The sequence below is a fragment of the Streptomyces sp. NPDC017246 genome, assembly GCF_044331325.1.
In the GTDB taxonomy this organism is placed as follows: domain Bacteria; phylum Actinomycetota; class Actinomycetes; order Streptomycetales; family Streptomycetaceae; genus Streptomyces.
Genome location: NZ_JBIRMW010000002.1, coordinates 329293 through 553502, shown reverse-complemented (window position 1 = coordinate 553502; position 224210 = coordinate 329293). Strand labels below are relative to the sequence as shown.

Annotated in this window: 213 protein-coding genes, 4 tRNA genes, 11 pseudogenes and 1 riboswitch (1 of these 229 running past the window's edge); of the genes and pseudogenes, 115 read left to right on the top strand and 113 right to left on the bottom strand. The window is 71.4% G+C overall.

Annotated features, from left to right (window positions below):
- The 10 genes from ACH4MY_RS07340 to ACH4MY_RS07295 form a co-directional block, all read right to left on the bottom strand.
- Positions 1-795, bottom strand: partial view of a YncE family protein gene (locus ACH4MY_RS07340; RefSeq protein WP_397998758.1) — the 5' portion only. The gene continues 1200 nt to the left of window position 1, outside the view; only the first 795 of its 1995 coding nucleotides appear in the window; the start codon lies at positions 793-795; its stop codon lies off the left edge, out of view.
- 129 nt (positions 796-924) lie between these two features.
- On the bottom strand, positions 925-2085 hold the full coding sequence (locus tag ACH4MY_RS07335) for a MalY/PatB family protein (RefSeq protein WP_397998755.1): 1161 nt from the start codon (positions 2083-2085) through the stop codon (positions 925-927).
- A gap of 76 nt (positions 2086-2161) precedes the next feature.
- The gene (gene fbaA / locus ACH4MY_RS07330; protein ID WP_397998752.1) at positions 2162-3184 is read right to left on the bottom strand and encodes a class II fructose-bisphosphate aldolase; all 1023 of its coding nucleotides are present in this window, start codon (positions 3182-3184) and stop codon (positions 2162-2164) included.
- Positions 3185-3406: 222 nt separating this feature from the next.
- Complete coding sequence (gene pyrE, locus ACH4MY_RS07325) at positions 3407-3946, bottom strand: orotate phosphoribosyltransferase (protein WP_397998749.1); 540 nt, start codon at positions 3944-3946, stop codon at positions 3407-3409.
- A 45-nt stretch (positions 3947-3991) separates the two neighbouring features.
- Positions 3992-4777, bottom strand: a complete 786-nt coding sequence (locus ACH4MY_RS07320) for an aldose 1-epimerase (protein ID WP_397999394.1) — start codon at positions 4775-4777, stop codon at positions 3992-3994.
- Between the two features lie 96 nt (positions 4778-4873).
- A complete protein-coding gene (locus ACH4MY_RS07315) occupies positions 4874-5800 on the bottom strand; it encodes an SRPBCC family protein (RefSeq protein ID WP_397998746.1) in 927 nt (308 codons plus the stop codon).
- 95 nt (positions 5801-5895) lie between these two features.
- Entirely contained in the window at positions 5896-7569 is a 1674-nt protein-coding gene (locus tag ACH4MY_RS07310) for a polyamine aminopropyltransferase (RefSeq protein ID WP_397998744.1), read from the bottom strand.
- Between the two features lie 75 nt (positions 7570-7644).
- A complete protein-coding gene (locus tag ACH4MY_RS07305; RefSeq protein WP_397998741.1) occupies positions 7645-8163 on the bottom strand; it encodes a DUF2617 family protein in 519 nt (172 codons plus the stop codon).
- Between the two features lie 295 nt (positions 8164-8458).
- Entirely contained in the window at positions 8459-8695 is a 237-nt protein-coding gene (locus tag ACH4MY_RS07300; RefSeq protein WP_397998739.1) for a hypothetical protein, read from the bottom strand.
- A gap of 52 nt (positions 8696-8747) precedes the next feature.
- Positions 8748-9062: a hypothetical protein gene (locus ACH4MY_RS07295; protein ID WP_397998737.1), complete on the bottom strand. Its 315-nt coding sequence runs from the start codon at positions 9060-9062 to the stop codon at positions 8748-8750.
- A 141-nt stretch (positions 9063-9203) separates the two neighbouring features.
- Here ACH4MY_RS07295 and ACH4MY_RS07290 point away from each other — a divergent pair, with 141 nt between their 5' ends.
- Positions 9204-10397: a pyridoxal phosphate-dependent aminotransferase gene (locus tag ACH4MY_RS07290; protein WP_397998734.1), complete on the top strand. Its 1194-nt coding sequence runs from the start codon at positions 9204-9206 to the stop codon at positions 10395-10397.
- A gap of 157 nt (positions 10398-10554) precedes the next feature.
- Here the strand turns inward: ACH4MY_RS07290 and ACH4MY_RS07285 are convergent, their stop codons facing one another.
- Positions 10555-11091 (bottom strand): YbjN domain-containing protein, encoded by a 537-nt coding sequence (locus tag ACH4MY_RS07285; protein WP_397998732.1) that lies wholly within the window; start codon positions 11089-11091, stop codon positions 10555-10557.
- Between the two features lie 107 nt (positions 11092-11198).
- Here ACH4MY_RS07285 and ACH4MY_RS07280 point away from each other — a divergent pair, with 107 nt between their 5' ends.
- On the top strand, positions 11199-11651 hold the full coding sequence (locus ACH4MY_RS07280; RefSeq protein WP_397998731.1) for a hypothetical protein: 453 nt from the start codon (positions 11199-11201) through the stop codon (positions 11649-11651).
- 1 nt (position 11652) lies between these two features.
- On the opposite strand, the gene clpB is transcribed toward ACH4MY_RS07280, so the two are convergent.
- Positions 11653-14259 carry an ATP-dependent chaperone ClpB gene (gene clpB / locus ACH4MY_RS07275; protein WP_397998729.1) on the bottom strand — a complete coding sequence of 869 codons (2607 nt, stop codon included), beginning with the start codon at positions 14257-14259 and terminating at the stop codon, positions 11653-11655.
- Between the two features lie 122 nt (positions 14260-14381).
- Here clpB and ACH4MY_RS07270 point away from each other — a divergent pair, with 122 nt between their 5' ends.
- The gene (locus ACH4MY_RS07270; protein ID WP_397998726.1) at positions 14382-14786 is read left to right on the top strand and encodes a pyridoxamine 5'-phosphate oxidase family protein; all 405 of its coding nucleotides are present in this window, start codon (positions 14382-14384) and stop codon (positions 14784-14786) included.
- A gap of 188 nt (positions 14787-14974) precedes the next feature.
- Here the strand turns inward: ACH4MY_RS07270 and ACH4MY_RS07265 are convergent, their stop codons facing one another.
- Positions 14975-15295, bottom strand: coding sequence for a (2Fe-2S)-binding protein (locus ACH4MY_RS07265; protein WP_041662570.1), 321 nt, complete (start codon positions 15293-15295; stop codon positions 14975-14977).
- A 367-nt stretch (positions 15296-15662) separates the two neighbouring features.
- Here ACH4MY_RS07265 and ACH4MY_RS07260 point away from each other — a divergent pair, with 367 nt between their 5' ends.
- A complete protein-coding gene (locus tag ACH4MY_RS07260) occupies positions 15663-16667 on the top strand; it encodes a helix-turn-helix transcriptional regulator (RefSeq protein ID WP_397998722.1) in 1005 nt (334 codons plus the stop codon).
- 28 nt (positions 16668-16695) lie between these two features.
- Entirely contained in the window at positions 16696-17163 is a 468-nt protein-coding gene (locus tag ACH4MY_RS07255; protein ID WP_397998720.1) for a hypothetical protein, read from the top strand.
- Positions 17164-17236: 73 nt separating this feature from the next.
- Here the strand turns inward: ACH4MY_RS07255 and ACH4MY_RS07250 are convergent, their stop codons facing one another.
- Genes ACH4MY_RS07250 through dnaK form a run of 4 tightly spaced genes read right to left on the bottom strand, consistent with a single transcriptional unit; the run spans position 17237 to position 21403 of the window.
- Positions 17237-17686: a heat shock protein transcriptional repressor HspR gene (locus tag ACH4MY_RS07250; protein WP_397998717.1), complete on the bottom strand. Its 450-nt coding sequence runs from the start codon at positions 17684-17686 to the stop codon at positions 17237-17239.
- A 4-nt stretch (positions 17687-17690) separates the two neighbouring features.
- A complete protein-coding gene (gene dnaJ, locus ACH4MY_RS07245; RefSeq protein WP_397998715.1) occupies positions 17691-18875 on the bottom strand; it encodes a molecular chaperone DnaJ in 1185 nt (394 codons plus the stop codon).
- A gap of 39 nt (positions 18876-18914) precedes the next feature.
- A complete protein-coding gene (gene grpE / locus ACH4MY_RS07240; protein WP_397998712.1) occupies positions 18915-19559 on the bottom strand; it encodes a nucleotide exchange factor GrpE in 645 nt (214 codons plus the stop codon).
- Entirely contained in the window at positions 19559-21403 is a 1845-nt protein-coding gene (dnaK, locus tag ACH4MY_RS07235) for a molecular chaperone DnaK (protein ID WP_397998709.1), read from the bottom strand. The genes grpE and dnaK overlap by 1 nt, the downstream gene beginning before the upstream one ends.
- Before the next feature lie 253 nt (positions 21404-21656).
- On the opposite strand from dnaK, the gene ACH4MY_RS07230 reads away from it, so the two are divergent.
- The 3 genes from ACH4MY_RS07230 (at position 21657) to ACH4MY_RS07220 (ending at position 25649) form a co-directional block, all read left to right on the top strand.
- A complete protein-coding gene (locus ACH4MY_RS07230) occupies positions 21657-22145 on the top strand; it encodes a sugar transferase (RefSeq protein WP_397998706.1) in 489 nt (162 codons plus the stop codon).
- Between the two features lie 107 nt (positions 22146-22252).
- Positions 22253-24514: a (Fe-S)-binding protein gene (locus ACH4MY_RS07225; RefSeq protein ID WP_397998703.1), complete on the top strand. Its 2262-nt coding sequence runs from the start codon at positions 22253-22255 to the stop codon at positions 24512-24514.
- 253 nt (positions 24515-24767) lie between these two features.
- Positions 24768-25649 carry a Yip1 family protein gene (locus ACH4MY_RS07220; RefSeq protein ID WP_397998700.1) on the top strand — a complete coding sequence of 294 codons (882 nt, stop codon included), beginning with the start codon at positions 24768-24770 and terminating at the stop codon, positions 25647-25649.
- A gap of 132 nt (positions 25650-25781) precedes the next feature.
- On the opposite strand, the gene ACH4MY_RS07215 is transcribed toward ACH4MY_RS07220, so the two are convergent.
- Both ACH4MY_RS07215 and dcd read right to left on the bottom strand, forming a co-directional pair.
- Entirely contained in the window at positions 25782-26279 is a 498-nt protein-coding gene (locus ACH4MY_RS07215; RefSeq protein WP_055599359.1) for a phosphoribosyltransferase, read from the bottom strand.
- Between the two features lie 13 nt (positions 26280-26292).
- Positions 26293-26868, bottom strand: a complete 576-nt coding sequence (dcd, locus tag ACH4MY_RS07210) for a dCTP deaminase (protein ID WP_397998696.1) — start codon at positions 26866-26868, stop codon at positions 26293-26295.
- 401 nt (positions 26869-27269) lie between these two features.
- Here dcd and ACH4MY_RS07205 point away from each other — a divergent pair.
- The 3 genes from ACH4MY_RS07205 to ACH4MY_RS07195 all read left to right on the top strand — a co-directional run bounded on the left by ACH4MY_RS07205 (position 27270) and on the right by ACH4MY_RS07195 (position 28619).
- Positions 27270-27340, top strand: a tRNA-Gly gene (locus ACH4MY_RS07205).
- 263 nt (positions 27341-27603) lie between these two features.
- Positions 27604-27951 carry a transcriptional regulator gene (locus ACH4MY_RS07200; RefSeq protein ID WP_397998694.1) on the top strand — a complete coding sequence of 116 codons (348 nt, stop codon included), beginning with the start codon at positions 27604-27606 and terminating at the stop codon, positions 27949-27951.
- The gene (locus tag ACH4MY_RS07195; protein ID WP_397998691.1) at positions 27948-28619 is read left to right on the top strand and encodes a nucleotidyl transferase AbiEii/AbiGii toxin family protein; all 672 of its coding nucleotides are present in this window, start codon (positions 27948-27950) and stop codon (positions 28617-28619) included. Before ACH4MY_RS07200 ends, ACH4MY_RS07195 begins: the two co-directional genes overlap by 4 nt.
- A gap of 475 nt (positions 28620-29094) precedes the next feature.
- On the opposite strand, the gene ACH4MY_RS07190 is transcribed toward ACH4MY_RS07195, so the two are convergent.
- The 5 genes from ACH4MY_RS07190 to ACH4MY_RS07170 all read right to left on the bottom strand — a co-directional run bounded on the left by ACH4MY_RS07190 (position 29095) and on the right by ACH4MY_RS07170 (position 34796).
- Positions 29095-29601: a DoxX family protein gene (locus tag ACH4MY_RS07190; RefSeq protein ID WP_397998688.1), complete on the bottom strand. Its 507-nt coding sequence runs from the start codon at positions 29599-29601 to the stop codon at positions 29095-29097.
- A 108-nt stretch (positions 29602-29709) separates the two neighbouring features.
- Positions 29710-30981, bottom strand: coding sequence for an APC family permease (locus tag ACH4MY_RS07185; RefSeq protein WP_397998685.1), 1272 nt, complete (start codon positions 30979-30981; stop codon positions 29710-29712).
- A gap of 165 nt (positions 30982-31146) precedes the next feature.
- Positions 31147-31788, bottom strand: a complete 642-nt coding sequence (locus ACH4MY_RS07180; RefSeq protein ID WP_397998683.1) for a DUF305 domain-containing protein — start codon at positions 31786-31788, stop codon at positions 31147-31149.
- A gap of 89 nt (positions 31789-31877) precedes the next feature.
- The gene (locus ACH4MY_RS07175) at positions 31878-32306 is read right to left on the bottom strand and encodes a DUF6153 family protein (RefSeq protein ID WP_397998680.1); all 429 of its coding nucleotides are present in this window, start codon (positions 32304-32306) and stop codon (positions 31878-31880) included.
- A 51-nt stretch (positions 32307-32357) separates the two neighbouring features.
- Complete coding sequence (locus ACH4MY_RS07170) at positions 32358-34796, bottom strand: heavy metal translocating P-type ATPase (protein WP_397998677.1); 2439 nt, start codon at positions 34794-34796, stop codon at positions 32358-32360.
- On the opposite strand from ACH4MY_RS07170, the gene ACH4MY_RS07165 reads away from it, so the two are divergent.
- A complete protein-coding gene (locus ACH4MY_RS07165; protein ID WP_397998674.1) occupies positions 34795-34986 on the top strand; it encodes a hypothetical protein in 192 nt (63 codons plus the stop codon). The genes ACH4MY_RS07170 and ACH4MY_RS07165 overlap by 2 nt on opposite strands.
- A 229-nt stretch (positions 34987-35215) precedes the next feature.
- Here the strand turns inward: ACH4MY_RS07165 and ACH4MY_RS07160 are convergent, their stop codons facing one another.
- Complete coding sequence (locus ACH4MY_RS07160) at positions 35216-35611, bottom strand: DUF302 domain-containing protein (RefSeq protein WP_397998671.1); 396 nt, start codon at positions 35609-35611, stop codon at positions 35216-35218.
- Between the two features lie 157 nt (positions 35612-35768).
- Here ACH4MY_RS07160 and ACH4MY_RS07155 point away from each other — a divergent pair, with 157 nt between their 5' ends.
- The 5 genes from ACH4MY_RS07155 (at position 35769) to ACH4MY_RS07135 (ending at position 39267) form a co-directional block, all read left to right on the top strand.
- On the top strand, positions 35769-37130 hold the full coding sequence (locus ACH4MY_RS07155) for a rhodanese-like domain-containing protein (RefSeq protein WP_397998668.1): 1362 nt from the start codon (positions 35769-35771) through the stop codon (positions 37128-37130).
- Positions 37131-37162: 32 nt separating this feature from the next.
- A complete protein-coding gene (locus ACH4MY_RS07150; RefSeq protein WP_397998665.1) occupies positions 37163-37522 on the top strand; it encodes a rhodanese-like domain-containing protein in 360 nt (119 codons plus the stop codon).
- Complete coding sequence (locus ACH4MY_RS07145; protein WP_397998662.1) at positions 37519-38265, top strand: sulfite exporter TauE/SafE family protein; 747 nt, start codon at positions 37519-37521, stop codon at positions 38263-38265. The genes ACH4MY_RS07150 and ACH4MY_RS07145 overlap by 4 nt, the downstream gene beginning before the upstream one ends.
- Positions 38266-38361: 96 nt before the next feature.
- Positions 38362-38934: a rhodanese-like domain-containing protein gene (locus tag ACH4MY_RS07140; protein ID WP_397999391.1), complete on the top strand. Its 573-nt coding sequence runs from the start codon at positions 38362-38364 to the stop codon at positions 38932-38934.
- A 66-nt stretch (positions 38935-39000) separates the two neighbouring features.
- The gene (locus ACH4MY_RS07135; protein ID WP_397998659.1) at positions 39001-39267 is read left to right on the top strand and encodes a metal-sensitive transcriptional regulator; all 267 of its coding nucleotides are present in this window, start codon (positions 39001-39003) and stop codon (positions 39265-39267) included.
- A 340-nt stretch (positions 39268-39607) separates the two neighbouring features.
- Here the strand turns inward: ACH4MY_RS07135 and ACH4MY_RS07130 are convergent, their stop codons facing one another.
- Positions 39608-40240, bottom strand: coding sequence for a TetR/AcrR family transcriptional regulator (locus ACH4MY_RS07130; RefSeq protein WP_397998656.1), 633 nt, complete (start codon positions 40238-40240; stop codon positions 39608-39610).
- A 127-nt stretch (positions 40241-40367) separates the two neighbouring features.
- Between ACH4MY_RS07130 and ACH4MY_RS07125 the strand changes: the two genes are divergently transcribed.
- The gene (locus tag ACH4MY_RS07125; protein ID WP_397998653.1) at positions 40368-41306 is read left to right on the top strand and encodes an alpha/beta fold hydrolase; all 939 of its coding nucleotides are present in this window, start codon (positions 40368-40370) and stop codon (positions 41304-41306) included.
- 475 nt (positions 41307-41781) lie between these two features.
- Here ACH4MY_RS07125 and ACH4MY_RS07120 read toward each other — a convergent pair.
- A pseudogene (locus tag ACH4MY_RS07120) lies at positions 41782-42039 on the bottom strand (HTTM domain-containing protein); the annotation flags it as partial.
- Positions 41973-42279, bottom strand: a pseudogene (locus ACH4MY_RS07115) (helix-turn-helix domain-containing protein). The pseudogenes ACH4MY_RS07115 and ACH4MY_RS07120, both read right to left, overlap by 67 nt.
- A 171-nt stretch (positions 42280-42450) precedes the next feature.
- On the opposite strand from ACH4MY_RS07115, the gene ACH4MY_RS07110 reads away from it, so the two are divergent.
- From ACH4MY_RS07110 to ACH4MY_RS07090, 5 genes are all read left to right on the top strand, one after another.
- Positions 42451-42813: a hypothetical protein gene (locus tag ACH4MY_RS07110; RefSeq protein ID WP_397998650.1), complete on the top strand. Its 363-nt coding sequence runs from the start codon at positions 42451-42453 to the stop codon at positions 42811-42813.
- A gap of 555 nt (positions 42814-43368) precedes the next feature.
- The gene (locus ACH4MY_RS07105; protein WP_200430022.1) at positions 43369-43572 is read left to right on the top strand and encodes a cold-shock protein; all 204 of its coding nucleotides are present in this window, start codon (positions 43369-43371) and stop codon (positions 43570-43572) included.
- A gap of 311 nt (positions 43573-43883) precedes the next feature.
- Positions 43884-45404, top strand: coding sequence for a DEAD/DEAH box helicase (locus tag ACH4MY_RS07100; protein ID WP_397998647.1), 1521 nt, complete (start codon positions 43884-43886; stop codon positions 45402-45404).
- A gap of 46 nt (positions 45405-45450) precedes the next feature.
- The gene (locus ACH4MY_RS07095; protein WP_397998644.1) at positions 45451-45855 is read left to right on the top strand and encodes a CBS domain-containing protein; all 405 of its coding nucleotides are present in this window, start codon (positions 45451-45453) and stop codon (positions 45853-45855) included.
- Positions 45856-45906: 51 nt separating this feature from the next.
- Complete coding sequence (locus ACH4MY_RS07090) at positions 45907-46215, top strand: SCO5918 family protein (protein ID WP_397998641.1); 309 nt, start codon at positions 45907-45909, stop codon at positions 46213-46215.
- 854 nt (positions 46216-47069) lie between these two features.
- Here ACH4MY_RS07090 and ACH4MY_RS07085 read toward each other — a convergent pair.
- From ACH4MY_RS07085 to ACH4MY_RS07075, 3 genes and pseudogenes are all read right to left on the bottom strand, one after another.
- Positions 47070-48317 carry a PP2C family protein-serine/threonine phosphatase gene (locus ACH4MY_RS07085; RefSeq protein ID WP_397998638.1) on the bottom strand — a complete coding sequence of 416 codons (1248 nt, stop codon included), beginning with the start codon at positions 48315-48317 and terminating at the stop codon, positions 47070-47072.
- 255 nt (positions 48318-48572) lie between these two features.
- Positions 48573-48932, bottom strand: a complete 360-nt coding sequence (locus ACH4MY_RS07080) for a hypothetical protein (protein ID WP_397998635.1) — start codon at positions 48930-48932, stop codon at positions 48573-48575.
- Positions 48933-49420: 488 nt separating this feature from the next.
- Positions 49421-49782, bottom strand: a pseudogene (locus ACH4MY_RS07075) (DUF2267 domain-containing protein).
- Positions 49783-50465: 683 nt separating this feature from the next.
- Here ACH4MY_RS07075 and ACH4MY_RS07070 point away from each other — a divergent pair.
- Complete coding sequence (locus ACH4MY_RS07070) at positions 50466-50861, top strand: STAS domain-containing protein (protein ID WP_397998632.1); 396 nt, start codon at positions 50466-50468, stop codon at positions 50859-50861.
- Positions 50862-50913: 52 nt separating this feature from the next.
- On the opposite strand, the gene ACH4MY_RS07065 is transcribed toward ACH4MY_RS07070, so the two are convergent.
- Positions 50914-51303, bottom strand: a complete 390-nt coding sequence (locus ACH4MY_RS07065) for an ATP-binding protein (protein ID WP_397998629.1) — start codon at positions 51301-51303, stop codon at positions 50914-50916.
- A gap of 907 nt (positions 51304-52210) precedes the next feature.
- On the opposite strand from ACH4MY_RS07065, the gene ACH4MY_RS07060 reads away from it, so the two are divergent.
- Positions 52211-52549: a MerR family transcriptional regulator gene (locus ACH4MY_RS07060; protein ID WP_397998626.1), complete on the top strand. Its 339-nt coding sequence runs from the start codon at positions 52211-52213 to the stop codon at positions 52547-52549.
- A gap of 158 nt (positions 52550-52707) precedes the next feature.
- On the opposite strand, the gene ACH4MY_RS07055 is transcribed toward ACH4MY_RS07060, so the two are convergent.
- Positions 52708-53538, bottom strand: coding sequence for a hemolysin III family protein (locus ACH4MY_RS07055; protein WP_397998623.1), 831 nt, complete (start codon positions 53536-53538; stop codon positions 52708-52710).
- Positions 53539-53769: 231 nt separating this feature from the next.
- On the opposite strand from ACH4MY_RS07055, the pseudogene ACH4MY_RS07050 reads away from it, so the two are divergent.
- The 4 genes and pseudogenes from ACH4MY_RS07050 to ACH4MY_RS07035 form a co-directional block, all read left to right on the top strand.
- A pseudogene (locus ACH4MY_RS07050) lies at positions 53770-53976 on the top strand (FAD-containing monooxygenase EthA); the annotation flags it as partial.
- 23 nt (positions 53977-53999) lie between these two features.
- On the top strand, positions 54000-54164 hold the full coding sequence (locus ACH4MY_RS07045; protein WP_397999441.1) for a hypothetical protein: 165 nt from the start codon (positions 54000-54002) through the stop codon (positions 54162-54164).
- A gap of 124 nt (positions 54165-54288) precedes the next feature.
- Positions 54289-54510 carry a hypothetical protein gene (locus ACH4MY_RS07040; protein WP_397999388.1) on the top strand — a complete coding sequence of 74 codons (222 nt, stop codon included), beginning with the start codon at positions 54289-54291 and terminating at the stop codon, positions 54508-54510.
- A gap of 315 nt (positions 54511-54825) precedes the next feature.
- A complete protein-coding gene (locus ACH4MY_RS07035) occupies positions 54826-55044 on the top strand; it encodes a hypothetical protein (protein WP_397998620.1) in 219 nt (72 codons plus the stop codon).
- A gap of 552 nt (positions 55045-55596) precedes the next feature.
- Here the strand turns inward: ACH4MY_RS07035 and ACH4MY_RS07030 are convergent.
- Both ACH4MY_RS07030 and ACH4MY_RS07025 read right to left on the bottom strand, forming a co-directional pair.
- A complete protein-coding gene (locus tag ACH4MY_RS07030) occupies positions 55597-56016 on the bottom strand; it encodes an SRPBCC family protein (protein WP_397998617.1) in 420 nt (139 codons plus the stop codon).
- Between the two features lie 26 nt (positions 56017-56042).
- Entirely contained in the window at positions 56043-56402 is a 360-nt protein-coding gene (locus ACH4MY_RS07025; protein ID WP_397998614.1) for a VOC family protein, read from the bottom strand.
- A 128-nt stretch (positions 56403-56530) separates the two neighbouring features.
- On the opposite strand from ACH4MY_RS07025, the gene ACH4MY_RS07020 reads away from it, so the two are divergent.
- Complete coding sequence (locus ACH4MY_RS07020; RefSeq protein ID WP_397998611.1) at positions 56531-57370, top strand: helix-turn-helix domain-containing protein; 840 nt, start codon at positions 56531-56533, stop codon at positions 57368-57370.
- Between the two features lie 96 nt (positions 57371-57466).
- Here ACH4MY_RS07020 and ACH4MY_RS07015 read toward each other — a convergent pair whose 3' ends face one another.
- Complete coding sequence (locus ACH4MY_RS07015; protein ID WP_397998608.1) at positions 57467-57673, bottom strand: DUF6243 family protein; 207 nt, start codon at positions 57671-57673, stop codon at positions 57467-57469.
- A gap of 316 nt (positions 57674-57989) precedes the next feature.
- Between ACH4MY_RS07015 and ACH4MY_RS07010 the strand changes: the two genes are divergently transcribed.
- On the top strand, positions 57990-58133 hold the full coding sequence (locus tag ACH4MY_RS07010; RefSeq protein ID WP_397998605.1) for a hypothetical protein: 144 nt from the start codon (positions 57990-57992) through the stop codon (positions 58131-58133).
- On the opposite strand, the gene ACH4MY_RS07005 is transcribed toward ACH4MY_RS07010, so the two are convergent.
- The 5 genes and pseudogenes from ACH4MY_RS07005 to sigJ form a co-directional block, all read right to left on the bottom strand.
- Positions 58130-58897 carry a response regulator gene (locus tag ACH4MY_RS07005; RefSeq protein WP_397998602.1) on the bottom strand — a complete coding sequence of 256 codons (768 nt, stop codon included), beginning with the start codon at positions 58895-58897 and terminating at the stop codon, positions 58130-58132. The genes ACH4MY_RS07010 and ACH4MY_RS07005 overlap by 4 nt on opposite strands.
- A 1-nt stretch (position 58898) precedes the next feature.
- A complete protein-coding gene (locus tag ACH4MY_RS07000) occupies positions 58899-60080 on the bottom strand; it encodes a sensor histidine kinase (RefSeq protein ID WP_397998599.1) in 1182 nt (393 codons plus the stop codon).
- Positions 60081-60085: 5 nt separating this feature from the next.
- Entirely contained in the window at positions 60086-62371 is a 2286-nt protein-coding gene (locus tag ACH4MY_RS06995; RefSeq protein ID WP_397998596.1) for an MMPL family transporter, read from the bottom strand.
- Positions 62372-62523: 152 nt separating this feature from the next.
- Positions 62524-62822: pseudogene (locus tag ACH4MY_RS06990) on the bottom strand (response regulator transcription factor); the annotation flags it as partial.
- A 108-nt stretch (positions 62823-62930) separates the two neighbouring features.
- The gene (gene sigJ / locus ACH4MY_RS06985) at positions 62931-63860 is read right to left on the bottom strand and encodes an RNA polymerase sigma factor SigJ (RefSeq protein WP_397998593.1); all 930 of its coding nucleotides are present in this window, start codon (positions 63858-63860) and stop codon (positions 62931-62933) included.
- Positions 63861-64043: 183 nt separating this feature from the next.
- Here sigJ and ACH4MY_RS06980 point away from each other — a divergent pair, with 183 nt between their 5' ends.
- From ACH4MY_RS06980 to ACH4MY_RS06950, 7 genes are all read left to right on the top strand, one after another.
- Positions 64044-64511: a hypothetical protein gene (locus tag ACH4MY_RS06980; protein ID WP_397999386.1), complete on the top strand. Its 468-nt coding sequence runs from the start codon at positions 64044-64046 to the stop codon at positions 64509-64511.
- 116 nt (positions 64512-64627) lie between these two features.
- Positions 64628-65038 carry a VOC family protein gene (locus ACH4MY_RS06975; RefSeq protein WP_386557488.1) on the top strand — a complete coding sequence of 137 codons (411 nt, stop codon included), beginning with the start codon at positions 64628-64630 and terminating at the stop codon, positions 65036-65038.
- A gap of 31 nt (positions 65039-65069) precedes the next feature.
- A complete protein-coding gene (locus tag ACH4MY_RS06970) occupies positions 65070-65516 on the top strand; it encodes a helix-turn-helix transcriptional regulator (RefSeq protein WP_397998589.1) in 447 nt (148 codons plus the stop codon).
- 5 nt (positions 65517-65521) lie between these two features.
- The gene (locus ACH4MY_RS06965) at positions 65522-66148 is read left to right on the top strand and encodes a glyoxalase (RefSeq protein ID WP_397998586.1); all 627 of its coding nucleotides are present in this window, start codon (positions 65522-65524) and stop codon (positions 66146-66148) included.
- Positions 66149-66301: 153 nt separating this feature from the next.
- Complete coding sequence (locus tag ACH4MY_RS06960; RefSeq protein ID WP_397998583.1) at positions 66302-66805, top strand: iron chaperone; 504 nt, start codon at positions 66302-66304, stop codon at positions 66803-66805.
- Between the two features lie 569 nt (positions 66806-67374).
- A complete protein-coding gene (locus ACH4MY_RS06955) occupies positions 67375-67578 on the top strand; it encodes a cold-shock protein (protein WP_055598357.1) in 204 nt (67 codons plus the stop codon).
- Positions 67579-67749: 171 nt separating this feature from the next.
- Positions 67750-68037, top strand: a complete 288-nt coding sequence (locus ACH4MY_RS06950) for an SCO5918 family protein (RefSeq protein ID WP_397998580.1) — start codon at positions 67750-67752, stop codon at positions 68035-68037.
- Positions 68038-68119: 82 nt separating this feature from the next.
- On the opposite strand, the gene ACH4MY_RS06945 is transcribed toward ACH4MY_RS06950, so the two are convergent.
- Both ACH4MY_RS06945 and ACH4MY_RS06940 read right to left on the bottom strand, forming a co-directional pair.
- Positions 68120-68479, bottom strand: coding sequence for a hypothetical protein (locus tag ACH4MY_RS06945; protein ID WP_397998577.1), 360 nt, complete (start codon positions 68477-68479; stop codon positions 68120-68122).
- Positions 68480-68671: 192 nt separating this feature from the next.
- Positions 68672-69274 carry an MBL fold metallo-hydrolase gene (locus ACH4MY_RS06940; RefSeq protein ID WP_397998574.1) on the bottom strand — a complete coding sequence of 201 codons (603 nt, stop codon included), beginning with the start codon at positions 69272-69274 and terminating at the stop codon, positions 68672-68674.
- A gap of 219 nt (positions 69275-69493) precedes the next feature.
- Here ACH4MY_RS06940 and ACH4MY_RS06935 point away from each other — a divergent pair, with 219 nt between their 5' ends.
- Both ACH4MY_RS06935 and ACH4MY_RS06930 read left to right on the top strand, forming a co-directional pair.
- Complete coding sequence (locus tag ACH4MY_RS06935) at positions 69494-70456, top strand: GlxA family transcriptional regulator (protein WP_397998571.1); 963 nt, start codon at positions 69494-69496, stop codon at positions 70454-70456.
- A gap of 138 nt (positions 70457-70594) precedes the next feature.
- Positions 70595-71554, top strand: a complete 960-nt coding sequence (locus ACH4MY_RS06930; RefSeq protein WP_397999383.1) for a D-2-hydroxyacid dehydrogenase family protein — start codon at positions 70595-70597, stop codon at positions 71552-71554.
- A gap of 73 nt (positions 71555-71627) precedes the next feature.
- On the opposite strand, the gene ACH4MY_RS06925 is transcribed toward ACH4MY_RS06930, so the two are convergent.
- Both ACH4MY_RS06925 and ACH4MY_RS06920 read right to left on the bottom strand, forming a co-directional pair.
- Positions 71628-71984: a GntR family transcriptional regulator gene (locus ACH4MY_RS06925; RefSeq protein WP_397998568.1), complete on the bottom strand. Its 357-nt coding sequence runs from the start codon at positions 71982-71984 to the stop codon at positions 71628-71630.
- Positions 71985-71986: 2 nt separating this feature from the next.
- The gene (locus tag ACH4MY_RS06920; RefSeq protein WP_397998566.1) at positions 71987-72946 is read right to left on the bottom strand and encodes a DUF1648 domain-containing protein; all 960 of its coding nucleotides are present in this window, start codon (positions 72944-72946) and stop codon (positions 71987-71989) included.
- Between the two features lie 134 nt (positions 72947-73080).
- On the opposite strand from ACH4MY_RS06920, the gene ACH4MY_RS06915 reads away from it, so the two are divergent.
- The gene (locus tag ACH4MY_RS06915; protein WP_397998563.1) at positions 73081-73842 is read left to right on the top strand and encodes a S8 family serine peptidase; all 762 of its coding nucleotides are present in this window, start codon (positions 73081-73083) and stop codon (positions 73840-73842) included.
- Positions 73843-73852: 10 nt separating this feature from the next.
- Here the strand turns inward: ACH4MY_RS06915 and ACH4MY_RS06910 are convergent, their stop codons facing one another.
- On the bottom strand, positions 73853-74728 hold the full coding sequence (locus ACH4MY_RS06910; RefSeq protein WP_397998560.1) for an alpha/beta fold hydrolase: 876 nt from the start codon (positions 74726-74728) through the stop codon (positions 73853-73855).
- A gap of 97 nt (positions 74729-74825) precedes the next feature.
- Positions 74826-75269, bottom strand: coding sequence for a MarR family winged helix-turn-helix transcriptional regulator (locus ACH4MY_RS06905; RefSeq protein WP_397998558.1), 444 nt, complete (start codon positions 75267-75269; stop codon positions 74826-74828).
- Positions 75270-75331: 62 nt separating this feature from the next.
- On the opposite strand from ACH4MY_RS06905, the gene ACH4MY_RS06900 reads away from it, so the two are divergent.
- Both ACH4MY_RS06900 and ACH4MY_RS06895 read left to right on the top strand, forming a co-directional pair.
- Positions 75332-75709, top strand: coding sequence for a DoxX family protein (locus ACH4MY_RS06900; protein ID WP_397998555.1), 378 nt, complete (start codon positions 75332-75334; stop codon positions 75707-75709).
- 111 nt (positions 75710-75820) lie between these two features.
- A pseudogene (locus ACH4MY_RS06895) lies at positions 75821-76219 on the top strand (ATP-binding cassette domain-containing protein); the annotation flags it as partial.
- On the opposite strand, the gene cobN reads toward ACH4MY_RS06895, so the two are convergent.
- Positions 76216-79836, bottom strand: coding sequence for a cobaltochelatase subunit CobN (cobN, locus tag ACH4MY_RS06890; RefSeq protein WP_397998552.1), 3621 nt, complete (start codon positions 79834-79836; stop codon positions 76216-76218). The pseudogene ACH4MY_RS06895 and the gene cobN overlap by 4 nt on opposite strands.
- A gap of 40 nt (positions 79837-79876) precedes the next feature.
- A riboswitch (cobalamin riboswitch) is annotated at positions 79877-80025 on the bottom strand.
- Between the two features lie 78 nt (positions 80026-80103).
- On the opposite strand from cobN, the gene ACH4MY_RS06885 reads away from it, so the two are divergent.
- The 3 genes from ACH4MY_RS06885 to cobJ are packed head-to-tail and all read left to right on the top strand — an operon-like array spanning position 80104 to position 83464.
- Positions 80104-81333 (top strand): cobalamin biosynthesis protein CobG, encoded by a 1230-nt coding sequence (locus ACH4MY_RS06885; RefSeq protein WP_397998549.1) that lies wholly within the window; start codon positions 80104-80106, stop codon positions 81331-81333.
- Between the two features lie 14 nt (positions 81334-81347).
- A complete protein-coding gene (locus ACH4MY_RS06880) occupies positions 81348-81983 on the top strand; it encodes a precorrin-8X methylmutase (protein WP_397999380.1) in 636 nt (211 codons plus the stop codon).
- Entirely contained in the window at positions 81980-83464 is a 1485-nt protein-coding gene (cobJ, locus tag ACH4MY_RS06875; protein ID WP_397998546.1) for a precorrin-3B C(17)-methyltransferase, read from the top strand. Before ACH4MY_RS06880 ends, cobJ begins: the two co-directional genes overlap by 4 nt.
- Before the next feature lie 109 nt (positions 83465-83573).
- Here cobJ and ACH4MY_RS06870 read toward each other — a convergent pair whose 3' ends face one another.
- Positions 83574-84326 carry a cobalt-precorrin-6A reductase gene (locus ACH4MY_RS06870; RefSeq protein ID WP_397998543.1) on the bottom strand — a complete coding sequence of 251 codons (753 nt, stop codon included), beginning with the start codon at positions 84324-84326 and terminating at the stop codon, positions 83574-83576.
- Between the two features lie 12 nt (positions 84327-84338).
- On the opposite strand from ACH4MY_RS06870, the gene ACH4MY_RS06865 reads away from it, so the two are divergent.
- On the top strand, positions 84339-85463 hold the full coding sequence (locus ACH4MY_RS06865) for a cobalt-precorrin-5B (C(1))-methyltransferase (protein WP_397998540.1): 1125 nt from the start codon (positions 84339-84341) through the stop codon (positions 85461-85463).
- Between the two features lie 29 nt (positions 85464-85492).
- Here ACH4MY_RS06865 and ACH4MY_RS06860 read toward each other — a convergent pair whose 3' ends face one another.
- Positions 85493-86170, bottom strand: coding sequence for a hypothetical protein (locus ACH4MY_RS06860; RefSeq protein ID WP_397998537.1), 678 nt, complete (start codon positions 86168-86170; stop codon positions 85493-85495).
- A 100-nt stretch (positions 86171-86270) separates the two neighbouring features.
- Here ACH4MY_RS06860 and ACH4MY_RS06855 point away from each other — a divergent pair, with 100 nt between their 5' ends.
- Positions 86271-86345, top strand: coding sequence for a 50S ribosomal protein bL37 (locus tag ACH4MY_RS06855; RefSeq protein ID WP_015034725.1), 75 nt, complete (start codon positions 86271-86273; stop codon positions 86343-86345).
- Between the two features lie 119 nt (positions 86346-86464).
- Here the strand turns inward: ACH4MY_RS06855 and cobM are convergent, their stop codons facing one another.
- The 3 genes from cobM to ACH4MY_RS06840 all read right to left on the bottom strand — a co-directional run bounded on the left by cobM (position 86465) and on the right by ACH4MY_RS06840 (position 88638).
- A complete protein-coding gene (gene cobM / locus ACH4MY_RS06850) occupies positions 86465-87214 on the bottom strand; it encodes a precorrin-4 C(11)-methyltransferase (RefSeq protein WP_397998534.1) in 750 nt (249 codons plus the stop codon).
- Positions 87211-88437: a precorrin-6y C5,15-methyltransferase (decarboxylating) subunit CbiE gene (gene cbiE / locus ACH4MY_RS06845; protein ID WP_397998530.1), complete on the bottom strand. Its 1227-nt coding sequence runs from the start codon at positions 88435-88437 to the stop codon at positions 87211-87213. The genes cobM and cbiE overlap by 4 nt, the downstream gene beginning before the upstream one ends.
- Positions 88438-88509: 72 nt before the next feature.
- Complete coding sequence (locus ACH4MY_RS06840; protein ID WP_229902023.1) at positions 88510-88638, bottom strand: DUF6126 family protein; 129 nt, start codon at positions 88636-88638, stop codon at positions 88510-88512.
- A 133-nt stretch (positions 88639-88771) separates the two neighbouring features.
- Here ACH4MY_RS06840 and ACH4MY_RS06835 point away from each other — a divergent pair, with 133 nt between their 5' ends.
- The 3 genes from ACH4MY_RS06835 to ACH4MY_RS06825 are packed head-to-tail and all read left to right on the top strand — an operon-like array spanning position 88772 to position 90989.
- Positions 88772-89860 (top strand): LLM class flavin-dependent oxidoreductase, encoded by a 1089-nt coding sequence (locus ACH4MY_RS06835; RefSeq protein WP_397998528.1) that lies wholly within the window; start codon positions 88772-88774, stop codon positions 89858-89860.
- A gap of 3 nt (positions 89861-89863) precedes the next feature.
- A complete protein-coding gene (locus ACH4MY_RS06830) occupies positions 89864-90487 on the top strand; it encodes an FMN reductase (protein WP_397998525.1) in 624 nt (207 codons plus the stop codon).
- Positions 90488-90539: 52 nt separating this feature from the next.
- Positions 90540-90989 (top strand): universal stress protein, encoded by a 450-nt coding sequence (locus tag ACH4MY_RS06825; RefSeq protein WP_397998522.1) that lies wholly within the window; start codon positions 90540-90542, stop codon positions 90987-90989.
- A 48-nt stretch (positions 90990-91037) separates the two neighbouring features.
- On the opposite strand, the gene ACH4MY_RS06820 is transcribed toward ACH4MY_RS06825, so the two are convergent.
- Complete coding sequence (locus ACH4MY_RS06820; protein ID WP_397999376.1) at positions 91038-92228, bottom strand: MerR family transcriptional regulator; 1191 nt, start codon at positions 92226-92228, stop codon at positions 91038-91040.
- Positions 92229-92401: 173 nt separating this feature from the next.
- On the opposite strand from ACH4MY_RS06820, the gene ACH4MY_RS06815 reads away from it, so the two are divergent.
- The gene (locus tag ACH4MY_RS06815) at positions 92402-92773 is read left to right on the top strand and encodes a VOC family protein (protein ID WP_397998519.1); all 372 of its coding nucleotides are present in this window, start codon (positions 92402-92404) and stop codon (positions 92771-92773) included.
- Here the strand turns inward: ACH4MY_RS06815 and ACH4MY_RS06810 are convergent, their stop codons facing one another.
- On the bottom strand, positions 92774-92989 hold the full coding sequence (locus ACH4MY_RS06810) for a hypothetical protein (protein ID WP_397998516.1): 216 nt from the start codon (positions 92987-92989) through the stop codon (positions 92774-92776).
- Between ACH4MY_RS06810 and ACH4MY_RS06805 the strand changes: the two genes are divergently transcribed.
- Positions 92988-93557: a hypothetical protein gene (locus tag ACH4MY_RS06805; protein WP_397998514.1), complete on the top strand. Its 570-nt coding sequence runs from the start codon at positions 92988-92990 to the stop codon at positions 93555-93557. The genes ACH4MY_RS06810 and ACH4MY_RS06805 overlap by 2 nt on opposite strands.
- On the opposite strand, the gene ACH4MY_RS06800 is transcribed toward ACH4MY_RS06805, so the two are convergent.
- From ACH4MY_RS06800 to ACH4MY_RS06790, 3 genes and pseudogenes are all read right to left on the bottom strand, one after another.
- Positions 93515-93919 (bottom strand): hypothetical protein, encoded by a 405-nt coding sequence (locus ACH4MY_RS06800; protein ID WP_397998511.1) that lies wholly within the window; start codon positions 93917-93919, stop codon positions 93515-93517. The two genes, ACH4MY_RS06805 and ACH4MY_RS06800, sit on opposite strands and share 43 nt — an antisense overlap.
- A gap of 124 nt (positions 93920-94043) precedes the next feature.
- A pseudogene (locus ACH4MY_RS06795) lies at positions 94044-94489 on the bottom strand (RidA family protein).
- Positions 94486-94659 (bottom strand): hypothetical protein, encoded by a 174-nt coding sequence (locus tag ACH4MY_RS06790; protein WP_397998508.1) that lies wholly within the window; start codon positions 94657-94659, stop codon positions 94486-94488. The pseudogene ACH4MY_RS06795 and the gene ACH4MY_RS06790 overlap by 4 nt, the downstream one beginning before the upstream one ends.
- A 165-nt stretch (positions 94660-94824) precedes the next feature.
- On the opposite strand from ACH4MY_RS06790, the gene ACH4MY_RS06785 reads away from it, so the two are divergent.
- Positions 94825-95370, top strand: coding sequence for a hypothetical protein (locus ACH4MY_RS06785; RefSeq protein WP_397998505.1), 546 nt, complete (start codon positions 94825-94827; stop codon positions 95368-95370).
- An 86-nt stretch (positions 95371-95456) separates the two neighbouring features.
- Here ACH4MY_RS06785 and ACH4MY_RS06780 read toward each other — a convergent pair whose 3' ends face one another.
- Positions 95457-96851 carry a PLP-dependent aminotransferase family protein gene (locus ACH4MY_RS06780; RefSeq protein ID WP_397998503.1) on the bottom strand — a complete coding sequence of 465 codons (1395 nt, stop codon included), beginning with the start codon at positions 96849-96851 and terminating at the stop codon, positions 95457-95459.
- 119 nt (positions 96852-96970) lie between these two features.
- Between ACH4MY_RS06780 and ACH4MY_RS06775 the strand changes: the two genes are divergently transcribed.
- The 8 genes from ACH4MY_RS06775 to ACH4MY_RS06740 all read left to right on the top strand — a co-directional run bounded on the left by ACH4MY_RS06775 (position 96971) and on the right by ACH4MY_RS06740 (position 104871).
- Positions 96971-97804 carry an alpha/beta fold hydrolase gene (locus ACH4MY_RS06775; RefSeq protein ID WP_397998500.1) on the top strand — a complete coding sequence of 278 codons (834 nt, stop codon included), beginning with the start codon at positions 96971-96973 and terminating at the stop codon, positions 97802-97804.
- A 37-nt stretch (positions 97805-97841) separates the two neighbouring features.
- Entirely contained in the window at positions 97842-98270 is a 429-nt protein-coding gene (locus tag ACH4MY_RS06770; protein ID WP_397998497.1) for a hypothetical protein, read from the top strand.
- Positions 98271-98280: 10 nt separating this feature from the next.
- Complete coding sequence (locus ACH4MY_RS06765; protein WP_397998494.1) at positions 98281-98712, top strand: hypothetical protein; 432 nt, start codon at positions 98281-98283, stop codon at positions 98710-98712.
- A gap of 31 nt (positions 98713-98743) precedes the next feature.
- Positions 98744-99733, top strand: coding sequence for an endonuclease/exonuclease/phosphatase family protein (locus ACH4MY_RS06760; protein WP_397998491.1), 990 nt, complete (start codon positions 98744-98746; stop codon positions 99731-99733).
- Between the two features lie 18 nt (positions 99734-99751).
- The gene (locus ACH4MY_RS06755) at positions 99752-99988 is read left to right on the top strand and encodes a DUF2630 family protein (protein WP_397998488.1); all 237 of its coding nucleotides are present in this window, start codon (positions 99752-99754) and stop codon (positions 99986-99988) included.
- A gap of 131 nt (positions 99989-100119) precedes the next feature.
- Positions 100120-102081: an FUSC family protein gene (locus tag ACH4MY_RS06750; protein WP_397998486.1), complete on the top strand. Its 1962-nt coding sequence runs from the start codon at positions 100120-100122 to the stop codon at positions 102079-102081.
- 197 nt (positions 102082-102278) lie between these two features.
- Complete coding sequence (locus tag ACH4MY_RS06745) at positions 102279-103754, top strand: APC family permease (protein ID WP_397998483.1); 1476 nt, start codon at positions 102279-102281, stop codon at positions 103752-103754.
- A gap of 127 nt (positions 103755-103881) precedes the next feature.
- Positions 103882-104871, top strand: coding sequence for a hypothetical protein (locus ACH4MY_RS06740; protein WP_397998480.1), 990 nt, complete (start codon positions 103882-103884; stop codon positions 104869-104871).
- 32 nt (positions 104872-104903) lie between these two features.
- Here ACH4MY_RS06740 and ACH4MY_RS06735 read toward each other — a convergent pair whose 3' ends face one another.
- Entirely contained in the window at positions 104904-106970 is a 2067-nt protein-coding gene (locus ACH4MY_RS06735; RefSeq protein ID WP_397999373.1) for a PhoX family protein, read from the bottom strand.
- 760 nt (positions 106971-107730) lie between these two features.
- Between ACH4MY_RS06735 and ACH4MY_RS06730 the strand changes: the two genes are divergently transcribed.
- Both ACH4MY_RS06730 and ACH4MY_RS06725 read left to right on the top strand, forming a co-directional pair.
- A complete protein-coding gene (locus tag ACH4MY_RS06730; RefSeq protein ID WP_397998477.1) occupies positions 107731-108945 on the top strand; it encodes a VWA domain-containing protein in 1215 nt (404 codons plus the stop codon).
- Positions 108946-109219: 274 nt separating this feature from the next.
- A pseudogene (locus ACH4MY_RS06725) lies at positions 109220-109399 on the top strand (FAD-dependent monooxygenase); the annotation flags it as partial.
- Between the two features lie 57 nt (positions 109400-109456).
- On the opposite strand, the pseudogene ACH4MY_RS06720 reads toward ACH4MY_RS06725, so the two are convergent.
- Together ACH4MY_RS06720 and ACH4MY_RS06715 are read right to left on the bottom strand one after the other, a co-directional pair.
- A pseudogene (locus ACH4MY_RS06720) lies at positions 109457-110551 on the bottom strand (sensor histidine kinase); the annotation flags it as partial.
- The gene (locus ACH4MY_RS06715; protein ID WP_397998474.1) at positions 110548-111204 is read right to left on the bottom strand and encodes a response regulator transcription factor; all 657 of its coding nucleotides are present in this window, start codon (positions 111202-111204) and stop codon (positions 110548-110550) included. The pseudogene ACH4MY_RS06720 and the gene ACH4MY_RS06715, both read right to left, overlap by 4 nt.
- A gap of 93 nt (positions 111205-111297) precedes the next feature.
- Between ACH4MY_RS06715 and metG the strand changes: the two genes are divergently transcribed.
- Positions 111298-112902, top strand: coding sequence for a methionine--tRNA ligase (gene metG / locus ACH4MY_RS06710; RefSeq protein ID WP_397998471.1), 1605 nt, complete (start codon positions 111298-111300; stop codon positions 112900-112902).
- 74 nt (positions 112903-112976) lie between these two features.
- On the opposite strand, the gene ACH4MY_RS06705 is transcribed toward metG, so the two are convergent.
- Both ACH4MY_RS06705 and ACH4MY_RS06700 read right to left on the bottom strand, forming a co-directional pair.
- Complete coding sequence (locus tag ACH4MY_RS06705; RefSeq protein ID WP_397998468.1) at positions 112977-113330, bottom strand: DoxX family protein; 354 nt, start codon at positions 113328-113330, stop codon at positions 112977-112979.
- Between the two features lie 104 nt (positions 113331-113434).
- The gene (locus tag ACH4MY_RS06700) at positions 113435-114022 is read right to left on the bottom strand and encodes a Uma2 family endonuclease (protein ID WP_397998465.1); all 588 of its coding nucleotides are present in this window, start codon (positions 114020-114022) and stop codon (positions 113435-113437) included.
- 199 nt (positions 114023-114221) lie between these two features.
- Here ACH4MY_RS06700 and ACH4MY_RS06695 point away from each other — a divergent pair.
- A pseudogene (locus ACH4MY_RS06695) lies at positions 114222-115037 on the top strand (alpha/beta fold hydrolase); the annotation flags it as partial.
- Positions 115013-115246: pseudogene (locus ACH4MY_RS06690) on the top strand (helix-turn-helix domain-containing protein); the annotation flags it as partial. The pseudogenes ACH4MY_RS06695 and ACH4MY_RS06690, both read left to right, overlap by 25 nt.
- 16 nt (positions 115247-115262) lie before the next feature.
- Here the strand turns inward: ACH4MY_RS06690 and ACH4MY_RS06685 are convergent.
- Both ACH4MY_RS06685 and ACH4MY_RS06680 read right to left on the bottom strand, forming a co-directional pair.
- On the bottom strand, positions 115263-115475 hold the full coding sequence (locus tag ACH4MY_RS06685; RefSeq protein WP_397998461.1) for a DUF397 domain-containing protein: 213 nt from the start codon (positions 115473-115475) through the stop codon (positions 115263-115265).
- Positions 115472-116347, bottom strand: coding sequence for a helix-turn-helix domain-containing protein (locus tag ACH4MY_RS06680; protein WP_397998458.1), 876 nt, complete (start codon positions 116345-116347; stop codon positions 115472-115474). Before ACH4MY_RS06680 ends, ACH4MY_RS06685 begins: the two co-directional genes overlap by 4 nt.
- Positions 116348-116501: 154 nt before the next feature.
- Between ACH4MY_RS06680 and ACH4MY_RS06675 the strand changes: the two genes are divergently transcribed.
- The 6 genes from ACH4MY_RS06675 (at position 116502) to ACH4MY_RS06650 (ending at position 124748) form a co-directional block, all read left to right on the top strand.
- Positions 116502-116933 (top strand): ATP-binding protein, encoded by a 432-nt coding sequence (locus tag ACH4MY_RS06675; RefSeq protein ID WP_397998456.1) that lies wholly within the window; start codon positions 116502-116504, stop codon positions 116931-116933.
- A 301-nt stretch (positions 116934-117234) separates the two neighbouring features.
- Positions 117235-118170 carry a helix-turn-helix domain-containing protein gene (locus ACH4MY_RS06670; RefSeq protein ID WP_397998454.1) on the top strand — a complete coding sequence of 312 codons (936 nt, stop codon included), beginning with the start codon at positions 117235-117237 and terminating at the stop codon, positions 118168-118170.
- A gap of 24 nt (positions 118171-118194) precedes the next feature.
- On the top strand, positions 118195-118734 hold the full coding sequence (locus ACH4MY_RS06665) for an SseB family protein (protein WP_397998450.1): 540 nt from the start codon (positions 118195-118197) through the stop codon (positions 118732-118734).
- Complete coding sequence (locus ACH4MY_RS06660) at positions 118731-119378, top strand: hypothetical protein (RefSeq protein ID WP_397998447.1); 648 nt, start codon at positions 118731-118733, stop codon at positions 119376-119378. Before ACH4MY_RS06665 ends, ACH4MY_RS06660 begins: the two co-directional genes overlap by 4 nt.
- A complete protein-coding gene (locus ACH4MY_RS06655; RefSeq protein WP_397998444.1) occupies positions 119378-124015 on the top strand; it encodes a putative T7SS-secreted protein in 4638 nt (1545 codons plus the stop codon). Before ACH4MY_RS06660 ends, ACH4MY_RS06655 begins: the two co-directional genes overlap by 1 nt.
- Positions 124005-124748: a hypothetical protein gene (locus tag ACH4MY_RS06650; RefSeq protein WP_397998442.1), complete on the top strand. Its 744-nt coding sequence runs from the start codon at positions 124005-124007 to the stop codon at positions 124746-124748. Before ACH4MY_RS06655 ends, ACH4MY_RS06650 begins: the two co-directional genes overlap by 11 nt.
- Positions 124749-124836: 88 nt before the next feature.
- Here ACH4MY_RS06650 and aspS read toward each other — a convergent pair whose 3' ends face one another.
- Positions 124837-126645: an aspartate--tRNA ligase gene (gene aspS, locus ACH4MY_RS06645; protein ID WP_397998439.1), complete on the bottom strand. Its 1809-nt coding sequence runs from the start codon at positions 126643-126645 to the stop codon at positions 124837-124839.
- A 187-nt stretch (positions 126646-126832) separates the two neighbouring features.
- On the opposite strand from aspS, the gene ACH4MY_RS06640 reads away from it, so the two are divergent.
- Positions 126833-128953: a SpoIIE family protein phosphatase gene (locus tag ACH4MY_RS06640; RefSeq protein ID WP_397998436.1), complete on the top strand. Its 2121-nt coding sequence runs from the start codon at positions 126833-126835 to the stop codon at positions 128951-128953.
- Positions 128954-129232: 279 nt separating this feature from the next.
- On the top strand, positions 129233-130045 hold the full coding sequence (locus tag ACH4MY_RS06635) for an MBL fold metallo-hydrolase (RefSeq protein ID WP_397998434.1): 813 nt from the start codon (positions 129233-129235) through the stop codon (positions 130043-130045).
- A gap of 37 nt (positions 130046-130082) precedes the next feature.
- Here the strand turns inward: ACH4MY_RS06635 and ACH4MY_RS06630 are convergent, their stop codons facing one another.
- From ACH4MY_RS06630 to ACH4MY_RS06620, 3 genes are all read right to left on the bottom strand, one after another.
- Complete coding sequence (locus ACH4MY_RS06630; RefSeq protein WP_397998431.1) at positions 130083-131156, bottom strand: AI-2E family transporter; 1074 nt, start codon at positions 131154-131156, stop codon at positions 130083-130085.
- A 272-nt stretch (positions 131157-131428) separates the two neighbouring features.
- Entirely contained in the window at positions 131429-132391 is a 963-nt protein-coding gene (locus ACH4MY_RS06625; protein WP_397998429.1) for a pirin family protein, read from the bottom strand.
- A gap of 142 nt (positions 132392-132533) precedes the next feature.
- Positions 132534-133037 (bottom strand): SseB family protein, encoded by a 504-nt coding sequence (locus ACH4MY_RS06620; RefSeq protein ID WP_030321391.1) that lies wholly within the window; start codon positions 133035-133037, stop codon positions 132534-132536.
- Between the two features lie 224 nt (positions 133038-133261).
- On the opposite strand from ACH4MY_RS06620, the gene ACH4MY_RS06615 reads away from it, so the two are divergent.
- From ACH4MY_RS06615 to ACH4MY_RS06590, 6 genes are all read left to right on the top strand, one after another.
- Positions 133262-133702, top strand: a complete 441-nt coding sequence (locus tag ACH4MY_RS06615; protein WP_397998426.1) for a hypothetical protein — start codon at positions 133262-133264, stop codon at positions 133700-133702.
- Between the two features lie 5 nt (positions 133703-133707).
- Positions 133708-135492, top strand: coding sequence for an alpha/beta hydrolase (locus tag ACH4MY_RS06610; protein ID WP_397998424.1), 1785 nt, complete (start codon positions 133708-133710; stop codon positions 135490-135492).
- The gene (locus ACH4MY_RS06605; protein WP_397998421.1) at positions 135492-136064 is read left to right on the top strand and encodes a hypothetical protein; all 573 of its coding nucleotides are present in this window, start codon (positions 135492-135494) and stop codon (positions 136062-136064) included. The genes ACH4MY_RS06610 and ACH4MY_RS06605 overlap by 1 nt, the downstream gene beginning before the upstream one ends.
- Positions 136065-136281: 217 nt before the next feature.
- Positions 136282-138120, top strand: coding sequence for an acyl-CoA dehydrogenase (locus tag ACH4MY_RS06600; protein WP_397999370.1), 1839 nt, complete (start codon positions 136282-136284; stop codon positions 138118-138120).
- Between the two features lie 173 nt (positions 138121-138293).
- Positions 138294-139601, top strand: coding sequence for a M18 family aminopeptidase (locus ACH4MY_RS06595; RefSeq protein WP_397998418.1), 1308 nt, complete (start codon positions 138294-138296; stop codon positions 139599-139601).
- A gap of 70 nt (positions 139602-139671) precedes the next feature.
- Positions 139672-140016, top strand: a complete 345-nt coding sequence (locus tag ACH4MY_RS06590; protein WP_397998415.1) for a hypothetical protein — start codon at positions 139672-139674, stop codon at positions 140014-140016.
- 80 nt (positions 140017-140096) lie between these two features.
- Here ACH4MY_RS06590 and ACH4MY_RS06585 read toward each other — a convergent pair whose 3' ends face one another.
- A complete protein-coding gene (locus ACH4MY_RS06585; protein ID WP_397998412.1) occupies positions 140097-141911 on the bottom strand; it encodes an NHL domain-containing thioredoxin family protein in 1815 nt (604 codons plus the stop codon).
- A 143-nt stretch (positions 141912-142054) separates the two neighbouring features.
- Between ACH4MY_RS06585 and ACH4MY_RS06580 the strand changes: the two genes are divergently transcribed.
- The gene (locus tag ACH4MY_RS06580; protein ID WP_397998409.1) at positions 142055-142546 is read left to right on the top strand and encodes an LURP-one-related/scramblase family protein; all 492 of its coding nucleotides are present in this window, start codon (positions 142055-142057) and stop codon (positions 142544-142546) included.
- Between the two features lie 39 nt (positions 142547-142585).
- Here ACH4MY_RS06580 and ACH4MY_RS06575 read toward each other — a convergent pair whose 3' ends face one another.
- A complete protein-coding gene (locus ACH4MY_RS06575; RefSeq protein ID WP_397998407.1) occupies positions 142586-143866 on the bottom strand; it encodes a trans-sulfuration enzyme family protein in 1281 nt (426 codons plus the stop codon).
- A gap of 63 nt (positions 143867-143929) precedes the next feature.
- On the opposite strand from ACH4MY_RS06575, the gene ACH4MY_RS06570 reads away from it, so the two are divergent.
- The 5 genes from ACH4MY_RS06570 (at position 143930) to ACH4MY_RS06550 (ending at position 149066) form a co-directional block, all read left to right on the top strand.
- The gene (locus tag ACH4MY_RS06570; protein ID WP_397998404.1) at positions 143930-145429 is read left to right on the top strand and encodes a PLP-dependent aminotransferase family protein; all 1500 of its coding nucleotides are present in this window, start codon (positions 143930-143932) and stop codon (positions 145427-145429) included.
- 162 nt (positions 145430-145591) lie between these two features.
- A complete protein-coding gene (locus ACH4MY_RS06565) occupies positions 145592-145969 on the top strand; it encodes a hypothetical protein (protein WP_397998401.1) in 378 nt (125 codons plus the stop codon).
- Between the two features lie 14 nt (positions 145970-145983).
- Entirely contained in the window at positions 145984-147441 is a 1458-nt protein-coding gene (locus tag ACH4MY_RS06560) for a hypothetical protein (protein WP_397998398.1), read from the top strand.
- 44 nt (positions 147442-147485) lie between these two features.
- Complete coding sequence (locus ACH4MY_RS06555; protein WP_397998395.1) at positions 147486-148094, top strand: hypothetical protein; 609 nt, start codon at positions 147486-147488, stop codon at positions 148092-148094.
- A 129-nt stretch (positions 148095-148223) separates the two neighbouring features.
- Positions 148224-149066 carry a histidine kinase gene (locus tag ACH4MY_RS06550; RefSeq protein WP_397998392.1) on the top strand — a complete coding sequence of 281 codons (843 nt, stop codon included), beginning with the start codon at positions 148224-148226 and terminating at the stop codon, positions 149064-149066.
- Between the two features lie 101 nt (positions 149067-149167).
- Here the strand turns inward: ACH4MY_RS06550 and ACH4MY_RS06545 are convergent, their stop codons facing one another.
- On the bottom strand, positions 149168-149965 hold the full coding sequence (locus ACH4MY_RS06545; protein ID WP_397998389.1) for a carbon-nitrogen family hydrolase: 798 nt from the start codon (positions 149963-149965) through the stop codon (positions 149168-149170).
- Between the two features lie 155 nt (positions 149966-150120).
- On the opposite strand from ACH4MY_RS06545, the gene ACH4MY_RS06540 reads away from it, so the two are divergent.
- Positions 150121-150948, top strand: a complete 828-nt coding sequence (locus ACH4MY_RS06540) for a maleylpyruvate isomerase family mycothiol-dependent enzyme (protein WP_397998386.1) — start codon at positions 150121-150123, stop codon at positions 150946-150948.
- Between the two features lie 60 nt (positions 150949-151008).
- Here the strand turns inward: ACH4MY_RS06540 and ACH4MY_RS06535 are convergent, their stop codons facing one another.
- From ACH4MY_RS06535 to pdhA (ACH4MY_RS06515), 5 genes are all read right to left on the bottom strand, one after another.
- Positions 151009-152331 carry a nitrate/nitrite transporter gene (locus tag ACH4MY_RS06535; RefSeq protein ID WP_397998383.1) on the bottom strand — a complete coding sequence of 441 codons (1323 nt, stop codon included), beginning with the start codon at positions 152329-152331 and terminating at the stop codon, positions 151009-151011.
- Positions 152328-152969 carry a GntR family transcriptional regulator gene (locus tag ACH4MY_RS06530; RefSeq protein WP_397998379.1) on the bottom strand — a complete coding sequence of 214 codons (642 nt, stop codon included), beginning with the start codon at positions 152967-152969 and terminating at the stop codon, positions 152328-152330. Before ACH4MY_RS06530 ends, ACH4MY_RS06535 begins: the two co-directional genes overlap by 4 nt.
- A gap of 123 nt (positions 152970-153092) precedes the next feature.
- Complete coding sequence (locus ACH4MY_RS06525; RefSeq protein ID WP_397999367.1) at positions 153093-154505, bottom strand: dihydrolipoamide acetyltransferase family protein; 1413 nt, start codon at positions 154503-154505, stop codon at positions 153093-153095.
- Between the two features lie 31 nt (positions 154506-154536).
- Complete coding sequence (locus ACH4MY_RS06520; protein WP_397998377.1) at positions 154537-155517, bottom strand: alpha-ketoacid dehydrogenase subunit beta; 981 nt, start codon at positions 155515-155517, stop codon at positions 154537-154539.
- A gap of 2 nt (positions 155518-155519) precedes the next feature.
- Positions 155520-156713 carry a pyruvate dehydrogenase (acetyl-transferring) E1 component subunit alpha gene (gene pdhA / locus ACH4MY_RS06515; protein ID WP_397998375.1) on the bottom strand — a complete coding sequence of 398 codons (1194 nt, stop codon included), beginning with the start codon at positions 156711-156713 and terminating at the stop codon, positions 155520-155522.
- 343 nt (positions 156714-157056) lie between these two features.
- On the opposite strand from pdhA (ACH4MY_RS06515), the gene ACH4MY_RS06510 reads away from it, so the two are divergent.
- The 3 genes from ACH4MY_RS06510 (at position 157057) to ACH4MY_RS06500 (ending at position 159670) form a co-directional block, all read left to right on the top strand.
- Positions 157057-157716: a response regulator gene (locus tag ACH4MY_RS06510; protein ID WP_397998372.1), complete on the top strand. Its 660-nt coding sequence runs from the start codon at positions 157057-157059 to the stop codon at positions 157714-157716.
- Between the two features lie 160 nt (positions 157717-157876).
- Positions 157877-158329, top strand: coding sequence for a pyridoxamine 5'-phosphate oxidase family protein (locus ACH4MY_RS06505; RefSeq protein WP_397998369.1), 453 nt, complete (start codon positions 157877-157879; stop codon positions 158327-158329).
- A 279-nt stretch (positions 158330-158608) separates the two neighbouring features.
- Positions 158609-159670 carry a phosphotransferase gene (locus ACH4MY_RS06500; protein ID WP_397999364.1) on the top strand — a complete coding sequence of 354 codons (1062 nt, stop codon included), beginning with the start codon at positions 158609-158611 and terminating at the stop codon, positions 159668-159670.
- A 58-nt stretch (positions 159671-159728) separates the two neighbouring features.
- On the opposite strand, the gene ACH4MY_RS06495 is transcribed toward ACH4MY_RS06500, so the two are convergent.
- Positions 159729-161342 carry a protein kinase gene (locus tag ACH4MY_RS06495; protein WP_397998366.1) on the bottom strand — a complete coding sequence of 538 codons (1614 nt, stop codon included), beginning with the start codon at positions 161340-161342 and terminating at the stop codon, positions 159729-159731.
- A gap of 275 nt (positions 161343-161617) precedes the next feature.
- Here ACH4MY_RS06495 and ACH4MY_RS06490 point away from each other — a divergent pair, with 275 nt between their 5' ends.
- The 6 genes from ACH4MY_RS06490 to ACH4MY_RS06465 all read left to right on the top strand — a co-directional run bounded on the left by ACH4MY_RS06490 (position 161618) and on the right by ACH4MY_RS06465 (position 169402).
- Positions 161618-163282 carry a protein kinase gene (locus ACH4MY_RS06490; protein WP_397998363.1) on the top strand — a complete coding sequence of 555 codons (1665 nt, stop codon included), beginning with the start codon at positions 161618-161620 and terminating at the stop codon, positions 163280-163282.
- A 131-nt stretch (positions 163283-163413) separates the two neighbouring features.
- Positions 163414-164178, top strand: coding sequence for a hypothetical protein (locus tag ACH4MY_RS06485; RefSeq protein WP_397998360.1), 765 nt, complete (start codon positions 163414-163416; stop codon positions 164176-164178).
- 95 nt (positions 164179-164273) lie between these two features.
- The gene (locus tag ACH4MY_RS06480) at positions 164274-164960 is read left to right on the top strand and encodes a PadR family transcriptional regulator (RefSeq protein ID WP_397998357.1); all 687 of its coding nucleotides are present in this window, start codon (positions 164274-164276) and stop codon (positions 164958-164960) included.
- A 180-nt stretch (positions 164961-165140) separates the two neighbouring features.
- On the top strand, positions 165141-165875 hold the full coding sequence (locus ACH4MY_RS06475; RefSeq protein WP_327163072.1) for an ABC transporter ATP-binding protein: 735 nt from the start codon (positions 165141-165143) through the stop codon (positions 165873-165875).
- Entirely contained in the window at positions 165872-168736 is a 2865-nt protein-coding gene (locus ACH4MY_RS06470) for an FtsX-like permease family protein (RefSeq protein WP_397998352.1), read from the top strand. Before ACH4MY_RS06475 ends, ACH4MY_RS06470 begins: the two co-directional genes overlap by 4 nt.
- 120 nt (positions 168737-168856) lie before the next feature.
- Complete coding sequence (locus ACH4MY_RS06465) at positions 168857-169402, top strand: bacterial proteasome activator family protein (RefSeq protein ID WP_189833073.1); 546 nt, start codon at positions 168857-168859, stop codon at positions 169400-169402.
- Positions 169403-169467: 65 nt separating this feature from the next.
- On the opposite strand, the gene ACH4MY_RS06460 is transcribed toward ACH4MY_RS06465, so the two are convergent.
- The 7 genes from ACH4MY_RS06460 to pdhA (ACH4MY_RS06430) form a co-directional block, all read right to left on the bottom strand.
- Complete coding sequence (locus ACH4MY_RS06460; protein ID WP_397998348.1) at positions 169468-170454, bottom strand: NAD(P)H-quinone oxidoreductase; 987 nt, start codon at positions 170452-170454, stop codon at positions 169468-169470.
- A 56-nt stretch (positions 170455-170510) separates the two neighbouring features.
- Positions 170511-171572, bottom strand: a complete 1062-nt coding sequence (locus ACH4MY_RS06455) for a potassium channel family protein (RefSeq protein WP_397999361.1) — start codon at positions 171570-171572, stop codon at positions 170511-170513.
- 20 nt (positions 171573-171592) lie between these two features.
- Entirely contained in the window at positions 171593-173062 is a 1470-nt protein-coding gene (locus ACH4MY_RS06450; protein ID WP_397998345.1) for a molybdopterin molybdotransferase MoeA, read from the bottom strand.
- Complete coding sequence (locus ACH4MY_RS06445) at positions 173059-173913, bottom strand: NTP transferase domain-containing protein (protein WP_397998342.1); 855 nt, start codon at positions 173911-173913, stop codon at positions 173059-173061. Before ACH4MY_RS06445 ends, ACH4MY_RS06450 begins: the two co-directional genes overlap by 4 nt.
- A gap of 127 nt (positions 173914-174040) precedes the next feature.
- A complete protein-coding gene (locus ACH4MY_RS06440) occupies positions 174041-175441 on the bottom strand; it encodes a dihydrolipoamide acetyltransferase family protein (RefSeq protein WP_397998340.1) in 1401 nt (466 codons plus the stop codon).
- Positions 175441-176487 (bottom strand): alpha-ketoacid dehydrogenase subunit beta, encoded by a 1047-nt coding sequence (locus ACH4MY_RS06435; RefSeq protein ID WP_397998337.1) that lies wholly within the window; start codon positions 176485-176487, stop codon positions 175441-175443. The genes ACH4MY_RS06440 and ACH4MY_RS06435 overlap by 1 nt, the downstream gene beginning before the upstream one ends.
- On the bottom strand, positions 176487-177647 hold the full coding sequence (pdhA, locus tag ACH4MY_RS06430) for a pyruvate dehydrogenase (acetyl-transferring) E1 component subunit alpha (protein WP_397999359.1): 1161 nt from the start codon (positions 177645-177647) through the stop codon (positions 176487-176489). The genes ACH4MY_RS06435 and pdhA (ACH4MY_RS06430) overlap by 1 nt, the downstream gene beginning before the upstream one ends.
- A 177-nt stretch (positions 177648-177824) precedes the next feature.
- Between pdhA (ACH4MY_RS06430) and ACH4MY_RS06425 the strand changes: the two genes are divergently transcribed.
- Complete coding sequence (locus ACH4MY_RS06425; protein WP_397998333.1) at positions 177825-178415, top strand: Lrp/AsnC family transcriptional regulator; 591 nt, start codon at positions 177825-177827, stop codon at positions 178413-178415.
- Positions 178416-178564: 149 nt separating this feature from the next.
- Here the strand turns inward: ACH4MY_RS06425 and ACH4MY_RS06420 are convergent, their stop codons facing one another.
- Together ACH4MY_RS06420 and ACH4MY_RS06415 are read right to left on the bottom strand one after the other, a co-directional pair.
- Positions 178565-179158: a TetR/AcrR family transcriptional regulator gene (locus tag ACH4MY_RS06420; protein ID WP_397998330.1), complete on the bottom strand. Its 594-nt coding sequence runs from the start codon at positions 179156-179158 to the stop codon at positions 178565-178567.
- Positions 179155-180681: a 3-hydroxyacyl-CoA dehydrogenase gene (locus tag ACH4MY_RS06415; RefSeq protein ID WP_397999356.1), complete on the bottom strand. Its 1527-nt coding sequence runs from the start codon at positions 180679-180681 to the stop codon at positions 179155-179157. Before ACH4MY_RS06415 ends, ACH4MY_RS06420 begins: the two co-directional genes overlap by 4 nt.
- 205 nt (positions 180682-180886) lie before the next feature.
- On the opposite strand from ACH4MY_RS06415, the gene paaN reads away from it, so the two are divergent.
- Complete coding sequence (gene paaN / locus ACH4MY_RS06410; RefSeq protein ID WP_397998327.1) at positions 180887-182584, top strand: phenylacetic acid degradation protein PaaN; 1698 nt, start codon at positions 180887-180889, stop codon at positions 182582-182584.
- Positions 182585-182633: 49 nt separating this feature from the next.
- Here the strand turns inward: paaN and ACH4MY_RS06405 are convergent, their stop codons facing one another.
- The 3 genes from ACH4MY_RS06405 to ACH4MY_RS06395 all read right to left on the bottom strand — a co-directional run bounded on the left by ACH4MY_RS06405 (position 182634) and on the right by ACH4MY_RS06395 (position 185436).
- A complete protein-coding gene (locus ACH4MY_RS06405) occupies positions 182634-183266 on the bottom strand; it encodes a TrmH family RNA methyltransferase (RefSeq protein WP_397999353.1) in 633 nt (210 codons plus the stop codon).
- A 77-nt stretch (positions 183267-183343) separates the two neighbouring features.
- Positions 183344-184630 (bottom strand): HTTM domain-containing protein, encoded by a 1287-nt coding sequence (locus ACH4MY_RS06400; RefSeq protein ID WP_397998324.1) that lies wholly within the window; start codon positions 184628-184630, stop codon positions 183344-183346.
- Positions 184627-185436, bottom strand: coding sequence for a DUF5819 family protein (locus ACH4MY_RS06395; protein WP_397998322.1), 810 nt, complete (start codon positions 185434-185436; stop codon positions 184627-184629). Before ACH4MY_RS06395 ends, ACH4MY_RS06400 begins: the two co-directional genes overlap by 4 nt.
- 112 nt (positions 185437-185548) lie before the next feature.
- Here ACH4MY_RS06395 and paaA point away from each other — a divergent pair, with 112 nt between their 5' ends.
- The 6 genes from paaA (at position 185549) to ACH4MY_RS06365 (ending at position 190458) form a co-directional block, all read left to right on the top strand.
- Complete coding sequence (gene paaA, locus ACH4MY_RS06390; RefSeq protein ID WP_397998319.1) at positions 185549-186571, top strand: 1,2-phenylacetyl-CoA epoxidase subunit PaaA; 1023 nt, start codon at positions 185549-185551, stop codon at positions 186569-186571.
- A complete protein-coding gene (gene paaB, locus ACH4MY_RS06385) occupies positions 186568-186855 on the top strand; it encodes a 1,2-phenylacetyl-CoA epoxidase subunit PaaB (RefSeq protein ID WP_024760355.1) in 288 nt (95 codons plus the stop codon). Before paaA ends, paaB begins: the two co-directional genes overlap by 4 nt.
- Positions 186852-187589, top strand: a complete 738-nt coding sequence (gene paaC, locus ACH4MY_RS06380) for a 1,2-phenylacetyl-CoA epoxidase subunit PaaC (RefSeq protein ID WP_397998316.1) — start codon at positions 186852-186854, stop codon at positions 187587-187589. The genes paaB and paaC overlap by 4 nt, the downstream gene beginning before the upstream one ends.
- On the top strand, positions 187583-188080 hold the full coding sequence (gene paaD, locus ACH4MY_RS06375) for a 1,2-phenylacetyl-CoA epoxidase subunit PaaD (RefSeq protein WP_397998313.1): 498 nt from the start codon (positions 187583-187585) through the stop codon (positions 188078-188080). The genes paaC and paaD overlap by 7 nt, the downstream gene beginning before the upstream one ends.
- Complete coding sequence (locus ACH4MY_RS06370; protein WP_397998311.1) at positions 188081-189169, top strand: 2Fe-2S iron-sulfur cluster-binding protein; 1089 nt, start codon at positions 188081-188083, stop codon at positions 189167-189169. It begins immediately after the preceding gene.
- A 155-nt stretch (positions 189170-189324) separates the two neighbouring features.
- Positions 189325-190458: an acyl-CoA dehydrogenase family protein gene (locus ACH4MY_RS06365; protein WP_397998309.1), complete on the top strand. Its 1134-nt coding sequence runs from the start codon at positions 189325-189327 to the stop codon at positions 190456-190458.
- A 13-nt stretch (positions 190459-190471) separates the two neighbouring features.
- Here ACH4MY_RS06365 and ACH4MY_RS06360 read toward each other — a convergent pair whose 3' ends face one another.
- The 6 genes from ACH4MY_RS06360 to ACH4MY_RS06335 form a co-directional block, all read right to left on the bottom strand.
- Positions 190472-190816, bottom strand: a complete 345-nt coding sequence (locus tag ACH4MY_RS06360; RefSeq protein ID WP_397998306.1) for a rhodanese-like domain-containing protein — start codon at positions 190814-190816, stop codon at positions 190472-190474.
- Between the two features lie 56 nt (positions 190817-190872).
- On the bottom strand, positions 190873-191676 hold the full coding sequence (locus tag ACH4MY_RS06355; protein ID WP_397999351.1) for a hypothetical protein: 804 nt from the start codon (positions 191674-191676) through the stop codon (positions 190873-190875).
- Between the two features lie 362 nt (positions 191677-192038).
- The gene (locus ACH4MY_RS06350) at positions 192039-193514 is read right to left on the bottom strand and encodes a DUF2252 domain-containing protein (protein ID WP_397998304.1); all 1476 of its coding nucleotides are present in this window, start codon (positions 193512-193514) and stop codon (positions 192039-192041) included.
- A 152-nt stretch (positions 193515-193666) separates the two neighbouring features.
- The gene (locus ACH4MY_RS06345) at positions 193667-194326 is read right to left on the bottom strand and encodes a response regulator (protein ID WP_397998301.1); all 660 of its coding nucleotides are present in this window, start codon (positions 194324-194326) and stop codon (positions 193667-193669) included.
- A 37-nt stretch (positions 194327-194363) separates the two neighbouring features.
- A complete protein-coding gene (locus tag ACH4MY_RS06340; protein ID WP_397999348.1) occupies positions 194364-196139 on the bottom strand; it encodes a sensor histidine kinase in 1776 nt (591 codons plus the stop codon).
- Positions 196140-196404: 265 nt separating this feature from the next.
- Positions 196405-196491, bottom strand: a tRNA-Leu gene (locus ACH4MY_RS06335).
- A gap of 688 nt (positions 196492-197179) precedes the next feature.
- Between ACH4MY_RS06335 and ACH4MY_RS06330 the strand changes: the two genes are divergently transcribed.
- From ACH4MY_RS06330 to pknB, 6 genes are all read left to right on the top strand, one after another.
- Positions 197180-198049 (top strand): FhaA domain-containing protein, encoded by an 870-nt coding sequence (locus tag ACH4MY_RS06330; protein ID WP_397998298.1) that lies wholly within the window; start codon positions 197180-197182, stop codon positions 198047-198049.
- Between the two features lie 10 nt (positions 198050-198059).
- Positions 198060-198587, top strand: coding sequence for an FHA domain-containing protein (locus ACH4MY_RS06325; RefSeq protein WP_397998296.1), 528 nt, complete (start codon positions 198060-198062; stop codon positions 198585-198587).
- Between the two features lie 179 nt (positions 198588-198766).
- A complete protein-coding gene (locus ACH4MY_RS06320; RefSeq protein WP_397998294.1) occupies positions 198767-200260 on the top strand; it encodes a Stp1/IreP family PP2C-type Ser/Thr phosphatase in 1494 nt (497 codons plus the stop codon).
- 26 nt (positions 200261-200286) lie between these two features.
- Positions 200287-201726 carry an FtsW/RodA/SpoVE family cell cycle protein gene (locus tag ACH4MY_RS06315; RefSeq protein WP_397998291.1) on the top strand — a complete coding sequence of 480 codons (1440 nt, stop codon included), beginning with the start codon at positions 200287-200289 and terminating at the stop codon, positions 201724-201726.
- The gene (locus ACH4MY_RS06310) at positions 201723-203189 is read left to right on the top strand and encodes a peptidoglycan D,D-transpeptidase FtsI family protein (RefSeq protein ID WP_397998288.1); all 1467 of its coding nucleotides are present in this window, start codon (positions 201723-201725) and stop codon (positions 203187-203189) included. The genes ACH4MY_RS06315 and ACH4MY_RS06310 overlap by 4 nt, the downstream gene beginning before the upstream one ends.
- Before the next feature lie 155 nt (positions 203190-203344).
- Entirely contained in the window at positions 203345-205348 is a 2004-nt protein-coding gene (pknB, locus tag ACH4MY_RS06305; RefSeq protein ID WP_397998285.1) for a Stk1 family PASTA domain-containing Ser/Thr kinase, read from the top strand.
- Between the two features lie 188 nt (positions 205349-205536).
- Here the strand turns inward: pknB and ACH4MY_RS06300 are convergent, their stop codons facing one another.
- From ACH4MY_RS06300 to ACH4MY_RS06275, 6 genes are all read right to left on the bottom strand, one after another.
- Positions 205537-206211 (bottom strand): class E sortase, encoded by a 675-nt coding sequence (locus tag ACH4MY_RS06300; protein WP_397998283.1) that lies wholly within the window; start codon positions 206209-206211, stop codon positions 205537-205539.
- Positions 206212-206248: 37 nt separating this feature from the next.
- A complete protein-coding gene (locus ACH4MY_RS06295; protein ID WP_397998280.1) occupies positions 206249-207535 on the bottom strand; it encodes a class E sortase in 1287 nt (428 codons plus the stop codon).
- Complete coding sequence (locus tag ACH4MY_RS06290; protein WP_397998277.1) at positions 207532-208170, bottom strand: aminodeoxychorismate/anthranilate synthase component II; 639 nt, start codon at positions 208168-208170, stop codon at positions 207532-207534. The genes ACH4MY_RS06295 and ACH4MY_RS06290 overlap by 4 nt, the downstream gene beginning before the upstream one ends.
- Complete coding sequence (locus tag ACH4MY_RS06285; RefSeq protein ID WP_143204864.1) at positions 208167-208328, bottom strand: DUF4175 domain-containing protein; 162 nt, start codon at positions 208326-208328, stop codon at positions 208167-208169. The genes ACH4MY_RS06290 and ACH4MY_RS06285 overlap by 4 nt, the downstream gene beginning before the upstream one ends.
- Before the next feature lie 64 nt (positions 208329-208392).
- Positions 208393-209061, bottom strand: a complete 669-nt coding sequence (locus tag ACH4MY_RS06280) for a class E sortase (RefSeq protein ID WP_397998275.1) — start codon at positions 209059-209061, stop codon at positions 208393-208395.
- Between the two features lie 43 nt (positions 209062-209104).
- Positions 209105-209872 (bottom strand): DUF881 domain-containing protein, encoded by a 768-nt coding sequence (locus ACH4MY_RS06275; RefSeq protein WP_397998272.1) that lies wholly within the window; start codon positions 209870-209872, stop codon positions 209105-209107.
- Positions 209873-210012: 140 nt separating this feature from the next.
- Here ACH4MY_RS06275 and crgA point away from each other — a divergent pair, with 140 nt between their 5' ends.
- Entirely contained in the window at positions 210013-210267 is a 255-nt protein-coding gene (gene crgA, locus ACH4MY_RS06270) for a cell division protein CrgA (protein WP_351210926.1), read from the top strand.
- A gap of 294 nt (positions 210268-210561) precedes the next feature.
- Here crgA and ACH4MY_RS06265 read toward each other — a convergent pair whose 3' ends face one another.
- Both ACH4MY_RS06265 and ACH4MY_RS06260 read right to left on the bottom strand, forming a co-directional pair.
- Positions 210562-211446 carry a rhomboid family intramembrane serine protease gene (locus tag ACH4MY_RS06265; RefSeq protein WP_397998269.1) on the bottom strand — a complete coding sequence of 295 codons (885 nt, stop codon included), beginning with the start codon at positions 211444-211446 and terminating at the stop codon, positions 210562-210564.
- 21 nt (positions 211447-211467) lie between these two features.
- Positions 211468-211995 (bottom strand): peptidylprolyl isomerase, encoded by a 528-nt coding sequence (locus ACH4MY_RS06260; RefSeq protein WP_397998266.1) that lies wholly within the window; start codon positions 211993-211995, stop codon positions 211468-211470.
- A 175-nt stretch (positions 211996-212170) separates the two neighbouring features.
- Between ACH4MY_RS06260 and ACH4MY_RS06255 the strand changes: the two genes are divergently transcribed.
- On the top strand, positions 212171-212881 hold the full coding sequence (locus tag ACH4MY_RS06255) for a DUF5324 family protein (protein ID WP_397998264.1): 711 nt from the start codon (positions 212171-212173) through the stop codon (positions 212879-212881).
- Between the two features lie 343 nt (positions 212882-213224).
- Here the strand turns inward: ACH4MY_RS06255 and ACH4MY_RS06250 are convergent, their stop codons facing one another.
- Both ACH4MY_RS06250 and ACH4MY_RS06245 read right to left on the bottom strand, forming a co-directional pair.
- Positions 213225-213611, bottom strand: a complete 387-nt coding sequence (locus ACH4MY_RS06250; protein ID WP_397998262.1) for a DUF6344 domain-containing protein — start codon at positions 213609-213611, stop codon at positions 213225-213227.
- Between the two features lie 386 nt (positions 213612-213997).
- Positions 213998-214070: transfer RNA gene (locus tag ACH4MY_RS06245), tRNA-Ala, on the bottom strand.
- 128 nt (positions 214071-214198) lie between these two features.
- Here ACH4MY_RS06245 and ACH4MY_RS06240 point away from each other — a divergent pair.
- Positions 214199-214747, top strand: coding sequence for a DNA-binding protein (locus tag ACH4MY_RS06240; RefSeq protein WP_189833709.1), 549 nt, complete (start codon positions 214199-214201; stop codon positions 214745-214747).
- Positions 214748-214808: 61 nt separating this feature from the next.
- On the top strand, positions 214809-216197 hold the full coding sequence (locus ACH4MY_RS06235; RefSeq protein WP_397998259.1) for a serine/threonine-protein kinase: 1389 nt from the start codon (positions 214809-214811) through the stop codon (positions 216195-216197).
- A gap of 19 nt (positions 216198-216216) precedes the next feature.
- Here ACH4MY_RS06235 and ACH4MY_RS06230 read toward each other — a convergent pair whose 3' ends face one another.
- The 6 genes from ACH4MY_RS06230 to gyrB form a co-directional block, all read right to left on the bottom strand.
- A complete protein-coding gene (locus tag ACH4MY_RS06230; protein ID WP_397998256.1) occupies positions 216217-217527 on the bottom strand; it encodes a hypothetical protein in 1311 nt (436 codons plus the stop codon).
- Between the two features lie 390 nt (positions 217528-217917).
- A complete protein-coding gene (locus ACH4MY_RS06225) occupies positions 217918-218052 on the bottom strand; it encodes a DLW-39 family protein (RefSeq protein ID WP_003958712.1) in 135 nt (44 codons plus the stop codon).
- A 169-nt stretch (positions 218053-218221) separates the two neighbouring features.
- A tRNA-Ile gene (locus tag ACH4MY_RS06220) sits at positions 218222-218295 on the bottom strand.
- Positions 218296-218404: 109 nt separating this feature from the next.
- Positions 218405-218962, bottom strand: coding sequence for a DUF3566 domain-containing protein (locus ACH4MY_RS06215; RefSeq protein ID WP_397998253.1), 558 nt, complete (start codon positions 218960-218962; stop codon positions 218405-218407).
- A gap of 106 nt (positions 218963-219068) precedes the next feature.
- Positions 219069-221696 carry a DNA gyrase subunit A gene (gene gyrA, locus ACH4MY_RS06210; RefSeq protein ID WP_397998250.1) on the bottom strand — a complete coding sequence of 876 codons (2628 nt, stop codon included), beginning with the start codon at positions 221694-221696 and terminating at the stop codon, positions 219069-219071.
- Between the two features lie 41 nt (positions 221697-221737).
- Positions 221738-223768: a DNA topoisomerase (ATP-hydrolyzing) subunit B gene (gene gyrB / locus ACH4MY_RS06205; protein ID WP_397998247.1), complete on the bottom strand. Its 2031-nt coding sequence runs from the start codon at positions 223766-223768 to the stop codon at positions 221738-221740.
- Positions 223769-224210: the final 442 nt, after the last annotated feature.

Sequence of the window (224210 nt, the reverse complement as noted above, 5' to 3'; positions counted from 1 at the left end):
GTGGTACTCGCTGGCGTAGGACGGCTGCTCGGCCATGTCGGTGGTCCGCCACACCCGGTGGCGGTTGCCTGCGGTGGCCGTGATGAGCCTGCCGCCGTCAGGGGTGTAGGCGAGGTCGTTGGCCATGCCCACGGAGCCGACGTCGGCGGCGGTGCGCGCGGTGCGGGTGGCGGTGCCCGTGGACACGTCGTACGCGCCGAGCAGGAACCGGTGGTAGTACGAGGACATGGCCGCGAAGGCGTTCGGGTCCGTCGGCGAGGAGACCAGCCGCGGGGCGCCCGAGTAGTTCAGCTCGGTGTCCTGGGCCAGGGTCACCACGGGTTCGGCGCCCGAGGTGTCGACCGACCCGATGTCGCCGTGGTCCCCGTTGCCGTAGCCGAACCAGATCCTGCCGCCCGCGAGCGCGAGGTACTGCGGGTCGGTGCCCTCGCCGGTGGCGTACCGGGCCCGTTCGGTCACGGTCGCGGCGTCGAGCGCGACGACGACGTCGGCGCCCGGCACCGCGGCGTACAGGCTCCCCGCGTCGGCGGAGAGCGCGAGCCCGGTGACGCCGGGCAGGCCGGTGACGGTGCTCAGGACCGTGCCCGCGTAGTCGGTCGCGACGACCTTCCCGAGGTACGGGTCGCTGATGAAGATCTTCCGATGGACACCGTCCACCACCATGTCGCCCACGGACGACATCGGAAGGGCCTTGCTGCTGTCGGCGGCCGCAAGGCCGGCCGTGCCCGCGACGAGCGCCGCGGAACTGACGAGGACCGCGAACGACGTCGCGGCCGAGAGAGCGCGCTTGCGCACGATGAAGAGCCCCCCAAAGGCATGGTTCCGGCCCCTCAACACGGGGCGCGGTGCAGGAAGACTAGAACACGCCTGCGACACCCCGCCTCCCGGTATCCGCCGCGCTCACGGCCGTGACCGATGCCGTCCTCAGGTCGTGCGCAGCCGCCCCGCCGCGCGAACGAGCGCGTCCACACCCCGCTCGGCCTTCTTCCGGGGGCAGCCCACGTTGAGCCGGACGAATCCGGGCGTGCCGTACACCCCGCCCGGCATGATCGCGACCTTCTCGACCGCCACCAGCTCCTCCTGGAGGGCGGTCTCCTCGATGCCCAGCGGCCGAAGATCGATCCAGGCCAGGTAGCCGGCCTGCGGGGGCTCCCAGTCGACCCCCGGAAGGCCCGCCGTGAGGCGTTCCCGGACCGTGGCCATCGTGCCCGCCACGTAGCCGCGCAGTTCGTCGAGCCAGGCGGCGCCCTGCCGGTACGCGGCGATGTGGGCGGTCAGCGAGAGCACGGCGGGCGAGGCCAGGCCCTCACCGGTCTCCATCCGCCGGACGAAGGCCGTCCGCTCGTCGGGGTCGCCGATGATCCCATACGAGCCGGAGAGCGCCGGAAAATTGAAGGCCTTCGTGCCCGAGGTGATCAGCGCCCAGCGGCGGCCCCGGCCCGGCTCGGCGATCCTGGTCCACGGGATGTGACGGTGGCCGTCGGTGGTCAGGTCGGCGTGGATCTCGTCGCTGACGACGGCCGCGCCGTGGCGTTCGGCGAGCTCGGCGAAGACGGTGAGCTCCTCCTCCGTCCACACCCGGCCGGTCGGGTTGTGCGGGGAGCAGAGCAGCAGCATCCGGCTGTCCGGCCGGGCCAGCTCCCGTTCGAGGGCTTCGAGGTCCCCGAGCGGTACGCCGCGCAGCTCGCGCCCGAGCCCGGTGACGGCCTTGCGGAAGCCGTCGTAGGTGGGGGTGTGGACGACGACGCCGTCGCCGGGCTCGGTCCACATCCGCAGCAGCTGCGAGAGCTGGTTGAGCACGGAGGGCGCGTACACCAGCGAGTCGATGTCGATCTCGGTGGCGAACCGGCTCGCGTACCAGTGCCGGATCGCCTCGCGGAACTCGCCGAGCCGCCAGTCGGTGTAGCCGAAGACCCCGTGGCCGACCCGGTCGCGCAGGGCGGCGAGCACCTCCGGCGGGGAGGCGAAGTCCATGTCGGAGATGGTGAAGGGGAGCAGATCGGGCACACCGAAGCGGTCGGCGATCCCGTCCCACTGGACCGACCAGGTGCCGTGCCGGTCTATCTCACGGTCGAAGTCGTACATCAGGCCCTCTCGTCGACGGACGAAGGGCCCGGCACCTGGGGAGGTACCGGGCCCTTCGCTCACACGATCTGCTTCGTTACTTCAGCTTGGTGCCGGTCGAGCGCAGCGCCGCGCACGCCTCGGTCACCCGGACGGCCATGCCGGCCTCGGCCAGCTTGCCCCAGGTGCGCGGGTCGTAGGTCGACTTGATGCCGACCTCGCCGTCGACCTTCAGGACACCGTCGTAGTTCTTGAACATGTGGTTCGCCACCGGACGCGTGAAGGCGTACTGGGTGTCGGTGTCGAGGTTCATCTTCACGACGCCGTTCTCCAGCGCGGTGGCGATCTCCTCGGCCGTGGAGCCCGAGCCGCCGTGGAAGACGAAGTCGAACGGGGAGGCCTTGCCGTACTTCTCGGCGACACCGGCCTGGAGGTCCTTGAGGAGCTCGGGGCGGAGCACGACGTTGCCCGGCTTGTAGACGCCGTGCACGTTGCCGAAGGAAGCGGCGAGCAGGTAGCGGCCCTTCTCGCCCAGGCCGAGGGCCTCGGCGGTGCGGAGCGCGTCCTCGACGGTGGTGTACAGCTCGTCGTTGATCTCGTGGGTGACGCCGTCCTCCTCGCCACCGGTCGGGGTGATCTCGACCTCGAGGATGATCCTGGCCGCGGCGGCCTTCGCGAGCAGCTCCTGGCCGATGGCCAGGTTGTCGGCGAGGGTCTCGGCGGAGCCGTCCCACATGTGCGACTGGAACAGCGGGTTCTCGCCGCGGGCGACGCGCTCGGCGGAGACCTCGATCAGCGGACGGACATAGCTGTCCAGCTTGTCCTTGGGGCAGTGGTCGGTGTGCAGCGCGACCGTGATGTCGTACTTCGCGGCGACGATGTGCGCGAACTCGGCCAGGGCAACGGCGCCCGTGACCATGTCCTTGTTGTACTGGCCGCCCAGGAACTCGGCTCCGCCGGTCGAGATCTGGATGATGCCGTCGCTCTCGGCCTCCGCGAAACCGCGCAGAGCGGCGTGCAGGGTCTGGGACGAAGTCACGTTGATGGCCGGGTAGGCGAACTTGCCTGCCTTCGCCCGGTCGAGCATCTCGTTGTAGACCTCGGGGGTTGCGATGGGCATTCGTCCGCTCCTTGTGATGTGCGGGGTGTGTGCGTTGCTGTCCCTGACCTGGGGGCGACGTCATCGTCGACGCCCATCCTTCCAGACTCTTCTGCGGGCTCCCACGGGCACGGCATGCCAAGGGGCGGGGTGTTTCACGTGAAACACCCCGCCCCTGGATAAAAACGCAGGTCAGGACCGCCCTCGCCGAGGTCCAGGACCTAAGTCACGACTTCGCGGCGGTTAGCCCAGCTCAAGATCGGTCAGCCGGTAGCCGGTGAGGTACGTCAGACCCGCCCCGGCGATGGCCTCGGCGGCGCCCCGGTCGACGATCGTGGCCACGGCGACGACCTCGCCGCCGGCCTCGCGGACGGCCTCGACGGCGGTCAGCGGCGAACCACCCGTGGTCGAGGTGTCCTCGACCACGAGGCAGCGACGGCCCTTGACGTCCGCGCCCTCGATCCGGCGCTGCATGCCGTGCGCCTTCTGGGCCTTCCGTACGACGAAGGCGTCGAGGCGCTGCCCACGCGCGGCGGAGGCGTGCAGCATCGAGGTCGCGACCGGGTCGGCGCCCAGGGTCAGACCGCCGACGCAGTCGAAGTCCAGGTCCGCCGTGAGGTCGAGCATGACCTGACCCACCATCGGCGCGGCCTCGCCGTCCAGCGTGATCCGGCGCAGGTCGATGTAGTAGTCGGCTTCCAGACCCGAGGAGAGGGTCACCTTGCCGTGCACCACGGCCTTGTCCTTGATCTGCTGGAGCAGCTCAGCGCGTACGTCAGTCATGCCCCTGAGCTTAAGGGGACCGCTCGGGGGCGGCGTCCGCAGCTCTCAGAGACGACGCCAGGTCCAGGTGCTCTCGACCTCCAGCGGGTCGATCGGGGTCACCAGACGCGGGTGGGTGTTGAGCCCGTTCGGCGGGCCGGACTGCGGCTCGACGCAGACGGCGTCCTCGGGCTCGTCGTAGATCACGACCCAGGGGGCGCGGCTCGCGACCTTCAGCTCCAGCTCCTCCGGCCAGGTGAGGGTGACGTCGACACCGTCGGGCATGCCGAAGCAGTCGTCCCAGGGCCCGGGGGCGGGATCGATCCGGCGCCCGGTGGGCAGGTGGTTCTCCCCGCGCTCCTCCTGCCAGGCGGCGGTGAAGTCGAGCCGCACGTCCTGACCGCCCCGGCCGAGGTTCCGCAGGAACCACGGGTGCCAGCCCGCCTGGGCCGGGAAGGAGTCGCCGTAGGTCTCGATCCCGAAGCGCAGCGTCAGGGAGTCCTCGGCCAGCTCGAAGACCTGGGTGACCGTGCCCTTGTACGGCCACGGGTCACCGAGCTCGCAGGTGAAGACGGCCTCGGTCGCGGAGGTCCTGGCGGTCTTCCAGGCGAGGTCGCGGACGGTGCCGTGGATGGCGTGCGGGGGTGCGTTGACCGGGAGCTGATGGGTGGTCGCCCCGTTGCGGAAGAGGCCGTTCTCGGTCCGCCCGCACCAGGGCGCCATCGGGAAGCTCCCGAAGCGCTCGCCCTGGCGCAGTACCTCGGTCCCGCCGATGCGCAGGCCCTCGATCCGGCAGCCGTTCTCGGGGCTGATGGTCAGCTCGGCGTCGCCCGCCGTCAGTCGCGTCTGCATGCTCACGCCCTGACCCTAATCGTGCGAGACCCCGAACGTGGGCGACCCTTTCCGGGCACGTTTCACGGCGTTACGGCTCGCGCCACGGCGGGCGTCTCAGCGGCGGCGGCGCAGCGCCCGGTTGATGACGACCGCGGAGGCGAGGGCGAGGGCCGCGGCCGGCGCGATCCAGCGCAGGGTGGCCCCGGCGCTCGACGCCTCGGGGGCGGGGACGGGGGCGTACCGGCCGCGCGGCGGGGCGTGGTCGACCTCCTCGGCGCTCCGCCCGATCATGGTCCGGCGGGCGTGGGCGGCCTCGGCGGCGGGCTGCGGGGCGGGGAACTCGATGGGGGCGCCGACGAAGTCCTCCTCCACGAGGGGGTCGAGGGAGGGCGGCGGGACCGGTGCGTCGAAGACGGAGCTCCGGGGCGGCTCCTCGACACCGTCGTCGACCCCGTCGTCGTCCGTGTCGGTCTCTCCGTCGCTCTCTCCGTCGGTCTCTCCATCGGTCGCGGCGGCGGCCGCCCCTTCGGGCGACTCCTGCTGCGCGTCGGGCTCGGGATTCGCGTCCGGCGGGCGCTTCGCGTCCGGCTTCCCGTCCGGCTCCGGTTCCGGCTCCTCGGCGAGGGCGGCCAGCGCCTCCACGAACTTGCCGAGCAGTCGGGCACCCGCCGTGGACCGCGCCTCGTCCGTCGCCTCGGCGAGCCGGCCGGCCGCCGTCAGGCCGCCGGTGAAGCTCAGGCTGGTGCCCTCGGCCACCGGAGTGAGGACGACGGTGAGCGACAGCTCCGCCGAGCCCTTGCCCCGGGCCTCGGTGCCCTGGCCCTCGTAGGTGATGGCGCCGTCCCGCTCGACGACCTTCAGGGCGCCGCGGTAGGTGATGGTGTTGCCGCCGACGCGCACCCTGAGCCGGCCCGTGAGCGGGCCCGCCTCCGCGTCGGCGTCCCGCTGGAGGCCGGGGACGCAGCGCACCACCCGGGCGGGGTCCGTGAGCGTCGCGCGCAGAACCTCGGCCGGGACCGGGACGAACACCTCATGCTCCATGGAAGCCGAGCCTACTCAGGCCGGGGCGCGGCGTCGCCTGTTTGGCACCGCACCCGGCACCCGCGCGCGCCCCGTCGGCCACGGAGGGAACGCCCTCAGCCGCCGTACCGCGGGTGCACCAGTGTCGAGGGGGGCGGTTCGGCCCCCCGGCCCCGCTCGGCCCGGCGCGCCGCGGCCTCCAGGGTCCTTTCGCCGAGCGAGCGCAGCCGGGGCGCGTCGGGGGCGAGGCCGAGGACGGGCGGGCGGCCGCCCGGCAGGGCGAGGAGGAAGCCCCAGTCGCCGGGCCCCCGTCCCGTACCGCTGGTGCGGTCGGCGCGGTCGGGTCCCGCGGCGAAGCCGGGGGTGCGGCCGCTCGCGCTGTACGGGCGGGTGGCGAAGCCGGCGGCGCGCAGGGTGGCGTCCACGGTCCAGTAGGTGCGCGGCCGGTCGGCGACGGACCCGGCGTGCACGGCGAACCGTCCGGAGGGGGTGAGGACCTGGGCCACCAGGCCGTAGAACTCCTCCGAGTACAGCTTGGTGCTGGGGGTGATTCCGGGGTCGGGCAGGTCGGAGATCACCACGTCGTACCGTTCCCGCACACGATCGGTGGCACCCCGGAGCCAGCGGAAGGCGTCCGCGTAGACCACCCGGACGCGGCGGTCCCGGAACGCCTGTGCGTTGAGCGTGGCGAGCGCCGGGTCCGTACGGGCGAGGCGGACGACCCCCGGGTCGAGTTCGACGACGGTGACGGAGCGGACCCCGGGGTAGCGCAGCGCCTCGCGGGCGGCCATGCCGTCCCCGCCGCCGACGATCAGCACCCGCCCGTGCGTGCCGTTCATCGCGGGGTGGACGAGCGCCTCGTGGTAGCGGTACTCGTCCTGTCCCGCGACCCGCAGGCGCCCGTCGAGGAACAGGTCGGGCGGCCCCTCGCGGCCTCCGGTCACCACGACCTCCTGGAGCTCGGTGTGGACGGCGACCCGCACCCGCTCCCCGTACACGGCCCGGCGGGCGGCCTGCTCGAAGTCGTCGACGAGCACGGTCGCCGTGGCGAGGACGGCCAGGACCGACACGTTCACGGCGACGAGCAGGGCCCGGGAGCGGGTCGTCAGGTCGCGGTGGAACACCCACAGGACCAGGCCGCCGCCCGCCACGGCGTTGACCGCGCCGGTGACGAGGGCGCCGGTGAGCTGGCCGAGCCAGGGCAGCAGCAGAAACGGGAAGGCGAGGCCTCCGACGAGCGCGCCGACGTAGTCGGCGGCGAAGAGGTCGGCGACCGTCCCGGCGGCGTCGTCCTGCTCTCTGAGCGAGGCCTTCCGCCCGGCCCGCCCCGGGCGGCCGTCCCGCTGTATCAGCGACATCAGGAGGGGGATCTCCGCGCCGATGAGCACCCCGATGGCGAGCGAGAACGCCACGAGCACGTACCGCGATTCGCCGAGCCAGGCGAAGGCCGCGTACAGCACCATCGCCGAGCAGCCGCCGACCAGCGCGAGCCCGGCCTCGACCAGGCCGAAGCCGACGGCGGCACGGCAGCGCAGCCGCTTGGCGAGGAGCGAGCCCACTCCCATGGCGAAGACCATCACGGAGAGCACGACGGAGGCCTGGGTGACCGAGTCGCCGATCAAATAGGAGGCGAGCGCGACCAGTTCGAGTTCGTAGACCAGACCGCAGGCGGCGCAGACGAAGACCACCGCGAGGACCGGGAACCGCACCGTCTCGCGCGGCGGCTCGGGCCGCCGCACGGGCGCACGCCGCACCTTCTTGGGTGGCATGGTCACGGTCGGCTCCATCATGACCGTAACGCTACGTCACGACTCGGGCGCCCCTTGTCACCCACACGAGTGCATCTGAGGCTCCGGGAGGGCGTATCAGAGCGTTGCGGGCATACGTGCGCCGATACGGGTCCTGGTCACCACCAACTGCCCTTCCTGCGGGTAGGCGTGCCAGGTGCGCCAGCGCACCTGACCCTCGTGGCGCTGCGCCAGCATCGCCGTGAAGGCGTGCGGGGAGCCGGGAAAGGTCCCCGCGAGTCCATTGGGGTGGTCGGCGACGAGCGCGAGCAGCTCCTGCGCGCGGCCCGCGAAGGAGCCGTGCGAGAGCGTCTCGACGCGCGCCGCGAATTCGTACTCCCATTCGCCGACGCGCTTGGAGACGCCGAGCGGAAGGGGGGTGCTGCTGCCGGGCATGCAGGCGACGGTCTCCGAGCAGCTGCGGCCCTCCTCTTCCAGGAGCACCTGGTGGGAGGCGCCGAGCAGTCTCAACTGGATTCTGGCTCCGGCGAGTTCGAGATCGAGTACGGCCAGGGCGGGCAGCGGCTCGCGCCCGAGGGCCCAGGCCAGATCGGCGGCACGCGTGTCGGTGTACGAGGTTTTCAGGGTGGTGAGCATGGGTCGGCTCCGCAAACACGGTTTGACGGGTGGGCCGGGGGCGCCCCGGAGAAGGGTTCAACGGGAGTGGGGAATCGCCGGCTCGGGTCCACACACGGTCCGAGGGCTGTCTCTGTCAGGAGCGAGAGAACCACGGACCCCGGGCGACTCGCAGCGTTTTTACCCAACTTGCCGTGTTTTCCAACCCCTTCGGGGACCCCACAGTTCACTTGTTCAATCGGATTCGGCCGACAGGTCCGCGCCCCTTGCCCACGTCACGTGCCAGGCGACGTGGGCACTCCCCGAAGGCGTCCGCTCAGCTGCCGCCGCCGCAGCCGCCCCCGCACGAGCTGGACGAGCTGCCGCAGGAGCTGGACGAGCCGCCACAGCCGCCCCCGCCGCCGTCCGCCCAGGTGATGCTGCCGCCCCCACCGCCGCTCGAACGCCTGCCGCGCCGCCGCGACCGGCGCGTGCCGCCGCCGAGCCTGCCCTTGACGGCGACGAACACCGCCACGACCACCAGAAGCCCCATGAGGCCGAAGAAGGTTCCCATCAGTACTACCCCCGTTCTGTTGTGCGAGGGAGATGCCCTCGGTGGCATCCCGTCAAAGCCGAATTGAGCAAGTCCAGAGCTTGGCTCCGGAGGTCCTGCGGCCCCCGGGCCTCAGGTCCCCGGGCCTCAGGTCCCCGGGCCTCAGCTGCAGGAGGAGGAGCTGGAGCAGCTCGACGAGGAACCGGAGCAGCTCGACGAGGAGCAGGACGAGCTCGAACACGAGGAGGCGGAGCAGGAGGAGGACGCCGAGGACGACGAACAGGAGGTGGACGAGGAGGAGGAGGAGGAGGAGGCCGGTCCCGTCGAACCCGCCCACCAGCTGCTGCCGCCGCCGCCCGACCCGCGCGAGGCGTCCCGCAGCCCCCACACGAGGATCGCCAGCCCGATCGCGATCACGAGCGCGATCCCGAAGAGGAAGAATGTGATGGTCATGCCAGGGCGATCCCCGTTCCGCCCCCGCGCCAAAGCGCACTTGAGCAACTCCAGAGCTTGGCTCCAGGATGGCGGCATGACACGACCGCTGCTCAACCGCCGCCTCGCCGAGTTCGGGACGACGATCTTCGCCGAGATGTCCGCGCTCGCCGCCAGGACCGGGTCGATCAACCTCGGTCAGGGCTTCCCCGACACCGACGGCCCCGAGGAGATCCGCGAGGCCGCGATCCGCGCGCTGCGGGACGGCCGGGGCAACCAGTACCCGCCCGGCCCCGGCGTCCCCGAGCTGCGGTCGGCGATCGCCGACCACCAGCTGGAGCGCTACGGCCTCGGGTACGACCCGGACACGGAGGTGCTCGTCACCGCGGGCGCCACCGAGGCGATCGCGGCGGCGCTGCTCGCCCTGGTCGAGCCGGGCGACGAGGTGATCGCCCTGGAGCCGTACTACGACTCGTACGCCGCCTGCGTCGCGATGGCCGGCGGGACCAGGGTCCCCGTCACCCTGCGCCCCCAGGCGGGCACACCCGGCGACACCGCCGGCGGGCGCTACGTCCTCGACCTCGACGAGCTGCGGGCCGCCGTCACCGACCGGACCCGGCTGATCCTCCTCAACACCCCGCACAACCCGACCGGCACCGTCCTCACCCGCGCCGAGCTGACCGCCGTCGCCGAGCTCGCGGTCGAGCGGGACCTGCTCGTCGTCACCGACGAGGTGTACGAGCACCTGGTCTTCGACGGCGCCGCGCATCTGCCGATCGCGAGCCTGCCCGGGATGCGGGAGCGCACGGTGAGCATCGGCTCGGCCGGCAAGACGTTCTCGTTCACCGGCTGGAAGGTCGGCTGGATCACCGCGAGCCCCGAGCTGACCGCCGCGGTCCGCTCGGCCAAGCAGTTCCTGACGTATGTGTCCTCCGGCCCGTTCCAGTACGCGATCGCCGAGGCGCTCCGCCTCCCGGCCGCGTACTTCGACGGGCTCCGCGCCGATCTCGAAGCCAAGCGGGACCTGCTGAGCGAGGGCCTCGCGCAGGCGGGCTTCGCCGTCTACCGACCGGCCGGCACCTACTTCGTCACCACGGACATCCGCCCGCTCGGCGCCGAGGACGGCTTCGCCTTCTGCCGCTCGCTGCCGGAGCGCGCCGGTGTCGTCGCCATCCCCAACGCCGTCTTCTACGACGACCGCGAGGCCGGCGCCCCCTTCGTCCGCTTCGCCTTCTGCAAGAAGACCGAGGTCCTGGAGGAGGCCGTCTCCCGCCTCAAGCGCCTGGCCTGAGGCGCCCGCCGCGTCCGGCCGGTCCGAGGCACCCGCCGCGTCCGGCCGGCCCGAGGCCGCGTCCCGGCGCGGTCACGACGAGAGCCCGGCCGGGGACCGCGATCCAGATGATCACGGCCCCGGCCGGGCTCTCGTACCGCGCTGCTACGGGGAGGGCTTACGCCTCCTCGTCACCCGCGGCCTTGTCCTCCGGGGACTCCAGGCCGAACTGCTCCACGACCCACTTGTCGAACTCGATGGAGGCGCGGACCCAGCTGACCGTGGAGGACACGAAGTGCTCCAGGGCGACGCCGGTGCCGATCAGCATCTGGGCCTCACCGATGAGGCGGAGGGTGGCGGAGCCGTCCTCCTCCTCGTGCAGGTGCGTGTAGACCTTGGGCCACAGGGTGCGGCGGTTCCAGTCGTCGATCGCGTCGAGAACCTTGGCGCGGTCGTCGGCGGAGTGCGGACGGTCGTAGAACGTCCGCACCGAGAAGACCTGCTGCTCGCCCTCGCCGCGGAACATGAAGTACGTGCGGAATTCCTCCCACGGCGCCGCGAGGTCACCCTCGTCGTCGACGACGTACTTCAGCTCCATCTGCTCGAGGAGCTGCTTGACGAGGTCCTGGTCGGGGACGACGGGGCCCGCCGGTCCTGCGGCCTGAGGCTGGGGCTGGCCCCCGAAATTCGGAATCGAGGACGGGTCGATGCTCACCGTGTATTTCCCTTCGTACGGATGCTCGCCATCCTCCCCCATCGCGGGCGGTTCGTGGCAAGCCCCACCTCCCGCGATCCGCTGCGGGCTGACAAGATCTGGTCCTCATGGGGGAGAAAACGGGGAAGAAGACCGGACCGGCGAAGCCGCGGGCGTGGACCTGGGTGTGGGTCTCCGTGGCGGTGACCGTGTTCTGCGGCGGTCCCGCGGCCGTGCTGGCCTGGGGCGCGATGGCCTGGAGCGAGATCGGTGAATCGAAGCAGGTGGACTGCTCCGAGGTGATGACCTTCGCCCGGGGAAGCCTCCCGGTGAGCGCCGAGGACGCCCGCTGCACGGCGGCCCACTGGCAGGAGACCCAGGCCGAGGCCGAGTTCCGGATGCCGCGCGACGAGGTCGGGGGGTGGCTGGATGCGACCTACCCGGCCGGGAAGCCCGCGTTCTCCTGCGAGCAGGACCGGTGCGTGGACGTGTCGTTCGACGAAGCGCTGTACGTGCACGTGCGGGTCACGTACGAGGACGGCGGCACCGCCCTCGTACGTGTCCGGGCCTTCGACACCTGAGCTAGCGCGCCGGCCCCACGACTAGACCGTCCTCGACACGGTCCACCCGGACCGTGTCGCCGTCCCGGACCTCGCCCGCGAGGATCTCCTTGGCGAGCCGGTCGCCGATCGCCGTCTGGATCAGACGGCGCAGCGGCCGGGCGCCGTACGCGGGGTCGTTGCCCTCCTCGGCGAGCCACTCCAGGGCCTCCGGGGTGACGTCCAGGGTGAGCCGCCGCTCGGCGAGCCGCTTGGCGAGCCGGTCGATCTGGAGGCTGGCGATCCGGCCCAGCTCGGCCCGGTCCAGGGCGGAGAAGACGACGAGGTCGTCGAGCCGGTTGAGGAACTCCGGCTTGAAGCTCGCCCTGACGACGTCCATGACCTGCTGCTTCTTGACGTCCTCCGAGGTCAGCGGGTCGACGAGGTACTGGCTGCCCAGGTTCGAGGTGAGGATCAGGATGGTGTTGCGGAAGTCCACCGTCCGTCCCTGCCCGTCGGTGAGCCGCCCGTCGTCCAGGACCTGGAGCAGGACGTCGAAGACCTCCGGGTGCGCCTTCTCCACCTCGTCGAGCAGGACCACGCTGTACGGGCGGCGGCGGACCGCCTCCGTGAGCTGGCCGCCCTCCTCGTAGCCGACGTAGCCGGGAGGCGCGCCGACCAGCCGGGCGACGCTGTGCTTCTCGCCGTACTCCGACATGTCGATGCGGATCATGGCCCGCTCGTCGTCGAAGAGGAAGTCGGCGAGCGCCTTCGCCAGCTCGGTCTTGCCGACGCCCGTGGGGCCGAGGAAGAGGAAGGAGCCCGTGGGCCGGTCGGGGTCGGCGATGCCCGCGCGGGTGCGGCGCACGGCGTCGGAGACGGCCTGGACGGCCTCGGACTGGCCGATCAGCCGCCGGCCGAGCTCGTCCTCCATGCGCAGCAGCTTCTGCGTCTCGCCCTCCAGGAGGCGCCCGGCGGGGATGCCGGTCCAGGCGCCGACCACGTCCGCGATGTCGTCGGGGCCGACCTCCTCCTTGACCATGGCGCTCTTCGCGTCGGCGGCCTTGCTGGACTCCTGCTGGGCCTCGGCCTCGGAGGCCTCCTCCAGCTCCCGCTCCAGGGCCGGGATCTCGCCGTAGAGCAGCTTGGAGGCGGTGTCGAAGTCGCCGTCGCGCTGGGCGCGCTCGGCGCGGCCGCGGGTCTCGTCGAGACGCTCCTTCAGCTCGCCGACCCGGTTGAGGGACTGCTTCTCCTTCTCCCAGCGGGCGGTGAGGCCGCGGAGCTCCTCCTCGCGGTCGGCGAGGTCGCGCCGGAGCTTCTCCAGGCGCTGCTTGCTCGCCGCGTCCGTCTCGTTCTTCAGGGCCAGCTCCTCCATGCGGAGCCGGTCCACGGAGCGCTGGAGCTCGTCGATCTCGACGGGCGAGGAGTCGATCTCCATACGGAGCCGGGAGGCGGCCTCGTCGACGAGGTCGATGGCCTTGTCGGGCAGGAAGCGGGAGGTGATGTACCGGTCGGAGAGCGTCGCGGCGGCCACCAGCGCGGAGTCGTTGATCTGCACCTTGTGGTGGGCCTCGTACCGGCCCTTGAGGCCGCGGAGGATCGCGATGGTGTCCTCGACGGTCGGCTCGGCGACCAGGACCTGCTGGAAGCGGCGCTCCAGGGCGGGGTCCTTCTCGATCCGCTCGCGGTACTCGTCGAGGGTGGTCGCGCCGACCATCCGCAGCTCGCCGCGGGCCAGCATGGGCTTGAGCATGTTGCCCGCGTCCATGGAGGAGTCGCCGCCGGCGCCCGCGCCGACGACCGTGTGCAGCTCGTCGATGAAGGTGATGATCTGGCCGTCGCTCGCCTTGATCTCGGAGAGGACGGTCTTCAGGCGCTCCTCGAACTCGCCGCGGTACTTGGCTCCGGCGATCATCGCGCCGAGGTCGAGCGAGACCAGCCGCTTGTTCTTCAGCGACTCGGGCACGTCGCCCTTCACGATCCGCTGGGCGAGGCCCTCGACGACGGCGGTCTTGCCGACACCGGGCTCACCGATGAGGACCGGGTTGTTCTTGGTGCGGCGGGACAGCACCTGCACGACGCGGCGGATCTCGTGGTCGCGGCCGATGACCGGGTCCAGCTTGCCCTCGCGCGCGGCGGCGGTGAAGTCCGTACCGAACTTCTCCAGCGCCTTGTACTGCCCCTCCGGGTCGGGTGTGGTCACCCGGCGTCCTCCCCTGCTCTTCTCGAAGGCGTCGAGCAGCTTCGATGCGCTCGCGCCCTGCCCTTCGAGGATCTCACCGGCCGGGCCGCCCTTGGCCGCGATCCCGATGAGGAGGTGCTCGGTGGACAGGTAGTCGTCGCCGAGCTCCTTGGCCCGCCGGTCGGCGTCGGCGATGACCGCGAGGAAGTCGCGGGTGGGCTGCGGGGGCGCGACCGTGGACCCGGTGACGCTCGGCAGGGCGGCGAGCAGCCGCTCGGCGCCGGAGCGCACGACCGCCTGGTCGGCCTCGACGGCGGCGAGCAGATCGGTGATGTTCTCGTTGTCCTGACCGGTGAGCAGCGCCAGCACAAGATGTGCGGGGGTCAGGTCGGCGTGCCCCTCGGACACGGCGCGGCTGCTCGCCGCGTTGATGGCGTCCCGGCTCCGGTTGGTCAGTTCGGCGTCCACGTGCGGTGCTCCTCCTCGGCTTTCGTGGGTCCTCTCCCTTTATGACCCTTCCAGAGTACACAAAGTTGAGTCGATCCCGCTCAAGGTATCGAGGGGGGTCCCGCCCCGGGTAGTTTCCGTGCATGGCGACCGACCCGAAGAACCCCTCCGACTCGTACCTCGGCTTCTGGCGCGAGTACCACATGAGCACCCTGACCACCCCGCGCCCGGACGGCACCCCGCACGTCGTGGCGGTGGGCGTCACGTACGACCCCGAGAACGGGTACGCGCGGGTCATCACCAACAAGCACAGCCGGAAGGTCGCCAACGTCCTGGCGGCGGGCACGGACGGCGCGCGGGTCGCGGTCTGCCAGGTCGACAAGGGGCGCTGGGCCACCCTGGAGGGCGTCGCGCGCATCCGTACGGAGGCGGAGGTCGTCGCGGACGCGGTCGCCCGCTACGCGGACCGCTACGGGCGCACGCCGGCGCCGAACCCGGACCGGGTCGTCATCGAGATCACCCTCACCCGGGCGATGGGCCGCGCCTGATCCCGTACGGGAAGTCCGCGGCCGGTCCCGTACGGGAAGAGCCCGGCCCGATCCCGTACGGGCGACGCGAAAGCGCCCGCGCGGGAAACGCACGGGCGCAGCACAGCGACGCCATCGCGTTTCAGGTCCGCGATGGCGTCGCTGTGTGGGGGAAGTGCTTGAGCGATCTACAACGACGGGGGAATCGCTCAGGCACTGCGGGGGGTGGCGGTGATGGTCTCGGGTTCGATCAGCTGGTGGTCACGCTGGTCGAGATTGACGAAGATCATGCCGTACCGGATGGCACAGCGGATGGGCTGTGGGGCGCCGCGGGGACGGCGGAGGCAGCGGTAGGCGCGGACGTCCTCGTCCTGCTCCCGTGCCACCACGATCGGCTCTCCGAAGAGGGTGACCTTCAGCGCGTCGCCACGGTGGGGGATGGCCGTGGCGAGGTCGACGAAATGCCATCCGGATCGGTAGGCCGAAGCCATCTCCCGGCGGAACCTGGGGTCGTCCGGCGGCACGGTCACGCGCCCGCGCCCTTGGGAGCGATTTCCCAGGAGGGCTCGTAGGGAGACGCGAGCACGACATCCGCGGGAGTGCTCTCCCACGAAGGCTCACCCGGTCCCGCCCACAGGGAGTGCGCCGGAGCGATCTCCCACGAGGGCTCGCCCGGCCCTGCCACGGAATGCGCCGGGGTGCTCTCCCACGAGGGCTCGCCGACGGCGAGTGCGCCGAGAGCAGCCGCCGCAACGGCTATGGCGCTAAGTGCACGAACCATCCTGGTCATGGCCGATCTCCACCTCTTTTGATCACTACCTCCCCCCCGCGAGTAAGACGATGGCTCACTCACGACCCTTTTCACCAGCCAAGCCGGGCATCATGTTCCTGTAATTCATGACCCTGAGGGGGGTGCAAATGAGGCGAGAATGCGACGAGTCCGGTCATAAGCACAGTCACGGTGAACTATGCGACGTGGGCAAGGAGCTCTATGCGAGTGCCCTCCGCACCGGCCGAATAGCTCGCGCCGACGCCGAAGCGGCCCCCTGCCTGAGGGAACTCTCCCTCCTGCACCCGGACCCGGACGACAGCGAATGCCTGCGTCCCGTGGCGCCCTCCATCGCCCTCAACCAGCTCGTGCACCCCATCGAGCAGGAGATACAGGTCCGCCGCCAGCACGCGATAGCCCTCGCGGACGCTTTCGAGCCGTTCATGGCCATCCACACGCAGGATCCCTCCGGCGGCCAGGCGATCACCGTCCTCGAAGGCCTCAGCGCCATCAACGCCACGCTGGACCGCGTGATCAACGAGTGCACCGTGGAGCTCCTCACCATCCAGCCCGGCAGCGGCCGCAGACCCGAGACCCTCGAAGCCGCCCTGCGCCGCATGGAACCGCTCCTCGACCGCGGTGTCCGGATGCGCACGCTCTACCAGCACACGGCCCGGCACCATCCGGCCACCCTCGCCTACGTCGAACGCGTCGCCCCCTACGGGCTCGAACTGCGCACCCTCGAGGAGATCGTCGACCGGCTGATCATCGTCGACCGCAAGGTCGCCTTCGTGCCCGCGCGCAGCGACCGCCAGGTCGCCCTCGAACTCCGCCACGAAGGCCTCGTCCAGTACCTCGTCGGCGTCTTCGACCAGTTCTGGCTGCACGGCGTGCCCTGGGAGGAGGAGATCCCCTACAGCCCCTCCGTGGACGGCATCGGCGGCGTCCAGCGCTCCATCGCCAAACTCCTCGTCGAGGGCCATGTCGACGAGGCCATCGCCCGCCGCCTCGGCATGAACGTACGGACCTGCCGCGCCCACATCGCCAAGCTCGCCGCCACCCTCGGCAGCGGCAGCCGGGCCCAGCTCGGCTACCTGATCGCGCAGTCGGGCATTCTCGAGGGAGACAACTGACCGGCGGCGAACGGGACGAGCGACCACCGTGTACGTGCAGATCGACCTCGACGGGCCCGCGGGGACCCTCCGGGTCTCCGGGTACGAACTGCCCACCGTGGAGCTCGTACGAGCCCCCGGGACCCGCCCCGACACCCACACCCCGATAGGGACCCGCAAGCCCGCGCTGCTCGCGCTCACCGTCGACGGGGAACCCGCCGCCCTCAGACCCGCCCGCGCACGGCTCCTGCGCCGCTCCTACCGGGTGGACGTCCGCGTCGACGGGATCCGCTACCGCCTCGTGCCGTCCTCGCACCTGGACAGCCGGCTCACCCGGAACGGGCGACGGCTCGGCACCCTGGAGTCCGCGGGGGACGGCCGGGTGGACGCCGACTGGGCCGTGGCGCCGACCCCGCTCGACCGGGCCGTCGGCACCGCCCTCGCCGCCGCGTTCGGCACGGGCGCCGCGCCCTGGTGGGAGACCGTCGGCGACATCGTGGCCGAACTCGTCCCGTGACCCCGGGTACGACGAAGCCCCCTCCACACACCGTGGAGGGGGCCGCTCGCCGTTCGGGGACTGCTCGCCGGGACTAATCGCCGCGCTTGGGACCCGGGCGCCAGACCACCAGCGCGCTCGCCTGCTGCACGTCCTGGTACGGCACCAGGTCACGCCGGTACGAGGCGTGCACCTGGGCCTCGCGCTGCCGCATCGCCGCCGCCGCGCCGTCGACGGCCGCCGACAGCTCCGCGATCCGGCTCTGCAGGGCCGCGACCTGGTTCTCCAGTTCGATGATGCGCTTGATCCCGGCCAGATTGATGCCCTCGTCCTGCGACAGCTGCTGCACCTGACGGAGCAGCTCGATGTCACGGGCCGAGTAGCGCCGGCCACGACCCGCCGTGCGGTCCGGGGAGACCAGACCGAGACGGTCGTACTGACGGAGGGTCTGCGGATGCAGACCGGAGAGCTGGGCCGCCACCGAGATGACGTACACCGGCGACTCGTCGGTCAGTTCGTACGGATTGCGTCGGCGCCCGTCCACCGGGTCACGCTCCCTTCGCGGCCTGGAACAGCTCCGCCCGCGGATCCTCGGAGGCGGTCGCCTCGCGATAGGTCTCCAGGGCGTCACGTGCCTTGTCGTCCAGCTCCTTCGGCACCGCGACCTCGACCGTCACGAGGAGGTCGCCGCGGGTGCCGTCCTTGCGGACCGCGCCCTTGCCCCGGGCGCGCATGGTCCGGCCGTTCGGAGTGCCCGCGGGCAGCTTGAGCGTGACCGCGGGGCCGCCGAGGGTCGGCACCTTGATCTCGCCGCCGAGCGCCGCCTCCGTGAAGGAGACCGGCACCGTGACGGTGAGGTTGTCGTCCTTGCGGCCGAAGACCGGGTGGACGTCGACGTGCACGACGACGTACAGATCGCCGTGCTGCCCGCCGCGCTCGCCCGGCGCCCCCTTGCCGCGCAGCCGGATCCGCTGCCCGTCGGAGACACCCGCCGGGATGCGGACCTGCATGGTGCGGGAGGACTTGGCACGGCCGCTGCCCTTGCAGACCTCGCAGGGGTTCTCGGCGATGAGGCCGCGGCCCTTGCAGTCCACGCACGGGTCGGTGAGCGAGAAGCCGCCGCCGCTGCCGCGCGAGACCTGTCCGGTGCCGACGCAGGTCGGGCACACCCGGGGGGTGCCGTTCTTGTCGCCGGTGCCCGAACACGCCGTGCACGGCTGCTGGCTGGACATCCGCAGCGGTACGGTCGCGCCCTCGATGGCCTCGGTGAAGCTGAGCGTCACCTCGGACTCGATGTCCTGACCGCGCCGCGGCTGGGTACGGGTGCCCGCACCGGCTCCGCGGTTGAACAGGCCGCCGAACACGTCCCCGATGCCGCCGCCACCGCCGCCGAAGCCGCCGGCCGCGCCGCCGCCCTGGGCGCCTCCGAAGAGGTCGCCCAGGTCGAAGTTGAACGAGCCGCCGCCCCCGGGACCGCCGGCCCTGAAGCCGCCGTTCCCGAAGAGGGCGCGGGCGTCGTCGTACTCCTTGCGCTTCTTGGGGTCACCGAGGATGTCGTTGGCCTCGGAGATCTCCTTGAAGCGCTCCTCGGCCTTGGTGTCACCCTTGTTGGCGTCCGGGTGGTTCTCGCGGGCGAGCTTCCGGTACGCCTTCTTGATCTCGGCCTCGGTGGCGTCCTTGGGGACGCCGAGAACCTTGTAGTAGTCCTTCTCGACGAAGTCCTTCGTGCTCATCGACGTCCCTCCTTCCGGACTGCTCCGGTGATCTTCGCGCTACCCCTCCTCGGGGGCACCGCTCTCCTCGTCAGCGGACGACGTCGCGTCGTCCTTGGCCGGAGCCGCGCCCGGCTGGGGCTCGGCGACGGCCACACGGGCGGGCCTGATGGTCCGCTCGCCGATCCGGTACCCCGGCTGCAGGATCGCCACGCAGGTCGTCTCGGTGACGTCCGGCGCGTACGAGTGCATCAGGGCCTCGTGGATCGTCGGGTCGAAGGGCTCGCCCTCCTTGCCGAACTGCTGCAGACCCATCTTGGCGACGATGGTCTCCGTCGATTCGGCGACCGACTTGAAGCCGCCCACGAGCTCGCCGTGGTCCCGGGCCCGGCCGATGTCGTCGAGCACGGGAAGGAGCTCGGTCAGGAGGCTCGCGACGGCGATCTCCTTGACCGTGACCCGGTCCCGCTCCACGCGGCGGCGGTAGTTCTGGTACTCGGCCTGGAGCCGCTGGAGGTCCGCGGTGCGCTCCTCGAGCGCCTTACGGGCCTGGTCCAGCTGCGCCAGCAGGGCTACGTCCGTAGCGTCCCCGGCCGGGGCCGCCCCCTCCGCCTTCTCGGCGGACGCGGCGGCCTCGGTCTCCTCGGGCGTGCCGTCGGCGGGGACTTCGGGCTTCTCCTCGAAGCCCGGGGTCTCCTCCGACATCAGGCAGCGCCGCCCTTCGGCTTGTCCTCGTCGACGATCTCGGCGTCGACGACGTCGTCGTCGGCCTGGGCCTGCTGGCCACCGGCGTCGCCGCCCGCGGCCTGCGCGCCCTGGGCGTCGGCGTAGAGCGCCTGGCCGAGCTTCTGGGAGACGGCCGCGACCTTCTCGGTGGCGGTGCGGATCTCCGCGGTGTCCTCGCCCTTGAGCTTCTCCTTCAGCTCGACGAGCGAGGCCTCGACCTCGGCCTTGACGTCACCGGGGACCTTGTCCTCGTTGTCCTTGAGGAACTTCTCCGTCTGGTAGACGAGCTGCTCGCCCTGGTTGCGGGACTCGGCGGCCTCGCGGCGACGGTGGTCCTCGTCCGCGTACTGCTCGGCCTCCTGGCGCATCCGGTCGACCTCGTCCTTCGGCAGCGAGGAGCCGCCGGTGACGGTCATCTTCTGCTCCTTGCCCGTGCCGAGGTCCTTCGCGGTCACGTGCATGATGCCGTTGGCGTCGATGTCGAAGGCGACCTCGATCTGCGGGACACCACGCGGGGCCGGCGGCAGACCGGTCAGCTCGAACATGCCGAGCTTCTTGTTGTACGCCGCGATCTCGCGCTCGCCCTGGTAGACCTGGATCTGCACGGACGGCTGGTTGTCCTCGGCCGTCGTGAAGATCTCGGACCGCTTGGTCGGGATCGTGGTGTTGCGCTCGATGAGCTTGGTCATGATCCCTCCCTTGGTCTCGATACCGAGGGACAGCGGGGTCACGTCGAGGAGCAGGACGTCCTTGACCTCACCCTTGAGGACACCGGCCTGGAGCGCGGCGCCGATGGCGACGACCTCGTCCGGGTTGACGCCCTTGTTGGCGTCCTGACCGCCGGTCAGCTCCTTGACGAGCTCGGCGACGGCCGGCATGCGGGTCGAGCCACCGACGAGAACGACGTGGTCGATCTCGGAGAGGTTGATGCCCGCGTCCTTGATGACGTTGTGGAACGGCACCTTGCAGCGGTCGAGCAGGTCCGAGGTGAGCTGCTGGAACTGGGCGCGCGTGAGCTTCTCGTCCAGGTGCAGCGGGCCCTCGGCGGAGGCCGTGATGTACGGCAGGTTGATCGAGGTCTCGGTCGAGGACGACAGCTCGATCTTCGCCTTCTCCGCGGCCTCGCGGAGACGCTGGAGAGCCATCTTGTCCTTGGCCAGGTCCACGCCGTGGCCGTTCTGGAACTGCGTCACCAGGTAGTCGACGACGCGCTGGTCCCAGTCGTCGCCACCGAGGTGGTTGTCACCGTTGGTGGCCTTCACCTCGACGACGCCGTCGCCGATCTCCAGGAGGGACACGTCGAAGGTGCCGCCACCGAGGTCGAAGACGAGGATCGTCTGGTCGTCCTTGTCGAGGCCGTAGGCCAGGGCGGCCGCGGTCGGCTCGTTGACGATGCGCAGGACGTTGAGGCCCGCGATCTCACCGGCCTCCTTGGTGGCCTGGCGCTCGGAGTCGTTGAAGTACGCCGGGACGGTGATGACCGCGTCGACGACCTTCTCGCCCAGGTACGCCTCGGCGTCGCGCTTCAGCTTCTGCAGGATGAAGGCGCTCATCTGCTGCGGGTTGAAGTTCTTGCCGTCGATCTCGATCTTCCAGTCGGTGCCCATGTGGCGCTTGACCGACCGGATGGTCCTGTCGACGTTGGTGACGGCCTGACGCTTGGCCACCTCGCCGACGAGCACCTCGCCGTTCTTCGCGAAGGCGACGACGGACGGCGTGGTCCTGGCGCCCTCGGCGTTGGTGATGACGGTGGGCTCGCCGCCTTCGAGAACGCTGACGACGGAGTTAGTCGTGCCCAGGTCGATGCCGACCGCACGTGCCATTTCAATTCCTCCAGCTGACGTACTTGAGTGGATCTGACTCAAGGATGCATGACGACGTGGACTGCGTCAACAGACCTGAGTGGAGGGGGCTCAACTCTTCGCCGCTTATCTCACTCATACGGCCCCGGGCGCGCGTCGATCCGGGACCGGGCGGGGTGACGCGTGAGAGAGTCCGGTTGCCCCTTGTCGGGCAAAGCAGGCATATCCCACGAATATCCCATGATGCTCTCGGTCCCTCGGAAGGGTGTGGGGAATGACGGCCAAGCGCACGTTCGACGTGGTGGGCGGGCTCACCCTCCTGGTCGCACTGTCCCCCTTCCTCGCGGCCGTCGCCTTCTCGGTCGCGGTCGGCGGGGCGACTCCCGGCCGGGGCGTCCTGCGCCGCCGCACGGTGGCCGGCCTCGGGGGGCGGCCCTTCACGATGCTGACCTTCCGCACGAGGAGCCCCCTGGCCGCGCTGCCCCTGCTGCTGCACGTCGTCGGGGGCCGGATGTCGCTGGTCGGGCCGTGCCCGCTGACCCCGGCCCACCGCGAGTGTGTGGGCGAGGGACGCCGTCGGCTCTCCGTACGCCCGGGACTGACCGGACCGTGGCAGATCAGCGGACGCTCGGACCTGCCGTGGGAGGAACGCGAGCTGCTCGACCTCCACTATGTGGACCACCACTGGCTCGGGATGGACCTCGCGATCCTGGCGCGTACGCTTCCAGCAGTCCGCAGGCGTCGCGCGGCAAGGTTTGCCTGAGCGACACAGATCACCGCGAGCGCCGCTACAGCACGGGGCCCCGAACGGGTAATCTCGGCACGGACTCCATAAGTTACCGCTTAGTAGGCCCGCCCGAGGAGCCCCTCATGCAACTCGCCGCGATCATCGTGTCGATCGCCATCACGGTGGTGGCCGTCGCGCTGTTCGGCCGTGCAACCGTGCAGATCTACCGGTTCGTGCGCCTCGGGCAGCCCGTGCCCGCCGGCACCCGCACCGGCGATCCCACCCAGCGCACCGTCACCCTGGTCAAGGAATTCCTCGGCCACACCCGGATGAACCGCTGGGGCATCGTCGGCTTCGCGCACTGGTTCGTCGCGGTGGGCTTCTTCTCGCTGCTCCTGACGATCGTCAACGCCTTCGGCCAGCTCTTCCAGGCCGACTGGCTGATCCCGATCATCGGCGACTGGCTGCCGTACGAGATCTTCACCGAGTTCCTCGGCCTGATGACGGTCCTCGGCATCGTGACCCTCATCGTGATCCGGCAGCTCAGCAAGCCGACCAGGGCGGGCCGCAAGTCCCGCTTCGCCGGCTCCAAGACCGGCCAGGCCTACTTCGTCGAAGCCGTCATCCTGATCGTCGGCCTCTGCATCATGACGCTGCGCGCCCTCGAAGGCGTCCAGCACCACGTGACCGGCTGGGAGCCGGGCTTCTTCGCCTCGTACCCGCTGATCGCGCTGCTCGACGGCCTGGACCTGAGCACGATCCAGTACCTCACCTACTTCTTCGCGTGCCTCAAGATCGTCACGTCCTTCACCTGGATGATCACGGTCTCGCTCAACACCAACATGGGTGTGGCCTGGCACCGCTTCCTCGGCTTCCCGAACATCTGGTTCAAGCGGAACGCCGACGGCTCCACCGCCCTCGGCGCGCTCCAGCCGATGACCACCGCGGGCAAGGAGATCGACTGGGAGGACCCGGCCGAGGACGCCGTCTTCGGTGTCTCCCAGGTCGAGCAGTTCTCCTGGAAGGGCATCCTCGACTTCTCGACCTGCACCGAGTGCGGTCGCTGCCAGTCGCAGTGCCCCGCCTGGAACACGGGCAAGCCGCTCTCCCCGAAGCTCCTCATCATGTCGCTGCGCGACCACGCGCACGCCAAGGCCCCGTACCTGCTCGCCGGCGGCGGCAAGGACATGGAGGGCAACGAGAAGGCGACCGAGGAGCAGCTCAAGGACGTCCCCGCCTCGGCGATCGCCGAGGCCGAGCGCCCCCTCATCGGCACCGCCGAGGAGAACGGCGTCATCGACCCCGACGTCCTGTGGTCCTGCACCACCTGCGGCGCCTGCGTCGAGCAGTGCCCGGTCGACATCGAGCACATCGACCACATCGTCGACATGCGCCGCTACCAGGTGATGATCGAGAGCGCGTTCCCGTCCGAGGCGGGCACGATGCTCAAGAACCTGGAGAAGAAGGGCAACCCCTGGGGCCTGGCGAAGAAGCAGCGCGTCGAGTGGACCAAGGAGGTCGACTTCGAGGTCCCGATCGTCGGCAAGGACGTCGAGGACCTCTCCGAGTTCGACTACCTCTACTGGGTCGGCTGCGCCGGCGCCCTGGAGGACCGGGCCAAGAAGACCACCAAGGCCTTCGCCGAGCTGCTGAACATCGCGGGCGTCAAGTTCGCGATCATGGGCGGCGACGAGAAGTGCACCGGTGACTCCCCCCGCCGCCTGGGCAACGAGCCGCTGTTCCAGCAGCTCGCCCAGGAGAACGTCGCGATGCTGAACATGGCGTTCGGCGAGGACGACGAGGACCCGGAGACGAAGAAGCCGAAGTCGGCCAAGCGGATCGTCTCGACCTGCCCGCACTGCTTCAACACCATCGCCAACGAGTACCCGCAGCTCGGCGGCGAGTACGAGGTCATCCACCACACCCAGCTGCTCCAGCACCTCATCGACGAGGGCAAGCTGGTCCCGGTGACCCCGGTCGAGGGCCTCATCACCTACCACGACCCCTGCTACCTGGGCCGTCACAACAAGGTCTACACGCCGCCGCGCGAGATCATGTCCGCCGTCCCCGGCCTGCGCCAGCAGGAGATGCACCGCCACAAGGAGCGCGGCTTCTGCTGCGGCGCCGGTGGTGCCCGGATGTGGATGGAGGAGCGGATCGGCAAGCGCATCAACAACGAGCGTGTCGAAGAGGCCCTGTCCCTCAACCCGGACATCGTCTCCACCGCCTGCCCGTTCTGCCTCGTCATGCTGACCGACTCGGTCAACGGCAAGAAGAACGAGGGCAAGGCCAAGGAGTCCGTCACGGTCGTCGACGTGGCCCAGCTGCTCCTCGACTCGGTGAAGACCCCGGCCGACCCGGAGCCGGAGCCGGCGGAGGAGCCGGAGCCGGAACCGGCGAAGTAGTACCCGGTACGACGAGGAGGGCCGCCCCGCGATCTCGCGGGGCGGCCCTCTCCGTCATGTACGACCCCGGACGCGCCCCTTACCCGCCTCGCACCGGCCTCGTACGTGCCCCGTACCCGCCTCGCACCGGCCCCGTACCGGCTTGGGACGGCACCCGTACGGCCCCGGGGCACCCCCTAGGGGATGTCACAGCTCAGTGGCAAGGACCGGCCCGAGGAGCGCCCGCACAGCGGAAGCGGGTACGTTCGACGACGTGGCTGGATTCAGGAACGGACGCGGCCGGGACAACCGCCCCCCGCACAATCAACCGCAGCAGGCGCCGTACGGGTACAACGCGGCCCCGCCGCCGTACCCGCAGCAGCAGTGGCAGCAGCCACCGCAGGGACACCAGGGGCACTCGGGGCACCAGGGGCGCCAGGGGCAGCAGCAACAGCCCTACGGGGAGCCGGAGTACTTCGGGGACCCCTACGGCCAGCCGCAGCACCCCCAGGCGGCCACGGCGAACAACGCGGGCCACACCCAGATGTTCAGCGTCGACGACCCCTACGGCGACGCCGCGACCCACCACGCCGACGGCGCCCCCGTACCCACGGGCCCGCGACTCCCGTGGAAGGCGCTCCTGAGCGGCATCGTGCTGCGCCCGGCGGACACGTTCCTGCGGATGCGGGACCACGCCGTCTGGGGCCCGGCGCTGATCGTCACCTTCCTGTACGGACTGCTCGCGATCTTCGGCTTCGACAAGGCCCGCGACGAGGCGATCAACGCGACCCTGTCGACGGCGATCCCGTACGTCCTGATGACGGCCTTCTGCTTCGTCGTCGGCGGACTGATCCTGGGCGCGGTGACGCACACGCTGGCGCGCCAGCTGGGCGGCGACGGGGTCTGGCAGCCCACGGTGGGCCTGTCGATGCTCATCATGTCGATCACGGACGCGCCGCGCCTGGTCTTCGCGATCTTCCTGGGCGGCGAGAACGGCCTCGTCCAGGTGGTCGGCTGGGTGACCTGGCTGGCGGCGGGAGCGCTCTTCACGGTGATGGTGAGCCGCTCGCACGACCTGCCGTGGCCGAAGGCGCTGGGCGCGTCGGCGATCCAGCTGGTGGCGCTGCTGAGCCTGATCAAGCTGGGCACGCTCTGACCGGCGCACCCGCACCGAGACGGACGAACGGGCCCCCACCGCACCGACGGTGGGGGCCCGTTCGACCGGGGCCCCCGCCGACCGGAGTCGACGGGGGCCCTTCGTCCGCTCGCGTTACCGGCGCGTGCGCCGTCAGGCGTCGAGGACCTGGCCCTCGCGCTTGACCACGGGCGGCTCGACGGACCAGGGGAAGTTGATCCACTCGTCGGTCTTCTTCCACACGTACTCGCACTTCACGAGGGAGTGCGACTTCTCGTAGATGACGGCCGAACGGACCTCGGCGACATGGTCGACGCAGAAGTCGTGGACGAGCTTGAGCGTCTTGCCGGTGTCGGCGACGTCGTCCGTGATCAGGACCTTCTTGTCGGAGAAGTCGATCGCGTCCGGCACGGGCGCCAGCATGACCGGCATCTCCAGCGTGGTGCCCACACCGGTGTAGAACTCCACGTTCACGAGGTGGATGTTCTTGCAGTCCAGGGCATAGGCCAGACCGCCGGCGACGAAGACGCCGCCGCGGGCGATGGAGAGCACGACGTCGGGCTCGTAGCCGTCGTCGGCGATGGTCTGCGCCAGCTCACGGACGGCGCGACCGAAACCCTCGTACGTCAGGTTCTCGCGTACCTCACTCATGCCTGCGACCGCCTCACACCTGGGTCCGATGGAAGTTCATGAACGAGCGGGAGGCCGTCGGCCCCCGCTGGCCCTGGTACCGGGAGCCGTACCGCTCACTGCCGTACGGGAACTCGGCGGGCGAGCTCAGCCGGAACATGCACAGCTGGCCGATCTTCATACCCGGCCAGAGCTTGATCGGCAGAGTGGCGAGGTTCGACAGCTCCAGGGTCACGTGCCCGGAGAAACCGGGGTCGATGAACCCGGCGGTCGAATGGGTGACGAGCCCGAGCCGCCCGAGAGAGCTCTTCCCCTCCAGCCGCGACGCGATGTCGTCGGGGAGGCCGATGACCTCGTAGGTCGAGGCGAGCACGAACTCGCCGGGGTGAAGGATGAACGCCTCGTCGCCCTCGGGCTCGACCTCACGGGTCAGGTCGAGCTGCTCGACGGCGGGGTCGATGTGGGGGTAGCGGTGGTTCTCGAACACCCGGAAGAAGCGGTCAAGCCTCACGTCGATGCTCGAGGGCTGCACCATGGATTCGTCGTACGGGTCGATGCGCACCCGTCCGGCATCGATCTCGGCCCGGATGTCCTTGTCTGAGAGAAGCACGACCCCACGATACGCAGAGGGCGCGGACCTGCCCCAATCGGCAGGCACCCGCGCCCCGGGACCCGTCAGCGCCGCGCGGTCTCCACCGGCACCGCATGCCGCAACCGCGCACACCGCGGACACCGAATGAGCCGCCCTGGCCCGATCCGCCCTGCCCCGAGCTGCTGCAGCGGGAACGAAGCGGTACTGAACACATGCCCTTCGGCACAACGGACGACGGTGCGCTCCATCGAACCCATCAAGTCCCTTCCCCTACACATGTGGTGGACGGGAAGCCACATTAGGGGATGAAGAGGACACCCTCCAGGCGGCACTCCGCAGGCACGGAAGCACGAACTTCGCCTCAAGTGGCGCATGGGGTACAGTGTGCAACGATGCGGCACGGATCACCCGGCCGCTGTGCGGATGTAGTTTAATGGTAGAACATGAGCTTCCCAAGCTTATAGCGCGGGTTCGATTCCCGTCATCCGCTCTTCCGCCAAGCCCCAGGTCAGAGACCTGGGGCTTGTTTGTTGTCAGACGAGTCTCGCTGCCCGCATGCCCTTCAGTACCGCAAGATGGGGCACGCGAAGGGCGCAAGAATCCTCATCGCCTCCCCGGAGGTCCCGTATGAGCCCTCTGACCTGCATCTACACCATCCTTACCGCCACCGAAGCCCGGTGGGCGCCCTGAGCCGGGTGTTCCCTGTACCGGAATCGCCCCTGCCGTCTCGCGCTCCTGCGGAATAATCAAGGCATGGCAGCCACGCCCAGCGCCCCCGAGGTCCGCCGTGCCAGATACGCCCGGCGGCTTCCCGCCAAGCTCTCGGAGCTCGGCGGTCCCGCACACGGCCACGTCGCCCTTCCACTTCACCTCTCGTGGTCCGGCCTGGCCCGGTTCGACCTCGACCAGCCCCGGTTGCGGATGAGCTGCTACCGGATCGTCCTGGCGGAGGGGCAGCACGATGACCTGGTCCACTATCTGAACCGGGATCTGCTGGTCGCCATGTGGCCCGTCTTGCGCACGCTGATCAGCCGGGACATCCGTGACGTCTGGGAGAGCGCCTTCAACGAACTGGCGCCCGACGCCCAGGCTGCTGCGTGAACCTCACGGAACTGCACCGGCGGCTCCTCGCGGACCTCCTCGCTGTAGGCGACGATTACCCGCTCGTGCTCACGGGTGGCTACGCCGTACAGGCGCACGGACTGGTCGACCGGCTCAGCAAGGACCTCGATGTCGCCACCGAGAACCCGGAGCCGATGGAGAGGATTGCCGCCACGGTGCGCACCGGGCTCGAACAACGTGGCTGGCAGGTGCGGGGGTTGGAGACCGACCCGCTTTTCGCGCGGCTGATCGTCGCCGACGCCGCCACCGGCGAGGAGTGCGAGGTCGACGTCCTCAAGGAAGCGCTCTGGCGCCCGCCCGTGAAGACTCAGCACGGCTTGGTGCTTTCCTTGGAGGACGTCGTCGGCACAAAGGTCCGGGCACTGGCAGACCGCGGCCTGGCGCGTGACCTGATCGACGTCCGCGCGGCAGCCGACCGCTGGGGGCACACCGAACTCGAAGAACTCGGCCGCCGCCATGCCCGTGACAGCTTCGACCTCTCCGACCTTCAGGCCCGGCTCGCCGGCGCGGACTGGATCGATGACACCGAATTCGCCGCGTACGGACTCGACGACCACCAGACCATCGAGCTACGCCAGTGGGCTCAGGAATGGGCCGATGACATCGCCGAGAGACTCCTCGAAGCGGAAGACCCACCGGACGACTGATCACCGAGCACCGAACACCAAGAAGAGGCGTCGCGTTTCCGAGGATGCCAGTCGTGCCCTTCGGGGCGGTGCACAGCGGTCACCACGGGTATCGCCGAGCCAACGAGAAGCGCCGCACCGGCGTCGTTTTCGCAGGTCAGGCATCAGATGATCAAGCTGGGCGGCGGTGATTCCCAAGCTTATAGCGCGGGTTCGATTCCCGTCATCCGCTCCATGACAAAGCCCCAGGTCAGCGACCTGGGGCTTGTTTGTTGTCTAGACCTCTCAGTCCTAGGCGTGCCCTCCGCGTGCCCCAACTCGCAGGAATGCCCTGCTCGGAGCCCCGTTCGCGCACCGCTTGCACCACACGGCCACGATGTCGTCTCGCATCGCGAGACGCATTTCACGTGACCTGCGTGACTCTCGCTGCTGATGGAGGGAATTTGCCTCCACAAAGCGACAGTTGACCCGCATGCCCATGGGGGGCCGCATCTGGTCAGCGACGCGCGGGCTCCACGTCGGCCGGTGCGGTGTCGTCCGTCCGGTTGAGGTGGGCGTCCACCGAGTACGCGCCCGCTCCGACGACGAGCAGGAAGAGGCTGCCGCACAGCTGGGCGAGATCGGTCCGGGATTCGTGGATGAAGTTCCACCAGCCCGACTTCCCGTCGAACAGCAGGGCGTCGCCCCAGAGGATCGGCAGCTTGGTGATCAGCAGCGCACCGACCATGTTCACGATCATCGGGAGCGTGGCGAGCCGGGTGAGCAGCCCGGCCAGGATCAGGGCACCGCAGGCGATCTCGAAGATGCCGTCCAGGGGCGCCAGGAAGCCGGGCGCCGGGATGCCCGCCCTGTCGAAGCGTCCCGTGCCCAACTGGTCGGGGTAGAGGAACTTCTGGACGCCCTCGAAGAGGAAGACCGCGCCGACGTACAGGCGGATGAGAACCGTCGAGGCGGGCGCGTCGGTGGCGGTCAGCTTCGCCTGCCAGGTGCCGAGGTGTGCCATGCGGGGATGCCCTCTCCCGACGGGGACGTACCGGGTGCCGAGATCCTCTCGCGAGGCAGAGGGGCAGTCACGGCAATCCACCGGCGGGGAGAGCGCGTCGTGGTGCGGTTACGCCTTGCGGGCGGTCACCGCGCGGCGTACCCCGTAGGCGGCGGCGCCGGCGGCCAGGACTGCCGCTCCGGAGATCACCGAAGAGGCGGGGAGGGCGAAAGCGAGGACGAGACAGCCGGCCAGTCCGACGACGGGGATGATCCGTGCCGGCCGTCCCTCGTCGGGGGTGAGCGTCCAGGCGGAGGCGTTGGCGACGGCGTAGTAGGCGAGCACCCCGAAGGAGGAGAAGCCGATCGCCCCGCGCAGGTCGGCGGTCGCGGCGAGTACGGCCACGACGGCACCGACCACGAGTTCGGCGCGGTGCGGCACCTGGAACTTCGGGTGGACGGCGGCCAGGGCGTGCGGCAGGTGCCGGTCGCGGGCCATCGCCAGGGTCGTACGCGAGACCCCGAGGATCAGGGCGAGGAGCGAGCCGAGCGCCGCCCCCGCGGCGCCCACCCGTACGACCGGCACCAGCCAGTCCGCGCCCGCGGCCCGTGCGGCATCCGACAGCGGGGCGGTGGCGTCGGCCAGCCCCTGCGGGCCCAGCACGAGCAGGACGGAGACGGCTACCGCGGCGTAGACGACGAGTGCGATGCCGAGAGCGAGCGGGATGGCCCGCGGGATGGTGCGGGCGGGGTCGCGGACCTCCTCCCCGAGCGTGGCGATGCGGGCGTAGCCGGCGAAGGCGAAGAACAGCAGGCCCGCCGCTTGGAGCACCCCGCCGAAGGTCGCGTCTCCACCGACCTCGAGCCGGGCGGCGTCCGTGTCGACGGACGTGAAGGCGGCGACCACCACGGCGGCCAGCACGGCCAGGACCACGCTGACGATCACGCGGGTGAGCCAGGCGGACTTCTGAACTCCGGCGTAGTTGACGGCGGTCAGCGCCACCACGGCCGCGACGGCGACGGCGTGCGCCTGGCCGGGCCACACGTAGGAGCCGACGGTCAGCGCCATCGCCGCACAGGAGGCGGTCTTGCCGACCACGAACGCCCATCCTGCGAGGTAGCCCCAGAACTCGCCCAGACGCTCCCGCCCGTAGACGTAGGTACCCCCGGAGGCGGGGTAGCGGGCGGCCAGGCGCGCCGAGGACATGGCGTTGCAGTACGCCACCACCGCTGCCAGCGCCAGGCCGAGCAGGAGCCCCGACCCGGCCGCACCGGCCGCCGGAGCCAGAGCCGCGAAGATCCCCGCCCCGATCATCGACCCCAGGCCGATCACCACGGCGTCGAACACACCCAGGTGCCGCTTCAACCCGCCCGTGCCCGAAGGTCCCGACACCGCGCCCATCACTCGCTCCCCCACCACACTCCGGCAGATGTACCGGCGCACCGTATAGGAACAAGGTGACGAGACGGGGACGGCCACCGGATGGGTGAGGACGGCAACGTACCGCCCTCACCCGTCGAGGATGAGGCTTCGAGCACTGCGGTGGCTTGGTCCCGGCCGTGGTTCCTACGATCGTCCGGCGTTGAGCATCTGCCGCATCTGGGCGATCTCCGCGGTCTGCGAGGTGATGATGGCGTCGGCCAGGTCCTTGGCGGGGCCGTAGGCACCTTGTTGCTTCTCGGTCTTGGACATGTCGATCGCGCCCTCGTGGTGCTCGATCATCATGGTCAGGAACATGGTGTCGAAGGCGTTGTCCTTGGCGTCGCCGAGCCGGTTCATGTCCTGGTCGTCCATCATCCCGGGCATGCCGGAGTCGTCATCTCCGTGGCCCATGCCGTCCATGCTGTGGCCCGTCGGGACCTTCTCGCCCCATGCCCTGAGCCAGCCGGACATGGTCTCGATCTCCGGGGCCTGCGCCTTCTTGATCTCTTCTGCGAGTGCCTTGACGTCGGCGGATGCGCCGTGGGAGGCGACCATGTCGGACATCAGGACGGCCTGACGGTGGTGGGGGATCATCCCCTGCGCGAAGGTGACGTCCGCCTGGTTGTGCCGCTCGGCCTCCGACGCCGCCGGGGCGGCCGTGGTGGCAGGAGCGGTACCTGCCGTGTTCGTGCTGTCGTCGCTGCCGCACGCGGCCAGGACCAGGCCGGCGGCGACCGCGGTGGCCGCCAGGGCCGCGCGGCGCGGCAGGGAACGGTTCGTGTTCATGTCGCTGAACTCCAGTGATCGGATACGGGAGGGAAGGGCTGGGTGGCGGTCTGTGGCGCACCTTCGGGCGCGTGCCACAGGAGGAGCCCTTATGTCCGCAGGATCTGGAGTTCGGCGAGCGGGGGTGGTGCCCGGCCGCCGGCGGGCTCGTAGGCCAGTGCGAGCGGCAGCGCAGCCGGGGTGTCGGCGATGCCGCTCGGCATGCCGGTGAGGGGCACGGTGTCCGGCGCGGCGATCCCGGGGGATCCGGGCAGGGCCGCGGATGCGCACATCTGGTCCGCGTGGCCTCCGTGACGGGTCATGCCCGGGTCACCGTCGGGGCAGGGATACTGCGGGCGGGTCGGCGCTGCCCCCACGTGGTGGGACAGGTGCTCGGTGGCGCCCGTCGACGGCAGTGCGGCGGCAGGGCCCAGAGCATGCATGCCCAGCAGCCCGAGGGTGATCCCGAGAACGAGCAGCAGCCTGAGCCTCAGCATCGGCTGGGGCTGCTGCGGCGTGCTGGGCTCGCGGACGGTCACATTTCCCACCGTAGGACGCACTCGAACCCGCGCAGCGCGGCCTCGGCCCGGTCACCGGCCATGGTCATCGCCTCCGTCCGGCGGCTTCGCAGGAAACGGGCGGGGCAGGCGGAGGCGTTTGAGGGCGAGGGCGTTGACGGCGACGATGACGCTGGATCCGGACATGGACAGGGCAGCGATCTCGGGGCGGAGGATCAGGCCGGTGGCGGGTTCGAAGACTCCGGCGGCGATGGGCAGGGCGATGGCGTTGTAGCCGATGGCCCAGCCGAGGTTCTGGCGCATCTTGCGCAGGGTGCCCCGGCCGATGCGCAGGGCGGTGGGGACGTCGAGGGGGTCGGAGCGCATCAGGACGAGGTCGGCCGTCTCGATGGCCACGTCGGTGCCGGCGCCGATGGCGATGCCGAGGTCGGCCTGGGCAAGGGCGGGGGCGTCGTTGACCCCGTCGCCGACCATGGCGACCTTGCGGCCGCCGCGCTGGAGCTCTGCGATCGTGGCTGCCTTGTCGCCGGGCAGGACCTCCGCGATGACGGTGTCGATGCCCAGGCGCTGCGCGATCCGTTCGGCGGTGGCCTGGTTGTCGCCGGTGAGCATGACGACCTCGACGCCCAGGGCGTGCAGCTCGGCCACGGCGGCCGCGGAGGTCTCCCGCGGCGCGTCGGCGATGCCGATGAGGGCGGCGGCCACGCCGTCGACCGTGGCGATGACGACGGTGCGGCCGGTCGCTGCGAGTTCGTCCCGCCGGGCGGCCAGCGGACCGAGGTCCACGGCTTCGCGTTCGGCCAGCCGGCGGTTGCCCACGGCGATCCGGTGGCCGTCGACCACGGCGGTCGCCCCGTGGCCGGGCACGTTCTCGAAATGCCGCGCCTGGGCCGGCCCCACGCTGCGCGACTCGGCGTGGCGTACGACCGCCTCGGCCAGCGGGTGCTCGGATTCCCGCTCGACCGCCGCGACCAGCCGGAGTATCTCGTCCTCGTCTCGTCCGGGTGCGGTGATCACCTCGGTGACCTCGGGCTCTCCCTTGGTGAGGGTGCCGGTCTTGTCCATCACCACGGTCTGGACCCCGGCGGACGCTTCCAGGGCCATCGCGTTCTTGAACAGCACGCCCCGCTTGGCCCCCAGGCCGGTGCCGACCATGATGGCGGTGGGCGTGGCCAGGCCCAGCGCGTCCGGGCAGGTGATGACGACCACAGTGATGGCGAACAGCATGGCCTCGCCGAAGGGCCGGTCGGAGGCCAGCAGCCAGACGGCGAGGGTGAGTCCGCCGCCGACGAGGGCGACGAAGACCAGCCAGAACGCGGCGCGGTCGGCGAGCCGCTGGCCCGGGGCCTTGGAGTTCTGAGCCTCCTGGACCAGCTTGACGATCTGGGCCAAGGCGGTGTCGGCGCCCACCCTGGCCGCCCGCACCCGCAGGGTCCCGTTGGCATTGAGGGTGGCACCGACCACGGCGGCGCCCGGGGCCTTGTGCACCGGCAGGCTCTCCCCGGTCACCGTCGACTCGTCGACCTCGCTCTCGCCGTCCTCCACGACCCCGTCCGCAGGGATCTTGGCCCCGGGGCGGACGAGCAGCAGGTCCCCGACGACCACCTCGGAGGTGGCGACTTCGACCGCTTCCCCGTTCCGCAGGACGAGCGCCTTGGGCGGGGCGAGGTCCAGCAGGGCACGGACGGCGTCGTTGGCGCCGCCGCGGGCGCGCATCTCGAACCAGTGGCCGAGCAGCACGAAGGAGGCCAGCACGGTGGCCGCCTCGTAGAACACCTCTCCGCCGCCCGTGAGGGTGATGACCAGGGAGTACAGCCAGCCCGCGCCGATGGCGACCGCGACCAGCACCATCATGTCCAGGGTCCGGGCGCGCAGGGCCCGGACGGCGCCGACGAAGAAGATCGAGCACGAGTAGAAGATCACCGGCAGGCTCAGCAGGAGCGCCCACACGTCCTGCCTGAGCCCGAACGGCACGGGTGCGTGCCATCCGAAGACCTCCTCGCCGATCGGGGACCAGACCACGATCGGAATCGAGAAGACCGCCGCGACGAGCAAGCGGTTGCGCATGTCGGCCACCATGGCCGCCATCGACATCCCCGCATGGCCGCCGTGACCGTCGTCGCCCGCCTCCTCGTCGGGCGGCGGCCCACTCTCCGGGCCGTGCCCCGCGTGCGCTGGCGGTACGGCTTCGGCCGCTTCCACCCCTCCGGGCGGATCCGGCTCGTCCATCGGGTCGCAGATGTGGGACGGCACCGACTGGCCCGCGCAGTGGTAGCCGCACTCGGTGACCCAGCCTCGCAGCTCGGCCAGGGAGGTCCGGCTCGGGTCGAAGACGACCGTGGCCGACTGCGCGACGGCGTTCACCTCGACGTCCAGCACACCCGGCCGCCGGCCCAGCACGGCAGCGACCGTGTTCTGCTGAGTGGCTCGGATCAGGCCCCGCACGTCGAGCACCACCGTGCTGCGCTCCTTGCCGCCCTTGCGCGGCTCGGGATCCAGCGGGTGCCGCATGCCCGTTCACCTCCCCGATCCGACAGCCGCCCAACTCGACCAGGGCGCCTACCAGCAGCCTGTGGCCGTCGCGACCGCCCCGCAACGGCAGAGCAAGCAGGCACTTGGAAAGCAGGTCGAGCACAACGGCCGGCGCATGGCGCAGATCGGCCGTGTGCACCTCCTCGTCGGCCGCTTCCCGTCGCAGTGAAAGCGCGGTCGCGCGGAACCCACCCTGGCCGCCGCGTGCCACAGCGCTGCCCGCACCACGGAACGGATTCTCCCTGCCGCTCCAGTGACAACCACCGTTCCCAGGACCACCGCGACCTCCCCCACCCAGATCCCGAAACCTTGCGCCCTCGAAGAGCCGCGCCCCTCTCACCTGAGCGCGCTGCGGGGCAGCGGCACTCCGGGGGCTCGCCCAACCCGGGGCGGGTCGGTCAGCCGACGGCGTCGAGCGTGCTCAGGGCGGCGTCGAGGCGGCGGGTGGCCTCGTCGGCGACTTCCTGGAGGGCGGGAAGTCCCGTGAGGGTGACCATGACGCCGGGGTCCAGCGCCTGGACGGCGGTGCGGTCCCCGTCGGCGCGGACCACGACGTTGCAGGGCAGGAGGAGGCCGATGGTGCGGTCGGCGTCCAGAGCCCGGCGGGCGAGGGGCGGGTTGCAGGCTCCGAGGATCAGATAGTCCTCCATGTCGTGGCCGAGCTTGGCCTTCAAGGTGGCGGTGACGTCGATCTCGGTGAGGATGCCGAAACCCTGCGCAGCCAGGGCGTCGCGGACGGCGGCGACGGTGGTGGCGAAGTCGGTGGTGCAGTGGACGGTCCGGTCGTAGCGCACGGCGTCATCCCTTTCGTCGGGTGCGTGGGCGGGAGGGTCCGGGCATGTGCCCCGTATGACGGGTTCTGCCCCCGCCGCCAAAAATACCCCCTGGGGTACCCGTGTTAGGCTCGAAATATACCCCCGGGGGTAATGTCCAGCCGAACGGAGCAACCGCGTGTTCTTCATCGACACCATCGAGACCGAGAGCCTCGGAAACCGCAGCTACCTGGCGGGAGGCGCGCACACCGCAGTGGCGGTCGACCCGCCCCGCGACATCGACCGGGTCCTGGCGGCGGCCGCCGCGCGGGGAGTGCGGATCTCCCATGTGGTGGAGACCCACGTCCACAACGATTACGTCACCGGTGGCCTCGACCTGGCCCGCCTGACCGGCGCCGCCTACCTGGTGCCATTCGCCGCCCGTGTCTCCTTCGCCCGCACGCCCGTCGCCGACGGCGACACGGTGAGCGTGGACGAGGGCATCACGCTGCGGGCGCTGGCAACCCCCGGACACACCCCGCACCACACCTCCTACGTACTGGAGGAGCACAGGTCGGTGGCGGCGGTCTTCACCGGCGGGTCGCTGCTGATCGGCTCGGTCGGCCGCCCGGACCTGGTGGAGCCCCGGCTGACCGAACAGTTGGCCCGGGCCCAGCACGCCTCCGCCCGCCGCCTGGCCGCCGAGCTCCCCGACGAGACGCCGGTACTGCCCACCCACGGCTTCGGCAGCTTCTGCTCGTCCTCTCAGGCCGAGGGCGACGCCACCACGATCGGCAAGGAGAGGACCGCCAACGACGCCCTCGTCAAGGACGTCGACTCCTTCGTCGCCAACCTGCTGGCCGACCTGGAGGACGTACCCGCCTACTACGCCCACATGGGCCCGGCCAATGCCGCCGGCCCCCGGCCCGTGGACCTGAGCACGCCGCCCCTGACCGACGCGGCCGACATCGCGGAGCGGCTGGCCGCCGGGGAGTGGGTGGTGGACCTGCGCAATCGGATCGCGTTCGCCGAGGGCCACGTCGCGGGATCGTTCAACTTCGAGGCGGAGGGAAAGATCGCCACCTACCTCGCGTGGATGATCCCCTGGGGCAAGCCCGTCACCCTCCTCGCCGAGTCCCCCGCCCAGCTCGCCGCCGCCCAGCGCGAACTGGTCCGCGTCGGCATCGACCGACCCGCCGCGGCCGCCACCGGCACTCCCGGGAACTGGATGCCGGACGGCCACACCCCGCGCTCCTTCCCCCGTGCCACCTTCGCCGACCTGGCCGCCCAGACGCCCCGCCCGGACGTGGTCCTGGACGTACGCCGCGACTCCGAGCGCGCCAACGGCTGGATCGAGGGCTCCGTCCACATCCCCATCCAGCACCTGCACCAGCGCCTGGCCGACGTGCCCGCCGGGACGGTGTGGGTGCACTGCGCGGGCGGGATGCGCGCGGCCATCGCGGCCTCCCTGCTGGACGCCGCGGGCCGCGACGTCGTCGCGGTCGACGACTCCTTCGACGCTGCCACGGAAGCCGGCCTGCCACTGACGACCGGCAGCTGAACCACCGCCACCGACAAAGAGAAGGAAGTCGGATGTTCCTCTTCCGACGCGGCACCGCCCGTCTCACCCCGCCCCAGGCCCACCAGCGCGCCACCAACGGTGACGTCGTACTCCTCGACGTGCGCGAACAGGTCGAGTGGAACGCCGGACACGCCCCCGACGCCGTACACGCGCCACTCTCCCGCCTAGCGACCGGCGCAGCCCTGCCCGCAGCCGCTCAGGGGCGGTCGCTGGTGGTGATCTGCCGCTCCGGGCACCGTTCACAACAGGCCGCGAAACTGCTGACCGGACGCGGCATCGAGGCCATCGACGTCAAAGGCGGTATGAACGCCTGGGCGGACGCCGGACTGCCGGTCGTCGACGCGCGCGGAAGCAGCGGCAGGATCACGTGAGCACGCTCATACTCGCCCTCGTCACCGGGGCTGTCATCGGACTGGCCCTCGGGGCTCTCGGTGGAGGCGGCAGCGTCCTGGCCGTCCCCGCCCTGATCTACCTCCTCGGCTTCACTCCGGCCGCCGCCACCACCGCGTCCCTGATCATCGTCACCGCCACCTCCGCCACCGCCCTCTACGCCCACGCGGTCTCCGGCAACGTGCGTTGGAAGACCGGCACCCTCTTCGCGGCGGCAGGAATCCTGCCCGCCTTCGCCGCTGGCACCCTCGCCGCCCACCTGCCCGAGGCAGTGCTGACCGCGGCGTTCGCCGCCATAGCGACCCTCGCCGCACTCGCCATGTTCAGAACCCCGCCCGCCGACCCGCAGCGCCGACCCGTCCGGCCCGCGCGGGCCGCCGGAGCGGGCGCCGGACTCGGCACGGTCACCGGCTTCCTCGGCGTGGGCGGAGGGTTCCTCGCCGTCCCCGCCCTCGTAGGCGCCGTGGGCCTGCGCATGCGCGCGGCGGTCGGCACCAGCCTCCTGGTCATCACCGTCAACTCCCTCGCCGCGCTCGCAGCCCGCGCCGGCACCCACGCCCCCCTGCACTGGGCGGTCATCGCTCCCTTCACCGGCGCCGCGATCCTCGGGGCCTGGGACGGCAAGCGCCTCGCCGCCAAGATCTCCGGAACCACACTCCAGCGGACCTTCGCGGCCGTACTCCTGGCCGTCGCCGCCCTCATGCTCGTCGACGCCATCAACTGACCCGGCGACATCCCCTTTCACCGGTCACCTTCAGCGATGCCCCAGGGGTACCGAGCGGAGGAGGCCAAGACCCCCACCAAGGACGGAACCCGCACCATGACCCACCCCCGCACCCTCGACGCCCACCAGGCCAGCAGCCGCCTGCACGAACTGATCGTCCTGGACGTCCGCACCCCCGGCGAATACGCCACCGGCCACCTGCCGGGCGCCCTCAACATCCCCCTCGACCGCCTCAGCCTCGCGCTGCCCGACATCCGCGCGGCCGCCGCCCGCGGAGACATCCTCGTCGTCTGCGCCTCCGGCGCCCGCTCCGAGAAAGCCTGCGACACCCTCGCCGACAACGGCATCACCACCGCCACCCTGGCAGGCGGCACCGGAGCCTGGGCCGCCGGCGGCCACACCCTCCACCACCCCGAAGGCGGCACCCGCTCCACCTGGAGCATGGAACGCCAGGTCCGTCTCACCGCCGGCGCCGTCGTCCTGACCGGCCTCACACTGGGCCGCCTGCGCCCCGCGTTCCGCCTCGCCTCCGCGGGCGTTGCCGGCGGCCTGGTCTTCTCCTCCCTCACCAACACCTGCGGCATGGCCGCCCTGCTCGCGAAGCTCCCCCACAACCGTCCTCACCAGGGCGACCTGGAAGCCACCCTCGACGCCCTCCGCAACCACTGATCCCAGAGACTGGTATACCCCCTGGGGTACCATGATGGGAGAAGGCAACAGCTCAGGAGGTACGGAGTGAAGGTCGACGACAACGCGGTCGATGCAGTCCTCAACCGGCTGCGCCGCGCTCAGGGGCAGCTCGCCGGTGTCATCGCCATGATCGAAGCCGGACGCGACTGCAAGGACGTCGTCACCCAGCTCGCGGCGGTCTCCAAGGCCCTGGACCGCGCCGGCTTCAAGATCGTGGCCAGCGGCATGCGCCAGTGCATGACCACCGCGGACGAGAACCAGGCCCCCATGAACGAGGAAGAACTCGAAAAGCTCTTCCTCGCCCTCGCCTGACCATCACCCCGCACCAAAACGGACCGACCTCTCCACCATGACCGCCGTGACGCCACGACACGGAAGCGGCCGTGCCACAACGTGCCAGTAGGGACGGTTCACAGCGGTCAACAAGGGTTTCACCGAGGTAGCCAGAATGGCGACCAAGGCGGACGTAATCGCAGGTCAGACGCCGTCTGCGCGCTCAAGTGCCGGGTGATTCCCAAGCTTATAGCGCGGGTTCGATTCCCGTCATCCGCTCAGATGCGAAGGCCCAGGTCACCGACCTGGGCCTTCTTCGTCCTCTGGACCTTTCAGAGCCCACGCGCCGTTCGAATGCCACAAGTGCCGCAGCAGCGCGTCAGATTGGGCCCCCGTTCGTCGACGTCTCGGCGGTCGAGAAAATCCGATCCAGGTGGTGATGGAGCACCGCGATCGCCGACTCCGGGCTCCGCTGGCCCACGAGGATGCTGGTACCCATGGTCGCGGCCATCGCGAGCAGACTGATCGCCTCCGTGCGCGCGTCGGCGTCCGGGTCGGCCAGGCCGGCCTCCTGGGCCTGTTCGAGAAGTCCGGTCAGAGCGTTCTCCGCGGCGTCGGGGTTGTCGATGAAGGGCTGGGCGGCCAGCGCCTCGTCGGTCACCGACAGAATGGCGTACGAGCTGTAGAGCAGGTGGAACGTGCAGCTCTCCTCATCGGTCGGCAGCGAGGCCAGCAGCAGCGTCTCCACCGTGGCGCGCGCGCCCGGGTCCGGGCCGACAGCGGCCAGTCGGGCGCCCACCCTCGCGGTGAAGCGGTCGGTCAGGTGCCGGAGGCCGTAGAAGAGCAGCTTTTCCTTGGTCTCGAAGTAGTACTGCACGAGCCGGAGCGACACACCGGCCTCCGCGGCCACGTCCCGCATGCCGACCGCATGCAGCCCGCGCCGCCCCGCGACCTGGATGAGCGCCTCGGCGATCTGGGCGCGCCGCTCCCCGTGATCCACACGCTTCGGCATGTTCCCGTGTCTCCGCCTGTCGATAGTGGGTTCGCGCTCCGCCACCCGAAGCACTTCATGATACCGATGTATCACGTTGATGATACGGTCGTACCACGAAGAACGGATCTTCACAGGAGGTGCCGCCGTGCCCGAGAACACCGCCCGCGTACGCCACGATGTCGGCCACTACGTCAACGACGCCCTGCGCGACCGCTACTTCGCCGCAGCCGACGCCCTCTACGCGATGGGAGCACCCGCCCGCTCCGAGACGGACGTGGAGACCACCTTCGGCACCACCCACGTCTACCGGTACGGGCCTGCGGACCCCGCCGCCGAGTCCCGGACCCCGATCGTCCTGATCCACGGCGCGGGCTACAGCTCGGCCATGTGGTACCCCAACACCCCCGGTCTCAGCGTCGACCGTCCCGTCTACGCGCTCGACACCCCGGGCGACGCGAACCGCAGCATCCACCGCGAGCCCATGTGGCAGCCCGGGCGCGCCGCCCAGTGGATGGACGAGGCCCTCGACGCCCTCGGCCTCGACCGGGTCCACCTGGTCGGCTCCTCCTACGGCGGCTGGCTGGTGCTCAACCAGGCCCACCTCCGACCCGGACGACTCGCCTCCGTCACCGCCCTCGACCCCGGTGGCCTGGAGAAGGTCGGCCTGCGCTTCTTCGCCTGGGTCTTCGTGAGCCTGTTCGCCACCTTGGCCCCCAAGGCTCTGCGCCCCCGGCTCGCCAAGTGGCTGGACCAGCCGGTCATAGCCATCCCCGAGATGCGCAAGTGGATCCAGCTCGGCGCCCGCGCATACCGGATCCGCCGCCCCGCACCCCTGCCGCTGGCCGAGGACGAGCTGCGGTCCATCCGGACCCCGCTCTACGTCATCATGGGCAAGCACAGCCTGCTCGTACACCCCAAGCGACAGCTGGAGCGCGTACCGCGCCTCGTCCCCGGAGCACGCGCCGAGATCATCACCGCGACCGGACACGGCCCGCAGATCGACCACCCGGACGTGGTCAACGCCCGGATGCTGTCTTTCATGGAGGACGTCGATTCCCTCGACCCTGCTGGGGTCGACGCATAGGGCTACGACAGGGAGAAACGGCCGTCGGCGGTGCCCACTCCGTGCCACAACGTGCCAGTAGGGGCGGTGAACAACGGTCGACGCGGGGTCGCCAGAAGCAGCCGGGACGGATCCGCCGGCGAATATCCCCGCAGGTCAGAGGGCATCTGCACACCCAAGTACCGGGTGATTCCCAAGGTTATAGCGCGGGTTCGATTCCCGTCATCCGCTCTTCCACGAGGCCCCGGGTCAGCGACCTGGGGCTTCGTCGTTGTCTGGACCTCTTGGGACTCCTCCCGCACCATCTACGCGGCGCCATGGCGTCGCGCGGGTGCGCCTCTGGCTGGAGCCTGACGCTCAACCGCGGCAGACCCTGGGCGGCTCGGCCGGGAGACGCTCGCAGGCGCACGGGACTCGGCAGGACTGGATCGTCTCCCGTCCGAGGTCAGCCTCCGGGAAGTCCGTCACAGCGCCCATCGCGTGGACTGAACCGCTTCTACCCTCCACTCGGAACGACTTGGTCCTGCGGGGCGGGTAGCTCCGGTCTTCCCTGTGCGGGTACGGATCCCGATCCTGTGGCCCGGCCGGGTGCCGCCTGCCGCATTCCGGTGCGCTGTGCCGCACGGCGCCACAGTCGGGACAGGAAGGTGTAGAAGCGGTCGGGCAGGAACACGGCGTCCGCGATGATCATCGCGCCGGAGAACAGCGGCAGCCCCATGAGTACGGCGATGCCGATGTGCATCCCGAGCAGCACAAGCCGGCGCGACGGGTGCGGACGGGTTCGACGGTCCGCTCTTCGACGTGAGCGATGAGCACGCTCTCCGAGATCCGGACGTGCTTGCCGAGCCTGACGTAGCGGATCCGGCGTTCCTGGACGAGCCGGCGGATGAAGCGGACACCGGTGCCGAGGCGTTCGGCGGCCTCGTCGACCGTGAGCAGGCGGTCGTTGTTGTTCACCCTTCGGCGTGCGGGGGTGAGCGGAGGCGTGCGGTATCGCCGTCTGGCGCAAGTGGCCTCGCGGGCCGTCAGCTAGGACCGGGAGCAGTCACTCAGGGCTCCACCTACGAGGGCGGCCTGACCGGGCCCCCGTGGCACGATCCGGCCGCCGGGGGCAGCCTGGAAGAAGGCCACAGCAAGCCAACACACCCAACGAATCGAGACGGCCATGGCAGCGACGACACGGAATGACACACCGGTCGCGATCGAGGGCGGAGGTGTCGAGCTCCGCACACAAGCCGTCAGCGACGACCTGTCCGTGGCCTTCGTCCGTTTCCCCCAAGGCACCGACATGAGGCCGGCCCTGACAGGCCTGCCCGACAGCCTCTGCCCTTGCCCCCACTGGGGCTACATGCTCAAAGGGCGGCTGAAGATGGTCACGAAGGACGGCGAGGAGATCTACGAAGCGGGCCAGGCGTTCTACTGGCCGCCGGGACACGCCCCCGTGGCGCTCGAAGACTGCGAATACGTGGACTTCTCCCCCACCGAAAGCTTCACCGCCGTCATCGAGCACATCAAGGCGCAGGGCTGATCCGCCTCACTCGTTCTCCGCGTCGGCCCGTGCGGCCCATCCCCCCCGGAGCGGAGTCGAGCCGTGGGCCGACGAGCAAGGATCCCTTCAAGGACAAGCGCCAGGGCGAGGACGCCTCCACCCGCGAGGTTCTGCGCATGCTCGTGCTCTGCGCTCCACCCTCGCCGGCGGCCTCCCCCGCCCGAGACTTGTCAGCGCCTCGACGACTCCGTACCCGAGCCGGCCACCGTCCGGCCTGCCGACCGTCTCTCTTCCGAAACGCCGCATTCGGAGTGCATGAATACCTGTGTTCGCGACCTGAGATTTTAACAACCGTCGCGGATAGGGTTTTTGCCAGCGCCACCCAGGGGAAATGTTCGACGCACAAATACTACGGGGACGTGCTACTGTCTATCTCAGTTGCAGTTTTGGTACCCAAAAACTTCGAGCGCTCCCGTCGGCCGCGTGCCGGCGGAAGCGCTTTGTCTTTCCGGTATTTTCCGGGCAGGGCATCATCGCGGCGACACGGCATCCGTACGGTACGGATGCCGGTGTACTGCCCCAAGGAGATACGACATGGCTGCTGGCACCGTGAAGTGGTTCAACGCGGAAAAGGGTTTCGGCTTCATCGAGCAGGACGGTGGCGGCGCTGACGTGTTCGCCCACTTCTCGAACATCGCCGCCCAGGGCTTCCGCGAGCTGCAGGAGGGCCAGAAGGTCACCTTCGACATCGCGCAGGGCCAGAAGGGCCCGACGGCCGAGAACATCGTCACCGTCTGACGCTGACGCGCATCTTGCAGCTGGGGCCCGCATCCCTCGGGGTGCGGGCCCCAGCTGCATGCATTTCCGCAGTGATTCCTCCTGCCGGAACACCACCTCAAGGTACGCAGCCCCCACTTCGGAGCCGTGCCTCTCGATGCCCCGGATTCACTTCCGCGCGCATTCCTTTTCCGCCTGCGTCGCCACTGTTTTACCGTGCGCCACGTTCGCTTTCGCTTCTCGAATTACGTTCGGCCCGTACCTGTGATTCCGCATGCTGCTCTTACGCTGCCGGAATTCCTCGATACGCGCCGTATCAAGGAAGGTTCTTCATGAACCCCGCACGTACGAACGGCCGTTCCGCCCGCACCCGGCGTACCAGCGCTCCCGCTTTCGGCTCAGCCGCCGGTTCGACCCGGGGCAGCCGCTTCGGTGTGTCGTCCGCCCCGAGCCGCTCGGGTGCTCCCCGCCGGTCGGGCGGTTCCGGCCGACGACCCGCCGCGGTGCAGGGCGAGTTCGCCCTGCCGAAGACGATCACTCCGGCGCTGCCCGCCGTCGAGGCGTTCGCCGATCTGGACATGCCGAAGACCCTGCTGGCCGCGCTCACCGCGCAGGGCGTGTCCGTCCCGTTCCCCATCCAGGGCGCGACACTGCCGAACTCCCTGGCCGGCCGTGACGTCCTCGGCCGCGGTCGGACCGGCTCCGGCAAGACCCTCGCCTTCGGCCTGGCCCTGCTGGCCCGCACCGCCGGACAGCACGCCGAGCCCCGTCAACCGCTGGCCCTGATCCTGGTCCCCACCCGGGAACTCGCCCAGCAGGTCACCGACGCCCTCACCCCGTACGCCCGCGCCGTGAAGCTGCGCCTGACCACGGTCGTGGGCGGGATGCCGATCGGCCGGCAGGCGAACGCGCTGCGCAGCGGCGTCGAGGTCGTCGTGGCCACCCCCGGCCGTCTCAAGGACCTCATCGACCGCGGCGACTGCCGGCTGAACCAGGTCGCGATCACCGTCCTGGACGAGGCCGACCAGATGGCCGACATGGGCTTCATGCCGCAGGTCACCGCGCTCCTGAACCAGGTCCGCCCCGAGGGCCAGCGCATGCTGTTCTCCGCGACCCTGGACCGCAACGTCGACCTCCTGGTCCGCCGCTACCTGACCGACCCCGTCGTCCATTCGGTGGACCCCTCCCAGGGCGCGGTCACCACCATGGAGCACCACGTCCTGCACGTGCACGGCGCCGACAAGCAGCGGCTGACCACCGAGATCGCGGCGCGTGACGGCCGGGTGATCATGTTCCTGGACACCAAGCACGCCGTGGACCGCCTCACCGAGGACCTCCTCAACTCCGGCGTCCGGGCCGCCGCCCTGCACGGCGGGAAGACCCAGCCCCAGCGCACCCGCACCCTGGCGCAGTTCAAGACCGGGCACGTCACCGTCCTGGTCGCGACGAACGTCGCCGCCCGCGGCATCCACGTCGACAACCTCGACCTCGTCGTCAACGTGGACCCGCCGACCGACCACAAGGACTACCTCCACCGCGGCGGCCGGACCGCGCGGGCCGGCGAGTCCGGCAGCGTCGTCACCCTCGTCACGCCCCAGCAGCGCCGTGGCATGAACCGTCTCATGCAGGACGCCGGCATCGTGCCCGAGACCAACCAGGTCCGCCCGGGTGAGGCAGAGCTGATCCGGATCACCGGCGCCCAAGCCCCCTCCGGCATCCCGGTCACCATCACCGCACCGGCGCCCGAGCGCCCCAAGCGCAGCACATCCTCCTCCCGCGGCCGCCGCGGCACCGCCTCGGCCGCCCGACGCGCCGGCGCCCGCCGGCCCGCCTTCGCCGCGGCGGCGGCCTGAGAACCACGTGATCCGGAAACTCGCCCATCTGTGCAGGAGGCATATTGTGACGCTGGTCCGGATGCAGCCCAGCTCGTCGAACACCAGGTCTGGGCCCCAGACGGTCAACGACGTCATGGAGGTGGCCGGACCGCAGGTCTGCGATGACATGACGGTCGAAGTGGCCCTGGCCGTGATGGCCAGTGCGCGCACCGGGCATCTCCTCGTCTGCGACGAGGACGGCCTGTGCACCGGGCTGGTCACCCGGGTCCAGCTCACCGCCGTCCGCGACAGCGCCGCCTACAACGACCAGATCCGGTTGCGCGCCGTACCCGGCGACCGCGGGCTGTTCACCTCGCCCCTGACCACGACGGCCGAAGCCGAACACGCGATGCGCCACCGCCGGCTCGACGTGCTGCCCGTCATCGACGAACAAGGCAGCGCCCTGGGCGTCCTCGCCCTGGCCCGCTGAACCACCTCACCACGGCAGGACCTTCCCTCCTTCTTCTTCCTGTGAGGCATCATGCGCTGTGTCATCGCCCGCTTCCCGTTCGACCTCACCAAGAGCGGCGTCCTGCAGTCCATGCAGGGTGTCAAGCCCGAGCCGGCCGTCGGCGAGTCCGTGATCATCGGCCGCCGCACCTACCCCGCCAAGCAGGTCGGCCAGGTCATCACCCGTCAGGACCGCCGCGACTTCAGCGCCGGTGAAGTCCTCCGCGCCATGGCCAAGCTCGGCTTCACCTGCCGCAGCCTCCCCCGGAACACCGCGCCCGCCCTGGGCCTCGACCCCCTCCGGCATGCTTCCGCGATGCTCGGCTCCCCGGCCGTCTGACCGGGGATCAGCGGCCTCCGGCATCGGCTTGATGAGGGAGGGGCCCGACCGGCGCGTGTGCCGGTCGGGCCCCTCCCGCGTGGCATGGGGTTTCAGGAAGGGTTCGGGGGTCGAGCGCCGGGCTCTCTTGCCAGGTGGAGCTGGCGCAAGGTGCGGTCCGTCTCCTGCCCGAGGTGTTCGGAAGAAGCCAGACGCTGCCACAGCGGGTCGGGGCGGCAGGGCACGGTGGCGCCCCGACCAGCCCACTCCTCGGCGAGCCGCGCGTACAGGGGGGTGTCCTGATCCGCCGCTTCCGCAGAGGTCTGGACCCGGGCGTGTGCCGGCCCGCGGAAGAACTGTCGCCGTGCTTGCTCCGGGAGGCGTGGTGCGGCCCTGCGCTTGCCGCTGCCCGCCTGCGCGTCGCGGCCGGAGGACGTCCAATCATCACCCGCAATGGTCATTGGAACGATTCTCCACCCCTGGGACACAGTGGGCGATCAGGCGCGCACGGTGAACAGGCCCGCACCCAGATAGACGCCTGGCAGTTGGAGGCTGTGGGATGAACACCCGCCCCCGGGGATCACCCCGCGCCCCGGGGCCGACCTCCTACGGTTGCTGTCGGATGCCTTGTCCCGCCCCGTCGCAGAGTGCGCCGGGGGGGTGCTGGCCTACGGGACTGTGAGTTCGCCCGGGCGGAGCGGGGAGGCAGGCGGCTGCTCGCTGCCGCCGGATCCGGCAGGGTCGAGACGGAAAGCGTCGACAAACCACGGAACTATCCCCCGTCGGAAGCGGGACGCTGCCGACGCCGCCGTGGATCCTGCCGGGCCACATGGGCATACCCCGCAGCGGGGCCCGGCAGTTCAGTACGCCAGAGGTCAGCACTTGGGCAACGGTCCCGACGGGGATTCGGGCGCCTTCTTCTGTCCGACTCCTGTTGGTCGGATGTCGGCTCCGTTCGTGGTCTGGGGGCCGTGCCAGTCCAGACAGAGCACGGTGGCATCGTCCGGGAGGTGACCGTCGCATGCGTCGGTGACCGCAGCGGTCAGGGTGCGTACGACCTCGCGGGGGTGCTCGGTGGCGGTGTCACCAATGAGACCCGGCAGGTTGAGGTCTTCGGCAGGGCCCTCCTGTATGCCGTCGGTGTAGAGCACGAGACGGTCGCCAGCGCGCAGATCGAGGTCTTGTACCTGGTAGTGGCCCTGTTCGGTAATGCCGAAGGGCAGATCCACACGCAGTCGGATCTCGTCGACCGTGCCGTCGCGCAGGCGTAGTGGCCGGGGGTGGCCGGCGTTGACGAGCTGGGCGCCGGACCCGTCCAGGGCGATGCGCAGCAGCTGGCCGGTGGCGAAGGTTCCTCGGCCGTGGTCGAGGAGGGCGTGGTGGGTCTGACGGGCTTGTTCGGCGAGGTCGGTGCCGGCGCGTCGGGCGCCACGGGAGGCGTTGACGATGAGTGTGGCCATGAGTGAAGCGTCGACGTCGTGGCCCATGGCGTCGGTTACGGACAGGTGCAGAGTCTCGCGGTCGAGGGCGTAGTCGTAGGTGTCCCCTGCGATGGTGTCGGCCGGTGCCAGGGTGCAGGCGAGGGCGAACTCTGCAGCCTCGCAAGAAGGAGACGAAGGCAGGAGCTGGCGCTGGATCTCCGCAGCGAGACTGACCGGGGTGGTGCGCTGGCCCCAGTGATAGAGGTCGGTGAAGCGCCGGTCTGTGACCACGATGTACGCCATCGCGTGCGCGGCCTCCTCGACCTGCTCCAGTACCCCCGGGGTGATCTGCGGAAGGAACAGCTCCAGGACACCGATGGTGTCACCGCGATTCGTGACCGGGGCGAGCACCCGGTGCCCCTCCCCGTCGCCCTGCATGTGGATCAGCTTCTGGCCGCGCAGTACTTCGTCATAGGCACTACCGGCGAGGGGAACGTGATCGATGCTGCGTTCGTGCTGCGTCGTCTGTTCCTCGCCGACCCGCACCACGCGACGGCCGGCGACATCCACGAACAGGAACGACACGTACCGGGCACCGAACCTGTCGCGCAGATTGCGTGCCACGACACCGAGAGAGCCCACCGGTGCGGCGCCCTCCGCCGCAGCCAGCAACTCAGCCAGCCCCATCCGATCACGTGCCATATCAGCCTCCCGGGAATACGGCTCCTACCTTCCCTCCGGCACGGCAGAAATCAACGCTGCGACATCTGCCTCACCGAAGACGGCCGCTCTTTTCCCACCCGACTGGTCACACCGCCCGCCATCTGACCGGTGTGCGCTCCTCATAGCGTTGAGCAGGGGTGGCAGACGGCGGAACCCGAGGCTGTTCCGGCCGCCTCGCCATGTGCGCCGAAGTCAGGCAAGGACGGCAACAGCGACCGACGGGCAGGGACCGGATCAGTGATCGGAGTAGCTGAAGTCGCCGATGGTCCAAGCGCTGACGTCCGCGATCGAGACGCGGTACATCCCGCCCGTCTCCGGGATCCCCACAGCGCCCTGAAGGATCCGGGCCATGTGGAAGTGCAGATACGCGGGCGGACCGTCCCTCCGGGTCGGTGTGGTGAAGACGGCGGAGAACTCTCCCAGGCGGTCGGAGTCCGCCAGGACCTCCGAGACCCGCTGCCTCCAGACCGCTTCGGGCGCCAGCCGGCCGGTGATGACAGCGCCACCGGTGACCACCGTCAGGGACATCTGATTGCTCTGCCCGGATTCCACCAGCGTGGCAACGTCAACGAGCAGCTCGTCAAGCTTCGACATGAGAGCCGATCCTATTCACGGTCGTCCTGCCCTCTCAACCGGTCGTGCCACTGGGCGAGAAGAGTCGTGCCACTGGGCGAGAAGAGCCGCCACCGCCTTCCCACCAGAGGCATGCCGCGTGACCGAGGCCGCTACGGCCGACTGGCCATGGGCCAGCCGAAGCGCCGGTGCCGCCGTCGGGGTCGGGAGCGCGCATGAAGGGCGGGTCGGAGGGAGGCGGCCCTCCGTCGCGGCTGGTGGAGTTCGACTTCCCGAAGAGCAGGGCGTAGCCGGAGGGGAGTTGGTTGATGATGCGGTCGAGGAGTTGTGGTCCGGCGAGTTGGGATACGACGGCAAGGACGACGCCGATGTTCCAGCGGGTGGTGGCGGGTGTGCCGCCGGTGCGTCGTCGTGGTCTCGGTCTGAAGAGTCATGCCGGTGGAGATCGCCGTTCTCTCCGGGCCCGGTCGGTGGACCGGGCAGAGCGAACACGTTTCAGGGGCGCCGGCTCACCGGGGGTGGTGTGGCCGGCCGAAGAGGAGCTCGTAGCCGGGTGGGAGCCGCAGGAGGATCCGGGCGGTCAGTTCCTCGCCGGCCGCGTCGGCGGCGGCGCTGAGGCGGCGCTGAGGGCGGCGCTGACGTCCCAGGAAGCGGTCTGTTCGGTGGCTCCTTCGATCCAGGCGGCCGCCGCGCGCACGAAGCGTTCGGGTGCGAGAGGCTCGGTGACCTGGAGCGGGTTGAGGAGCACCAGGGCGAAGGCAGGCGGGCGGCGAGTGCGGCCCGCACATCACCGACCAGATGGGAGCCGAGCCGCCAGCACGGTGCGGGCGGCTCGTTCGGCCTCCTGTGGGGACCAGTAACCGCTGCACAGCTCCGCCCTGTGCTTCCGACCTCGTCGTACGGTGACTGACCGCCGGCGCCGCCGGCAGTCACCCGGGCCTGTTCACCCGCGTCGACGCGGCGGTCCTGGAGAGAGACCGCCGCCGGCGTCACACACGTGCCTCGGCCTCCCACAACACCCGACGCTCAGATCCACCCGTTCGGCGCCGGCCGTGACTCCGACGCTCTCGTTGTCCCTCGCGTGGAAATACACGTGGAAATACACGGTGAACAACGCGTCAGCGGGGTGAGCCTCAGCGCGCCGAGTCCCGTGGGCGATTTCGCCTACCGCGGAGACCTGGCTCGCCATGGCCTGAGGGTTCTGCTGGAGGATTCCGAATCCTGGGCATGCACAGCGACACCGCTCCTTCCGGGCCCCCACCTCCCCTCGCACCGCCTCCCGGGGTGGCGGCCGAAAGCGCCACGACGGGATCGTCGCAGCCTGCTGACGGGGCATTCGGGCCCGGGCCCGTCCGGCCCGGGCCGACGAAAACGTGCCCCTAAAAGCCGGAGGCGCAACTGCCCCGGCCCGAACGCATCCTGCCTCCTCGGGAGGGGATCTTCCTCTGAACGGGGATCCGCGCTGGTCACATGGGGTGAAAGGGCTGCGAGGCTCGTTTCTGCCCCCGGGTGGGAGACGTTGGTGGGGATGTGAACACAAGTACCGACCGGATAGTGGCCCCTCCCCATGCCACCCCCGCCTCTGCTGCCGTGCACGGCTCGGGCGCGGACGCCGCGCCCGGCGTCATAGTCATCTCCTCCTGCACCACCTTCGGCACCACCCTGGTCGTCCACCTCGCAGGCGAGATCGACCACTACACTGCCGCCCCGCTGCGGACGCTGCTGGCCTCGGCCGCCGATATCGGCTGCACCGGCCTCGTCCTGGACACCGCCCGGGTCGTCTTCTGCGACTCCGGCTTCCTCGCCGTCCTCGACTGGTGGCCACGCCACGGACGCGGGCTCCGGCTCGTCAACCGCTCACAGCCCGTTCAGCGTCTGCTGAACGCCGCCGCCGCAGTGCGGCAGCCGCAGTCCCGGACCTGCGCACCGGCGTCAGCGGCCACGGAGTAGGTAGGGCTAGGGACTCCCCCCGGAAACCACGGAGTAGGTAGGAGAGGTGTGCCTATCGGGGGAGGAAGGCGCTTACGGTCTTCCCTCCAGAGGCCGGGCGGGTGACCGAGGTCGCCGCGGCGAGTCGGTTCACCATGGGCCAGCCGAAGCCGCCGGTGCCGCCATTGAGGTCGGGGGTGCGCATGCGCGGGACCTGGGGACTGGGGTCGTGCGCGGCCACATTGATTCCGTCCGGGCGGGCGGTCAGGTCCAGGGTGCAGACGCCGCCGCCGTGGCGCAGGGCGTTGGTGACGAGCTCCGAGACGACGAGGATCACGGTGTCGGCAACCTCGGGCGCGGGCGCCGGTACGAGCCCTTCGAGGAAGCGCCGGGCACTGTCGCGCGCACGGGCGACGGAACCCGCGGAGCGGTCGGTCGCGACGTCGAGGCTCATCGTGTCCATCAGGTCCCCCCTGGTCTGTGAGCGTCAGAATCGGTCCCTGCCTGTCCGTGTCGTGTGCCCGGATATGCGGTGGGCAACCCGGCGACGACCGCTCCGCAACCCATCGCGTCACCGTTCGAGGTCGATTACCTGTCCACCAGGAACCCGGAAATCTATGTCGGCCGGAGTAGACATTGAATGATGGCGTGGCTATGGTTTCTCTCGTAGCCCAGAGAGACAGCAGGGCCCGGCAGAGACGAACTGCCGGGAGAGCGTTACCCGCAGTGCAGATGCTTGCATTGCGCAGGACGGTACGGCGGTGGAGTTTCGAAGCCAGGCATGGTGAAGGACGGCGACGGGACTGGCGGCCGGACCGGGTGGCCCGCAGTGATCAGGGGCCGCCATGAGAGGGACGCGGTCACGGCAGGTGCTGTGCCCGTGAGTGCGGTACGCAGTACCCAGCAGTGAGTAGTGAGCAGCACCCCTGGTGAAGGCGTCGGCTGCGGACGCGCGCACCGGGAAGTTCGGCAGTGGGGTTCTAAGCCAGAGCAGACGCAGGACGGGCAACGGGGCTGGCTGCCGAAGAGTGGCGCTGTCACAGGCCACCGAGCGGTTCGCATCACCAGCAGTACCCGCAGTACGCAGTACCCGTAGTAAGTAGTTGATCACCGAGGAATAACGGAGGAGCTCACACCATCAGGATCGCCCGGGCAGAAGTCTTGAACCCGGGTACCGCAGGACATCGATAGTGAGGTGGTCTCCGGTCAAGCAACCGCGATCCCCGCACCCCCGACATTGTTCCGGTCGGGCACGCGGACACAGAACGCCGGCGCGGTATCAGGGCCGGCACGTGGTGTAGTAATTCCTTCGGGGCCCTGGTGCCAGTACGGCACCAGGGCCCCTCAACGCGTTCCAGAGAGAGGTGCAGATGACAGCAGACGACTCGTACGGCCGTCTCGACGACGACGACTACCCCGCCTACACCATGGGCCGGGCCGCCGAAATGCTCGGCACCACCCAGGGCTTCCTCCGCGCCATCGGCGAAGCCCGCCTCATCACCCCACTGCGCTCGGAGGGCGGCCACCGCCGCTACTCCCGCTACCAGCTGCGCATCGCGGCCCGCGCCCGCGAACTCGTCGACCAGGGCACCCCGATCGAGGCCGCCTGCCGCATCATCGTCCTCGAGGACCAGCTCGAAGAAGCCCAGCGCATCAACGCCGAATACCGCCGCGCCACCACATCCGACGCACCACCCGTCTCGGCTTGAGATGAGTCCGCCCGCCGTCGGCATCGACCGGCTGATGCCCTTCGGTCTCCACGAAATGGGGCATGCCACCGGGGGCGGACCGGGACTGCTGCCGATCTCCGGCCGCCGGCAGTTCAGGGCTCACGGCAGGGCGGGCAGGCGTCGGAACATCATCGTGGTCAGTGGGCGGCGAGGAAGATCGCGATGTAGTGGGCGGTGAAGGCTGCCACTGTCAACGCGTGGAAGACCTCGTGGAAGCCGAACCAGCGGGGCGAGGGGTTGGGACGCCGGAGGGCGTAGACGACCGCACCCGCGCTGTAGAGAAGCCCGCCGATCACGACCAGGGAGACCACGGCCACCCCGCCACTGTGCAGGAAGTCGGGCAGGTACCGGACGGGTACCCAGCCCAGCGCGAGGTAGCAGGGGGTGTACAGCCAGCGGGGGGCTCCGACCCACAGGACGCGGAAGGCGATGCCGACCAGAGCACCCGTCCACACGATCCACAGCAGGACGGACCACTGGTCGCGGGAGAGCAGGAGCACCGCGAGCGGCGTACACGTGCCGGCGATGATGAGGAAGATGTTGGCGTGATCGAGGCGGCGCAGAACAGCCTCGCCGAGCGGCCCCCAGGTGCCGAGGTGATAGACGGCGCTGGTCCCGAACAGCAGCCAGGCTGTCACGGAGTACACGGTGCAGGCCCACACGGCCTGCGGCGTCCCTGCCAGGCAGATGAGGACGATGCCCGCTGCCAGCGATGCGGGGACCATGCCGGCATGGAGCCAGCCACGCAGCCTCGGCTTGATCGGTTCCACCAGATCGGCCACCCGCTCGACCAGGTCGGCCACCGGGTGGGAGTCCTCGGCAGCCCCGTCGCGTGGCGGTCCTGAGGGAAGGCCGGTCGAGTCGCGTCCTACGACCGTCGGCGGGGAAGAAGAACTGTGGGCGTCGGCATCGTCTCGGGACACTGCTTCCCGTCCCGGATCGGACTGCTGGGTATCACGGGCAACCATGTGTACATGCTACGAACCTGCCCATAGCAAGATCCCGGAGACCCGCCTCATCACACCTGGCCGGGCCCTGTCGTCCGACCATGCCGTCCCGAGTACGGCGTTGACCGGCACGTCCGCTTCGGCCAGAGGGTGGTCCACGCCGAGTGGTCGACGGCCGAGGCGCGCTGAACCGTGACCTCCGAGCGCGGCGCCGACGGCGACACGGTCACACTCACCTGCCGGTTCCCGCACATGTGCAGCGGCTACTACCGGTACGACCAGGGCTACACCCCCGACTTCCCCGGCGTCGAGGACCATCGCGGGCAGTTGGTCCATCCGCAGCTTGGCCCGAGGACCTCGACCGGACGGGGCAAGCGCGTCACGGTCATCGGCAGCGGCGCGACCGCGATCACCCTGGTGGCCGCCCTCGCCGGGCGGGCCACCAAGGTGACGACCGGATCATCCGGTGGAAGAACGTCCGGGTGGGACTCGCCTCGTTCCAGCTCTCCCGCCGGGCCCCGAAGCTCATGGGCCCCCTGGGGATCACCATGCGCCTGTACGCGCCTTCTCCCCAGGCACTCGACGGCACCTGGAACCCCCCGCCGGTCCGCAAGACCCGCACGATCGCGGACGGGAATGCGACGTAGCTCGTCGACCACGCCTGCACTGGAGGCCGTGCCACGACGTGCCCGTAGGGGTGGCGAGCAGCGGTCGACATCGGGCCCGCACAGAGCGGCCGCAGCGGATACGTGTGGGCGCATACTGGCAGCAATGACAAAGCCCAGTGCACCGAAGCGTTTCTTGCCCACCAGCCCCTTCAAGGCCCCGGTCGCTCCGCCTCTTAAGCAGTTCGCCGTAAGCGACCAGGTCACCCACGACGTGCACGGCCTCGGCCGGGTCATCGGCATCGAGAACGGGATCGCGGTAGTCGTGGATTTCGGCTCGGCGCAAGAGCGGATCTTGAGTCCGTACACCAAGATGAGCAAGCTGTAGGACCGCCGTGCCCGGTCACGGCACACCAGATCCGTTCATGGCCCCGCAATGAAGAGGACCCCTCTCATCGACCTGACCTCGCCGTTCTCCGCTCGAGAAGGGGCGCGCCCCTGTGCCGCCGCGACATCACCGCATCCCACCACGAACCCCTTCCAGGCGCCCGACTTCGGGGAAGCCGAAACTTTCCTGCTCGACGAGGATGCGCAAGCGTCCGCTTCTGGCACGAGTGCGGCTCGCCCCAAGGCAGGCTAGCTCCCACTCGTGACGAGGGCTTCGGCATCGGGACACGAGGCGTATCGGTTTCCGCACGGCGGCATGGACGAGGCCGGCCACGAACGGCACGGTGCCGATGAGGAGCAGGAAGAGAAGCCCGTCGACGACGGCGCCTACGATGCCAGTGGCCACGCATCCCCCAAGTGGTGGGCTCTCGCCCTCTACCCGGCCCGCAGCGTGGGCGCATGGCTGGCGACGGCCGCCCTCTTCGCCGTCGCATTGAAGGTGTCGGCGACGAAGCGCCGCGGTATCTCATCGTGAGGTGAGCGCTTCCCGAACACAGCGCGCTGAACAGGGCGTGTGCCATTACGTGCCGGTCAGGACGGTAGACAGCGGTAACGAAAGGGCGGTCCGGCCTCCTCCCGGCCATCGCCAGACAGCACGTTTTCGCAGGTCAGATGCTCTTTACCCGCGGAAGTGCCGGGTGCTCCTCAAGCTTGTGACGCGGGTTCGATTCCCGTCATCCGCTCCAGAGCAAAGCCCCAGGTCAGCGACCTGGGGCTTCGTCGTTGCACAGGCCTCCCGACCCGGACGAGAACGCTCACCGCCGCCACCTCGCCCGCGCAATGAGCCATCTCCTCGTACGGGCGAGATTCTTCCGAACATCGAGCTGGCACAGACCGCAGCTCCTCGACTCCTCCGACTGACGCCGACGGTCCGCTCGCTCATCCGCTGAGGGCCGGGGAAACCCGCTCTCGGCCGCGGGACATCCCCCCTACCCTCCTGAACGGCGCATGTCACAGGGGTGCCAGCGGTCGACAGGGGCTCTTGCGGCACCCGGCGACCGCCTCCGCGCCACCCGCCCCGAAGCGACTACCTGCCCGCCGGGCCCGGGGCGGTCTTCAGCGTCTCCCGCATGATGCGCGAGCCTTCCTCGGCCATCTCGCTTATGGGGACGGCGAGTTCATCCGGCGTCACGTCGATCGTCCAGACGAAACGGCTGCGCCCTTCGGTGTCGGCGAGGACCTGCATCGAGGCGTGATGGTGCTTCGGCGCCATCGAGCCGCCGACCACCGCGTACGCCACCCGGCGGGCCGTGTCGTCGATGTCGACGATCAGCTCGTGCACGACGACACCGTTCGCGAAGGTCACGATCCTGGTGTCCGCCTCCATGCGGGTGTCCGTGACGAAACCCGGCACGAGGCGCCGGTGCACGGCTCCGACGTCGCGCAGGGCCTCCCAGACGTTCTCCGGGGAGTTGTCGATCAGGAATTCCTTGCTGATGTGAGCCATGAGCCCTTCTCCTGTCGGGGGACGTGTCAGCCGGCGACGAGACAGAACGGATGCCCCTCGGGATCGGTGAGGACGACCCACTCGTCCTTTCCGGGCTGGAACTCGGCCCTCGCCGCTCCGAGGGCGAGGATCCGGCCGGCCGCCTCCTCCAGATCGGTGACCGTGAAGTCGAGGTGGGTGTGCTGGGTACCGCCGGGCCAGCCCGGGGCCCGGTAGCCCTCGATGCGTACGAACGCCAGGCCGGGCTGCTCCCCGTCGGCCACGGAGGCGTAGTCCTCGCCGCTGGAGGTGATCTCCCAGCCGGTGACCCCGCTGTAGAACTCGGCGAGCCGAACCGGGTCACCACAATCGATGACTACCGTGCTGATCTGGGCGAGAACGGGCATGACGGCGACTCCTTGAGCGCGGTACGGGATGAGGTGCGACACCGCTCAGCCTGCTCGCCACGCCCCACCCCGGTCTTGAAGATCCTTGCAGCGGGACCGGTGTCAGACCCCCGGCGTAGCGTCGAAGAGTGCTCACCACCACCGTCCTCGCCACCCGGCCCGACTTCCGCATCACCGCGGTGAGCTGCCGGGACGACCACACCCGCTGGTCGCGGACGGAGGTGCGCGAGGACTACCGGGTGGTCCTCGTGCGGCGAGGCCGGTTCCGCAGACAGGTGGCCGGCGCCCCGGCCGAGGTCGACCCGACGACGGCCTATCTGGGCGTGCCGGGTGAGGAGGAGCGTTTCGCGCACCCGGCCGGCGAGGGCGACGAGTGCACCTCGATCAGCCTGACGCCCACGCTGTGGCGGACCGTGGCCGGTGACGACGCCCGCCCGGCCCGGCAGAGCGTGTACGTGGACGCCCGCCTCGACCTGGCCCACCGCCGCGTCCTCGCGTCCGCCCGCACCGGCGACGTGGACCACGCGGTGACCGAGGAACTCCTCGGGCTGCTCTCCGCCACCGTCGGACAGACCGTCGACGGGGCCGGCCCGACCGGCGTACGCCCCGGCCGGGACGAGGAGCCGCTCGTCGCCGCGGCCCGGCGGGCGATCGGCGAGGCCCACTCCGCCGCCGAGGGACTGCTGCCGCTCGCGGAGCTCCTCGGCGTCTCGCCCTACCGGCTGAGCCGCGCCTTCACCCACGTGCTGGGAGTCTCCCTGACCCGCTACCGCAACCGGGTCCGTGTCGGCCGCGCCCTCGACCGTCTGGACGCGGGCGAGGAAAGCCTCGCCACCCTCGCCGCCGACCTGGGCTTCTCCGACCAGGCCCACCTCACCCGGACCATGCGCCACTCCCTCGGTCACACACCGACGGCACTGCGACGACTCCTCACCCCGGGGCACCCCGAGAGGGACACGACCGGGTAGGGAGCGCTCGCCCAGGGTCCGGCTCGCGAGAAAGGCCCAGGTCGGTGACCTGGGCCTTCTTCGTTGTCCGGGCTTGTCGCGCCCGGCGGCGGTGTGTCAGTTCTGGGGGGTGTCGTCGGCCGCCGGCTCGGGCGTGCCCGCCTTCTCGCGCATCTTGCGCACCAGCTCCGCCTTCTGGTCGGCGGCGCTCTTGCGGTCGAGGTTGCGGTGCGGACCGTTGTTCTGTCGTTCGGCGCGGGACTGCCGCTTGCGCTGGCCGCCGCCCTGGCCCACGGGGTTGTTGATGTTCTTGCTCACGGTCATGGGTTCTCCCGGTGAATGAGGTGAAGTGATCTACGGATTCGTCGGTGGGGGACGGGCGCGGCGACGTCGAACGGTGTCAGCGGGGGCCCGTCACGCTCTCACTCGTAAATCGGCGTCTGGAAGAACATGACAACGACGGTACCCGGTTCCGCCGACCCGGCACACCAGACCGTTCGCCGCCCCGGCCTCGGCCGGGTCCGCCGGACACCGTGGTGCGGATCGTGGTGGGCGCTAGGGTGCGGGCAGGGGGTGGGGGAAGGCTGACGAGAACCACTGGCGGAACAACCCGCACTGGCAATCCGTGATGCTCGTGGTGTTGCTGGTGACTCTGGTCATCGAGGACGGCACCATCACCCGGGCTCTCCTGGCGTTGGGGCTCTTCTCGGGCGCCGTTCACTACGGGCGCGAGTGGGCGAAGTGGAGCAGCCGGAAGGCCCTGCGGGAGGAACGTTCCGACTAGCGGGGGCCCGGCTCGCGTCGCTGGAGCAGGCCGTTGTCCATCGCCACGACCACGGCACGCGTGCGGTCGCTGACGTCGAGTTTCGCGAAGACCCGGAGGAGATGGGTCTTCACCGTGGCCTCGCCGATGAACAGACGCCGGCCGATCTCGGCGTTGGACAGGCCGTCGGCGACCGCGCCCAGCACCTCGGCCTCGCGCGCGGTGAGGGTCACGGGCGCCGGCCGGCGCATCTTGGCCACGAGCCGCTGCGCCACGCGCGGGGCGAGGACGGTCTCGCCCCGGGAGGCGGAGTGGATGGCTTCGACCAGCTGCTCGCGGGTGGCGTCCTTGAGGAGATAACCGGTCGCGCCCGCCTCGACGCCGCGCTCGATGTCCTCGTCGGTGTCGTACGTGGTGAGGATGAGGACCCGGGTCCGCGCGCCGCTTCCGACGATCTCGGTGGTGGCGCCCACACCGTCGAGGACGGGCATCCGCAGATCGAGGAGCGCCACGTCCGGGTCGAGCTGTGCGACGAGCCGCACGGCCTCCCGGCCGTCGCCCGCCTCGCCGACGATGTCGATGGTGGGCTCGGAGCCCAGCAGCGCGACGAGTCCGGCGCGCATCACCGTGTGGTCGTCGGCCAGGACGACGCGCAGACGGCGGTCCTGTGCCGGAGGCGTGGCCGGTGCCGGGGCGGCGGCGGGTGACGTGGCCGTGCTCGTGGCCGGGGCCGTGGCCGGGGCCGTGCTCGTGCTCGTGCTCGTGCTCGTGGGCAGAGTCGTCATGTCACACCTGACCGTTCATGGGGATCATGGCGAGGATCCGGGTGCCGTCACCGACCGAGCTGGTGACGGTGAGATCGCCGCCGAATTCGGCGAGCCGCCTGCGCATGCCGACCAGGCCGAAGCCCTGGGACTCCCCGACCACGAATCCGCGTCCGTCGTCGGTGATCTCCAGCTCGACGCCGGCCCGGTGGCACGTGAGGACGACGCCCACCGTGGAGGCGTCCGCGTGCTTGCGGATGTTGGCCAGGGACTCCTGTGTGCAGCGCAGCAGGGCCACCCGCGTCGGCTGGTCGCACACGACGTCCGCCAGCTCCGCCGTGACGGTGAGCCCCGTGTCCTCGGTGAACCGGTCCAGGGTGCGGCGGAGCGTCGTCGCGACCGATCCGGCGGCCACCCCGCCGCGGGGCGCCGCGCCGACGAGGACCCGGGCCTCGGCGAGGTTCTCCCGGGCGGTCTGTTCGATGGACCGCAGCTGCTGGGCGCTTCGGCCGACGTCGGCCGCGAGCCCGGAGCGGGCCGCCTCGGCCAGCACGATGATGGAGGCGAAGCCCTGGGCGAGGGTGTCGTGGATCTCCCGGGCGAGGCGTTCGCGTTCCTCCGCGGCGCCCTGGCGCTGATACGCCTCGACCAGTTCCTGCTGCGCGGTCCTCAAGTCCGCGCGCAGTCGGGCCCGTTCGTCCCGAAGCGCCAGTGCCCGGGGCGTCACCGCCGCGATCAGGACGCCGACCGCGAACACCGCGAGGGAGGAGACGGCGTTGGTGGTGAGGACATCGACGCCGCGGCCTTCCCGCAGGGTGCCGCCGACCGTGATCGCCACCGCTCCGAGGCCGGTGGAGACGACCGCTGCTCCGAGGCTGTCCGCGAAGACGACGAACTGCGCGAGGGTCACGGTGTAGAAGACGCCGAGGCCGTCGCCGACGTACGAGAGACCGCCCAGGACCACCACGAGGACGCACAGATAGCCGTACGGGCGGAGAACGGGGTTGTCGGGGCGGCAGCGCACGAGCGCGTAGCAGAGGGCGAGGACGGCCACCAGCAACGGCACCCCGTATCTCGTCCTCGTGGGGGAGTCACCCACGACGGTGATCAGGGTGACGAGGGCGATGAGCGCCCAGGACAGCCCCTCCCACCCGTGGAGTGCCCAGATCCATAACGGGTCACCGCGCTGGGGTCGTTGCAGCATGATCGTCAGATTACGTTCCGGGGAGGACGGACCGACCGGTTACGGGGGACGGTGGTCCCGGTCCCTGCCCCTGTCCCGGTGCCGGGCGGAGACGCATCCCCAGCCCCGGTCGCCGGCCCGGTCGCCGGCGCGGGCGCGGGCCGCCGGGGCCACCAGGCCCGCTCGCCCAGGAGCAGCAGGACCGACGGCAGGATCATCATCCTGATGACCACGGCGTCGAGCAGGACCGCCAGCGCCAGGCACAGGCCCATCTGCTTCATCTCGGTCAGGTGCAGGAAGACGAAGGCCGCGAACACCGTGACCATCACCGCCGCCGCGCTCGTCACCACCTTGGCCGAGCGGGCGATGCCGTCCAGTACCGCCGCGCGGGCCGACGCCCCGGCGTCCATCGCCTCCTCGATCCGGCTGACCACGAAGACCTGGTAGTCCATGGACAGTCCGAAGAGGATCACGAAGAGGAAGAGCGGTACGCGCGAGGCGATCGCACCGAGGGAGTCGAAGTCCAGCAGGTTCTCCGCCCAGGTTCCCTGGAAGACCAGGACCAGCGCGCCGAGCGCGGCGGCGGCGGAGAGCACGTTGAGGAGGACGGTGATCAGGGCGATCACGACCGAACGGAAGGCCCATACGGTCATCACGAAGGTGAGCAGCAGCAGGAACCCGATGACCAGCGGCAGCTTGCCGTTCTCGTGCTCCACATAGTCCTGGCCGCGGGCCACGTCACCGCTCACCGCCGTCTCCACACCGGGCAGCATGCCGACCGTGGCGGGCAGATACCGCTCGCGGAGGTGGTCGAGCGACGCGATCGCCCGGCCGGAGGGCGCGGGGTACGGGACGGCCAGTTCGAGCACACTGATCCGGCCGTCGGCCGAGGTCCGCAGGGCCGGCTCGGCGTTCCGGGCGAACAGCGGGTCTCCCTGGGCCCGTCGGCCCAGTTCCCGCAGGGCCCGCTCGACCTGCGGGGCACGTTCGGGGGCGGAGCGGGCGACGACCTCGTGCTTGACGAGCAGTTCGGGGAACTTCGCGGTCAGCCGGTCGTACACCCGCATGGCCGGGATGTCGCGGGAGAAGGTGTCCTTGCCCGGGTCGATGAGCTTCATGCCGAGCACGGGCGCCGCCAGGCCGAGCATGAGCAGGACGGAGACGCACAGGGTGATCGCGGGCTGCCGGCGCGCGGGGCGCAGCAGGGCGGTGAACACCCTGCCGTTCTCCGGCTTCACCGGCTTCGCACGGACCGGCTCGCCCCGGCCCGCCCGCCGCGCGTCCTTCTTGGCCGCACGGCGCTCGGTGCGGTGGCCGAGCTTCACCAGCAGCGCGGGAAGCACGGTGAGGGAGCTGGCCACGGCGACCGCCACGACCAGGATCGTGCCGGTCGCGAGCGAGGAGAAGATGACGTCCGTGGCGAGGTAGAGCGTCGCGGTGGAGACGATCACCGCGAGGCCGGAGACCACGATGGCCCGGCCGGCCGTGGCCGCGGCGAGGTCCACCAGCGCCTCGGGGCTGAGCCGGCCTTCGGCGCGGGCCCGTTCCTCGCGTTCGCGCTTGAGGTAGAAGAGCGTGTAGTCGACGCCCACGGCGAGGCCGATGAGCAGGATCATGTTGGTGCCGACCCCGGCGTCGGGGAGGGCGTGGGAGGCCAGCATGGCGAGGCCGATGGTGGCGGCGATCGAGGAGAGCGCCAGCAGCAGGGGCACACCGGCCATGACCACGGAGCCGAAGACGATCAGCAGGATGACGAGGGTGACCGGCAGGGTGATGCGTTCCGAGAGCGCGAGGTCGTCGTCGCGCTGGTCGTTGACGCCCTTGCTGATGGCGGGCGATCCGGTCTCCTCCACGACGAGGTCCGGGTGGCCGGCCGCCACCTTCGCCGTCTGTTCGAGGAGCGGGACGACGTTCTTCCTGCCCTCCAGCTCGGCGCCCTTCAGGACCACGGTCACCCGGAGGGTGCCGCCGTCCTCGGAGCGGACCGGGGCAGCCACGCTGTCCACCTCGGGCAGCCCGGTCATCCGGTCGGTGAGCTCACGGACCGCGGCGGCGGCCGCCGCCGGGTCGAGGGGACCGGACTTCGCGGAGATCAGGACATGCTCGGTGGGCCGGCGCTGGAGGCCGCCCTCGGTCGCCATCGACTCGGCGTGGCCCGCCTCCCCGACCCAGAAGTCCTTGGTGGTCGCTTCGTCGGTACCGGCCGCGATTCCGGCGCCGAGGCACAGAACGACGAACACGAACCACCCGACGATGGCGCTCCACGGGTGTCGGGCGCTCCAACGGGCCATGCGTACGGGGCGATTTCTCATGCCTCAGATGCTCGTCCGCGGGGCTGTCCCCCCGGCAGCCTCGACCGGTTGAACCCTGTGTCCACCGGTCGGTGGACACAGGGGGTGGACACCGGTCGGTGGACACCGGTCGGTGGACACCGGGGGGGGCGGACACCGGAGGGAGGGCGGGCTCATGGTTCGCCGTCTCCCGGGACCACGAGCCCCGACTCGTACGCCAGGATCACGAGCTGCGCCCGGTCGCGTACCCCCAGCTTCCCGATGATGCGGCTGACGTGGGTCTTGGCGGTGAGGGGGCTCAGGGCCAGCGTGTCGGCGATCTCCGTGTTGTTGAGGCCCCGGGCCACAAGGGTGAGGACCTCGCGTTCCCGGTCGGAGAGCGGGTCGAGGGCCCCGCGGAGACCGGGGTGGCACTCGGGGTGCGCAGGACCCGGGCGATCAGCCGGGCCGTGGGACCGGGTGAGAGAAGCGCGACGAATCGCCCCGTGCCAAGGCCCCGCGGCAGGGGCCCGCGCCAAGGCCCCCGCGTCCGGGGCCCCACCACGTCCGCGAACCCCACCGCCTCAGCGAACCCCCGGCGTCACAGGGTCCACGCCGCGAGCTTCTCCGGGTTCCGTACGGCCCAGATGTGCGTGATGCGGTCGTCCGCCAGGGCGAAGGCCGCCACCGTGACGGTGGTGCCGTCGCGTTGGGCCACCAGGCCCGGGCGGCCGTTGACCGAGCGCAGCAGGAGCGTCATGCCGGGGACCATGTCGCCGATGGCGGCGACATAGGCGGCGATCTCCCCGGCTCCGGTGATCGGGCGGAGCGCCGCGCCGACCAGGCCGCCGCCGTCGGCGATCATCGTGGCGTCGGGGTTGAGGAGGCCGACGAGCGCGGCGATGTCCTGGGCCTCCCACGCCTGCTTGAAGTCCTTGATGACGCGCGCCTGCAGGCCGGTCGGGGTCTCCGGGGGGCGGGCCGCGCGGACCCGGCGGCGGGCCGACGAGGCGAGCTGGCGGCAGGCCGCGGGTGTACGGCCGACGATCGTGGCCAGTTCGGTGAAGGGGTACCGGAAGACGTCGTGCAGGATGAAAGCGACGCGTTCCGCCGGGGTCATGGATTCGAGGACGACGAGGAAGGCCATGTCGACCGACTCGTCCAGGGCGATCCGGTCGGCGGGGTCGGTCCCGCCGCCCCCGGGCCGTCCGTTCAGCCACTCCGTGGTGTCGGGCAACGGCTCCGGCACCCACTCGCCGACATAGCGCTCGCGCCGTGCCCGCGCCGAGCCGAGGACGTCCAGGCAGATGCGGCCGACCACCGTCGTCAGCCAGGCGCCGGGTGACTCGACGGCCTCCCGCTGCCGGCCGGACATCGCGTACCAGCGGGCGAAGGCCTCCTGAACGGCGTCCTCCGCCTCCGCGAGGGAGCCGAGCAGCCGGTACGCCACATTGATCAACTGCCGGTATTCGCCCTCGGGTCGGACGGGTACGGGCGTGAGCCCGGGTTCGGGTTCCGTACGGCTGCTCATGGTGTGGCCCCCTTCGTTCGTTCCGCACGCGCCATGGCCGATGAGACGCGCGTCACTCCGCGACTTCGCCATGTCGCCTCACATTCTCGTCGGCTGTGTCGTCGGGCTGTCGAGAGAGCGACCGGCACCGGAAGGACGGGGATCATCATGGCCACGCGGACGACGGCGGAGACGGCGGGACCGATGGCGGGTTCGGCGAAGGGATCGGCGGGCGGAGCGGACGGAGCGGCCGGATCGGCGGCGGCGGAGCGGCGCGGAGGCCGGTTCTCGACGTTCGTGCGCGTCTCGATCGCCCTGCAGACCGTGGCGATCTTCTTCCAGGCGGTCACGTCCGGGATCGCGCTGTCCGCGCAGTACGGAGAGACACTGCACAGCGCCGGCGCCCGCGGCATGTACGCCGCGTCGATGCTGTACGTGCTCGCCGCGGTCCTGGCGTGGCGGCCCGGCGGCGCCTCGGCCCGGCCGATCCTCTACTCGACCGGATTCCTGCTCCTCGCCTCGCTTCAAGTGGTGCTGGGCATCGCCCATGTGATGGGCGTTCATATTCCGCTGGGCGTGCTGATGTTCGGCCTGAGCCTGCTCGATCTGGGCCGGGTGGCGTTCGGGCGTCCGCGTCCGGCGGCCGCGGGTCACGCCGCCTCCCTTTCCTGAGGCCGCGAACAGGCGAGGGGGGGGGCGGCCGGCGTGGGGATTCGACCGCTCCCCCTCGCCGAAATCCGTCAGGAATCGAGAAGCCGCGTCCCCTCGCGCCCAACTAGCTTGTGGGCATGGACATCACCATTCACACCACCGTGCTCCCGCACGACGACCCCGACGCCTCCCTCGCCTTCTACCGCGACGCCCTCGGCTTCGAGGTGCGCAGTGACGTCGGGCAGGGCAGGACCCGGTGGATCACCGTCGGGCCCGTCGGTCAGCCCGGTACGTCGATCCTGCTCGCGCCGCCCGGCGCCGACCCGGGGATCACCGAGGCCGAGCGGCGCACCATCGCCGAGATGATGGCCAAGGGCACCTACGGCTGGATCCTGCTCGCCACCCCGGACCTCGACGGCACCTTCGAGAAGGTGCAGGCCGGGGACGTCGAGGTGGTCCAGGAGCCGACCGAGCAGCCGTACGGCGTGCGGGACTGCGCCTTCCGCGACCCCGCGGGCAACCTCGTCCGCTTTCAGGAGCTTCGCTGAAAGGAGGGGCCCCATGTGTCATCCTGCGTGGATGAGCGCACTGACCGAGGCGCACCGCCTGAGTGATCTGGCGCGGTTGCGCCGCGTTCGCGACCGGATCGACCGGGAGTACGCACAGCCGCTGGACGTCGAGGCACTCGCCCGCGGCGTCAACATGTCGGCCGGGCACCTCAGCCGCCAGTTCAAGCAGGCGTACGGCGAGGCCCCGTACTCGTATCTCATGACGCGCCGCATCGAGCGCGCCATGGCCCTGCTCCAGCAGGACGAGCTCAGCGTCACCGACATCTGCTTCACGGTCGGCTGCTCCTCGCTCGGCACCTTCAGCACCCGTTTCACCGAGCTCGTCGGCGTACCTCCCAGCGTCTACCGGCGCCAGGTCGCGGACGGGGAGGCCGGGCTGCCGTCGTGCGTGGCGAAGCAGGTGACCCGACCGGTCAGGAATCGAGAAGCACCGGTGGCGGCCCCGCAACTAGCGTGAAGCGCATGAACTCCATCGCCTCCGTCACCCTTGAGGTGGCCGACCTCCCGGCCGCCGACCGCTTCTACACCGACTCCGGGCTCGGCGCCCATGTGAGCCTGCGGGCCACGGACACGCCGAGCACCGGCTTCCGCGGATTCTCGCTCTCGCTCACGGTCTCCCAGCCCGCCGACGTCCGGCACATCGTCGACGCGGCCCTCGCCGCCGGCGCCACCTCGCTCAAGCCGGCGACGAAGTCCTTCTGGGGCTACGGCGGCGTCTTCCGGGCGCCGGACGGCACCGTCTGGAAGGTCGCGACCTCGGCGAAGAAGGACACCGGCCCGGCCACCGGCCACATCGACGCGTTCGTGCTCCTGCTGGGAACCGCGGACATGGCCGCGAGCAGGACGTTCTACGTCGAGCACGGTCTCACCGTCGCGAAGAGCTTCGGCCGCAAGTACGTCGAGTTCGCCGCCGGGGAGAGCCCCGTCAAGCTCGCCCTGTACGGGCGCCGCGCCCTCGCGAAGGACGTCGGCGTCCCCGTCGACGGCGAGGGTTCCCACCGGATCGTGCTGGGCGGCGCCGGCACCGGCGACTTCACCGACCCGGACGGATTCGCCTGGGAGTCCGCTTCCGTGACCGCCGCTTCCTGAGCCCGTACGCGGTCCCCGCTGGGGGCGCCGCACGCATCCCGTACGCGACCCGTGGACATTCCGCGGACATTCCCCGGGCATTCCCCGGCACGTCCGTTCACCCATCCGTACGCAGCAGCCCTTCCCATCCGCTTTCGTGAGAGGAACACCGTCATGCCGAGCACGCGATCGTCCGTCGAGAGCACCGATGCCGAGGCCGCCGAGAAGAGCGGGAGCGGCGAGAAGTACGACGGCTTCACCTCGGAAGAGCGGGACGCGATGAAGGAGCGCGCCAAGGAACTCAAGTCGACCGCGCGCCGCGGTTCCCGGTCGCCCAAGGCCGACGGGGAGACCGAAGTGCGCGCGAAGATCGCCGAGATGGCGGACGCCGACCGGGTCCTCGCCGAGCGGATCCACGAGATCGTCAAGGCGCACGCGCCCGGCCTCGCGCCGAAGCTCTGGTACGGCATGCCCTCGTACGCCAGGGACGGCAAGGTCGTCTGCTTCTTCCAGAGCGCGCAGAAGTTCAAGAGCCGGTACGCCACGCTCGGCTTCAGCGACCTGGCACAGCTCGACGACGGCGCCATGTGGGCGACGAGCTACGCCCTGACGGAGCTCACCGCCGACGACGAGGCCCGGATCGCCGCGCTCGTCGAGAAGGCCGCCTCCGCCGTCTGACACGCCCGGGCGGCCCGTACGGGAGCTCCGCCGGCGGATGCGCAGGGCGCGGCGATACGCGAGGCAGGACCCGTCGGACGCGACGGGCCCGCCGGCCGGGTGGCCGCACCGGAGACGGAACAGAGGCGGAACGGGCGGCGCGAGCAGGGGTGTTGAGCGTGCCGGTCGAGGGCGGGCCACCTCGCCGCCGGGGCGTGTCGCAGTGGCCCCTCCGACCGGGCCGTGTGACGTGGATCACGACCTCCGGCGCCGCGTGCCTCCACTCCCCCGCGCGGAGGATTTCCGAGATCACACCGCGAGAAATTCGAAGCGACGCCCGGTGAAAAATTTGTCATGTAAACACACGGGATGGCCCCCGGCGAAATCTTCACCCGGCACGCTCCGCGCCGTCGTGCTACTGTCGATATCAGTTGCAGTTGTGGGTCCCGAACGTACGAGTGCCCTTCCGGTTTTTCCGGCTGTGGGCACCCTTTTTCATTTCCGGGCTTTTTCCGGGCGGGGCGATCATCGCAGCGAGACGGAGCACACACCGCGTGGGCTCCGGGCACTGCCCCGAAGGAGAATTTGGCATGGCGACTGGCACCGTGAAGTGGTTCAACTCGGAAAAGGGCTTCGGCTTCATCGAGCAGGACGGTGGCGGCCCCGACGTCTTCGCCCACTACTCGAACATCGCCTCCTCCGGCTTCCGTGAGCTGCAGGAAGGCCAGAAGGTGAGCTTCGACATCGCGCAGGGCCAGAAGGGCCCGACCGCCGAGAACATCGTCCCCGCCTGACACCAGGCGCTGACGCGTAGCACGAGCTGACGAGCTGAGGCCCGCACCTTTGGGGTGCGGGCCTCAGCTCTTTGCACCTGTCGGTACCCTCGGTACCTTCAGGTACCTCCCATCGGCTGCGGGAATTTCCTGGCCGGCCCCCCTCTGGACCACTTCTCCGCAGGAGTCACCATGCGCTGTGTCATCGCCCGCTTCCCCTTCGAACTCACCAAAGCCGGCGTGATCGAGTCGATGAAGGGCGTCAAGCCCGAGCCGGCCGTCGGCGACGTCGTCGTCATCGGACGCCGTCAGTACCCCGTGAAGCAGGTCGGCGAGGTCGTCACCCGCCAGGACCGCCGGGACTTCAGCGTCGGTGAGGTCGTACGCGCCATGACGAAGCTCGGCTTCACCTGCCTCACGGTCACGGCCGCGGAGCAGGCGCCGGCCCCCGAGTCGCCCTCCGACCTCCTGGGCTTCTGACCCTTCCGGGTTCCTTCCGACCCTCCCGGCCCTGTGGCCGGTCCCGGCCGCTCGGGGGCGCGCGCCGGGCCGGCCCGGCGGGTCAGTGGTCGAAGTAGCTGAAGTCGCCCACCGTCCAGGCGCCGACGTCGGCGAGGGCGACCCGGTACATCCCTCCGGTCTCCGGGATGCCCACCGTGCCCTGGAGGATCCGGGCGAGGTGGAAGTGCAGGTGGGTGGGTGGCCCGTCCTTCCGTTCGGAAGGGCTGAAGATGCCGGAGAACTCACCCAGCTGGGCCGAGTCCGTCAGGACCTCCGACACGCGCTGTCTCCACAGGGCTTCCGGGGCCAGTCGACCGGTGAGGACCGCACCTCCCACGACCACTGTCAGGGACATCTGATTGCTCTGCCCGGACTCCACCGTGGCGGCAATGTCAACGAGCAGCTCGTCAGGCTTCGACATGGAAGTCAATTCTAGGCGGCGCCCCCCGCCCGCGGCGGTCCTCCGGCGGCCATCTGTCCGGCAGGCGCCCCTCCCGGCCCTCGACCGGGCTCTCGCCCCGGCCCCCCTCCCGCCCCTCTTCCCGGCCCTCGGCTCCGTGTCCCGGCCCGGGACCCCCGTACCCGGGCCGGGACACCCTCGTACCCGTCCCCGCTAGAGCGGCGCCGTGTCGTCCGCCGGGAACGCCGGGCCGTGGCCCGGGACGATCACGTCGGCCGTGGCGAGGACACGGAGACGCGAGTCCTTCAGGACGGTGTGGTCCGGGGCCACCGGGTCCTCCACCGGGCCGTTCGGCCGCCACCAGAGGTCGCCGACGAAGGCGACGACGCCCGCCTCGGTGCCCGCGAGGAGCGTGATGTCCTCGGGGCTGTGGCCGGGCGTACGGATCAGCCGCAGGGACGGGGCCAGCTCGTGGCCCTCGGCGTCGCGGTCGGTCCACTGGTCGTTCTCGTAGATCGCCTTGTGGTCGTGGACCCGGGCCCGGCCGAAGAGACCGACGTTCATGGTGTTGTCCGGATGGTGGTGGCTGAGCACCACGTCGGTGATGTCGTCGGGGCCGAGGCCCAGTTCGGCGAGCGGGCCGAGGATCCGGTCACGGCTCGCCACCATGCCGGGGTCCACGATCACATGCCGGTCGCCGTCCCGCACGTAGGAGACGGTGGCGGCGACACCGGGGCCCGTGGAGAGCGTGTAGCCGGTGGTCAGGATCGTGTAGGTGGCGGTGCGGGCGCTCGGTGCGTCGTCGTGGTGTGTCATGCCCCCAAGTCTTCTGCGCGGCGGGGATCCTCACGAGTGGCCGTGCTGCCACTGATCGCGGGAATCGTGCCATCCCGGTGGGGCGGAGACGGCACCCATCGGGGGCACGGCCGCCACCGCCGCCACGGCGGTCGTCGCGAACGGCGCGGACACCGCTGCCCCGGCGGTCGTGGATGCCGTGGACCTCGCCCCCGCGGCCCCCGTGCCAGACTCGCCCCCATGCCGCCCTTCGTCACCGTCGCCGCCTATGCCCCGCACCGGGTCGGCATGCTCGGCGCCGGCATCGTCTCCGAGGTGTTCGACGCGCGCGGCGGAGGGCTGCCCCTCTTCGACTTCGCCCTCTGCACCGACCGGCCGGGCAACGTCCGCACCGACGTCGGACTGCCCCTCGTGGTCGAGCACGGACTGGACCGGCTGGCCTCGGCCGACCTGGTGATCGCCCTGCCCTGGGCGGAGTTCCGCACACCGCCGGGGCCCGCCGTGCTCGACGCGCTGGCCGCCGCGCACGCCCGCGGGGCGCTCGTCGCGGCCCACTGCGTCGGCGCGTTCGCACTCGCCGCGGCCGGGCTGCTCGACGGGCGGCGCGCCACCACCCACTGGCGGTTCGCCGGACTCCTGGCCGAACGCCACCCGGAGGTCACCGTCGAACCCGACGCCCTCTACGTCGACCAGGGCCCCATCGTCACGGGCGCGGGCGCCGCCGCCGGCTTCGACCTGTGCCTGCACCTGCTGCGCCGGGAGTACGGGGCCACCACGGCCAACGCCATCGCCCGGGACCTGGTGCTCCCCTCCCACCGCGACGGCGGCCAGGCCCAGTACCTCGCGACGCCCATACCCGAGGACAGCCGGGACGAGCGGCTCACCGACGTCCTCGCCTGGGCCCGGGAAAACCTCCACGAACCGCTGCCCGTAGCCGAGTTGGCCCGCCGGGCGCTGATGAGCCGGCGCTCCTTCGCGCGCCGTTTCGCCGCCTCCACGGGAACCACCCCGCACGCCTGGCTGCTCTCGCTGCGGCTCGGCCGGGCCGAAGAGCTCCTGGAGACCACGGACCTCCCGGTCGAGGAGATCGCCCGCGCGGTCGGCTTCGGAAGCGCGGCGGTGCTGCGCGCCCAGTTCGTCCGCCGACGGGGCGTCCCGCCCCGGTCGTACCGCCGCTCCTTCACCCGTACACCGGTCGTCTGAGCCCGGACGGGGGGAGTCGGGCGGCGCCGCGGGCCTTCCTGGCGCCCCGGACGGGGGTGACCCCGCCACCGGCTGCCCCACCCTCGGCACCGCCCGCCGCTCTGGGCAGGACATCGGGCCGTGCGCGATCATGCCGTCATGAAGCTGCGCTGCGCCGTCCTCGACGACTACCAGGGCGTCGCCCTGACCTCCGCCGACTGGAGCCCGCTCGCCGACCGCGTCGACGTACGCGTCCTGCGCGAGCACCTCACCGACCCCGACGCGCTCGTCGCCGCCGTCGAGGACTGCGAGATCCTCGTCGTCATGCGGGAGCGGACCCCCGTCGACGCCGGCCTCCTGGCCCGGCTCCCCCGGCTCCGCCTGCTGATCACCTCCGGGATGCGCAACGCCTCCGTCGACGTGGCCGCCGCACGCGCGCGCGGTGTCACCGTCTGCGGCACCGCCAGCAGTTCCGAGCCGCCCACCGAGCTCACCTGGGCGCTCCTCCTCGGCCTCGCCCGCCATGTACCGGCCGAGGCGCGGGCCCTCCGGGAGGGCGGGCCCTGGCAGTCCACCGTGGGCGCCGACCTGGCCGGGCGGACCCTGGGGCTCGTCGGTCTCGGCAAGATCGGCGCCAAGGTGGCCCGGATCGGCCTCGCCTTCGGCATGGACGTCCTCGCCTGGAGCCCGAACCTGACGGAGGAGCGGGCGGCCGAGCACGGCGTACGGCTCGCGAAGGACAAGCGGGAACTGCTCGCGGACAGCGACTTCGTCTCGCTCCACATAGTGCTGTCGGACCGGACCCGGGGTCTGGTCGCGGAGCACGAGCTGCGGGCGATGCGGCCCCACGCGTACCTCGTCAACACCTCGCGGGCGGGTCTCGTCGACGGCGCGGCGCTGCTGCGGGCGCTGCGCGAGGGGTGGATCGCGGGGGCGGGCCTCGATGTCTACGAGACCGAGCCGCTGCCCGTGGACGACCCGCTGCGGTCCCTGCCGAACGTGCTCGCGCTGCCGCACCTCGGCTATGTGACGGAGGGGAACTACGGGCGGTACTTCGGGCAGGCGGTCGAGGACATCGAGGCGTTCCTGGCGGGCGCCCCCGTACGCGAGCTGGGCTGATCCGGCTCTCGGCCGTACGCGAGCCGGGCTGATCCGGTTCTCGGCGGTACGTGAGCCCGGCCGGTCCCGGCTCTCAGCCCAGGCTCGTCCTGGCCAGCTCCACGAACTCCTCGTCCGTCAGGCCGAGCTCGCGGGCGTCCGCCGCCGCCTCCCGGAGCCGGGAGACCAGGCGGGCGCGGTCGGGGGCGGTGGCGCCGGGGACGATCAGGGCGCCCCGGCCCCGGCGGAGTTCGATCAGGCCCTCCTCGCGCAGCCGCTGGTAGCCGCGGAGGACGGTGTGGACGTTGACGCCGAGGGAGTCGGCGAGTTCCCTGGCGGCCGGGAGGCGTTCGCCCGGCGCGGCGGAGCCGTCGGCGAGGGCGCCCCGGACACAGGCGGCGATCTGGTCGCCGAGGGGCACGGCGGAGGCCGGGTCGACACGGAAGAGCACGGTCAGACCTTCCCATGCCGCTCGGCGAGCGTGTTGAGAAGGGCGGCCGCGGTCCGCGCGTCGGGGACGGTGACCGCGAACTCGCGCCCGCTGTCGCGCCGTACGACGAGGGCTTCGCCGCTGTGCAGCACGAGGCCCGTCCGGTGGGCCCTGACCCGGTAGCCCCAGCCGCCGAAGTCGGCGAGCACGGCGGCGGTGTCGAGCTGCCGGACGCTCGCGCCCGCGACCTCGTCGAGCGGGACCCGGACGCGGGGGCGGGAGAGCAGCGCGGGACGGACGGTGACACCGCGCCGGTCGACGGTGACCCTGACCCGGGCGAGGGCCAGTCCCGGCACCCCGACGGCCAAGCCGAGCAGGGCGAGCAGGGAGCCCGGCCAGGGGGCGAGGAGCAGGCCGAGGGGGACGGCGGCGAGGGCGAGGGCCGAGAGGACGGTCAGCGGCCGGGAGGCGGTGGCGCGGGACCAGCCGGCGACCTCGCTCGCGCCGAGCGTGAGGCGGGGGCCGTCGGCCGTGCCGGGCTGCCCGGCCGGCTCGTCCTCGGGGACGAGCCGGGTCAGTCCCCACCCCACGAGGGCGAGGGCGGCGGCGATCGCCGCGCCGAGCAACAGGTTGGTGAGCGGCGAGACGACCCGGGCCGGGTCGACGGCGTCCAGGTTGTCGCGTACGAGGAGGGCGAGGAGCGTGCCGGCGAATCCGGCGGTCGCCCAGGCACCCCACAGGGCGGTACGGCGGACGAGGACCGTCCAGCCGGTGCCGAGCCCGAGGAGCAGGCCGATGCCGATGACGAGGAACGCGGTGCGGCCGGTGTAGCCGTCGGCGCGGGTTCCGTCGCCGCCGAAGTGGGTGGCGAGGGTGTCGGGGATCCGGTCCTCCCAGAGGGCGAGCAGCACCAGGCAGGTGGCGAGCGTGAGGACGAACGGGAGCGCGGCGAGGGCGCGGAGTCGGGGCGTGGCGCGGTTCATGAAACCTCCCTTGTTCGCATCAGGATAGAACAAGTTGTTCGCACTTCGCTAGAACAACTCGACTTCTCGGTGGGATGCGAACTCCTCCCGCCGCCTGTTGACTGGGCCAAATGCACAGGAATGGGGAGATATTCATGCGCCGTCGGCCCACCACCGCCACCCTCACCGCCCTCACCCTCTTCGCCGCCGGCTGCGGCAGCGACGACGACAAGCCCGACCCGATGCGCGGTCAGCAGTGGGCCATCGACGCGCTGAAGCTGCCGGACGCCTGGAAGACCACCAGGGGCGAGGACACCGTCATCGCCGTCGTCGACAACGACGCCGACCCCAAGGACATGAACGGCCACGGCACCCACGTCTCCGGCATCGCCGCCGCCCACACCGACAACGGCATCGGGGTCGCCGGCGGCGCGGGCGGGGCCAGGATCATGCCGGTCCGGGTGCTCGGCGCGGACGGCAGCGGCAACGACGCCGCCATCACCAAGGGCATCGTCTGGGCGGCCCGGAACGGCGCCGACGTCATCAACCTCTCGCTCGGCGAGTCCGGCCTGATGGCCCGCCTCCTCAAGGGCGGCGTCCTCAACGAGGCCATCTCCGTCGCCAACGCCAACGGCGCGGTCGTGGTCGCCGCGGCGGGCAACGACTCCACCGCGCTCCAGCCCTACGAGGTCGACACCCCGGTCCTGGTCGTCAACGCGGCCGACCAGAGCGGCAACCCCGCCTCCTTCACCAACTTCGGTGCGCAGAACGCCGTTTCGGCCCCGGGCGTCGACATCACCTCGACCCTCCCGACGTACACGACAAGGGAGACCCTGCGGAACAGCTCGGGGTACGGCAAGCTCTCCGGTACGTCGACGGCCTCGCCGTACGTCTCCGCCGTCGCCGCGAAGAACTGACCGTCCGGCGTCAGCCCCGGCCGTCCTCCAGGACGGCGCGCAGCGCCTCGGCGAACTCCGCCGGGGCGCCGTGCTGGCCGAACTCGCCGCCCAGGAAGCCGCCGTGGTGGCTCGGGAAGACGGCGAGCGGGGTGCCGAGACCCTCGGCGACCGCGACCGCCGCGCGGGCGGCGAAGGTGTCCTCGGACTCCTTCCCCGCGGCGACGACGATCCGGGTCGGCGCGGCACGCAGCGCGGTGAAGTCGGGGCGGTAGGAGGTGCAACCGCGCATGTTCTGGCCGAGCAGCGGGTCGCCGCGCGAGCCGTCGTCCTCGGTGGGCAGGCCGAACGCGGCCGGGGAAGGGGCGGGCTCCTCGGCCCAGTCCGCCGGGAAGGGGCCCTTCCGGCTGGTCACCGCGATGAACTTCGCCATCCCGGGCCCCCAGCCCTCCCGCAGATAGGTCGCGTGGACGTCCGCGCAGACCGCGAGGGCAGCCTCCCGGTCCGGGACTACCTGGGCCGTCGGGGGCTCGTGCGCGACGAGGGTGTGGACCAGGTCGCCGCGCCGGGCCACCAGGGCGAGGGCGTTGACGGCGCCGCCGCTGCTCGCGAAGACGTCCACGGGGCCGGCGCCGAGCGCCTCGATCAGCCGGGCCAGGTCGTCGGCGTGCTCCTCGGGGAGCGACTCCGCCGCGCCGTCGGTGCGCTCGCTGCGGGACACCCCGCGCGGGTCGTAGGTCACGACGGTCCGGTCGGCGAAGTGGGAGGCGAGCGTGGTGAAACCGGTGGCGTCCATGGGGGAGCCGATCAGCAGCAGGGGACGCCCCTCGGCTCCGGTGCCGGGGCGCACGTCGTAGCGCAGGGTCGCGCCGGTGGTGTCCAGCGTCCGGGTGTCGGTCTCGACCATGGTGATCTCCTCGGTGGTGGGCCGTTCAAGGGGTAGACCCCCGGCCCCACCGGAACTCATCGGTCGCGCGCACCTTCGGTGCCGCGTCCTGGCCGGTTCATCCGGCGGCGCAGTCGTGGCCGGCGGCGTCCACCGTCACCCGGTCCAGCAGACCGCGCAGAAGGGCCTGTTCGGCCTCGGTGAGGTCGCCGAAGAGCTCGCGCTCGGCCGCGCTCACCGCTGTGTCGATCCGCTCCAGGGCGGTCGCGCCGGCCTCCGTGATCTCCACGATGTGGCGGCGCCGGTCGGCCGGGTCGCGGCGCCGCTCGGCGAGCCCTTCCGACTCCAACTCGTTGAGGATCGCGACCAGTTGGCTGGGGTCGACCTCCATAGCGGTGGCCAGGTCCCGCTGGCTCATGGCTCCGGGGGCGAGCCGCATCAGCGTCATCGCGTTCCTCGGGTGCAACCCGACGACGCCCAGGGCGGCGCGGATGCGCGCGCCGGTGAGCTCCCCGCGGAAGGAGAGGAGGAAGCCGAGGCGGTCGGTCGGTTGAGCTGCCATGCCATCCACCGTAGCAGCGGCCCTATTGTGGAACGAGAGAAATCGTTGATACCGTTCAACGATTGATCCTGTCGGACCATTGGAGCACCCCCATGTTCATCGGTTACGCCGTCGTCGCGGCACTGCTCGCCCTCGCGCTCTCCGCCTCCGCCTTCCTGACCTTCACCCGCAATCCGCAGATCGTCGGCAGCATGACCAAGCTCGACGTGCCGGAGTCCTGGCTGCCGCGGCTGGCGAGCCTGAAGGCGGCGGGCGCGCTCGGCCTGCTCGCGGGGCTCGCCGTGCCGGCGCTCGGCGGGGCGGCGGCGATCGGCGTGGCCCTCTACTTCGTCGGCGCTCTGATCACGCACCTGAGAGTGAAGGACTACGAGGTGGCGCCGGTGGTGGTCATCACCCTGCTCGCGATAGCCGCGCTGGTACTGCGGACGGCCTCCGCCTGACCCGTCCGGAAAGCATGACGAGACGGCACGTCTCGCCTAAGACTGCACCCCGGCGCACCTTCAAGGAAGCAAGACGATACGCCTCGTCTTGCAAATGGTCTTGCGTCGATCTCGGTGAAGGTCTCCGCCCGGGCCGGACTGCTCCGTCAGGAGACGACCTCGCCCACCGACCCCCGTACGGTGGGCGAGGCCTTCGGAGCAGACCGCACGGACGAACTGCTCGCCCTCGGTCTCTTCTCCGCCGGGGACCTGACGACCCCGGTCCGGTATCTGTCGACAGGACAGCGCCGGAAACTGGAACTGGCACGGCTCGTCACCGAGCCGGCCGATCTGCTCCTCCTCGACGAGCCGACCAACCATCTGGCCCCGGCGCTCGTGGAGGAGATCGAGGCCGCGCTCGTGTCGTACCCGGGCACGCTGATCGTGGTCACCCACGACCGGCGGCTCAGGGAGGGCTTCCGGGGCCGCCGCCTGGAACTGGCGCCGGCCCCCGCCCCGGTGCCGCGTTAGTCCTCGTCCGAGGAGTCCGCGGCGCCTTCGAGGTCTCCCTCGGTCTCCAGGAACACCTGGCGCAGCGCGGCCAGCGTCTCCGGGTCCGGCTTCTCCCACATGCCGCGCGACTCGGCCTCCAGGAGCCGCTCCGCGATGCCGTGCAGGGCCCAGGGGTTGGCCTCCTTGAGGAAGGCCTGGTTCTCCGGGTCGAGGACGTACTCCTGGGTCAGCTTGTCGTACATCCAGTCGGCGACCACGCCCGTCGTGGCGTCGTACCCGAAGAGGTAGTCGACGGTCGCCGCCAGCTCGAACGCGCCCTTGTAGCCGTGGCGACGCATCGCCTCGATCCAGCGCGGGTTCACCACACGGGCGCGGAAGACCCGGGAGGTCTCCTCGACGAGGGTGCGGGTGCGGACCGTCTCGGGACGGGTCGAGTCACCGATGTACGCCTCGGGGGCCGTGCCCTTGAGCGCGCGGACGGTGGCCACCATGCCGCCGTGGTACTGGAAGTAGTCGTCGGAGTCGGCGATGTCGTGCTCGCGGGTGTCCGTGTTCTTCGCGGCCACCGCGATCCGCTTGTACGCCGTCTCCATCTCGGCGCGCGCCGGGCGGCCTTCGAGCCCGCGCCCGTACGCGTACCCGCCCCACACCGTGTACACCTCGGCGAGGTCCGCGTCCGTCCGCCAGTCGCGCGAGTCGATCAGCTGGAGGATGCCCGCGCCGTACGTGCCCGGCCGGGAGCCGAAGATACGGGTGGTGGCGCGCCGCTCGTCGCCGTGCTCGGCCAGGTCGGCCTGCGCGTGCGCCCGGACGTAGTTCTCCTCGGCCGACTCGCCCTCAAGGCCGGCGACCAGGCGCACGGCGTCGTCGAGAAGCCCGATGACGTGCGGGAACGCGTCGCGGAAGAAGCCCGAGATGCGCAGGGTGACGTCGACGCGCGGGCGGCCGAGCTCGGCGAGCGGGATCGGCTCCAGGCCGTTCACCCGGCGCGAGGCCTCGTCCCACAGCGGGCGGACGCCGAGCAGGGCGAGCGCCTCGGCCACGTCGTCGCCGGCGGTGCGCATGGCGCTGGTCCCCCACAGGGAGAGGCCCACGGACGTCGGCCACTCGCCGTTGTCGGTGCGGTAGCGCTCCAGGAGGGAGTCGGCGAGCGCCTGCCCCGTCTCCCAGGCGAGCCGGGACGGCACGGCCTTCGGGTCGACCGAGTAGAAGTTCCGGCCGGTCGGCAGGACGTTGACCAGGCCGCGCAGCGGGGAGCCGGACGGGCCGGCCGGGACGAAGCCGCCGTTCAGGGCGTGGACGGCGTGGGTGAGTTCGTCGGTGGTGCCGGCCAGCCGCGGCACGACCTGCTCGCAGGCGAACCTCAGGACGGCGTGCACCTCGGGGCCGTACGCGGCGGCCACGGTCTCGATCGCGGCCACGGACCAGTCCGCCGCCTCCATGCCCTCGACGAGTTCGCGGGCCTTCGCCTCGGCCTCGTCGGCGGTGGTGCGGGTCGCGGCCGACTCGTCGAGGCCGAGGGCCTCGCGGAGACCGGGCAGCGCCTGCGTGCCGCCCCAGATCTGGCGGGCGCGCAGGATGGAGAGGACCAGGTTGACCCGGGCCTCGCCCTCCGGGGCGCCGCCGAGGACGTGCAGACCGTCACGGATCTGGGCGTCCTTGACCTCGCACAGCCAGCCGTCGACGTGCAGCAGGAAGTCGTCGAAGCCGTCGTCCTCCGGGCGCTGCTGGAGACCGAGGTCGTGGTCGAGCTTGGCGGCCTGGATCAGCGTCCAGATCTGGGCGCGGATCGCGGGCAGCTTCGCCGGGTCCATGGAGGAGATCTGCGCGTACTCGTCGAGCAGTTGCTCCAGGCGCGCGATGTCGCCGTACGAGTCGGCGCGGGCCATCGGCGGCACCAGGTGGTCGACGAGGGTCGCGTGCACGCGCCGCTTGGCCTGCGTGCCCTCGCCCGGGTCGTTGACGAGGAACGGGTAGATCAGGGGGATGTCGCCGAGGGCGGCGTCGGGGCCGCAGGCGGCGGAGAGGCCGGCGTTCTTGCCGGGCAGCCACTCCAGGTTGCCGTGCTTGCCCAGGTGGACCATGGCGTCGGCGCCGAAGCCGCCGTCCTCGGCGCGGGCGGCGATCCAGCGGTAGGCGGCCAGGTAGTGGTGGGACGGCGGGAGATCGGGGTCGTGGTAGATCGCGATCGGGTTCTCGCCGAAGCCGCGCGGCGGCTGGATGAGGATCAGCAGGTTCCCGCGGCGCAGCGCGGCGAGGACGATGTCGCCCTCCGGGTTGCGGGACCGGTCGAGGAACATCTCGCCGGGCGCCGGGCCCCAGTGCTCCTCGACGTGGGTGCGCAGCTCCTCGGGGAGGGTCGCGTACCAGCGCTTGTAGTCGGCGGCCGGGATGCGGACCGGGTTGCGGGCGAGCTGCTCCTCCGTCAGCCAGTCCTGGTCGTGGCCGCCGGCCTCGATGAGGGCGTAGATCAGCTCGTCGCCGTCGCCGGAGACGAGGCCGGGGAGGTCGGCCTCCGGGCCGAAGTCGTACCCCTCGGCGATGAGGCGCCGCAGCAGGGAGACGGCGGAGGCGGGGGTGTCGAGGCCGACGGCGTTGCCGATGCGGGAGTGCTTCGTCGGGTACGCGGAGAGGACGAGCGCCAGCTTCTTCTCGGCGTTCGGGATGTGGCGGAGCCGGGCGTGCCGGACGGCGATGCCGGCGACCCGGGCGGCGCGCTCGGCGTCGGCGACGTACGCGGGCAGCCCGTCCTCGTCGATCTCCTTGAAGGAGAACGGGACGGTGATGAGCCGGCCGTCGAACTCGGGCACCGCGACCTGGCTGGCGGCGTCCAGCGGGGAGAGGCCCTCGTCGTTCTCCTCCCAGGCGGCGCGCGAGCCGGTCAGGCAGAGCGCCTGGAGGATGGGCACGTCGAGCGCGGCGAGCGCACCCGCGTCCCAGGCCTCCTCGTCGCCGCCGGCCTGCGCCTCCGCGGGCTTGGTGCCGCCCGCGGCGAGGACGGTGGTGACGATCGCGTCGGCGGTACGGAGCCGGTCGAGCAGCTCCGGTTCGGGGGCGCGCAGGGATGCCACGTACAGCGGGAGCGCCTGCGCGCCGGTGTCCTCGATCGCCGAGCAGAGGGTGTCGACGAAGCCGGTGTTCCCGCTCATGTGGTGGGCGCGGTAGTAGAGCACGGCGACGGTCGGGCCGGTGGTCGTGCGGGCGGTGCGCTCCAGCGGGCCCCAGGTGGGGGCGGCGGCCGGGGACTCGAAGCCGTGGCCGGTGAGCAGCACGGTGTCGGAGAGGAAGCGGGCGAGCTGCTCCAGGTTCCCGGGGCCGCCGTGCGCGAGGTAGGCGTGCGCCTCGGTGGCGACGCCGACGGGGACGGTGGACGCCTCCATCAGCTGTGCGTCGGGGGCCTGTTCGCCGCTGAGGACGACCACCGGCTTGCCGGCGGCGCGGACCGCGTCGAGGCCCTCCTCCCAGGAACGGAGGCCGCCGAGGAGGCGGACGACGACGAGCTCGGCGTCGGCCAGCAGGCCGGTCAGCTCGGTGAGGGGGAGACGGGCGGGGTTGGCGAAGCGGTACTCCACCGGGCCGCCGGCCGCGCGGGCGCTGAGCAGGTCGGTGTCGGAGTGCGACAGCAGCAGAAGCATGGCGAGCGCAGGCCTTCCTCGGGGTTGTCCGCGCCCCGGGTGGTCGTGTGGATTGGCGGGAGTTCCTGACTCACCCGTTCCGGTTCGTGCCGAGGCACGTCCGGTACGGGCTCACAGTGGCGGGACCGCGCCGGATTCTCACCGGGCTTCCTCCCCGGGGTCCTGGGACCCCATGCCGTCTGCATAGTAGATCGTGCGGTCGGCGGGCCGGGAGGAGCCGGGGAGTCGGCCGGATCACACCCGGTGGTCGGCCGGTTCCCCGTCGGTATGCTCGCCGCCATGCCGCCCACCCCGCCCCCGACGCCCGAACCGGGTGAACCTCGCATACGGGACCGCGGCGACGCGTGCCCCGGGGCGCTGCGCCTGCACTCCGCCGACGACGGCCACCTCGCCCGACTCCGCCTGCCCGGAGGACGCTTGACGTCTCGTCAGGTCGAGACCCTGGCGCACGCCGCGGAGACCCTGGGCGACGGACGGCTCAGCATCACCTCGCGCGGCAACGCCGAGCTGCGCGGCCTCGCCGAGAGCTGCGGGGCCGAGCTGGCGGCGCTCCTCGACGAGGCGGGCCTGCTGCCCTCCCCCACCCACGAACGCGTCCGCAACATCGTCGCCTCCCCGGCCTCCGGGCTCGACGGACTCGGCGCCGCCGACGTGCAGTTGTGGGCCCGCGAGCTGGACACCCACCTGCGCTCCGCGCCCTGGGCGGCGGCGCTTTCCGGCCGATTCCTCTTCGTCCTCGACGACGGACGCGGTGATGTCGCCGGGCTCGGCGGGGATGTGACCTTGGTCGCAGTGGGCGGGGGAGAGGCCGAACTGCACGTCGGCGGCCGGGCCGTCCGGCTCGCGGGCTCCGACGCTCCCGGCGCGGCCCTGGCGGTCGCGGGCGGGTTCCTGACCACGGCGCGGAAGGCCGGAACCGGGGCCTGGCGGGTCCGGGAACTCCCGGAGGGGTACGCGGTGGACGTGGCGGAGTCGGGAGTGACGGCGGTGCCCGTACCCGCACCGGAACTCCCCCAGGGCCCTCCCCTCTCCCCCGGCGTCCTCGGGCCCGCCGCCCTCTCCGTCCTCGCCCCGCTCGGCCGTCTCACCACCGCCCAGCTCCGGGCGCTGCTCCCCGCCGACGAGGTCCGGCTCACGCCCTGGCGCGGGGTCGTCGTGGCCGGAGCCGGCGCCGACCGGCTGCCCGCGCTCGACGCGGCCGGACTCGTCACCCGCCCCGACTCCCCCTGGGCCGGTGTCACCGCCTGCACCGGGCGGCCCGGCTGTGCCAAGTCCCTCGCCGACGTCCGCGCCGACGCCGCCCCCGGAGACAACGCGCGCAGAGGGGCGCCCGGCCTCCCCGTGCACTTCTCCGGGTGCGAGCGCCGCTGCGGACACCCGCACGGCGACTGGACCGACGTCCTCGCCACCGCCGACGGCGACTACCTGGTGGACGGCGTCCCCACCCCCCGTACCGCCCTGACCGAAGCCGTGACCACGGCCCGCACGACGAGATGAGCGAGAGCAACAGGATGTTCGACTACGAGAAGGACGGCGCGGAGATCTACCGCCAGTCCTTTGCCACGATCCGCGCCGAGGCGGATCTGGCGGGCCTGCCCGCCGACGTCGCCCAGGTGGCGGTCCGGATGATCCACGCCTGCGGCATGACCGACCTCGTACGCGACATCGCCTGGTCGCCGCGGGTCGTCACGAACGCCCGCGCCGCGCTCCGCGCCGGCGCGCCGGTCCTCTGCGACGCGCAGATGGTCGCGAGCGGGGTCACCCGCCGCCGGCTGCCCGCCGACAACGAGGTGATCTGCACGCTCTCCGACCCGTCCGTGCCGGGCCTCGCCGCCGAGCTGGGCACCACCCGCTCCGCCGCCGCCCTCGAACTGTGGCGGGACCGCCTCGAAGGCTCCGTCGTCGCCATCGGCAACGCGCCCACCGCCCTCTTCCACCTCCTGCAGATGGTCGCGAACGGGGCCGGGAAGCCCGCCGCCGTCCTCGGCATACCGGTCGGCTTCATCGGCGCCGCCGAGTCCAAGGACGCCCTGGCCGCCCAGGACCTCGGCCTCGACTACCTCGTCGTACGGGGCCGGCGCGGCGGCAGCGCCATGACGGCAGCCGCGATCAACGCGATCGCTCACGAAGCGGAGATTCAGAAGTGACCGGCAAGCTGTACGGCGTCGGGCTCGGCCCCGGCGACCCGAACCTGATGACGGTGGCCGCGGTGAAGGCCATCGCCGCCGCCGACGTGATCGCGTACCACTCGGCCCGCCACGGCCGGTCCATCGCGCGCTCGATCGCCGCCGAGCACCTTCGCGAGGACCACATCGAGGAGCGGCTGATGTACCCGCTCACGGTGGAGACCACGGACCACCCCGGCGGCTACCGCGGCGCCCTGAACGACTTCTACGAGGAGGCCTCGGCCCGCCTCGCCGCGCACCTCGACGCGGGCCGCACGGTCGCCGTCCTCGCCGAGGGCGACCCGCTGTTCTACGGCTCGTACCAGCACATGCACAAGCGGCTCGCGGACCGCTACGACACCACCGTCATCCCCGGCGTCACCTCGGTGTCCGCCGCGGCGGCCCGGCTCGGCGAGCCGCTCTGCGAGGCGGAGGAGGTCCTCACGATCATCCCCGGCACCCTGCCGGAGGACGAGCTGACGGCCCGCCTCGCGGGCACCGACTCGGCGGTCGTGATGAAGCTCGGCCGTACCTTCCCCACCGTGAAGCGGGCGCTGGAGCGGGCCGGCCGGCTCGACGACGCCCGGTACGTGGAGCGCGCCTTCATGGCGGGCGAGCGGACCGGCGACCTCGTGGACGTGGACCCCGGGTCCGTCCCGTACTTCTCCGTCGCCGTGCTCCCCTCCCGTGTCGACCGCGAACCGGCCGTACGGGAGCGGGGCGAGGTCGTCGTCGTCGGCACCGGCCCGGCCGGGGCGCCCTGGCTGACCCCCGAGTCGCGCGGCGCGCTCGTCAACGCCGACGTCCTCGTCGGCTACACCACCTACCTGGACCGGGTACCGGTGCTGCGTCCCGGGCAGATCCGGCACGGCTCGGACAACAAGGTGGAGTCCGAGCGCGCGGAGTTCGCCCTCGACCTGGCCCGCCGCGGCCACAGGGTCGCGGTCGTCTCCGGCGGCGACCCGGGCGTCTTCGCGATGGCCACGGCCGTCCTGGAGGTCGCCTGCGAACCGGAGTACACGGACGTCCCCGTACGGGTCCTCCCCGGGGTGACCGCCGCGAACGCGGCCGCCGCGGCCGCGGGCGCCCCCCTCGGCCACGACTACGCGACGATCTCGCTCTCCGACCGGCTCAAGCCCTGGGACGTCATCGAGGCCCGGCTGCGCGCCGCGGCCACCGCCGACCTGGTGCTCGCCCTCTACAACCCGGGGTCGAAGTCCCGCACCCACCAGGTGGCCGCCGCCCGCGACCTCCTGCTCGAACTGCGTTCCCCCGAGACCCCGGTGGTCGTCGCCCGTGACGTGGGCGGCCCCGAGCAGTCGGTGCGGGTGGTGACCCTGAAGACCCTGGAGCCCTCCGAGGTCGACATGCGGACCCTGCTCCTCGTCGGCTCCTCCCAGACGAGGGCGGTCGAACGGGCCGACGGCCGCACGATCACCTGGACACCGCGCCGCTACGGGTGAGCGAGGGCGACCGGGGCCACGGCCCCGGTCGCGGCACCGCCCCCGTTCCCCGCGGCCACCGTCACCCCGCCGTGGCGGTCGCCGTGGCGGACGCCGTGGCGGACGCTGTTCAAAGACGCCCTGTCGCTCCTCGCACGAGGCGCGACCGCACCCACGCCGCCGCCTCCTCCGGAGTCGACGCCACCGGTACGCCCTCCGGGACCGGGGGGCGGCGGACCACGACGACCGGGAGGCCCGCCTCGCGGGCCGCGGTCAGTTTCGGGGCGGTGGCGGCGCCTCCGCTGTCCTTCGTGACCACGACGTCGATCCGGTGGCGGGCCAGGATGTCCCGCTCGCCGTCCGGGGTGAAGGGGCCCCGGTCGAGGAGGATCTCGGTGCGGGCCGGCATCGGGGCGTCCGGGGCGTCCACCGAGCGGACCAGGAACCACTCCGGGCGGTCCGCGAAGGCCGCCAGGCCCATCCGGCCCGTCGTCAGGAACACCCGCTCGCCGAGGCCGTCCAGGGCGCCCGCCGCCTCCTCCAGGGACGCCACGGAGCGCCAGTCGTCGCCCTCCACCGGGACCCAGCCGGGGCGGCGCAGCGCCAGCAGGGGAACATGGGCGGTGGCGGCCGCCCGGGCCGCGTTGAAGCTGATCCGCTCGGCGAAGGGATGCGTGGCGTCGATGACCGCGTCCACGGCGTGCCCGCCGATCCACTCCACGAGCCCGTCGACGCCGCCGAACCCGCCGATCCGGACCTCGCCCTCGGGGAGCCGGGGACTCGTCACCCGCCCCGCGAGGGAGCTGGTGACCCGGACCTCGCCGTGCAGCAGGCCCGCGAGGGCGCGGGCCTCGGTGGTCCCCCCGAGAATGAGTATGTGCACAGGAGCCTCTTCGTGACTTCAGGCGGCGGGCGTGAGGCCCAACTCAAGCACACCGGTCTCCGCCCGGGCTGGACGACGGGCGCGTGCGCGACGGCGGCCACGACGGCCGCGTACACGGCGCTCCTCACCGGCGATTTCCCGGACCCGGTGACCATCACGCTGCCGAAGGGGCAGACGCCGTCCTTCGCCCTGACGGCGGAGGAGCTCACCGGGCGTACGGCCATGGCGGCCGTCACCAAGGACGCCGGCGACGACCCCGACGTCACGCACGGCGCGGTGATCCGGTCGACCGTACGGCTGCTGCCGGCCGGCTCGGGCGTGGTGTTCCGGGCGGGCGAGGGCGTCGGTACGGTGACCCTGCCCGGTCTGCCCCTGGAGGTCGGCGAGCCGGCGATCAACCCGGTGCCCCGGCAGCTGATGCGGGAGCACGTGGCGCGGGTGGCGGCCCGGCACGGCGGCGCCGGCGACGTCGAGATCACCGTCTCCGTCGACAACGGCGCCGAGATCGCCCGCTCCACCTGGAACCCCCGGATCGGCATCCTGGGCGGCCTGTCGATCCTCGGCACGACGGGGGTCGTCGTCCCCTACTCCTGCTCGGCGTGGATCGACTCGATCCGCCGGGGCGTGGACGTGGCCCGGGCGGGCGGTCTCACCCATGTGGCGGGCTGCACCGGCTCCACGTCCGAGCGGACGGTGTCGACCCTCTACGACCTGCCGGAGATCGCGCTCCTCGACATGGGCGACTTCGCGGGCGCGGTCCTCAAGTACATCCGCCGCCATCCGGTCGACCGCCTGACGATCTGCGGCGGCTTCGCGAAGCTCTCCAAGCTGGCCGCGGGCCATCTGGACCTCCACTCGGCCCGTTCCCAGGTCGACAAGTCCTTCCTGGCCGAGCTGGCCCGCACGGGAGGCGCCCCGGAGTCCCTGGCGGCGGAGATCACCCAGGCGAACACGGGCCTGGCCGCCCTCCGCCTCTGCGAGGCGGCGAACGTCCCCCTGGGCACGCTGGTCGCCACCCGCGCCCGCGACGAGGCCCTCGCGGTCCTGCGGGGCGCGCCGGTGGCGGTGGACGTGATCTGCGTCGACCGGGCGGGGACGGTGGTGGGCCGGTCGGAGACGGCGGGTCCGGGCGCGTAGCCGCGCCCGGGTCGCCGCTCCCGTCCCGGTCAGGCCGTCGGGTAGCCGATCTCCCGCACGTCCTCGGCGAGGTCCGCGAGCGTCACCTGCGGGTTGAGGGCGGCGACGATCTCCGCCGTCAGGGGGCGCAGGGCGAGCAGGTGGCGTACCGCCTCGATGTCGACCGGCCGCTCGTAGTAGTCCTCGGCGAACTCCGCGTACGCCTCCGCCGTGCGGTCGGTCAGCAGGTGGAGCAGGCGCCCGGAGCCGTCCGGGTCCTCCCGGTCCTCCAGGTCCGTGAACGCGACCGGGCCCGTGTGCCAGGCGGTGTCCGCGGGCTCGCGCCACAGGCAGGCGGTGGTCACGTGGACCCCGTCCTCGTCGGTGAACGCGGGCTCCGTCAGGTACTCCCGGAACGCCTCCGGGACCCCGTCGAGGACGCCGGGCCAGGTCTGCCCGTCCGCGAGCGCCCCGAAGGGGCTCATCGGCGACTCGTGGTCGAAGACCCGCGCGAACGCCCCCGCCGGCGAGAGGACGATCGTGTACTCGCCGCCCGAGCCGTCCTTCATCGACGCCAGCTGCTCGCTCTCCGACCAGTGGGCGTCGAAGGAGTAGTACCTGCTCTCCCACACCGGGCTCAGTACGGCCTCCACCATCGCGAGCCCCCGGCTGTGGTCGCGCAGTTCCTCGATACCCGGCAGCGCCCGGGCCACGTCGTAGACAGTCACCCCTCCATGAGACCGCACGGGCGCCGGCGGCCGACATGCGACCCCCGGGGCCCGAATCTAGGCTTACCAGCACATACCCCCCGGAGCGAGAGGGAGTCCCATGGCGAAGCGAGGCAACAAGAGGCGCGCCCGCAAGAAGAAGAACGCCAATCACGGCAAGCGGCCGAACGCCTGAGAGCCGTGCCGGGGCCGGACACCCGAGGGTGTCCGGCCCGGGCGCGTTTCGGACGCCGCACGTGACGGACGCCGCGCGTGCCGGGGCGGTGGTGGGCGGAAGGCGGAAGAAGCGCGCGGTCAGCAGTCGTGGCGGTCGCGCGCCGGGTCGTACAAGTGGCTGTCGCGGAATTCCGATGCGGCCAGCGTGCGGCCGACCAGGATGACGGCGGTCTTCGTGATGCCGGCCTCCTTCAGCTGTGCCGCGATGTCCTGGAGGGTGCCCCGCAGCACGATCTCGTCGGGGCGGCTGGCCATGGCGACGACGGCGGCCGGGCAGTCCACGCCGTAGTGGGGGACGAGTTCGGCGACGACCCGGTCCGCGTAACGGGCGGCCAGGTGGAGGACGAGCAGCGCGCCGCTGCGGCCCAGGGTGGCCAGGTCCTCGCCCTCGGGCATGGGCGTGGCCTGCTGGGCGACGCGGGTGAGGATCACCGTCTGGCCGACCGTGGGGACGGTCAGCTCCCGCTTCAGGGCGGCAGCGGCGGCGGCGAAGGCCGGGACGCCGGGGACGACCTCGTACGGGATGCCCGCCGCGTCCAGGCGTCGCATCTGCTCGGCCATCGCGCTGAACACCGACGGGTCGCCCGAGTGCAGACGGGCCACGTCCTGCCCGGCCTCGTGGGCGGCGGCGATCTCGGCGACGATCTGGTCCAGGTCCATCCGCGCCGTGTCGACGAGCCTCGCCCCGGGCGGGCACTCGGCGAGCAGTTCGGTGGGGACGAGGGAGCCGGCGTACAGGCAGACCCCGCACTTCGCGAGCGTCCGCGCACCGCGCACGGTGATCAGGTCGGCGGCGCCGGGGCCCGCGCCGATGAAGTAGACGGTCATCCCTCTTCAGAACCTTTCGTTACGGACCACTGGGTCACCGGCATCGCCTGGCGCCAACCGGTGAAGCCGCCGACGGGGACGGCGGCGGCGACGGCGAGCCGGATCAGTTCGCCGCCGTGGCGGCGGTAGCGGTCGGCGAGCAGCGCCTCGGATTCCAGCGTCACGGTGTTGGCGACGAGCCGGCCGCCGGCGGGCAGCGCGTCCCAGCAGGCGTCGAGGAGGCCGGGGGCGGTGAGGCCGCCGCCGATGAAGATCGCGTCGGGGGTCTCCAGGCCGGTGAGGGCCGCCGGGGCGGGCCCGGTGACCACGCGGAGACCGGGGACGCCGAGGGCGTCGGCGTTCCGCTCGATCCGGGACGCCCGTTCCGGCGACTTCTCGACGGCGGTCGCCCGGCAGGAGCGGTGGGTGCGCATCCATTCGATGCCGATGGAGCCGGAGCCGCCGCCGATGTCCCAGAGGAGTTCGCCGGGCGCGGGGGCGAGGGCGGCGAGCGTGGCGGCGCGGACGTACCGCTTGGTGAGCTGTCCGTCGTGCTCGTACGCCTCGTCCGGCAGACCGGGTGTCGCGCCGAGCCGGAGGGTGTCCGGGTCGCGTACGCAGTCGAGGGCGAGGACGTGCAGGGCGTCGGTCCGCTCGTGCGGCCAGTCGGCGGCGGCCCCGTCGAGGAGCCGCTCGTGGGGCCCGCCGAGCTGTTCGAGGACCCGGACGCGGGTGCCGCCCCAGCCGGTGTCCCGGAGGAGGGCCGCGACCCGGGCGGGGGTCTCGGGGCCTTCGCCGAGGACGAGGAGCCGGCGCCCCGGGTGGAGGGCGGCGGAGAGCGCGGCGAGCGGCCTGGCGACGAGGGAGACGGTCTCGACAGCTTCCAGGGGCCAGCCGAGCCGGGCGCAGGCGTACGACACGGAGGACGGGTGCGGGTGGATCCGGAGGCGGTCGGCGCCGATGGTCTCGGCGAGGGTGCGGCCGATGCCGTAGAAGGAGGGGTCGCCGCTGGCGAGGACGGCGATCGTCCGGTCCCGGTGGGCGGCGAGCAGTCCGGGGACGGCGGGGCGGAGCGGGGAGGGCCAGGGGATCCGTTCGCCGGGGCAGTCGTCACCGGGCAGCAGGCCGAGCTGGCGGGGGGCGCCGATCAGGACGTCGGCGGTGCGCAGGACGCGGCGGGAGCTCTCGGGGAGCCCGTCCCAGCCGTCCGCGCCGATTCCGACGACCGCTATCGCACCGTTCACGTCGGCGACTCTACGTGAGGGCCGTTTTCCGGCGGTACGTGGCGGGCCCCACTCGGCGCCCGCACGGGGCGCCTACTTCTGGGCGTGCTGTCCGACGTAGAAGAGGATCCAGACGAAGCCGGCGAACGCGTGCGTCGCGAAGACGTACACGAAGACGCGGAGCATCACGCCGCGCTCTTTCCAGCTCTCCAGATCGGTCACGCCCTCCAGGGTACGGGCCGGGGCGGCCTCGGTACGGGCCGGAATAGAAGGAGGGTTGGCACCGTTGAGCGGGATAGTTTAAGCTTCAACCACTAGCCGCGAGGCACCAGGCAGAACGCGAGAGGTGAGCACGATGCAGTTCGGGATCTTCACCGTCGGCGACGTGACGACCGACCCCACCACCGGCCGCACCCCCACCGAGCACGAGCGGATCAAGAACACCGTCGCCATCGCGCTCAAGGCCGAGGAAGTCGGGCTGGACGTCTTCGCGACCGGAGAACACCACAACCCGCCGTTCGTGCCCTCCTCCCCCACCACCCTCCTCGGGCACATCGCCGCCCGCACGGAGGACCTGATCCTCTCCACGTCCACCACGCTGATCACCACCAACGACCCGGTGAAGATCGCCGAGGACTACGCGACCCTCCAGCACCTCGCCGACGGCCGCGTGGACCTGATGATGGGCCGCGGCAACACCGGCCCCGTCTACCCGTGGTTCGGCCAGGACATCCGGCAGGGCATCCCGCTCGCCATCGAGCACTACGCGCTCCTCCACAAGCTGTGGAGGGAGGACGTGGTCGACTGGGAGGGAAAGTTCCGCTCCGCCCTCCAGGGCTTCACCTCCACCCCGCGCCCGCTCGACGGCGTCCCGCCGTTCGTCTGGCACGGCTCCATCCGCTCCGCCGAGATCGCCGAGCAGGCCGCCTACTACGGTGACGGCTTCTTCGCGAACCACATCTTCTGGCCCAAGCAGCACACCGAGAAGATGGTCCGCCTCTACCGCCAGCGGTACGCCCACTACGGCCACGGCACCCCCGAGCAGGCGATCGTCGGCCTCGGCGGCCAGGTGTTCATGCGCAAGAACTCCCAGGACGCGATACGGGAGTTCCGCCCGTACTTCGACAACGCGCCGGTCTACGGCCACGGCCCGTCGCTTGAGGAGTTCTCCCGCGAGACCCCGCTGACCGTCGGCTCGCCGCAGGAGGTCATCGAGCGCACCCTGTCCTTCCGCGACTACGTGGGCGACTACCAGCGCCAGCTGTTCCTCGTCGACCACGCGGGACTGCCCCTCAAGACGGTCCTGGAGCAGCTCGACATCCTCGGTGAGGAGGTCGTGCCGGTGCTGCGCAAGGAGTTCGCCAACCTGCGCCCGGCCGGTGTCCCGGACACCGCGCCGCTCCACCCCGCCGTCCTCAAGACCCGTACCCAGAAGGAGTCGTAAGCCATGCGGACCCTGAAGCTGGTCGCCGTCTCCGCCGGCCTCAGCTCCCCCTCCTCCACCCGGCTGCTCACCGACCGGCTCCTGCGAGCCGCGCGGTACCGGCTGGCCGAGCAGGAGTACGCCGTCGACGTCCAGGTCGTCGAACTGCGCGACCTGGCCGTCGACATCGCGAACAACCTCGTCACCGGCTTCCCCTCCGGGCGGCTCCAGGAGGCGATCGACGCGGTGACCGGCGCCGACGGGGTCATCGCGGTGACCCCGGTCTTCACGGCCTCGTACAGCGGTCTGTTCAAGTCGTTCTTCGACCTGATCGACCCGGCCGCGCTGACCGGCACCCCGGTCCTGATCGGGGCGACCGGCGGCACCGCCCGTCATTCGCTCGTCCTGGACCACGCCCTGCGGCCGCTCTTCGCCTATCTGCGGGCCCTCGTCGTCCCCACCGCCGTCTACGCGGCCTCGGAGGACTGGGGCTCGGGCGGCGACGACTACACGGACGGGCTGCCCTCCCGGATCACCCGGGCGGGGAACGAGTTCGCGGACACGGTCGCGACCCGGCCGGCCCGACGGGCGGAGGACGACGAGGTCGTCCCGTTCGAGCGCCAATTGGCCGATCTGCGACTGGATTGATCCGTTTGTTACGTTGTGGGGGAGGGTTCCCGACAACGAACGGAGGTCGGCGATGGCCGGCAGGATCGTGGTGGGCGTGGACGGATCGGAGCCGTCCCTGAGGGCACTGAAGTGGGCGGCCGGACAGGCCGCCCTGACCGGGGACTCCCTGCAGACGGTGATCGGCTGGGAGTACCCGGCCTCATGGGCGACGCTCATGCCGGGCGTACCACCGGAGTTCGACCCCGAGCGGCTCGCGAAGCAGATCCTCGACGAGTCGATCGAGCAGGTCCTCGACCCGCGGGAGGCCGCCGCCGTCATTCGTACGGTCGTCGGCGGCAACGCCACGCAGGCCCTCCTCGACGCGGCGAAGGGCGCGAGCCTCCTCGTCGTCGGCGACCGCGGCTACAGCGGCTTCAAGGCGGCGGTCATCGGCTCGGTCTCCTCGCACGTCACCCAGCACGCGTCCTGCCCGGTGGTGGTCGTACGGGGCGAGGCGGCGGACGACCGGCCGGCCCCCTAGGGCCTGTCGTCCCCCGGGGATGTGGGCCGGTCGCGGGAGCGGGCGTCCTCAGACGGGCACCACGTCCGCCACCACGCACGCCACGTTGTCCGGACCGCCCCGGTCCAGGGCCAGCGCGACCAGGGCCTCGGCCGCGTCGTCAGGGCCGACGGCCGCGGCGAGCGCGCGGTGGATGTCCTCGGCCGGCGCGACCGCGGAAAGCCCGTCCGTGCACAGCAGATAGCGGTCGCCGGGCCGTGTCTCGTGCACTCCCAGCTCCGGCTCGGGCGGCACGTCCCCGCCGTCCAGAGCCTTCAGGAGCAGGGCCCGGTCGGGACGTTCCGCCGCCTCGGCCGGGTCCAGTTCGCCCGCGTCGACGAGGGCCTGGACGACCGTGTGGTCACGGGTGAGGCGTACGAGCACGCCGTCCCGCAGCAGATACGCCCGCGAGTCGCCCACGTGCGCGAGAGCGAGGCGGCCGCCCGTCCACACAGCCGCGGTCAGTGTCGTGCCCGACTCGGCCAGGCCGGAGACCGCGCCGTCGGCCGTGCGCACCGCGTCCTCCAGGGCGTTGAGCACGTCGCCGGCGCGCGCCGATGGCGCGGGCGGCGGTGCGGCCTCCAGCGCGCCGACCGCGGCCAGCGCGGCCCGCTCGCCCTCGGGGCCGTACCCGTCGGCGACCGCCAGCAGGTGCGGGCCCGCGTGTGCCGCGTCCTGCTGGGCGTCGCGGACCAGGCCGCGGTCGAGGCGGAGGGCGGTCCGCAGGACGAAGACGGGCGGCCCGGCGGCACCTGCGGCCGGTCCGGCGTCCGTCTCTGCGTCCGCCCCGGCGTCCGCCCCGGCGTCCGTCCGCGCGGCCGTCCCGGTGTCCGCCCCCGCGGCCGTCCCCGTGCTCGTCTCGTCGGTCATCTCTTCGCTCATCTCGGTGGGTCCCTTCAGCCGGTCCACCAGGGAGGCCGCCAGGTCTCGCCGCGCCTCGGTCTCCGACTCGACCCGCGCCCAGTAGCCGCGGATCGCGCGGGCCGCGCCCGCCGCGTCCGGCCCGTACAGCGCGCAGACCCGCCCCACCTCGGCGAGCGGCATGCCGATCCGCCGCAGCCAGGCGATCAGCCGGGCCCGTTCGAGCTGTTCCGCGGCGTAGTAGCGGTAGCCGGTGAACGGGTCGACGCGGGCGGGCGGCAGCAGGCCGAGCTCGTCGTAGCGGCGCAGCACTTTGGCGGAGAGCCTTGAGGCACGGGCGAAGTCCCCGATGGTCAGCATCGGCCCGGACACGGGCGTGGGCATGGGCTCTTCGTCGCGCACGGCTCGATTCTCCTCCCTGTTCCGGGCGTTCCGCCCGGCACGGCCGATGCTGGGCCTTCCCCGCGGGGGAAGGTCAACCGCGAGGCGGCGCACGCCGTGCGTCCGCCCGGCGCCCGTCGCATGATGCCCTCATGGACATCAGACTCGAACTGATCGGCGTGCCCGTCACCGACATCGACCGGGCCAAGGCCTTCTACGAGCGCGTGGGCTTCCACGCCGACCACGACATCCCGGTCGGCGAGGACATCCGCTTCGTCCAGATGACCCCGCCGGGCTCGGCCTGCTCGATCGCCTTCGGCAAGGGGATCACGAAGATGGCCCCGGGTTCCCTGGACAACATGCAGGTCGTGGTCACGGACATCGAGGAAGCGCACCGCGAGCTCACGGCCCGCGGGGTCGAGGTCAGCGGCATCGACGACCAGCCCTGGGGCTCCTTCGTCTACTTCGCCGACCCGGACGGCAACCGCTGGGCCGTCCAGCAGACCACCCCGCGGAGCACCTGATCACTTGCGGTTGCAGAGCCGCATGGTGATCGCGCCGAAGACCACCACGAGCGCCGCCGACCACCCCAGTGACCGATGATCATGCCGACGGAGGTACGAGTACATCAGCACCGTCATGACCTGCCCGGGGAGGATCCCGTCTCCCCCGTCCGGCGGAGGCGGACCGGCCGCCGGGGCGACGTCCGGGCCCCGTGCCGGCGGGACGCTGGGACGCATGACGAGAATCAAGGCTCTTCCCGACGTGCCCCGTTGGGCCGTCCTGGCCGCTCACGCCGTTCCGCTGGTCACCCTCCCGTCGGGGCTGTGGCGCCTCGCGCTCGTCGCCGGTCTCCCGGTCACGCAGGACGCCGAGCTCGGCGCGATGGGCGTGGGGGAGTCGGTGTACGTGGTCTCCCTGAGCGTCGTGTCCGAACTGCTCGCCTTCCTCACCCTGGGGCTCGTCCGGGCCTGGGGCGAGATCTTCCCCCGGTGGATGCCGTTCCTGGGCGGGCGCCGGGTGAACCCGGCCGCCGCGACGGGCGCGGCCCTGGCCGGAGCGGCCGGACTGTGCGGGCTCGTCGCGTGGGGCGTGTACGCCTCGTACGCGGGCCTGGGCCCCGGCATCCCCGCCACTCCGGCGCAGGACGCCCTGCTGGTCGCCTGTTACGCGCCGCTCCTGGCCTGGCCGGTGCTGCTGACCGCCGTGGCGGTCGCCTACCACCGGCGCCGCCGCGCCGGCGGGAAGCGTCGGGGCGGGGGCGGTCAGTACGGCGCGGGCCGTCCGGCGGCGTCCTCGTGGGTGTAGAAGATGTAGTAGGCGGCGGCGCAGTTGAGTCCGCCGAAGGCGAGTCCGAGTCCGCTCGACGACAGGATGCTGGCGCCGGACAGGCTGAAGAGGAAGCCGACGGCGATGCCCGTCAGGGAGCCCCAGGCGAGGGCCCGCAGTTCGCGGGGGAGGGCGCGGCCGTAGCGCCGGAGGACGTAGATCCCGCCGGCGAGCACCACGGCCGAGATCAGCCCGAGCCACAGCTGTCCGAGGGTCGTGGGTCCTCCCTGGCGTGCGACGGTGGCCGCGTAGAGGCCGTACAGGACCCCGAGGATGATCGGGGTCGCCAAGCCGTGTGTGCTGAACGGGCGCCGGACGGGTATCGCTGCGTGTGCGGCCATGGCAGGAGCTCCTTCGTCTCTCGCCCCCCTGCTGCTTCCCGCACCCTCCAGGGCACACCCGCGCCCGGCGCCCCGCAAGTGGATCAGGCGGCGGGCCGGGCGGACGGTGGCGACGGGCGGTGGATCAGGCGGCGGGCCGCACCGCGACCGCGTCGATCTCGAAGAGCATTCCCGGCAGGGCGAGCGCCGCGACCCCGCTGAGGGTCTGGGCGGGCAGCCGCTCGCCGAAGTGGGCGTGCAGGGCCTTGCCGAGGACCTCCAGCCTGGCCATGTCGTGGTCGACGACGTACGAGCCGAGACGGACGCGTTGCGCAGGCCGAGGCCGACGCCTTCGAGGGCGAGCCGCAGGCGGGTGAGGGAGAGCTCGACCTGGGCGGCGAAGTCGCCGGGGACGGGGGCGCCGGTGGCGTCGGAGGCGTACTGGCCGCCGATGAAGACGAGCTCGCCGGGCGCGGAGACGGCGTGGCTGTAGCCGAAGGGGGTGGGGTCGTGGAGGGTGCCGGGGTTGGTGATGACCCGCTGGTCGGCGGCGGGGGTCTCGACGGTGGTGGTGGTCGGCCGGGTGGTCATGGCTGATCGTTCCTTCCGGAGAGTGCGGCCACCGGGCAGGCGGCCAGGGTGAGTGCGGCGCCCGCGAGGAGCACCGCGGTGAGGGAGTACGCGTCCGCCGCCCCCTCGCCGACGGCGGCTACGCCGAGCTCTACCGCAAGAGCGACGGCGTCTACCTCGCCGACCTCCACTCCCCCCAGGGCAAGCTCACGGGCCGCCTGAAGGCGGACGGCAGCGGCGCGGGCGACCAGTTCGGCACCGTCTTCGTCACCCTGGAGACCGACGGCACCCTCACCTCGTGGCGCAACCCCCAGCCGGGCGGCGGCGACTTCAGCGAGGTCCGCGACGGCTGCTCGGTGACCCGGTACGCCGCCGCGCCCTTCGAGGGCGTGTCCATGGCCCTGACGAACAGCCCCAAGGGCCCCGTCGCCAAGCTCACCCAGAACGGCAAGGTCATCGCGGTCCTCGACCGCTCCCACGACACCGCCCTCTACGGCGGCGCCCGCATCAAGGGCCTGCTCGACCCGGCCCCCGCGCTGCCCACGCTCCAGATGCGCGTGCACAGCGGCCCGATCCCGTGGGCCGGCCTGAGCTTCCCGGCGGTCCCGAAGGGCTGCGCCACCGGCTCGGAGACGAACACGGGCTCCGGCACGGGTACGGGCACCGGCACCGGCACCGGCACCACCGCGCAGCACGCGACGCAGACCGGGGAGCGTGCGGCCACCGCCCCGCAGACCTCCGTCGTGCCCAAGGGCTCCGTCGCCGCCGGTGCGGAGCCGGTCGCCGCCGAGCCGGTCGCCGCCGACCGCACCCTCGCCTTCGCGGGCGGCGCCGCCCTGGCGGGCGCGGGCGCGGCCGGTGTCGCCCTGGCGCTGTTCCGCCGCCGCGGAATCGCCGCCTGATCCCCGTACCGCCGCCCGGCCGTACGGGCCCGTACCCCGGACCACTGACCGGTGCCCCGCCCCTCCCGGGCGGGGCACCGCGCGTTTCAGGCCCCGCCGCGCCCCTCGGTCCGGGCCGCCCCGCCGCGCCCCTCCGCCCCGCCGCACCCCTCCGGCCCGTCCGCCGCGAGGGCCGCGAGCCGGGACAGGGCCTCGTCGAGCACCGCACGCGGGGGTGAGGCGAGCCCGACGCGGATCGCGTCCGGGGCCGTGCCCGTACCCACCGCGAAGGCGCTGCCCGGAGTGACCGCCACGCCCGCCCGTTCGGCGGCGGCGGCCGTGAAGGTCTCCGCCCGCCAGGGCGCGGGCAGCTCCCACCAGCAGTAGTACGCGTACGGGGAGGTCCGCAGGACGTGCCCGGCGAGCCGTCGCCGGACCAGGGCGTGCCGGGCCGCCGTGTCCGCCCGCTTGGCCGCGACCGCCTCGGCGACCGTGCCGTCCCCGGTCCACCGGGTGGCGGCGGCGAGCGCGAGGCCGCCCGCCGTCCAGGCGCCGGAGCGCAGGGCCTCCGCCACGGCCGTGCGCAGCCGTCCCGGCACCACGAGGTAGCCGACGGTCAGACCGGGGGCGAGCCGCTTGGAGAGGCTGTCGACGAGGACGACCCGCTCGGGGGCGTGCGCGGCGAGCGGGGCGGGCGCGTCCGGTACGAGGAAGGCCCAGGTGGTGTCCTCGACGGCCGTCAGGTCCAGGCCGCGCAGGAGCTCGGCGAGTGCGGCCCGGCGCTCCTCCCCCGCGGTCGAGGAGAGCGGGTTGTGCAGGGTCGGCTGGAGGTAGACGGCGGCCAGCGGCGCCGCCCGGTGGGCCGCCGCGAGCACCTCGGGCCGAACCCCCTCGGCATCGAGGGCGAGCGGTACGAGCCGGATGCCGAGCCGCTCGGCCACCGCTTTGACCAGGGGATACGTGAGGGCCTCGACGCCCAGTCGGCCGCCGGGCGGGACGAGGGAGGAGAGCGCGGCGGCGATGGCCTGCCGGCCGTTCCCGGCGAAGAGGACGCTCTCGGGGGCGGGCGCCCAGCCGGGCCGGGCGAGGACGGTCACCGCCGCGTCGCGGGCCTCCGGGGTGCCGGTCGCGGCGGCGGGCCGGGAGACGGCCTCGGCCAGCACGTCGGGCCGGGCGAGGGCCGCGAGCGCCCGCGCCATCAGTTCCGGCTGCCCCTCGAAGACGGGGTAGTTGAGCTGGAGGTCGACGGGGGCGACCCCGGTCGCCTCGGCGAGCGCGGGCCCGGGCAGCGGGGGCGCCGCCCGGACGAAGGTGCCGCGCCCGACCTCCCCGACGACGAGGCCCCGGCGCGCGAGCTCCCCGTACACACGGATCGCCGTCGAGTTCGCGATCGCGTGGCGGCGGGCGAAGACGCGCTGCGGCGGCAGCCGGTCGCCGGGGCGCAGGCGCCCGTCCCGTACGGCCGCCTCGACCCGGTCGGCGATCCTCCGGTACTCCTCCATGCCCGCCCCCGTCCGTCCGCTCCATGCCGTTCCGCCCGGACCGTGAGCGGTCCGGCTCGATTGCACCGAGAGCAAAGATCTTATTGCACCGAGCAGTTGGGTCTGCCTAGCCTGCGGACATGCCCGTAATCGACACCCCCACCACCGGGATCCACTACGAGGACAGGGGCACGGGCCCCGCCCTCCTCCTCGTCCATGGCCACCCCTTCGACCACACCATGTGGCAGCCCCAGATCGACCGGTTCTCCCGCACCCACCGGGTGATCGCCCCGGACCTGCGCGGCTACGGCAGGACACCCCTCGGCACCCCGCGCGACGCCGCCGGCCCCGACGCCGGGCCGCGCCGCACCGGCCTCGGCGACTTCGCCGAGGACCTCGTCGACCTCCTCGACGCGCTGGACATCGAGGAGTGCGTCCTCGCCGGCCTCTCCATGGGCGGCCAGATCGCCATGGAGCTCTACCGCCGCCACCCCGGACGCGTCCGGGGCCTCGTCCTCGCCGACACCTTCCCCGCCGCCGAGACCGACGGGGGAAAGGCCGCCCGCAACGCCATGGCGGACCGGTTCCTCGCCGGCGGCGCCGCCGCCGTGCGGGAGTACGCCGACGAGGTGCTGGACCGGATGGTCGCCCCGTACAACACCCATGCCGCCCCGCACGTCCACCGCATGATGTGCGCCACCGACCCGGCCGGCGCCGCGGCCGCCCTGCGCGGCCGCGCCGAGCGCCCCGACCACCGGGAGACGCTCACCACCGTGCCGTGCCCCGCGCTCGTCGTGGTCGGCCGGGACGACACCTACACCCCGGTCGCCGACGCCGAGGACATGCACGCCCTGCTCCCGCACTCCACGCTCGCCGTCGTCGAACGGGCCGCGCATCTGCCCAACCTGGAACGGCCCGAGGAGTTCGACGCCGTACTGGAGACCTATCTCCGTTCACTCGTTCGGCCCATCTGAAGGTTCGAAAACGGACAAATGCTCCGACGATGGGGCCATGAGCCAGAACAGCGCACCCACCCGCAAGCCGAGCGCCGCCGGCGCCTGGGCTTCCGGCGGCACCCTCTTCGCCGGCGTCCTCATGCTGGTCACCGGCTTCCTGGATATCTTCCAGGGCATCGCCGGCATCGCCGAGGACGACGTCTACACCCGTGTCGGCGACTACGTCTTCAAGTTCAACCTCACCACCTGGGGCTGGATCCATCTGATCCTCGGCGTCATCCTCGTCGTCGCCGGTTTCGGCATCCTCAAGGGCATGGGATGGGGCCGGGTCGCCGGTATCGCGCTGGCGTCCCTGAACATCCTGTTCCAGTTCCTCTTCCTGCCGTACCAGCCGTGGTGGGCGCTCTTCTCCATGGCCGTCTCGATCTTCGTGATCTGGGCGCTGGCCACGGACAAGGCGTACGGCCCGGACAACACCTTCTGAGGGCGGGCCGATGAGACGCGTCCCCGCGATCGCCCTTGGCCTCACCGCCACCGCCACCCTCACGCTCACCGGGTGCGACGCCGCCAAGGAGACGGCGGGCGGCATCATCTCCACCGCGACCGCCGCCGTGGCCTCGGCGGCGGAGGAGAAGATGAACCAGGTCAAGGACGGGGTGAACGCCACGGGCGACGTCACCGCCGGACCGACGAGCACCGACGGAGACCGCACGGTCGCCGAGATCACGGCGACCAACCCGAAGGACCAGAACGCCGACTACACGATCATGGTCACCTTCCGGGACACCGAGGGGAACTTCCTCGACACGGTCGTCCTCAGCATCGACGGAGTCCCGCCCGGCGAGTCCAAGTCCGGTACGGCACGCAGCAATCGGACGCTCTCCGGCGACACGAAGGCAGAGATCGCACAGGCCCTGCGACACTGACCGAGTGGACCGAGTCCTGACCGCAGAGCCCATGAGCAGCAGCCCCGCACCACCGACCCCCGAGCCGCCCCTCCGGCCCAGGCACCGCGTCACGGCCTGGGCCGGAGGGTTGCTCCTGGTCGTACCCGCCCTGGTCACGGCCTGCCGGGTCCTCGACACGGACGCGGTCACCCCGGTCCCCCAACTGCTCTCCCTCCTCCCCTGGCTGACGGTCCCCGCGGGCCTCGCCGTGCTCCTCGCCGCCGCGGCCCGGCGGCGGGGAACGGTCTTCGCGGCCGTCCTCGTGCTCGGCGCCACCGCCTGGAGCTCCGTGCCGTACATGCCCCAGGCCGCCATCCCCTACGGGCTGCCCCTGGCACGGGTGAGGGTCATGGCCGCGAACGTCGAATTCGGCCAGGGAACAGGGGCGTTGACCGAACTGGTCCGACGGGAGCACCCCGGGCTCGTCTTCGTCTCCGAATGCGACCGCGCCTGCCGGGACACCCTCACGAAGACCTTCGCCGCGGACCTCCCCCACTACGCCTCCGTCGAGGGCGAGGGCTCCGTCGGCTCGATCCTGCTCAGCGCCTACCCGCTGCGCGACTGGCGGGAGATCCCGGCGGCCATGGGCATGCCGGGCGCCACGGCGGACATCGCGGGCGTGCCGGTACGGCTCCAGCTGGCGCACCCGCTCCCGCCCCTGCCGGGCCAGGTCCACCTGTGGAAACGGGAACTCGGCCGGATCGAGGACTTCGCCGCCCGCTCCCAGGGCCCCACCCTTATCGCCGGCGACTTCAACGCCTCCCAGGACCACGCGGCCTTCCGCGCGATCCTCGACGCGGGCCGGCTCCAGGACGCCTCCCGGCAGGCCGACGCCAGCCGCACCCCCACCTGGCCGATGGAGGGCCCCCTCCCCCCGTACGTCCAGATCGACCACGTCCTGGTCAGCGACTTCAGCGTCCGCGGCGTCCGCTTCCTCGACATCGCCGGCTCCGACCACCGGGCCGTCCTCGCCGATCTCGACCTGCGCGGCCCGCGCTGATCGGAGACGCTGGAGGACATGGAGAACGAGGAGATCCTGGACGACATCGGCGCCCTCGTCGAGGAGGAACGCGCCCTGCGCCGGCGCACGGGCGGCCTGCTCCCCGAGGAACGGTCCCGCCTGGCGGACCTTGAGGTCCGCCTGGACCAGTGCTGGGACCTGCTGCGCCAGCGCCGGGCGAAATCGGAATTCGGCGAGGACCCGGACACGGCCGCCCTCCGCCCGGCCGCCGAGGTCGAGTCCTACCGCAACTGACGACGGCAGCCCCTCGGGTCCCTCCGTCGCGGCCCCGGCACGCCCCGGGCCCCGACGGTGCGCGACCCGGTGCGGTGCCGCCACCGGGTCGCGCCCGCAACAGGGGCGGGCGGGCCCAGTACGTTGGGCGCATGGCACGACCCCGGTCCACGCTGCTCGCCCCTCCCGCCTGGCTCACCGCCGGGCTGCGGCCGGCCCCCGTGCCCGTGCCCTGGGCCGCCGTCGGACGGGCCTCGGTCGCGCTGTCCGCTCCGCTCGCCGTGGGCCTGGCCGCCGGGCAGCCCGCCTACGGGGCGCTCGTGTCCATGGGGGCGCTCTCCGGAGTCATCGGCGACACCGCCGACGCCTACCGGATGCGGGTCTTCAACATCGCCGTGCCGCAGCTCTTCGGGGCCGTCGGGGTCACCCTCGGAACCCTCGTCTTCGGGCACGGCTGGGTCGCCGTCGCCGTGCTCACCCTCGTCGCGCTCGTCTCCGGGATGATCTCCTCGATCGGGGCCGTCGCCTCCGTCTCCGGGCTCCTGCTGCTGCTCAACGCCGTCGTCGGCGCCGGGCTCCCGATGCCCGACCCCTGGTGGAAGGCGCCCGTCCTGCTCACCCTCGGCGGGCTCTTCGTCCTCCTCCTCACCCTCCTCGGCTGGCCGCTGCGCCGCGCCGCCCCCGAGCGCTCGGCCGTCGCCGCGACCTACCGCTCCGTCGCCGAGCTGTACGAGGCCACCGGCACCTCCGCGTACGACGAGAAACGGCAGGCCGTCACCGCCTCCCTCAACCAGTCCTACGACCTGATCCTGGCCCGCCGCGCCCGGCAGCACGGCCGCGCGCCCTCCCTGGTCCGGCTGCTCGCCCAGCTGAACGTCGTCGTCCCGCTCGTCGAGGCCGCCCCCGCCGCCCAGCTCAGGGCCCAGCTCTACGGCCCCCTGTCCGCCACCATCCCCGCCGCCGTACGGGAACTCGCCGACGCCGTCGACGAGGGCCGCACCGGGACCCCCGTCCTGGACCTGCCGACCCCCGAGCGGCCCGCCGAGAAGGCCGTGGACCACGCCCTGCGGTACGCGGCGGCCGTCGTCCACAAGGCCGAGCCCGACCCGGCCAACGTGGACGACCGGCTCGGCCGCCCCGCCGCACTCCGGGTCCGCGTCCGCCGGACGACCCGCGCCGTCCTGTTCTCCGAGGCCTCCTGGCGGTACGGACTGCGCCTCGCCCTGTGCATCGGGCTCGCGCAGGCACTCGTCTCGCTGATCGCCGTACCCCGCTCGTACTGGGTGGCGCTCACCGTCACCTTCGTCATGAAGCCCGACTTCGGCTCGGTCTTCTCCCGGGCCGTGCTCCGCGCCTTCGGCACCGCCGCCGGTCTCCTCCTCGCCGCCCTGGTCCTCTCCCAGGTCCCCCGCGGCTGGTGGGACGTGCCCGTGATGTGCGTGCTCGCCGCCCTCATCCCGGCGTTCTCCGCGAAGGGGTACGCCTTCCAGACCGCGGCCATCACCCCGGTGATCCTGCTGCTCTCCGACACCCTCAACCAGCAGGGTTTCCAGCTGGTCATGCCCCGCCTCTACGACTCGCTGATCGGCTGCGGCATCGCGCTGATCGCCGGCTATCTGCTCTGGCCCGAGTCCTGGCACGCCCGGATCGGGGACCGGCTCGCGGACGCCGTCGCCGACACCGCCGCCTATGTGGCCCGCGCCTTCACCGGAGCCGGGGGAGACCCCGGGGACCAGGGCGGCCGGCTGCGGGCCCGGCGGAAGCTCTACCGCGATCTGTCCACCGTCCGCTCCGAGTTCCAGCGCGCCCTGACCGAACCGCCGCCCACCGGCACCCGCGCCGCCGCCTGGTGGCCGCTCGTCGTCGCGGTCGAGCGGATCGTGGACGCGACGACGGCGGCCCGGATCCGGGTCAACCACGGTGCCCCTCCCCCCGATCCGGCGGAGGTCACCGCCGTGGAGCGCGAGTTGCGCGAACTCGCCGACGGACTGCGCGGCACGGACACCCTCGTGGAGGTCCGCACGGAGCTCGACGGAGACGAGAGCGGAGTCCTGGAACCGCTCCGTCAGGAGGTCCGCGCGGCCCGCGCGATCGCCGGTCCCGACCTGCGATAAACCTTCCCCCGGGGGCGTATGGGAGGACTTACCGGCGGTCACGGAACGGAACCCTCCCCACCGCCGTTACCGGAAGCCACCCGGGCGACTACGATGCGCTCGATCTCACCTGGATCCGCGCCCGCCGCCGTCGCGAACCGGCCCGGCGGACGGGCGACTTAGCCCTGCCTCACCCCCCGCGCCCCGAGGACCCCGCCATGCGCACCATCACGAACAGAGGGCTCCAGCCCAATGTCCTCGGCACCTTCGACACGATCGTGATGGCCGTCGCCGGCAGCGCCCCCGCCTACTCGATGGCCGCGACCACCGCCGTGCTCTTCGGTGCCGTCGGTTACGCCGGGCCCGCCGCCCTGCTCTTCTGCGCGATACCCATGTTCGGCATCGTCCTCGCCTACGCCCGCCTCGGACGGATCGACGTCAACGCCGGAGCCGGCTACTCCTGGGTGGGCCGCACCCTCCACCCCTTCCTCGGGTTCCTCTCCGGCTGGGCGCTGGTCTTCGCCGCCACCGTCTTCATGGTGGCCGGTTCACTGCCCGCCGGTTCCCTCACCCTCGCCCTGATCGACCCGGACCTCGCCGACAGCACCCCGCTCGCCGCCGCCGTCGGCGCCGGCTGGTTCCTGATGATGCTGCTCGTCGTCCTCGGCGGCGCCCGCCTCACCGTCCGGGCCCAACTGATCATGTCGGGGGTCGAGATGCTGATCCTCGTCGGCTTCATCCTGGCCGCCCTGGCCCACCGGGGCCGGGCCACCGCCTTCGACTGGTCCTGGTTCGGCCTCGGCCAGTTCGACGGACCGCAGGGCTTCGCCGCCGGCGCGCTGATCGCCGCGTTCTACTACTGGGGCTGGGACGTCACCAGCAACCTCAGCGAGGAGACCCGGAACAGCCGCCGCACCGCCGGACTCGCCGCACTCGTCGGCGTCGGCTTCGTCTTCCTCCTCTTCGTGGCCGTCACCGTCGTCGTGAACGTGCTGCTGACCGCGGAGGAGATCCGTACCGCCGGACCCAACGTCCTCGCCGTCATCGGCCAGGAGGTCTGGCCCGGCGTCGGCGGCAAACTCCTCGTCGTGGCCGTCCTGCTGTCCACCGTCGCCACCCTGGAGACCACCCTCCTCCAGGTCACCCGCTCACTCTTCGCGATGGGCCGCGACCGGACCCTGCCGGCCCCGCTCGGCTCCGTACACCGCCGCTGGAACACCCCGTGGGTCGCGATCGTCGCCGTCGGCGGCGCCACCCTGCTGATGTTCGCGGCCGCCGCGGCCGCCGGCTCCCTCCAACAGATCCTCAGGGACGCCGTCTCCGCCATCGGACTCCAGATCGCGTTCTACTACGGCCTGGCCGGCATCGCCGCCGTCGTCGCGTACAAGTCGGTGCTCTTCCGCTCCGTACGGAACCTGCTGCTCGGCGGTCTCTGGCCGCTGCTCGGCTCCGCGTTCATGCTCTGGACCTTCTACGCGTCGCTCGGCGAGCTCTCCACCACCGCCCTCACGATCGGCCTCGGCGGCCTGCTCCTCGGCGTCGTGCCCCTGCTCGTGTACTGGCGCAAGGGCAGCGACTACTACCGCCCGGCCCGCCTGGACGCGGTCCGCGCGATGCGGGCCGCGGAGGGCTCGGGCCCGGCCACCCACCCCCGTACGGGAACCCGGGACAAGAGCTACGCGACGGACTTCTGACCACCGGCCAACCACAGGGCACCGGTTGCCCCTCTGAACACCCGGGGGCACCACACCGCCCCGCACGACCAACACGCCCCGCACGCCCACGACTTCTGACGGCAGCCGAACCCGAAGGAGGCCCCCGATGGCCGTACGCCGCCGCTCCGCGCGCTCGGCACGTCCGGAGCGCTTCGCGCCCGACTTCGACCCGGACTTCGGGGACCGCGCACTGACCGAGGCGCGCCACGACATCGTCATCGGCCGCTGGCAGGGCGTACGGGATCTGCTCGCCGCCACCGGCGACCACTGGGCGCGCCGCACCCACCGGCTGCGGCTCCTCTCGCACGCCGCCGCCGGCAACTCCACCGTGGAGACCTGGCGGGCCGCCGAACCGGGCAACCCCGACGCGGCCGTGCTGCGCGCGGCGACCGAGGTCGTGCGGGTCTTCGACGCGGCCATCGCCGCCGGCCGGGGCGCCGCCGTCGAACGGGGCCGGATCGACGCCGCCGTCGACGCCTGCCGGGGCGCGGCCGAGGCCGCGCCCGCCGACCCCATGCCGTGGGTGTCGCTGCTCTCGGTGGCCCGGCTGTACGAGGGCGGCGTGCCGCGCAGGGAACTGCGGCACTGGTTCGACGAACTGCGGCGCCGGGACCCGTACAACACGGAAGGCCACATCCAGGTGCTGCGCTACTGGTCGGCGCGGTGGCACGGCACGCACGGCAGCATGTACGACTTCGCCCGCGACGCGGCGGGCGTGGCACCGCCCGGCTCCCCGCTGCCCGTCCTCGTCCAGGTGGCCCGGGTCGAGGAGTACCGGTACATCGCCGACGGGGCGCTCGGGCGGGGCCCGGTCCGCGGCTTCGACCAGCACTGGAAGCACGAACTGGCCGTGACCGAGCTGCGCCGCACCCACGCCCGCTGGATCGGCGGCCGGGACCCCGGGGCGCCCGTCGCACCGGAGGAGGTCGGGGACCTCCACTTCCTCGTCCACGCGGCCTGCTACGCGGGCCAGGTGGAGATCGCCCGGGAGCTGCTCGGGATGCTCGGCGCACGGGCGGCGTGGGTGCCGTGGGCGTACACGGGGGACCCGGAGGAGCAGTTCGTACGGTTCCGGGAGGGCCTGGGAGTGGAGTGACCGTCCGACCCACTCCCAGGGCCCCGTGTCACTCAGACGCCGATGTCGCGGCCGTCCGCACGCCACACGGCGACGACCGACGGGCGGACGATCCTGCCGGGACCGTCGGGCCACTCCGACTTCGGGTTCTCGACGGAGGCGCCGTCGATCTCGCCCGGGTGCTGCACGGCGACCAGGACCCGGCGGTCCTGGATGATCGGGCCGCAGGTCTCGGCGCCCTTGGGCACGGTCAGGAACTGCTTGAGCTCACCGCGGCGCTCGCCCTGCGTGGCGACACCGAACAGGCCGTCGTGCGAGCCGAGCTGGGCGCCGTCCGTGGAGATCCACAGGTTGCCGTGCGGGTCGAAGGCCACGTTGTCCGGGCAGGAGATCTGGGAGACCTTCTCCTTGGGGTAGCCCGCGAAGTAGGTGGCCGGGTCGTTCGGGTCGCCCGCGACGAGGAAGAGCCGCCAGGCGAAGCCGTCGGAGGACGGGTCGTCCCAGTTCTCGGCCAGTTCGAGGATCTGCCCGTGCTTGTTGAGGTTGCGCGGGTTGGCCTCGTCGGCACCGGCCTTGCCGGCCTTGCCGCGGTCGGTGTTGTTGGTGAGCGCGACATAGACACGGCCGGTGCGCGGGGACGGTTCGACGTCCTCGGGGCGGTCCATCTTGGTGGCGCCGACCTTGTCACCGGCGAGACGGGTGAAGACGTACACCTCCTCGGCGGTCATGCCGGGGACGTGCGACACATCGCCGGTGGCGAGCGGGATCCACACACCCGAACCGTCGAACTCGCCGTCGGCGGGGTGCTTGCCGGTGCCGTCGATCTCGGCGGCCGGGGAGTCGCCGGTCAGCTTGGCGACGTACAGGGTGCCCTCGTCGAGCAGGGTGAGGTTGTGCTCGCGGGCGGCCCGCGAGTTCCCCTTCTTCATCCGCCTGGAGGAGACGAACTTGTAGAAGTAGTCGAACCGCTCGTCGTCGCCCATGTAGACGACCGGACGGCCGTCGTCGGTGAGCCGGGGCTGCGCGGCCTCGTGCTTGAAGCGGCCGAGCGCGGTGCGCTTGCGGGGCGTGGAGTCGGGGTCGTACGGGTCGAGCTCGACGACCCAGCCGAAGCGGTGGACCTCGTTGGGTTCCTGCTTGAGGTCGAAGCGCTTGTCGAACCGCTCCCACTTGCGCTCGGTGGCACCGGTGCCGACGCCGTAGCGCTTGTCGGTGGCGCTGGAGCCGTTGGCGAAGTACTGGTTGAAGTTCTCCTCGCCGTGGAGGGTGGTGCCCCACGGGGTGGTGCCGCCGGCGCAGTTGTTGAGCGTGCCGAGGACCGTACGGCCCTCGGGGTCGGCGGAGGTCCTCAGCAGGGCGCTGCCGGCGGCGGGGCCGGTCACCTCGAACTCGCTCGTCGTGTGGAGACGGCGGTTGAGGTGGTGACGGGAGACCGGGGTGAGCTTGCCCGTGCGGTGCTCCTCCTGGACGACGACGACCGAGAGGCCGTGCGCGGCCCAGGCGATCTCGACCTGCTCGCGGGTCGGGTTCGCGGCGTCGTAGCCGCGGAACATCAGGACCTCGTCGGTGTACTCGTGGTTGGCGACGAGCACCTGGCGGTCGCGCTCCCCGCGCAGCGGCAGCAGGGAGAGGAAGTCGTTGTTGTAACCGAACTGGCCGGCCTGGGCCTTCGCCGACTGCTTCTCGGAGTCGAAGGCGGGGGCGCCGCGGAGGATGGGCTCGCCCCAGCGGATGACCACGTTCTGGGAGTAACCGGCCGGAACGGTGACCTTGTCGGCGGTGTTGGGCGCGACGGGCGTGAAGCGGAGACCGCGGGCGCCGTCGGCCTTGCCGGAGCCGTGGCCGTGGCCGCCGCCGGACTGCTGCGGGCGGGCGACGGCCTCGGGCGCGCTGCCGAGGGTGAGGGCGCCGCCGGCGGCGGAGGCGACGGTCACGACGGCGGCGGCACGCAGGGCGGAACGGCGCGAGAGCGCACCGGCTATGACATCGCCGACGTACTCGTTGTCGCTGGTGTTGGGCACCTCGTGGAAGCAGGCGTCTCCACAGCGGTAGCGGCAGGTGAGAGCGGAACGCCCGCCTCCGTGGGGGTTCGTGCTCAGCAGCGGCAGCAGTTTGCGCACTTCGTCCTCCTCCGGCGCACACTGCGCCGACATGGTGTCGGGGATCCTTCGGCGGCGACGCTATGTGCGCACATCTGCACAGGGACGGCGGCGGAGTGAACGCCGAATGAATGCACGGCAACCGGGGGCGACCGGGTCGCCGGGGAGGGATGAGGTGGCCGCTAACCTTACGTGTCCGCCCTGGCCAGGGATGAACATCCCGAAACGCCCAGTACGGACATTCACACGCACCCATCTCATGCGAAAGGGTTCGCCCATGGGTATTCGGAGCATGCTGCGCAAGGTATTCGGCAGGGACCGCGAGGAAACCCCGGCCACCTCCGTCCCGGCCCAGACGCGTGAGACCCCGTCCACGTCCTCGGCCACGGACGCCACCCCGGAGGCCGAGGCCCAGCGGGCGGCGGACGATCTGGTGGCGGCGTCCTTCGACAACCCGCAGATCCCGCGGGCCCGGGCGAAGACACGGTCGGCCGGGTCGGACACGGGGGCGCCCGCGGAGGCGCCTGCGGCTGGGGCGGAGTCGGAGGCTGTTGCCGCGCCTGCGGCTGAGGCTGAGGCCGAGGCCGAGGTGCCTGCGGCTGAGGCTGCGCCTGCGACGGAGACAGCTGAGACGGCTGCGGCTGTGGCTGCGGCTGAGACTGCTGCCGCGCCTGAGGCGGAGGCCGCTGCGGCGACGGAGACCGCTGCCGGTGCTGAGGATGCGCCTGCCGCGGTCGAGGCGGAGACGCCTGCCGCCGAGGCGGAGACGGCCGCTGCTGACGTGAAGACGGCCGACGCGGCTGTGGACACGGCTGACGTGGACGTGCCGGAGGCGCCCGCCGCGGTCGAGGTGGAGACCCCGGAGGGTGGCGCCGACGAGTCGGCCGTCGCTCCTGAGGACGTGACGGCGGAGGAGGAGCCGGAGGCGGCAGCCCCGGCGGCCGAGACGACGGAGCCGCAGGCTGCGGAGACGCCGGTCGCCGAGGAGCCGACCTCGGCCGATGCGGAGACCCCGGTCGAGGCTGACGCCGAGGCGACCGCCACCGCCGAGCCCGAGGCCGAGGTCGAGGCCGTCACCGCGGAGCCCGAGGCCGACGAGCCCGCCGCCGTTGCGGACGTCGCCCCCGCCGAGGAGGAGCCGACGGCCGCCCCCGCCGCCGAGGAGTCGGCCGAGGCCACGGTCGAGGCTGACGCCGACGCCGACGTCACGGTCGAGGCTGACGCCGAGGCGACCGCCACCGCCGTGCCCGAGGCCGCGGTCGAGGCCGTCACCGCCGAGCCCGAGGCCGACGAGCCCGCCGCCGAGGCGACGGTCGAGCCGGAGGCCGGTGTCGGCCCGGCGCTCTCCCTTCCCCGGGTCAAGGCCCTCGCCCCGCACCTCGCCGACGCCTACAAGGCCGCCGGGGCGCAGCTGAAGAAGCAGGAGCTCACGGGGGCACGGGCCGCCGTGTACCTCGTGGTGGACCGGTCCGGTTCGATGCGCGGGTACTTCAAGGACGGGTCGGTGCAGCGGCTCGCCGAGCAGGTCACCGCGCTCGCGGCGCACCTCGACGAGGACGCCACCGTCACGACGGTGTTCTTCTCGACGGACATCGACGGGACGGTCGACCTGACCCCCGCCGGCCTCACGCCCACCCGCGTGGAGGAGGTCAACGCCGGTCTCGGTCGTCTGGGCCGTACGAACTACCACCGCGCCGTGGAAGAGGTCCTCGCCCACCACGAGAAGGCGGACCCCGCGCGCCCCGCCCTGGTCGTCTTCCAGACGGACGGCGCGCCGGAGTCGAAGACCGCCGCGGCGCAGGCCCTGGCCGAGGCGGAGGGCCGCCCGCTGCACTGGCGTTTCGTGGCCTGGGGCGAGGAGGACAACAAGGCCTTCGACTTCGTACGGAAGCTCGACGGCACTCCTCGTACGGCCACGTTCTTCGCGGGCGTGACCCCGGTCGAGACGGCGCACGCCGCCTTCTACCGCGGTCTGCTCGCGGGCCTGGAGTTCTGAGGCCCCGGGGAGGGCGCGTCCCGCGGATTCCGCGGGACCTCGCACGGCGCGGGCCGGGTCCGGGATTTTCCCGGGCCCGGCCCGCCGGCGTGAGCGGGGTCGTCGTGGTGGACGCGGGTTCGGGCGGACCCGGCGGCCCGTGGACGCTCTTCCCCGGCAGAATCCTTTTCTCTTCTTGTGCGGCATTCGGGTGATACTCACCCGCCGCTGAGTTTCACCGCCCCTAAGATCCACTCTCGTGACAGAACGTCAAAGTCCTTTACCCGCAACGGACATGGCCGGTTCCGCCGATGTGGTCATCCTCGGCGCGGGGCCCGCCGGGCTGCTGCTCGGCAACCTTCTCCTCCGCAGCGGCATCGACTGTGTCGTCCTGGAGCGGGCGAGCCGCGCGCATGTGCAGCAGCGGGCGCGGGCCGGTTTCCTCGCCCCGCACACCGCGACGGTGCTGGCCCGGCACGGCCTCGACGAGGGGCTGCGCGGACGCGGACAGGAGCACGGCGTCTGCGGTGACGGCGGTGTCGGTGACCGGCAGGCTCACCGTCACCACCAGCCCCCCGCCTTCCGCCCCGCCCCGCGCCAGCGCCCGTACCGTCCCGCCGTGTGCCACCGCGATCGACCGCACGATGGAGAGGCCGAGCCCCGCGCCGGGCCCCATCCGGTCCCGGCCCTCGCCCCGCCGGAAGGGTTCGAAGAGTCCGTCGACCTCCTCGTCGGGGACGACCGGCCCGGTGTTGGTGACGGTCAGGACGCCGCCGTCCACCCGTACGTCGACCTCGCCCCCGGGCACGTTGTACGCGACCGCGTTCGCGACGAGGTTCCGTACGAGCTGTCCGAGGAGCACCCGGCTGCCCCGTACGACACCGCCGTCGGCCGTCACCCGGGCGCCCTCGTACTCCTCCTCGGCGACCTCGCCGAGCGGTACGTCCTCCCGTTCGGCGAGCCCCCGCTCGCTGCGGGCGAGGAGCAGCAGCCCGTCGATGAGCCGTTCGCTGCGCCGGTTCGCGTCGAGGAGCACCTGCCGGACGTCGCAGTCGTCGTCGAGGCCGACCTGGATGGCGACGCGCTGGGTGGCGAGCGGGGTGCGGAGTTCGTGGGAGGCGTTGGCGATGAAGCGGCGCTGGCTGTCGAAGGCGGTCTCCAGGCGCCCGAGCAGCGCGTCGATGGTGTCGCCGAGCTCCTTGAGCTCGTCGTCGGGCCCGCCGACCGCGATCCGGTCGTGCAGGGTGCGTTCGGAGAGGCGCCGCGCGCGGGCGGTCATCTCGTGCACGGGCCGCAGGACGCGTCCGGCGGTCCACCACCCGACGACGACCGCGCAGCAGGCCATGACGAGCAGGGCGAGGCCCGACCACATGAGCATCTGCTCGCCGGCGGCCCGGCTGATGTCGTCACCGAGCTCGTACGCCTCGACGACGGCGACCCCGTTCGTGGCACCGCCGGCGCGCGCCACGATCGCGTCGGTCTCGTCGTCCGTCCCGGCGAGGACGAGCAGGTTCACGACGAGCAGCAGCACCGTCCCGAGGACCAGGAAGGCACCCCCGTACACGAGGGCGATCCGTGTCCGGATGGTGGAGCCGGACCCCAGGTAGGCGCCGTCGGACCGGGTCACAGCCGGTACCCCACGCCCTGCACCGTCGTGATCAGCGCCGGCTCGCCCAGCTTCGCCCGCAGCTTGCTCATACAGACCCGTACGGCCCCGGTGAAGGGGTCCGCGTGGGCGTCCCAGGCACGGTCGAGGAGCTCCTCGGCGGAGACGGCGGCCCCGTCGGCCTCCAGCAGGATCTGGAGGACGGAGAACTCCTTCGGGGACAGGTCGAGGTCCCGCCCGCCGCGGGTGGCGGTCCGCCGGACGGTGTCCACGCGGAGCCCGTACCGCTCCAGGAGCGGGGGTACGGCCGGGCGGGCGGAGCGGCGGCGCAGGGCGCGCACCCGGGAGACCAGCTCGGGGAACTCGAAGGGCTTGCCGAGGTAGTCGTCGGCGCCGAGGTCGAGCCCGGTGACGCGGTCCTCGGTGGTGGTGGCGGCGGTCAGCATGAGGATGCGGGTCGGGGAGCCCTCGGCGACGAGCCGGCGGGCGACGTCGTCGCCGTGGACGCGGGGCAGATCGCGGTCGAGGACGAGGACGTCGTACGGGTGGAGGCCGAGGTGGTCGAGGGCGGCGTCGCCGCTGTGGACGGTGTCGACGGCGAAGCCGGCGCGCCGCAGGCCGGTGGCGACGAGCTCGGCGAGGACCCGCTCGTCCTCGGCTACCAGTACACGCATGGGCCTCATCCTCCCGCGCACCCGCGGCCCGGCGGCCGGGGCCCCGTTTTATCGATGTGAGTGGATCTTCGTACGCCCGTTAGGATTTCGACCATGGCGGCCACTGGATCCGAGAAGCAGGGGGCGAAGGCGTTCTACGTCACGACCCCCATTTACTACGTCAACGACGCTCCTCACCTGGGCCACGCCTATACGACCGTCGCAGGCGACGTGCTCACGCGCTGGCACCGTCAGCGCGGCGAGAAGGTGTGGTACCTCACCGGCACGGACGAGCACGGTCAGAAGATCATGCGCACGGCCGAGGCGAACGACGTCACGCCCCAGGCCTGGTGCGACAAGCTCGTCGAGGAGGCCTGGAAGCCCCTCTGGGAGCACCTGAACATCGCGAACGACGACTTCATCCGCACCACGCAGAAGCGTCACACCGACCGCGTCCAGGAGTTCGTGCAGGACCTGTTCGACAAGGACGAGATCTACAAGGGCGGGTACGAAGGCCCGTACTGCGTGGGCTGTGAGGAGTACAAGCTCCCCGGCGACCTCATCGAGGCCGAGGACGGCACCAAGCTGTGCGCCGTCCACAAGAAGCCGGTGGAGATCCTCAAGGAGGAGAACTACTTCTTCAAGCTCAGCGAGTACGGCCCGAAGCTCCTGGAGTTCTACGAGGCGAACCCGGGCTTCATCCAGCCGGAGTCGGCCCGCAACGAGGTCGTGAACTTCGTCAAGCAGGGCCTGGAGGACCTCTCCATCTCGCGCTCGACGTTCGACTGGGGCGTCCCCGTGCCGTGGGACGAGAAGCACGTCATCTACGTGTGGATCGACGCGCTGCTCAACTACGCGACGGCCGTCGGCTACAACGAGAACCCGGCGAAGTTCGACGAGACCTTCCCGGCGAACGTCCACCTCATCGGCAAGGACATCCTGCGCTTCCACGCGGTGATCTGGCCGGCGATGCTGATGGCGCAGGGCCTGCCGGTCCCCGGCCGGGTCGCGGCCAACGGCTGGCTGATGGTCGGCGGCGAGAAGATGTCGAAGTCGAACCTGACCGGCATCAAGCCGCAGGACCTGACCTCGCACTTCGGCGTGGACGCGTACCGCTGGTACTTCCTGCGGGCGATCGCGTTCGGCCAGGACGGTTCGTTCTCGTGGGAGGACTTCTCCGCCCGCTACACGTCCGAGCTCGCCAACGACTACGGCAACCTCGCCTCGCGCGTCGCGGCCATGGTCGGCAAGTACTTCGACGGCGCGCTGCCGGCCTCCGCGGCCGACGGCGAGGCGGAGAAGGCGATCCAGGACGGCCTGTCCAAGGCGGTCGCCACGGCCGACCTGAAGATCGGCGAGGAGCTGGACTTCCAGGGCGGCATCCTGGCGATCTTCGACTTCGTGAAGCAGGTCAACGGCTACATCACGGAGCAGGAGCCCTGGAAGGTCGCGAAGGACGACAGCGAGGAGGGCCGTGCCCGCCTCGCCACGATCCTCTACACGGCCGCCGAGTCGCTCCGCGCCGTCGCGGTCCTGCTGAACCCGGTCATGCCGGAGACCTCGCAGGCGCTCTGGGAGTCCCTGGGCGCCGAGGCGTCCCTGGGCACCCTGGCCGCACAGCCGGTCCAGTCCTCCGCCACGTGGGGCCAGCTCCCCGCCGGCGCGACGGTGACGAAGGGCGCGGTGCTGTTCCCGCGCCTGGAGGAGAAGAAGGACTGACGTCCGCCCTTCCGTACGGCGAAGGCCGCCGCCTCCTCCCTTCCGGGAGGGGGCGGCGGCCTTTCCCTTGCGCGTCACCAGGTCAGGGCGAGGGCGGCGACGGCGGGGGCCATGTAGACGAGCGGGAAGGGAGCGTGGCCGTAGGCGCGGGCCCGGAGCACGGTGATCACCGCGCCGGCGAAGTACAGGATCAGCCCGATCGCGGCGAGGGTCCCGATCACCGGCACGTAGAACCCGACGATCAGCCCGGCGGCTCCGGCGGCCTTGGCGGCCCCGAGCCAGTTCCACCAGGCCCGCGGCACGCCGTACTGGGCGAGGGGCTCGACGACGAACTTCGCCCGGAAGAAGATCGATGCCCCGGAGAACCCGGCCATGAACGCGGCGACGGCGGTGACGACGACGGCGGTGGTGGACATCTCGGTGAACATCGTGGGCTCCTCGTCCGGTGAACGTCCGCCTCGACCGAGCCGGACACAGCACTGACGGAGCGGGGGCCACACGTGTGACAGCCTGCGTCAAAAACCTTCGGGGGTCACTGCGCCCAGTCCTTGAGCGGCTCAGTGTCGAGCTCCATGCCGACCGGCTCCGGCAGCATGACCGTCTTTCCGAAGGTCGCCGTAACGATCATGTCGTACCGACCGTCGCCAGGCTGGGAGTGCACCTTCACTTCGCCCGTCACACGGTCGATCAACAGATAGACGGGGATGCCGGTCTCGGCATAGGCACGCGGCTTCTCGACGCGGTCACGTCGGTCGGTGTCCGAGTCGTGCGAGGTGACCTCGACCGCCATCAGCACACCGTCGGCACTCGCCCACTCGCCTTGGCCGACGAAGGTGTCGTTGGGTGCGAGGCAGCCGTCGGGCCGAGCGTTTCCCTTGCGGTAGGACCCGATCCTCAGCCCCTGGTCCACGTGCAGCCACCAGCCCGTGTCGGCCTGGATGCACAGGCGGGTCAGCCACTGGACGATGCGTCCGTGGTCGCCGTCAGGCAAGGCTTTCTCCCCGATCTTCCCGTCGATGAACTCCAGTCGCAGGGCATCGCTCAACCGGTCACCCACACGCGCGAGCTCCTCGAACTGCTCCTGCGTCATGGCACGTGTCCGCTGCTCGACTGCATCCACGGCGGCGTCCTCCTGGATCGGTGGTGCCCTCCACGGTACGTGCTCCCCGGTCCGCTCGACGGGGTTCGTCGCTGACGCCATGACAGGCACGCTGGCATATGCCTCCGGCCTGGGATGGAGGCTTTCTCGTGCTTTCACCCGCACGGGTGACGACATTCGTACAAGACCGCCGACCGGCACCCCGCGCATCATCACCCGCATGAATGCCTACGACGGAGAGCACGCACAGGTAATGCACGTGGTCCACGACGGCCCCCGGCAGGCGCCACCGCTGCTGCTCATCCACGGATCGGGTGCCTCCGGCGGCTCCTGGAGCCCGGTCGTCCCGGCACTCGCCGGCAGCCGTCACGTCCTCCGGGTCGATCTCCCCGGCTGCGGCCAGTCACCGCCCGCGGCCTCCTACGACGTCCCCGGACAGGCACTCCGGGTGGCGGCCCGCCTCGACCGCCTCGGCCTCGGCCCCCTCACCGTGGTCGGACACTCCAGTGGCGGCTACGTCGCCACCGCGCTCGCCGAACAGCGACCCGACCTGGTGCGGTCGATCGCCCTGATCAGCACCGGCCCGAGCCTCGACGCGCTGCTCCCGCAACCGCTCGTCCTGCGCGTCCTGGTGGGCCCGCCTCTCGGCCCTCTCCTGTGGTCGAGGCGTTCGGACGCGATGATCCGCAAGGGGCTCCGGGCGACGGCCGCGCGTCCGGTGGACGTCCCTGACGACATGGTCGCCGAGATGCGGGGCACCACGTACCGCACGTTCAGGACGGTGCTGCGCCGGGGCACGGAGTACCTGGCCGAGCGGAGCGTGCCCGAGCGTCTCACCGCCCTCGGCCTGCCCGTCCTGGCTGTCTTCGGCACCGCCGACCCCCGGTGGGAGCCGTCGTCGGTGCACCGGTACGACGCCGTGCCGAACGCGCGGGTCGAGCAACTCCCCGGCGTCGGACACCTGCCCATGCTCGAAGCCCCTGAGGCGACCGGCGGACTGCTCCTCGACTTCTCGGCATCGCACCCAAACGCGCCGCACAGCTGGTGCGGTTCGACCACGCTGCCCGCCTCCTCGCGGCGGGTCACGCCGTCGCGGGCGTCGCCGCCGAGAGCGGCTACGCCGACCAGTCCCACCTTCACCGCGAGGTCAGGTCGTTCACCGGGCTCACTCCCACGGCGGTCGCCGCCGCACCGTGGCTGGCGATCGACGGCATCGCATGGCCGACCGCACCGGCCTCTTCCTGACGGGCTTCGGTGTACGTCAGTTGCCGACCGCGTACGAGACGAAGCCCGCCCACGCGCCGGGCAGGAACGCGAGCCGCGGGCCGTCGAGGCACTTGGAGTCGCGGACGTGGACGGTGGCGGGGGTGGTGATGGCGACCTCGACGCAGGAGTCGCCCTCGCTGCTGCTGCTGTAGCTGCTCTTGAACCACGCCAGTTCGGAGGCGTCCCCGGCAGAGGTGTTGCGGATCATGTCTCTCCCAGCAGTTGCTCAATGAAGGCGGTCGACTCACGTGGAGTAAGGGCCTGAGCCCGGATGATGCCATACCGCAACTCCAGGATATGGAGCTGTTTCGGCTCGGTCACCGGCCGCCCATTGGCCACGGCTGCAGAGCGGCCCACCGCCGATCCATCATCGAACTTCAAGACCTCGATACCACCAGCGAGCCCGGCATGTTCCTCGCGATCCAGCGGCATCACCTGAAGCTCGACGTTCCGCAACTGCCCCACCTCCAGCAGTCGCTCCAGTTGAGGACGCCTCAGACTCCGCCCGCCCAGCGGGCGGCGAAGCGTCCACTCCTCCAGAACGAAGCTGATCTCTGGGGCCGGGTCCCGCTGGAAGACGCTCTGCCTCGCCATCCGACCGGCCGCCATCCGCTCCACCTCGTCCTGCGTGTACGCCGGTCGCCTCATCAACAGCAGCCCGCGCGCGTACTCCGGCGTCTGCAGGAGGCCGTGGATGTTCAGCGGGTCGTAGAGCTGGATCTCGACCGCCTTCCCCTCCATCTTCGCCAACGCCCGCACCTTCTTCGGGTACCGGACCTTCGCCACGTCCTCCTTCATGGCCGAGAGCAGGCCGCCCGCCCCCAGTACCTCGTCCGCCTTGTCCAGGAACTCGGGGCGCGGGATCCGCTTGCCGCTCTCGATCTTGTAGATGAGGTCCTCGCCGTAGCCCGTGGCCGTCCCCAGCTCGGCGGCCCGCATCCCCACCGACTCCCTCCGGAGCTTCAACTGCCGACCCACGGTGGCGACCACGGCCACACCCCAGTCGTCGTCCGGGTCGACCTCCCACCCCGGTTCGTCCGCCTCGGTCTTGAGCCGCTGTGCCGCACCATCCACCGACATACCGCACCTTTCCCTCGCCCCTTCGTGGCGCGACGCCCCTACCCGTGAAGAGGGTCCGGACAGCCCGGACAGCAGTGGACAAGCTCCGGACAGTGGCTCTACGCAACGACGTCGTCACTGTTCACGGTAGCCAGGAGCGGCCACGCTCGGTGACGTGAATCAGCAGAACGTGACGCAAGTCCACGCCCCCGCACGCCACTTCAGCGTGCTCCTGTCCCCCACGCCCCGAGGGGCCCGGCTGGCACGGCTGCTCGCCGTCGGGTGGATGCGGGACCACGACGTCCCGTACGGGGTGACGGAGTCCGCGACCCAGGTCGTCGCCGAACTGGCCGCGAACGCGGCGACGCACGGCAGGGTCGCCGGCCGGAGCTTCCGGCTCGTACTCCTGTCACGGCCGGACAGGCTTCGGATCGAGGTGACGGACACCCGGGGCGAGCGCCTCCCTCGCGCCCGACCGGCCCGCCCCGAGGGGGACTCCGGGCGGGGACTGATCCTGGTCGGGGCGCTGGCCGACCGGTGGGGCGTCGAGCCCGGCCCCGTACCCCGGAAGACCGTCTGGGCGGAACTCGACCTGCCACACCCCTGACCGCCCCCGACCTGCGCAAAGGGCCCGGTCACCGAATCCCGTGAGTCCGGCCTCCGGTCGGGTGGACGGTCTCCCAAGAAACGACCACCGGGAGAAAGAGACCGAACCAAACCCCACCCCTCCTCCCACTCGGGCCGGTCTCACTCGCGAGGGTGAATATGCCCAACTCGGCTGGCTTTGGGGTGGGTTGTTTGATCTACGCTCTGCCCATCCGATACGGACGCAGACATGCGTCGGCCCTCGCCGGGACATGCCATCCCAAGGCGAGGGCCTGACCACCAAGGAAGAGAACAGCTTCCCGATGGATGAAGAAAACCGTAGCGCCCTGGTGCCCGCCCTGTCCCGTGACGGGGCCAAGAACCACCTTTCCCGGGGGACTTCCTGTGGAGTGGTGCACGAGAACACCCGTCACTCCACTCACTTCACGGTGGTCGGCAACCACCTCGCGCAGCACACGGACCTCTCGCTCACGGCGATCGGACTCGCGACCCACATCCAGTCACTGCCGGCCGGATCGCCCGTGGACATCAGGTCGCTGGCCCGGCGTTTCCCGGAGGGCACGGCACGCATCGCCGGCGCCCTGCGCGAGCTGGAGGCCCACGGCTACCTGCGCCGCACCAAGGAACGCACGGCGACCGGGCGGGTCGTGACCCGTACGGTCTCGTGCAACCGACCCGGCCGCACGGGCAGCGCCCCACGCCGCACGAGCGCCGCCCCCTCGCCCCGTCCCGCCCAGGACGACGGCCCACCTCCGAGGCCCGAGGCGGAACCTCCGCCACGACGGCACGAGCAGCGCGAACCCCGCCGACGGACCGCCCTGCCGGCCGTTCCGCAACCCGCGTACCCCACGCCCGACCAGCTCCAGACGGCCATCGGCGTCCTCGCCGGCCTCCGTCGCACGGATCCCCGCCTGCTGATCTCCGCGACCGAGGCCGAACACCTCGCGCCAGGCGTCGTCGCCTGGCTGGAAAGGGAGTTCACCCCCGAATCCGTCCACCGCGCACTGACCACCGCCCTCCCACCGGAGCCCCTCCGTCGCCCCGCCGCCCTCCTGGCCCATCGTCTGACGGCCCAACTCCCGCCCCTGCCACCGTTCCGCTCACCTGAGCAGCCCTCCGTCCGGCACCCCCTCCACAACTGCGACAGCTGCGACCGCGCCTACCGGGGCCCGGAACCGGGCAACTGCGGGTCCTGCGCGCCGATGGCGGGATCGGACTTATGTTCGTTGCTCGTGTGAACGAGCACGTGGCAGCATGCCCGGGTGAGTGAGAACGGGGACGACATACCGAGGTCCCGGCAGGTTTCGAGGCTCTCGGATCTGGCGGACGCGCCTGCCGAGGCGGCGGGTCGGGGCGGGGAGGCGACTCCGGGGGACCCGCCCGCACAGGCCGTACCGCAGGCGGAGCAGACGGACGGGATCGCAGGGGCCCGGCGGGAGTTTGCGCGGTTGCTGGGCGAATTCCGCCGCACGGCCGTCCTGGTGCCGTTCGACGACCAGGACAGCCTGTGGACCGCGGACCTCAACGGGGTCCGGTGGATCTGCGCCTTCTCGGACGAGGAGGCGCTGGGCAGGTTCGCGGCGGCCCGGGGAGAGGCCGGGCGGGAGTGGACGTACCGGACGATCCTGGGCGCGCGGCTCCTCGACGTGATGGTGCCGATGCTGCCCGGTCCGGGCGGCGTCGCTCTGGACGCAGGCAGCACGGACGGAATGCTCTTCCCGCCGGTGGCGGGGATCGTCCCGGACGAGGTGGCGGTGGACCTGGAGAACGCAGTGGATCTCGGGGGGACGGGGACACGATGAGCGGGAATCAGCCCGATCTCGCGGCGCCGGCGGCGGCGCTCGCGGAGATAGCGAAGGGCATCGACCTGGCGCACGCCGAGCTGAAGGAACTCGGCATGATCGGCGAGGCGTCGGCGGGCCGCGGCTTCTCCGATCTGGCCCTGTCGGGGCTGGAGTTGGGGCACGGCGGATTGACGTCGGAGTTCGAGACGTTCTGCAGCCGGTGGGAGTGGGGCATACGTGCGCTCACCCAGCGGGGAAACGGCTTCGCGCAGGCGGTCGGCCTGTCGGCGGGCTCGTTCGCGGAGCAGGAGCAGTACATCAAGGACTCGATCAAGATCGGGGCGAACTCCCTCAACGGGAACCCGCACCTCTCCGAGGACGAGGTGAAGCAGAAGAGCTGGGACACCCTCCGCGACCAGCAGATGTGGGACGGCGCGGACTGGAGCGGGGAGTCGTTCAGCGCGGCCCATGACGAGGTCAAGCAGACCTGGAAGAACACCGCGTACGACGTCGAGGACTCGATGCTCGACGGCTTGGAGCGCTCGGGTGCGATCGACCCGACGACGCGGGACGGAGCGGACCAGAGGCTCAAGGACCTGCTCGATCCCGACCGGGCGACCATCGAGCAGGCCGAACAGCCGCGGTGGGGGGAGAACCGCTGATGGTGGACTGGGGAGGTCTGGTCGACAAGGGCATCGACAAGATCGGTGACGGCATCGACAAGGGCAAGGAACTGCTCGGCGAGGGCATCGACCACGCCACCGACAAGGTCGGCCAGGGTCTGGAGAAGATCGGCGCGCACGAGATCGCGGACTCGGTCGAGGACTGGGGCGACGAGACCGCGTCCTCGCTCGGCGCCCAGGTCGGGGAGCAGCAGCTCGGGCAGACCGAGGAAGCCGACGAGCTGATCCACGGGAAGCCGGAGAAGGTCACCGAGGCGGTGAAGAACCTCCGGGACTTCCGACGCGCGTTCGACCTGGTCGGCGGCGGGATGAAGAAGCTCGACGCGGGCCACTGGAAGGGCGAGGCGGCCGACGCGTTCCGGGAGAAGTTCTCGACCCTGCCGACCGACTGGCTGCGCGCGGCGGACGCGATGGAGAACGCGGCCAAGGCGCTGGAGACGTACGCCAAGGCGATCGTGAGCGCGCAGGGCAAGGCGCGTGAGGCGATCGCGCTGTACAAGGAGGGCGACCAGGACTCCAAGACGGCGGTCGACACGTACAACAAGAAGGTCGACGCCTACAACGCGGCGCGCTCCGGCGACAGTCCGCTGCCGGACCCCGGCGCCTTCTCCGACCCCGGCAAGGCCAAGCGGCAGCGGGCCAAGGAGATCCTGAACGACGCGCGGAAGGCCCGCAACGAGGCCGGGGACACGGCGAAGGCGGCCGTCGGCGCGGCCCTCGCGCACGCACCGAAGGAGCCGTCGGGCCGCGAGCGGGCCAAGCTGGAGCTGATGGACTACGGCCTGGGCCAGGGCATCGAACTGGCCCACTTCGGCGGCGGAGTCGTCAAGGGCACAGCGGGCCTCCTCAACTTCGTCCGCTCGGTCAACCCGGTGGACCCGTACAACCTGACCCACCCGGCGGAGTACTACAAGGGCGTCAACATGACGCTCGCCGGCCTGGTCTCCACGGCCGCCAACCCGGACAGGGCGCTGAAGAACGCCTGGGAGGCGGCGAAGGGCGACCCGTCGGAGTTCTTCGGCCGCCTGGTACCGGAGGTACTGGGGACGAAGGGCGCGGGAGTGATCCGGGGAGGCCTGCGCGCGGGCCTGAAGGACGCGACCAAGCACCTGCCGGAAGGGAAGAAGCCGGGCGGCAGCCGCGGGGACCAGGAGAAGGACCCGCCCAGCACCTGCAAGACGGGCAAGGAGACGCGATGCGAGAAGGACCCCGTCGACATCGCCTCGGGCCGGGTCCTGCTGCCGCAGAGCGACATCGTCCTGCCCGGCTCGCTTCCCGTCGTCTTCCGGCGGACCTTCGACTCCTCGCGCCGCTCGGGCCGCTGGTTCGGCCCGACGTGGTCGTCGTCGGTGGACCAGCGTCTTGAGATCGACTCGGAGGGCGTGGTCTTCAACTGCGACGAGGGCAGCCTGCTCGCGTACCCGCACCCGGCACCCGGCGTCCCGGTCATGCCCACGCACGGCAGGCAGTGGCCGCTGGACCGGGTCGAGGACGGCTACACGATCACCGACCCCGACACCGGAACGGTCCGGCACTTCGTCGACCACACCGACGAACTCGCGCTCCTGGTCCAGATCGACGACCGCAACGGCCGCTGGATCGCCTTCGAGCACGACGAGGCGGGCGCCCCGACGGCGATCGTCCACCACGGCGGCTACCACCTCAAGCTCACGACGAGCGAGGGGCGGGTGACGGCACTCCACCTCGCCGACGCGGCGGCGGACGGCTCCGACCAGGAGATCCTGCGCTACGGCTACACGGACGGCCACCTGACGGAGGTCACCAACTCCTCGGGCGTGCCCCTTCGCTTCGGCTGCGACGAGCACGGCCGCATCACCTCGTGGACCGACACCAACGGCAGCCGCTTCGACTACGTCTACGACGACCAGGACCGCTGCACCTACCAGTCGGGCACGAACGGACACCTCGAAACCAGCTTCACCTGGGACGACGTCGATCCGTCGACGGGTCTCCGCATGACATCCCTCACCGACGGACTGGGCCACACCAAGCGGCACGTGATCAACGACCTCTCCCAGGTCGTCGCCGAGATCGACGAGCTGGGCGCGGTCACCCGCTTCGTGTACGACCGCCGCAACCGGCTGCTGTCCCGGACGGACCCGCTGGGGCACGTCAGCTCCTTCACCTACGACGAGCAGGGCCGGCTGACCCTCCTGGAGCGTCCGGACGGCCGCCAGGCGCGGGCCGAGTACGACGCCGCCGGATTCCCGATACGCATCACCGGCACCGACGGCAACGTCACCCGGCAGACTTTCGACGAACGCGGCAACCGCACGTCGGTGACGGACCCGTCGGGCGCCCGCACGGAGTTCACGTACGACGAATCGGGACGACTCACGTCGGTGACGGACCCGATCGGCGCCACCACCCGGTTGGTCGTGGACGCCCGCGGCCTCCCGATCGAGGTCACCGGTCCGCTGGGGGCCACGAGCCGGTACGACCACGACGCCTTCGGCCGCAGGGTCCGGTCCACCGACCCTCTGGGCGCGGTCACCAGGATGGAGTGGACGGTCGAGGGTCGACCGTCCCGCCGGACGGCACCCGACGGCACGACGCAGTCCTGGACGTACGACGGCGAGGGCAACTGCCTGAGCCACACCGACGCGATGGGCGCGACGACCCGCTTCACGTACACCGATTTCGACCTGATGGCGTCCCGCACGGGCCCGGACGGGGCCACGTACGCGTTCTCCCACGACACGAACCTGCGGCTGACCCGGGTAGCCGACCCGCAGGGCCTGACCTGGGACTACGCCTACGACCCGGCGGGCCGCGTCGTCACGGAGACGGACTTCGACGGCCGGACGCTGAGCTACGACTACGACGCGGTGGGGCGACTCGCCTCCCGCAGGAACGGACTCGGGCAGACGATCCGGTTCGACCGCGACAGCGTCGGCAGGATCATCCGCAAGGACGCCGAGGGGACGGCCACCCTCTTCGAGTACGACGTCTTCGATCAACTGGTGTCGGCAACCGGCCCTGACGCGACCCTGCAACGCCTCCGGGACCGCTACGGCCGCCTCGTCTCCGAGACCGTCAACGGACGCACGCTCTCGTTCACGTACGACCCGATGGGGCGGCGAACGGGGCGGACGACGCCTGGCGGGTCGACGAGCACGTGGTCGTACGGCGAGGCGGGACGCCGGACCGAGCTGATCGCCTCGGGCCACACGTTGGCCTTCGACCATGATCTCCTGGGGCGTGAAACCTCGTGGCGCGTCGATGACTTCGCCGCTCTGACCTCGTCGTTCGACACGATGGGCCGCCTCACCGTGCAGGAGGTCACGGACAGCGCGGGAGACCGTCTCCAGCACCGTGCATACGCCTACCGCGAGGACGGCGGACTCGTCGGCATCACCGACGAGCTCGCGGGCGCCCGCCGGTTCGAACTGGACGTGGTGGGCCGCGTCACGGCAGTCCGTGCAGACGACTGGGCGGAGCGGTACGCCTATGACAGCGTCGGCAATCAGACGGAGGCGTCCTGGCCGTCCACCCACCCCGCCCGCTCCTCGACGGGCCCACGCGTGTACCAGGGCACCCGCATCACCGGCGCCGGGTCCGTCCGCTACGAACACGACGCCCAGGGCCGCATCGTCCTGCGCCAGAAGACCCGCCTGTCGAGGAAGCCGGACACCTGGCGCTACGCATGGGACGCCGAGGATCGTCTGACCTCGGTGACGACCCCGGACGGCACGGTCTGGCGATACGAGTACGACCCGCTGGGCCGCCGCATACGGAAGCAATCGGCGCAGGAGGCCGTCCACTTCACCTGGGACGGCACGACGCTCTGCGAGCAGACGACCGAAGCCTTCACCCTGACCTGGGATCACGCGGGGTTACGGCCCCTGGCTCAGACGGAGCGCCGTGCCGATTCCACCGATGAGCGCTTCTTCGCCATCGTCACGGACTTGATCGGCACACCGACGGAACTCGTGGACGAGTCGGGAGAGTTGGCCTGGCGCGCCCGCGCGACGCTCTGGGGCACGACGACGTGGAACAGGTCGGCCACCGCCTACACGCCCCTGCGCTTTCCCGGACAATACTTCGACCCGGAATCGGGGCTGCACTACAACCACTTCCGCTACTACGACCCGGAAAGCGGCCGCTACCTCAGCCAGGACCCACTGGGCCTCGCCCCGGCACCGAACCCGGCGGCGTACGTCCACAACCCGCACACGTGGAGCGACCCGCTGGGGCTGTCGCCCTGTCCGCCCGGCGGCCCCGAAAAACATCTCCCGCTGGATGCCGAGCGCGGCGACGTCCTCTTCCCGGACCATGACTCAGCCCTCGCCGAGGTCCTGCGTCGCTACGACATCGAGGATCCCTCATACGTCGAGAGAGTCGACCAGTGGGGAAAGAACCCGAACCTCTACGGCCCCAAGGGTGAACCGTGGGAGCTGATAAGGGCGATCGACTCCAAGGGAAATGAACTGGAGTTCCATCACCACGCGAATGGGCATTACTTCAAGAACAAGGACCCAGAGCTGGAGGAGTGGTCGCTACCTCATTATCACGGCCCCAAGGGCGAGCACATCTACTATGGCGACATGCAATCAGGATATGGGCTCAGAGGAGTGCCGAGAGATGCTGGATGAGCCATACCTCATCGCCGGACAGTCGCGCTGGGACCCGGAGGAGATCGGTTCCGTCGTCTCGTCCTTGGACGGGCCTTTGGGCGATGTCGGGGCCGTGTGGGTGTTCTGCGACCCGAGCCAGGAGGCAAGCAGCTGGGCCAGCGCCTTGACCGCCCTCCACCAGGACGAGATCTTCACATGGTCGGCGAAGCTGCGCCCGGGGGGCTGGGAGCCTCCGGGCGAGACGGACGAGCACTCCATTCTGTGGAGATCCGGTCAGCGGGCGGCAGCCGAGCAATTCCCCGGGCTTCCACGCTTCGAGTCCCGGTACCAGGTTTTTCCGAACACGGAGCCGGCAGTGCGCGATGTCATCGGCGAGCTGGGCGCCCGCAGCTCGGGATTCGCATGCGCCGTGGGGGATCGCGAAGCACCGAGGAATTCCTGGACCCAATCGGCGCAGATCATGGAGACCCACTTCTCGCTCTCCAGAGATTTCAAGAACTCGATGGGCCTGGAGTCACGGCGCAGACGAATCGCCTCGCTCTACGTGAGGTTCTCCGTCGAAGCAGGTCTCTTTCCTGTCATTCCGCTCAACAGACATCCGCACGCGGGGCTGGTCCTCTTCTGCCCTGCTGAAAGTTACCCGGAATCCTTCCGGAGGATGGCGAGGGGTGTGACGGCTCTCGAAGGCGGCGAGGCGACCAAGCGGATCCACGACTTCCTCGGGCAGGGCGGAGATCTCGCCTATCTTTGAGCGACCCCCGGAGGCTGCTGGCAGTCGCAACGCGAAACGGCCCGGAATCCGAGTGGATTCCGGGCCCTTCGTCGCTCAGGGCGAGGGACTACCGCGCCGCGTCCGGGTGGACCGCGTCCGTGATGTCGACCGTCTTCTTCTCGACCGGCTTGCGGAGCTGGATGTTCAGCTCGCGCAGGCGGGACTCGTCCAGCTCGGTCGGGGCGCCCATCAGGAGGTCCTGGGCGTTGCCGTTGAGCGGGAAGGCGATGGTCTCGCGGATGTTCGGCTCGTCCGCGAGGAGCATCACGATGCGGTCGACGCCGGGGGCGATGCCGCCGTGCGGCGGGGCGCCGTACTCGAAGGCGCGGAGCATGCCCGCGAACTCGTGCTCGACCGTCTCGCGCGAGTAGCCCGCGATCTCGAAGGCCTTGAACATGATCTCGGGCTCGTGGTTCCGGATCGCGCCGGAGGAGAGCTCGATGCCGTTGCAGACGATGTCGTACTGCCAGCCGAGGACGTCCAGCGGGTCCTGGGTCTCCAGGGCCTCAAGGCCGCCCTGCGGCATCGAGAACGGGTTGTGCGAGAAGTCGATCTTGCCGGTCTCCTCGTCCTTCTCGTACATCGGGAAGTCCACGATCCACGCGAAGCGGAAGACGTTCTCCTCGAACTGGCCGGCGCGCTTGGCGGCCTCGACCCGGACCGGGCCCATGATCTTGGAGACCTCGTCGAACTCGCCCGCGCCGAAGAAGATCGCGTGGCCGGGCTCCAGGCCGAGGCGCTCGGTGAGGACCTTGACGTTCTCCTCGGTGAGGAACTTGGCGATCGGGCCGGTGAGGGCGTTGCCCTCGCCGACGCGGACCCAGGCCAGGCCCTTGGCGCCGAGGGAGACGGCGAAGTCGCCGAGCTGGTCGAAGAACTTGCGCGGCTGGTCGCCGGTGTTCGGGACGGCGAGCGCGCGGACGTGCTTGCCGGCGAAGGCCTTGAACTCCGAGGCCTCGAAGACGTCCGAGATGTCGACGAGTTCCAGCGCGGTGCGCAGGTCGGGCTTGTCGTTGCCGTACTTGAGCATCGACTCGCGGAACGGGATCCGCGGGAACGGCGAGGTGACGTGGCGGCCGCCGCCGAACTCCTCGAAGAGCTCGGTCATGAGCTTCTCGATCGGCTGGAAGACGTCCTCCTGCTCGACGAAGCTCATCTCGACGTCGAGCTGGTAGAACTCGCCCGGCGAGCGGTCGGCGCGGGCGTCCTCGTCGCGGAAGCAGGGCGCGATCTGGAAGTAGCGGTCGAAGCCGGAGATCATCAGCAGCTGCTTGAACTGCTGGGGCGCCTGCGGCAGCGCGTAGAACTTGCCCGGGTTCAGACGGGACGGGACGACGAAGTCGCGGGCGCCCTCGGGGGAGGTCGCGGCGAGGATCGGGGTCGCCATCTCGTTGAAGCCGAGGGCCACCATCTTGGAGCGGATGGCGGCGATGACGGCGGAGCGCAGCATGATGTTGCGGTGCATGCGCTCGCGGCGCAGGTCGAGGAAGCGGTACTCCAGGCGCCGCTCCTCGTTCACGCCGTCGTCGGCGTTGATGGTGAAGGGGATCTGCTTCGCGGCGCCCAGGACCTCGACCGTGGCGGCCTCGATCTCGATCTCGCCGGTGCCGAGCTCCGGGTTGACGTTGTCCGCGCCACGCGAGACGACCTTGCCGTCGACGCGGACGACGGTCTCCTTCGTCAGCTTGTCGAGGACTTCGGCGGCGGCGGTGCCGGGCCGGGCGACGAGCTGCGTGATGCCGTAGTGGTCGCGCAGATCGATGAAGAGGATGCCGCCCAGGTCGCGCCGATTGTGCAGCCAGCCGCTCAGCCGGACGTCGGTGCCGACGTCAGAGGCGCGGAGCTCGCCGCAGGTGTGGGACCTGTACCGATGCATCGTCGTTCATCCAGTCTTCGGGATCTTGGGGTAGGTCGCCGCGGTCCGTGCGCGCGGAACCCCGGGAACGGAGTCACGCATGTCACAGAACACGCGGGCAGACCCACCCAGCGTACCGGCCGGGCCAAGATCGCTTTTCGAATACTCTCGGATGCGACCTGGTGTCCGATATTCATAAAGTGGGGCAATGCGCACCGAGGACGTCCTGGCCGCGATCGCGACCGGCCTGTGGCGCTGGGACAACGCGTCCGGGACCGTCTCGCTCGACGCCGAGGCCGCCCGGCTGCTCGGGCTGCCCGCGGAGGCCGTCCGGCTCACCGAGGCGGCGGTGCGATCGCGTTTTCACCCGGTCGACTGGAACGAGATCGACGGGGTCGTCAACCTCGCCGTCGCCGAGGGGACTCTCGCCGAGGCGCGGCTGCGGATCATGGACGGGCAGGGCCGGGTGATCCGTACGGTACGGAGCAGGTCGAAGCCGCTCATCCGGGGGAACGACTACCAGCTGGTCGGCACCCTCCAGGAGGTCGCCGAGCAGCAGCCGGGGACCGCCGCACGGACCCCCGTCACCGGTGACTGGCGCCGTTCCCGCGAGGCCTTCCTGCTGGACGCGGGGCGGGCGCTCGCGGAGGCCCGGTCGACGGCCGAGGTGCTGCGGGTGGCGGCCTCGCTGTCGATGCCGGGGTTCTCGCCGGACGGGCTCGCGGTCTTCGGGGTGGCGGGCGACCGGCTGACGGTCATCGGCCACCACGGGCACAGCGAGGGCGACGAGGGGCCGTTCTCCTCGATGTCCCTGGACACCGACTATCCGGCGGCGGAGGTCGCCCGGACGGGCCGGGCGATCTATCTGCCGAGCCCCGACGAGTACCTGCGCCGTTTTCCCATGACCTGGCCGCTCGCGCAGCGCTTCGGGCGCCGTTCCTGGGCCTTCGTGCCACTGATCGTCGCCGGCCGCACGATGGGGGCCTGGATGGCGGCCTTCAAGCACCCGGTGGCCTTCACGCCAGACGAGCGTTCGGTGCTGACGACGGTGGCCCGGATGCTCGCGCAGGCCCTGGCACGCGCGGGCGTGGCCGAGTCCGAGCGGGAGCTGTCCCTGGGACTCCAGCGGACGATGATGCCGGTCCTCGGGCCCGGCATCCCCGGGATCCGGGTCGCCGCCCGGTACGTGCCCACCGGCGGCGGTCTCCAGGTCGGCGGCGACTGGTACGACATGATCCGGCTGCCCGGTGGCAGCTCCCGCGCGGGCGGGCGGGGCGCGGGCCGTATCGCCCTCGTCATCGGCGACGTCCAGGGCCACGACGTCCGGGCGGCCGGCCTGATGGGGCAGCTGCGGATCGCCCTGCGCGCGTACGCCTCCGAGGGCCACCGGCCGGACGCCGTCCTCTCCCGCGCCTCGCGCTTCCTGTACGGGATCACCGACGGCGACGACGGGGAGGGCGAGGCGGGTCCGCGTTTCGCGACCTGCCTCTACCTGGAGGTCGACCTGGAGACGGGGACGGTGGACATCGCGCGGGCGGGGCACCCGGACCCGGCGGTACGGATGAACGACGGAACGGTTCTCCTCCGGCCCACCGCGGGCGGTCTGCCGCTCGGCATCGACCCCGACACCGACTACCCCACCACCCGGCTGACCCTGGAACCCGGCGAGACCCTGATGATCTGCACCGACGGCCTCCTGGAGACCGGCGGGCACGACCTCGACACCGGCTGGGAGCGCGTCAGGGAGCTCTTGGAGTCCCACGACGGCAAGGACCTGGAGGAGCTCGCCGACATCCTCGTGGAGGCCGTGCACGGCCCCGGCTCCCACCACACGACCGGACCGCTCGCCGACCGCCGCGAGGACGACATCGCCGTCCTGCTGCTCTCCCGCCGGCCCGCCGGCACGCTGCCTGAGGCCCCGCGGCGCACCCTGATGACCATCGCCCAGGCCGAACCGGAACGGATCGCCGAGGCGCGCGAGCAGATGCGGCAGCTGCTGCACGACTGGGAGGACGAGGACCAGCTGGACTCGGCGGTCCTGATGGTCTCCGAGATGGTCACGAACGTCCTCGTCCACACGGACGGCGACGCGCTCCTGGTCGCCGAGGTCGCCTGCGGCGAGAAGACCCGGCGGCTGCGCGTCGAGGTCTCCGACACGAGCGACGAACTGCCGCACAAGCGCCACCCGGGCGAGATGGCGTCGAGCGGCCGCGGTCTGGTGCTGATGGAGATGCTGGCGGACGCGTGGGGCGTCGACCCGCGCGGCGAGGGCAAGGCGATCTGGTTCGAGCTGAACGAACCGGACTCGGGGAAGGGCTGCTGCGGGTAGCCCGGGCGGGCTGGGCTCTCCGGCGGGCTCGACTCCCCGGCGGGCTCGGCTCTCCGGTGGGCTGGACTCCCCGGCAGGCTCGGCTCCCCGGCAGGCTGGACTCCCCGGCAGGCTCGGCTCCCCGGCGGGCTCGGCCCCTCGTGGCGGACGGGTTCCGCGCGCCGCCCCCACGTACGGCGTCGCCGGGCCGACTCCGCGCGCGCCGCCCCCTCGTACGGCGCAGACTGGTGTCGTACGCCCGCCTGGGGGACCCACGCCGGGGGGATCACGGAGCATGCCATGGACACCCACAAGGTCGGCAGCGACACCACCGTGCTGGCCGACAGCCTCGAAGTGCCGGGCATCGGGCATCTGCCCATCAACGCGTATGTCGTCACCGCCACGGAACCCGTCGTCGTCGACACCGGCGTCTCCCTCCCCGACCGGGACTTCGTCGCGACGCTCGGCGAGGTGATCGACCCGGCCGATGTGCGCTGGATCTGGCTCACCCACCCCGACCGGGACCACACCGGCGGAATCTTCGCCCTCCTCGACGCCGCGCCGCACGCGCGCGTGGTCACGACGTTCCTGGGCGCCGGCGAGATGACCACCGAACGTCCGCTGCCCATGGACCGGGTGTACTTCCTCAACCCCGGCCAGTCGCTGGACGTCGGCGACCGCTCCCTGCGGGCCTTCCGGCCGCCGCTCTTCGACAACCCCGCCACCGTCGGCTTCTACGACGACCGGACCCGCATCTGCTTCACCTCCGACTGTTTCGGCGGACCCATGCCGAGCGCCGAGGTCGCGGAGAGCGGGCACGCGAGCGACCTCAAGCCGGAGGACCTGCGGCAGGCCCAGCTGATGTGGGCGACGATCGACAGCCCCTGGGCGCACCTCGTGGACCCGGAGAAGTACCGGGCGACGATCGAGCCGATACAGGAGATGGACCCGGAGATCGTGCTGTGCACGCATCTGCCGCCGGCCGTACGGATGCTGGACCGGATGGTCGAGACGATCGCGATGGTCCCGGACTCCGACCCCTTCGTCGGGCCCGACCAGGCGGCCCTGGAACAGCTCCTGGCCTCCTTCGAGCCGGGTGCGCTCCAGGCCTGAGCCCCCTGTTTCCCGTGCTCTGTGAGCCTTGTGGCGCCTAGGACGGTTCCCCGTCCGGCGCCGGGGGCGCGGGAGCCCCGTACCGGGTCCGCAGCACGCCGAGGACGCCCGTCGCCGCCGCCGTCAGCGGTACGGCGAGCAGCATCCCCAGGATGCCCGCGACGGACGCCCCTGCCGTGATCGCCAGCATCACCGCGGCCGGGTGCATCTGCACGGTGCGGCTCTGCACCATCGGCTGGAGCACATAGCCCTCGATCATCTGGACGGCCAGGACGACGGCGAGCACCCACAGCGCGATGGCGAAACCCCGGTCGGCGAGCGCGACGAGGACGGCGACCGCGCCGGAGAGGAAGGCGCCGAGGTACGGGATGTAGGCGGTCACGAAGACGAGCGCGGCGAGCCCCACCGCGCCGGGTACGTCGAAGACGACCAGCCCGAGGCCGATGAGGACGGCGTCGACGAGGGCGACGAAGGTCGTTCCCCGCATGAAGCCCTCGACGGCCTCGAACGCACGGCGGGCCATGGCTTCGACGAGGTCGCCGGTGGCGCGGGGAGCGAGGGCGCGCAGGGCCCCGGCGGCCCGGTCCGAGTCCCTCAGGAAGAAGAAGATCAGCACGAGGGAGAGGGCGGCGGTGGCGAGCATCCCGCCGACGACGCTGATGCCCGTGAGGACGCCGGATGCGGCGGTTCCGCCGAACTGCTTCAGGAGGCCCTCGGCGTTCTTGGCGAGGTCGTCGAGGGAGGTCCCGGCCGGGCCGAGGTGCTCGGCGATGTCGGTGGCGGCCTGGCGGAGCGAGGCGACGATCTGGTCGCCGGTCTCGAAGAGCGCGGCGACGACGATGTACGTGGCTCCGCCGACGACCGCGAGGACGGCGACGACGGTGAGCGCGGCGGCGAACGACTTCCGGACCTTCATCCGGAGCAGGCGCCGGTAGAGGGGCCCGAGGAGGGCGGTGCCGAGGATCGCGAGGAGGACGGGGGTGACGACCGTCTCGAAGACGACGCACAGCCAGATGCCGAGGGCGGCGACCCCCGCGGCGAGGAGCAGGACGACGCACCAGGCGCCGACCCGGCGGGCGGGTTCGGGAAGGAGCGGCGGCGACGTCTGCACCCGACCACCGGATCACGCCCTTCGGCGTGTCGTCGCGCGCTGCCGGGCCGTACGGGTGACGGGGTGTCAGCGGCGGGGAAGGCCGCCGTACGCCGGGAGGGCACGCGCGCGCGTGGACACGGGGAGCGAGGCACGCACGCGTGTGGGGCCGGACCCCGGTCCGGCCCCACACGGCTACGCCCGCCGCTCGGCGGCCACGCCTCTCGCTCGTCGGCCAGGCCCACCGCTCGTCGGCTACGCCCGCCGCTCGGCGGTCGCGGCCGTCTCGGCTTCTACTCGCCCATCCCGTGAACCGCCGGGATCGTCCCGAGCCGGCCCGCCTGGAAGTCCTCGAAGGCCTGGCGGAGTTCGGCCTGGGTGTTCATGACGAACGGGCCGTAGTGGGCCATCGGCTCACGGATCGGCTGCCCGCCGAGGAGCACGACCTCCAGGTCCGGGGTGTTCCCGTCCTGCTTCTCGTCGGCGCGGACGGTCAGCGCGCCGCCCTTGCCGAAGACGGCGGTCTGGCCCGTGTGCACGGGGCGCCGCTCCGCGCCGACGGTGCCGCGTCCGGCCATGACGTACGCGAGGCCGTTGAAGTCCTCGCGCCACGGCAGGCTGATCTCGGCGCCGGGCCGCAGGGTCGCGTGGATCATGGTGATCGGGGTGTGGGTGATGCCCGGCCCGTCGTTGCCGTCCAGCTCGCCGGCGATGACACGGAGCAGCGCGCCGCCGTCGGGGGAGGTGAGCAGCTGGACCTGGCCGCCGCGGATGTCCTGGTAGCGGGGGGCCATCATCTTGTCGGCGGCGGGCAGGTTCACCCAGAGCTGGAGGCCGTGGAAGAGGCCTCCGCTGACGACGAGGGACTCCGGCGGCGCCTCGATGTGAAGCAGACCCGCTCCGGCGGTCATCCATTGAGTGTCACCGTTGGTGATGGTGCCGCCGCCGCCGTTGGAGTCCTGGTGGTCGAAGACGCCGTCGATGATGTAGGTGACGGTCTCGAAGCCGCGGTGGGGGTGCCAGGGCGTGCCCTTGGGCTCTCCGGGGGCGTACTCCACCTCACCCATCTGGTCCATCATGATGAACGGGTCGAGGTACTGGTAGTTGATCCCGGCGAACGCGCGGCGCACCGGGAAGCCCTCGCCCTCGAAGCCCGAGGGCGCCGTGGTCACGGCCAGGACGGGGCGGGAGACGGCGTCGGCGGGGGCGGCGACGCGCGGCAGGGTGAGCGGGTTCTCGACAGTCACAGCGGGCATGGTGGGGCCTCCTTGTGCGACCAGTTTAGTTGAACGATGAACTTCCTGCCACCCGGAACACGGAACGCCCGGGAGGAATTCCTCCCGGGCGTATCCCCACGTCTCCAGCGGTACGTATCCAGCCGTACGCATCCAGCCCGCGTCAGCCGTACATCCGCCGCATCGCGAAGTCGACCATCTGCTCCACGGCCTTCGCGTCGAAGACCATCCGGTGGTCGCCCTCCATGTCGAGGACGAAGCCGTACCCGGTCGGCAGCAGGTCGATCACCTCGGCGCCGGTGATCACGAAGTACTTCGACTCCTTGCCCGCGTACCGCCGCAGCTCCTTGAGCGAGGTGAACATCGGGATGACCGGCTGCTGGGTGTTGTGCAGCGCCAGGAAACCGGGGTTGTCACCGCGCGGGCAGTAGACCTTGGAGGTCGCGAAGATCTGCTGGAAGTCCTCGGGCGCGAGGGTGCCGGTCGTGAAGGCGCGTACGGCGTCGGCGAGGGAGGGCGGCGAGGGCTCCGGGTAGAGCGGGGGCTGCTGCCCGTACCCGCCCTGCATGCCTCCCTGCATCCCGCCCTGCATGCCGGCCTGCATCCCGCCCTGCTGCGGCGGGGCGTACTGCTGCTGGGCACCCGGATTCTGCTCGTAGCCGTACATGGGGCCAGCCTATCGAGCCCCGCCCGGTCGCAGCACGGCCCGTGGCCCGTTCCCGCCCGGCACCGGCCCACCGCGAACCCACCGCAAACCCTCCGTGCCCACCGATCGCAAACCCGCCCCACCCACCGCTCGCGGCCCTTCACGCCCTTCGCACGCGTTTTCGTGCGGCCACGGTCTCTTGCTAGGTTCGCGTGAGCAATTTCCGGCTGCCACGGGGGTAGAAGATGGCGCTGAACGCCACTTGGGAAGAGCTGTTCGGCGGGACCGCACCGCCAGGACAGCCCGCGACGATGACCCTGGCGGGAGTACCCGCGCCCGACTCCGGCGGAGGAGGCGGCGGGAACGCGGATCTGAAGGCCGACACGGGGCCGTGGCACGAGGCCGGCAACACCGCCGGTGAGCTGCGCACCTCCACCGCCGCCTCGCTCACGGACCTCGACACCGCGAACGAGGGCGTCAGCGGCGGCACCACCGGTTTCGCCTCCTCGGGCGCCCTCACCGAGATCCTCGGCACCTGGAAGGCCCGCCTCACCGCCGTACGCGACGAGTGCGGCCGCCTGGAGGGCGCCCTGAAGAGCGCGGGCCGCGACTTCGGCGAGCGCGAGGCCGCCACGCAGCGGAAGATCGCCGCCGAGGCGCCGGCTCCCGCGCGGAAGGAAGGCTGAGCCCCGTGCCCACCTGGCAGCAACTGCGCGATGTGAAGCTCGACGAGTACTCGGACGCCGCCGACGGCTGGGGCAAGGTCAGCTCCCGTGCCAACTCGGACAAGGACCGTGCGGAAAACGGCATGTTCGCCAAGATCCACGGCACGCAGAAGGGCGAGACCGCCACGAAGGCGGGCGGCGACGTCCAGCAGCTCTCCCGCAACTACCAGTATCTGCACACCGAGTGCGGGCTGATCCGCACGGCGCTCAACGGCCTCGCCACCGAACTCGCGGCCCCGCAGAAGAAGTTGAAGCAGGCGCTGGAGGACGCGGAGAACCTCAGGTTCACCGTGAAGCCCGACGGCTCGGTCGAGTACCCGACGGATTCCCTCGTCCTCTCGCCCGGCACCAACACCGCCGAGCACGGCGCCCCCGTCCCGCTCGCGCCCGGCAAGGGCGAGGGGGTCGGCAGCGCCGACGCCAACAAGGGCAAGGCCGAGGACATCGCGGAGCGCATCGGCGACGCCGTCCGCGAGGCCGACGAGATCGACAGCCGGTACGCCTCCGCCCTGCGCAGGCTCAAGGCCGATCCCGGTCTGGAGGTCAGCGCCGAGGACCTCGTCGACGCCGCCGCCGACACCAAGGCGCTCCAGCAGGCCGCCGGGAAGTACGCCGACGACGACAAGATCCCGCACGGCGGGTCCGCCAAGGAGAACGCCGACTGGTGGAACGGCCTCAGCCAGGAGCAGCGTGACGAGTACGCCACGCTCTACCCGGCCTCGGTCGGCGCCCTGGACGGCATCCCGTCCACGGTCCGCGACGACGCCAACCGGATGGTCTTCGCCGAGAACCGGGCGCAGATCCAGACGGACCTGAACAGGCCCGCGCCGAACCAGTACATCCCGAACCCGAACGGCAGTTACCCGGCCGCGGTCCTCAGCCCCGAGTACAAGCAGTGGCAGAAGGACCAGGAGCGGCTGAAGGATCAGCTCAAGGGCAGCGACTCGATCCAGGCCCGCTTCGACGCCACCGGCGAGGGGGGCCTCCCGGAGGCGTACCTCCTCGGCTACGACAAGGAGGGCATCGGGCGGGCGATCATCGCCAACGGCAACCCCGACACCGCCGACCACACGGCGGTCTACGTGCCGGGCACGACGACGAACCTGAAGGACTTCGACGAGGACATCAGCCGGATGACCGACATGTGGCGGGAGACGCAGTCCCTGTCACCGGGTTCGAACGTCTCGACCATCACCTGGTTCGGCTACGAGGCCCCGCAGTCCATCGCGACCGACGCCACGCAGAAGGACTACGCGTACGACGGCTCCCCCAAGCTGCTCCGGTTCATGGACGGCCTGGAGACGGCGCAGGGCGGCCCCGACAACAGCCACACCACGATCATCGGGCACAGCTACGGCTCGACGGTCGTCGGCGACGCCTCCAACAAGGGCGATCTGGCCGCCGACGACATCATCGCAGTCGGCAGCCCCGGCATGCTCACCGGCCGGGCCGAGGACCTCGACGTCGGCAAGGACCACGTCTGGTCCGAGGCGGCGACGAGCGACGTGGTGCCGGCGGGCGGCAAGCTCGCCGGGCTCGGCGGCTACACATGGGGCGTCGAGACCTGGAACGGTGTCCCGTTCAACGCCGGATACGTGCAGACCGTGCCGTCGGACGAGCTGTTCGGGGCGCACCGGATGGACGTGGACACGAGCGGCCACACCGACTACTGGGAGAAGGACTCGGAGAGTCTCTCGAACCAGGCGAAGGTCGTGATCGGTGAGTACGACAAGGTGAACGAGGACGACTGATGACCACCGGCAACCACTCCACCAGAGTCCGCGGGGCGGCGCTCGGCGCCCTCCTCCTGTGCCTCACCACCCTCGCGACGGGATGCTCCATGAACGACGACGGCGGCGCCGACGACCTGGGCTACACCCCCACGACGCTCGATGTGCCGGATGCCAAGACGCGGACGAAGGAGGTCTCCAGCGAGATCTTCGACATGATCGGTCTGCCCGGCGCCACGTCCACCCCGATCGGCCCGGGCGCCTCCACCTGCCCGGAGGACCGTGAGCACCTCTTCAAGATCCGTCACCCCTGGTCGGTGTACGGCGTCTCGGAGGAGGAGCTGAAGGAGGGCTTCGAGCGGCTGCGGCAGGCGCTGCCCGCCAAGGGCTGGAAGGTCGTCTCGTACGGCCCGAACAACAGCAAGGCCAAGAGCCTGGCGCTGCTCGCGGAGTCCGAGAAGGAGCACTTCGCCGTCAACGCCGAGCTGTGGGTCGGCAGCACGGACCCGAAGAAGAAGAACCTCATCCACGTGAGCCTCGTCTCCGGCTGCTTCCGGGCCCCCGAGGGGACGGACCTGAAGGGTCTGTACTGAGCGGCTCACCGTCTGTGAGAGGGGCCCGGGGCATATGCTCCGGGCCCTTTTCCTGCGGCTCGTGTCACAGATGGCCGGAAAGGGGTTGCTCTTATTACCCGTGGGTAGCATCATCGTAGAGAAGCGTGGGCTACTCACCGGTAGTACGAGCGGTACGAGCACGGCCACGCTCGCGTACCAGGACATCCGCCTCCCCGAGCCTTACGGAGCCGTCGCCATGGGGCACTACAAGTCGAATCTCCGCGACATCGAGTTCAACCTCTTCGAGGTTCTCGGCCGCGACAAGGTGTACGGCACCGGGCCGTTCGAGGAGATGGACGTCGAGACCGCCAAGAGCATCCTCGACGAGATCCGCCGCCTCGCCGAGAACGAGCTCGCGGAGTCCTTCGCCGACGCCGACCGCAACCCGCCGGTCTTCGACCCGGAGACCAACACCGCCCCCGTGCCGGCCACCTTCAAGAAGTCGTACAACGCCTTCATGGAGTCCGAGTACTGGCGCCTCGGCATCCCCGAGGAGATCGGCGGCACCGTCTCCCCGCGCTCCCTGATCTGGGCGTACGCGGAGCTGCTCCTCGGCTCGAACCCGGCCATCTGGATGTACTGCTCCGGCCCGGCCTTCGCCGGCATCCTCTACACCGAGGGCAACGAGGCGCAGAAGAAGGCCGCGCAGATCGCCGTCGAGAAGCGCTGGGGCTCCACCATGGTGCTCACCGAGCCCGACGCGGGCTCGGACGTCGGCGCCGGCCGCACCAAGGCCACCCAGCAGGAGGACGGCTCCTGGCACATCGAGGGCGTGAAGCGCTTCATCACGTCCGGTGAGCACGACATGGAGGAGAACATCCTCCACTACGTCCTCGCCCGCCCCGAGGGTGCCGGCCCCGGCACCAAGGGCCTCTCCCTCTTCCTCGTCCCGAAGTACGAGTTCGACTGGGAGACCGGCGAGCTGGGCGAGCGCAACGGCGTCTACGCCACCAACGTCGAGCACAAGATGGGCCTCAAGGCCTCCAACACGTGCGAGATGACCTTCGGCGACCGTCACCCCGCCAAGGGCTGGCTCATCGGCGACAAGCACGACGGCATCCGCCAGATGTTCCTCATCATCGAGTTCGCCCGCATGATGGTCGGCACGAAGGCGATCTCCACCCTCTCCACGGGCTACCTCAACGCCCTGGAGTACGCCAAGGAGCGCGTCCAGGGCACCGACCTGGCCAACTTCATGGACAAGGCCGCCCCCAAGGTCACCATCACGCACCACCCCGACGTCCGCCGCTCGCTCATGACGCAGAAGGCGTACGCCGAGGGCATGCGCTCCCTCGTCCTCTACACGGCCTCCGTGCAGGACGAGATCGCGATCAAGGAAGCGGCCGGCGAGGACGCCAAGGCGCTGCACGGCCTGAACGACCTGCTGCTCCCGATCGTCAAGGGATACGGCTCCGAGAAGGGCTACGAGCAGCTCGCGCAGTCGCTCCAGACCTTCGGCGGCTCCGGCTTCCTCCAGGAGTACCCGATCGAGCAGTACATCCGGGACGCCAAGATCGACACCCTCTACGAGGGCACCACGGCCATCCAGGGCCAGGACTTCTTCTTCCGCAAGATCGTCCGCGACCAGGGCGCGTCCCTGAACGCCCTCTCCGAGGAGATCAAGAAGTTCCTCGCCGTCGGCACCGGCGGCGAGGACCTGGCCGGCGCCCGCGACTCGCTCGCCAAGGCCGCCGTCGACCTGGAGAGCATCGTCGGCACGATGATCACCGACCTCACCGCCACCGGCGAGGACGTCAAGAACATCTACAAGGTCGGCCTCAACACCACCCGCCTGCTGCTCGCCTCCGGCGACGTCGTCGTCGGCTACCTGCTGCTGCGCGGTGCGGCCGTCGCCGCCGAGAAGCTGGCCGCGGGCGCGGCCGCCAAGTCCGCCAAGGAAGCGGCCTTCTACCAGGGCAAGATCGCGGCCGCGAAGTTCTTCGCCGCCAACGTCCTGCCCGGCGTCAGCGCCGAGCGCGCCCTCGCCGAGGCCGTCGACGGCTCGCTGATGGACCTGGACGAGGCCGCGTTCTAAGAACGCCCCGAAGGCGCCCCCGGGCGCCTCTCGTCCTGCCGGTACGGCCCGTCCCCGGGGAGGGGGGCGGGCCGTACCTGCTTTCTCCAGTGGCCCGGTCCGCCCCGGGCCCCCGCCCCGCTCCCCGTACGGGCTCCCGACTTCGCGTTCCGGTCCCTGCGTAAGGTGACCCCATGAGCAGCGCAGCTTCCCGTCCGACCGCCGGCGCCTTCGACCGCGGACACACCGACGACCTCATGGCCTTCCTGACGGCATCGCCCTCGCCGTACCACGCGGTCGCGAGCGCCGCCGAGCGGCTGGAGAAGGCCGGCTTCCGCCAGGTCGAGGAGACCGCGTCCTGGGACGGGACGAGCGGCGGGAAGTACGTGATCCGCGGCGGGGCGATCATCGCCTGGTACGTGCCGGAAGGCGCCACCGCCCACACCCCGTACCGCATCGTCGGAGCCCACACCGACTCCCCCAACCTCCGCGTCAAGCCGCAGCCCGACATGGGCGCGCAGGGCTGGCGCCAGGTCGCCGTGGAGGTCTACGGCGGCACCCTCCTCAACACCTGGCTCGACCGCGACCTCGGCCTCGCCGGCCGCCTCACCCTCCGCGACGGCAGCCACCACCTCGTCAACGTGGACCGGCCGCTGCTGCGCGTCCCGCAGCTCGCCATCCACCTCGACCGGGGCGCCAACGACGGCCTCAAGCTGGAGCGCCAGCGCCACATGCAGCCCGTCTGGGGCATCGGCGAGGTCCACGAGGGCGACCTGATCTCCTTCGTCGCCGCCGAGGCCGGCGTCGACGCCGAGGACGTCAGCGGCTGGGACCTGATGGTCCACGCCGTCGAGGCGCCCGCCTACCTGGGCCGCGACCGTGAGCTGCTGGCCGGCCCGCGCATGGACAACCTGCTCTCCGTCCACGCCGCCGTCGCCGCCCTCGCCTCCCTCGCGGGCCGCGAGGACCTCCCGTACATCCCGGTCCTCGCCGCCTTCGACCACGAGGAGAACGGCTCCGAGGCCGACACCGGCGCCCAGGGCCCCCTCCTCGGCAACGTCCTGGAGCGCTCGGTGTACGCGCGCGGCGGCTCCTACGAGGACCGGGCGCGGGCCTTCGCCGGCACCGTCTGCCTCTCCTCGGACACCGGCCACGCCGTCCACCCGAACTACGCGGAGCGCCACGACCCGACGCACCACCCGCGCGTCAACGGCGGCCCGATCCTCAAGGTGAACGTCAACCAGCGCTACGCCACCGACGGCAGCGGCCGCGCGGTCTTCGCCGCCGCCTGCGAGCGGGCGGGCGTGCCCTGGCAGTCGTTCGTCTCCAACAACGACATGCCCTGCGGCACGACGATCGGCCCGATCACCGCCGCCCGCCACGGCATCAAGACCGTCGACATCGGCGTCGCGATCCTCTCCATGCACAGCGCCCGCGAACTCTGCGGCGCCGAGGACCCCTACCTCCTCGCGAACGCGCTGGTCGCCTTCCTGGAGGGCTGAGTCCGCAGGCGCGCCCGCGTCCCGCCGCGGCGAAACATCCGCGAAAGGTCCCGCCGGGCAGCCTTGCCCCATGCACCGTCATGAGGGCCCCCCGCGGGGGAAGTTCGCCGCAGGTCTCACCGTCGCCGTCGTGCTCGCCACGACGGCGGCGGGGTTTCTGGTCGGCACGTTCGACGAACGGCCCCCGTGGGGCACGGACATCGCCTACGAGGGCGGCTTCGTCCAGGCCTCCCGCATCCGCGGGTACGACGTGGACGGCTCACGGACCAGGGCGCTGCTCGACGGGGAGTGCGCGCTCATGGAGCGGCAGGGGATGGGCGGCGACCGGGCCGTCCACGACCCGGCGGCCTGGGTCGCCGGCTGCCTGGACGGGGCCGCGGGGCGCCCGTCCAGGAACCAGGGAATAGTCCGCTGACCGCGGCCGCCGGGGGTGTCCTGTCGACCGGGCCGGATCGGGGAGCGGCGTGACCGGCACGCCACCCCCCGGGCGTCGGGCTAGGCGTCGAGCCCGGCGAGGATCAGGGGAAGGCGGGCCGCGCCCGTCCCGGTGATCTTCACCGGCACACCCCAGTCCTGCTGGTGGACGTGGCAGGCCGGGTACTCGTTGGCCGGGTCGTCGTCGCAGGACGCGGCCATCGCCGAGACGTGCAGGACACCCTCCGTGAGCTCCGGGTTCAGGTCGAGCTCCCGGAAGAGGTCCGTGCCCGTGCCCTCGCCGCCGAGCAGCAGCTCCGGCGGGGTCGAGGAGACCAGGAGCCGGGTCGAGGGGCCGTACCGCTCGTCCAGCTTCTGCCCCGTCGGGGCCTGGAAGACGATGTCGAGCCGGAGCCGGCCGGGGGCGACCTCGGTGGCCTCGCGCCGGGTGCGGTGGGCGACGGCCTCGACCTGGACGGCCTCCTCGGGCAGGCGCAGCCGGGTCAGCCGGTGCCGGGCGGACTCGACGACCACGATGTCGCCGTCGACGAGGACCGCGTCGCTGGGCTCGCGCAGATCGGTCGCGAGGGTGCTGACCTCACCGGTGGCGGGGTCGTAGCGGCGCAGGGCGTGGTTGTACGTGTCGCTGACGGCGACCGAGCCGTCGGGCAGGGCTGTCACGCCCAGCGGGTGCTGGAGCAGGGCCTGGCCGGCGGCGCCGTCGCGGTGGCCGAAGTCGAAGAGGCCGGTGCCGACGGCGGTGCGGACGGCGTATCCGTCGCCGTCCCGCTCGACCCAGCGCAGGGCGCTGGTCTCGGAGTCGGCGATCCACAGCCGGTCCTCGGTGGCGGCGAGCCCGGACGGCTGCGCGAACCAGGCCTCGGCGGCCGGGCCGTCGACGAGCCCCTCGTTGGTGGTGCCGGCGGCGACCTCGACGGTGCCGCTGTCGGGGTCGTACGTCCACAGCTGGTGGACACCGGCCATGGCGATCCACACCTTGCCCTGCCACCAGGCGACGTCCCACGGCGACGACAGGTCGACGTCCAGGGCGGGCCCGGAGGTGGGAGATCCCTGCCACCACTGCTTCCCGGTGCCGGCGACGCGCTCGATCGCGCCGGTCTCCGGGTCGAGGACGCGCAGGGCGTGGTTCACGGTGTCGGCGACGACGATCCTGCCGTCGGGCAGCCGCGCGAGGCCCTGGGGCTCGCGGAAGACGCCCTCGCCGATCCGCCGCACGACGGTCTCGCCGTCGGCGGCGAGCTCGACGAGCTGGTGCCGGGTGGTGTCGGAGACCAGGAGGTTCCCGGACGGCAGCAGAATCGCCTTGCCGGGGAACCGCAGATCGGTGGCGACGGGCTCGGGCGCCACGTACGGCCCGTCGCCGCGCCGCAGCGTCCCCTTGGCCTCGTGCTCGGCCTCCAGCTCCTCGACGAGCGTCCGGATGGCGTTGGCGTGGCCCTCACCGGCGTGCTGGGCGACGACATACCCCTCGGGGTCGATCACGACGAGCGTCGGCCACGCGCGCACGGCGTACTGCTTCCAGGTCGCGAGCTCCGGATCGTCCAGTACGGGGTGGTGCACCTCGTACCGTTCGACGGCGTCGACGACGGCCTGGTGCTCGGCCTCGTGCACGAACTTCGGCGAGTGCACGCCGACGATGACGAGCGTGTCGCGGTGCTTCTCCTCCAGGTCGCGCAGCTCGTCGAGGACATGCAGGCAGTTCACACAGCAGAAGGTCCAGAAGTCGAGGACGACGACTTTGCCTCGCAGGTCGGCGAGGGTCAGTTCGTCTCCTCCCGTGTTGAGCCAGCCGCCCTTGCCGATCAGCTCGGGGGCACGGACACGGGCACGGCGGGGCGCGGGCGCGGGGGTGGGCACCGGGGCGGCATCGTTCATGCTTCAAGCTTGCCATCCGGGTGTGAATGCCGGATCACGCGTGTACGTCGGGGGTGGCGGTCCCCCGCCCTAGGGGAACGCTCAGGGGTCTGTCGGGGTCGAGACGGGTGAGATCCGCCGATCCCGCGGGCATCCATACCCGTATGAAATATCTCGTACGGGACAAGATCTTCGCGATCGGCGACGACTACTGGATCGAGGACGAGCAGGGCCGTCACGCCTTCCTCGTCGACGGCAAGGCCATGCGGCTGCGCGACACCCTGGAGCTGAAGGACCCCGACGGGCACGTCCTGATCACCCTGCGGCAGAAGATGTTCAGCCTGCGGGACACGATGACCATCGAGCGCGACGAGAGACCGCTCGCGACCGTCCGCCGCAAGCGGCTCTCACTGCTGCGCAACCACTACCGGGTGACGCTCGTCGAGGGCACGGAGCTGGACGTCAGCGGCCGGATCCTGGACCGGGAGTTCACCGTCGAGTACGAGGGGGAACTCCTGGCCCACATCTCCCGGCAGTGGTTCCACGTCCGCGAGACATACGCGGTGAACGTGGTCCGTGAGGACGCGGACACGGCGCTGCTCGTGGCCGTGGCGGTGTGTGTGATCCGGATGTCCGAGCGCGAGCGGGAGGACTGACACGGCCGGGTCCCGGGGCCCCGCCGGCGGACCGGGGACCTAGACGGCCTTCGCCGCCGTCCGCTCCAGCGCCTGCTCCAGGTCCGCCCACAGGTCCTCGACGTGCTCGATGCCGACCGAGATCCGGACCGTGCCCGGTCCGATCCCGGCCGCGTCGAGCGCCTCCGCGTCGAGCTGGTGGTGGGAGGTGGAGGCCGGGTGCATCACCAGGGTCTTCACATCGCCGAGGGAGACGCTGAGGGAGGCGAGCCGGACCGCCTCCACGAAGGTACGGCCCGCGTCCCGGCCGCCCGCGAGGTCGACGGAGACCACCCCGCCGCCGCCACGGGGCAGCAGCCGCGCGGCGATCTCCCGGTCGGGGTGGCTCGCCAGGGCGGGGTGGCGCACGGCCGCGACGGCCGGGTGGGCGGAGAGCCGGGCCGCCAGGTCGGCGGCGCTCGCGCACTGGCGCTCCATGCGCAGGGACAGGGTCTGCATGCCGCGCAGGGTGAGCCAGGCGGCGAACGGGTCGGTGGACGCGCCCTGTTCGACGGAGTGGTGGCGGATACGGCGGTACAGCTCGTCGTCCTTGAAGACGGCGGCGCCGCCGAGGACGTCCGCGTGCCCGGCCAGGTACTTGGTGGCGGAGTGGACGACGATGTCGGCGCCGTGGTCGAGGGGCCGGCAGAGGAGCGGGGAGGCGAAGGTGTTGTCGACGGCGACGGGGACACCGGCCTCGGCGGCGACGGCCGCGAGCGCGGGCAGGTCGGAGACACGGGTGGTCGGGTTGGCGATGGTCTCCAGGTAGAGGAGCCGGGTCTCGGGACGCAGGGCCGCGCGCACCTCCTCCGGGTCGGTGCCGGAGACGTACGTGACGTCGACGCCCCAGCGGGTGGCGAGGTCGGTGAGGACCGCGTACGTGCCCCCGTACAGACAGGTCTGGGCGATGACGTGGCCGCCGCTGCCGAGCAGGCCGAAGAGGACGGCGTTCACGGCACCCATGCCGGAGGCGTAGGAGACGGCGGCGACGCCGCCCTCCAGACGGGCGACGGCGTCCTCGAGGGTGCGCACGGTGGGGTTGCCGAGGCGGCTGTAGAGGAAGGCGTCCCCGGAGGTGAAGGCGGTGGCGAGGGCGTCGGCCGAGTCGAAGGCGAAGACGTGGCCCTGATGCAGGGGCACACCGAGGGGCCGGCTGCCCGCGACCTCGACATGGGGCGGGTGCACGGCGAGGGTCTCGGGGCGGGGGGTGGGAGTGGGAGTGGGAGTGGGGGAGGGGGCGGGGGAGGGGGAGGGGGAGGCCGGGGAAGCGGCGGCGGGGGAAGCGGCGTCGGCGTGGCTCATGAAAACAGTCTGTGGACAGGGCGTTTGCCATCCCAGGTCCAATCCCGGCAGATTGGTTCGGCGATGAAGCCAATCGATCGGTCCCCCGACAGGCACGACCCCGGTGACCCGAGCCCCGACGACCTCGTCTCCCGACTCGGGCGCTGGTCGGCCGGCCGCGGACCGCTGTATCTGCTGCTCGCGGCCCGGCTGCGCCGGCTGGTCGACGAGGGCGCGCTGCCCCCGGGCGCGCTCCTGCCGCCGGACCGGCGGCTGGCGAAGGCGCTGGCCGTGGGCCGTACGACGGTGGTCGCCGCGTACGACACCCTCCGCCAGGAGGGGCGGCTCGTCCGGCGGCAGGGCAGCGGAACCCGGGTCGCGCGGCACGCGCTCGCCCCGGACGCGCCCCGGGCCACGGAGACGCCCCGGGTCGCGGAGACCTCGAACCCGCTGTTCCTGCACCTTCTGGAGGCGCCGGACGACGTGATCCTGCTGAGCTGCGCGGGGCCGACGCAGCCGCCGCCCGAGCTGGCGGAGGCGTACCGCTCACTCGTCCTTCCGGACAGCGACCTCGGCTACCACCCGGCCGGCCTCGGGGCGCTGCGGCAGGCCGTGGCGGCGCGCTACGCGGCGCGCGGGGTGCCGACGGAGCCGGAGCAGATCCTGGTCACCACCGGTGCGCAGCAGGGGCTTTCGCTGCTCACCCGGCTGCTGCTGGCGCCGGGGGACGGGGTTCTGGTGGAGGCGCCGTCGTATCCGGGGGCGCTCGGCCTGTTCCGGGAGGCGGCGGCCGTTCCGTTGCCCGTGGCGGTCGGTCCGGACGGTCTCGACGTGGCGGCGGCGGTCGGGGTGATGGAGCGTCACCGCCCGGCCCTGGCGTATGTGGTGGCGCGGTTCCAGAACCCGACGGGGACGGTGCTCCCGCCGCTCGCCGGGCGCCGGCTGGTCGCGGCGGCGAACGCGCTGGGGGTGCCGCTCGTCGACGACGAGGTTCTCGACGACCTGGCGTTCGACACCGCTGAGGAAGCTCCGTCGCTGTCCGCGTACGGCGAGGTGATCGCGGTCGGTTCGCTCAGCAAGGTCGTGTGGGGAGGGCTGCGGATCGGCTGGGTGCGCGGCCCGGCGCCTCTGGTCGCCCGCCTCGCCCGCTTGAAGGCCCTGCACGACCTGGGGTGCGATGTTCCGTCCCAACTGGTCGCGGCTCGGCTCCTCGACGACTTCGCGCCCGTACGGGAGGCCCGGCTGCGCGCTCTGCGCGCGGGCCACGCGCATCTCGGGGCCGAGCTGGCCCGGCTGCTGCCGTCCTGGTCCTGCGCCCCGGCGACCGGTGGCCAGACGCTCTGGGTGCGGCTCCCCCACGGCGACGGGGTCTCCTTCGCCCAACTCGCCCTCCGGCACGGGGTGGCCGTCCTCCCGGGTGCGACGGCCGATGCCCTGGGCGGCAGCGTCCGTCATCTGCGTCTGCACTTCCTGTTGCCGCCGGAGAAGCTCACGGAGGCGGTACGGAGACTGGCGGCGGCCTGGGCGGAGTACACGCCGGGACCGGAACCGGAGCGGGCGGCGCTGCGGGGCATCACCGTCTGAGCAGGCACGGAGCATCCGGCCTTGCGTCTCGGGCATCACCACGGAAACATACGGTGCACCTGCAAAGTGATGATCATTCTTTCATGGGGGCGCAGCGGCATGGGTTTTGACGAGGACTGGGCAGGAATACGGTCCGGCACTACGGCGGATGCCTCCGTCGGCATGCGGTTGAACCAGCTCGACGGCGGCGGCGGAGGTGGCCCGTCGGGCGGTGCGCCCGACCTCGCCACCGCACCCGCAAAGAAGAAGGCCGCCGCGAACACCATCGAGACCGAGCTGGAGCCGGACACGGCCAAGGCCGCCAAGGTGGCGGACGCCGCCACGACCGCCGCCGTCGGCGGCTTCGAGGGCTGGGCGACGGCGGCCGGCCTCAAGACCGTCGAGACCACCTGGGACAACCAGGTGAAGGGCCTGCTCGCCCGGCTCGCCTCCGAGAAGACCGCCCTGCGCGGCACCGCGGTGGCGTTCGGACAGCAGGAGCTCGACACCCGGGCCCGGATCGCCGGGGTCCGGCCGGCCTCGTCCATCGAGCGGTACTGAGGGGGCGGACGGACATGCTGACGTACTCCGAGATCATGACCACCGACCTGGGCAAGCTCGCCACCACCGCCGACAAGTGGACCGAGATGGCGGGCGATCTGCACAAGGTCGAGGAGCGCTACCGGGACAGCGTGCAGTCGCTGACGACGGCGCAGACCTGGCTGGGCGAGAGCGCGACCGCCGCCCACACCAACTTCGCGGCGACCCGGTACGAGTACCAGGCGGCGCAGAGCCAGGCGAAGGCCACCGCGACGCTGCTGCGCAACGCCCACGAGCAGTTCACCGAGCTGAAGAAGCAGCTGGACAACGCCCGCGCCGACGCCGTCAAGGCCGGGATGAAGGTGTCCGAGCAGGGCAGGGTGGCCTACGACTACGAGCGGCTCTCGCCGGGCGAGCGCAGCGCCCTGCAGCACGACCCGGACGGCGCCAAGAGCGTCCGGGAGGCCGAGACGGCCTGGACCGAGCACCTCGACGGCTGCGTCAAGGCCTTCGACGTCGCCGACCAGGACCTGAAGAAGGACCTGGAGGCCGTGGTCAGGGACGGCTACGGCAACAAGAACGACGAGACGCTGGGCACCGGGTTCAACGGTGACGCCGGCAAGGTCGCCGCGGCCGACGACAAGGCCGAGGACGACCGGACGAACCTCGCCTGGCTGAAGATGAAGGACGACGAGACGCTCGACGACTACGTCCAGCGGCTCCAGCGCGACGGCATCGCGAAGCTCACCGGCAACGAGAAACTGGCCGATCTGGTCGACAAGTTCACCAAGGGCACCATCACGGCGGGCGCGTTCGCGGGTGCCCTGACCGCGGCCGGCCTGTACTCGTACAAGCTGTCCAAGGCGATCCGGCCGCCGTTCGTCCACCCGACCGCGCCCGGCACCTTCCTGTCCCGGCAGTTCAACATGCGGCTGGCCGGGGCGGCTCCCGGGAGTCTGCTCACCAAGGTGCCGCCGGGGCTGGCGACGGCGCTGACCGGCTCCGACGAGGCCGCCATGTTCGGCGGGTTCATGCGCAACGGCGCCTTCTTCATGCCGACGGCCGCCGAGGCCAACCTCCTGAAGGTCGCGCAGAACGGCGGCCTCGCCAACGCGGCCAAGGCGGCCGGCTGGATACGGGGCGCGGGTGTCGTGGGCGGCGTCGCGGCCACCGCGTACGGCGTGGCCAACCTCGCCACGTACAACACGGACATGATCAAGGCCGACCCGGCGAAGTTCGCCTCGGACCTCACCGGAACGGCGTTCAGCGCCTCGATGACGGCACTGACCGTGGCCCCGAACCCGGTCACGCTCGGTCTCGCCGTCGGCACGGGCGTGGCCTACGGCGCCGCGCTGATCTGGGACAACCACGAGGCCATCGGGAAGGGCATCGAGGAGGCCGGGGACTGGATCGGCGACAAGGCGTCCGACGTGGGGTCCGGCATCGCGAGCGGGGCGAAGAAGCTGGGCAGCGCGCTGAACCCCTTCGACTGAGTCCGCCCGGTCCGTCCTCCCCGTCACCGAAAGGGAACCCGTCCATGCACACCCAGGTCAGCCCGTTCGAACTCCACGCGTGGAAGGAGGGGAACCGGCACGACTACCGCGCGGGCTGGAAGGGGGTCTCGCCGGAGTTCGGCGAGATCCTGCTGACCTGCCCGCTCCCCCGCACGCATCCCGAGACGATCGTCTCGGAGGTGCGCGGCGGGCACCTTCCCGTCACCTCCTTCGAGGCGCGCGGGATGCACGCCGAGGGGCTGAGGCTGCCGACCCTGAACCGGTCGACGCTGCGGGTCGGCGACCGGATGGTGTACGTGGAGCGGAACCGTTTCGGCGCCACTCTCGACCAGCGCGCCCTGACCATGCGGTACGCCGGCGACCGCTACCGGCTCGCCGCCCTCGACAAGAACGCCTACGTCCTGACCCGCGAGGCCGACGCCGAGGACCCCGGGGTCACGGTCACGGTCCGCGAGACCGGGCGGGGCAAGAACCGCAGACTCTCCGTGCGGGTCGCCGGGCGCGCCGAGGGCGGGGACCTGGCCCTGGCCCTGATCTTCGCGGGCGTCGACCGCTCCGTCCTGACGCGGGTCGGCGCGGTGAAGGCGGGCCTCTCCCGCGTGACCCATTTCTGGACCGAGTCGCAGTACTGACGGCCGGGCCGAGTCGCGGTACCGATCCGGCCGGCCCGAGCCGCGGTACGACCGGCCGGGCCGAGTCCCGTGCCGGCGGCCCGGCCACGTCCGTTCCACCACCCATCCGTCTACCCGAGTGAGCGACACATGCCTTCCTTCGACGTGACCCGATCCCGTTTCCGGCTGGCCGACGACGAGGTCTTCGTCCTCGCCCAGCTGGCGACCGGGCAGCCGGTCCCGGAGTCCATGGCGCCCGCCGGGGCGCGGCTGCGGGACTGCGGGCTGATGAACGGGGCCGGGGAGCTGTCCGCGCTCCTGCTGCCCCTGGTGCAGACCCTCGTACGGCCGTCCGTGATCGTCTCCCTGGAGGCGGGCGGGCGGCAGGGCACGCTCCACCACGGCCTGCTGATCGGCGACGACCACGTCGTCTGCCACGAGACGTGGCCGGGCCAGGAGGAGGCGGAGTACCGCCTCGTGGAGCCCAGGACCGTGGTGTGGACGCTGGCCGATCTGATCGGGCTGCGCCGGTCCGGCGTTCCCGAGGCCGGGGAGCAGGTGGTCGAGACGACCGTGGGCGTCCTGGAGGCGGGGCTCGCGGCGCTGGAGAAGGCCGCGTCGACGCCCGGCGCGGACGACCGGGCGCTGGTCCTGGAGGCGCTGCGCGCGGCGGGCACGGCGGACGACACCGCCGCGCCGCTCGCGGAGCTGATCGTGGAGGTGCGCTCCAACTGGCGGATGACCTCGGCCTGGCAGGGCCGTCAGGACGGGGTGCGGGGGGTGACGGCCCGCGCGGTGGCCGCCTGGGACTGCGGGCCGCTCGGCTACTGGCTGCGGGAGCTGCCGGCCGAGCCGCTGGCGGAGGGCGGGGCGTCGGCGGACAGCGCGTTCCGGCTGCGCCGTGTCGCTCCGAAGCGGATCTGGCAGGAGCTGACGGGGCTGCTCCCGGACGAGGCGGAGCTCGTACGGGAGCAGGCCCCGCCGGAGGCGTGACCGGAAGGCCTGGAGCCCTGCGGACCCTGCCTGCCCGGGAGGCCCTGAGCCCGGCAGGGCCCCGGCAGGGCCCGGCGGGAGCCCGGCGGGAGCGGGGCCGCTCAGCCCCGCTTCGGTGGCGCGATGCCGAGGACCCGGTCCTTCAGGGCCGGGAACTGGTCACGGGTGGTGGTGACCTTCGCCGGGTCGAGGACGACCCGGAGGATCTCCTCGTCGGGGCCCGCCTCGGCGAGGGTCTCGCCCCAGGGGTCGACGACGATCGAGTGGCCGGCCTGTTCGACGCCCGCGTGGGTTCCCGCCGTACCGCAGGCCAGGACGTACGCCTGGTTCTCGACGGCGCGGGCCCGGGCGAGCAGGCTCCAGTGGGCGCGGCGGCGGGCGGGCCAGCCGGCCGGTACGACGAAGGCCTGGGCTCCCGCGTCGACGAGCCCGCGGAAGAGCTCGGGGAAGCGCAGGTCGTAGCAGGTGCCGACGCCGACGGTGAGGTGCGGCAGGTCGACGGTGACCAGGTCCTCCCCCGCGGCCATCATCACCGCCTCGCCCTTGTCGAAGCCGAAGCGGTGGATCTTCCGGTAGGAGGCGGCGAGTTCGCCGTCGGGGGAGAGGACGAGCGAGGTGTTGTAGAGGGCGCCGCCCTCGGCCTCGACGAAGGAGCCGGCGTGCAGCCAGACCCCGGCGTCGCGGGCGGCGGCGGCCATCGCCCGGTGGGTGGGGCCGTTCAGCGGCTCGGCCTCGGCGGCGAAGGACTCGTACGCGAAGGCGCCCATGGGCCACAGTTCCGGCAGGACGACGAGGTCGGCGCGGCCGGATTCCTCCCGTACGAGGCGCCCCACTCGGGCGCGGCGGGCGTCGACCGGTTCGTCCGGGTCTACCGCGATCTGGATCAGCGAGGCGCGCACACTACCACCGTCCTGGCATTCGAGCCGTCAACACCGGCCTACGATCGTCACACGAAAGCACTGCCGGGGTGCCTCCGGGCAGCGTAACTTAGCGTCCAAGCCTCCCACCCAGTCGTGTTTTCAGCCCGCGCACCGAAGAACCGCCGAGGGGTCCCGTGACCGTCCATCCCAGCCTCCAGAACTACGCCGACGCCTGGACCCATTCCATCGAGGCGATAGCCGAGCTGGTGCAGCCGCTCGTGGAAGGCGAGTGGAACCGGCCGACACCGTGCCCCGGCTGGTCGGTTCGGGACATCGTGTCCCATGTGATCGGCATGGAGACGGAGATGCTCGGCGACCCGCGGCCGATCCATTCCCTGCCCCGCGATCTGTACCACGTGCGCAGTGACTTCGCGCGCTACATGGAGGTCCAGGTCGATGTGCGGCGGCACCACACCGCGCCGGAGATGACCTCGGAGCTGGAGTACATCCTGATCCGCCGGGCCCGTCAGCTCCGGAACGAGAGCCGCTCCCCCGAGCATCTGATCCGCGCCCCTCTCGGTGCCGAGCAGTCCCTGGAACTGGCCTACCGGATGCGTGCCTTCGACGTGTGGGTGCACGAGCAGGACCTGCGGCTCGCGCTCGGCGTGCCGGGCAACCTGGACTCGGCGGGCGCGCATGTGACGCGTGACGTGCTCCTGGAGGCCCTGCCGAAGGTGGTCGCCAAGGACGCGGGCGCGCCGGCCTCTTCGGCGGTCGTCCTCGATGTGAGCGGTCCGGTGGAGTTCCTGCGGACGGTACGGGTCGACGCGGAGGGCCGGGGTTCGATAGACGGTGCCCCCTCGCTGGGCCCCGCGGTGACGCTGGCGACGGACTGGGAGACGTTCGTCCGTCTGGCCTGTGGCCGGGTCCGGCCGGCCGATGTGGCCGACCGGGTCAAGACGGAGGGCGACGAGGCGCTGGCGCGGGCCATCCTCGACAACTTCGCGGTGACGCCCCGGTAGGAGCCCGTACGGGGGCGTCGGGTCCCTGCGCACGGGGGTTGTCCCTGCACGGGCGTGTCCCTACACGGGGACGTGCACGGCCTCCACGCGGCTGGCGACGAGCCGTTCGCGTTCCCTGCGATGGGTGCGGGCCTTGAGACGCAGGATCTGCACGACGCCGACGGCCTCCAGGACGAAGACGGACGAGAACGCGATCCGGTAGTTGTCGCCGGTCGCGTCGAGCAGCACGCCGACGGCGAGCAGTGTGGTCATCGAGGCCACGAAGCCGCCCATGTTGACGATGCCGGACGCGGTGCCCTGACGCTCGGGCGGATTCGCCGGGCGGGCGAAGTCGAAGCCGATCATCGAGGCCGGTCCGCAGGCGCCGAGGACCAGGCAGAGGGTGACGAGCAGCCACATCGGCGCGTGCTCGCCGGGGTACGCGAGGGTGGTCGCCCACAGCAGGGCGGTCGCGGCGACGGTGCCGAGGGCGAGCGGGGCGCGGGCCGTGTGGTGGCGGGCGATGATCTGCCCGTACGCGAGGCCGACGACCATGTTCGAGAGGACGACCAGGGTGAGCAGGCCGCCCGCGCCCGACCGGGAGAGGCCCTGCGCCTCGACGAGGTACGGCAGTCCCCACAGCAGCAGGAAGACCATCGCGGGGAACTGGGTGGTGAAGTGCACCCACATGCCGAGCCGAGTGCCGGGTTCCCGCCAGGACTGGGCGATCTGACGGCGCACGAAGGCGGCGCCCGCGTGGCCGGCGGGCTGGGGTTCGTGGCCCTCGGGGTGGTCCTTGAGGAAGAGCAGCAGCAGGACGAGGACGAGGACGCCCGCGAGGGAGCTGCCGACGAAGGTGGTCGTCCAGCCGAGGCCGTGCAGGGCGCGGGCGATGAAGACGGTGGAGACGAGGTTGCCGGCCATGCCGAAGAGCGCGGCGACCTGGCCGATGAGCGGGCCGCGGCGGGCGGGGAACCAGCGGGAGCCGAGCCGCAGGACGCTGATGAAGGTCATGGCGTCGCCGCAGCCGAGGAGGGCCCGGGAGGTGAGCGCCGTGCCGTACGAGGGGGAGAGCGCGAAGCCCAGCTGGCCGAGGGTGAAGAGGACGACGCCGAGGGCGAGGACCTTCTTGGTGCCGAGCCGGTCGACCATGAGGCCGACGGGTATCTGCATGCCCGCGTAGACGAGCAGCTGGAGTATGGAGAAGGTGGAGAGCGCGGAGGCGTTGACGTCGAAGCGTTCGGCGGCGTCGAGTCCGGCGACCCCGAGGGACGTGCGGAAGATGACGGCGACGAAGTAGACGGCGACGCCGACGCCCCAGACGAGGGCGGCGCGGCGGCCGCCGGGCGGGTCTCCGGGGAGGGTGACGGCGGAGCCGTACCCCTTCTGGCTGCCGCGGCTCACCGGTCCTCACCCCGGACCAGGACCTTGACCCAGCTGAGGTGCTGGCGCACGCAGTGCGCGGCGCCCTCGGCGTCGCCCGCTCTTATGCGGTCGAGGATCTCGGCGTGTTCGGTGATGTTCTTGGCGACGCGGTCGGGCTGGGACTGCATCACGGCGACGCCCATCCGCAGCTGGCGGTCGCGGAGCTGGTCGTAGAGGCGGGAGAGGATCTGGTTGCCTGCGTGCTGCACGATCTCGGCGTGGAAGCACCGGTCGGTGACGGCGACCTCCGCGAGGTCTCCGGCCGCGGCCCGCCGCTTCTGTTCCTCCAGGAGCTCTTCGAGCCGTTCGACGAGCGAGGCGGGGGCGGGCACGGCCCGGCGGACGGCGAACTCCTCGACGAGCAGCCGGGTCTCGACGACGTCGGCGATCTCCTGGGCGGAGACGGCGAGGACGAGGGCGCCCTTCTTCGGGTAGAGCCTGAGCAGGCCTTCCATCTCCAGCTTGAGCAGTGCCTCGCGGACCGGAGTCCTGGACACCCCTACGGCGAGGGCGAGTTCGCCCTCGGTGAGGAGGGTGCCTCCCTCGTAGCGCCGGTCGAGTACGGCCTGCTTGACGTGCATGTAGACGCGGTCGGCTGCGGGGGGAGCGGATGCCATGGACACAGCATAGATACAACAGAGGTGCAACAGGCCCCCCGTCCGCATCCTGGACGACAGAGACGTCCGGCGGTGGCCGAGGCCACCGCCGGACGTTTCACGTGAAACAGGCCAAGCTGTCCGTCACGCCCAGGTGATCAAGCGCTTCGGCTGCTCCAGGATCGCGGCGACGTCCGCCAGGAACTTGGAGCCGAGCTCGCCGTCGACCAGTCGGTGGTCGAAGGAGAGGGCCAGCGTGGTGACCTGGCGCGGCTTCACCTTGCCCTTGTGGACCCACGGCTGGAGCTTGATCGCACCGACCGCGAGGATCGCGGACTCGCCGGGGTTCAGGATGGGCGTACCGGTGTCGACGCCGAAGACGCCGACGTTGGTGATGGTGAAGGTGCCGCCCTGCATCCCCGCCGGGGTCGTCTTCCCCTCGCGGGCGGTGGAGATCAGCTCGCTCAGCGACGCCGAGAGCTCGGGCAGGGTCTGCGCGTGCGCGTCCTTGATGTTCGGCACGAGCAGACCGCGCGGGGTGGCCGCGGCGATGCCCAGGTTCACGTAGTGCTTGAGGACGATCTCCTGCGCCGCCTCGTCCCAGGCCGCGTTGATCTCCGGGTTGCGCTTCACCGCGACCAGGACGGCCTTGGCGATGAGGAGCAGCGGGTTGACCCGCAGGCCCGCCATGTCCGTGCCGGACTTGAGCTCGTCGACCAGCTTCATCGTGCGCGTGATGTCGAAGGTCACGAACTCGGTGACGTGCGGGGCGGTGAAGGCCGAACCGACCATCGCCGCCGCCGTGGCCTTCCGTACGCCCTTGACGGGAACACGGGTCTCCCGGGCGTCGGCCGACACGACGGGAGCGGCCTGGACGGCCACCGGGGCCGCCACGGGCTCGGCCACGGGCGTCGGGACCGCCGGGGCCGCGACGGCCGGCGCGGGCGCCGGAGCGGCCGCCGCGTGGACGTCGTCACGGGTGATGATGCCGTCCGGGCCGGTCGGGGTGACCGTCGCCAGGTCGACGCCGAGGTCCTTGGCGAGCTTCCGGACCGGCGGCTTGGCCAGCGGGCGGCCCGCCGCCGGCGCGTGCCCGTTGAGCTGCTCCGGTACGACGACGGGAGCGGCCCGCACCGGAGCGGCCGGGGCGTTCACTGCCGCACCCGGCGCCGCCTTGCGGGGCCGGCGCTTGGTGGAGCTGGTGGCGACGCCGTAGCCGACGAGGACCGGCTGGCGGCCCTGCGGCTCCTCCTCGGCGACGGGCACGACGACGGGCACGGCGGCCGCCGGGGCGGGCTCGGCCACCGGGGCGGCGGGCGCCTCGGGTGCCGCCCCGCCACCGACGTTCACCGAGATGATGACCTCGCCGACGTCGACCGTGGTCCCCTCGGCGAAGAGCAGTTCGTGGACCGTGCCGTCGAAGGGGATCGGCAGCTCGACGGCGGCCTTGGCCGTCTCGACCTCGATCACGACCTGGCCATCGGTGACGGTGTCACCGGGCTGCACGTACCACTTGAGGATCTCGGCCTCGGTGAGGCCCTCGCCCACATCGGGCATCTTGAATTCGCGGATCGTCACGGTGCTCTCCTCAGTACGCCAGCGAGCGGTCGACGGCGTCGAGCACGCGATCCAGACCCGGCAGGTACTCCTCCTCCAGGCGCGCCGGCGGATACGGCGCGTGGTAGCCGCCGACCCGCAGGACGGGGGCCTCCAGGTGGTAGAAGCAGCGCTCGGTGATCCGGGCGGCGATCTCCGCGCCGGAGCCGAAGAACACCGGCGCCTCGTGGACGACGACCAGGCGGCGGGTCTTCTCGACCGAGGCCTGGATCGTGTCGAAGTCGAGCGGGGAGATCGAGCGCAGGTCCACGACCTCGATCGACTTGCCCTCCTCGGCGGCGGCCTCGGCCACCTCCAGGCAGGTCTTCACCATCGGGCCGTAGGCCAGCAGGGTGAGGTCCGTGCCCTGGCGGGCGACCCGGGCCTTGTGCAGCTCGCCGGGGATGGCCTCGGTGTCGACCTCGCCCTTGTCCCAGTAGCGGCGCTTGGGCTCGAAGAAGATGACCGGGTCGTCGCTCTGGATCGCCTGCTGGAGCATCCAGTAGGCGTCGGAGGAGTTCGCCGGGGTGACGACCTTGAGGCCCGCGACGTGCGCGAAGAGCGACTCGGGGGACTCGGAGTGGTGCTCGACGGCACCGATGCCGCCGCCGTACGGGATGCGGATGACGACCGGCATCTTCACGGTGCCGAGCGAACGGGCCCGGATCTTCGCCAGCTGGGTGACGATCTGGTCGTACGCCGGGAAGACGAAACCGTCGAACTGGATCTCCACGACCGGCCGGTAGCCGCGCAGTGCGAGGCCGATCGCGGTGCCGACGATGCCGGACTCGGCGAGCGGGGTGTCGACGACACGGTCCTCGCCGAAGTCCTTCTGCAGTCCTTCGGTGATCCGGAAGACTCCGCCGAGCTTGCCGACGTCCAGGCCCATGATGAGGACCTTGGGGTCGGTCTCCAGGGCCTTGCGCAGCGACTCGTTGAGCGCCTTCGCGAGGGGAAGCTTCTGAACAGCCATGATTACTCGGCCTCTCCGTTCGCGAAGGACGCCTGGTAGGCGGCGAACTCCGCGCGCTCCTCGTCGACGAGCGCGTGCCCGTCCGCGTACACATTGTCGAAGATCGCCATGTGCTCCGGGACGGGCATGGCGCGCACGACCTCGCGGACCTGCTTGCCGAGGGCCTCGCTCTCCGCCTCCAGCTCCTCGAAGAAGGCCGCGTCGGCGTGGCCCTCGTTCTCCATGTACGTCTTGAGTCGCTGGATCGGGTCCTTCGCCTCCCAGGCCTCGCGCTCCTCGTCCCGGCGGTACTTCGTCGGGTCGTCGGAGGTGGTGTGGGCGGCCATGCGGTAGGTGAACGCCTCGATGAGCGTCGGGCCCTCGCCGCGGCGGGCGCGCTCGAGCGCCGACCGGGTCACCGCCAGGCAGGCGAGGACGTCGTTGCCGTCGACGCGGACGCCGGGGAAGCCGAAGCCGGCGGCACGCTGGTAGAGCGGGACGCGGGTCTGCTTCTCGGTGGGCTCGGAGATGGCCCACTGGTTGTTCTGGCAGAAGAACACGACGGGGGCGTTGTAGACCGCGGAGAAGACGAACGACTCGTTCACATCGCCCTGGCTGGAGGCGCCGTCACCGAAGTACGCGAGTACGGCGGAATCCGCGCCGTCCTTGGCGATACCCATGGCATATCCCGTGGCGTGCAGGGTCTGCGAGCCGAGAACGATCGTGTACAGGTGGAAATTGTTGGTGCTGGGATCCCAGCCACCGTGGTTCACACCGCGGAACATTCCCAGCAGATTCGTGGGGTCGACGCCACGGACCCACGCGACACCGTGTTCGCGATAGGTGGGAAAGACGTAGTCGTCGTCCCGAAGGGCCCGGCCGGAGCCGATCTGGGCGGCCTCCTGGCCGAGCAGCGAGGCCCACAGGCCCAGCTCGCCCTGACGCTGCAGCGCGGTGGCCTCTGCGTCGAAGCGGCGCGTGAGGACCATGTCGCGGTAGAGACCGCGCAGCTCCTCGGCGCTCAGGTCGATGTCGTAATCGGGGTGCTGGACGCGCTCTCCCTCGGGCGTCAGCAGCTGGACGAGCTCGGGCTCCGTCGCTCCCGCTTCGGCGCGCGTGCTCGTCTTCTTGGTGGTGCTGGTGCTCGCGCTTGCGGTGCGCTTGGTGCCGCTGCTGCGTCGCGTCGTCTTGCGCGCTGCAGTGCTCTCCACGGTCACGTGCGTGCTCCTCCGTCGGTCCGGCCCCCGGGTTCGCCGGGCAAGGCCAGTGCGGCTCTCCGCCTTATCCGTACCCTTCGCACGGGGTGGGTGCGACGCGGCCGGGGTCGGGCGTGACAGGTGCCCCGGCGAGCGCCCTCTCATAGGCACGTTACCCACAGCGCGGCATTCCCGCGAAACCCCACTTGACCTGCGATTTTGCTTGGATTTCCAAGTAAATCGAGAAAAGTGGGAACAGCGGCTGGTCAGCGCGTCGGCAACGGCCAGACGGGCCGCCGGAACAACCGGCACGTTATCCCGCGCACCCCGGGCGCGGGAAGAGCCAATATGTGAGACTGACCGCGTGCGCGAAGAAGGAAAAATCCGGGTATTTCTGCTGGACGACCACGAAGTCGTACGGCGCGGCGTCCACGAGCTGCTCTCCGTGGAGGACGACATCGAGGTGGTCGGAGAGGCCGGGACGGCGGCGGACGCGCTGGTCAGGATCCCCGCGACCCGTCCCGACGTCGCGGTCCTCGACGTCCGGCTGCCGGACGGCAGCGGGGTCGAGGTGTGCCGCGAGATCCGTTCGCAGGACGAGGACGTCAAATGCCTGATGCTCACCTCGTACGCGGATGACGAGGCCCTCTTCGACGCGATCATGGCCGGGGCCTCGGGATACGTCCTCAAGGCCATCCGCGGCAACGAGCTGCTGAACGCGGTACGGGACGTGGCGGCCGGCAAGTCGCTGCTCGACCCGGTCGCGACCGCCCGCGTCCTGGAGCGGCTGCGCGACGGCAACAACCCGAAGCGTGACGACAAGCTCGCCAACCTGACGGATCAGGAGCGCAAGATCCTGGACCTGATCGGAGAGGGCCTGACCAACCGGGTCATCGGCGAGCGGCTCCACCTCGCGGAGAAGACCATCAAGAACTACGTCTCCAGCCTGCTGTCGAAGCTGGGCATGGAGCGGCGTTCCCAGGCCGCGGCGTACGTCGCGCGGCTCCAGGCGGAGCGTCACTGACGGTCGCGCGGGCGAGACCGGCCCGGCGCCGGGCGCGGCCGGTGCCTCACCCGTACGGCCCAGAGCGGGGCCGCCGGGCCCGGTTCGGGACCTACGTCCTCGTGAACGCGGGGCAGGGGCCCCTTTTCCGACAGGGTGCCGGTGGCGGAGAGTGGATGCCATGTCCACCGACGAGATCCGCGCCATCGAGTTGATCAGCCGCGTGTCGTACGGCCGGGTGGCGACGAGCATGCGGGCGATGCCGTTCGTCGCCCCCGCCCGGCACATCGTGTCCGACGGCCGTGTCCTGCTCCGGCTGCACCGGGGGCTCGGCTACCACCGCGCCTGCAACGGCAGCGTCGTCGCGTACGGCGCGGACAACTTCAACTCCGGGTCCGAGCACCTCTGGTCCGTGCAGTTCACCGGCACCGCCGAGATCGTCGACCCGACCGAGGAGGAGCTCGCGGCCTTCGGTCCCGAGCCGGAGCTGATGGACGGCGAGCCCTTCGCCCCGGTCTACATGCGGATCGAACCGCAGTTCGTGACGGTGCACGCGCTCGACTACGCGAGCGAGACCCCGGCGACCCGTCCCGCCCCCCGTTCCGTGCGGCGACACCTCCACCACGTAGCGTGATCTAACATCTGGCGGGTGCCGCGCTCATCTGAAACGCTCACTCCGCCGGCTGAACCGCTCCCCCCGCCGGAGACCCCCGCCGAAGACCCACGCCCGGCACCCCGGCCCCTCGCCGTCCCAGCCGCCCGCCCGGCGGAAACCGTGCCCACCCGGGCACCAGCCGCACCCACCTGGTCGACCGGCGCCGTGCCCACCCAGCCGACGGTCGCACCCGCCCGGTCCGCAGGCGCCGCACCCGCCCGGTCGGCAGGAGCCGTGCCCACCCGGCGGGCGGGAGCCGTGCCCGGCCGGCCCGCGGAGACCGTGCCCGCCCGGCCCGTCGGCTCCCCGCCCCTCGGGGCCCTGCTGCGCCGCCACCGGCACGCCGGAGAGCCCCTCTCCTGCGTGCCCGTCACCGAAGGACTGCTCAACCGCGGCTTCCGCCTCTCCACCACCCGCGGCACCTACTTCCTCAAGCAGCACCTCGACGCCCCCACCGCCGACCGCGCCACCATCACCCGCCAGCACCGCGCCACCCAGCGGCTGCACGCCCTCGGCCTCCCCGTCGCCCCTCCGCTGCCCGACGCCACCGGCCGCACCGTCGCCGTCATCGACGGCCACTGCTACGCCCTGCACCCCTGGATCGACGGCCGTCACCGCGACGGCACCCAGCTCTCCACCGGCTGCTCCCGCCGCCTCGGCACCCTGCTCGGACAGGTCCACACGGCCCTGGAGCGGGTGATGGGACCCTCGGGGCCCGACGGGGCGCCCGGGACCGCCGACGACGGCGTCTGCGCGAGCGCCGACCTCCTGGACACCTTCCGGGCCATCGAGGAACTCATCCGCCTCGCCCGCGCGCACCGCCCCCACGACAGCTTCGACGCCCTCGCCGAGCACCGCCTCAGGGAGCGCCGCCGGCTGCTCGCCCAGCACGCCCACCACCGGCCGCCGCCCGCCGCGGCCGCGGGCTGGGTGCACGGCGACTTCCACCCGCTGAACCTGCTCTACCGGGGGGCCGAGCCCGCCGCGATCGTCGACTGGGACCGGCTCGGGGTCCGCCCCAGGGCCGAGGAGGCGGTCAGGGCCGCCGCGATCTTCTTCGTACGGCCGGGAGGTGAGCTGGCCCTGGAGAAGGTCCGGGCGTACGCGCGCGCGTACCGGCGGGCGACGGGCGCCGACCGGGCCGAGCTGGCGGCGGCGGCACACCGGGTGTGGTGGGAGCGGCTCAACGACTTCTGGACCCTGCGCTGGCGCTACCAGCTGCACGACCGAAGGGCCGACCCGCAGTTTCCTGCGGTGTCGGCCCTGGCGGTCTGGTGGACCCGCGAGTACGAGGCGGTGCGCGACGCCTTCACGGGGTGAAGGCGCTGCGGCCGGTCGACCGGGTCAGCCGGTCGTCGGGGTCGGCCGGTCGACCGGGTCAGCCGGTCTCGGCGCCCGTCGGGGGCGTGTCCGGGTTGCCGTCGTCCCCGGTGGGATCGGTGGCCGGATCGGTCGTCGGCGTCCCCGTGGGCTCGGTGGGCGGCGCGGTCGTCTTCGTCGGCGTGCCGGTGGGATCGGTGGTCGGCTCGGCCGTGTCCGTCGGCTCGCCCGTGGGGTCGGTCGTCGTCGGCGGGATCGTGGTCGGCGGGGTCGTCTCCGGGGGAGTCCACGGCGCTTGCGTGTTGCCGCCGTCCGACGTGCCCGGGTCCGTCGACTGCTCCTCGGAGGGCTCCTCCGAGGGTGTGGGCTCCTCGGAGGCCGTCGACGGCGAGTTGGTGACGGTCGGCGTCGTGCCGCCGTTCGTCCCGTTCTTGTCGCTCAGGTTCTCGAGGGCGAAGACGACTCCGGCGACGACCGCGATCAGCGCGAGCGCGGCGAACAGCCACACCTTGCCGCGGCCGCCCTTGCCGTGCCCCTGCGGGCCGTACGACCCGTCCTGGCCGTAGCCGCCGTTTCCGCCCGTACCGCCGCCGTACCCGCTGTACCCGCCGTCGTCCGGGTTCATCGGCGGAAGGATCGGCCCCTGCGCGGTCTCGCCGTGCATGGGGTGGCCCATGGCCGTCGTCGCGGCCATGCCGCCGACCGGGGTGTGACCGCCCTCGTGCATCTCGACCGGGCCGGTGTTCCACGTGCCGGTGTGGCCGCCCTGCTGCTGGAGCATCTGCAGGCCGTACTGGATGAGGCCGCGCATCTCCTCGGCGCTCTGGAACCGGTCGTCCGGGTCCTTCGCGAGGGAGCGCATGACCAGGCCGTCGAGCTCCGGCGGCACGGAGTGGGTGACGTCGGACGGCGGGACCGGCACGTCCTGGACGTGCTGGTACACGACGGACAGCGGGGTCTCACCGGTGAACGGGGGCCGCAGTGCGAGAAGTTCGTAGAGCAGGCAGCCCGTCGCGTACAGGTCGGAGCGGTGGTCGACGGCCTTGCCCAGCGCCTGCTCGGGGGAGAGGTACTGGGGGGTGCCCATGACCATGCCGGTCTGGGTCATCGTCGACTGCGCGCCGTGCAGGGCGCGGGCGATGCCGAAGTCCATGACCTTCACGGCGCCGCCGTGGGTGATGATCACGTTCGCGGGCTTGATGTCGCGGTGCACGATGCCGTGCTGGTGCGAATAGGCCAGCGCCTCCAGCACTCCGGAGACGATGATCAGGGCCTGCTCGGGCCCGGGGGCCTCGGCGCTGAGCAGCAGGTCGCGGATGGTGCGGCCCTCGACGATCTCCATCACGATGTACGGCACGGGCCGGCCCGCCACGAGGTCCTCGCCGGAGTCGTACACGGCGACGATGGCGTGGTGGTTGAGCCCGGCGACGGACTGCGCCTCACGGGTGAAGCGCGCCTTGGAGACCGGGTCCTCGGCGAGATCCGCGCGCAGCAGCTTCACGGCGACCGTGCGGCCGAGCCGTACGTCCTCCGCGGCGAAGACCTCCGCCATGCCGCCGCGGCCCAGACGGTGCGTCAGCCGGTAGCGGCCGTCACCGACGACTCCGCCGACGCCCCAGGACTCCGCCGACGAGTCGGGCACACCGCCGCCTGCTCCGGATTCGGGTGCCATCAGTCCTCGCCGTCGTCTGTCGTGCCGTGTCCAGTCGTCACGCTACAGGCTCCGTACGACATCACGGTCCGAGATGGACCGGCCATCAAACCCCTTCCACGTACACCTGTGCAAATTCGACGGGATTGCTCCGCCCCTTCGGAAACACTTCGGGGAACCTTCCTGTGCGGAGGGTCACGGAACGGGCACCCGGCTTGACGTGTCACTGCCCTCGGGCAGACTTGGCCAGGAAATTCCGGATCAACGCCGCCACGCGCGCGTAGGGGGAAGCACAGATGAGCCAGGACGGCGCACAGGGCCGCTATGCGGGCGGTTCGGTCGCGGGCGGCCGGTACCAGCTGCGTGACCTTCTCGGCGAGGGCGGCATGGCGTCGGTGTACCTGGCCTACGACAGCGCACTCGACCGGCAGGTCGCCATCAAGACGCTGCACACGGAGCTCGGCCGGGAGCAGTCCTTCCGCGAGCGGTTCCGGCGCGAGGCGCAGGCGGTCGCGAAGCTGTCGCACACCAACATCGTCTCGGTCTTCGACACCGGCGAGGACACCCTCGACGGCTCCGTCATGCCGTACATCGTCATGGAGTACGTGGAGGGGCAGCCGCTCGGCTCGGTCCTCGCCTCGGACATCCAGCAGTACGGCGCGATGCCGGCCGACAAGGCGCTGAAGGTCACGGCCGACGTCCTGGCCGCCCTCGAGGTCAGCCACGAGATGGGCCTGGTCCACCGCGACATCAAGCCCGGCAACGTGATGCAGACCAAGCGCGGCGTGGTCAAGGTCATGGACTTCGGCATCGCGCGGGCCATGCAGTCCGGGGTGACGTCGATGACACAGACCGGCATGGTCGTCGGCACCCCTCAGTACCTCTCCCCCGAGCAGGCCCTCGGCCGCGCGGTGGACGCCCGCTCCGACCTCTATTCGGTCGGCATCATGCTCTTCCAGCTGCTGACGGGACGTCTTCCCTTCAACGCCGACTCCCCGCTGGCCATCGCGTACGCGCATGTACAGGAGGAGCCGGGCGCCCCCTCGTCCGTCAACCGGGCGGTGACCCCGGCGATGGACGCGCTCGTCGCCCGCGCGCTGCGAAAGAACCCGAACGAGCGGTTCCCGAGCGCGGCGGCGATGCGCGACGAGTGCCTGCGGGTGCTCTCGGCCGGTCAGACCGGCGCCCCGATGATCGTCCAGGGCGGTCCGGTCAGCAGCGGCGCGGGCGTCGGCTCGGCGGTCTTCCCGCCGGTCGGCCAGACCCCGCCGCCGGCCCAGCACGGGGTGCAGCAGCCCTACCTGCCGCCGACGCCGCAGCCGGGGCCGTACGGCCCGGCGACCCCGGCGCCCGGCCCGGCCTACGGCTACCCGCAGCAGGCCCCGACGCCCGCGCCGTCGTACCAGGCCCAGGCCCAGGCCCCGGCGCCGTCGTACCAGGCGTCCGCCCCCGCGTCGTACGCCCCGGCGCACACGCCCGCACCCGCCTCGGCGGGCGGCGGTTCGCGGCGGAACACGCCGGTGATCGTGGGAGCGATCGTCGTCGCCCTGCTCGCGGTGGGCGGCCTGCTCGTGGCGATCAGTCTGAACAAGGACGAGGACCCCGACCCGAAGGCCGGCGGCACGGGCGGCACCGAGACGCAGCAGAGCCAGACCGCGGCCCCCGGCCACAAGGGTCCGGACCTGACCAAGACCATCGACCCGAAGAAGTGCAGCCAGCCGACGGAGTCGAGCGACGACCCGGAGAAGTTCGAGGTCCCGAACTTCACCTACAAGAACATCCAGTCGGTGAAGGACTGTGTCCAGGCCGCGGGCTGGAAGATCATGACCCAGACCCCGGTGGACGAGTCCACGTACGGCGAGGGCACGGTCCTCGAGCAGTACCCGCCGGCCGGTGAGGACATCGCCGACAAGGACGCCGAGTTCACCCTCAAGATCTCGACGGGCAACCCGCCGCAGTAGTCCCGAAGGTTTCTGACGCCTCCTTACACCCCCTTACGCCTGGTGCCGTCGTCCCGGATGCCGGAATTGCCCTGCCGTGTCTACGCTGAATCGACCACCTCGGCGGCTCGGTACGGGAGGGGGGTCACCCGGTGACTCCAGCACTCCGCAGGGCACGGGCGCGGGCTCTCGGCCCCGCGCTCACCTGCGTGTTCGCCTGCGCGTGCGCCCTGTACGGCACGCCTCTCGGGTACGGAGCGGCGCGGGCGTACGGGGCGGAGGCGCCCGGCACCCCGGTGGGGACCTCGGCGTCCGCGCCCGCACCCACCGGCACCGCTCCTCCGGCGTCGTCGACCTCGACCGCTCCGGCCCCTTCCCCCTCTTCGGTCTCCTCTTCCCCCGCGGCCTCCTCGACCGTCACTCCCTCCCGCCCCGTCCCCGGCCCGCCGGGACACACCGGAAGTGCCGGTGCGCCCGCGCCCGCGGCTCCGGCGCCCACCGGCACCGGGGCGCCCTCCGCGTCGACCGCCGAACCCACCGACGCCCCCGCCCCCGCCGGCCCCGCCTCGCTGGCGGGCCGGCCCGCCGGCGAGGGGCGCCCGCGGCCCGGGCGGCCCGAGACGCCGAGTGCCCCGGAGGGCGACACCAGCCCGTCGTCCGAGGACTCCCGTACCGAAACCGCAACAGAGCCGGATGCCCCCGAGGCCGTCGAGGAGGACGCCGGCGCGGTACGCGAGGAGGACGCCGCACTGCCGGAGGTGGCGTCCGCCAGCCGGCCCGGCGCCGCGCCGCACATGGCGTCCGAAGCCTTGCCCACCCTCGTCGACCAGCGGATTCCCGTACTCACCCTGGGAGTCGGGCTGGCCCTGATGGGGCTCGGGATCGGTTTTCTCGGGGTCCGGATGCGGCGCCGCTGAGCCCTCGGGCCCGCCCGGGTCCCCCTTGAGGCGGACCTGCCGCTTCCGTCTCAGGACGGTTGTCCGCGACGGCATACCCGGTATACATACTGAGTATGTCGATCCGCCACGGGCTCCTCGCCCTCCTCGAACGCGGCCCTCGGTACGGCTCCCAGCTCCGTACGGAGTTCGAGTCCCGCACCGGTTCCACCTGGCCGCTGAACGTCGGCCAGGTCTATACGACCCTCAGCCGGCTGGAGCGCGACGGCATGGTCGCCCAGGGCGGCGAGGACACCGCCGGGCACGCGCTCTACGTGATCACCGACAGCGGCCGCACCGAGCTCAGGACCTGGTTCGAGAAGCCGGTGGACCGCACCAGCCCCGCCCGCGACGAGCTGGCCATCAAGCTCGCCATGGCCGTCGGCGCACCCAGCGTCGACATCCGTGACGTCATCCAGTCCCAGCGCCGCCACACCGTGAAGGCGATGCAGGACTACACCCGGCTCAAGGCCCAGGCCCTCGTCGCCGTCGAGAGCGGCGGAGCCCGGGAGCGGGACGACGTGGCCTGGCTGCTCGTCCTGGAGCAGCTGATCTTCCAGACGGAGGCCGAGGCACGCTGGCTGGACCACTGCGAGTCCCGGCTGATCCGCCTGTCGGCGACGGCCGCGGACGCCGGACCCGGCACCGAAGCGCCGACCACCGCGTCGGCACCCCGCACCGAGGCGACCACCGCGGCCGAGGCCCCGACGGCCACCGCCCGACAGGGCGCCGAGGCCGCCCCGCCCGTACCCGGGGTGCGCTGACCGCACGGGCGCACCCCACTCGTACCGCCCGCGCGGTGCCGTCCGCACCGCCCGCGCACGACCTTCCGTACCGCCCGCGCAGTGCCGTCCGCACCGCCCGCGCACGACCTTCCGCACCGCTTTCCACCGCTCGCTCCCGTACCCGGCCGACCGCCGCGTACGCCCAAGGGGGGACCCCTCATGTCCGCACAGCAGCCCGTGCTGCAACTCCAGAACCTGACCCGCGTCCACGGCGCGGGTGCCACCGAGGTGCATGCCCTGCGCGGCATCGACCTCGCCGTGTACCCCGGTGAACTCGTCGCCGTCATGGGCCCGTCCGGCTCCGGCAAGTCCACGCTGCTCACCATCGCGGGCGGGCTCGACACCCCCACCTCGGGCCGGGTGATCGTCGAGGACACCGACATCACCACCGCGAGCGTCAAGGAACTCGCGGCCCTGCGCCGCCGCAGCATCGGCTACGTCTTCCAGGACTACAACCTCATCCCGGCCCTCACCGCCGCCGAGAACGTCGCCCTGCCCCGCGAGCTGGACGGGACCTCTGCCCGCAAGGCACGTGTCGAGGCCCTGAAGGCCCTGGAGGAGATGGGGCTCGGTCACCTCGCCGACCGCTTCCCCGACGAGATGTCCGGTGGCCAGCAGCAGCGCGTGGCCATCGCCCGCGCCCTTGTCGGCGACCGCCGGCTCGTCCTCGCCGACGAGCCGACCGGCGCCCTCGACTCCGAGACCGGCGAGTCCGTGCTCGCCCTGCTCCGCAGCCGCTGCGACGCCGGCGCCGCCGGTGTCCTCGTCACCCACGAGCCGCGGTTCGCGGCCTGGGCCGACCGGGTCGTGTTCCTGCGGGACGGCGCCATCGTCGACCAGACCGTGCGCAGCGAGGCCGATTCCCTGCTGTCGGGCCAGGTGGCTGAGGCGTGAAGACCTGGTTCCACTCCTGGCGGGCCGCGATCCGTATCGCCCGCCGCGACGCCTGGCGTTCCAAGGGCCGCAGCGCCCTCGTCCTGGCCATGATCGCCCTGCCGATCCTGGGTGTCAGCGCCCTCGATCTGACCATCCGCAGCTCCGAGTTGTCCCCGGCCGAACGGGCGGACCGTACGATCGGCGCGGCCGACGCCCGGTTCTCCGACCCCACGTACGGCGGGGCCCCGGTCTTCCAGGACCCGGGCGGCGAGATGAGCACGCCGGCCAAGGACTACGGGGACATGGCCTGGCCGAGCGGCTCCACCGATGTCACCAAGGTCATCCCGGCGGGCGCCACGGTCCTCACGGACACCTCCGGCTCCGCGAAGCTGACGACGGCGCACGGTCTGCTCTCGACCGAGGTCCGTGAGCTGAAGGCCGCCGATCCGATCGCGCGCGGCATCATGCCGCTCCTCGAAGGGCGTTACCCGGAGAAGAACGACGAGGTCATCGCGACCTCGCACTTCCTGGAGACCAGCGGTCTGTCGATCGGCTCGACTCTTTCCGCCCGCAACTTCGACCGCCCGTACCGGATCGTCGGCTCCTACGAGATTCCCGACGCGCTCAAGGCCGACCAGGTCAACGCGCTGCCGGGGGCCTTCCACGCGCCGTACGCGAAGGCCGTCGAGAAGGCCGGTCTGCAGTCGCCCGGAACCTCCACCACGTACCTGGTGCACAAGCCCGGTGGTTTCACGTGGAACATGGTCAAGGAGATCAACACCAAGGGCGTGGTCGTCACTTCGCGAGCCGTGCTCCTCGACCCTCCGGCCGATTCCGAGGTCCCGCTCTACCAGCAGGACGGCTGGGGCAACTTCGAATCCAGCACGGTCGGCAATGCCGCCGAGCTCGCCGCCCTGGGTACCGTCGTCGGTCTGGCGATGCTGGAGATCTGCCTGCTCGCCGGCCCCGCCTTCGCGGTCGGCGCCCGACGTTCGCGTCGCCAGCTCGGTCTGGTCGGTGCCAACGGCGGTGCCCGCAGCCACATCCGGGCCATCGTGCTGAGCGGTGGACTGGTCATCGGTGTCGCCGCCGCGGTCACCGGAACCGTCCTCGCCCTGATCCTCACCCTGGCGCTCCAGCCGGTCCTCGAAGGGGTCATGGGCCAGCGGTTCGGCGCCTTCGACGTCCGGCCGCTCGAAATCCTCGGCATCGCGCTGCTCGCCGTGCTGACCGGTCTGCTCGCCGCCATCGTGCCGGCCGTCACCGCCTCCCGGCAGACCGTCCTCGCCTCGCTCACCGGCCGGCGCGGAATCCGCCGCAGCAGCCGGGTGCTGCCCCTGATCGGCCTCGCGGCCCTCCTGATCGGCGGCGCGATCGCGCTCTTCGGCTCGATGGTCAGCGAGCAGTTCGTCATCGTGGCGGGCGGCTCCGCAATCGCCGAGCTGGGCGTCGTCGCCATGACGCCGGCCCTGGTGGGTCTCTTCGGCCGGACCGGACGCTGGCTGCCGCTGTCGCCGCGGCTGGCGCTGCGGGACGCCGTGCGCAACCGGGGCCGTACGGCACCCGCCGTCGCCGCCGTCCTCGCCGCCGTCGCGGGAACGGTCGCCGTCTCCACGTACATGGCCAGCAGCGAGGCCCAGTACGAGGCCGAGTACGCGGCCCAGTTGCCGTACGGAGCGGTCTCCGCCTTCGTCATGGAGGAGGGCGGCCGGGACGTCGCCGCGGTCCGCGAGGCGCTCCAGCGCTACTTCCCGGTCGACGTACGCGCCGATGTCGAGCGCGTCTCGGTCGGCAAGCCCGGCTGCGAGCCGTGGTCCAGCGACGCGGGCTGCGGCCGCTACGAGGTCGTCATCCCCCCGGGGAACGAGTGCCCCCTGTACGCCACCGTCCCCGACGGCAGTGACCCCTCGGAGAAGTTCACCCCCGAGCAGCGCCGGAAGCTGCTCACCGACGACTGGCGGTGCAACCAGGCCGGCGGCCGCGGCGTGATCTACGTCGACGGAGGCCTGATCGTCGGCGACGCCAAGCTCCTCAAGGTCCTCGGCGTCGAGGACGCGGGAGCCGAGAAGGCCCTCGCCGAGGGCAAGATCGTCAGCTTCAACCGCACCCAGGTCGACAAGAACGGCGCCATCGGGATCCGTCAGATCACCGACCTCGCCGGCGCCGACAAGGCCTCCGAGCAAGGCCGCCCCGCACCCGGCAAGGTCAGCTCCATCCCCGCCTACCGCGTGCCCGGCAGCCCGAACACCTACGGCCTCCAGGCCCTGATGACCCCGGCCACCGCCAAGGCCGCCGGCCTCTCCACCGTCCCGATGGGCGCGTACGCCAGCACCGACCGGATGCCGGACAGCGAGGCGCGCCAGAGGCTCGACGGCGAGCTCAACAAGCTCGGCAGCGACGTCGAGTTCCACCTGGAGGAAGGATTCGTCAACGAGAACAGCATCATCCTGCTCTCGCTGGCCATCTTCGCGGGCCTCGTCACCATCGGCGCCGCCGGCATCGCCACCGGCCTCGCCCAGGCCGACGCCGAGGCCGATCTGAAGACGCTCGCCGCCGTGGGCGCTCCGCCCCGGGTCCGCCGTACGCTCAGCGGCTTCCAGTGCGGCGTCGTGGCCGCGATGGGCGTGATCCTCGGCTCGGCCGCGGGCCTGCTGCCCGCGATGGGCCTCCGGCTCACCGAGGAGCGCGAACGGATCCGCTTCCACGAGCAGTCCGTCGCCGAGGGCTGGGCCACCGACCTGACCCCGCCGGACCTCCCGATCGTCGTCCCCTGGGAGACCCTGGCGGGCCTGCTCATCGCCGTACCGCTCGGTGCCGCGCTGCTCGCCGCCCTGGTGACCCGCTCGCGCGGCGCGCTGGCCCGGCGCGAGGCGACCTGACGGTCACGGCGCGTACGACCTGACGGTCTTCTTTGCCGTCCTGTGCCCCTGTACGAGGGTGGATCACCCTCGTACAGGGGCACACCCCGTGATGACGCGTGTGTACGAGAGAATGGCGGCATGGAGATGCCGAGGAATGACAGGTCGCAGGAGAGCCCCCAGGTCCTCATCGTGGGACAGGACGGAATGGCGCTCGGCGGCACTCAGGGCGACGACGAACCCCGCGAGGTCCCGGTGACGGAAATGGTCGAGCAGCCTGCGAAGGTCATGCGGATCGGCAGCATGATCAAGCAGCTCCTGGAGGAAGTACGCGCGGCACCTCTCGACGAGGCCAGCCGGGTCAGGCTCAAGGACATCCACGCCAGCTCCGTGAAGGAGCTGGAGGACGGGCTCGCGCCCGAGCTGGTCGAGGAACTGGAGCGTCTCTCCCTGCCGTTCACGGACGAGGCGATCCCCTCCGAGGCGGAACTGCGCATCGCGCAGGCCCAGCTGGTCGGCTGGCTGGAGGGCCTCTTCCACGGCATCCAGACCGCGCTGTTCGCCCAGCAGATGGCGGCCCGCGCGCAGTTGGAGCAGATGCGCAGGGCGCTCCCGCCGGGTGCGTCCCACGACGATGACGACGACGACCGCGGCCACGGCGCGATCCGCTCGGGGCCGTACCTGTAGGAGACAGGCCGTACGACAGGAGGGGCCCGGCACACGGCGTGCCGGGCCCCTCACGCATGGGCGGATCAGTCCCGCGACGCCAGGAGCAGCACCTTGCCGACGTGACCGCCGGACTCCAGCACCCGGTGGCCCTCCGCGGCGTCCGGCATCGGCACCGTGCGGTCGACGACCGGCTGGACCGTGCCCGCGCCGATCAGCGGCCAGACGTGCTCCCGTACGGCCGCGACGATCGCCGCCTTCTCCTGCTCCGGGCGGGCCCGGAGCGTGGTCGCCATGACGGCGGCGCGCTTGGCGAGCAGCGCCCCGAGGTTCAGCTCGGCCTTCACTCCGCCCTGGAGCCCGATGACGACCAGTCGGCCGCTCACGGCCAGCGCCTTCACGTTCCGCTCCAGGTACTTCGCGCCGACGATGTCCAGGATGACGTCCGCGCCCGCGCCGTCCGTCGCCTTGTGCAGTTCCTCGACGAAGTCCTGCTCGCGGTAGTCGATGAGGATGTCCGCGCCGAGCTCGGCGCAGCGCGCCAGCTTCTCGGGCCCCCCCGCGGTGACCGCGACCCGCGCCCCGACCGCCTTCGCCAGCTGGATCGCCATCGTCCCGATCCCGCTCGCACCGCCGTGCACGAGCAGCGTCTCGCCGGGCCGCAGATGCGCGATCATGAAGATGTTGGACCAGACGGTGCAGGCGACCTCGGGGAGCGCCGCGGCCGTGGCCAGGTCGACACCCTCCGGAACGGGGAGCAGCTGACCGGCCGGGACGACGACCTTCTCCGCGTAGCCGCCGCCGGCGAGCAGCGCGCACACCTCGTCGCCGACGGACCAGCCGGACACCCCTGGACCGAGTGCCGCGATCCGGCCCGAGCACTCGAGGCCGGGGTAGCGGGAGCTGCCCGGCGGCGGGTCGTAGAAGCCCTGGCGCTGGAGCAGATCGGCGCGGTTGACGGCGCTCGCCACCACCTCGACGAGGACCTCGCCCTCGCCGGGTACGGGGTCGGGCACCTCGGCCCAGACGAGCGCCTCGGGGCCACCGGGTTCCGGAATCGTGATCGCATACATGGCGGCGAGGCTACTCCCGGCACCGGTGCCGGTCCTCCCGGGCCGGCCCTTCGAGGTCAGTCCTCCGGCGGCGTGCTGAGCGGGGTGACCGGCGCGGCGCGGACGATGGTGATCACCCGGTCGGTGAGCTGGAGCGGGCTGGCCGCGGGGTCGTCGTAGCCGAGCAGCCGGTGGCCGCGGAGCACGCTGACGACCAGGTCGCCGGTCTCCCGCACGCTCTTCCCGGCCTCGCTCTTGGTCACCGGGCGCTCGACGAGGTCGAGGCCGGAGCCCTGCTGGATCAGGTCCTCCATCACCGTGCCGGCGCTGGGGCTCAGCACGGAGAGGCCGAGCAGGCGCCCGGCGGCGCTGGCGCTGGTGATGACGGCGTCCGCGCCGGACTGGCGCAGCAGCGGCGCGTTCTCCTCCTCGCGGACCGCGGCGACGATCTTCGCGCCCCGGTTGAGCTGGCGGGCCGTGAGCGTCACCAGGACGGCCGTGTCGTCGCGCTGGGTGGCGATGACGATCTGCCGGGCGCGCTGCACCTCGGCGCGGAGCAGCACATCACTGCGGGTCGCGTCGCCGACGACGCCGACGAACCCGTCCGCGTTCGCCGTCTCGATCACCTTGTTGGAGGGGTCGACGATGACGATCTGCTCCTTGCTGAGACCGGTCGCGCAGAGCGTCTGGATCGCGGACCGCCCCTTGGTGCCGAAGCCGACGATGACGGTGTGGTCACGCAAGGTGGACCTCCAGCGGTTCAGTCGGAACTCCTCGCGGGTCCGCTCGGTGAGGACCTCGAGGGTGGTGCCGACCAGGATGATCAGGAACAGCACGCGCAGGGGCGTGACCAGCAGGATGTTGGCGAGCCGCGCCGTGTCGCTGTACGGGACGATGTCGCCGTATCCGGTGGTGGAGAGCGTCACGGTCGCGTAGTAGGCGCAGTCGAGGAAGTCGAGCGTCTCGTCGGCGTTGTCGTGGTAGCCGTCGCGGTCGATGTAGACGATGAGGACCGTCACCAGGAGCACGCCGAGCGCCATGAGCAGCCGCTTGCCGACCTGGCGGAGCGGCCGCTCGACCTCCCGGCGCGGCAGCCTGATCTGCGGGCCGGAGATCCGCTCGTCCGCCTGTCGGGCCATCACGTCACGACTGGGAAGTTTCACGTGAAACACGCTCCTTGGGCCGGGGCGGCCCCCGCCGCCGTCGGCCAGGGAAGATCGAGGATGTCCAGCTCTTGGCCGGCGCGCGCGCCACCGGGCGGGACGACCGCCAGGCCGTCCGCGGCGGCGATGCCCCGGAGCATGGCCGGTCCGTTGTAGCGCAGGGGTACGGCCCGTCCGCCACGGTGGACGACGGGGACGAGCCGGGTGTCGTACGGATGCCCGTGCACCTCGTCCTGGACGGGTACGCGGTGCGGGGCGGAACGGACTCCGGCTCCGGCCTGGGCGCCGATTCCAGCTCCTGCTTCGGCTCCTGCTTCGGCTCCTGCTTCGGCTCCTGCTCCTGCTCCTGCTCCTGCTCCTGCTCCTGCTCCTGCCAAGGCTGTGAGCAGCGGCTCGGCCAGCGTGAGCAGGCCGGAGACGGCCGCGAGCGGATTGCCGGGGAGCCCGACGAGATGGCGGACGTGCCCGGGCCGGCCGGGCTCGGCGGCGAGGCGGGCGAGCAGCATCGGGTGGCCGGGCCGGACCTTCACCCCGTCGACGAGAAGGGTGGCGCCCGCCTTGGCCAGCACGCCGTGGACGTGGTCCACGGGCCCGGCGGCGGTCCCGCCGGTCGTGAGGACCAGGTCGGCGGGGGAGCCGGTGACGGCCGCGTACAGCTCCTCGGCGTCGTCACCGATCCGGCGGGTGGCGAGGACGTCGGCGCCGAGCGCCGTCAGCCAGGGGCCCAGCATCGGGCCGAGGGCGTCGCGGATGAGTCCCTCGTGGGGGAGTCCCGCCGTGAGCAGCTCGTCGCCGAGGACGAGAACCTCCACCCGGGGTCGGGGCCGTACGGGGAGCTCGTCGTAGCCGGCGGCCGCGGCGAGGCCCAGCACGGCGGGGGTCACTCGGGTGCCCGCGGGAAGGAGCTCGTCGCCGGAGCGGCACTCCTGGCCCCGGGGGCGGATGTCCTGTCCCGGCACGACCTCGCGCAGGGCGTGCAGCAGGGTGCCCGGCTCGTTCCGGACGTGCTCGGTGTGTGAGTGCTCGGTGTGTGAGTGCTCGCTGTGTGCGTGCTCGGTGCGGGAGTGCTCGGTGCGGATGACGGCGGTGGTCCCGGTCGGGACGCGGGCGCCGGTGGCGATCCGTACGGCCTCGCCGTCGGCCGCCACGGCCGCGGGCGCGTGCCCGGCGAGGACGGCGCCGTCCTCGCGTACCGCCCAGGGCCCGGCGCCCGCGACGGCCCAGCCGTCCATGGCGGAGGTGTCGAAGGGCGGCAGGTCGGTGAGGGCGAGCAGCGGCTCGGCCAGGACCTGGCCCAGTGCCTGCCCGAGCGGTGCGCCCAGCGGCGCCCGGCCGCCCCGCGCGGAGTCCCCGGCACGGACGGCGGCGGCTCGCGCCTCCGGCCAGGCGGTGGCCCGGTGCGGCCGCTCGGCCCGTGTGCCGGCGGCGGTTCCCGGGGCCACCGGGGGTGGTTCCTTCAGGCTCATCCGGCCTCGTCCTGCTCGGCCGCCCAGCGCTGGGCCAGCGCGGCGGCCTTGCGGGCGGCCTCGGCGACCGCCTCCGGTCCGCCCTCGGTGCCCGCGCGGGCCGCCGCGTATCCGACCAGGAAGGTGGTCAGGGGCGCGGCGGGGCGGGCCACTCCATGGGCGGCGTCACGGGCCAGATCGAGCAGTACGCCGGTGTCGACGTCCAGCTCGATACCCAGTTCGTCCTTGACTGCGGTGATCCATTCATCCAGCACGGTCCCATGCTCCCTGATGCGGGCCCGGGCCGTGGCGATGTCCTCCCAGGTGTCGCAGTCGAAGGAGGCGAGGGGTCCCGCGGAGACCCGGGTGAGACGCAGTGCCCCGGTGAGCCGTCGCAGCGGACCGCCGGCGAGCGTGCCGCGTTCCTCGGCGACGCGCGCCAGTTCCCGCCGGAGCGGGGCGGTGCGGTACGCGGCGACGAGCGGCTGGTCCCGCCCCTCGGCGTCGGTGAGAAGCGCGGCCTCGGCCCCGGGATCCCCTGCGAGGGCCCCGAGCAGCTGCCGGACGGTGTCCTCGTCGAGGAAGGGCAGGTCGGCGGAGAGGACGAGCAGGACCTCGGCCCCGGTCTCCCGCACAGCGGCGCCGAGGGCGGCGAGCGGCCCTCCGCCGGGCGGATCCTCCCTGGTCCAGCGGACGGGGTGGGTGGTCGGGCGGGGGTTCCCGACGACCACGGTCCGGTCCGCGCCCCGGCAGGCCGTCAGGACCCGGTCGAGGAGCGCCCGGCCTCCGATCCGTACGCCGGGCTTGTCGGCGCCGCCGAGGCGCTCGGCGGCGCCTCCGGCGAGTACGACGGCGTCATGTGGGGTGGTCACCCCAGCAGTATGGTCCGCCCCCGCCGGGCGCCGTCGGGCGCGTCTCCCCCGGTGAGACCGCCCGGCCCGCCGGTGCGTGCGGACCCGGGGGCGGGCCCGTACGCACCGGTCGGTGCCCGGTCGGTGATCAGAGCGTGCGGAGCAGGACCGCGGGCTGCTCGACGCAGTCCGCCACGTACCGCAGGAAGCCGCCCGCCGTGCCGCCGTCACAGACGCGGTGGTCGAAGGTGAACGAGAGCTGCACCACCTGACGGACGGCCAGTTCGCCCTGGTGCACCCAGGGCTTGGGGATGATCCGGCCGACGCCGAGCATGGCGGCCTCGGGGTGGTTGATGATCGGCGTGGAGCCGTCGACCCCGAACACCCCGTAGTTGTTCAGGGTGAACGTGCCACCCGTCAGATCGGCCGGGGTGAGCGCGGAGTGCCGGGCGGCCTCCGTCAGCCGGGCGAACTCCGCCGTCAGGGACTCGGCCGTCCGGGTCCCCGCGTCCTTGACCACGGGAACGACCAGGCCGCGCGGGGTCTGGGCGGCGAAGCCGAGATGCACGGCCGGCAGCCGGACGATCTCCCGGGCGGCGGTGTCCACGGTCGAGTTGAGCTCGGGGAACCGGCTCAGGGCGTGGACGCAGATGCGGGCGAGGAGCGCGAGCAGCGAGATCTTCGGCCCGCCCGCCGCGTTCATCGCCGCCCGTGCGGCCATCAGCTCGGTCGCGTCGGCGTCGACCCAGCAGGTCGCGTCCGGGATCTCCGTACGGCTGCGCGACAGCTTGTCCGCGACGGCGCCGCGGACCCCGCGCAGCGGAACCCGCTCGGCGGCCGGGGCAGCAGCGGAGACCGGTGCGGCGGCCGGGGCGACCGCGGTCTCCTGTGCGGCGACCGGCCCCTCCAGCGCCGCGATGGCCAGCTCCACGTCGGCCCGCAGGATCAGGCCCTCGGGCCCCGATCCGCGTACGTCGCGCAGATCGAGTCCCCGGTCCCTGGCCAGCTTCCGTACGAGCGGCGAGATGACCGGCACCGGACCCTCGTGCCCGCGGACGGCCACGGCGACCGGCGCCGGAGCGGCCACCACGGCCGGGGCCGCCGCGGGGGCGGGTGCGAGGGGCTTCGCCACGGCGTGGCTCTCGTGCCGTACCCGGCGGCGCCGGGCGGCGGGCCCGGCCGTGCCGTACCCGACGAGCACATTGCCCGAGTACTCGGACGACACGGCGGAGTCGGCGGCGTTCTCCCCCACCGTGGGGGCGGCGCCGGGGGCCGCCGCCGCGAGCTCCTCCGGTGCGCCCGTGCCACCCACGGCGACCGTCAGGAGCGGAGCGCCGACGGGCAGTTCGGTGCCCTCCTCGCCGTACCGGGCGGTGACCACACCGCCGTACGGGCAGGGCACCTCGACCATGGCCTTGGCCGTCTCGACCTCGACGACCGGCTGGTCGACGGCGACGACGTCGCCGACACTGACCAGCCAGCGGACGATCTCCGCCTCGGTGAGTCCCTCACCGAGGTCGGGCAGCTTGAACTCGAGCACCTGGGCCATCAGCTTCCCGCCTCCCACTGCAGCCGCGCCACCGCGTCCAGGACCCGGTCCACGCCCGGCAGATGGTGCCGCTCCAGCATCGGCGGCGGGTACGGGATGTCGAAGCCCGCGACCCGCAGCACCGGCGCCTCCAGGTGGTGGAAGCAGCGCTCGCTCACGCGCGCGGCGATCTCTCCGCCGGGGCCGCCGAAGCCGGTCGACTCGTGGACCACGACCGCGCGGCCGGTGCGACGCACCGAGGCGCAGACCGTCTCGTCGTCGAAGGGCACGAGCGACCGCAGATCGACGACCTCCAGGTCCCAGCCCTCGGCCTGCGCGGCCTCCGCCGCCTCCAGGCAGACGGGCACAGAGGGGCCGTAGGTGATCAGGGTGGCGCCGGTGCCCCGGCGCCGTACGACGGCCTTGCCGATCGGCTCGACGGGCGCGGGCGCCTCGGGAGACCAGTCGGACTTGGACCAGTAGAGCCGCTTGGGCTCCAGGAAGACCACCGGGTCGTCGGAGGCGATGGCCGCGCGCAGCAGCCCGTAGGCGTCCTCGACGGTGGCCGGGGTGACGACATGGAGCCCGGGGGTGGCCATGTAGTAGGCCTCGGAGGAGTCGCTGTGGTGCTCGACGCCGCCGATCCCGCCGCCGTACGGCACCCGGATGACGATCGGCATCGGCATCGCGCCGCGGGTGCGGTTCCGCATCTTCGCCACGTGCGAGAGCAGCTGCTCGAACGCCGGGTAGGCGAACGCGTCGAACTGCATCTCGACGACCGGGCGCAGGCCGTACATGGCCATGCCGACGGCCGCGCCGAGGATGCCGGCCTCGGCCAGCGGGGTGTCCGTGCAGCGGTCCTCGCCGAACTCCTTGGCGAGTCCGTCGGTGACCCGGAAGACACCGCCGAGCGTGCCGACGTCCTCGCCCATCACATGGACGGTCGGGTCCTCGGCCATCGCGTCGCGCATGGCGCGCTGGAGCGCCTGCGCCATCGTGGCGGGCTTGGACTTACCGGCCTTCGCGGCGGTCCTGTCCGCCGCGGGTCCGGTTGTCGCCGTCGTCATCACGCCTCACCCTCGGCTTCGAGCTCGGCGCGCAGCTGCGCCGCCTGTTCGCGCAGCTGCGTCGTCTGCTCCGCGTACACGTGGGAGAAGAGGTCCATCGGGTCGAGCACCGGGTCGGCGTTCATCCGCTCGCGCAGCTCCGCGGCCATCGTCTCGGCGGCCTCCGCCGCCGCGCGCCTGCCGTCCTCGTCGAGCAGGCCGCGCTCCGTCAGTTCCCGTTCGAGGATCAGGATCGGGTCGTGCGCACGCCAGGCCTCGACCTCGCCGGCCGCACGGTAGCGGGTGGCGTCGTCGGCGTTGGTGTGGGCGTCGATCCGGTACGTGATGGCCTCGACCAGGGTGGGGCCGCCGCCGCGCCGCGCGCGGGCCACGGCCTCGGTCAGCACCTGGTGGACGGCGACCGCGTCGTTTCCGTCGACGAGCCGGCCGGGCATCCCGTATCCGACGGCCTTGTGGGCCAGGGAGGGGGCGGCGGTCTGCTTGGCGAGCGGTACGGAGATCGCGAAGCCGTTGTTCTGGACGAGGAAGACCACGGGGGCCTGCCAGACGGCCGCGAAGTTCAGCGCCTCGTGGAAGTCGCCCTCGCTGGTTCCGCCGTCTCCGACCATGGCGAGCGCGACCACGTCGTCGCCCTTGAGCCGGGCGGCGTGGGCGAGGCCCACCGCGTGCGGGAGCTGGGTGGCGAGCGGGGTGGAGAGCGGCGCGATGCGGTACTCGCGCGGGTCGTACCCGGTGTGCCAGTCGCCGCGCAGCAGGGTCAGCGCCTGCACGGGGTCGAGACCGCGGGCGACGGCCGCCAGGGTGTCGCGGTACGAGGGGAAGAGCCAGTCCCGCTCCTCCAGGGCGAGGGCGGCGGCGATCTCGCACGCCTCCTGGCCGGTGGTGGACGGGTACACGGCGAGCCGGCCCTGCTTGGTGAGGGCGGTGGCCTGCGTGTTGTACCGGCGGCCGCGGATCAGCTCCGCGTAGAGCCGGAGCAGCAGCGCGGGGTCGGCGTCGGCCACGGCGTCCGTGCCGAGCACGCGCAGCGGCTCGGTGTCGGGCAGCAGCGGGGCGGGGTCGGTACGCGGCTGCCAGGCCGGCGGCGGGGTGGGCCGGTGGGCGGGAGCGGCACCGGGCGGCTCTTGGACTGTCGAACTGCGCTGTTGCAACGAGTCCACCTCCTCGTGGGAGCGGGCATAAGACCCGAAGGCGGGTGGCGCGAGTGTGGCGCGCCTCACCTACCGATTGTTCGGTCGTGGAGGCATTTTGGCTACAGGCACCTCCAGCCTGTGGACAAACGGTTCTCCACAGCCTGGGATGAGTGCAGGTCGTCCACCGGAGAGAGGCGGGGGGACATGGCGGATGAACAAATGGCCGTCGACCGGAACGAGGTTCCGGGCGACGACACGGGCGGCGCGCTCGGCGGGACCGGGAGCGAGGTGCCCGGCGAGGCCCTGAGCGCCCCGATCGGCGTGCCGACGGGCGCGCTTCCGGCACGCCCGCTGGACGCGATCGACCGCGACATCCTGCGGTTGCTGCAAATGGACGGTCGCGCCTCGGTACGCTCCGTGGCCGAGCGGGTGCACGTCTCCCGGGCCAACGCCTACGCGCGCATCAACCGGCTCATCGACGACGGGGTGATCCGCGGCTTCAGCGCCCGGGTGAACCACGAGCGGGCGGGACACGGAGCCTCCGCCTACATCACGCTCAAGATCGTCCAGAACTCCTGGCGCACGGTCCGCGAGCAGCTCAAGACGCTGCCGGGCGCCACACACATAGCGCTGGTCAGCGGCGATTTCGATGTTCTGCTGCTGGTGCACACACCGGACAACCGGACGCTGCGCGAGCTGGTGCTCACCCGGCTCCAGTCGATCCCGGAGGTGCTGTCCACGCGCACGCTGCTGGTCTTCGAGGAGACGGACCTCAACACCGACCCACGCGCCTGAGGGCCTGCCCCGGGCAACATCCCGGGGCAGGCCCTCAGCAGGCCTTCCGTCATGCCGGCCCTCAAGGCCGCAGGCTCCTCGATCAGGGGGCCGGCGCGCCCCAGACCCTCAGCGGGCCCCAGCGACGCCCAGCAGCCCTCGCAGAGCCCTCAGCGGGCCGTACGCAGCCCGTCGAAGGCCAGGTGCGCCACGGTCTCGGCGAGCTGCTCGCGCTCCGCCGTCGCGTCCGGATGCGGCCGGTACCACTCCACCAGCGAGTTGATCATGCCGAAGAGGAGCCGGGTCGCGAGCCGGATGTCCACATCGGCCCGCAGGTCGCCCTCCTCGGCGGCGGCCTTGAGCAGATCGGCCACCTTGTGGTCGAACTCCCGCCGCCGCTCCATGGCCCACCGCTCGGTGGCCGTGTTGCCCCGCACACGCAGCAGCAGCGTCACGTACGGCAGCTCCGCGATCAGCACCTCGACCGTGCGGCGCGTGACGTACTCGACCCGCTCGACGGCCCGGCCGCGCACGGCCCCCGGCTCGTCGAGGATCGCGAAGAGCCCGTCGAGCGCGCGGCTGACCGCACGCCGCAGCAGCTCCTCCTTGCCGGACACGTGGTGGTAGATCGAGGACTTGGAGATCCCCGCCGCCTTGGACAGATGCTCCATGGAGGTGCCGTCGTAGCCGCGCTCGTTGAAGACCCGTACGGCGACCGAGAGCAGAGTCTCGGGGGTGTACGTGTCGCGCTTCGCCGTGGTCATCGGGAGTCCTCCCCGCCCTCGGGGACCGTCCGGCGCACGAGGGCGAGCCCCGGCGCGTACCGGCCGGTCGCGTACCGCCGGTCCAGCTCCCGGAGCAGACCGCAGGTACGCCGGTAGCCGATCCTCCCGGTCCACTCCAGCGGTCCGGCCGGATAGTTGACCCCGAGCCGCATCGCCGTGTCCACGTCCTCGGCGGTCGCGACCCCCCGGTCGACCGCGTCGGCCGCGACGTCGGCCAGCATCGCGACCGTGCGGGCCACGATCATGCCGGGGACGTCCCCGATCACGGAGACCTTCTTGCCGAGCGCCTGGAAGAGCCCGACCGCCTCGGCGAGAACGGCGGGGTCGATGTCCTCGCGGCTCGACAGCACGATGCGGCTCGCGGCCTCGTAGTCGTACGCGAGGTCGAAGTAGATGATGGCCTCCTCGCCGTACTCGAAGGAGGTCTCGCCGTCCGCGAGGCTGAGCTCGCCGCCGCCCGGCAGCTCGATGTGGCTGCCGCCCTCCTCGCGCAGGACCGTGATTCCAGCCGCCTCGAAGAGCCCCACCAGCGGGTCCGCCGGCCCGAGGTCACCCCGGACGGTGATCCGCTCGGGCGCCTCCGCGGGCGGTGCCGTGTGCGGCTCGGGCCGCTGCGCGTCCTCCGCGTACGAGTACCAGCCCCGGCCCGTCTTCCGGCCCAGCCGCCCCGACTCCACGAGCCGGCGCTGCGCGAGCGAGGGCGTGAACTTCGGGTCCTGGTAGAAGGAGTCCCACACCGAGCGGGTGACCGCCTCGTTCACGTCCTGGCCGATGAGGTCGGTCAGCTCGAACGGGCCCATGCGGAAGCCGCCGCACTCGCGCAGGGCCGCGTCGATGGTGGCCGGATCGGCCGCGCCCTCCTCGAAGACCCGCAGCGCCTCCGCGTAGAAGGGGCGGGCGACCCGGTTGACGATGAAGCCGGGGGTGTCGGCGCAGCGCACCGGCGTCTTGCCCCAGCCCTTGACCGTCTCGTACGCGCGCGTGGCGACGTCCGGCTCGGTGGCGAAGCCGCTGACGACCTCGACGAGGGGGAGCAGCGGCGCCGGGTTGAAGAAGTGCAGTCCGACGAACCGGCCGGGCAGCCGCAGCCCTCCCGCGATGGCGGTGACGGAGAGGGAGGAGGTGTTGGTGGCGAGGACGGTGTCGTCGCCGACGACCTTCTCCAGGTCGGCGAAGAGCTGCTGCTTGACGGGCAGCAGCTCGACGATCGCCTCGACGACGAGGGCCGCGTCCGCGAGCTCCGTGAGCTCCCCGGCCGCGTGCAGCCGTCCGACGGCCGCCTCGCGCGCGGCGGCGTCCATGCGGCCCTTCTCGACGAGCCGGTCGAGGCGGGCGGCGAGGGCGGCCACGGCCTCCTCGGCGCGGCCGGGGGCGCTGTCGTAGAGGCGTACGGGGTGGCCGGCGACCAGGGCGACCTGGGCGATGCCCTGGCCCATGGTGCCCGTGCCGACGACGGCGACGGTACGGTCCCGCCCGACGGGCCCCGGGGCCTCCTCGGCCATGGCTTCTGCGGCTTCCACGGCGGCGGCGGGCTCACTGGCGGTCACGTCGTCGCTCCCCCTGACGGTCACGTTGGCGCTCATAGGAGTGATCCTCCCCGATGGGTTTTCCACAGGATCGACAGGCCCCCTTGTCCCGACCGATCGTTCGGTTACTCTAACTCCGTACGTGTCTCCCTGCCCAGCTCGACGAGGAGTTGGTCCATCCATGGCCACCGCTCTGCCGACCACCGACCGACTGGCCGAGAAGCACCGGTCCACGCTCGACCAGGCGCTCGACACCATCCGGACCCGTGCCTACTGGTCGCCGTACCCCGAGCACCCGAAGGCGTACGGCGAGGACGGCTCACTCGACGCGGCGGCCGGCCTCGCCGCCCACCAGGCCCTGCTGAACACGCGCTTCGAGCTCGACCAGCCCGGCACGGACGGCTGGACCGGCGGCGAGACCTCGCCGTTCGGCCCCGCGCTCGGCATCGAGTACCCGCACGCCGACATCGACGTCCTGCTCCCCGCGATGCGCGCGGGCATGGGCGCCTGGCGCGACGCCGGCGCCGAGACCCGTGCCCTGGTCTGCCTGGAGATCCTCGCCCGGATCTCCGCCCGCACCCACGAGTTCGCCCACGCCGTCATGCACACCAGCGGCCAGGCGTTCATGATGGCGTTCCAGGCCGGCGGCCCGCACGCCCAGGACCGCGGCCTGGAGGCCGTGGCATACGCGTACGCGGAGCAGACCCGCACCCCCGCCGGGCGGGCCGACTGGTCCAAGCCCCAGGGCAAGCGCGACCCCCTGGAGCTGAGCAAGGAGTTCACCCCGGTCGGCCGCGGCATCGCCCTGGTGATCGGCTGCAACACCTTCCCCACGTGGAACGGCTACCCGGGCCTGTTCGCCTCTCTCGCCACCGGCAACCCGGTCCTGGTCAAGCCGCACCCGCGCGCGGTGCTTCCACTCGCGCTGACCGTCCGGGTCGCCCGTGAGGTGCTCGCCGAGACCGGCTTCGACCCGAACCTGGTGGCGCTCGCCGTCGAGCGGCCGGGCGAGGGCATCGCCAAGACCCTCGCCGTCCGCCCCGAGGTCCGGATCATCGACTACACCGGCTCCACCGCCTTCGGCGACTGGCTGGAGACCAACGCCCGCCAAGCGCAGGTCTACACCGAGAAGGCCGGCGTCAACACGGTCGTGGTCGACTCCACCGACAACTACAAGGGGATGCTCTCCAACCTGGCCTTCTCGCTGTCCCTCTACAGCGGCCAGATGTGCACCACCCCGCAGAACCTGCTGATCCCCCGCGACGGCATCACCACCGACCAGGGCCCCAGGACGTACGACGAGGTCGTCACCGACCTCGCCGCGGCGGTCGGCGGCCTGCTGGGCGACGACGCCCGGGCGAACGGTCTGCTCGGCGCCCTGGTCAACCCGGACGTGAAGGCCCGTCTGGAGGCCGCCGCCGGTCTCGGCGAGGTGGCGCTCGCCTCCCGCGAGGTGGTCAACCCGGAGTACCCGGACGCCGTGGTCCGTACCCCGGTCATCGTGAAGCTGGACGGCTCCAAGCCCGACGCCCAGGCCGCGTACTTCTCGGAGTGCTTCGGTCCGGTCTCCTTCGCCGTCTCGGTGGACTCCACCGACGACGCCCTGGAGCTGCTGCGGCGCACGGTCCGTGAGAAGGGCGCGATGACGGTCGGGGCCTACACGACCTCGGCCGACACCGAGCGCGCGGTGGAGGAGGTCTGCCTGGAGGAGTCGGCCCAGCTCTCGCTGAACCTCACGGGCGGGGTCTTCGTGAACCAGACGGCCGCGTTCTCCGACTTCCACGGCTCCGGCGGCAACCCGGCGGCGAACGCCGCCCTGTGCGACGGCGCCTTCGTCTCCAACCGCTTCCGGGTGGTGGAGGTCCGCCGCCAGGCCTGAGGCACGCGTGCGTGGAGGCCCTCCGGGGCCTCCACGCACCGCCCACGGCCTAAGGGCTCTCGATCTCCGCGTAGCGCTGCACCCACGCGTGCATCGCGATGGCCGCGGCCGCTCCCGCGTTGATCGACCGGGTCGAACCGAACTGGGCGATCGAGCAGACCGTCTCCACATGGGCGCGGGCCTCCTCGGTGAGCCCCGGGCCCTCCTGCCCGAAGAGCAGCACACAGCGGCGGGGCAGCACGGTCCGCTCCAGCGGCACGGCCCCCGGCAGATTGTCGATGCCGATGACGGGCAGGCCCTCGGCCGCCGCCCACGAGGTCAGCGACTCGGTGTCCGGGTGGTGCCGGACGTGCTGGTAGCGGTCGGTGACCATGGCGCCGCGCCGGTTCCAGCGCCGCCGGCCCACGATGTGGACCTCCTTCGCCAGGAAGGCGTTGGCGGTCCGCACCACCGAACCGATGTTGAAGTCGTGGCCCCAGTTCTCCACGGCCACGTGGAAGTCGTGACGCCGGGTGTCCAGGTCGGCGACAACAGCCTCCCGCGTCCAGTACCGGTAGCGGTCCACGACATTGCGCCGGTCGCCGTCGGCGAGCAGCTCGGGGTCGTACCGCTCGCCCTCGGGCCACGGCTGCGGGTGCGGCCCGACGCCGATCTCGGGGCCGAAGCCCTCGTCGTACTGGATCGGCTCGGCGGCCTCGGCTCCCGCTCGGGCTGCGGTCCCGGCCCCGGCCCCGGCTCCGGGCTTCTCTTCGGTGGTGCTCACCCGACGAGGGTACGGGGACCGTGCTCCTCACCCGTACGGCGCTGTTCGGGCAGCGGCTCGGCGGGCACCCGCTTGAACAGCCGGTCCCGGCCCCGCACCGCCCACGCGCCGAGCGCGACCAGGAACGGCGTCGGCAGGAAGACGGCGTCGGCGGAGATCATCGCGAGCGAGAAGACCGGCAGTCCGAGAAGGACCGCGATCCCGGCGTGCTCCAGCATCATCGCGACCAGCAGCACGTTCTTGACCTTGCGGTGGAAGAGCGTGAAGGGGAAGGCGACCTGCACGATCACCGTGCCGTAGGTCAGCAGCATCACCATGACCCCGCTGGTGCCGAGCAGCTCGGAGAGGGTCGGCCAGGGGGTGAAGTAGTCGAGGTTGAGCGGGTAGAACAGCGCGGTGCCGTCCTGCCAGCGCGAGCCCTGGATCTTGTACCAGCCGGCCGTGGCGTAGATCAGACAGACCTCCGCCATGATCACGACGAGGGCCGCGTTGTGCGCGAGGTGGGCGAGGGCGTCGAGCAGCGTGCGGGGCTCCTCGGAGGCATACCGGCAGACCAGCCACCACAGGGCGTTCCCGAGCCACAGGACCCACAGCAGCACCGGCAGCCACCATTCGCCGGTGACCTCGCTGAACCAGGTCACGGCGAGGAGGAAGCCGCCGAGCACGGTCCACAGGAGCGGGCCGACACGATCCCGGCGCGGCGGCTCCCCGGCGCGGGCGGCACGGGCCTCGCGGGCCGCCCGCCGGGCGTCGAGGGACCAGACCTGGGAGCACCGGGTCAGTACGAGGTAGAGCGCGGCGAGGTGGAGGACGTTGTCGCCGCCGTCGCCCACGAAGACGGAGCGATTCTGCAGCGAGAGCACCCCGACCATGAAGACCACCGACACGGCACGGGTGCGCCAGCCCACCAGGAGCAGCACGGCGGAGAGCACCGCGATCCCGTAGACGAGCTCGAACCAGAGCCGGCCGTCCGACCACATGAGGACGGTGAAGGCCCGGTTGTCGGCGATCAGCCGGCGGGCCATCTCCCAGGACCAGGGGCCGTCGGGGCCGTACAGCTCGTGCCGGAACGGCAGCTCGCGCAGCAGGAAGAGCAGCCAGGTCAGCGAGAAGCCGATCCGCACGATCGCGGTCTGGTACGGGCCGAGGGAGCGGCCCGTCACGGTCTGGACGGCACGGGCGAGCCGGCGATCGAGGGACTCGTGGTCACGCGCGCGCGTGGCGCTGGCGGTGCTCGCGTCGGAAGCAGGGGCGGGGGCGGGGGTCGGCGTGGGATCGCTCATCGGCCCGCCTCCGTGCGGCTTCGGTCGGTTCCGGCGGGCCGGTCGGCGTCCGTGACCGGCCACCACGGGAGGTCGCGGTAGGAGGGGGCGGTGTCGATCTTCTCGGTGCTCCAGCGGGGCGGGGGCACAGCACGCGTGACGGCGCGGAGCTGGACGCGCCGCACCTCACCGGTGAGCGCCCGTCCGTCGGGGCCCGCGAGCGCGGGAAGCGCGTCGAGCCGGAGCATCGCGATCCGGCGCATGTACTCCTCCGAGAGCCGGCCGCGCAGCCCGTTGGGGGTGTCGTCATCGGAGTGCGAGTTCAGGTAGAAGTCCACGGCCCGGCGGAGTTCGTTCTGCTGGGCGTGGCTGGGCATCGGGTTGTGCCGGATCGCCGCGGCGTCCTGCGCGGTGAGGTCGATCCAGCCGGTGGTGCGGGGGGCGCCGTCGGCGCCTTCGGCGGTGGAGAGCTCGGCGCGGACCTCGACGGAGACGTTCTGCTGGAGCGGATTGGGCGCGAAGAGCTTCCAGTTCTGTTCGAACTCGGGGTAGACCCAGTCGTCGACGGCCTGGCCGTGCCGCTTGGTCAGCGTGTTGGACGGCGCGACGTGCAGGAACACCATCGCCAGATGGAGGCAGGCGAAGACCCCGACGACGGCGAGCGCCACGGCGAGAACGACCTGGTAGGGCATGGAAAGCGCCATGATCCCGGTGCTCGCCCGCTCCGTCTCGGGTGCCACGTCCGCGGTGCGTGCCAGGGGGTCCGCCGGGGGTGTCGGACGGCCGTCGGCCACGTCAGCCGCGTCCTTTTCGACGTGCGCGTCCATCCCGCCCCGATCTCGATCGGCCCACCTCGGTTATCCACAGGGTTGACACCATACGGGCCGCCGACTCACCATTGAAGTCATTCAACCGAACGATCGGTCGGTAGGGGGTCCGATGACCGCAGTGACGGCAGGGACGACAGAGACCACGGGCGTGCCCGGCGTGTCGGACACGGCCGTGGCGGCGGAGCAGGCCGCTTACGAGGCCGTGTTCGACGCCGCCGTGGCCGCCGACGAGCGGATCGAGCCGCGCGACTGGATGCCCGAGGCCTACCGGGCCTCGCTCGTCCGGCAGATCGCGCAGCACGCCCACTCCGAGATCATCGGCATGCAGCCGGAGGCGAACTGGATCACCCGGGCGCCCTCGCTGCGGCGCAAGGCGATCCTGATGGCGAAGGTGCAGGACGAGGCCGGCCACGGCCTGTATCTGTACAGCGCGGCGGAGACCCTCGGCACCAGCCGGGACGAGCTGCTCGACAAGCTCCACGCGGGCCGCCAGAAGTACTCCTCGATCTTCAACTACCCCACGCTGACCTGGGCCGACGTCGGCGCCATCGGCTGGCTGGTGGACGGCGCCGCGATCACCAACCAGGTCCCGCTGTGCCGCTGCTCCTACGGGCCGTACGCCCGGGCGATGGTCAGGGTCTGCAAGGAGGAGTCCTTCCACCAGCGCCAGGGGTACGAGGCGCTGCTCGCCCTCTCCCGGGGCACCGACGCCCAGCACGCCATGGCGCAGGACGCCGTGGACCGCTGGTGGTGGCCCTCGCTCATGATGTTCGGCCCGCCGGACGACGAGTCGACGCACACCGCCCAGGCGATGGCCTGGAAGATCAAGCGCCACTCCAACGACGAGCTGCGGCAGCGCTTCGTCGACATCGCCGTGCCCCAGGCCGAGGCCCTCGGACTCACCCTCCCCGACCCCGACCTCCGGTGGAACGAGGAGCGCGGGCACTACGACTTCGGTCCGATCGACTGGGCCGAGTTCTGGGACGTCCTCAAGGGCAACGGCCCCTGCAACGAAGAGCGGCTGAGCAGGCGGCGCCAGGCCCACGAGGACGGCGCCTGGGTCAGGGAAGCCGCGGCGGCCCACGCGGAGAAGCACAAGAACACCGGCAAGCACGGGGAGGCACAGGCATGACGAGCGACGGTTGGCCGCTGTGGGAGGTGTTCGTGCGCTCCCGCCGCGGGCTGTCCCACACCCACGCGGGCAGTCTCCACGCGCCCGACGCGGAGATGGCCCTGCGCAACGCCCGTGACCTGTACACCCGCAGGAGCGAAGGCGTCTCGATCTGGGTCGTCCCCTCCACGGAGATCACCGCCTCCTCGCCCGACGAGAAGGACCCGTTCTTCGAGCCGTCCGCGGACAAGCCCTACCGCCACCCGACGTTCTACGAGATCCCGGAGGGGGTGAAGCACCTGTGAGCACCCCCGACACACGGGAGACCGCCGTGATCACCGGAGCCGCCCTCGCCCTCGGCGACGACACCCTCGTCCTCTCCCACCGCCTGGGGGAGTGGGCGGGACACGCCCCCGTCCTGGAGGAGGAGGTCGCCCTGGCCAACATCGCACTCGACCTCCTCGGCCAGGCCCGCGTCCTGCTCTCCCTCGTCGGCGACGAGGACGAACTGGCGTACCTGCGCGAGGAGCGTTCCTTCCGGAACGTCCAGCTGGTCGAGCAGCCGAACGGCGACTTCGCCCACACCATCGCCCGGCAGCTGTACTTCTCCACCTACCAGCGTCTCCTGTACGGACAGCTGGCCTCCGGCGACGGCCCCTTCGCCGGTCTCGCGGCCAAGGCCGTCAAGGAGGTCGCCTACCACCAGGACCACGCCGAGCAGTGGACCCTGCGCCTCGGCGACGGCACCCCCGAGAGCCACGAGCGGATGCGGCGGGCCTGCGACGCCCTGTGGAAGTACACGGGCGAGCTGTTCCAGCCCGTCGAGGGACTCGACGTCGACCACGCGGCCATGGAGAGCGCCTGGCTGGCCTCCGTGACGGACATCCTCGGCAGGGCCACGCTCACCGTGCCCGAGGGGCCGCGCACCGGCGCCTGGGCCGCGGGCGCCGGCCGCCAGGGACTGCACACCGAGTCCTTCGGACGCATGGTCGCCGAGATGCAGCACCTGCACCGCAGCCACCCGGGGGCGACATGGTGACCATGACCGCCCTGGAGGAGGAGCTGAGCCGGATCGCCGGCGCCGTCCTCGACCCCGAGCTGCCCGTCCTCACCCTGGCGGAGCTCGGTGTGCTGCGGGGCGTCCAGGTCACCGGCCCCGGCCGGGTCGAGGTCGCCCTCACCCCGACGTACACGGGCTGCCCCGCGGTCGAGGCCATGTCCTCGGACATCGAGCGCGCGCTCCACGAGCACGGAGTGCCGGACGTCTCCGTCGTCACGGTCCTCGCCCCCGCGTGGTCCACCGACGACATCAGCGAGGAAGGGCGGCGCAAGCTCGCCGAGTTCGGCGTCGCACCGCCGCGCCCCCAGGGCCCGGCCGGCGGCCCCGTGCCGCTGACCCTGGCGATCCGCTGCCCCCACTGCGGCTCCACCGACACCGAGCTCCTGAGCCGCTTCTCCTCGACCGCGTGCAAGGCCCTGCGCCGCTGCATCGCCTGTCGCGAACCGTTCGACCACTTCAAGGAGTTGTAGATGGTGTCCTCAGGTGCCGCACGGGCCGGGTTCCATCCGCTCCGGGTGAGCGAGGTCGAGCGGCTCACGGACGATTCGGTGGCCGTCACCTTCGCGGTCCCGCCCGAGCTCCACGAGGCGTACCGGCACCTCCCCGGCCAGCACCTCGCACTGCGCCGTACCGGCGAGCAGGGGGAGGAGATCCGGCGCACGTACTCGATCTGCGCCCCCGCCTCCCCGGCCGGCGAGCCCCCCGTCCTGCGCGTCGGCATCCGGCTCGTCGACGGCGGCTCGTTCTCGACGTACGCCCTCAAGGAACTGGCCGTCGGCGACCTCGTCGAGGTGATGGAGCCCATGGGCCGCTTCACGCTCACCCCGCGCCCCGGCCACTTCGCGGCCGTCGTCGGCGGCAGCGGCATCACCCCGGTCCTGTCGATCGCGGCCACCCTGCTCGCCCGCGAGCCCGAGGCCCGGTTCTGCCTGATCCGGAGCGACCGCACCGCCGCGTCCACCATGTTCCTCGACGAGGTCGCCGACCTGAAGGACCGCTACCCCGACCGCTTCCAGCTGGTCACCGTCCTCTCCCGGGAGGAACAGCAGGCGGGTCTGCCGTCGGGCCGCCTCGACCACGAGCGGCTCGTCGCGCTGCTGCCCTCGCTGCTGCCGGTCGAGTCGATCGACGGCTGGTTCCTCTGCGGCCCCTTCGGGCTCGTCCAGGGCGCCGAGCGGGCGCTGTCCGGCCTCGGGGTCGACCGCGGCCGGATCCACCAGGAGATCTTCCACGTCGACGACGGCTCCGCGCCGGTCTCGGTCCCGACGGCCGACACCCCCGCGCACGCCACACTGACCGCGACCCTGCACGGCCGGTCCGGCAGCTGGCCGGTGGACCGCGGCGAGACCCTCCTCGACACGGTGCTCCGCTCCCGCGCGGACGCCCCGTACGCCTGCAAGGGCGGGGTGTGCGGCACCTGCCGCGCCTTCCTCGTCGGCGGAGAGGTGCGGATGGACCGCAACTTCGCGCTGGAGCCGGAGGAGACCGAAGCCGGGTACGTCCTGGCCTGCCAGTCCCACCCGGTCACCCCCGAGGTGGAGTTGGACTTCGACCGCTGACGGAGCCCGCGGTCTCCCCCGCGGAAGCCCGAGGCCTCACCCCGCCGAGGCCCGGGCGACCGACCGAGTCGGGCGCCGCCATTCCCTTCCACTAGAACCTGTTCTATCTTGACGGACCGTCAGGACGAGCAGGGGCACAACGGGAGGGCAGGGCAGTGGACTTCACCTTCACCGAAGAGCAGCAGGCGGCCGTCGAGGCGGCCAAGGCGGTCTTCTCGGGCGTCGCGCCCGACGCGGTACCGAGCCCCGCCCTCACCCCGGGCGCCGTCTCCGAGGACCTCGACCGACCGCTCTGGTCCCGTCTCGCCACCGCCGACCTGCTGGGACTCGTCATCTCCACCGAGCACGGCGGCGGCGGTCTCGACCCCGTCGCCCTCTGCCTCGTGCTCCGCGAATCCGCCCGCGTCCTCGCCCGCGTCCCCCTCCTGGAGACCAGCGCCGTCGCGATGACCGTCGAGCGGTACGCACCCCGGGAGACGGCCGCCGCGCTGCTCCCCCGCGTGGCCCGCGGCGAACTCGTCCTCACCGCCGCCTCCCAGGGACGCACCGGCCACGACCCCGCCGAGCGCGCCGTCACCGCGCGCCGCGACGGCACCGGCTGGATTCTCGACGGCCTGCAGACCGCCGTCCCCTGGGCCCACGGCTCAGACCTCGTCGCCGTCCCCGCGCACACCACCGAGGGCGGCACCGTCCTCGCCCTGCTGCCCCGCACACACGACGGCGTCGGCCTCACGGCGCAGTACTCCACCAACGGTGAACTCCTCGCCGAGCTACGACTCGACTCCGTACGCCTCCGCGGCGCCGACGTCATCGACACCGAGGGCGCCTGGGAATGGCTGCGGGGACTCCTCACCACCGGCACCTGCGCGCTCGCCCTCGGACTCGGCGAGGCCGTCCTCACCATGACGAGCCAGTACACCGGGAAACGCGAGCAGTTCGGCCACCCCGTGGCCACCTTCCAGGCCGTCGCCGTCCAGACCGCAGACCGCTACATCGACCTGCGCGCCATGGAGGTCACCCTCTGGCAGGCCGCCTGGCGGCTCGCCACCGGAGCCGAAGCGGCACTCCCGGCGGCCGGGGACATCGCCGTCGCGAAGATCTGGGCCTCCGAAGGCGTGCGGCGCGTGGTGCAGACCGCCCAGCACCTGCACGGCGGCTTCGGCGCCGACACCGACTACCCCCTGCACCGGTACCACGCCTGGGCCAAACACCTGGAGCTGTCGCTCGGCCCCGCCGCTGCCCACGAGGACGCCCTGGGTGACCTGCTGGCCGCCCACCCCCTCGACTGACGGCCAAGCCCGCTCAGAGGACGAAGGCCGGGCTTCCGGTGCCCGTCACCATCGGGCGCCCGGCACCGTCCCAGGCGAGCATTCCGCCCTCGATGTTCACCGCGTCGAAGCCCTGCTGCACCAGATACTGCGTGACCTGCGCCGATCGGCCGCCGACCCGGCACATCACGTACGCGCGACCGCGCTCGGCCACGACCTCGGTGACCTCACCGAAGCGGGCCACGAAGTCGCTCATCGGCACGTGCAGCGCGCCCTCGACATGACCGGCCGTCCACTCGTCGTCCTCCCTGACGTCCAGCACCAGGGCATCGGCCGGCACGGAAGCCGCGTCCACCGAGGGCAGCGGGGAGAAATTCATGGGAACGGCCTTCTCTCGTCAGGACCGCCCGAACGGACTCGGGCGCACGGAAAAACCTACTGCACCAGCTCGGCCAGCTCGTTCTCACGCTCGGAGACCTGCGTGAGCAGCTGCTCCGCGATCTCCTCCAGGAGCCGGTCCGGGTCGTCCGGCGCCATGCGCAGCATCGCGCCGATCGCGCTCTCCTCCAGCTCACGCGCGAGCGCCGACAGCATGTCCTTGCGCTCTGCCAGCCACTCCAGGCGCGCGTACAGCTCCTCGCTCTCGCTGAGCCGCTCCTCGGCCGGCGCGGGACCGGCCTCCCACTCCGTGGAGAGCTCGCGCAGGAGCACCTCGTCGCCGCGGGCGTAGGCGGCGTTCACCCGCGTGATGAACTCCTCGCGCCGCTTGCGCTCCTCGTCCTCACGCGCCAGGTCGGGGTGCGCCTTACGGGCAAGCTCCCGGAAGAGCCTGCGGGCCTCGTCACTGGGGCGGACCCGCTTCGGCGGCTGCACCGGCCGGTCGGTGAGCATGGCCTCGGCCTCGGGGGAGAGGCCGTCGGAGTCGATCCAGTCGTGGAACAGCTCCTCCACCCCGGGCATCGGCAGCACCGCGGCCCGCGCCTCCTGCGCCAGCCGCAGGTCCTCGGGGTCGCCGCTGCGCTCCGCCCTGGCCTCGGCGATACGCGCGTCGAGCTCGTCGAGCCGCGCGTACATCGGGCCGAGCTTCTGGTGGTGCAGCCGCGAGAAATTGTCGACCTCGACGCGGAAGGTCTCGACGGCGATCTCGAACTCGATCAGCGCCTGCTCCGCCACCCGCACGGCCCGCTCCAGCCGCGCCTCGGGCCGCTCGTCCTGAGCGGACCCACCCTGAGCCGACACGCCCTGGGGCTGCCCGTCCTCGGCCGACTCGTCCTGAGGAACCTCACCCTGCGGCTGCTCGTCCTGCGGCTGCTCGTCCTGCGAAAGCTCGGCCTGGGACGGCTCGGCCTGAGGCCGCTCGCTGTCGGGGCCCTCGTTCGCACCCTGGTGCACGCTCACGTCTACGCCCGCCCACGTCCTCGTTCCGGCTCGTCCCACCCAGCCTACGGTCCTTCCGGGGGGCTCCCCCCCTCCCCTCCCCCTCCCCTCCCTCCCCCTGGTCGTGCGTGGAGCGTCGCTCGGACGCGCCGTTCGACCGCATGCCGCTCAGGCGCCCGGCTCGGCCGGACATGGGCCGGACGCGTGGCCCGGCCACACGTCGGTCAGACGCCCAGCTCGGCCGCGATCCGGCCGGAACGGACGGCGGCGAGCAGGTCCGCGTGGTCGGCGGTGGTGCGGTCCGCGTACGAGACGGCGAAGGAGGCGACGGCCTCGTCGAACTCCTCGTTCTTCCCGCAGTACCCGGCTATCAGGCGCGGGTCCGCGCTGTGGGCGTGGGCCCGGGCGAGCAGCGCCCCGGTCATCCGGCCGTAGTCGTCGACCTCGTCGACGGTGAGCGCGGCGGGATCGACGCTGCCCTTGCGGTTCCGGAACTGGCGCACCTGGAAGGGGCGCCCCTCCACGGTGGTCCAGCCGAGCAGGATGTCGCTCACGACCTGCATCCGCTTCTGCCCGAGCACCACGCGCCGTCCTTCGTGGCCCGGGTCCTCCACGGTGAAGCCCGCGGCCGGCAGATGGGGAAGCAGCGCGGACGGGCGCGCTTCCTTCACCTGGAGCACGAGCGGCTCACCGCGGTGGTCGAGGAGCAGTACGACATAGGAACGGGTGCCGACGCTGCCGGTGCCGACCACACGGAAGGCCACGTCGTGGACGGCGTACCGAGCGAGGAGCGGCAGCCGGTCCTCGGAGACGGTCTCCAGGTACGGGCCGAGGGCGACGGCGACCGCGGCCGCCTCGGCGTCCGGGACTCTGCGGAGCACCGGGGGAGCGTCCACGAATCTGCGGCCGCCGCCCTCGGGGGCGGTCACCGTCTCGGTGGACCGGGCGGCGAACCGGGCGCTGGTGTTGTTCCGGGCCTTGGCGGAGACCCTCTCCAGGGTGCCGAGGAGATCACGTGCGTCGGTGTGCGAGACGAGTTCCTCGTCCGCGATCGCGTTCCAGGCGTCGAGGGCGGGGAGTCGGGCGAGCAGCCGCATGGTGCGCCGGTAGGCGCCGACGGTGTCGAAGGCGGCGGCCCGGCACACCTCCTCGTCGGCACCCACCTCCCGGCCGGCGAGGACCAGGGAGGTGGCGAGCCGCTTGAGGTCCCATTCCCAGGGGCCGACCACGGTCTCGTCGAAGTCGTTGAGGTCCATGACGAGCCGGCCGCGCGCGTCCCCGTAGAGCCCGAAGTTGGCGGCGTGCGCGTCGCCGCAGAGCTGGGCGGCTATCCCGGTGACAGGGGTGTCGGCGAGGTCCTGGGCCATCAGTCCGGCGGATCCGCGCAGGAAGGCGAAGGGGCTCGCCGCCATCCTGCCGACCCGCATCGGCGCGAGTTCGGGGACGCGGTCGCGGCTCGACTCCTCGACGGCCCGGACGGCGTCGGGCCGGTCGGCGGCGAGGGCCGGCTGCCGGTGCGCGGAGCGCGGAACCCGCTCGCGCAGTTTCTTGCCCCGTTCCTTGGGGGAGACTCCGGCGTCCGGGGCCGCGCCCCCGACGACGGCGCGACGCGCGAACCCCGGCACGTGCGGTACGCGTGAGCCGTCCGGCCCTCCGTCCGTACCGCGCTGCTCCGGCACCACAGCCCTGGTCTCGTCCATGGCACGCCCTCCCCCGATGCGAAAGTCCAACATCATCCGGCCTGACCGTACCGCCGCCCGGGAACAGGCGTCTCCCCCTGTGGACAAGCACCTGTGGACAACCCGTCAGACCGCCCCGAGTCCCCCTGCGGCCCCGCATCCACAGCCCGCGTCTACAGCCCCGCGTCCCGCGCCAGCAGCGCCGCCTGGACCCGGTTCTCGCAGTGCAGCTTGGCGAGGATCCGGCTGACGTACGTCTTCACCGTGGCCTCGCTCATGTGCAGCCGCTTCCCCGCGTCCGCGTTGGAGAGTCCCTCGCCGAGGAGCGCCAGCACATCGCGCTCCTTGTCGCTCAGCCCCGCGACCCGCCCCCGCGCCTCCTCGGCGCGGGCGGCCTCCCGGCCGCCGGCGAGCCGCTCCACCACATGCCGGGTCGCCGCCGGCGACAGATACGCGTCCCCCGCCGCGGCCGCCCGCACCGCCCGGATCAGCTCCGCGGGCGCCGTGTCCTTGAGCAGGAACCCGGCGCCTCCGTGCTCCAGGGTCCGCAGCACGTTCTCCCGCTCCCCGAAGGTCGTCAGGACGATCACCCGGGCCGCCGGCGCCGCCCGCCGCAGCTCCGGCAGCGCCGAGAGACCGTCGAGCACCGGCATCTGGATGTCGAGCAGCACCACGTCGGCGGCGTGCGCCCGAGCCGCCTCGACCGCCTCCCGCCCGTTGGCGGCCTCCGCGACGACCTCGATCTCCGGGTCCGAGATGAGGATCATCCGGATCCCGGCTCTGATCAGAGGCTCGTCGTCGGCGATCACGACCCTGATGGGCTGCCCTGCCACAGCTTCTCCCCACGGCTCCGGTACGGGCGGGTCGGCGCTACCGCGCCTCGACCTCGTACGACTTCTTCTCGATCAGCTTGCCGTCCTGGAAGCAGAACCGGAAAACGGGCTCCTTGTCGAAGTCGTCGCTGATCTCCGAGGACATCAGCACAAGACAGTCGGCGCCCTCCGGCTGTGCCGGCCCCTTGCCGCCCAGGCCCGCGGTGGTGATCGTGTCGCCCGAGGGAAGCCGGTTGCGGACGTCCTTCTCGGACATCCCGACCTTCACCGCGTCGTACTCCTCGGGGTCGATCATCCCCTCCTTCAACGACCCCATCAGGAAGTAGAGACCGAAGCCGGCCGCCACCACCAGCATCACGAGCGCCGCGAACGCGATCCCGCAGCCGATCGCGATCGAACCTCCCGTGCTTCTGCCCCTGCCCCCGCCTACCGCCATGGCCAGCTCCCGCTCCGTGAACGTCCAGTCGGTCGGTCCGACCACGACCGGACGACCATCGCCCGCGAGCGGCTTGGTGGTCTGCTGCCGGAAGTCGTCGGCCGCATCGACCAAAGGCGCTGCCTCCGCGACGGGCGCCGCACCGTAGGGCAGCATCCCGGCGACCCGGAACCCCCCTCCGTCGGCCGGACCGGCGTGACACATCCCCCCCACGAGCCGGGCGCGCTCGGCAAGGCCGGTCAGGCCCTGCCCGCCGCTCACGACGTCTCCCGCGGGTTCTCCCGTGGGCTCCGCGTTGAGGACCTCCACCACGAAGGTGTCCGGCTCGTACCGCAGCTCGACGCCGATCGACGCCCCCGGCGCGTACTTGTAGGCGTTGGTCAGGGCCTCCTGCACGATCCGGTACGCGGCGTGGTCGGCCGCCGGTGCCAGCGGCCGCTCCTCCCCCGACCGCTTCAGCCCGACCGAGGTGCCGGCGGCCCGCGCGGCCTCCACGAGCCCCTCGATGCCCGCGATCCCCCGGGCGGCCCTCCCCGTCTCGTCCCCGCCCCGCCCGGGCACTGACGCCCCGTCGGAGGCCTCGATGCCGTCGCGGAGGATCCCGACGACCTCCCGCAGTTCGTGCATCGCGGTCACCGACGCGTTCCGCAGGACGCCGACCGCCTCGCGCTGGCGCCCGCTCAGGTCCCGGTCCACCTCCAGGGCCCCGGTGTGCACGGAGATCAGGGCCAGTTGGTGCCCGAGGCTGTCGTGCATGTCATGGGCGATCCGCTGCCGCTCCCGCAGGCGTGCCTGCCAGACCACCATGGTCCGCTCCCGCAGGAGCTGGGCGTTGCGCTCCTGGAGCGCGTGCAACAGGGTCCGTCGCTGCGTCCAGTAGCGGTGGGCGAGCCCGGGAGCCAGGGTGGTGCCCAGGTAGTAGAGGGTCGCCGTGAGGGCGAGGGCGAGCAGCCGGTCCCGGTCCCAGGGCCCCAGGAGGCTCCCCCCGACGTTCAGGACGAAGGCGGCGATGAACGCGGCGAGCGCGCGCCCCGCACCCGCGATGTACCGGCCGGACGACCAGCCGACCACGAGCAGCAGGGGCCCGAAGCCGGGTATGAAGGGCGTGAGTCCCGCGGTCAGGACGAGCACGCTCGCGGGAAGTCCGCGCCGCACCAGCGACAGCACGGCGGAACCGGCGGCGACCCAGATCAGCCGCCATCCCTCGCCGCCCAGGAGCTCCTCGGTCCCGGCCCCGAGCAGCGCGAGCACAGCGGCGAGCGCCACCTCACCGGTGGTCCTCCGCCCCGACCACTGCCCGGGCACCGCGAACCAGGCCCACCCGGCGGCGAGCACGGCCCCGATCCCGTCCGAACTCCGGGTCCCCGACTTCGACATAGCGTCCACGCTCGCACCGTAGGTCGCGCCCCGGCCTCCGGGCTTCCCTCTTTCGTCTCGTCCCCCGACGACAAAAGTCGCACCCGCCCACCACCGGCACCGACCCGAAGCCGCCCCCGGCCCGACCCGCCCTCCCACGGGAACGCGGGAACACGGGAACACGGGAACACAGGAAGGAGCGCATGAACCCCAGAACGTGGGAAGGCTCACACCCACGACAACAACGCGGAAGCCCCGTAGGTCGATGACCTACGGGGCTTCCGTCTGGTGCGCGAGGGGGGAGTTGAACCCCCACGCCCTTTCGGGCACTGGAACCTGAATCCAGCGCGTCTGCCTATTCCGCCACCCGCGCATTGGGTGTGCTCCGGGCTCTCTCACTTTTCGGTGCGAGCGCCTGGCGACATCAGAAGATTAGCACGTCGCAGACCGTGGATTCACATCCGTTGTTTGGCCTCCGCTCACGGAGACAAAGGTGAGGGAGGGGCAGATGGACGGACAGGAGAACGGCGGTGCCGAGTAGGACGGGAGATGAGGGGGAGACGGGAGGAAGGGGAGCGGGAGGAAGGGGACGGACCGACCACGGACCGACCACTGACCACCCACGGACCACCCACTGACCACCCGCGGACTTCCCGCGGACACCCTCCGGAACACCCCTCGGGTCAGGTTCGGAACACCCCGCAGGTGAGCTTCGGAACAAACCCCGGGTCAGCTCCGGGTCACCCCCGGGTCGGCTCGGGTCGCCCCGTGGTCAGCCCGAATCGGCCTCGGACCGGCCTCGGACCGCCCTCGGCCCGTTCTCGGATCGACGCCGGATCGGCCTTGGATCGGCCTCGGATCGGCCTCGGGAGCCGGACCGAGCCCCCGCTCCCACAGCCGGGTGCGGGACACTGTCCACAGGCCGCCTCTACGATCCGTGGGGAAAGCTTGTGAGAGGTGACACTCGTCCACAGGGCAGAGAAGGGGAACCAGCCGATTTCCCGACGCGTGGATACGATCAGTAAGCAGTACCAGGACGACAACGACGGAGGAGGTGCCCCATGGGAGTCATGAAGCGTTTCGAGCAGCGACTCGAAGGTCTGGTCAACGGCACCTTCGCCAAGGTCTTCAAGTCCGAGGTCCAGCCTGTCGAGATCGCCGGCGCGCTCCAGCGTGAGTGCGACAACAACGCGCAGATCTGGAACCGCGAGCGGACCGTCGTCCCCAACGACTTCATCGTGGAACTGAGCACGCCGGACTACGAGCGTCTCAGCCCCTACTCGGGCCAGCTCGGCGACGAGCTCGCCGGCCTGGTCAGGGACTACGCGAAGCAGCAGCGGTACACCTTCATGGGCCCCATCAAGGTCCATCTGGAGAAGGCCGAGGACCTCGACACCGGCCTGTACCGCGTCCGCAGCCGCACGCTGGCGTCGAGTACGTCACAGCCGCAGCCGCCCGCGGGCGGACCGCAGCAGCACCAGCAGCCTCACCAGCAGCAGGGCCAGGGACAGGGTCGCGGCGGTTACGGGTACCCCCCGGCCGGCGCCCCGCCCATGCCCGCCTCTCCGCCTCCCGGCGCCCCCGGCCACCGGCCGGCGGCGGCTCGTCCGACGGCCCCCGGCCCCGGTACGCACGGCGGAGCGGGCACCACGGTCCGCCACTGGATCGAGATCAACGGCACCCGCCATCAGATCTCACGCCCGACCCTGGTCCTCGGCCGCAGCACCGACGCGGACGTGAGGATCGACGATCCCGGCGTCTCCCGTCGGCACTGCGAGATCCGGACCGGAACGCCCTCGACGATCCAGGATCTGGGATCCACCAACGGCATCGTGGTGGACGGGCAGCACACCACCCGCGCTACGCTCCGCGACGGCTCGCGGATCGTCGTGGGCAGCACCACCATCGTTTACCGGCAAGCCGAAGGGTGAAGCGGGGGCAATGTCAGAGCTGACCCTGACGGTCATGCGGTTGGGTTTCCTGGCCGTTCTGTGGCTGTTCGTCATCGTGGCCGTCCAGGTCATCCGCAGCGACCTTTTCGGTACGCGGGTCACCCAGCGCGGTTCACGGCGCCAGGAGGCGCGACCTCAACAGCAGCAGCAGGCGCGGCAAGCCGCCACGCCTCCGCAGCAGCGCGGCCAGCAGAGCGCGGGCGGTGGGCGGCAGCGCCGTGGCGCCCCGACCAAGCTGGTCGTCTCCGAGGGCACCCTCACCGGCACGACCGTCGCCCTCCAGGGGCAGACGATCACGCTGGGCCGGGCGCACGATTCGACGATCGTGCTGGACGACGACTACGCGTCGAGCCGGCACGCCCGGATCTACCCGGACCGGGACGGCCAGTGGATCGTGGAGGATCTCGGGTCCACCAACGGCACGTATCTCGACCGGACCCGCCTCACCACCGCCACACCGATTCCGCTGGGCGCGCCGATCCGCATCGGCAAGACCGTCATCGAGCTGCGGAAGTAGTGCTACATCATGAATAGGCGCGAGCGGAGCGAGCGAGTCGGGACGGTCCCCGCCACAGGCCGTGCCGCGCTCCCGACCGGAGCGACTGAAGCGACCGGCGTGACCGGAGCGACCGGAGGGTGGGCAGTGTGGGTCGAGACCGGCTGTACCCCGATGCAGCGGCGACAGGGCAGGTGCGCATGAGTCTGTCCCTGCGATTCGCCGCGGGCTCGCACAAGGGCATGATCCGCGAGGGCAACGAGGACTCCGGCTATGCCGGTCCCCGGCTGCTCGCCATCGCCGACGGCATGGGCGGTCAGGCGGCCGGTGAGGTCGCCTCCTCCGAGGTGATCTCCACCCTCGTCACGCTCGACGACGACGTCCCGGGCTCCGACATCCTCACCTCTCTCGGTACGGCGGTGCAGCGCGCCAACGACCAGCTCAGGATGATGGTCGAGGAGGACCCGCAGCTCGAGGGCATGGGCACCACGCTCACCGCCCTGCTGTGGACCGGCCAGCGGCTCGGTCTCGTGCATGTCGGCGACTCGCGCGCGTATCTGCTCCGCGACGGCGTGCTGACCCAGATCACGCAGGACCACACCTGGGTGCAGCGGCTCGTCGACGAGGGCCGGATCACCGAGGAAGAGGCCACCACCCACCCGCAGCGCTCGCTCCTCATGCGCGCGCTCGGCAGCGGCGACCACGTCGAACCCGATCTCTCCATCCGTGAGGTCAGGGCCGGCGACCGCTATCTGATCTGCTCCGACGGTCTGTCCGGCGTGGTCTCGCACCAGACGCTCGAGGACACCCTCGCCAGCTACCAGGGCCCGCAGGAGACCGTGCAGGAGCTGATCCAGCTCGCGCTGCGCGGCGGCGGCCCCGACAACATCACGGTGATCGTCGCCGACGTCCTGGACGTCGACGGCGGCGACACCCTCGCCGGTCACCTCAGCGACACCCCGGTCATCGTGGGCGCGGTCGCCGAGAACCAGGCCGCCCAGCTGAACGACGGCGGGGCGATGCAGACCCCGGCCGGCCGTGCCTCCGGGCTCGGGCGTCCGGCTCCGCACCAGCAGCCGCCCGCGGGCGGTTTCGGCCCGCCCGGAAGCGGCGACGGTCACGGCTACGGCGGCATGCCCCCGCAGGGCTCCTTCGAGTCGTACACCGACGACGACTTCGTGAAGCCGCGCACCGGCCGCAAGTGGCTGAAGCGCTCCTTCCTCCTGGTCCTCTGCCTCGCGGTCGTCGGCGGCGGTCTCTACGGCGGCTGGCGCTGGACGCAGACGCAGTACTTCGTGGGGTCCAAGGACCAGCACGTGGCGCTGTACCAGGGCATCAGCCAGGACCTCGCGTGGGTCTCGCTGTCGAAGGTCGAGAAGGACCACCCCGAGATCGAACTCAAGTACCTGCCCGCCTACCAGCAGAAGCAGGTCGAGGACACGATCACGGGCGGCAGTCTCGCCAAGGCCCAGACGAAGATCTCCGAGCTGGCCGTGCAGGCCTCGGCCTGCAAGAAGACCGAGCAGCGCCGCGCCGCCGCCGAGAAGGCCGCCGACCAGGCGAGCAAGCCCCCGGCCGAAACGTCGGACGGCGCCGCCAAACCTGACTCCAAGCCCACCACAGCCGCTCCGACCCCGGGTCCCACCCTCACCGCGGAGGAGCAGAAGCTGGCCTCGAACTGCGGCAAGCAGTAAGCACCCGTAGGGGGCCTTTCACCACCATGAGCGTTGTCACCAACACGACCACCATCGGCGCGATCGAGGCGCCGAGCCGCCGCAACACCGAGCTGGCGCTGCTGGCGTTCGCCGTCATCATCCCGGTGTTCGCCTACCTCAACGTGGGCCTGGCCATGGACGGCGAAGTCCCGGCCGGCATGCTGGGGTACGGACTCGGCCTCGGGCTGCTGGCCGCCGTCGCCCACCTCGTGGTGCGCAAGTGGGCCCCGTACGCGGACCCGCTGCTGCTGCCCCTGGCGACCCTGCTCAACGGCATGGGCCTGGTGCTGATCTGGCGGCTGGACCAGTCGCCTCGGCTGATCGCCACGTCGATGCGCCGCTTCGGCACCTTCAGCCCCGACGCCCCCAGCCAGATGATGTACTCGGCGGTCGGCATCGCCATGTTCGTGGGCGTGCTGCTGCTGCTGAAGGACCACCGCGTCCTGCAGCGCTACACGTACATCTCCATGGTGGCCTCACTCATCCTGCTGCTGCTCCCGCTCGTCCCGGGCCTGGGCGCGGATGTCTTCGGCGCCAAGATCTGGATCCGGATCGGCGGCTTCTCGATCCAGCCCGGTGAGTTCGCCAAGCTGGTCCTGGCGGTGTTCTTCTCCGGCTACCTGATGGTGAAGCGGGATGCCCTGGCACTGGCCAGCCGCCGCTTCATGGGGCTCTACCTGCCGCGTGGCCGTGACCTCGGCCCGATCCTGACGATCTGGGCGGTCAGCCTCCTCATCCTGGTCTTCGAGAACGACCTCGGTACGTCGCTGCTGTTCTTCGGCATGTTCGTGATCATGCTGTACGTGGCGACGGAGCGGACCAGCTGGATCGTCATGGGTCTGCTGATGGCGGTCGCCGGTGCGGCGGTCGTCGGTTCCACGGCCAGCCACGTGAAGTCCCGTGTGGCGGCCTGGCTCGACCCCTTCGGCTGTCTGGAGACGGCCACCGACCAGAACATGCTGAACGCCTGCGACCAGATGACGCAGGTGCTGATGTCCTTCGGCTCCGGCGGCATCCTCGGCACCGGTCTCGGCCAGGGCAACTCCGACCTGATCCAGTTCGCCGCCAACTCCGACTTCATCTTCGCCACGGTCGGCGAGGAGCTCGGGCTGGCCGGCGTCATGGTCTTCCTGCTCCTCTACGGCCTGATCGTCGAGCGCGGCATCCGCACCTCCCTCGCCGCCCGCGACCCGTTCGGCAAGCTGCTCGCGATGGGCCTGTCCGGTGCGTTCGCGCTCCAGATCTTCGTCGTCGCCGGCGGTGTGATGGGGCTCATCCCGCTCACCGGCATGACGATGCCGTTCCTCGCGTACGGCGGATCCTCGGTGATCGCCAACTGGGCGCTGATCGGCATCCTGATCCGGATCAGCGACACCGCGCGCCGCCCGGCGCCCGCGCCCGCCCCGTCCCCCGACGCCGAGATGACCCAGGTGGTCCGTCCGTGAACAAGCCGCTGCGCCGGGTCGCGATCTTCTGCGGCCTGCTCATCTTCGCCCTGCTCGTGCGCGACAACTGGCTCCAGTTCGTCCGTGCCGACGAGCTGAACGCCCACCCGAAGAACACGCGCGTCCGGATCGAGCGCTACGCCAACGAGCGCGGCAACATCATCGTCGACGGCAAGCCGATCACCGGCTCGGTCGACTCCGGGGACGAGTACTTCAAGTTCAAGCGCACCTACACCGACGGCCCCATGTGGGCTCCGGTCACCGGTTACGCCTCGCAGGCCTACGACGCCAACCAGATCGAGAAGATCGAGGACGGCATCCTCACCGGTAATGACGACCGGCTCTTCTTCGACCGCACCCTCGCCATGTTCACCGGCGACAAGAAGAAGGGTGGCGACGTCGTCACCACCCTCAACGGGGCCGCGCAGAAGGCCGCCTTCGAGGGCCTCGGCAAGAAGACCGGTGCCGTCGTCGCCATCGAGCCGAAGACCGGCAAGATCCTGGCGATGGCGTCCACCCCCTCGTACGACCCCTCCTCCTTCGCCGGCTACTCCGGCAAGGACGAGAAGGCCTGGGTGGCGCTGGAGAACGACAAGAACAAGCCGAAGCAGAACCGTGCGATCCGCGAGATCTACCCGCCCGGTTCCGTCTTCAAGGTCGTGACCGCCGCCGCCGCGCTGGAGAACGGCAAGGTCAAGGACATCGACGCGGCGACCGACACCCCCGAGGGCTGGAAGATCCCGCTCTCCAACAGGGAGATGATCAACCACGCCAAGGGGTGCGCCAATGCCAGCCTGAAGCGCGCCCTCGACATCTCCTGCAACTCGGTCTTCGCGAAGCTCGGCGACGACGTCGGCCGCGACAAGATGGTGGAGATGGCCGAGAAGTTCGGTTTCAACGCCGAGCAGTTCACCCCGGTCCGCTCCTCCGCCTCGGTCTACGACAAGAACGCCGACCGCGGTGGAAACGCGCTCTCCTCCATCGGCCAGTTCAACACCGCGACCACCCCGCTCCAGATGGCGATGGTCACAGCGGCGATCGCCAACGACGGCAAGCTGATGAAGCCGTACATGATCGACGAGCTGCGCGCGCCCAACGTCGACCTGCTCAAGAAGACCGAGCCGGAGGAGATGAGCCGCCCGGTCTCGCAGGAGAACGCGCAGCTGCTCCAGCAGATGATGGAGAGCGTCGTCACCAACGGCACCGGCGGCAACGCGGACCTGAACATGGACGGCGTGAAGGTCGGCGGCAAGACGGGTACGGCCCAGCACGGCGACAAGAACGCGAAGCGCCCGTACGCCTGGTTCATCTCGTACGCGAAGACCGCCGAGGGGTCCCCGGTCGCGGTCGCCGTGATCGTCGAGGACTCGGCGGGCACCTCGCGTGAGGACATCAGCGGTGGCGGTCTCGCCGCCCCGATCGCGAAGGCCGTGATGAAGGCGGTCCTGAAGACCCGGGGCTGACGTCTCGGCCCCGTACGTGCCAGGTACCGGTCAGGTATCAGCTATCGGCCCCGGGCGGAACGTCTTCCCGGGGCCGGTAGCGTATGCGCGAACAGCACACACCGCCGGACCACCCATGGGTGCGGTCGGGACAGACGGAGAGGGCTGGATTAGCTATGGAAGAGCCGCGTCGCCTCGGCGGCCGGTACGAGCTGGGCTCGGTGCTCGGCCGTGGTGGCATGGCCGAGGTGTACCTCGGACAGGACACCCGGCTCGGCCGCACCGTCGCCGTGAAGACGCTGCGGGCCGACCTGGCCCGCGACCCGTCCTTCCAAGCCCGGTTCCGCCGTGAGGCACAGTCCGCCGCCTCGCTGAATCACCCGGCGATCGTCGCGGTCTACGACACCGGCGAGGACTACGTCGACAACGTCTCCATCCCGTACATCGTGATGGAGTACGTCGACGGGTCGACCCTGCGTGAGCTGCTGCACTCCGGGCGCAAGCTGCTGCCCGAGCGCACCCTCGAGATGACGGTCGGCATCCTCCAGGCGCTGGAGTACTCGCACCGCGCCGGCATCGTGCACCGTGACATCAAGCCGGCGAACGTCATGCTGACGCGCACCGGCCAGGTCAAGGTCATGGACTTCGGCATCGCGCGCGCCATGGGCGACTCCGGCATGACCATGACGCAGACCGCCGCGGTGATCGGCACGGCCCAGTACCTCTCCCCCGAGCAGGCCAAGGGCGAGCAGGTCGACGCCCGCTCCGACCTGTACTCCACGGGCTGCCTGCTCTACGAGCTCCTCACCGTCCGTCCCCCGTTCATCGGTGACTCCCCGGTCGCGGTCGCGTACCAGCACGTCCGCGAGGAGCCGCAGGCGCCGAGCAACTTCGACCACGAGATCACGCCCGAGATGGACGCCATCGTCCTGAAGGCGCTGGTCAAGGACCCCGACTACCGCTACCAGTCGGCCGACGAGATGCGCGCGGACATCGAGGCCTGCCTCGACGGTCAGCCGGTCGCGGCCGCCGCGGCGATGGGGATGGGCATGGCGGGCGCGCCCGCGTACGGCGGGGGCTACGGCGGTTACCCGCCGGAGGACCAGCCGACCACGGCGCTGCGCCAGGCCGACCCGGCGGGCCAGACCTCGATGCTGCCGCCGATCAACGCGGACGACGGCGGCTACGGCTACGACGACCGCCCGGACCGTCGTCGCGGCGGCCAGAAGAAGTCGAACACCTCGACGATCCTGCTGGTCCTCGCGGGCATCCTGGTGCTCGTCGGAGCGATCTTCATCGGTGTCTCCCTCTTCGACACGAAGGAGGGCACCCGGCAGGTCACGGTCCCGCAGCTGGTCGGCCAGACGGTCGACGCGGCGACGGGGCTCGCGACCAACGCCGAGGTGAAGATGCAGCAGGCCGGCACCGAGCGCTGCGACCAGCCCAAGGGCTCCATCTGCCGCCAGACCCCGGCCGCGGACGGCGCCAGGATGGACACCGGCGGCACGATCCAGGTGTACGTCTCCGAGGGTTCCCCGCTCACCGAGGTCCCGGATGTCGTCGAGCAGTCCCAGGAGCGGGCCGAGGAGTCCCTGAAGGGCAAGGGCTTCAAGGTGAAGGTCGAGCAGGAGGAGTCCGACGAGGACCCCGGCTCGGTTCTGCGCCAGAACCCGCAGGGCGGCACCAAGGCGGAGAAGAACTCCGAGGTGACGATCACCGTCGCGAAGCAGAAGCTGTCCCAGCTTCCCGATGTGAAGACCCGGAGCTACGAGCAGGCCGTGCAGCAGCTGAACGCGGTCGGGTTCACCAACATCGCCCGGCAGGACGTGGACAACGACCAGCCGGCGGGAACGGTCGTCGACCAGACCCCGCAGGGCAATTCGAACCAGGCCAAGGACGTCCAGATCACGCTGAAGGTCTCCAAGGGCCCGCAGCAGACCCAGGTCCAGATCCCCGCCGACATCGGCGGCAAGAAGTTCAAGGACGTCAAGCAGCAGCTTGAGGGCCTCGGTCTCGTGGTCGTCCAGCAGGGGTCGGACAAGGAAGACGCCACGGTGCTCGGCTCGACGCCCCAGGCGGGTTCGATGATCAACACCGGCGAGACGGTCACCGTGATCACGGTGGGCGGCGGAGGCGGCAACGGGGACAACAACGGCGGAGGCGGCGGCTTCTTCGACTGACGGTCGTCCCCAGCGGTACGACGAGAGAGCCCCGGCATCCAGTGGATGCCGGGGCTCTCTCGCGTTCGTCGTCCGGGCTGGCTGCCGTTCGTGGTCCGGGCTCCCTGCCGTTCGTGGTCCGGGCTCCCTGCCGTTCGTGGTCCGGGCTCCCTGCCGTTCGTGGACCGGGCCGGCCGCCCGGCCTCGGATCAGCGCAGTTCCGCGGGGGGCGAGCGGTCGCGGTCGACCTTCTCCGTGCGCTCCAGTTCGCCCCAGACGATGTAGCGGTAGTCGGAGGTGTACATGGGGGTGCAGGTGGTCAGGGTGATGAACCGGCCCGGCTTGGTCTTGCCGGACTCCTCGGGTACGGGCTGGAGGACGTCCACGTTGTACTTCGTGGTCTCCGGCAGGGTCTTGTAGACCTTGTAGACGTACCAGGTGTCCTTGGACTCGAAGACGATCGAGTCGCCGGTCTTCAACTTGTGGATGTTGTGGAATTTGGCGCCGTGTCCGTCCCGGTGCGCGGCGAGCGTGAAGTTGCCCTGCTTGTCCTGCGGGAGCGCGGACTTGATCGGGTCGGTGTAGAAGCCGGCGACGCCGTTGTTGAGGATGCCGCTGTCGGTGCCCTGCTTGACCAGGACCTCGCCGTTGTTCATGGCGGGCACGTGGAGGAAGCCGATGCCGTCCTTGGTGTCGAGCGCTCCGGGTCCGTCGGCCCAGCGGTCGCGGACCTGGGCGCCGTCCTGGTCCGCGACGCGGTCGGCGAGGACGTTCGTCCACCACAGGGAGTAGACGACGAAGAGGCCGAGCACCAGGCCCGCCGTGATGAGGAGTTCACCGAAGACGCTGATGATCCCGGCGATCCGGTTGCGCACGCGTGCCACTAGGTCGTCCCGTCGTCCCGTCCGGAGGTGTGGGGTCTCAGCCTACGAGCGCTTTCGGCTTTCCCTGGCTGCGTGGGCGTTCCTCGACCAGCCTGCCCCACACGATCATGCGGTAGGTGCTGGTGAACTCGGGGGTGCAGGTGGTCAGGGTGATGAACCGGCCGGGTTCGTTGAAGCCCGAGCCCTTGGGCACCGGGTCGATCACGGAGACGTTCGAGGGCGAGGTCTGGGGCAGGATGCTCGCCATCTCGTAGGTGTAGTACGCGTTCTGCGTCTCGACGACGATGGGGTCGCCGGGCTTCAGCTGGTTGATGTACCGGAACGGCTCGCCGTGGGTGTTGCGGTGGCCGGCGACGGCGAAGTTGCCCTGTTTGTCGGACGGCATGGCCGTCTTGAGCTTGCCTTCGCCGTAGTGGCCGACCATGCCCTTGTCGAGGACCTTGGTCTTGCTGATGCCCTCGGCGACGGGGACGACGACGTCCAGCTTGGGGATGTACATGATGGCGAAGCCCTCGCCCGGCTCGAACGCCCCCGGTCTGCCGTCGTCCTCGCCCTCGCCCTTGGCCCAGGTGTCCTCGATCTGTTCCTTGGCCCGGTCGGTCTCCTGGCCGGCGAGGACGTTCGTCCACCACAACTGGTAGGTGACGAAGAGCAGCATGACGACGCCGAAGGTGATGAAGAGTTCTCCGACGGCCCGGCTGGCGACGACTCCGACGCTGTCCTTGGCGGCGCGGGCGGCGCGACGCGCCTCGACGCGGGAGAGGGGGGCCGCGGGCGGACCGGCCGGCGAGGTGCCGGACGGGGTGGTGGGCGGGCCGCCGCGGCGGCTCTTGCCGCGGCCGCCCTTGGCGGCGCGGCGGCGTTCGGCCCGGCCGGGCCCGGAAAGGGGCTCCACGGCCTCCAGGACCGTCGTGTCGCCGGGGGAGGAGCGCGGGACCTGTTCCGCCTCGTACGGCTCGTACGAGGGCGCGTAGGGGTCCTTGTACGGGGCCTCGTAGGCGGCCTCGGGGGCCTGGTAGCTCTGCTGGGGCTCCTGAGGCGCCTGGTGCGGCTCCTGATAGCCCTGCTGCGGCTCCTGATAGCCCTGCTGCGGTTCCTGGTGGGACCGCTGAGGCTCCTGGTAGGCCTGCCGGGGTTCCCGGTAGGTCTGCTCCGTGGCGGGGGCCTGCCCGTACGGGGCGGTGTCCTCGTACGCGGGGGCTTCCCCGTACCCCGGGGACGCGACCGGTTCCGTGTACGGCGAAGGGGCCGCGTACGGGTCCACGGGTATCGGCTCGGGCCCCGGTTCGTTCGTCCCCCGGAACCACGGAGAGCCCGTCGTCACGCGACGGCCTTGCCCACCACCGGCGCGAGCCCCGCCGACCGTCCGACCGCCCCCTTGTCACCGCACTGCTCGAGCCAGTTGGCGAGCATCAGGTGCCCGTGCTCGGTGAGGACCGACTCGGGGTGGAACTGGACGCCTTCGACGGGCAGTTCGCGGTGGCGAAGGCCCATGATGATGCCGTCCTCGGTCCGCGCGGTGACCTCGAGCTCGGCCGGCAGCGCGGCGGGCTCGGCGGCCAGCGAGTGGTAGCGGGTCGCGGTGAACGGCGAGGGCAGCCCGGCGAAGACGCCCTGGCCCTCGTGGGTCACGGGGGAGGTCTTGCCGTGCAGCAGTTCGGGCGCGCGGTCGACGACGCCGCCGTACGCCACGGCCATCGACTGCATGCCGAGGCAGACGCCGAAGACGGGCACGCCGGTGTCCGCGCAGTGCCGGACCATGTCGATGCAGACCCCGGCCTGTTCGGGTGCGCCGGGTCCCGGCGACAGCAGGACGCCGTCGAAGCCGTCCTGGGCGTGGCTCAGCTCGACCTCGTCGTTGCGGAGGACTTCGCACTCGGCGCCGAGCTGGTAGAGGTACTGAACGAGGTTGAAGACGAAGCTGTCGTAGTTGTCGACGACGAGAATGCGCGCGCTCACTGGCCGTCCACCGTCACATCGTTGAACGGAAGCAGTGGCTCCGCCCAGGGGAACACGTACTGGAAGAGGGCGTAGACGACCGCGAGCACCAGCACGATCGAGAGCAGCGCCCGTACCCACGCGTTGCCCGGCAGATGCCGCCAGATCCAGCCGTACATGACGTCTACAGCCCCTTCCGTTCGTTACGGGGACCAGAGTACGGGGCGAGGGGGCCGTGAGGGGTCAGCTGTCCAAAGCCTGTGGACGGCCGTCGGCGACCGGCCGGGTGGCGTCGAGGTGCGCCCAGACGACGAGCCGGTGGCTGCTGCCCCACTCGGGGTCGCAGGTGGTGAGGGTGAGGTAGCGGCCGGGCCCGTCGAGGCCCGACTTCACCGGTACGGGGTCGATGACGCCGATGTCGGTGGGCACGGTCCGGTACGGCGCGCGGTCGACCCGGTAGGTGAACCAGGTCGTGCCGTCGGTGAGGACGATCGCGTCGCCCTCGCGCAGCCGGGGGAAGTCCTTGAACGGGTCGCCGTAGGTGCGGCGGTGGCCCGCGACGGCGAAGTTGCCGGTGCCGCCGAGCCGGCCGGAGTTCGCGTAGTGCCCGAGCCCCTTCTTCAGGGTGGCGGCCTCGGTGCCCTGGAGGACGGGCCACTTCCAGTCCTTGCCGAGCCGGGGGACGTACATGACGGCGATCCCCTTGCCGCGGGCGTACGGCACGGCCCGGGGGGCGGGTTCGGCGGTCCGGACGGGGACGCTCGTCCACTCGCGCTGGAGGGTGTCGATCTGGCCGGCGCTCGCGCTCTGGGCCTGGACGCCGGTCCAGTAGAGGACGTAGACGACGAAGAGGACGATGAGGGTGCCGGCCGTGAGGCACAGCTCGCTGAAGGTCCTCACGACGAGACGCAAGCGCCCCTCCCGCAGTCAACGCACCGGGTGTCGGTCCACCCGGTCAGCTCACCGGCTTCGCGTAGTGGAGGTCCACTGTGCCCGAGTACCCGGGAAGAGTCACCGCCCTGTGCTCGTCGACTTTCCAGCCGAGCCCGTACGCCTTGACGTACAGCTGGTAGTTCTGGATCGCCGGGGAGCCCGCGAGCGCCCTGCTCAGCTTCCCCCGGTCGCCGACGGCCGTGATCTTGTACGGGGGCGAGTAGACGCGGCCCTGGAGGATCAGGGTGTTGCCGACGCAGCGCACGGCGCTGGTGGAGATGAGCCGCTGGTCCATCACCCGGATGCCCTCGGCGCCGCCCTGCCACAGGGCGTTGACGACGGCCTGGAGGTCCTGCTGGTGGATGACCAGGTCGTTGGCCTGGGGCTCGGGGTAGCCGGGGGCCGCCTGGGCGTTCGGCGGGGCGTCGTTGAGAGTGACGGTGAGACCGGAGCCGGAGACCTCGGTGGTGCCCGCCGCCGCCTCCAGGGCGTCGAGTCTCGCGTCCTCCGCACGGGTGGAACCGTCGTCGCGGGCGGCGAGGGTGTCGACCTGGGAGCGGAGGGCGGAGGTGGACTCGTCGAGGCCCGCGTTCTTGTGGCTGCGTTCCTCGATCAGGTCGGAGAGCCGCAGGAGCGAGGCGTCGGTGCGGATGTTGGTGCCCTTGGCGGTGTTGAAGCTCGTGACGAAGATCAGTCCGGCGAGGGCGAAAACGGCAAGGGTGAGCACCCGGACGGGGCGCCACCTCGCGGTGCGGCCCGGTCCTTCGGGAGTGCCGGCGGAATTGCTCAACGTACCCTGATCCCCTTCGGTGCCGCGGAACCACTACGCTAACGGACGCCTGGGGGACGCAGTCGTCCTCCTTCGCCACATCCCGGCGCCAGCCACAGTTCCCTGCGCGGTCACGCAGCGCATCGACAGGAGAGTCCCTCGTGCCGAAGTCACGTATCCGCAAGAAGGCCGACTTCACGCCTCCGCCCGCGAAGCAGGCCACCAGTATCAAGCTGACCAACCGCAGCTGGGTGGCGCCTGTGATGCTGGCGCTGTTCGCCATCGGTCTGGTGTGGATCGTGGTCTTCTACGTCACCGACGGGTCGATGCCGATCGAGTCGCTCCGGAACTGGAACATCGTGGTGGGCTTCGGCTTCATCGCGGCCGGCTTCGGTGTCTCCACGCAGTGGAAGTAGCGGCGATCTAGCGTCCGTACGGGCCGCTCGTCAAGCTCTCCCCTGAACTTATCCACAGCGTTGTGCACAGCACTGGATAACTTACGAAGATCTGTGGATAACTCGCACGAGGTTGACGCCGGTATGACCGGAATCACCTTCGCCCGAGCTCAGGACGCCCCTCGCCTCCCTGGAGAAATACCAGGTCAGAGGCGAGGGGCGCGGCCTTTCCCCACAGAGTGGAGAGGGATCGCCACGCACTGTGGATAACTCTGGGGAAAGCTCACAGAGAAGCTCGTCCACAGCCCAGTGCGCTCAGGTGAGCGCCGCCGAGCGGGCCAGCACGATCCCCAGATCGATCAGGAGCACCAGGCCGCAGGCCCCGTACTGCACGAGGTCCCGGCGGGAACGGGGCGCGTGCACCAGCGCGTACGTCACCAGGACTCCCGCGACCAGACCGCCGACGTGGGCCTCCCAGGAGATCCCCGGACGGGTGAAGGTCATGAGCAGCGACAGGGCCACGAAGAGGACCACCGGCCGCATGTCGTGGCGGCGCCTGCGAGCCAGCACCACCCAGGCGCCGATCAGGCCGTAGACGACGCCGGAGGCACCCAGCGAGGGCTGGTTGGGCTCGGCGACGAGATAGGCCAGCACGGAGCCGGAGAGACCGGAGAGCAGGCACAGGGCCGCGTAGCGGATCCGGCCCAGCTCGGGCTCGACGATCCCGCCGATCACCCACAGGCCCAGCACGTTGAACAGGATGTGCCAGACCTCCTGGTGGAGGACGGTCGACGTCAGCAGCCGGTACCACTCGCCGTCCGCGACCCCGACGACCTCGCCGAGCGCCGGGCTGAAGGCGTAGCCGATGAGGACGAGCTCGTCGACGAGCCGGTCGCCGAACACCAGGACGGCGAGGTACACCGCGAGATTGATCCCGATCAGGATCTTGGTGACGAGGCGGTCGTCGGCCGCCACCCGGCCGCCCGCGAGCGTCCGCGGCTGGTTGGCGTCGGGCGCGTGCCCGGTCCCCGAGCCGTTGCGCACACAGTCGGGGCACTGGAAGCCGACGGAGGCGGAGACCATGCACTGCGGGCAGATCGGCTTCTCGCAGCGCGTGCAGCGGATCCCGGTCTCGACCTCCGGGTGCCGGTAGCAGCGCGGCACACCGGAGTGCGGGTTCCCGGAAGGTCGCGGATCCATGGAGGTGCCGTCCCTTCCGCCTCAGCGCTTCTCGATCACCACGGACTCGATGACCACGTCCTGCAGCGGCCGCTCGGTGTGCGGGTCGGTCGAGGTGGCCGCGATCGCGTCCACGACCTTCCGGCTCTCCTTGTCGACGACCTCGCCGAAGATGGTGTGCTTGCGGTTCAGCCAGGTCGCGGCGCCGACGGTGACGAAGAACTGCGAGCCGTTGGTGCCCGGACCGGCGTTGGCCATGGCCAGCAGGTAGGGACGGTCGAAGAAGAGCTCCGGGTGGAACTCGTCGCCGAACTCGTAGCCCGGGCCGCCGGTGCCGTTCCCCAGCGGGTCGCCGCCCTGGATCATGAAGCCCTTGATCACCCGGTGGAAGACCGTGCCGTCGTAGAGCGGATCCGAGGAGACCTTGCCGGTCGCGGGGTGCGTCCACTCGCGCTCACCGCCGGCGAGCTCGACGAAGTTCCGCACCGTCTTCGGGGCGTGGAACGGCATCAGCCGCACCTCGATGTCACCCAGGCTGGTCTTGAGGATCGCGTACAACTGCTCGGCCACGGTCGCCTTCCGTCCACGTCATGTCGCGTCATGTCACGTCTGTCTCTGGCGTGTCCGATCCTCGCATGCCCCGGATGCCCGCCCCACATGCCGGACTTTGCTCCGGGGGGCATGATTCCGAAAAGGATGGAAAGGCGAAAACCCGACATCGTCGCCACCGAGGAGGAGGAATCCCGTGACCCGCATGGACAGCGTGCGCGCCGCGTCAGATTCGGCGAAGGAGAGCGTCCTGCACGCCGCGGAAGTGGTGGCGCCGTACGCCGGCACGGCAAAGGACCAGGCCGCGCACTACGCCCACGAGGCGCGTGTGCTGATCGCCCCGAAGGTCTCGAAGGCCGCGCGCCAAGCCCGAACGCAGGCTCGAACGCAGTACGACTCGTATGTCGCACCGCATGTACCGCCGCGGGTCGACGCGGCCGCACAGATCGCGGCGGTCAAGACCCGCTCGGCCTGCCGTCAGGCGGCCGACTACACCGTTCCGCGTGTCGAGCACGCGGTCGCCGCGACCGGTCCCGTCCTTGAGGAGGCCGGGTCGCGTTCCACTGCCGCCTGGGCCGCGCTGCGCGGTCAGGTGACACCGAAGGAAATCCAGAAGATCGTGAAGAGGCACGAGCGACGGGCCAGGGCCGGCCGCCTCGCCAAGGGCCTGTTGGTCCTTGGCATTCTCGCCGGCGGCGCATACGCCGCCTGGAGGTGGTGGGACAAGCAGGCCAATCCCGACTGGCTGGTCGAACCGCCCGCTCCCACCGATGTGGACGAGGGCGCCGTGCTGACGTCCGTCGACGACAGTGAGGCTTCCCTCGACCCGGAGGTGGAGGCCAAGGAGACCGAGGCCGAAGCCGCGGCCGCAGCCGAAGAGGCCGCCGAACGCGACAAGCGCCGCTGACCGACCAGGTGGTGCCGGGTACTGCTGGTCCTGCTGGTACTGCTGAGGTCTCTCAGGGTCCTGCTGGTACTGCTGAGGTCTTTCAGGGTCCTGCTGGGGTCCTGCCGGAGTCTTTCAGGGGTTCTGCCGGGTCCTGCTCGGTCCTGCTGGGTACTGCTGGGTACTGCTGGGGTCTTTCGGGGTCCTGCCGGGTGCTGCTGGGGCCTTGCAAGGGTCCTCCCGGGTCCCGCTGGGCTCTTTCAGCGGTCCTGCCGGGTGGCGAAGTCCCGCGAGCCGGGTTCCCGCGAAGTGGAGATGCGGGGAGGCGGAGGTGCGGGGAGTGCGCGTGATCGCTCCCCGCGCCCTACGCGGCGGCGGCAAGCGCGAGCTCCGTCAGCGCGGCCGGCTCGTCGTTCTCGGCCACGGCGGTCGTGCCGGCCGCCGAACGGTGCCGGGCGGCGGGAGAGGAACCGTGCGCCTCGGCGGCGATGCGCTGCTTGATCGTGGGCGGCAGGGAGCGGTCGCCGGCGGTCGGCCACCGGTGCGCCCGCTGTGCGGGTACGGAGGCGAGTGCCGCGCGCTCCCCGGCGACGGGGGCCGTGCCGGCGGCGGAACCCGCGGGCTCCTCGGGCTGCTGCACGGCGGGCCGCTGGGCCGCGGCGGCGGTGCCCGCCAGGCCGACGGAGGCGAGCAGGGCGAAGAGGACGGAGATGAAGGCGGTCCAGAACTGCTTGACCTTGGCGGTGGCCATGGCCCCTCACTTTCGTGACGTTCTCGAATGGTTCATTTCGGTTTGCGCGCTTTACGTACTTTCCTCATGATGTGGATGCGCGCCCGATTTCCACGGAACGTCGCCGCTGCCGCGCAGTTCTTCCGATGAACAGCACCCGTTCGGACCAGCGGTCACTTCGGGGCGGGGCTCCAGGCCCACGGAAGCGGCCCGAAGGGCCCGCGCGGAGAGGCATGAAAGGCCCGCGCCGAGAGGCGTGGAAGGGCACTCGGGCACGTACGCCAGGTCCGGGGAGCGCCGCCGGGTCCCGCGACCGCGGGGAGACGACGGTGACGCCGAGGAGCCGCAGGCCACGCAAAAAAGACCCCTTTGACCGCGTTTACGCAGGTCAAAGGGGTCTTGTCACGTGGAGCCTAGGGGAGTCGAACCCCTGACATCTGCCATGCAAAGACAGCGCTCTACCAACTGAGCTAAGGCCCCGGAACGAGGACAGCGTACCGGGTCACCCCCCATGTCCGGCAAAAGGATTGGGACTCCCGGTCGGCGACCACTCTCCGTAAGATGCTGATCGAGGTTCGCAGTGGCGAACCGAGGGATGGGGAGAAGAAATGGACGCAGCGCAGCAGGAAGCCACGGCGAGAGCCAGAGAGCTTCAGCGCAGTTGGTACGGAGAGCCGCTGGGGGCGCTCTTCCGTAGGCTGATCGACGATCTCGGGCTCAATCAGGCCAGGCTCGCGGCCGTGCTCGGACTGTCCGCGCCCATGCTGTCCCAGCTGATGAGCGGCCAGCGGGCGAAGATCGGAAACCCGGCCGTCGTCCAGCGTGTCCAGGCACTCCAGGAGCTCGCGGTACAGGTCGCCGACGGCAGCGTCAGCGCCGCCGAGGCCACCGACCGGATGGACGAGGTCAAGAAGTCGCAGGGCGGCTCGGTCCTCACCAGCACGGGTCAGACCACCACTGGCTCCGGCGCTCCGACCGTCCGCCGGGTGGTCCGCGAGATCCAGTCGCTGCTGCGCTCCGTAGCCGCGGCCGGCGACATCATCGATGCCGCCGACTCCCTCGCCCCGGCCCACCCGGAACTGGCAGAGTTCCTCCGGGTGTACGGCGCCGGGCGCACCGCGGACGCGGTCGCCCACTACGAGTCGCACCAGAACTGACGCGGTCGGCAGCCGGCCGGCATCGCCGCAAGACGAAGCAACGGGGAGCGGACACAGCACGATGGGTGAGGTCTTCGCTGGTCGGTACGAGCTGGTCGACCCGATCGGACGGGGCGGGGCGGGCGCCGTGTGGCGCGCCTGGGACCACCGGCGCCGCCGTTATGTGGCGGCCAAGGTGCTCCTGCAGAGCGACGCGCACACGCTGCTCCGCTTCGTCCGCGAGCAGGCGCTGCGGATCGACCATCCGCACGTCCTCGCGCCGGCCAGCTGGGCCGCCGACGACGACAAGGTCCTGTTCACCATGGACCTGGTCGCCGGCGGCTCGCTGGCCCATGTCATCGGCGACTACGGCCCGCTGCCGCCCCGGTTCGTCTGCATCCTGCTCGACCAGCTGCTCTCGGGTCTGGCCACGGTGCACGCCGAGGGGGTCGTGCACCGGGACATCAAGCCCGCGAACATCCTGATGGACGTCACCGGCACCGGCCGGCCGCATCTGCGGCTCTCCGACTTCGGCATCTCCATGCGCAAGGGCGAACCGCGCCTCACCGAGACCAACTACGTCGTGGGCACGCCCGGGTATTTCGCGCCCGAGCAGCTCCTCGGCGCCGAGCCGGACTTCACCGCCGACCTCTTCGCCGTCGGCCTGGTCGCGCTCTATCTGCTCCAGGGCCGCAAGCCTGACTCCCAGGCGCTGGTCGAGCACTTCATCGCCCATGGCACTCCCGGCGCCCCCCCGGGCATCCCGGAGCCCCTCTGGCAGGTGCTCGCCGGGCTGCTCCAGCCCGATCCGCAGGCCCGTTTCCGGACCGCGACGGGCGCGCGGAAGGCACTGAGCGCCGCCGTCGAGATGCTTCCCGAGCCGGGCGCCGACGAGGACCCGGTCGAGATCTTCGACCAACTCGGTCCCCTGCCGTCCGGCTTCGGCCCCCAGGGCCCCGTGGGGCCCGCCGACGCCGCTGCCCCCACCGGCCACGTCGGCGACCCCGCGACGGCCGCCCAGGGCGCCTCCACGGCCGCCGCACCCGGTGTCGTACCGTCGCCCGCCCCCACGCCCGTACCGCCCCTTCAGCAGCCTCCACAGCCGCAGTACCGGCCCCAGCACCCGGTCACCCCGGGCACGGCCCCGCTCGCCGCCCCGGTCCCGGCCGTCGCGCCGATGCCCTCCCCTTCCGAGACGGGCAGCTTCCACCTGCCCCCGCCGGCCACGCACCCGGCCCCCTCCTTCGATCGGACCCCCACCGCGGCGGGACCCTACGGACAAGCCCCTACTCATCCATACACCGCTCACCCCGTCCGGGTTCCCGGGCAGCACACGGCCCCCGCGGCCGCCCCGGCGGACGGCGCCGCCCCCGTACGCCGACCGGGACCGCCCCCGAAGGTGGCGATCCCGGTCCTGCTGCTCGCGCTGATCTGCTTCGGGGTCGGCTTCTGGGCCCTCACCCAGATCTGACCCGCCGTCGGCGGTCGTCCTACGCCGCCCGCCTCCGCGCCACCAGCGTCCACGCGCCGAGCCCGAGCAGCAGCACCGTGCCGCTGCCGATCCCGGCCGCCGCGACGACCCGCAGGGAGCCGTTCTTCTCCGCGGCCTGATCGCCGGTGGCGCCGTTCGCCGCCGCCGCCTTGTCGTCGGCGGTCACGGTGAACGGCCCGGGGTCGCCGTCGTACCCGGGGCCGGGCTTGGCGTCGTTCTTCACGGAGACCCGCAGGGTCAGCGGCACCGCCTCGTCCCCGAACTCCTCGGCCACCGCCGGGCTGAGCGTGGCCGACAGGTAGTACCAGCCGGCGAAGCGCATGCCGCTGGTGGCGTTGTCGTAGGTGTGCCGGTTCTCGTGGGCCACCGGCCGCAGCGGGTCGAGTGCCAGCGTCGTGGGCTCCCCGCTGTAGCTGACCGTGTTCATGTCGACGAAGCCGAGGGCCGGGTTGTCGAGCGAGAGGGCGAGCGCGTTGCTCACGGAGTCGCCCTCGGCGCCGCTGCCCAGTTCGGCGCTGGCGAAGAGCTGCTGCCCCCAGTCGACGGGCACCCGGTAGAAGAGCGTCTGGCCGGGCCGGATGTCGGCCCGCCACTCGCCCTCCCGCAGCGAGACGGCATCGTGGAACCCGGCGCCGCCCTGCCTGTTCTGCTGCCCTCCGGCCGGCGGCGGGGGCGTGGCCGACGCCCAGGTCTCGGGGAGCGCGGTGGGGCCGGCCTTCTTGAGGAGGGGCTCGGTCACATGACGGAGTTCCAGTTCCCAGTCGTCCGGGGTGGAGACGGCCGCCGACTCGCGCTCGACGAGCACGTAGTGGGCGCCCTCCTTCTGGCAGCTGGAGGATTCCGGGTCGATGATCCGGCGGGCGTAGGCGGCGAGCGGCCGGGCGTAGTCCCCGGAGCCGAAGTTGACGTCCTGGTAGCCGCATTCGGCTCCGGTGGTGTCCTGGATGCTGACCTTGAAGCCGTCGCCGTACTCGACCTTGCCACCGGGCTTGGGGACGGCGACGACGGATACGTAGGCGTTCCGCTTCGTGTCGAGGTCGATCCGGTAGTAGACCTTGCCGTCCTTCTTGAGGGTGTCCCGGTACGTCTGCCCGGTCTTGAGGGGCTTCGCGTCCAGGCTGGAGGCGGCGCCCTGGATCCGCTGGGCCGAGCCGTCGAAGGCGTACGGCGGTACCGCGGCCCCGTCGGCGCCTTCCGCCCCTCGGGCCTGGGCGGGCAGTGCCGTCACCGCGCCCACCGCCGCGACCGCCGCGATCAGGGCTCCCGCCCTCCGGCCGATCCCGGTCCGCCTCCCGGCCTGCGTGCTCACGCGTTTCTCCCGTCCGTTCCTGCCCTGCGCCGCGCCCGCCCGAGGGCGATCAGCACTCCCGCGAGCGGTACCAGCGCCCCGACGCCCACCGCGACGGCCGTGGTGCCGGTCCATCCTGCCCCGCCGGTGCCTCCGGTGTCCGCCCGCGTGGTGGATTCGACGTGCTGCGCGGGGTCCACGCGCGCGCGTGGTGCCCGAGCCCGTGATTTGCCGAGGCGAACTCAAGGAAGCCGTGTCACGGCCCCGGGACGGGCGCCGCAGGCCCTGGCACAAGCGCCACGGGCCACGGAACAGGCCCGGCGGGCCCCGGAAGCGCCACGGGCCCCGGAACAGCGAAACCCCGGCGGCGCTGACGCGCGGCCGGGGCTTCACCCACAGAACGTGTGTGTCTCAGACACCGGAACCTGCGGGCACGGAGTCGGTCGCCTCCGTCCACAGGTCCTGCTCGGCGCGATCCGCCTGGATCTGGCGGTACACGAGGAGCCCGCCGATGGCGGCCAGTGCGACCAGGAGAAGCTTCTTCACCGCGCGACCTCGTCTTTCGTTGACGTAGGAGACTTCTGACGAACACTCTACACATCGACCGATACCGATCGGTGACCTGTGCGAGCTTCGAAACCGGTTCAAACCTCGACGCGCCCCCGGAAACGCGAATCGACCCGGACGGAGGAACCGTCCGGGTCGATCGACACTGTGGGGCTAACAGGATTTGAACCTGTGGCCTCATCCTTATCAGGGATGCGCTCTAACCAACTGAGCTATAGCCCCGCCGCGCTCTGCGGTGTATGTCCCGCGCGCTGACTCCTGAACATTAGCGCACCTGGGGGCCAGTCCCAAAATCGGTAACCACCCGGCCCCCACGCAGGTCACTCGGCCGTCACTCGTCCTCGGCGAGCGTGAGCTCCACGCCGCCCACGAAGCCGGCCGACAGGTTGTAGATGAACGCGCCCAGAGTCGCCAGCGCGGTCATCAGGACCACGTCGATCACGGCGATCACCGAGGTGAACATCAGCACCCGCGGCAGCGACAGGAACGACTGCAGATCGAAGCCGTTGGACTCGTTCGAGCCCGTGGCCTCGCTGATCGTCCCGCCGACCGTCGAGAAGACGCCCATGGCGTCCATGACCATCCAGAGCACCGCCGCGGCGACGATCGTGCAGATGCCCAGCGCGATGGAGAGCAGGAAGCTCACCTTCATCACCGACCACGGGTCGGCCTTGGCCACCCGCAGTCGCGCCTTGCGCGTACGGGGCGTCGTGCGTGCCCCCGTACGCGGCCGGCGCACGGCACCCGTCGCCTGGCCGCCCGGCGCCGGAGCACCGTACGCCTGCGGCGGGTGGTAGGGCCCGCCCGGCTGCTGCGCACCCGTGCGCTCGCCGGGCAGCGGCCCGTTGTAGGTCTCGTACGAGGGCTGCTGCCCCCGAGTGTCCGTCACCGCAACCCCCTGGGAGTCCGTGGCGGGGCCACGGGCGCCGTTCGCTCCAGCACCAGCAGAAGCTCCGGCAGCCGCCGATCCGGCGCCCGTGGCTCCACTCACGCTCTTACTCCTCGTGCTCCCCGGCCGAGGGCTCCGTGCCCTCGACTGCCTCGGCCTCGACCACCACGGTCTCGGCCATCGCGCTCTCGGACGCCTCCACGGCGCCTTCGGCGTCCTCGGCGTCTTCGACGTCGTCGTCGCTGCCGGCCTCGGCGTTCCGTGCGATGCCTACGACGGCATCGCGCTTGCCCAGGTTGATCAGCTGGACGCCCATGGTGTCACGGCCGGTCTCCCTGACTTCGTTGACTCGCGTACGAATCACACCGCCGGACAGCGTGATGGCGAGGATCTCGTCCGTCTCCTCGACCACCAGCGCGCCCACGAGCGAGCCACGGTCCTCCACGATCTTGGCGGCCTTGATACCGAGGCCGCCACGGCCCTGGACGCGGTACTCGTCGACGGGGGTGCGCTTCGCGTACCCGCCGTCGGTCGCGGTGAAGACGAACGTACCGGGCCGGACGACATTCATCGAGAGCAGCTCGTCGTCCGTGCGGAAACTCATCCCCTTGACGCCCGATGTGGCACGTCCCATCGGGCGCAGCGCGTCGTCCGTGGCGGTGAAGCGGATCGACTGCGCCTTCTTGCTGATGAGCAGCAGATCGTCCTCGGCCGAGACCAGCTCGGCCCCGATCAGCTCGTCGTCGCCGCCGTCCTCGGTCTCCCGGAGGTTGATCGCGATGACACCGCCGGAACGCGGCGAGTCGTAGTCCTTCAGCGCGGTCTTCTTGACCAGACCGGCCTTGGTGGCGAGCACCAGGTACGGCGCGGCCTCGTAGTCGCGGATCGCCAGGATCTGGGCGATCTGCTCGTCCGGCTGGAAGGCCAGCAGGTTGGCCACGTGCTGGCCGCGCGCGTCCCGCCCGGCGTCGGGCAGCTCGTAGGCCTTGACCCGGTAGACCCGGCCCTTGTTGGTGAAGAAGAGCAGCCAGTGGTGGGTGGTGGAGACGAAGAAGTGGTCGACGATGTCGTCCTGCTTCAGCTTCGTCCCGCGCACGCCCTTGCCGCCGCGCTTCTGCGAGCGGTAGTCCTCGGTCTTCGTCCGCTTCACATAGCCGCCGCGGGAGATCGTGACGACGATGTCCTCCTCGGCGATCAGGTCCTCGATGGACATGTCGCCGTCGAAGGGCACGAGCTTGGACCGGCGGTCGTCGCCGAACTTCTCGACGAGCGCGGCCAGTTCCTCGCTGACGATGGAGCGCTGGCGCTCCGGCGAGGCCAGGATCGCGTTGTACTCGTTGATCTTCGCCTGGAGCTCGTCGTGCTCGGCGACGATCTTCTGGCGCTCCAGGGCGGCGAGCCGGCGGAGCTGCATCTCCAGGATCGCGTTGGCCTGGATCTCGTCGATCTGGAGGAGGTCCATCAGGCCGCCGCGCGCGATCTCGACGGTGTCGCTGCGCCGGATGAGCGCGATGACCTCGTCGATGGCGTCGAGCGCCTTGAGCAGACCGCGCAGGATGTGGGCGCGCTCCTCGGCCTTGCGCAGCCGGAACTTCGTCCGGCGGACGATGACCTCGATCTGGTGCGTCACCCAGTGGCGGATGAACGCGTCGAGCGAGAGCGTGCGCGGCACGCCGTCGACGAGCGCCAGCATGTTCGCGCCGAAGTTCGTCTGCAGATCGGTGTGCTTGTACAGGTTGTTGAGGACGACCTTGGCGACGGCGTCGCGCTTGAGCACGATGACGAGGCGCTGGCCGGTCCGGGACGAGGTCTCGTCGCGGACGTCGGCGATGCCGCCGACCTTTCCGTCCTTGACCAGGTCGGCGATCTTCTGCGCGAGGTTGTCCGGGTTGGTCTGGTACGGCAGTTCCGTGACCACCAGGCACTGGCGGTTGTGGATCTCCTCGACCTCGACGACCGCGCGCATCGTGATGGAGCCACGGCCGGTGCGGTACGCCTCCTCGATGCCCTTGCGGCCGACGACGAGCGCGCCGGTCGGGAAGTCCGGGCCCTTGATCCGCTCGATCAGCGCGTCGAGGAGCTCCTCGTGGCTGGCGTCGGGGTGTTCGAGTGCCCACTGCGCACCGGCCGCGACCTCGCGGAGGTTGTGCGGCGGGATGTTGGTCGCCATGCCGACCGCGATACCGGCGCTGCCGTTGATCAGCAGGTTCGGGAAGCGGGCCGGCAGGACCGTCGGCTCCTGGTTGCGGCCGTCGTAGTTGTCCTGGAAGTCGACGGTCTCCTCGTCGATGTCCCGGAGCATCTCCATCGACAGCGTCATCAGCTTGCACTCGGTGTACCGCATGGCGGCGGCCGGGTCGTTGCCCGGGGAACCGAAGTTGCCGTTGGAGTCGACGAGGGGCATCCGCATCGACCAGGGCTGGGCGAGGCGGACGAGCGCGTCGTAGATCGAGGAGTCGCCGTGGGGGTGGTACGTACCCATGACGTCACCGACGACGCGGGCGCACTTGTAGAAGCCCTTCTCGGGCCGGTAGCCGCCGTCGTACATCGCGTACAGCACGCGCCGGTGGACGGGCTTGAGGCCGTCCCGGACGTCGGGCAGCGCGCGGGACACGATGACGGACATCGCGTAGTCGAGATACGAGCGCTGCATCTCGGTCTCGAGCCCGACGGGCTCGATCCGCAGGACGGGCTCTTCTTCGGTGGTCCCGGTCGGGGTGTTTTCGTCGGCCATTGCTGGTCGTCAGTCCTTTCGTACGGTCAGCTGAGACCGACTCAGATGTCGAGGAAGCGAACGTCCTTGGCGTTGCGCTGGATGAACGAGCGGCGTGCCTCGACGTCCTCGCCCATCAGGACCGAGAACAGGTCGTCGGCCTGGGCGGCGTCGTCCAGGGTGACCTGGCCGAGGACGCGGTGCTCGACGTCCATGGTGGTGACGCGCAGCTCCTCGGCGTTCATCTCGCCGAGACCCTTGAACCGCTGGATCGAGTCTTCCCTGATCCGCTTGCCGTTCTGCTTGCCCAGCTCGACGAGCGCGTCCCGCTCCCGGTCCGAGTACGCGTACTCGAAGTCGTCCCGGCCCCACTTGATCTTGTAGAGCGGCGGGCGGGAGAGGTAGACGTGACCGGCCTCGACCAGCGGCCGCATGAAGCGGAAGAGGAAGGTCAGCAGCAGGGTGTTGATGTGCTGGCCGTCGACGTCGGCGTCCGCCATCAGGATGATCTTGTGATAGCGGAGCTTCTCGATGTCGAAGTCCTCGTGCACACCGGTGCCGAAGGCCGAGATCAGGGCCTGGACCTCGGTGTTCTGCAGGATCTTGTCGATCCGGGCCTTCTCGACGTTCAGGATCTTGCCGCGGATCGGCAGGATGGCCTGGTACATCGGGTTGCGGCCGGACTTGGCCGAGCCGCCGGCGGAGTCGCCCTCGACGATGAAGATCTCGCACTTGGCCGGGTCGTTCGACTGGCAGTCGGACAGCTTGCCCGGCAGCGAGGCCGACTCCAGCAGGCCCTTGCGACGGGTCAGGTCGCGCGCCTTGCGGGCGGCCACGCGCGCGGTGGCGGCCTGGATCGACTTGCGGATGATGTCCGCGGCCTCGACCGGGTTGCGGTCCAGCCAGTCGTTGAGGTGCTCGTAGACCGCCTTCTGGACGAAGGTCTTCGCCTCCGTGTTGCCCAGCTTGGTCTTGGTCTGGCCCTCGAACTGCGGCTCGCTCAGCTTGACCGAGATGATCGCGGTCAGACCCTCGCGGATGTCGTCGCCCGTGAGGTTGTCGTCCTTCTCGCGGAGCAGCTTCTTGTCGCGCGCGTACTTGTTGATCAGCGAGGTCAGCGCCGCACGGAAGCCCTCCTCGTGCGTGCCGCCCTCGTGGGTGTGGATGATGTTGGCGAAGGAGTAGACGCCCTCGCTGTAGCCGCTGTTCCACTGCATCGCGACCTCGAGGGACAGGGCCTTGTCCTTGTCCTCCGCCTCCAGGTCGATGACGGTCGGGTGGATCAGCTCGCCCTTGCGCGAGTTGAGGTACTTCACGAAGTCGACGATGCCGCCCTCGTAGTGGTACTTCACCGTGCGGGCGGCCGGCTCGGCGGCCGCCTCGGCGTCCGGGTCGTCGGCGCCGACCGTGGCCTTGGCGGACTCGCGCTCGTCGGTGAGCGTGATCGTCAGGCCCTTGTTGAGGAAGGCCATCTCCTGGAAGCGGCGCGAGAGCGTCTCGAAGGAGTACTCGGTCGTCTCGAAGATGTCCGGGTCGGCCCAGAAGGTGACCGAGGTGCCGGTCTCCGCGGTCGCCTCGTGCTGGACCAGCGGGGCCGTCGGGGCGCCCATCTTGTAGTCCTGCGTCCAGCGGTGGCCGTCCGTCCTGATCTCGACGGAGACCTTGGTGGACAGGGCGTTCACGACCGACACGCCGACACCGTGCAGACCGCCGGAGACGGCGTAGCCACCGCCGCCGAACTTGCCGCCCGCGTGCAGGACGGTCAGCACGACCTCGACGGCCGGCTTGCCCTCGGAGGCCACGATGCCGACCGGGATGCCACGGCCGTTGTCGATGACGCGCACGGCGCCGTCGGCCAGGATCGTCACGTCAATGGTGTCGGCGTGGCCGGCCAGGGCTTCGTCGACCGAGTTGTCGACGACCTCCTGCACCATGTGGTGCAGACCGCGCTCGCCGGTCGAGCCGATGTACATGCCGGGGCGCTTGCGCACCGCATCCAGGCCTTCGAGGACCTGGATGTTGCTGGCGGTGTACTGGTTGTTCTCGTTGGGGTCGCCGGAATCGGCCACGAAGCGCCCTTTCTGGCACAGCACAGGCCGTTCTCCGGGCATACAGGAGCGGCTGCGTCGTTCGACATGTTCCGCAGGGTGGCGGGATTGTCTCCCAGTCTACCGGTAGCGCCGACACTCATGGGGGTTTGCCGGTGCCTGAGTCCGCATGTGCCGCCCTGAGCGGGAGCCAAACGACTCCCCATATCCGGACAGGGGCTTCAGAGCCCTCTGACGGCCACCTAGCGCTTCGACTCGTAGCGCGGTGTGGGCAGAGGCACCGCCCCGTGGCGGGCACCCTCGCCACCGCGTTGCGGGGAGGCGTTCCGCGAGGTCGGAAAGGGTGGGCGGGAAGGTGGGGCGGGACGGGCCGGGCAGGTGGGCGGGACAGATGGGCGGCACAGATGGACGGGGCGCCCCAGCGCACAGCGCCCTGCCCGGACCCGCACCACCGGGACCCGTTCCGGCGACCGCGCCGAAGGAGCCC

Bases quoted from the DNA above. Each gene is read 5' to 3' on its own strand.
- ACH4MY_RS07335 (WP_397998755.1), bottom strand. From the start codon at position 2,085: ATGTACGACTTCGACCGTGAGATAGACCGGCACGGCACCTGGTCGGTC.
- fbaA (WP_397998752.1), bottom strand. From the start codon at position 3,184: ATGCCCATCGCAACCCCCGAGGTCTACAACGAGATGCTCGACCGGGCG.
- pyrE (WP_397998749.1), bottom strand. From the start codon at position 3,946: ATGACTGACGTACGCGCTGAGCTGCTCCAGCAGATCAAGGACAAGGCC.
- ACH4MY_RS07320 (WP_397999394.1), bottom strand. From the start codon at position 4,777: ATGCAGACGCGACTGACGGCGGGCGACGCCGAGCTGACCATCAGCCCC.
- ACH4MY_RS07315 (WP_397998746.1), bottom strand. From the start codon at position 5,800: ATGGAGCATGAGGTGTTCGTCCCGGTCCCGGCCGAGGTTCTGCGCGCG.
- ACH4MY_RS07310 (WP_397998744.1), bottom strand. From the start codon at position 7,569: ATGATGGAGCCGACCGTGACCATGCCACCCAAGAAGGTGCGGCGTGCG.
- ACH4MY_RS07305 (WP_397998741.1), bottom strand. From the start codon at position 8,163: ATGCTCACCACCCTGAAAACCTCGTACACCGACACGCGTGCCGCCGAT.
- ACH4MY_RS07300 (WP_397998739.1), bottom strand. From the start codon at position 8,695: ATGGGAACCTTCTTCGGCCTCATGGGGCTTCTGGTGGTCGTGGCGGTG.
- ACH4MY_RS07290 (WP_397998734.1), top strand. From the start codon at position 9,204: ATGACACGACCGCTGCTCAACCGCCGCCTCGCCGAGTTCGGGACGACG.
- ACH4MY_RS07280 (WP_397998731.1), top strand. From the start codon at position 11,199: ATGGGGGAGAAAACGGGGAAGAAGACCGGACCGGCGAAGCCGCGGGCG.
- ACH4MY_RS07270 (WP_397998726.1), top strand. From the start codon at position 14,382: ATGGCGACCGACCCGAAGAACCCCTCCGACTCGTACCTCGGCTTCTGG.
- ACH4MY_RS07260 (WP_397998722.1), top strand. From the start codon at position 15,663: ATGACCCTGAGGGGGGTGCAAATGAGGCGAGAATGCGACGAGTCCGGT.
- dnaJ (WP_397998715.1), bottom strand. From the start codon at position 18,875: ATGAGCACGAAGGACTTCGTCGAGAAGGACTACTACAAGGTTCTCGGC.
- grpE (WP_397998712.1), bottom strand. From the start codon at position 19,559: ATGTCGGAGGAGACCCCGGGCTTCGAGGAGAAGCCCGAAGTCCCCGCC.
- dnaK (WP_397998709.1), bottom strand. From the start codon at position 21,403: ATGGCACGTGCGGTCGGCATCGACCTGGGCACGACTAACTCCGTCGTC.
- ACH4MY_RS07230 (WP_397998706.1), top strand. From the start codon at position 21,657: ATGACGGCCAAGCGCACGTTCGACGTGGTGGGCGGGCTCACCCTCCTG.
- ACH4MY_RS07225 (WP_397998703.1), top strand. From the start codon at position 22,253: ATGCAACTCGCCGCGATCATCGTGTCGATCGCCATCACGGTGGTGGCC.
- ACH4MY_RS07215 (WP_055599359.1), bottom strand. From the start codon at position 26,279: ATGAGTGAGGTACGCGAGAACCTGACGTACGAGGGTTTCGGTCGCGCC.
- ACH4MY_RS07200 (WP_397998694.1), top strand. From the start codon at position 27,604: ATGGCAGCCACGCCCAGCGCCCCCGAGGTCCGCCGTGCCAGATACGCC.
- ACH4MY_RS07190 (WP_397998688.1), bottom strand. From the start codon at position 29,601: ATGGCACACCTCGGCACCTGGCAGGCGAAGCTGACCGCCACCGACGCG.
- ACH4MY_RS07185 (WP_397998685.1), bottom strand. From the start codon at position 30,981: ATGGGCGCGGTGTCGGGACCTTCGGGCACGGGCGGGTTGAAGCGGCAC.
- ACH4MY_RS07180 (WP_397998683.1), bottom strand. From the start codon at position 31,788: ATGAACACGAACCGTTCCCTGCCGCGCCGCGCGGCCCTGGCGGCCACC.
- ACH4MY_RS07165 (WP_397998674.1), top strand. From the start codon at position 34,795: ATGCCCGTTCACCTCCCCGATCCGACAGCCGCCCAACTCGACCAGGGC.
- ACH4MY_RS07170 (WP_397998677.1), bottom strand. From the start codon at position 34,796: ATGCGGCACCCGCTGGATCCCGAGCCGCGCAAGGGCGGCAAGGAGCGC.
- ACH4MY_RS07150 (WP_397998665.1), top strand. From the start codon at position 37,163: ATGTTCCTCTTCCGACGCGGCACCGCCCGTCTCACCCCGCCCCAGGCC.
- ACH4MY_RS07140 (WP_397999391.1), top strand. From the start codon at position 38,362: ATGACCCACCCCCGCACCCTCGACGCCCACCAGGCCAGCAGCCGCCTG.
- ACH4MY_RS07130 (WP_397998656.1), bottom strand. From the start codon at position 40,240: ATGCCGAAGCGTGTGGATCACGGGGAGCGGCGCGCCCAGATCGCCGAG.
- ACH4MY_RS07110 (WP_397998650.1), top strand. From the start codon at position 42,451: ATGGCAGCGACGACACGGAATGACACACCGGTCGCGATCGAGGGCGGA.
- ACH4MY_RS07105 (WP_200430022.1), top strand. From the start codon at position 43,369: ATGGCTGCTGGCACCGTGAAGTGGTTCAACGCGGAAAAGGGTTTCGGC.
- ACH4MY_RS07100 (WP_397998647.1), top strand. From the start codon at position 43,884: ATGAACCCCGCACGTACGAACGGCCGTTCCGCCCGCACCCGGCGTACC.
- ACH4MY_RS07090 (WP_397998641.1), top strand. From the start codon at position 45,907: ATGCGCTGTGTCATCGCCCGCTTCCCGTTCGACCTCACCAAGAGCGGC.
- ACH4MY_RS07085 (WP_397998638.1), bottom strand. From the start codon at position 48,317: ATGGCACGTGATCGGATGGGGCTGGCTGAGTTGCTGGCTGCGGCGGAG.
- ACH4MY_RS07080 (WP_397998635.1), bottom strand. From the start codon at position 48,932: ATGTCGAAGCTTGACGAGCTGCTCGTTGACGTTGCCACGCTGGTGGAA.
- ACH4MY_RS07065 (WP_397998629.1), bottom strand. From the start codon at position 51,303: ATGGACACGATGAGCCTCGACGTCGCGACCGACCGCTCCGCGGGTTCC.
- ACH4MY_RS07060 (WP_397998626.1), top strand. From the start codon at position 52,211: ATGACAGCAGACGACTCGTACGGCCGTCTCGACGACGACGACTACCCC.
- ACH4MY_RS07055 (WP_397998623.1), bottom strand. From the start codon at position 53,538: ATGGTTGCCCGTGATACCCAGCAGTCCGATCCGGGACGGGAAGCAGTG.
- ACH4MY_RS07040 (WP_397999388.1), top strand. From the start codon at position 54,289: ATGACAAAGCCCAGTGCACCGAAGCGTTTCTTGCCCACCAGCCCCTTC.
- ACH4MY_RS07035 (WP_397998620.1), top strand. From the start codon at position 54,826: ATGGACGAGGCCGGCCACGAACGGCACGGTGCCGATGAGGAGCAGGAA.
- ACH4MY_RS07030 (WP_397998617.1), bottom strand. From the start codon at position 56,016: ATGGCTCACATCAGCAAGGAATTCCTGATCGACAACTCCCCGGAGAAC.
- ACH4MY_RS07025 (WP_397998614.1), bottom strand. From the start codon at position 56,402: ATGCCCGTTCTCGCCCAGATCAGCACGGTAGTCATCGATTGTGGTGAC.
- ACH4MY_RS07015 (WP_397998608.1), bottom strand. From the start codon at position 57,673: ATGACCGTGAGCAAGAACATCAACAACCCCGTGGGCCAGGGCGGCGGC.
- ACH4MY_RS07005 (WP_397998602.1), bottom strand. From the start codon at position 58,897: ATGACGACTCTGCCCACGAGCACGAGCACGAGCACGAGCACGGCCCCG.
- ACH4MY_RS07000 (WP_397998599.1), bottom strand. From the start codon at position 60,080: ATGCTGCAACGACCCCAGCGCGGTGACCCGTTATGGATCTGGGCACTC.
- ACH4MY_RS06995 (WP_397998596.1), bottom strand. From the start codon at position 62,371: ATGAGAAATCGCCCCGTACGCATGGCCCGTTGGAGCGCCCGACACCCG.
- sigJ (WP_397998593.1), bottom strand. From the start codon at position 63,860: ATGAGCAGCCGTACGGAACCCGAACCCGGGCTCACGCCCGTACCCGTC.
- ACH4MY_RS06980 (WP_397999386.1), top strand. From the start codon at position 64,044: ATGGCGGGTTCGGCGAAGGGATCGGCGGGCGGAGCGGACGGAGCGGCC.
- ACH4MY_RS06975 (WP_386557488.1), top strand. From the start codon at position 64,628: ATGGACATCACCATTCACACCACCGTGCTCCCGCACGACGACCCCGAC.
- ACH4MY_RS06970 (WP_397998589.1), top strand. From the start codon at position 65,070: ATGAGCGCACTGACCGAGGCGCACCGCCTGAGTGATCTGGCGCGGTTG.
- ACH4MY_RS06965 (WP_397998586.1), top strand. From the start codon at position 65,522: ATGAACTCCATCGCCTCCGTCACCCTTGAGGTGGCCGACCTCCCGGCC.
- ACH4MY_RS06960 (WP_397998583.1), top strand. From the start codon at position 66,302: ATGCCGAGCACGCGATCGTCCGTCGAGAGCACCGATGCCGAGGCCGCC.
- ACH4MY_RS06955 (WP_055598357.1), top strand. From the start codon at position 67,375: ATGGCGACTGGCACCGTGAAGTGGTTCAACTCGGAAAAGGGCTTCGGC.
- ACH4MY_RS06950 (WP_397998580.1), top strand. From the start codon at position 67,750: ATGCGCTGTGTCATCGCCCGCTTCCCCTTCGAACTCACCAAAGCCGGC.
- ACH4MY_RS06945 (WP_397998577.1), bottom strand. From the start codon at position 68,479: ATGTCGAAGCCTGACGAGCTGCTCGTTGACATTGCCGCCACGGTGGAG.
- ACH4MY_RS06940 (WP_397998574.1), bottom strand. From the start codon at position 69,274: ATGACACACCACGACGACGCACCGAGCGCCCGCACCGCCACCTACACG.
- ACH4MY_RS06935 (WP_397998571.1), top strand. From the start codon at position 69,494: ATGCCGCCCTTCGTCACCGTCGCCGCCTATGCCCCGCACCGGGTCGGC.
- ACH4MY_RS06930 (WP_397999383.1), top strand. From the start codon at position 70,595: ATGAAGCTGCGCTGCGCCGTCCTCGACGACTACCAGGGCGTCGCCCTG.
- ACH4MY_RS06920 (WP_397998566.1), bottom strand. From the start codon at position 72,946: ATGAACCGCGCCACGCCCCGACTCCGCGCCCTCGCCGCGCTCCCGTTC.
- ACH4MY_RS06915 (WP_397998563.1), top strand. From the start codon at position 73,081: ATGCGCCGTCGGCCCACCACCGCCACCCTCACCGCCCTCACCCTCTTC.
- ACH4MY_RS06910 (WP_397998560.1), bottom strand. From the start codon at position 74,728: ATGGTCGAGACCGACACCCGGACGCTGGACACCACCGGCGCGACCCTG.
- ACH4MY_RS06905 (WP_397998558.1), bottom strand. From the start codon at position 75,269: ATGGCAGCTCAACCGACCGACCGCCTCGGCTTCCTCCTCTCCTTCCGC.
- cobN (WP_397998552.1), bottom strand. From the start codon at position 79,836: ATGCTTCTGCTGCTGTCGCACTCCGACACCGACCTGCTCAGCGCCCGC.
- ACH4MY_RS06885 (WP_397998549.1), top strand. From the start codon at position 80,104: ATGCTCGCCGCCATGCCGCCCACCCCGCCCCCGACGCCCGAACCGGGT.
- ACH4MY_RS06880 (WP_397999380.1), top strand. From the start codon at position 81,348: ATGTTCGACTACGAGAAGGACGGCGCGGAGATCTACCGCCAGTCCTTT.
- cobM (WP_397998534.1), bottom strand. From the start codon at position 87,214: ATGACCGTCTACTTCATCGGCGCGGGCCCCGGCGCCGCCGACCTGATC.
- ACH4MY_RS06835 (WP_397998528.1), top strand. From the start codon at position 88,772: ATGCAGTTCGGGATCTTCACCGTCGGCGACGTGACGACCGACCCCACC.
- ACH4MY_RS06830 (WP_397998525.1), top strand. From the start codon at position 89,864: ATGCGGACCCTGAAGCTGGTCGCCGTCTCCGCCGGCCTCAGCTCCCCC.
- ACH4MY_RS06825 (WP_397998522.1), top strand. From the start codon at position 90,540: ATGGCCGGCAGGATCGTGGTGGGCGTGGACGGATCGGAGCCGTCCCTG.
- ACH4MY_RS06820 (WP_397999376.1), bottom strand. From the start codon at position 92,228: ATGCTGACCATCGGGGACTTCGCCCGTGCCTCAAGGCTCTCCGCCAAA.
- ACH4MY_RS06815 (WP_397998519.1), top strand. From the start codon at position 92,402: ATGGACATCAGACTCGAACTGATCGGCGTGCCCGTCACCGACATCGAC.
- ACH4MY_RS06805 (WP_397998514.1), top strand. From the start codon at position 92,988: ATGACGAGAATCAAGGCTCTTCCCGACGTGCCCCGTTGGGCCGTCCTG.
- ACH4MY_RS06810 (WP_397998516.1), bottom strand. From the start codon at position 92,989: ATGCGTCCCAGCGTCCCGCCGGCACGGGGCCCGGACGTCGCCCCGGCG.
- ACH4MY_RS06800 (WP_397998511.1), bottom strand. From the start codon at position 93,919: ATGGCCGCACACGCAGCGATACCCGTCCGGCGCCCGTTCAGCACACAC.
- ACH4MY_RS06780 (WP_397998503.1), bottom strand. From the start codon at position 96,851: ATGGAGGAGTACCGGAGGATCGCCGACCGGGTCGAGGCGGCCGTACGG.
- ACH4MY_RS06775 (WP_397998500.1), top strand. From the start codon at position 96,971: ATGCCCGTAATCGACACCCCCACCACCGGGATCCACTACGAGGACAGG.
- ACH4MY_RS06770 (WP_397998497.1), top strand. From the start codon at position 97,842: ATGAGCCAGAACAGCGCACCCACCCGCAAGCCGAGCGCCGCCGGCGCC.
- ACH4MY_RS06765 (WP_397998494.1), top strand. From the start codon at position 98,281: ATGAGACGCGTCCCCGCGATCGCCCTTGGCCTCACCGCCACCGCCACC.
- ACH4MY_RS06760 (WP_397998491.1), top strand. From the start codon at position 98,744: ATGAGCAGCAGCCCCGCACCACCGACCCCCGAGCCGCCCCTCCGGCCC.
- ACH4MY_RS06755 (WP_397998488.1), top strand. From the start codon at position 99,752: ATGGAGAACGAGGAGATCCTGGACGACATCGGCGCCCTCGTCGAGGAG.
- ACH4MY_RS06750 (WP_397998486.1), top strand. From the start codon at position 100,120: ATGGCACGACCCCGGTCCACGCTGCTCGCCCCTCCCGCCTGGCTCACC.
- ACH4MY_RS06745 (WP_397998483.1), top strand. From the start codon at position 102,279: ATGCGCACCATCACGAACAGAGGGCTCCAGCCCAATGTCCTCGGCACC.
- ACH4MY_RS06740 (WP_397998480.1), top strand. From the start codon at position 103,882: ATGGCCGTACGCCGCCGCTCCGCGCGCTCGGCACGTCCGGAGCGCTTC.
- ACH4MY_RS06715 (WP_397998474.1), bottom strand. From the start codon at position 111,204: ATGCGTGTACTGGTAGCCGAGGACGAGCGGGTCCTCGCCGAGCTCGTC.
- metG (WP_397998471.1), top strand. From the start codon at position 111,298: ATGGCGGCCACTGGATCCGAGAAGCAGGGGGCGAAGGCGTTCTACGTC.
- ACH4MY_RS06705 (WP_397998468.1), bottom strand. From the start codon at position 113,330: ATGTTCACCGAGATGTCCACCACCGCCGTCGTCGTCACCGCCGTCGCC.
- ACH4MY_RS06685 (WP_397998461.1), bottom strand. From the start codon at position 115,475: ATGATCCGCAACACCTCTGCCGGGGACGCCTCCGAACTGGCGTGGTTC.
- ACH4MY_RS06680 (WP_397998458.1), bottom strand. From the start codon at position 116,347: ATGTCGGTGGATGGTGCGGCACAGCGGCTCAAGACCGAGGCGGACGAA.
- ACH4MY_RS06670 (WP_397998454.1), top strand. From the start codon at position 117,235: ATGGATGAAGAAAACCGTAGCGCCCTGGTGCCCGCCCTGTCCCGTGAC.
- ACH4MY_RS06660 (WP_397998447.1), top strand. From the start codon at position 118,731: ATGAGCGGGAATCAGCCCGATCTCGCGGCGCCGGCGGCGGCGCTCGCG.
- ACH4MY_RS06655 (WP_397998444.1), top strand. From the start codon at position 119,378: ATGGTGGACTGGGGAGGTCTGGTCGACAAGGGCATCGACAAGATCGGT.
- ACH4MY_RS06650 (WP_397998442.1), top strand. From the start codon at position 124,005: ATGCTGGATGAGCCATACCTCATCGCCGGACAGTCGCGCTGGGACCCG.
- aspS (WP_397998439.1), bottom strand. From the start codon at position 126,645: ATGCATCGGTACAGGTCCCACACCTGCGGCGAGCTCCGCGCCTCTGAC.
- ACH4MY_RS06640 (WP_397998436.1), top strand. From the start codon at position 126,833: ATGCGCACCGAGGACGTCCTGGCCGCGATCGCGACCGGCCTGTGGCGC.
- ACH4MY_RS06635 (WP_397998434.1), top strand. From the start codon at position 129,233: ATGGACACCCACAAGGTCGGCAGCGACACCACCGTGCTGGCCGACAGC.
- ACH4MY_RS06625 (WP_397998429.1), bottom strand. From the start codon at position 132,391: ATGCCCGCTGTGACTGTCGAGAACCCGCTCACCCTGCCGCGCGTCGCC.
- ACH4MY_RS06620 (WP_030321391.1), bottom strand. From the start codon at position 133,037: ATGTACGGCTACGAGCAGAATCCGGGTGCCCAGCAGCAGTACGCCCCG.
- ACH4MY_RS06615 (WP_397998426.1), top strand. From the start codon at position 133,262: ATGGCGCTGAACGCCACTTGGGAAGAGCTGTTCGGCGGGACCGCACCG.
- ACH4MY_RS06605 (WP_397998421.1), top strand. From the start codon at position 135,492: ATGACCACCGGCAACCACTCCACCAGAGTCCGCGGGGCGGCGCTCGGC.
- ACH4MY_RS06600 (WP_397999370.1), top strand. From the start codon at position 136,282: ATGGGGCACTACAAGTCGAATCTCCGCGACATCGAGTTCAACCTCTTC.
- ACH4MY_RS06595 (WP_397998418.1), top strand. From the start codon at position 138,294: ATGAGCAGCGCAGCTTCCCGTCCGACCGCCGGCGCCTTCGACCGCGGA.
- ACH4MY_RS06590 (WP_397998415.1), top strand. From the start codon at position 139,672: ATGCACCGTCATGAGGGCCCCCCGCGGGGGAAGTTCGCCGCAGGTCTC.
- ACH4MY_RS06585 (WP_397998412.1), bottom strand. From the start codon at position 141,911: ATGAACGATGCCGCCCCGGTGCCCACCCCCGCGCCCGCGCCCCGCCGT.
- ACH4MY_RS06580 (WP_397998409.1), top strand. From the start codon at position 142,055: ATGAAATATCTCGTACGGGACAAGATCTTCGCGATCGGCGACGACTAC.
- ACH4MY_RS06575 (WP_397998407.1), bottom strand. From the start codon at position 143,866: ATGAGCCACGCCGACGCCGCTTCCCCCGCCGCCGCTTCCCCGGCCTCC.
- ACH4MY_RS06570 (WP_397998404.1), top strand. From the start codon at position 143,930: ATGAAGCCAATCGATCGGTCCCCCGACAGGCACGACCCCGGTGACCCG.
- ACH4MY_RS06565 (WP_397998401.1), top strand. From the start codon at position 145,592: ATGCGGTTGAACCAGCTCGACGGCGGCGGCGGAGGTGGCCCGTCGGGC.
- ACH4MY_RS06560 (WP_397998398.1), top strand. From the start codon at position 145,984: ATGCTGACGTACTCCGAGATCATGACCACCGACCTGGGCAAGCTCGCC.
- ACH4MY_RS06555 (WP_397998395.1), top strand. From the start codon at position 147,486: ATGCACACCCAGGTCAGCCCGTTCGAACTCCACGCGTGGAAGGAGGGG.
- ACH4MY_RS06550 (WP_397998392.1), top strand. From the start codon at position 148,224: ATGCCTTCCTTCGACGTGACCCGATCCCGTTTCCGGCTGGCCGACGAC.
- ACH4MY_RS06530 (WP_397998379.1), bottom strand. From the start codon at position 152,969: ATGGCATCCGCTCCCCCCGCAGCCGACCGCGTCTACATGCACGTCAAG.
- ACH4MY_RS06525 (WP_397999367.1), bottom strand. From the start codon at position 154,505: ATGCCCGATGTGGGCGAGGGCCTCACCGAGGCCGAGATCCTCAAGTGG.
- ACH4MY_RS06520 (WP_397998377.1), bottom strand. From the start codon at position 155,517: ATGGCTGTTCAGAAGCTTCCCCTCGCGAAGGCGCTCAACGAGTCGCTG.
- ACH4MY_RS06505 (WP_397998369.1), top strand. From the start codon at position 157,877: ATGTCCACCGACGAGATCCGCGCCATCGAGTTGATCAGCCGCGTGTCG.
- ACH4MY_RS06495 (WP_397998366.1), bottom strand. From the start codon at position 161,342: ATGGCACCCGAATCCGGAGCAGGCGGCGGTGTGCCCGACTCGTCGGCG.
- ACH4MY_RS06490 (WP_397998363.1), top strand. From the start codon at position 161,618: ATGAGCCAGGACGGCGCACAGGGCCGCTATGCGGGCGGTTCGGTCGCG.
- ACH4MY_RS06480 (WP_397998357.1), top strand. From the start codon at position 164,274: ATGTCGATCCGCCACGGGCTCCTCGCCCTCCTCGAACGCGGCCCTCGG.
- ACH4MY_RS06475 (WP_327163072.1), top strand. From the start codon at position 165,141: ATGTCCGCACAGCAGCCCGTGCTGCAACTCCAGAACCTGACCCGCGTC.
- ACH4MY_RS06465 (WP_189833073.1), top strand. From the start codon at position 168,857: ATGGAGATGCCGAGGAATGACAGGTCGCAGGAGAGCCCCCAGGTCCTC.
- ACH4MY_RS06460 (WP_397998348.1), bottom strand. From the start codon at position 170,454: ATGTATGCGATCACGATTCCGGAACCCGGTGGCCCCGAGGCGCTCGTC.
- ACH4MY_RS06455 (WP_397999361.1), bottom strand. From the start codon at position 171,572: ATGGCCCGACAGGCGGACGAGCGGATCTCCGGCCCGCAGATCAGGCTG.
- ACH4MY_RS06450 (WP_397998345.1), bottom strand. From the start codon at position 173,062: ATGAGCCTGAAGGAACCACCCCCGGTGGCCCCGGGAACCGCCGCCGGC.
- ACH4MY_RS06440 (WP_397998340.1), bottom strand. From the start codon at position 175,441: ATGGCCCAGGTGCTCGAGTTCAAGCTGCCCGACCTCGGTGAGGGACTC.
- ACH4MY_RS06435 (WP_397998337.1), bottom strand. From the start codon at position 176,487: ATGACGACGGCGACAACCGGACCCGCGGCGGACAGGACCGCCGCGAAG.
- ACH4MY_RS06425 (WP_397998333.1), top strand. From the start codon at position 177,825: ATGGCGGATGAACAAATGGCCGTCGACCGGAACGAGGTTCCGGGCGAC.
- ACH4MY_RS06420 (WP_397998330.1), bottom strand. From the start codon at position 179,158: ATGACCACGGCGAAGCGCGACACGTACACCCCCGAGACTCTGCTCTCG.
- ACH4MY_RS06415 (WP_397999356.1), bottom strand. From the start codon at position 180,681: ATGGCCGAGGAGGCCCCGGGGCCCGTCGGGCGGGACCGTACCGTCGCC.
- paaN (WP_397998327.1), top strand. From the start codon at position 180,887: ATGGCCACCGCTCTGCCGACCACCGACCGACTGGCCGAGAAGCACCGG.
- ACH4MY_RS06400 (WP_397998324.1), bottom strand. From the start codon at position 184,630: ATGAGCGATCCCACGCCGACCCCCGCCCCCGCCCCTGCTTCCGACGCG.
- ACH4MY_RS06395 (WP_397998322.1), bottom strand. From the start codon at position 185,436: ATGGACGCGCACGTCGAAAAGGACGCGGCTGACGTGGCCGACGGCCGT.
- paaA (WP_397998319.1), top strand. From the start codon at position 185,549: ATGACCGCAGTGACGGCAGGGACGACAGAGACCACGGGCGTGCCCGGC.
- paaB (WP_024760355.1), top strand. From the start codon at position 186,568: ATGACGAGCGACGGTTGGCCGCTGTGGGAGGTGTTCGTGCGCTCCCGC.
- paaD (WP_397998313.1), top strand. From the start codon at position 187,583: ATGGTGACCATGACCGCCCTGGAGGAGGAGCTGAGCCGGATCGCCGGC.
- ACH4MY_RS06370 (WP_397998311.1), top strand. From the start codon at position 188,081: ATGGTGTCCTCAGGTGCCGCACGGGCCGGGTTCCATCCGCTCCGGGTG.
- ACH4MY_RS06360 (WP_397998306.1), bottom strand. From the start codon at position 190,816: ATGAATTTCTCCCCGCTGCCCTCGGTGGACGCGGCTTCCGTGCCGGCC.
- ACH4MY_RS06350 (WP_397998304.1), bottom strand. From the start codon at position 193,514: ATGGACGAGACCAGGGCTGTGGTGCCGGAGCAGCGCGGTACGGACGGA.
- ACH4MY_RS06340 (WP_397999348.1), bottom strand. From the start codon at position 196,139: ATGTCGAAGTCGGGGACCCGGAGTTCGGACGGGATCGGGGCCGTGCTC.
- ACH4MY_RS06330 (WP_397998298.1), top strand. From the start codon at position 197,180: ATGGGAGTCATGAAGCGTTTCGAGCAGCGACTCGAAGGTCTGGTCAAC.
- ACH4MY_RS06325 (WP_397998296.1), top strand. From the start codon at position 198,060: ATGTCAGAGCTGACCCTGACGGTCATGCGGTTGGGTTTCCTGGCCGTT.
- ACH4MY_RS06320 (WP_397998294.1), top strand. From the start codon at position 198,767: ATGAGTCTGTCCCTGCGATTCGCCGCGGGCTCGCACAAGGGCATGATC.
- ACH4MY_RS06315 (WP_397998291.1), top strand. From the start codon at position 200,287: ATGAGCGTTGTCACCAACACGACCACCATCGGCGCGATCGAGGCGCCG.
- pknB (WP_397998285.1), top strand. From the start codon at position 203,345: ATGGAAGAGCCGCGTCGCCTCGGCGGCCGGTACGAGCTGGGCTCGGTG.
- ACH4MY_RS06285 (WP_143204864.1), bottom strand. From the start codon at position 208,328: ATGTACGGCTGGATCTGGCGGCATCTGCCGGGCAACGCGTGGGTACGG.
- ACH4MY_RS06265 (WP_397998269.1), bottom strand. From the start codon at position 211,446: ATGGATCCGCGACCTTCCGGGAACCCGCACTCCGGTGTGCCGCGCTGC.
- ACH4MY_RS06250 (WP_397998262.1), bottom strand. From the start codon at position 213,611: ATGGCCACCGCCAAGGTCAAGCAGTTCTGGACCGCCTTCATCTCCGTC.
- ACH4MY_RS06240 (WP_189833709.1), top strand. From the start codon at position 214,199: ATGGACGCAGCGCAGCAGGAAGCCACGGCGAGAGCCAGAGAGCTTCAG.
- ACH4MY_RS06235 (WP_397998259.1), top strand. From the start codon at position 214,809: ATGGGTGAGGTCTTCGCTGGTCGGTACGAGCTGGTCGACCCGATCGGA.
- gyrA (WP_397998250.1), bottom strand. From the start codon at position 221,696: ATGGCCGACGAAAACACCCCGACCGGGACCACCGAAGAAGAGCCCGTC.